This window comes from Planctobacterium sp. AWM4_229 (assembly GCF_056160305.1).
Window position 1 is genome coordinate 519,043 of the sequence record NZ_JBSWWX010000001.1, and the last position, 228,606, is coordinate 747,648.

The following is a 228,606-nucleotide window of genomic DNA, read 5'->3' on the forward strand; positions in this document are numbered from 1 at the left end:
CATGAAAAAATCCTCCTGTATTTGATGTTGCCATTCAATCATCTAAAACCGTTAACAAAAAGTGTAAAGAATAGCCTGAATCATTCGAATAATTAGAAAATTGTCACTGCTTGAATTATAGAAATGCTGCTACACTTAAAAAAAACATAAACATCATTAACTTGCATGAGCGATAAATGTAAATACCAATCACAATGTGGTGAATCTTGCACCGAAAACGATCTCGGCTCGGGTTACTGTTTCTGGCACGATCCCCATGTTGATAAAAGTGGCATGAACCTGGCAGAACGATTGGAAGCCCATATCCGAAGAGGTGGCACCTCGAAAGGTCTAAAGCTCAAACGGGTTAATTTGGCCGGCATTAATCTGGTCAATCGCAGCTCTAAGCACGGCTTTGATTTATCTGAATGTGATCTATACCGCGCCAATATGAAGGGTGCTCATCTGTTTAACCTGACGTTGCGCAACGGCTCTTTAATGAAAGCCAACCTCAATGAAGCTAATTTGCACTGCGCCGATCTGCAAGGCACCAATTTGCTGGGCACCAAGCTGGAAGGCGCGCGTATCGATAACATCAATGTCGGCGAAAAGCTGCTGCAGGAAGGTATCGCACTAAAGAAAAAGAAGGAACACGACGAAGAAGCCGCAGAAGACAATTTTGAACAATCAGAAGAGATTTATCGCAACCTGCGCAAACGTGCAGAAGATCAAGGCCTGTTCCAGTTAGCAGGACAGTTTGGTTACAAAGAGCTCATTATGCGCCGCTATCAGCTTGAGCCATGGTCGTTTAAATGGATATTCTCGATGCTGGTAGACAAGCTTTGTGGCTACGGTGAAAAACCAGAAAATACTGTGGTTTTTTCCATGTTCCTCATTCTTATCAGCGCAATTTTGTATTTCTTATTCGGCGTGAATCACGGCTCAGAGCGCCTGCAACTGGATTTTTCCGCAGGACTTGGAGAAAACATTACCACCTTTTTTATGACCTTGTATTACAGCGTGGTCACCTTCACCACGCTGGGTTACGGAGACATCACCCCTTTCGGTATCACGCGCTTTTTTGCCGCGCTGGAAGCCTTTATTGGTAGTTTTACCATCGCTTTATTCGTCGTGGTATTCGTAAAGCGCATGACCCGTTAGAGCTTGTCTTTTAACTTGTCAAAAATGGCATCAGCAATCGGCAGAGCTGATGTCGCAGCCGGTGAAGGCGCATTGCCCACATGTAAACTGCGTTGAGTATGAGCAAAGCGAAAATCGTGAATAAGTTCACCATTATCAGACACCGCCTGGGCCCTGATACCGGAGGGGTATGGCAACAAATCTTCAATGGCAATTTGTGGGCAGTACTTTCGCACTAAACTCAAATAAGCTCGTTTGTTCAAGGAGTTGCGGAATTCCTCAAGGCCAGATCGCCAGTTATTGCGCACCACTTTGCGAAAGCCGGAATAACGTACCATATCCAGTAACTCATTGAGCTGTAACTGGGTTTTGTTATAGGCCTCTTTGCCCAGAGCCAACACCGCATTGGGCCCTACCGTGACATAACCGCCTATCATAAGAGTTAAATGCACCCCCAGAAAAGGTAACTCTGGATCGGGCACAGGATAAATCAGGTGTTGCACAAGCTTGTTATATTTATCCGGTAATCGAAAATACTCCCCCTTGAAGGGGATAATTCGCCAATCAATATCCGGGAGCAATTGCCGAATCAACTCATCAGAGTAAACTCCGGCGCAATTCAATACTAGTTCACAGTACAACTCGGTATCTGCTGTTTTGACGGTAACTCGCTGTGCGGTTTCATGCAGAGCTAATACCGTAGAATCATATCTGACTTCTCCACCCGCTTGTTGGAACAAATGTAAAAAATGCTGGGTTAAGCGCTTGTAATCAGTGATCCCGGTTTGTTTGACATAAATCGCTCCCACCCCAGCGACTGCGGATTCTTTTTGTTGCAACTGTTGTTGAGTCAATAACTGCGGCTGTAAATTATTTTGCTCACAGCGTTGATACAATGCCTGCATGCGCTGCTCTTCTTGTCCATCAGTCGCCACAATCAGTTTACCGCACTGATGATAAGGCAAATTGTATTGCTGGCACCATGCAATAGTCCGCTCTAAACCTTCACGACAATAACGCGCTTTCAGACTCCCCGGCGCGTAATAGACACCAGCGTGGATCACCCCTGAATTTCGGCCAGTCTGGTGCATTGCGGGCGTAGACTCTTTTTCCAATAACAGGACTTTCAGGCCGGGTTTAGCCTGCATGACCTTTAATGCGCTGGCAGCTCCCACGATACCGCCGCCAATAATGATTAAATCGTAGTGGCTCAATCTTCTTTTCCTTTCACGTCAGTCCACCTTTTATATCGTTTATCACAGCCACAGCCAAATATGTTGTGCTATTTTTGCAAAAAGCTGGCAACTGGTTAGAATACCGCCTCATTTATTCCGGTGTGAGCTTTATGGATCTCTACAATCAGCGATTTGGCGGTATTGAACGCCTGTACGGTGAACAACAATTAGCCTTTTTAAAACAAGCTCATGTCTGCGTAGTGGGCATTGGTGGTGTCGGTAGCTGGACCGCCGAAGCACTTGCCCGTAGTGGCGTTGGTAAAATCACCCTGATTGATTTAGACGACATCTGCGTCACCAATACCAATCGTCAAATTCACGCATTAACCGATACTGTAGGACAAAATAAAGTTGATGTGATGGCACAGCGCATCAAACTCATCAACCCAGATTGCGAAGTCCACCCCATTATGGACTTCGTTACCGACAAGAATGTAGCAGAATATCTAAAAGACTTTGCTTACGTAGTTGACGCCACAGATAGCGTTAAAGCAAAAGCCGCCATGATAAACCACTGTAAACGCCAAAAAATACCAGTGATCACCGTGGGCGGTGCCGGCGGCCAGGTAGATCCCACCCAAATTACCGTCGGGGATTTAGCTAAGACTACACAGGATCCTCTTGCAGCAAAACTGCGCAGTTTCTTACGTCGTTTTTATGGCTTTAGCCAAAACACCAAGCGCCGATTTGGTGTGGAGTGTGTTTACTCAACTGAACAGCTGAGATACCCGGATGCCAAGGGCAATGTCAGCTATGCCAAACAAATGACTGGCGGTGTAAAACTGGACTGCAGTGGCGGTTTTGGTGCCGCAGTTACTGTTACTGCAACTTTTGGATTGGTTACTGCTTCCAGGGTAATTAACAAACTTATTGAGAAAAACTTCACCCAGATCAAATAACGAGCATATAACCGAAATTTTATTGCGACAGATTTGTTTGCATTTCGACATTCAATTAAACTGGCTAATATGTTTCTAAAGCCACTTAACAAGCATTTGTGAACCGCAGCTACAACGAAGTGCTATTCGCCGCTCTTGAGAAGAAAAATAAAAAACAAGGATGGATGACCACCTTCGCAGATATGATGATGCTATTGCTGTGCTTCTTTGTGCTGCTTTTTTCGTTTTCTCACACTAATCAGCAAAAATTTAACTCAGTATCCGCGTCATTTTCGCGGGCTTTTGGGTTGCCAGATAATGCCTGGTTGCTCCAACAAGAGGCGGCTAACAGTACTGTTGAATTAGAAGTGGGAGACAGCTTACTGGGGACGCGACAATATCAACCCTCTTCTTCCTACGATATCCCCTCAGAAAAGGCAAAAGAATCCCCACCCGACGTGCTGCATACTTTGAAAAAACGCTTGCAACAGTCGTTTACAGGCGCTCCCGAGAAACGCGGTGTTATTTTTGATTTGCAAAGTAACGTATTGAAGATTCAACTAGATAGCACCATTGCGTACGCATCAGGTAGTGGTTTTTTGCAACCCAAAGCGGAGAAATACCTCCACGAAATAGCTTCATTGTTAATTGATATCCCCGGCAGTATTGAAGTAGTTGGTCATACAGACAACCAAGCGGTTGATAACGACCTGTATCAGAACAACGTTGAGCTGTCACTGGCCAGAGCACAGGCAGTTGCCAATGTGTTAGCACACAATTTACCTCAGCGTACTATAGCGATTAGTGGCAAAGGTGATTCACATCCTATCGCGGAAAACAGTCACCAAGAAGGCAGGACACAAAACCGCCGGGTGGAAATCATTATAACTCATGGGCGCCATCAAGTATCTTCTCTGCCACTAGCAATTAAGGAAACGTCAAATTGAAGCTGTTTCGTTCATTCTCACTAGAAAAAGGCGTTCTGGTTGGTGGCGTTTTGCTGCTGTCAGGGTTCTCTTTTGCCTTATTCATGAGCCAGGGTGCCCTGAATGTGTACTTTAGTGCGGCGTCATTTTTTATCGTCGTTTTTGGTTCTCTAGGTGCAGTTTCTCTGAGTGTCAGGTTTGAGAACCTGAAAACATCAGTTGCTCACAGCAAACACGCTTTCACGAAAAATACGGTTCACATCGAAGATAGCATTGAAACCTGTATCCATCTGGCTAATTTATATCGAAAGAAAGGAATTCTATCGCTGGAGGATGAAAAAATAGAGGATGACTATATTCAACATTGCGTTGACTTACTGTTAGACGGATATGACAGTGAAACCATAGAAAACATGTTGAATAAAGAGATATTTTACGCCAGGCAACGCCACGAAAAAACTATCGAAGTGTTGGAAATACTGGCGGAAACAACCCCCGCAATGGGAATGATTGGGACGCTAATCGGTTTAGTGGCGATGTTAAGTGGATTAACAACCCCAGACACAATCGGGCAAGGGATGGCTGTTGCACTGCTTACCACACTCTACGGCGCTGTATTAGCAAACTGCTTGTTGCTACCCATGGCCAGAAGAATGAATGAATACAGCAGCGAAGTGTTTATTCATCAATCACTGGTAAGAGACGCCATCATCAAAATAGCTAATAAAGAGCCCCCAAGAGCAATCTTTGAATTTCTACAAACCTATATTGAAAAACACAAACGCCGAAGCATTAAAGAATTGAATATTTAGCGATGAGCTCACTTAGAAACAGTATTTTCTGATTGCTCAGTTGGCGATAGTCAAAATAAGGGCAAACGATCAAAGGTAATTCAGGATGAATGGCAAAGTCCTTATTTAACCATTCCACCTTGCCTTCCAGGCCACAAGATTTTGCCCAGGCTTTTCCCATTACAATATGTATCTGGTGGGACTCAATTGCCCCCAACTCAGGTTTGCTGAACAGTAAGACACTGTTAGATTTAGCTTGAAACAAGCACGTATCACGCCACTGCTGCCAACTGGCATAACCTTGCAATTCATTGTGTAGTTCAAGCTTTAACGCGAACACCAGTTTTGCATACACATTGAATACTTTGCGCCAACCATTGCCGCAAGCATCCCCGATTTGTTTCACTTCACCATCTTGCAGGGCCCGAATTCCCTGTTGTTGAGGTATGTCTTGGTAATTGGGAATGTTTCCCATGTAAACCCGAAAGCTCGCGTCACTATCCCCCAATCCAACGGGTATTGCCTGTTCCATCAATAAATCCTTACCTGATTAGTCGCTAACAATAATAGCGAGAAGCCAAAATTTAGCGTACCCTGCCACTGGTCTGATGTGTTAATGGATGATGATAATGAAGATGACCCCCTCAAAATTGCGATTTTTACTTAATTACTGCTTCGGGCCTTACCAGGGTGCCGGCGTGAGAATCGAAACCTACAGCGCTGACTGGCGTTATTGCAAGGTTTCCATGAAGTTGCGTTGGTACAATCGCAATGCGGTAAATACTCATTTTGGTGGCAGCCTGTTTTCCATGACAGACCCACATTTTATGTTGATGCTGATGAATATTCTGGGCAAGGATTACACGGTTTGGGACAAAACCACGGAAATCGACTTTGTTGCCCCTGGCAAAGGAAAAGTTAGCGCCGAGTTCGTCATCACCGACGACATGCTAAGGGATATCAAAGAAAAAACAGCGGAAGGTGAAAAATATCTGCCCACTTATCACTTAAGTATCGTAGATGAACAACAAAAAACAGTCTGCAATTTAAAAAAGACCCTGTATATTAAAAAGCGGCAAAACCAGCGAGCCCGATTTTAAAGCAGAAAAAAAATCATAACTAAAAATGGCGGCTTACCACCTGATAGAGGAGTGATACATGCACCCCAATGAGCAACTCATCCACCAGTTTTACCAGAGCTTTCAAAAACTGGACGCAGAAGCGATGGCAGACTGCTATCACAAAGACATCGAATTCAGTGATCCGGCCTTCCCTGATTTAAAAGGAAAAATGGCCGGAAACATGTGGCGCATGTTGTGCTCCCAGGCCACAAATTTTGAGTTAACTTACTCAGATGTCATGGCCGATGGCATGTCTGGCTCAGCTTATTGGCAAGCCAGCTATGATTTTTCCAAAACCGGCAGACGGGTACATAATAAAATTCAGGCCAGCTTCCTGTTTGAAGATGGCAAGATCATCCAGCACGTAGACAGCTTTAACTTTTGGCGCTGGAGTAAAATGGCATTAGGTCCTGCCGGATTACTACTGGGTTGGTCCCCATTGTTGCGCAGTAAAGTCTCGGGCATGGCAAATAAAAGCTTACAGCAATACTGCGAAAAACATCAGCTGGTTTAGCAGCACTACTGGTCAGAGCCAACCTGTAGTGCTTCTACCAGCTTTTCCATTACATCTTTTCTGGCGGAGGTTTTGCGCCACACAAGGCCGATGGTTCTTTTCGGTACGGGTTCGTTAAAGGGAATATATTTGATCCCGACCTCATTTTCTTGAATAGCAATTTTCGGCATAAAAGTGATCCCCGTGCCCGCTTTAACCATTTGACGCAATGTTTCCAGTCCCGTTGCACGGAAGTCTTGTTCCTCCGCCAAGCCCTGACGTTCACAGATTTCCAATGACTGATCACGTAAACAGTGCCCTTCCTCTAGCAACAGTAGCTTGTGTTTTTTCAGGCATTTTTGGTCAACACTGTCTCTACTTGCCAATTTGTGATCGGGTGCAACTGCAAGGCAAAACTCATCCTCAAACAATTCCTGGGACACCATGTAATCATCGTGCACAGGTAACGCCAATAAAGCCGCGTCGATTTCACCATGCCGCAACTTATCCATTAAGAACAGCGTCTTATCTTCGATGAGTATCAAACGCAGTTTGGGCAGTACATTTTTCACTTTGGTGACGATGTCGGGAAATACATAAGTAGCCAAGGTAGGAAATGCCCCCAGGCGAAATTTTCCAGCCAAGGGGTCGCGAGAACTTTCGGCAATTTCCTGAATGGATTCAATTTCGCTCATCACTCTTCTGGCGTACGTGGCAATCTGACTCCCGGTTTCAGTGAGCATGACCCGCCGATTAGTGCGCTCAAATAAAACCACGCCCAACTGTTCTTCCAGCTTTTTGATCTGCCCACTCAAGGTGGGTTGGCTGACAAAACACTGTTCTGCAGCCTGGCCAAAATGCTCAAGATCTGCCACCGCCAAAAAGTACTGTAAGTCTTTGATATTCATAGTTCACCGGAATGTATAGGCAATACCTATTATTTACATAGAAACAAACGATTCTGCGGAAGAATAAATAATTGATAACCTGAAAACAATAGGAACGACCGAATATTCCATTAGTTTCTAAGATCTAATCAGACTTTTTATCGGTATCAAAATTACACGAACGATGACGAGCAAATGGTTCCCCGTTCGTTAACCCTACAAGAGGATTGAATATGAAAACGTCCAGGTTATTTAAAACGACTGCGCTGGCGAGTGTCATCGCATTATCACTTTCTCAAGCAGCGTACAGTGCAGAGTCAAGCAAGCCAGGTGGTGCGATGGGCATGGGTAAAGTGGCTCCCACTCAAGCCAAATCCAACTTATTTTGGTGGCCAGATCAAATTGATTTGTCACCACTTCGCGATCACGATGCCCGCTCTAATCCACTCGGTGAAGACTTCGATTATGCCAAAGCTTTCAAAACATTGGATTACGATGCCCTGAAATCAGATATCAACGATGTACTCACCGACTCCCAAGATTGGTGGCCAGCAGACTGGGGCAACTATGGTCCCTTCTTTATTAGGATGACCTGGCACGCCGCTGGTACCTATCGTACTCATGACGGCCGAGGCGGCGCAGGCGGTGGTCAACAACGCTTTGACCCACTCAATAGCTGGCCAGACAATGGCAATCTGGACAAGGCTCGCAGATTACTTTGGCCGGTGAAACAAAAATACGGTGAGAGCATTTCCTGGGGTGATTTGATTGTGCTCGCCGGTAACGTTGCACTGGAAAACATGGGCTTTCAAACCTACGGTTTCGCAGCAGGTAGAGACGATGACTGGGAGCCTGATATGGTGTATTGGGGCCCGGAAGTGGAAATGCTGGCCAGTGACCGCAGAGATTCAGATGGCAAGTTGAAAAAACCGCTGGCAGCAGTGCACATGGGGCTGATCTACGTGAATCCCGAAGGTCCCGGCGGTAAACCTGATCCACTGGCTTCAGCCCAAAACATTAGAGAATCTTTTGGGCGTATGGCCATGAACGACGAAGAAACTCTCGCTCTTATCGCTGGCGGCCACACCTTTGGTAAAATGCATGGCGCCCACAAAGCGTCGGAATGCGTTGGCGCAGAGCCTGGCGCGGCCCCTATCGAAGAGCAAGGTTTTGGCTGGAAAAACAAATGCGGTAAAGGTCATTCTGAAGATACAGTAACCAGTGGCCTGGAGGGAGCCTGGACACAAGCTCCTACGCGTTGGACCTCATTGTACCTCGAAAACCTACTCAAGTTTGACTGGAAACAAACCCGTAGTCCGGCCGGTGCCATTCAGTGGATCCCCACTGATGAATCACTACACAAATCCGTTCCCGATGCTCACATAAAGGGCAAATTTAACCCGCCAGTGATGACTACTGCGGATCTGGCGCTGAAATTTGATCCGGAGTACCGAAAAATCGCTGAGCGTTTCCGCGCCAACCCAGAAGAGTATCGCCTGGCATTTGCCAAAGCCTGGTACAAACTGACTCACCGAGATATGGGACCCAAAGCCAACTTCTGGGGCAGTGAAGTACCTGAAGAAGAGCACATCTGGATGGATCCCATCCCGGCAGCCGATTACAAAACGGTATCAGACCGAGACGTGAAGAAACTGAAAAAAGCGATTCTGGATTCAGATCTTACGGTTTCAGAGCTGGTGCGCGTAGCATGGGCATCAGCGTCTACCTATCGGGATTCTGACATGCGTGGTGGTGCCAATGGTGCACGTATCGCTTTAGCCCCACAAAAAGACTGGTCTGTTAACAACCCGGCTGAAGTACAAAAAGTATTGAGTAAGCTGCAGGACATCAAACAAGACTTTGACGGCAAGCGCAAAAAAGTGTCACTGGCGGATCTGATTGTATTAGGTGGTGCAGCCGCTATTGAAAAAGCCGCTAAAGATGCGGGTATAGAAGTGTCAGTTCCATTTGCACCGGGACGCGGTGATGCAACTCAAGCACAAACGGACGTCAACTCGTTCTCGTTCCTTGAACCTAAAGCGGATGGTTTCCGGAATTATTATAGCGAGGGCTATTACAAATCTCCGACGGATGCACTCATCGACAAAGCTGATCAGCTGGCACTAACGGTACCAGAAATGACCGTTTTAGTAGGTGGTTTGCGTGCTTTGGGCGCCAACACAGGAGATGCACAACACGGTGTATTTACCGACAAGCCTGGTACGCTGAATAACGACTTTTTCGTTAATTTGCTGGATATGTCCACTCAATGGCGAAAAACCGATAAGCCGGGACTCTATGAGGGCGTAGACCGGAAAAGTGGAGCGGTTAAATACACGGCCACACCGGTAGATCTGATTTTCGGCTCCAGTTCTGAGTTGCGTGCAGTTGCGGAAGTGTATGCTTTTGATGGCAGCCACGAGCGCTTTGTAAACGACTTCGTTGCAGCTTGGGTAAAAGTTATGCAGGCAGATAGATTTGAACTCTAATCCGGTTCAAAACTCATAACGGTTAAACGGGACATCTTAGGTGTCCCGTTAATTTATTCCGCGAATTTATTTCAAACCCCATTTTGTTTTAAGCTTTTGCAGTTTTCCGCTGGCTTTTAACTTATCCAGTGCCCTCTTAAAACGGCTCACCAGCTCTGGCTGGCTGTCTTTTTGAAACGCGATGGACAACTCGCTGTCCAAATCTTTCGCGCGATGAACTTGTTGCACAAAACTCTCTGGCAAATTTAACTTCTTCAGAGCCGGCAACATCGCTGTTTCAGCGGCGATAATGATATCTGCGCGCCCTTTGATCAGCATATTCACGCGATTTGCTTCACTGACATTGCTATCCCCTCCCCCCATAACATACAAACTGGAAAACCCGTTGCTACGTAGCAGTTGATGAGTGGTGGCTTCTTTCACCACAGCAATTCGGTATTGTTGAAAATCCGACAGGATATCTGAGCTTACGATGCCCGACTGTGACAAACTCCAGAAATACAGTGTTTCCGTAGCAATGCTTCCCACCCAAGCAAAGAGCGGCTCTCTCTCGGGTGTGCGGCCTATGGAAAAGATCATGGTATCGGGAGTGGTAAGTGCATTCTGGTATGCCACCGCCCAAGGTAGTAACTCAATCTGCAATTCATCTCCGGTAACAGCAGCGAGCTCATTTGCCACATCGATACTGTATCCGGTTAGCTGATTATCTGCATTCAATTGCTGATATGGGAAGAACAACTCTGTAACCACATTTACCGGGCGTGCGTTTGCTACCGTGCAGAAATACAAAGTGATCAGGAATAACATCCCTCTTCGCATAATCAACAGTACCTATGCCAGAATCTTAAATACTCAATAGTCATTAGCATAACGCCGATACAGAAAGTTGCCAATGTTGTCGGCATCTTTGCACTAATACTTTAGGATAATAAAAGAGAGGACAGAAAGGTGGTTACCCACCTTTCCAGGGAGACGCACTGAGTGCTTGCAGGTTCACTACGCCTGCACAATCACTATACTGAATTATGTATCCTCGCAAAGCACCTAAGTGACGTATGGCAAGTTTGCTGACACGAGTGGCAGATATACGGGATAAACCGGGAATGGCCCTAGGGAGACCATAATCTCTCGCCTATTTTATATAGAGCATCTCATCCCGAGTGGGCGCCATTACGGCGAGAACCTTATTCTGCAAAGGGTGCGGCACTCCCGCGTCGGTCATGGCATTGATAAACAAATCCACACCGTGGTTAAAGTCACTTTCGTTAAGGTTCATCCCGGTATGCACATCTGCCATAGTATCGCCGGTATATTCACAGCCCCCCCCCGTTAAAGAGCATAAGTGTTCATTGAGCTTTTCTCTGAAGCGAGCGATATCGGAACCCCGAAAATAGCTCAACATGATTTCGTCTTTTTCAATTTCGACAATAAAATTATCCACTATGTCGGAAACCTTAGATGCACCTCCTAGCTCCTGGTACAAAGACTGCTGAGTACTGGCGCAAGCACTGAGTAAAACCAAGCTTATAACGATTAATAATTGCTTCATAAGATCACCAAATCTGTCCGCTAATTGACAGATACAATCCATTTTGGTCCTGAACGCCAGCGATGCTGCCCAGCTTGGCATAGGCCAGGGTGACATTAAAATCTTTTGACGGAATCCAGGCAATGAAGACATCTTTCCAATCATCCTCACCTAACCCTAAGTTGTCCGGTTTTTGTCGATATTCAATTCCGACAGCGAAATGCCTTGAAAATAGCACGCCCAACGAACCTTCGAACATAACTTCATAATCATCATCATCCACATGACCAAAGCCCAAAAGACCGGTTTGATTCGCCTTGGTGGCTCTTAAAGTAGTGTTCCACACCGTGTTGTAACCAAAAAAGCCCCCCAAATGCACTTTGGTGGCCGCGATATAAAAATCCGTACCACTGTCCGCGTTATCAGCGCCCACTGCCGCAGCGATGGCTCCATCATCCAACACTTTATGCTGCAAGCCGACACTCACCTGTGGCCAATCACTGTAAACAACATCACCATAAACTCGATATTTGAGGCCATAAATATTTTGTTTAATTTCTGCTCCCAAAGGCTCTACATCGAATTTATGCTGGGCAATACTGATTTCCACCTGATCGTAAAAAGACATGCTGGCCCCCAACACATCCAGCTGAAAATCATCGACATTAACTTGGGTATAAAACGCCGTCGCCGCCACCTGATCGCGACTATCATATCCTGCCAACGTTGCCCAAGGTACAATGCCTCCGCCACCCGAGCCCTCCAGCATGTTCAGCCCTGCCGTACCAATCAATTTGCCTGTTGCCGCCTGCGTTATCGGGCTTGCCAGCCACAACAGCAAAAAAAAGAATTGGCTTCTGCATCGATTGTTGTTTTTCACCATTAAGTTACTCGTTAGTTTGATTCAGTTATTCATTGGTCTGTCGATGTCTTCAGCTACGGCTCTGGTTTCTGTTCAAGCTTATGTTCACTCGCGGCCAAAAGTACCGGAGCCAAAAGTTGAAGTGTTTTCTTTTTGTAGTACCGGTAACAGACTTAATGTTAATACCCTATTCTCATCGCCTGACATGGTAAGGCTTTCAGTTTTGCTGCCAGTTTGCGACATGCGGGGATGCCAATAACTCACTGCGCCGGTATCAGGCAACTGCACCACGCCATTTTTATCAGAAACAGCCATCGCAGAATTGGGCTCAGCAACGAAGATATAGCCAATCATCTGGTCGTGAATATTGCACCCCAGAGCTACCACTCCAGCACGAGCAAAATTGATAGGTGCTGCCGGCCTGTTGCGATAAAGCTTTATTTCGAAGGGATTACTTTCGGAAAAACTGTAAACATGATGGCGAATGTTATCACTATTGGGAAAATCCACATCCTGACCAGCAACAATTGCTGTGATATGAGGCACAAATTGTCGATCAACCTGATCCACAACCACCGGTTGAGCCTTAACTTGTGCGGGCGTATCAGATGGCCAGGTAAATACAACATCAGGTAAGGGATTTCCTTCCTGATCCACCACTTTCACCTCAGAAGCAATGGCAGCTTGTACCACCAAACTAAAGATGCACAATAGTTTTAACAACAAATACCCTCGCTTCATCCAGCCCTCTTTTTCTTTGCTCACTTGCAACATTCCAACCTCATAACAATTATAAATGCTAGGTTATCTAACCCTGATTTACCACAGCAGCTATTCATTGCCACTCAATTTGACACTCTATTTTTTACTGTCCTGCGTTTTTACCAGGCTGTTCAATTTCACCAAATGCAGAATTCCCGTTGCCAGCATGATCAGCAAAAACCACAACATCCATTGACTCTTGATACTGTATAAAAAGCTATAAAGCACACCACTGAGCAATAAAAAAATGCCCACTGTGGTATTGCCCGCTCCCACAAATCCGAGTCGGTTATTCTCATTGGTTACGTTCAATAGAAGTGTTTTTCTACCAACTCTGATGCCGTCATAGCCCACCAGAAGAAGATAAAACAAAACGAAATTCAGCCATTGCGGTAGTGCATCTGCTGCCCAAATGATGATGAGCAAGGCTACTAAACACAAACAGGAGGCAACGAATAAGGTCAGAATATTGCGTTTATCCGACATCCATCCCCACAAATAAGAAGCGGTTACAGCCGATAACCCTGATGCTAGCACCAGCCAGCCTATCGCTAATTGCGCCCCCTGAGCCATAACAACAGTAATAAAAGGAATGGCTAACATGGCATGCAATAAAAAGCACCGACTGAGCACCAAGTGTCGCAATAATGCGTTATCGCTAAATTGTGCAAAGATACTCAGTGTCTCATCCTTATCCTTCGCTTCTGTGCTTGTTTGCACCGAGAAGCTGAACAGCAATGCCACGATTACCGATGCCAAAACAACTACAAAGCCCATGTTGATCAACCATCGGTTTTCGCCAAAAAAATCTGCTATCAGCAACAAGGCGAAAACGATACTCAATACACCAGACAACGAAGATACAAACCCAGTAAATCGGCCTCGCCTTTGTTTATCTATCACATCCGCCTGAATATCTTTGCTGAAAACGGAGGTAGAAGCGCGTCCCAGACTCAAGACCGTTAAGGAGAACAAAATTCCCCAGGGCATGAGCTTTTCGGTGAGAAACAAGCCAGTAAAGACAAAACCAGACACGCCGAAAAGCTGCACAACAATTCCAATTCGCCATCCAAAATCCCTGCGAGAGTGACGGCCCAAAGCACTTTGCTGAATCCACCATTGCGGCAGCATGGAACCCGCCTCACGAATTGGAGCCAGCAGCGGTAATAACCAAGCACCGGCGGGTAAAGAAGCAATTAACCAAGGTAATGTTGTCTTGGGAGAAATCAGCAAGTCGATGACTTTATTATTGATCTGCGCCAGAAGCAGCGCCGCCTTTTGTTTCATTCTTACCTCTTAGTGGCGTTGTCTGTGAAAAAATTTCCGCCACGTGAAATCTTTACATACGGTATTTTACTGTCGAAGTTCAAACAAGTTTTTATGTTATTGATTTTATTGAATTTAACAATCTTGGTTTGGTTGTTGCTTTGTCAGGATAGCAATAAAACTAGAGCCAATGGAGAAAAACAGCAACATGATCGAGTTAATTGTCGTTTTCGTATTAATCACCGTCTGGTTGACGAGATTTAAAAACGTTTCCGAGTTTATACAAACCCTGATCTGTTGCTTTTTGCTTGGTGTTGTCAGTCTGCGTATGTTGCGCATGGCAACAAGGTCTTTATTGAATCGCCGATGTAATTAGTTCTAAAGAGGACATGACATGAAAACACCGAAAAGCAGACCTTTTTCCCTCTATTACTGTGGCGCAACATTGCTGCTTCTGGTGCCAGTAATATTGTTGCCCTCACCGCTGATCAGTGCTTTTTTCGGCTGGACGGCCATATCCTTTGGGATCGTAGCTTGTGCCTACCTTTTTAAAACACCGCAGATTTTTCGAAAAAAACAAGACGGTCGTATCCCAGCGGCTATCTCATGGTTACTTTGGCCGTTTCTGCTTTGTGTCCACCTATACAATAAAATTGCGCGCAAGCGAGATCCGGTTCCGCCATTACAAGAGATAGTTCCCGGTCTTTATCTGGCAAGAAGACTCCAGCCCGGCGACATAGAAGAACTGGAAAAACACAACATTTCTTCCATACTGGACGCCACTGCAGAATTCGATGCCTTGCAATGGACCGCTACCTCTGCGGATATGTCCTATCTGAACATACCGATACTGGACCACCAATATCCAAAAGAGGATGAGGTACTCAAAGCCATAAATTGGATCCACGGACAACGAGCCAGCAATAAAAACGTAGTGGTTCACTGTGCATTGGGAAGAGGTCGTTCAGTGTTCCTCGTAGCGGCTTACTTACTCACACAGAACAGTGATAAGACGGTGCGAGAGGTATTAACGGATATCAATGTTATCCGACAAACCGCGGGCTTAAACATGTCGCAATTGCGCGCGTTAGAAAAAATCCATCAAAGTGAAAAGATAACGCTCTATCCCAACGCCTGGATTGTAGCTAACCCCGTATCTGGCGGCGGGAAATGGCCGCAATATCGCAAACAAATTTGCGACTTGTTGGGTCAATACTACGCCCTTACCGTAGTGGAAACGACAAAAGACTGTGACGGTAAGGCATTAGCTCAAAAAGCGGTAGAGGCAAATGCGGATATGGTCATCGCCGCAGGTGGTGATGGCACCGTGAATGAGGTTGCAGATGTGCTTAAAGGCACTGCGATACCAATGGGATTAATCCCCTTAGGCACCACCAATGCCCTGAGTCATGCTCTTTGGGGATTTAAAGCCAAGGCATTTCCGATAGAGACAGCCTGTGATGCCTTAATCCATCGCAAAATTGAGAAGTTTGATATTGGTTTGTGTAATGAAGAGCTATTTACCTTAGTGCTGGGCATCGGTTTTGAATCGAGAATGATCGAACTTGCCGACAGAGACAATAAAAATGAATCAGGACAACTTGCTTACTTAAATGGTTTGTTTCAGGCGATTAACGAAGATCAACAACACCATCTTGAAATCAAGTTCAACGATGAAGACTGGTTGACACTAAGCACCAAAAGCTTAGTGATTGCCAATTCAGCGCCCCTGTTCACGTTGCTGGCTCAAGGAGGTGGCAGGCCCGACGCCAAAGACGGCAAACTGGATATCACCTGGCTGGATGAAACTTACCAGCAAGGCACGGTGAGTGGCATGTTGCAACTATTGTTATCAGAGGTAAATGAGCCTCAAAACCCTACCTTTAAACACAGGCAGGCGGAGCAAGTCACCATCAAAGCAGGTGAGCAGATTACCTACAGCCTGGACGGTGAAATGAGGAAAGCCAAATCATTAAGCATAAGCGTGTTGCCAGAAGCATTGCAAATTATCACCTTACCTGAGGACTGATTACCCGGGGAATGAAGGCATCAACACGAATTCATTGGAAAACCATTGAAAAATTTTCAGCCCGGTGTGTAAAAAACACCTGTTGGAGCAAACTAAAGCCGCTTTTAATGCAATTCAAACTGAATTTTTACATTGTATTTCAATCACTTAAATAAATTAAAAAGCTAGCATCAATTTTGCTTTGATACTTACATAAACAATGAGGAGAGTATCATGTGTTTTAACAGCGTTCTTATTCAGGTAAGCAGTGACAATAGTTTCCAACAACGCATTCATTGGGCTCAGAAACTGACCAGTGCTGAAAATAGCCGAATTCACGGTGTTTACTTTCAATCTGAGCTAAGCACCATGGCGGAGTCTGCACCTGATTTAGTCATGGCTCCGGAAGGCGTGGCCTATGTTCCCGAAATAGCGAAAAACAGTAAAACCATTTTAAAGGAAGATTTGCAAAACGTTCGCAAGCTGATCAACGCATCAAACCTTGATGACAAAAGCTTTCACTGGATGACGGTGCCCGGTGAACTGGATGAGCAGCTTCCCTTTGTATCGTTAACCCACGACCTGGTCGTGCTCAGCAGAAACTGGTTCAATGGTTATGACAAGGTTAAACTAAATTCCCTGATATCCGATTATTCTGTCTCGCTAAGTGCCCCCTTGCTGGTATTGCCCGAACACGTACCAGAGCACGAATTCTTTAAAAAACCGTTAGTTGTTTGGGATAACAGTGCCCAAGCCGCTCGTGCACTAAAAAGTGCGCTGCCATTGCTAACTAAAGTGGGTACAACCGGTATTTTCTGTGATTTTCACGGGAGCGATGAATACGACATTGTGGCACTTGAAGAAGTTGCTTCATGGCTTGAATGTCATGGCATTACTGTGACAACGGTTAACAGTGCGCAGGACAACAAATCGCTTTCTGCATCAATCCACGACGTGGTTGCCGAGAACAATCACGACCTCGTCATCACCGGGGCTCAACAGGAGTCTATGTTGCGCAATATGGTGTTTGGCAATCAAACAGAGCAAGTCCTGGCCCAGTCCTGCGTCCCAGTATTCATTAATAATTAAGTCTGCTTTTGGCAGAAAGCGTTAATAACACATAGCGAGTTTGAAATGCCTGATTTACAAGAATTCATCCAGCAACTTGAAGAGCAAAATGCACCTGACTCTCTATACGTATCTATGGTGCGTCAGGAAGCAAAAGCGTTGTCGCAGTTGTTAGAAAAAGAACCCTCACTGCTCAAGAGACGTGTTTTTCAGCGTCTATGCCTGCCAGACAGGGTGATTGAATTTAAAGTATCATGGACAGATGACGAGGGTATTCCGCAAGTAAATCGAGGCTGGCGGGTGCAACACAGCAATGTCGTCGGGCCATACAAGGGCGGCTTGCGCTTTCATCCTGCACTGGATTTATCCACGTTAAAAGCCTTGGCATTTGAACAAAGCTTCAAAAATGCCTTGACTGGATTGCCTATTGGCGGCGCTAAAGGCGGTGCCGATTTTAACCCCAAAGGTCGCAGCGACGCTGAAATAATGCGCTTTTGTCAGGCTTTTATGAGTAAATGTTATGCTGAGATTGGCCCCAATAGAGATATACCTGCCGGTGATATCAATGTAGGAAATCGTGAAATAGGCTATCTGTTTGGTCAATACAAAACACTAACCCGGCAGTTTGAAGGGGCCATCACCGGAAAAGCGGGTGATTTTGGCGGGAGCCAGGGACGCAGTGAAGCTACAGGTTTTGGCGTGATCTACTTTGTAGAAGAGTTGCTAAAAAGCCAAGATGAGACACTGGAGGGAAAAGTGCTGGCCATCTCAGGTGCCGGCAATGTTGCCCTGCATGCCGCCCTAAAGACAATCCAAAACGATGCTCGTGTTATTACGCTATCCAACAGCCGTGGCCTTCTGGTTGCTGAAAATGGCCTTACAGAAAAGCAGATTAACTGGTTACTTGAACAACAACAGCAACTGGATAACTCACTGGAAGAAGCTGCCAAAGAGTTTGATTTACGGTATGAAAAGGACAGCAAACCATGGCAGAAAAACTGTGATATCGCCCTTCCCTGCGCCACTCAAAATGAACTCAACATTAAGGACTTAAAACAACTCAAAGAATCCGATTGCCTTGCCATTGTGGAAGGCAGCAATATGGCCCTGACCGACGAAGCGCTGGATGCCATAGCAGACTCGGGACTTCTATTTGGCCCAGGCAAAGCTGCCAATGCCGGCGGCGTAGCCATATCGACCTTGGAAATGACCCAAAATGCAACCTTCTCGCCCATGACATTTGACGATGTTGACCAAGAATTACAGCGCATCATGCAAGCCATATTCAAACGCTGTATCGACAACGCCCCCGATGATTCAGACAAACCAGATTTACACAAAGGCGCGAGTATCGCAGGCTTTCAGATTTTGTCAGCGGCATTGTTGGCACAACAGGGTTAGGACTGTGTGTCAGAGGATATAGGCGTGGTGTCCTTTGGATAAAACCCTACGAACTTCTTTGTGGGTTTTAATTTGATCTGACCGACTGCGCTTTAAAGAAAGCTGTCTATTACTCTGCTACACCTGCCTGACTGGAAATACACCAAAGCGGAAGTTGGCGATGTTCTTTTACTAACCGACCATTTCTCTTTTGCGGACCTTCCATAGTCATTCAAAGATGAATTCAGCCACTACCTATGAGCTTGCCGTTATAAGCGAAAATGATTATCCTGATTTATAGGGATATCCAATCGAATGTTTAAAATAGTTATTCTTGGATCCCATAGCGATACTATATAAATATAGGAACTCTAAACATCAACCCACCAGATTATTCTCAATATTCGGTTGAGGAACTATTAGACGTATTACACAACATAGATCGTTCGAAATATCCTGAACGTTATGAAGCAGCAAAAGCAATTCTAGAAATGAAGTCTAATAATCACTCTCAACATCCCAAAAATGCTGAAGGAACTGCATTAGTCATTACTCCTGCAAAATGGTCTGAACAAAAGCTCCTTAGTCGTTTGGTACTTGTGGCACTTGGAGTAATGTTGTTTTCAGTTTTCCCTAATATGTTTTATGAGTTCATGACAGCAAAAAGTTGGACAGAAAATACCTCGTTATTGACTTGGATACTCGCTTCGACTTTAGTGATATTGTGGTTTGTTAGTCTTAATAGAGACCAGAGCCTTTTTAATCGCTTAACAGCAACGTGGAAAGGAAATCTTTCGATCATTGTTATACCTTTGATGTTCATCATGCTTTCTTCGCCGTTTATCAATAAATCTGTACCTATTGCGCTGCACTTAATGACAGAGCAAGCGGTAGTTAGAGATGAGATGAATTACACAAAAGCGAGGGGAAAGAAATTCTGCCCTCAACGCATAAAAATAGCTGAAACTGATGAGCTGGAAAGCGGTGATTTATGTATGGCAGAAAGCCAAAGAAATATACTGCCGGAAAGAGGGACACTCTCGGTGATAGGGAAAAGAAGTGACTTCGGAATGGTAATAGAACGTTTTTCTCTAAACTAATAAGTAGGAATAAATTGGGTCGTAGTAAGATTAACACATAATCAGGCGTTAGCTCACGTCTGTTATGGGCACAAAGCGGTCCTCTAACACACCAACCGAATTCCCGCAAAACGCTAAAAGCTGTCGTTGGGTAGGCATTATTGCAACTCTCATTTCCAATTAAGCAAAACCCTCCCCCACCGTTAATTCGAAGTGCGTGTATTTCTGGCCCTTTCGCGAGATAAGCTGAAAGAGCAGATCAAATCTGAAGATTGGCAGCAGGGATGTTTGTAGGTTCGAGTTTACTCGGACACAGATGGTTGAATCTCAAAGCGTTGTCGAACTGGTCTTTTTTTGCTCCCTGCAAAAAAGACATTCACGCCATCCATGGCACTCAAGCACGACCTACAGGCTTATGTTGTCTCGCGTCCGGGCCAAAAGGGGGTTGAAGGGGAGCTCCCCTTCGAAGAAAAAACATCAGAAAATATATGTTTGATGTTTTGCAAAAGGTGGAGAAGTGCATGTTCCATGTAGGTTCAAATTGAACTGCAGTGAATTCCATTTATGTTAAGAACATTTAAACGGCAACCACCATGGATGGTGTCAATGCCGATGTTGTGGGGAACAAATATCCGCCAGTCGGACAAAGGTGGTTGATTAAGAATGCTTTGTCGACATGAATGTCGACCTACATCGAATCTATGAAGCCAAGGTAAATCAGATTAGAAACTCTTCAGATTGAAGAGCTGATTATCCCAAACACCGAGCTAATCCTCGTCCTTCTGATATTTCTCAAGCTTGTTGTACAAGGTTTTTACACTTACCCCAAGCTGTTCTGCCGTTTCGGTTTTGTTGCCATCATTGTCATCGAGGGTATTGAGAATCGCTTGTTTCTCAAGTTCTTCTAAGGTCACGCCGGTGGGTACCTGACCGTCCCAATGACCAGAGTTGCTCTGTTCTTGTTGCAACACGATATACTGGGGCTCAATGATTTCACTGCACAAAATAAACGCTCGCTCGATGGTATGTTTGAGCTCACGAACATTGCCAGGCCAACTGTAACTGGCTATTTTTTGCAGTGCTTCTGCGCTAATTTGTTTATTGGTCATCTCATGGCTGTTGCGATAGGCCAGGAAGTGTTTTGCCAATCCGGTGATGTCTTTGTCCCGCTGGCGTAAAGGTGGAACGGCAATGGGAAACTGCGCGAGACGATAAAACAAATCTTCGCGAAACCCTTCTTCTTCAATGGCCTGCAGCGGATCGCGATTACTGGCAGCGATCACTCTGACATTGGCGTGTTTTAACCGAGTCGCTCCCACTGGCCGATACTCACCAGACTCCAATACCCGCAATAACTTCACCTGGTGCTCCAACGGCATCTCAGTGACTTCGTCTAAAAATAAGGTACCGCCCTGTGCCTGTTCAAACACGCCTTGGTGATCTTTTACGGCGCCGGTAAAGGCCCCCTTAACGTGACCAAACAACTCACTATCCACCAGTTCAGGACTAATTGCACCACAGTTTACCGCCACAAACGGCCCATCACTGACTTCACTAAAAAGATGAATGGTGTTGGCCACAAGTTCCTTGCCGGAACCGCTCTCGCCGGTGATAAAGACGTTGATATCATTCTTAGCGACTTTGCGGATTGTGCGATACAGCTTGCGCATAATCTTGGAGGAGCCCGCCAGCAAACCAAATTGGTCCAGGTCACTGGTTCGAGTCTGAGCGTGATTTTCGATGTCTTCAGCAAATTCTTCGGCCATATCTGCCAGACAATCCGTGATTGCCTCCAGTTCGATTGGCTCGCGAAAATGGTAACCCGCCCCCTGGGTCATTAATTCATCGATAACCGGGTTAGGTAACCCGTGACTTAAAAAGATAAATTCGGTATTTTCGAACAGTCGCTCGGTCAGGCAAGTGTGCAACTCTTCATCCTGTACATGCTGTGATTCAATATCCAGCACAACCACCTGATATTCATCACTTTTAAGTTGCTCAACCCAATCGCTATCAGCATCCACTTTTACTTGAATAAAGGCTTTAAACTCAGGAGACTGCATCAGCTGCTGAGCAAATGCAGACTCACCCACGTTATACATTAATTTGGGTCGTAATAAGGGATCTGTTTTCATTCGGATACCAAAAAAGCCTTCTTCCATATTCGTTGATCGACGCAATGTTTGCGTTTTGGGCACCTGCCAACCAAACCAAAGCGCTTCCTTTTTATGATACGTTGATTTAATAATAAAGTTCGACTAATAAACGCTCACTGTGTAATTTTTACAGGGTACTCCTGTAATTATTCCCTGCTCCTCCCTAAAAGGGCACACAAAAGCATCAGTAAAGCCCGCCTGACGATGATAAAAACTGGCCTGATGTTTGATTATAAAAATCAGTAACCCTGTTTTATTAGTCCGGGCAAATCAATATGAATGAATCAATTTCCAACAAAGCTGAATATATATTCGTACAGCGTCTACAAGAGGTCTGCAAGAGTCTGAGTGTCTTTTATTCAAATGCCGCAACGCACGCTTCCACTTATATGCTGCGTTCACACATGCAGGCGTTTAACTCCGTGATGCGCGAGGCGGTTGAATCTTTACTCCCATTTCAATCCAACCGTTTAAAGCTCAGCGAGCAAAACAATGATGCATTGTGCAAGGTGGAAAGTGCTTATAAAGAGCAACAGTCACAGTTATCACAACTGACCACTACGGCTTGGGTCATGGACAGTAATAAACGGCGACGCGAATTCCTGAGACTATTGCGCACACTAACTCAAGCTCAGGAGGACAAACTGTTACGTTATGTATTGTCAGACATTACGGCACAACTGCAACTGAAGCACGACCAATTGCTGGAGAAATTGAACCGTCAGCAAGACCGCCTACTGGCGGTTTCAAATTAAGTCGTACTCATAACTTTTTAGCGCTTTTGAGTTCGACTTAACTTGAATTATATCTTTTTACAAAGTAAATCCAATACAACCCCTTCGTCTCCACCCCCTTAAATAATTATACAGCCAGTAAAACAAAAGCATAACCAGGCTTTTTTAGTTATTTCAAATCTCGGCATATAATTTGTATACTAATCATTAGAATTGATATTTTTTTATTTATTTGGAGAGAAAGGTCATGGACCCCTATCTTTTATTCGCCCTGGCTTGCTATGCAGCTGTTATGCTCGGTATCGGTATTTACGGTTACAAGCATTCTACGGGTGATGTTAAAGGTTATATTTTAGGTGGCCGCAATGTCGGACCAAAGGTAACAGCATTATCAGCTGGCGCCTCAGATATGAGTGGTTGGATGTTAATGGGTTTGCCCGGTGCAATGTTCTTGTTGGGCTTTGAAACCATCTGGATTGCCATCGGACTGCTGTGTGGTGCCTTGTTAAACTATATTCTGGTAGCCCCCAGATTGCGCGTCTACACAGAAGTGGCTGACGATGCCGTCACCTTGCCGGATTTTTTCGCTAAGCGCTTTGGCGAGAAAAAAGGCGCGCTGCGCCTTACTACGGCTCTCATCGCCATTATTTTCTTTACGCTGTATACCTCAGCCGGATTGGTTGCAGGCGGCAAATTATTCGAGAGTGTCTTTGGCTTACCCCACTACGCAGGTGTCATTACCACCATTAGCATCGTCGTGCTCTACACCTTATTAGGCGGTTTTTTAGCAGTCAGCATGACCGATTTCGTACAAGGCAGCATTATGTTTGTGGCGTTAATCGCCGTCCCCATTGTGGCTGCCATGCAGTTCAATGATTGGGGTGTCATGGCAGAATCAACGACGCAGTGGATTGCTCAGGAAAATGGCCTGATTCAAGATGTCGGTCAGCTGGCATTACTGTCTAGCCTGGCATGGGGCTTAGGTTATTTCGGTCAGCCCCACATTCTGGTGCGTTTTATGGCGATTCGCAATGTGGTGGATATCGGTCAAGCGACACGTTTCGGCATTAGCTGGATGTTTGTGTCATTGGTGGGTGCCGTAGCAACGGGTTTTGTGGGTATTGCTTACGTGCAAAAGTTTGGTTTGCAACTGGCGGATCCGGAAACCATTTTCATTCGCTTCTCAGAAATTCTGTTTCACCCGTTTATTAGTGGCTTTTTGCTGTCGGCTATATTGGCCGCCATCATGAGTACGATTTCATCGCAATTGTTGGTGTCTTCCAGCTCGCTCACTGAGGACGTGTACAAAATTTTCAGCAACAAAACCCCTGACGAAAAACAGGGTGTGATGTTCAGTCGCCTGGCGGTACTAGCCGTTGCCGTTGTTGCCACAATGCTGGCCTTAAACCCTGACAGTAGTGTTCTGGGTCTGGTAGGTAATGCATGGGCAGGATTTGGTGCTGCGTTTGGACCGCTTGTATTGCTGTCACTTTACTGGCCAAACATGACCAGAGCGGGTGCCCTTGCCGGCATCATTACGGGTGCTGCCACAGTACTACTTTGGATCGCTATCCCTGAGAGCGTGATCGGCGTGAATCTCTCAGGCCTGATATATGAAATTGTACCCGGATTTATTGCTTCAACTATTGCAATTGTGGTGGTGAGTAAACTCAGTGCCGCACCCAAACAAGATTTAATTAACGATTTTCACACGACGGTTTCGCTACTGGAAGCGCGGAATCACTAAGGAGTTTACATGAGAATTTCCAACAAAAACCGAATAGTCATTAAGGTGGGCAGTTCCCTGATCGCTCCTGAAGGCAACGGCTGTAGCTCGCGCTACTTATTATCTATCGCCAACTTTATTGTGCGCTGTCATTTGATGGACACAAAAGTGGTATTGGTGTCTTCAGGTTCAGTGGCAGCAGGCCGCTCCCTGTTTTCCGATACCCCGGACAAGTGTGGCAATGTCACCCTGAAAAAGGCGATGGCGGCGGCAGGCCAAACAGAAATGATGGAAGCCTGGAACAAGTTATTCGATTTTCCCACTGCTCAGCTGTTGCTAACACAATATGACTTTCAGCAGCACGAGCGTTTTCTGAGTATCCGGGAAACCATCGAAAACCTGTTGAACAATGGTATTTTGCCTATCGTCAACGAGAACGATGCCATTACCACAGACTTATCGAAAGTGGGTGATAACGACAACTTATCTGCGATGGTGGCTTCTGCTGTTGCGGCTGATGCATTAATTATCTGTTCCGATGTAACCGGCCTTTACGATGCGGATCCGCGCAATAATCCCGATGCGACGCTGATCAAAGACGTGCACAAAATATCGCCAGATCTAATGCAAATGGCAGGAGGCGCTGGCAGTGGCGTGGGTACGGGTGGTATGCGTACCAAATTGGAAGCCGCTCGCAAAGCCACCCGACGTGGGATCCCAACTATTATCATGAATGGCTATGACGAGAACGGCTTTAATGAGCTGTTACAAGGGACCAATCCGGGCACTTTATTTCATCCGGCAACATCGCCGCTGGACAAGAAACAACACTGGCTTACCTATGGCACCAAAGCCCGTGGTGAATTGGTGGTATCCGAAGAAGCAGCCGCTGATGCTGAACAGGGTAATTTTCAGCTGGATTACCGCGACATCGTCGACGTTAACGGAGAGTTTACCGCGGGCGACACCATCATTGTGAAAAATGAACAAGGTGAGCGCATCGCGAAAGCCAAAGCAGAAAGTGGCAGCTGCTTGTTGCAGTTTCTGGTTAACACAGATAACAGCCAAGACTTTTCGAGCGGCCAAGAAAACGATTTCGGTCAAGTACTGAACAAAAAGGAAATGACTCTACTGGAGGAGTAAAAATGAATATTAGAGAAGAATTACAGAAAACAGCAGCGGCAGCGAAAAGCCTGGTAGCTCTGACGACAGAACAGAAGAATAAAGTATTGTTAATGATGGCATTTGCCGTAGAGCAGAATGAAGAGAAAATTCTGGAAGAAAACAAACGCGATCTCGAAGCCGCCAAAGAACAAGGCTTATCCGATGCCATGATGGACAGGTTGGCACTGGATCATGAGCGACTCATGGGTATTGTTAAAAGTATCGAAGAAGTCGCTCATCTGGAAGATCCCGTAGGCAAGTTACGCTTGATCAACGAGCATGAGAACGGCCTTAAAATCAATAAGGTACGGGTTCCTCTTGGCGTTATCGGTATGATTTATGAAGCGCGCCCTAACGTGGCGGCAGAAGCCTCAGCACTGTGCTTTAAATCAGGTAACGCCATCGTGCTGCGCTGTGGTAAAGAGGCAATTAAAACCAGCTTTGCCATTGTAACCGCGATGCAGAGCATGTTGGTTTCTAACGGTTTGCCCGCTGACGCTATTAAGCTGATCACCGACCCAGATCGCAAGCTAATGTTGGAGCTAATTCAGCAAGATGAGCTACTGGACGTGATTATCCCACGTGGCGGCGAAGGGCTAATTCGCTTTGTAACAGAAAACAGTCGTGTTCCTGTTATCCAGCATTACAAAGGGGTGTGCCATCTGTTTATTGATGAATCTGCCGAAATAGAAAAGGCAGTGGCGCTATTTCTGAACGGTAAAATCCAGCGTCCGGGTGTATGTAATGCCCTTGAGGGATTACTCGTGCATAAGAACATCGCAGAAGAAGTCTTACCCCAGTTGCAATTACACTGTGGTGTAAATCATATCAAGGTGCATGCTTGCGATAAGAGTTATCGTTATTTTGAGCATCTGGATGGCGTAGAGCGCATATCGGAAGATGGGTTTGGTCAAGAATACCTGGCGAAAGAAATTGCTATTCGCATTGTAGACGACATTGATATGGCAATCGATCACATTGATAAATTCGGCAGTAAACACACCGAGGTGATCTGTACTCAAGACGAAAACAACGCGGCGTTATTCCAGAAAATAGTAGACGCTTCCGTGGTAATGGTTAATGCCAGTTCTCGCTTTTCTGATGGTGGACAATTGGGCTTGGGCGCCGAAATCGGTATCGCGACCACTAAGTTGCACGCCTATGGTCCAATGGGGCTGGAAGCGCTGACCACTGAAAAATATCTGGTCAACGGCGATGGACAAATTCGAGCCTAACTAAGGTTTGAAATAAGTTATGTTCCGTGACACAGACCTCAGCATCGCTTTTATTGGCGGTGGGCACATCACTCAAGCTATGGTTTGCGGCCTGTTGGCCGCAGGGTGTAGTGCTAAAAAAATATTGGTCTGTACGCCCTCAACAAAAGGCCAGAAACAGTTTATTGAGGAGCATCAGGTAATCGCAACGGGTGACAACAGTCTGGCAACTCGCTTTGCCGATGTAGTGATCATTGCGGTTAAACCTGAGAAAGTGCCATTAATATGCACGGAGATCGCCGAAGCTATGCTGGAAACACAACAGCAAAAACTGGTGATCTCACTGGCCGAAGGCGTCGCCCATGCGCGGTTGCGTGAATTGCTGTGTGGCAGTAATCGGATTATATGCGCAGTCCCTAACCTTGCCGTGACATTCCGACGAGGCATGACTGGCTTGTATGCCGATCCCGATTGCCTGTTCAAGGATACCCGAACAGCCGAGAGTCTAATGGCGAGTTTGGGCGAAACCCTGTGGGTTCAAGAGGAAATGCAACTGGCTGATGTTGAGGCTACCTCTGGCAGTTCATCTGCTTATCTCTATTACGTGCTGGAACAAATGCAGCAAATAGCCATTGAACAAGGTTTGTCAGCAAAGGAAGCCCGCGATAGCGTTTTGCAAGCGGCTTGGGGCGCTATATCAGTGGCACAAGACTCACAGCAAAGCTTCGCACAATTGCGTCAATCTGCCGTACAATCCAAATCTACCTCCAAAGATGCCATTCAAGCGTTAAAAGACGCAGATTTGCCTGCAACACTGCGAACGGCAATGAAAACGGTTAAGCAAGAAACGCAAGAAAAACTGCAAACCGAATCTATCTAATCAAGGAGTCGCATGACCGATCTCGGTATTGAACAGCTGTTGCAATCCGACTTGCTGTTTAAATCCATTATTACGCTCATTCTTATTATCGTGCTCGTCGCAGTGCGCAAACTGGCCTTGCGTAAATTGCACAAGAAGGGCCAAAAGAAAGGCAAAGATTACCGACACGCCATCAATATCGTTAAACAATTGAGTCACGGTATTATGTTTGCAGCACTCGTCCTTGTTTGGTCCAGTGAGGTACAAAACCTGGCAATATCGGTTGCCGCCTTTATGGTGGCGATTGTCTTAGCCACCCGAGAGTTTTTACAATGCTTGTTGGGTTTTCTGTACTACATCTTCACTCGCCCATTCAGAGTGGCAGACTGGATCCAAATCGACAACAGTACCACCGGTGAAGTCTATGCCATTGATTGGATCAAGGTGACGTTACTGGAAGTTGATCCCGAATCTCTTACCTACACGGGAAAAACCGTCTACGTACCCAATAATCAGTTGATATCAAAGCAGCTGCGCAACATGAACTTTATGCGCCGCTATAATATGCACAACTTCACCCTAACCTTTGAACCGCTGCAAAGTGTATTACTGCAGTTGCCTGAAATTAAACGCTTCGCCCGAGAGTTATGTGCGCCTTTCCGCGATGTGGCTTTACGTTATAAAGATCTTATCGAACGTCATCTCGAAACTGAATTTATAGAAACCGATCCCATCGTGAATATTGAAACCAGCCGCTTTGGCTATATAGAACTAACAGTCTGCATATTCTGTCCCACTGACAGAGCACAAGGGTTGCAACAACAGATCACCGAACATGCCCTACACCACATTTTACCTGGTGCCGCATCCGGGCACGAGCTGTCAAAATGGGACTTTCGCAGACAAGATTACAAAAACGAAATAGCCTATTAAAAAAATTAAAAAAAACTATTGAATTAGTTTGCAGCAACACTATCTAAGTATGTAACGGACGAAAATACCGGTTTGATAGTCAATTTAACGAGGATATTTAATGGACATCACAGCATTAACAAATGAGTCAAGACAACTTAGCCAGGTCAGCAGTTACCAGGCATTTGTTAATTATGCACGTTCAATTCCTATGTTAGATGAAGCGCAAGAAAAAGAGTTGTTGACGCGTTTCAAAGTTGAAGACGACCTCGATGCAGCGAAACAACTTATTCTGTCGCATTTGCGCTTCGTTGTGCATATCGCTAACAGTTATCGCGGCTACGGTTTGCCGATGGAAGATATAGTGCAAGAAGGTAATGTCGGATTGATGAAATCTGTCAAACGCTTCGATATGTCTTATGACGTTCGCCTGGCATCCTTTGCCGTATACTGGATCAAATCTGAAATTCACGACTATGTGCTTAAAAACTGGCGCATGGTAAAAGTGGCCACCACCAAAGCCACTAAAAAGCTATTTTTTGGCTTGCGTAAATTTAAGTCTAAGCTGGCGTGGTTAACTGAAGACGAAGTAAGCAACGTTGCTAAAGAACTCGGGGTAAACGAATCTGAAGTGCGCATGGTGGAAACCAATTTGCAATTAAGCGATGTGTACTTTGAGAACACCACTGGCGAGCAAAACCAAGATGAGTACGATCCATCTACGATAACCAGTGCCCTGCTATCAGATGCCAGTCAGGCTCCAGAAAAAGTACATGGTGAGCAACTGGCGCAGAAAGCCCAAACAGCGCAGTTAAGCGCGGCGTTAAAAGTACTGGATGAACGCAGTCGAGATATCATTGAGTCTCGCTGGTTACATCACGAAGATGCACAGCTAAAACTGGAAGACCTGGCGCAGCGCTATGGTATCAGCGCTGAGCGAGTCCGACAGATTGAAACCGCCGCTATGGCCAAAATCAAAAAGTTTTTAAATAGCAGTAGCTTTACTGCATAATGCTAATCCCATTCAGAATAGCCGCACTCAGTGCGGCTTTTTTGTTTGTACAACCCGAATGCTTGCCTTAATCTTGATTTAATGTAAATAGCGTAGCCTTTATCAAAAGTGACAAAAAACCTAAGTAACAAATGCGAATACTGATTGTAGAAGACGACAGCATCATCGGTGATGGACTCGTTATGGGCTTACAGATGGATGAATACGCTGTGGATTGGGTGGAAAACCTGAAAACAGCGAACGTTGCTTTAGCCACTAACAACTACGATCTAATGATCCTGGATTTAGGCTTACCTGATGGTTCCGGCCTCGATATTCTGCGTAAACTCAGACGAGAAAAAAGCTCCCTACCCGTTATCATTCTCACTGCTTATGATGAGCTATCAGATAAAATCAAAGGCCTGGACGCCGGTGCCGACGATTATCTGGTAAAACCTTTTGATTTGGATGAACTGCGGGCCAGAGTCCGGGCATTACATCGCCGCGCATTGGGACGCAGCACCCCTGTAATAGAGGCAGGTGATATTGTACTGGACCCATCCAAGCTTGCAGTAACGCGACATGGCCAGAACATTAAACTGGGTCCGCGAGAATTCGCCATCTTAAGAGTACTTATGGAAAATCAAGGTCGTATCATCTCCAAAGCGCAGATCGAGGACAAACTTTACGGTTGGAACATGGAGATTGAGAGCAATACCATCGAAGTGCACATGCATGGCATTCGCAAGAAACTGGGGAAAGATCTGATTAAAACAATTCGCAATGTAGGCTATGTTTTGGAATGATGCGAATTAGCGCCATACCCAAACTTCGCCGGACTACCTTTGTGGTGTTGCTAATCATTTTGTCAGGCATTGTCATTTTCGCTGTGCAACAGCAAGGCGTATCAGCATTAATCATGGCCGGTTTAACTGGCTCAGGAGTGCTGCTTCTCACTTGGTTATTCATCGACGAATACCGCCATGCTCAATATCAAGTGCAACTACACGAAATTCAAGAGCAACTAAAACAAATAAACCAAGGCAAACAAGATACGCTCAACATTGACGTTACTGCAGGTCCTTATCGCGAACTGGTGGCCGAGATCAATGCGCATTTGGCAATGGAAACCGAGCGTTTGCTGCAGGAACAAAACTTTAGTGCCGATGCCTCCCATGAGTTGCGAACGCCACTTGCAGGTTTGCGCCTGCAAGCACAAGTAGCCCAGCGCACTGACAAGTCGGAGCTGAAAGCGCGTGCATTGGAGAACATTATCTCTGCGGTTGATAGAAGCACCCGACTGGTGGAGCAGTTACTTGTCTATTCTCGCCTTTCCCGACGCCGAAATCACGCCGAAAACACCCGGATAGATATCACCGAGTTATTACAAGCACAATTGCTGAAAACCGCCTCACTGATAAGCAGTAAGCAACTTGAGATCAGTACAAATTTTCCAGAGAAACAGGTGCCTAAAATCCTTTTACACAGAGACCAAATGATGGCGGCTATTGAAAACTTACTCTATAACGCCATCGAGCACAGCCCTGAAAAAGGTAAAATTGCCATAACGTTAACCGTTGCATCAGACACCTTACAACTGGTGTTTGAAGACAACGGTCCGGGGTTAAGTGATAAAGACAAAGGTCATGTGATTGTGCCTTTCCAGAAATCATCTTCCAATAAGCAAAAAGGCACTGGATTGGGTTTGGCTATTGTAGATAAAGTGGTCCAGTTACACGCGGGTGAGCTGAAATTACTGGACGCCAAATGTGGCGGTTTAAAAGTGCAAATATTTTTACCACTTTAAACATTCTAATCACTTGCTATTAATACCTGCACCAGGCAAACTACGCCGCAAGCAAAACACAGTAGAGACCTCATGCAACAGACTGGCGTTGATTCTGATAATAAGCCCCGACTGCTTTATCTGGAAGATGACCCTGTATTGTCAGAAACCATGACAGCGTTATTAGAAATGTCTGACTTTGATGTGTTTCATGCGAATAATACCGAAAAGGCCGTTGCCCATATCAATAAAAACCACCTTGTCCCCCACCTTATTCTTGCTGATAAAAAACTGCTGTACGGCGAATGCGGTATTGAATCAGTAGCAACAATCAGAAAAATGCTCAGCACTGAAGTACCGGCAATACTACTTACTGGTGATAGTGATATTACCAATGAGGTCCAGAAAAAAACGCCATTCCAGCGGATCCTGTTAAAACCCGTAGACATTGATAAGTTGATAAACGAAATCCAGCAACTACTACCTGAAAAAAATTGGTAAAATTAGTTTTCTTAAGTTTCATTTAATATTGACGCCCTAGTGTTTGTCTCAGATAAACACAAAGGTCGATACCACAATGCAAACATTCAGTGTGTTGGAGAACACGCTTAATCCGCTTCCCGCTTCAAAGCCCGTTAAATTGGCGAAAAAAGACTTTGATCGATTGCTGGCAGAACTCAGCCCGGCAATTTTAAGATATTGTCAGCGCTATTTGCGCAATATTGACGATGCCCAGGAAGCGTGCCAGGAGACCATGCTAAAAGCCTTGAATGGGTATGCCAATTTTGAAGGCCGTGCCAGCGTTAAAAACTGGCTGTACTCTATTGCCAAAAATGTCTGTGCGAGCCTCTACCAGCAACGCTCAAAATTGGATCTCAGTGAGGACAACGAAGACTTGTTTGACGAAGCGACATTTACTCCTGAATTAACAAACGAAGGGCCATGCCTTTTTGGTGAACTGATAACCCGGCTGTCAGTACAAGAGCGAAACGTATTGAGTTTCCGCTTTGTTGAAGATTTACAATTACCGGAAATTGCCTGCGCTTTGGATTTAAACATTAGTACCGTCAAAATGTGTTACTACCGAGCGTTAGACAAGTTTCAAATGGCACAGGCCAGTTAATCTGACTCCGGGAGAAAATCTATGATGAAGTATTTTGAGAACATTGCCCGTGCCATGATGGGGATGCCTTATGGTGAACTCAACGAAACTGAACAGCACGTTATTAAAAGTATTGCTAATCAGGAAACTGTTGCCACCAATCTGAACCAAAGCTTTCACAATCAATTGACCTTTGGTCAGAAAGTTTCTGACAAGGTAGCGGAATTTGGAGGTTCATGGCCTTTTATTATTATGTTCTTAATAGTAATGTTGGTATGGATTGGGTATAACGCATTAGCATTGAGTGGTACGGTAGTCTTCGATCCCTACCCTTTCATCTTACTCAATTTGGTATTATGCACTGCAAGCGCCCATCATTATGATGTCGCAGAACCGACAAGCCGCTAAAGACCGTATGGCGGCATCGCTAAACTATCAGGTGAGTTTAAAAACTGACCTTGAAATTATGTTGCTGCAAAAGAAGTTGGACGAATTACTCATAAAAATAGACAGGCAAAATAACAATGAACAGCATGGATGAATTACTTCATCGTTTACTTGAGTGGAGTTCCACCTATTTATCCAACCTGCTTTGGAGCCTTGCCGTACTTGTCATATATCTGGTAGTTACCCGCTTAGCGCTGCCCAGAATTAAATTTTTTGTAGATAAAAGCAAGTTAAAAGCAGAAGCCACCAAAAAAGCCTTTCACACGGTAAAGCTCTTGGTGGGAATTGTTAGCTTTGCCATTTTATTAATTGTCTGGGGCGTAGACTTTGGTGGCTTGTTGATCCTGTCCACTTCTATTCTGACTTTGACAGGTGTGGCACTTTTCGCCAGTTGGTCACTGCTAAGCAACGTCACATCCTATTTCATTTTGCTATTCCACAATGCGTTTCGCCGAGGTAATTTTGTGCGTATTGTGGATGGTGACAATTATATGGAAGGCTACATTGCAGATGTTAACCTGTTCAACACCCGCATAGTAACGGAAGATCGGGAAACAATCATTTATCCCAACAATCTTGTACTGACTCGCCCGTGTGTTGTAAATCCCAGGAATCGTTGGAAAGTTATTGGTAAGGTGGCTGACAAAGACCAAAAAGTTGTTCCCATTCCTTGCCCTGAAGAAGTACTTGAAAAAGAAGAGAGAACCACCTGAGGCACTTAAATCGAAGCAATGCTATATGAGAGGTTATCAGCAACTCGTTGTGACGCGACGGGTTTAGCCGACAAACTGATCTGTTAAGCTAAACTTAGGCTATCAGTTAAAGAGCTATAGTTAAATGAGGGCCTTAAATGCAATTTTCTTTGCTGCGAAACACCGTAATAGTTCTGATACTTATTACCGCTGCGTTATTCACCTGGTACCTTCTCAAAAGTCCTGCAACCCCACCACCACCTGACTTTAAAGAATATGCCGCAGGTCCGGAACGCAAAGAGGTGTTTTTCCAATATTTCGCTCCAATCATAGAAAGTGAGAACCAGAAAATACTGGAACACAGAGAACGAGTTTATGCCCTGATGAATAAGAGCCAATACTCCTCAAGAGAGCTAAGCTATTTATCGGAGCTCGCAGAGCAATACTATCTAGAAGATTTTTCCCATGAAAACGAGACCCACTGGCAAACCTTACTGCGAAGAATAGATTATATCCCACCTTCCCTGGCGCTGGCACAGGCGGCAAATGAAAGCGCTTGGGGCACATCGCGCTTTGCTACTGAGGGAAACAACTATTTTGGACAGTGGTGCTTTTCTGAAGGTTGTGGCCTTGTGCCCAGAGATAGAGGCGCGGGCCAGAACCACGAAGTAGCAGCCTTTGATTCTGCACAAGAATCTGTAGAGCGCTACTTGCTCAACCTCAATCGACACGATGCCTATACCAAGTTAAGAAAAATACGAGAATCCGTCAGAGACAGTGAAGCACAACTCAAAGGTACGGCCTTATTACCTGGCTTGGAAAAATACTCCGAGCGCGGTGTCCATTACATGAACGAACTGAACGACATGATACGGGTGAACAAGCTGGCGGAATATGACATTGACTTTGCAACTCTGCTTACCACTGAGGAAGCCAATGATGAAATACAAGGGTAGCCCGGACTGTCAATCAGTAACAACTGGTATTAAACCGATTGGTTACGACTAATTGCTAAGAGATTTATCTCTGTTTTAAAGCCATGATAACGATATAAAAAGGAATAGCCGGAACAACAAAGCAGCAATATGGTACAACTAGACAAACTCAGGCGTTCCAGAAGCTTGCTGCTCAAACTCGTATCGGCAATTGGTGTGTTTACACTGCTAATCGCCGCTTTGTTGTTTTTTTCGGTTTCAGAGAAAAATGCACTCGAGACGCAATTAAAGCATATTCACAAAGCCGCCAGCGACATTATCTATTACGATGAAGTGCTCACTATGTCTGCTCGTATGTTTACTTACACCAATGATGAAAAATGGTGGCAACGCTACGAATCAGCAGCGAGCACATTAGATGAGGTGCTAAATGTAGCGGCAAAACTCGATCCACAAATCGCGCAAGCCATCATCAATACCAGCGCCAGTAACGACCAACTCATCGAGCTCGAAACAGCTGCATTCAACGCGGCGCGAGAAGATAACAACAACCTCGCATCAGACTTGCTACTCAACGAAGCCTACCAAAACCTGAAAGCCCAATATTCAAATGGGGTTGAAAAAGCGCTGGAAATCGTGCAATTCCAAACCGAAGAGAAGTTGCTCAAAGGACAGGAGCAAAAAGCCCGTTTTTTACTGGCATTGGCGCTAATCCTGGCCATTTCCTTGGTCACATTATTGATATTCTTATTGCGCTACAACAGCCATATAGACACCTCAATCGACACCCTGCATCAGTCTTTGGCGCAGAAAGTTGATGAGTTGCAACAAACCACTAACGCGCTAACCGCGGCAACTAATGCTAAGAATCGTTTCCTGGCCAATTTGTCTCACGAAATCAGGACCCCCATGCATGGCGTGATGGGCAATTTGCAATTGCTCAATACTATGTCGCTATCAGAAGAAGCACAAAAAGCGCTGGAGAATTCGATCGGCAGCAGCAAGCTGTTATCTCGCTTATTAGCTGATTTACTGGACTTTTCCGATATGCAGTCTGGAACATTAGTATTGAAATCCAAAACCTTTCAACTCGCCAACCTGCTGAATGAATTGGCGGCCATGTTTCGCACCAGCAGTAACAACAAAGGACTGCAGTTTATTTTACAGAACGAACATCAACGCGATGGCTGGCAAGGCGACCCCGAACGGCTAATGCAGCTACTAACTCAGCTTATAGACAACGCCATTAAATACACAGACCTCGGTTCGGTAACCCTGAGAGTTGGCTTGAAGCAAGACACACAAGTGCAGTTTGATGTCATTGATACCGGTATTGGTATGACTCAAGCCACTAAATCCGATCTATTTACCCCATTTGAACAGGGTGATAACAGCAATACCCGACGTTCGGCAGGTGCCGGCATTGGTATGGCTTATGTCAAATCGTTAGTAGAGCTGATGCAAGGAGAGATAACCGTCGTCAGTGACACAAACAAAGGCACCACCATTAGTGTTGTACTGCCTCTGGAGCCGATTAACTTGAGCAAGCCCGATGACGGTGAACAATCGGCATTCAGCCTGCCAAGCAACACCAAAATATTGGTGGCAGAAGACAACAAAATTAATCAACTCATTGTGGAGAGTATGCTGGTTGAGGCTGGCACTGAGGTTGTTTTGGTAGACAACGGCATTGAAGCCATTGCGGCGATAAATCGCCGCTTTGACCTGGTCCTGATGGACATTCAAATGCCTGAGATGGATGGTATTGAAGCCTGCGCGCGCTTTAAACTACAAAAGCCCAACGTGCCTGTTATTGCACTAACCGCCAATGTATTGCAGGAAGACATCGCGCTCTATCAAAAAACCGGATTTGACGACGTTTTATCCAAACCCGTGGATAAAAACGAACTGCTCGCCACGATCAATAAACACCTTTAAAGTTCAAAGCTGTAGCAAAGTACTTTAGAGTTTCTTTGCCAACAGAGCCGTTAAACCGGGAAGCCCTTGTTGCCGAATTATGGGGGCAAACTCAGCGCGTTTGCTTTGCACCAGGCTAACGCCCTCCACGATTAAATCGTAGGCTTTCCAGTCACCACTTTTGTCCAGTCTTAGTTTAAATTGCATTTGAATGTCAGGCTTGCCCTTATCTTTGACGATGGCATTTACTGCAACCTTATCTTTGCCTTTTTCGTGCTTTACGGGTTCAAATACAACCGTCTGATCTTGGTAATAATTCAAAGAGGAGGCATAGGTTATCTTGATGTACCCTTTAAACACATCCAGGTAGGCTTGAATGTCTTGTTTTGCAGACGAATTGGCACTGCTGCCTAAAATCAGCAAGCCGCTGTAAACATGATCCACGTGAGGTAACAGTGTTTGTTGAATAACCTCTTCGAAGGCTTTTGGATCAGCGTTGTTTTCCTTGCGTAACTGCCTGATGGCAGTAAAAGTGTCATTAGCCACTTTTTCGATAAATACTCCCGGATTGACAGGTTCTGCTTCTGCTTGCGCCGCGAGTAACAATGCGCCCATAACACCGACAAACAGTAGTAAATTCTTCATTGTGGTTTCCGGGCCCCGCGCTTTGTATTGTTTTTTCATCATTATTTTATCCGCAAATCCATACAACAAACCAAACTCCCCAAAAGCAATAATTTCAAGATTCAAAAACATTTCAAGACACTAACCGTGATGAAAAAGTCACATTATTGTGTTTCTTCAGCTTTTTCTTCTGGCTCGTAAGTAAACTCATAAAAGATATCCAGCGCATTAGACAAGCCGCTGACAGCTTCGAGATAAAGTTGTGGCAACACCTGATAACGCAGCGCAACTTCTGACACAGCATCAAATACCCCTACGCCATAAGTTAGTTTTACGTTGGGTGCGATGGTACCACTTACCGCCACTTTTGAACTGTCTCCCTGCCCTTCCATACCCAAACTTAAATCATTGATGCCGAAGTTTTCGCCCAATTTTGACACCACATTTTCTGATTGGTTTAACCCGTAACTGATCAACGCATTGGCTAGTACTGTCTCTTGCGAATCATTACTTCTCGCTCCTAAAGCTCGCCCCGTCAATAAATAAGACAGCGCTTGAGATTGAGCCATTTCCGGGGAAGAGAAAACACTAACGGTAGGTTGCCGGGCGGGCCCGGTTACTCTCAAACCTGCGATTACGCCATCAGAAGTCACTTGTGGTTCCCGAATTGCTTCTATTTGCAATGATGGAAATTCCAATGGGCCATTAAAAAGCAGATCCCCTTGTCGAATTTGCAGGTTTTGGCCGTAAGCTTTGTAGATACCATCTAACAACGAGACTTCACCATTTGCGTTAATGTTGCCTTTGCCCTGAATGTTTAAATTACCTGTCAGCGCAGTGGTCAGCCCGAAAGCTTCAAGATTTACGGTTTTATTCTTGCCTGGGTCCAGCAATAACTTCAGGTCAAGATCAATCACCGGACCTTTTGCCACAGTGCTCGTTGACTCTTCTGGTAAACGTATGTCTGCACTAGGTTTAAGCGCCGAATCCGGTATCGACTGCAATTTTATCACCGCTTCAGGCACCTGCAGAATACCTGTCACTTTCAGTTCCGTTTCAGAAAGTGCGATATCCAGATCCGGGGAGACACTGAGTTGCGCCATCATATGGTCATTGTAAGTTAATTTTTGTCCCTGAATCTTTAACCTGGCCATGCCACCGTCAAACCAACTTGCATTGCCAGTTAAGGTTGCCGGGCCATCTCCCATGTTAAATTGCCCTTGAGTCAGCAGTTCATGGCCATCAAAGGTAATTTGCTGGCTTAAAGCACTGATGTCGAGCCCTAACTCTTTACTTACTAAGGCGGCATCAGAGAGGATTACATTGCCATACATCGCCAACTTTTCATCACTAAATTGTGCATTTACATTGCCATTTATCGTCCCGTTTAGTGTTTCAACTTGAGGCACGAGAAAGACCCAAGGCGATAATTCCAGGCTGGAAATCTGAGCCGCCATTTGTAATTCTTGTATATCAATTTGTGAGAAATCAGAGGCCAATGGCAAACTGGAATTAAGCTGTACTTGTCCTAAGGTTTCGCTCTGTAACTGCAATTGCGCCACCAGTTGTCCTTGCTGGAAACGGGTATCAAAACCCAAAGTGTTCAGATAAAACTTTTGCTCTTCATCTAAAAACTGCCAATTGCCCGGCGAAAAGCCTCCTTGTGCCTGCAAACGATTTACGCCAAGTTGATTTCCCTCCAGGTCAACACTGAAGTTAAAAACCGTGTCGGTTTGCAATTGCTTAAGTTGTGAATGACTGCCTCTAAGCCACTGACCAAGCGGTAAATCCCGTCCCCGTAACTCACCTTTGTAGTGCCCTTGCTCAAAACTGAGCTGTTTAACACAAAAACTGGCTGCCGGATGATTTTCCCAACACCCGGCTCCCAGCTGATATTGCTGCTCCTGCCAATCAAGATTGGCATTCATCGCTTCCATCAATTGAAAGGTAATGTCATTGTGAGTCACTTCACTGGTTAACAACTGTCCGTTCCAGCGTGCGTTTTGCAAACCTCCTTGTAGGCTTGCATCCACCTGTAACCACTGAGATAAAATATTAAAATCAATATCGTGCCGGGCCGAACTTCCCGTTGAATTAATACTTACATCTAAACTGATGTCGTCTGCCACTTTGAGTTGCTCTGCAGAGAATTGGATGCGAAATGGACTTTCTGAAGTCCACGCCAAAGCGATGTCAGACTGCCATTGGGCAATGCTGTATTGCTCAAAGGAGAGCTGACTGCCCTGCCCCTTAAACAGGATTTGTGGCTGTTGCAACGGGCCATCAACATTAAATTTTGCCTGCAGGCTACCATTTGCTTTCGGGTGTATCTGCGTTAAATTGCCAAGCTGAAGATCTCCATCAGCTTGCAGCTTACCAGCCTCATCGAATTGCACGTTGCCTGTTATTGAATTCTCCGCCAGAACAAGATTCAGATCCGTCAACGCCAATTGGCCGCTATTTTGATAGCGCAAACCTGAAGTCAATGTGGCCGTTTGTTGATTCCAGATGGTATCCAGATTGAGCTGTTTACTTTTAACCTGCCAATCTGACTCAACAATTGACAGGGATACATCAGTGATAAGGTTTAACAAACCAATGTCTTGAGGTACGTAACGTTTGGTATTTATGTGCTTTGCGTCAATATCAAGTAACAGCTGTGGATGTTGCTGCGGATTAATACTTCCCACAAGGTTGACCTGACCATCTACCGAGGTGAGCTTAAGCTGTTTAACCTCTACCTGTTGTGGGCTGCCCGTTAGTGTTAAATCGATGTGGGTATCAGACCACCAAGGCGTTGTAGCGAGCCCATCGAGTTTTATTTGCAAATCTTGTAGCTCTCCAGTCACCGCTAAATTTGCATTGCTAAAAGCTCCTGTATCCGGGGTAGTCAGGTGGTGCAACTGTCCGCTTATAGTGATGGGCAACCGCGCTGAAGTCAGGTCGGTTTGTAATCGAAAATCGCCCTTCAACGACAGCTCAGGATAACGACTTTCGACGCTCGTTTGTAATTTCAGGTTTGAAGGTTTGCCGTTAGCGCTTAACTGCACTTCTGCCTGTTCAGCAATGCTCTGCAACTGCATATCAAGCTGGTAACTCTTATCAATTTTAAGACTTGCCCTTGTACGAGTATTGAAGGCATTGAGCTCCACTAATTGCAGCGCAGCAAAGTTTTCATTGAGCTGCGCTGAAAGTTTTATTTGTGGAATATGTAAAGTCTTATTTTGCGCTTGATGTAGGCTAAGATCAGTAATTTTTAATAGTCTCGCCTGCAATAATAGCGGCACATTAAATTGCGGCAATTCGATTGGCCGATACTGGATACCGGCTAGTTGTCGTAGCTGCTGCTCCACAGACAAAAGCTCTTTCGCTGCTTGCTCAGGTAGAAAAACCTGCACGCCATCGAGGTCAAGCTGAGAGAGATTAAGCAGGGTATAAAAATCAAAAGACGAGGATAAGGTCTGTAACTTAAATAATGGTTCGTCATTTTCAGAGACGGAAAACCTGTCGAGCTTCAGTTGCTTCACTTGCACAGGTAGTGGCAGCGAAAAAGGAAAAGTGGATAAAGAAGAATTATCACTGCTGATATCAGAAACCTGCGATTGAGCAGCGACAAGATTCAAACGGCTGCCCTGAACGACAAGCTGCTCAACACACACTTTAAAACGCCACAAACACCGCAAATCAAGGCGCAACTGGACGCTATCTATCTGCGCATTCAAAGAGGGTTCATCCAGTTTGATTTGTTCAAATATCAGTGTTTCTGCCAGGCTGCCTTGCGCTTTTTCGACACTCAGCGGTGCATAAGACTTGGTTGCGAAAGTTGCAACCAATTTTGCCCCAAGGGAGGTATAAATCAGTACAGCAAAAACCAGCAAGACGATAACGCAGCTATATAAAATGGCTTTGGCCGTATTCTTTGAAATCCGTCCAAAGCTGGATTTTATTGGCATAGTAAAATCCCTGTGGCTAATGCTTTCAAGTGGATGCAAACCTTTCTGATCACAGCGACGCTCCCAGCGAGAAATGAATACGCCAGGTGGACTCCAAAGAGCTATTTCCTCTGGCCAAATACACTCTCAGCGGTCCCACTGGTGTTATCCAGTGTACTCCAGCTCCGACACCTGTCGCCACGTCATCAAACAGCGACATGCCAGCGTTACCAGCATCCGCAAACAGCGCCAGTCGCCAGTCAGGCAATAAACTGTAACTATACTCCACACTCGCAGTGTATAAATATTTACCTCCGATTAGCTGTTCAGCTTCGTCAATCGGCGCCAGGGTTTCATAACCAAAACCTCTGACACTCTGATCTCCTCCGGCGAAAAAACGCAATGAAGACGGTACCTCAGCAAAGTTGTCGCTGCTCAAAGCGCCTAACTCTGCCCTGGCAAACCATTGATGATTGCCAAAACTGCGCAACCAACGGCTTTGTGCTACAAACCTGAGCAGGTCAATGTCACTTAATATTGATTTACTGCCACCTTCAATAGATAGAAACTGCTTGTCTCCCCAAAATGGAGTGAGCCCGCCCTGACTGCGAAAACGCGTGTAAGTTACCCCCGGTAGTAACAATGACGTGGTTTGCTGCTCTGCGTTAGCTTGTGTGAAGGTTTCCCGGTTATAGCGCAGTTGCGCTATACGTTGCCAGTCATCGTCCTGGGTAATCCAATGACGCTTTGCTGCCAAGGTCAAAATATTGCTTTGAGTGTCGTTGTCATCTGTATGCTTTAACCCCAATTGCAAGCTGATGAAATTGCGGGCCGGATCCTGCAGTGGCATGCGATAGCGAGCGGCCAGTGATTGTTCGATAAAAGAAGCAGAGAGTTCTGTTTCAATACTATGTCCGGCTTTATTCAATCTGGATCGCTGCCAGCTGAATTTCGCTCTGGGCCCGGTATCTGAGGATACCCCACCACCAATATTAAATTCATTAGCTGGTTTGAACTGATAAACCACCTCCAGGGGTACCTGTAATTCTTTTGCTTGTGATACCAAAGGCCGGACAAAAACCGAGGTAAAATAGCCCGAGCGTTTTAACTGTTCAGTAAACTGATTTAACACCACAGAATCATATTCATCGCCAGGCTGAAAAGGACGCAAAGCCATAATCAAAGCTCGGTCATCGGGATCCGCTAAATTTATCAGTTCCCCGAAGCGATATCTTGGCCCGACACTGACTTCCAGAACGATATCCGCTGATAGTTTGTCCGCCTGTAACTGCACGTCGTGACGCTCGAATTTAAAGTCGAAGTAGCCTTTGAGCAGCGCATTTCCCGTGGTATCTGATTTCCACTGTTCGTAAAGCTTGTGGTGGAACTTATCTCCGGACTTGAAGGGAAAGCTACTGTTTATTTGTCGTAACAACGTATCATTGTCGGTCTTATCCAGCAGTGCTATCTCAACTGAATTGACCAACAAGGACGGACCTAATTCAACCTCCAATAGCCAGCTGTCACAGTCTGTTTTGGTAGCAGGTTCAAGGCTATTGATATGAGCCTTGTAATAACCTTTGGCTTTGAGGGCGGTATCCACCGCTGCCCACACTTTTTTTCGATAACGGTTGCTGATCACGCAATTTTCAGCGGATGAAAACACACTGACATGTAAATTGATGTTGTTCAGTACCGGAGCAGGAATGGATTCCGCCCCGATTATCTCAATCGCGGTAGCCGATTGCAGCCACAACAAAGCCCCCAGCCATAACATCAAGCCGCTGCGACATTGTCTCAATAGTGCTAACAAGCGTTTAATTTCCTCCGATGAAAACCAGCTCACAACAGAAATAAAGTACCTAACCCCAGGAACGCCACAAATCCCACGATATCCGTTACCGTAGTCAGGATCACTGAGCCGGAAAGCGCCGGATCGATTTTCAGTTTATCCAGAATAATGGGCAACGATACGCCTGCCAGTGCAGCAGCAATGATATTGCAAAGTATCGCAAGGGCAATGACCACACCAAGCAAAGGATCGGTAAACCAAAAAGAAGCCACAATACCAATCACTATCGCCCAGATTATGCCATTAAGCCCGCCAACTCTAAGTTCCTTTTGCAACAAAGCATTGCGGTTGCCTTTAGTTACCTGTCCAAGGGCCAAACCGCGCACAATCAGGGTTAGTGTTTGACTCCCGGCAATCCCCCCCATACTAGCAACAACGGGCATAAGCACCGCCAGTGCCACCACTTGCTGTAACGTGGCCTCAAATAATCCAATAAACCATGAAGCCAGAAACGCTGTCAGTAAATTAATTCCCAACCAAACCGCTCGACTTTGTGCACTTTTGCGTACTGGCGCGAATAAATCTTCATCCTCATCCATACCGGCAGATGACATCACCTGGCGCTCATAATTCTCATTCACGAGTTCCGACGCAGTCACCATATCCACCCGCCCTAACAACGTATTGTTGCTATCAACCGCGGGTAAGGCACTGAAACCGGAGCGTTGTACCAAGCGCGAAGCATTGATACTGTCGTCTTCCACTCGCACAACATCAATGTACTCTTCTGAAATTTCCACCAAAGGCAGGTGCTCGGGCGCACCAAAAACATTAGTGAGTTTTACCGCTTCGGTAAAATGACCAGCACGGTTAACCAAAAAGATACAGTCTGTGAGGTCGGGCACATTGCGCCGAATTAAGCGCAACGCATCACGCACCTTGGCACTTATGGGTAATACCAATACCTCATGGCTTAACCAATGACCAACCTGATCATCAGAGAATAAGCTGGCATCCTGAAAGTATTTGCGCTGTTGTTTATTCATCACTGACAATGCGCTTTCTACCAGGCGGTCAGGCAATGAATCCGCCAATTCCAGCAGAACTTCCGCATCCATATCAGTGAACAGTTGCAGCCATTCATCGTTATCCGTGGCATCAATGAGCACTTCCCGCGGATCCCCCCGCATGGCCACCAGCACATCAATCTTTTTGTGCTTAGGCACCTCACTCCAAACCGAAAGGCGTTGCTCAACGGGTAGCGACTCTAATACCAGTGCAATATCAGAAGCGTCTTCTTCCAACATCATGTTGGCAACCGAATCGCTCTCCCCCGTCAGTGGCGCAGATACCACTTCTTGAATTAGATTGGGTAAGGGGTCAGACATTCTGTAATCCTCTGATATATCAGTATTTATTGTGATGATAGCAAGTGCTCATATCACTACAACTCTAAAGCCGAAATAGTTCGCTTTTGATCTGATGGTTTTGCAAGCTTATTTTTAGTCAGGGCAATTTGATAGACAAGAATGGGCACTCTGCAGTCACATTTTTTATTATCAAAATACTTGTGACTTTAGATCATTCTACTGCGTCTACAGGCTTAACCCGGAAGGCAGTGCGTTTGCTTCCGACTTATAACGCTATCGATACAAGCAAGGCATAGATAGCCATTGATTACATTACTGGTATTCGCTACCAAAGAGTCTGTTATGCGAAATGAACGTCAAAATGTCAGTACTAAACTGCTAGGCTTCAATATTGATTTAATTGGTCTTAAGGCCAAACTACACAAAAACCACCTTGTACAACAATACCGTGATGCACTGCATGTCGCATTCTCTGACGGTATGGCCTTTGTATTCGACTACGGTGTTATTTCTACCTGGTCACTGACTGACGAAGAAAAAAGCCAGCTATTAGACAAAGTATTAACTTGCACCAAACAAAACAGTGAGAACCACGATTGGGAAACCATGCCCTATCGCATCGAAGCGGGGTCAAGTCTGTCGATTCGAGACGACCAGATTCGTCTACCTGATAATGACATGTTTACCTTGTTAGCCGTAAGCCATGCCCTGGCACAATCAGAAAAATTAGAGCAATTTGAATCTCTTGCCGAAAAAACTATCAGCGAGCATGCACATTTGTCTGCCACATTGGCCAAAACCGGAAAAATTCCGCTTTCAAGAAAAGCGTTGGCTCGAGCCAGAGGTAGCCTGTTCCAGACACGTAGCGATATTGTACTGCGTTACAACCTGCTCGATACGCCCGAATTCTTCTGGGAATATCCTGAGCAGGAAAGCAACTATCTACAGATTTCTCGATATCTGGAGCTGCAACCGCGAGTTGAATTGCTTAACCTGAAACTCGGTACAATCAACGAATTACTGGAAATGTTGGCTGCTGAGCAAAATCACAAACACTCGGCGTTTCTGGAATGGATTATCATTTACCTGATTGCGGTGGACATTATTCTGTATTTTGGACACTGATAAGCCATTAAACAGCAAAAAAATGTAACGCAACTGAGTTACAAGTAGCTAAACTAATGAAACTGATATTCCAGTTGAACAAAAATTTGAGAGCTGCAACTCAGTGCAACAAAAATCAGAGTACAAACTCAAAAGACGATGACATCGAGCAGGAAACGCCGAGTCTTAAGAGAAATCCCCCCTAAGGTCTGATAAACACAGGTTTAGAATAATATGGCAGAAGCACTGATTATCGGGAATACCCTGATCAAACCGGGCTCTAGGGTAAAACTGGAATTACCCGCAGCAAAACTTTATACCGACACGGAAATATCCATTCCGGTTGAGGTCATTCATGCTCGCAAACCCGGCCCGGTTATCTTCATCAGTGCCGCAATTCACGGTGATGAATTAAATGGCATCGAAATTATCCGACGGCTGCTGACCAAAAAGTCGTTTCGTTTGTCTAAAGGCACTATCATTGCTGTGCCCATTGTTAACGTTTATGGCATGCTCAATCAAAGTCGCTATATGCCGGATCGCCGCGATTTAAATCGCAGCTTTCCGGGCTCAGCAAAAGGCTCGTTAACGGGGCGTCTGGCCCACTTATTTCTGTCAGAGATAGTGAGTAAATGCCAATACGGTATCGATTTGCACACAGGTGCCATTCATCGCAGTAATTTCCCGCAAATACGCGCCAACCTGAATGATGAAGAAACCATGGAGTTAGCCAGAACTTTTGGCGTGCCGGTGGTGCTCAATGCAGAAATCAGGGAAGGTTCATTACGTGAAGCCGCCGCCTCTAAAGGTTGTAAAGTGCTTCTATATGAAGCCGGGCAAGCCCTTCGATTTGATGAGCTTTCCATTCGCGCGGGGCTAAAAGGCGTACTCAATGTGCTATCGCAACTGGGTATGATCCGCAAGCGTAAGCCCTCAAAAACTGTAGAGCCCTTTATCTCAAATCACAGCTTTTGGGTAAGAGCCATTAGTAGTGGAACGGTGACAGACCGCAAACGTTTGGGCGACCATGTTAAAAAAGGCGATGTTTTAGCTGAAATTAACAGCCCAATTGGCGACACAGTTGATTTGCTAAAAGCACCCAATAGTGGTGTTATTATCGGTAAGCAAAACATCCCGCTTGTGCAGGAAGGTGACGCCATGTATCACATTGCAGATTTTGAAACGCCCAGGCAAGTGGCTGAGCACATAGAACAACTGCAAGATGACTTATTACCTGAAGAAGATAATAAAACGATGGACCAGGATTTATGAGCAACAATACACAACACCCACAATTTGACGGCAAAATGGTAATTGGTGTCGCCGAGAAAATCGATTTACCGGAGTTGGGCTTGTCCAGCGTCGCGACTCGCATCGACACTGGTGCTAAAACTTCGGCGCTACATGTTGATCACATCGACGTAGACGAAGAAGCCGGTAAAGTGAAATTTTGGTTTCACCCCGACTCACACGACGTGGACAAAATCATAAAGTGCTCTGCCAAGATACACGATATTCGTTGGGTTAAGTCGTCAAATGGTGAAAAAGAACGTCGTTGTGTCATTAAAACTCCGGCTCAAATTGGAGATTTACATTGGGACATCGAGCTAACTCTCACCGACCGCTCCGTCATGAAGCACTTGATGTTGCTGGGCAGAGAAGCACTTACAACCCATTTTATGATAGACCCTTCAGACGATTACCTGGCGGATTGATATGTGCTGCAAGGAAAAAATATAAAATCAGCCACCACTTTAAAAATGGTAACGGGTTAAGGCAAAGGAGCGTATTTAAGTGACAGAACAACTGATTAAAAGTATTACCTGGCTTATTGATGGTCGTCACGAGGTGCACCCAGCCGTTAAAGATAAAGTGTTAACCTTAGCCAAATTGCAACAAGCGAAAATCAACCTGATTTTCGACAACAGATTACGGGCTCGCGAGCGTCATTATTGGTTTTTATTCGAGCAATCTGAGCAAGTGGAAAGCGATTGGCGTCAACAGCAAGAACTCAAACAACAAGCACTTAAAGACGCGCTTGAGGAAAGCCAGATTTCATATAACTTTGAAATCGTAGAAAATGCGAATTATCTAGATAGTATTAAAAAATACCAGAAAACCATCAAGGGCAGCCTGATTATCATTCAGGATCAAGCCCCAGGTGACCGCCACCCAATGTTTCAAGACCTGGCCAGTATCAATTGTCACATTTTACTTTTAACTCACAAGCCTTGGTCAAAAAATATGAGCCTGTTGGGTGCAGTGGATCCGATGCACGAAAATGCGCGGCCTGATGATATGGATTTTGTCATCTCCAGAAAAACCCAACACCTGGCGAAATTATTTAAATGTGAATGGTTTATCGGTCACGCCTGTCATATCCCTGCTTCCTTTGTTCAATACAAACATAAAATATCCACTTTGCATCGACAGGGACTGGACGATTTTATGGAGCGTATTGGAATCACCGGCAAGCATGGTATCTTACTGGCAGGTGTTCCGGAGCGTGCACTAACCGACTGGATTACCAGACAAAAAACCGATATTTTATTGCTCGGCAATGTCACTCGTAATGCCCTGTTATCACACCTAGTGGGTAGCACCACCACGGCGTTACTTAACAAACCTCCCTGTGACATGCTACTGGTAAAAAGTCAGTCAGCAGAATAATCATCAGGGCTCTGAATTGTATGAAACGTAGTCGGAACTTAAAGCTTAAATTTAAGCCCTAACTGAAAGCGCTGTTGCCCTTCATTGAGTTCCAGTTTACTGAACCAGTCCAGGCCCCATTCAGGCAAGAATTGCCCTTCGATTTCCAGTGTCATGGCATGCCCATAATCGACAAAGTCTTCAGTTAATTCAGCTCGCTCACCAAAGCCATCACTGGCGTAACTGTAATAAGCGAAGTACTCTATATTTTCTTCCATTAAGCGCGTTTCGCCCGCAAGACTCAGCACCACTTTAGAGCGATGATTGTCAAGACGATTTATCAGCTCAAAAGACAGCAGATGGGCGTCACTTAGCTTGTGAGTAATTTCCCCACGAGCAAAATTGTTACTCAACATGTGCTCAAGCCCCAACTCAAACCCCGTGATGTCATTGAATCTCGAACTCAATTCAAATTCTGCGTAGTTGAGGCTTTTTCCGCCTTCCCAAAAATCCGGGTCTCCAGCGTCGATCAATTCACCTATAACCCACTCAATTTGGGTATGGGGAGAACGCTGATAAACCTGGCGAACACCGGTAATCCAGCCATCTTTTGACAAACCAGTAGAAGAAACTCGTCCCTTGTAAGTAGGAATAACCCCGATTTCAGTCTTACCTTGTTCATTCTGGTGCCTCAAATAAAGGCGTCGGAAATGGAAGTGATGAGTTTCATCGGCACCAAAGGTATTGTAGCTGGAAGCAAAACTATCCCCCGTTACCGCAAATCCATTGAGACTCCAAAAACTGTCTTCAAAGGTCAATTGCGGATAAAAACGCACGCGATATTGATAACGTGGCGATTTTTCAGAACGATAATCTGCTCGGGTGGAAACGTCGGTTTTACTACTAAATACCTGCGCATATGAAGAGAAACTCAGCGCAACAAGCGTAATACTCCAAATAAACAAACTTGTCACTTTATCCACTGCGTTGCTCAACCACCTTTTCCCGTTCTTTGAACTAAATATAACATACCCCAAACAAAGACTACTTCGTGAAAACCTCACAATATATCAGAAGACCAGCTTACCTGTGCAGTAGCAACACTTATAAGCCCTCAGCCACTGCCTCCTATGAACAAAAATGAAAACCAAATGATATTCGATGGTGAATAATAGAATTCACATTTTCTGCACATTTAAATGGGATAAGAGGGACCGTGCAACATGAGTTCGATTATTGAGCAGTAGAGGAGAAAAACATGTCATCTTTGGCGAGCTTTAGTGTCAATGGCACTGAATATCAAATTTCAAATGAAAATATGGATATGGAAACGCTAAAAGCACTACTTAAAAAAGTCATCAATCCTGAAGGCGATCCGGCCATTGAGAAGCTACTTAACCCCAACAATGACAATATTGATTGGTTTGATGCCTTATTAAGCAATACAAATAGCCAGTCGGGAAAAGAACCGCAACTCTGTGAAGCCGACGATGAAGAACTATTGAATTCACTTTAAGTCAGCGGGTTGCCATTTAGCTTCGTTAGTTATGTCCCACTTCTGACGAATCTCTTTGTAGACCCCCTGGGCTTCGAGTAGACTCATTGCAGAAGATAAAGATTGGACGTAATGGTTACCGATGTCCAAATTACAAGCCAAATAGAAATAGAGTGTCAATTCGGGAACATTTAAAACCGGACGCAAACGTTGCCTCTGAGTTGGACTTTTCAACCGATAACGCAATAACTCTTCACTCAACAACACAAGATCAATGCTTCTGGACGGAACAAACAACAAGGCCAATAGTGTTTCATAACTATGATGTACGTATAAATTCTGTCCCTCTACAAAACCATTTTCCAGCAAATATTGGTGAGAAGCATCATCTTTAAGTGCTGCCACCTTATAATTCAATACGTCAGTTACATTATTGATTTCAAAGGTGCGATTGTTTAATCCGTAAAAAGCAGTCGAAACGCTGGCAAGTTGCCCAACCCATTGCAAGTGAGCTTCTCTTTGAGGTAAGCGGGAAGTAGAAAACAAACAGGCTTCGGGATCGCGAAGTGTGCGTTGATATGAAATGGACCAAGAGTATGACTCAATAGCATAAGGAATGTCAGCAGACTGAAAAGCCAACTTAACCATTTCTGTACTGGCCCCTGAGATTTCATCACCTTGTACCACCTGATAAGGCGGCAGATGCTCTGTCAGTAGTAAAAGTGGTCGTGCCCATGTGACTGGGCACAGCACGATTAAAAGTATTAAGCAACGCATCATTAAAAACTGTTTACTATTTATTCATAGGCTGCCTTTAAAGTACAAATAACGCAAGAAGTTAAAATTAGCTGAGTAACTTTTCTTCAGCTAATCAGTTTTTCGATAAGAAAATGTGTTTAAACCCGCTGTCCAATAGGTAGTTTAGTTATAGGCTTACCCGTTACGCTGCGAATGGCATTAGCCACCGCAGGGCCGATTGGCGGTGTACCCGGCTCTCCTACTCCTGTTGGGGCTTGTGCAGACGGAATGATAAAGACTTCAATATCGGGCATTTGATTAATTCTCAGGGGCGCATAATCGTAAAAATTATTTTGCTGCACTTTTCCTTTATCAAGGGTAATGGCCTCTCCTAATATGGCACTCAAACCATAGCCAATGCCCCCTTCCATCTGTGCCACCACCACGTCTGGCGTGACCGCGACTCCGCAGTCGACGGCACACCAAACCTTCTCCACTTTAAAGGTTTTGTCTGCATTAACCTTAACTTGAGCCACTTGCGCCACAAAACTGGCAAAGGACTCATGCACAGCAATACCAAGACCCGTGTCTTCAGGTAAAGATTTACCCCAACCTGAAGACTCAAGTACTTTATTAAGTACCGCCAGATGGCGTGGATGATCCTTAAGCAATTCTTGTCGTAATTTACCAGGATCTTTACCCGCCTTGTGGGCAACCTCGTCAAAAAACACTTCAGTTGCATAAGCGTTATGGCTATGACCTACCGAACGCCACCAAAGAACAGGCACCCCAACCTCGGCCTCATGGCCATCAAATTTAAAATTGGGAATACGGTAGGGCAAATTTGCCCCACCCTCTACAAGGGCAAAGTCTAAGGGCCCGGTGATAAGGCCTTCAAACGGCGTACCTCGCAATATTGATTGCGAAACCAGGCGCTGATGCCAGCCAGTGATATCGCCATTGGTATCAATGGCCGCTTTAAACTTGTGATACGCCATGGGACGATAACGTCCACCTTTAACGTCGTCTTCTCTGGACCATTGCAAGCACACAGGGGCTGACCCATTGATGGCCTTGGCAATCACCACTGCATCCATTACAAAATCAGAATCTGGAACCGCTCGGCGACCAAAACTGCCCCCGGCAAATTGGGTATGGATGAACACTTTTTCCACCGGCACACCAGTCACCTGGGAGGCCACATATTGATCGATACCTGGAATTTGAGAGCCGGTATAAATATGACAGGCGTCTTTTTGCAAATCCACTACGCAATTCATGGGCTCCATCGTGGCATGAGAAAGGTAAGGAAATTCAAACTCCATCTCCAGCGTCTCACTGGCGGCTGCAAATGCACTGCCCAGGTCGCCATCGTTTCGGGCAATAGCGCCTTCCTTCTCTGCTAGCGTTTTAAAATCAGACCAGAGTTCAGCTGAGCTGCGGTTTTCCGCTTTGCTGTCATCCCACTGCGTTACCAGCGCCGCTTTCCCTTGACGGGCAGCCCAATGATTTTTTGCCAGAACGGCTACCCCGCGAGGCGTTTCTACTACGGCTTGCACACCAGCAACAGCTTTGGCTTTTTCACTGTTAACGCTCTTTAATGTAGCGCCAAACTTTTCGGGACGGGCAATAGCCGCCACCAGCATCCCCGGCAACCTCACATCAATCGTGTATTGCGCCTTGCCGGTGCTTTTCTCTTTACTGTCAATGCGTGGCAGAGAGGTTCCGATGAGGGTAAATTCTTCAGGTTTCTTTAACTTTGGCTCTTGTGGCGGCGCAATTAATGCCGCAACCTCGGCCATTTCACCATAAGTCGCGCTTTTTCCACTGGCAGTTAGCATCCCTTTTTGCGCGCTTACATCGGACTCTGCCACTCCCCAGGTCTTAGCAGCAGCACTAATGAGCATGTGTTTTGCCGCTGCGCCAGCTTGACGCAATTGCATCCATGAATTAGCAATAGAAGTGGAGCCTCCAGTGCCTTGATAAGGCCCCCAAAACAGGTTGTTGTAGCGATTCGGATCAGAGGGTGCGAACTCCCAGCGCATTTGCGACCAGTCAGCATCAATTTCTTCAGCAACAATGGCCGTCAAACCGGTAGTGACTCCCTGCCCCTTGTCGAGATGTTTAATGACCACGGTAATACTGTTGTCTTTGGCAATTTTAACAAAGTGGCCCATTTCGCTGGCGCTTTGTGCTTCTGCATGTGCAGCTTCAGGCAATCCAAATCCAATACTAAAACCCATACCAGAAAGCGCAGACACTTTAATGAACTGGCGACGGCTTACTTCGGTTTGAGCCACCTTGTTGATCACTTTTGTTGGGCTAACCATACTCATTATGATACCTCCTTGGCTAACGACTCTGCTGCCTCGTGGATGGCCGCACGAATGCGGTGGTAAGTGGCACATCGGCAAACATTACCTTGCATTGCCATATCAATATCTTCGTTACTGGGAGATTTATTGTTTTCCAGTAGTGCCGTTGCCGACATCACCTGACCTGACTGACAATAACCACACTGCACTACATCAAGTTTTTGCCAGGCTGTTTGAATCGCTTTGGATGCATCACTAGTGAGCCCTTCAATGGTGGTAATCGTACCGCCGTTGGCGGCTGCAATCGGTGTAGAGCAGGAACGGATAGGTGCACCATTCAAATGCATGGTGCAGGCACCACACATGGCTACACCACAACCAAATTTGCTGCCGGTTAGATTTAGCTCATCTCGTACGTACCACAACAGCGGCATATTGGGGTCGCCTTCCCAAGTGACCTTTTCACCATTTAATTCAAATGCAATCATCATTTCTCCGGCATCAAAATTACTCACAACAAGACTTCAAAGTATTGCAAAGGCTTCCTGTTTGGCAAGCGGTGCAGCAGCATAATTGTATATAAATTGAGCTACATGTAGGATTAGGCATCAAACAGATTCCATTAGGCACCCGACAATTAAAAGAGTAAAAATGTTAGAGAGCTTCGTGTTATGACCAGATTAATAGCAACCCCAACCAGCAAAATGTGTCCTGAGACTTCGCCGCAATAGCAATTTTGGCGAAGTAAATAGAGTTCATCTCCAAAATAAATGGCAAAATTTTTTCATTCAATTCAGATGTTGAACAATTGGTGGATGATGTGGACGCGTTAAATTAAGCAAAACATAGAATTTTAAACCGGAAACATCCCTTTTGTACTGAATATTTGCCAGGGTTTACTTTACTATCCCACGAGTTTTGGAGAGTTGCGACATTGATTTCTGGCAGCGTTGTGAAGGCCCAATTCCACAAGAGTATTTAAGAAATTTTCGTGATAATTCATCGATTAAGGCTATCATATTCAAAAGGATGGCGACTTGAGATTGGATAATTGTTTACGTTTTGGCTTAAAAGGATTCATACACAGAAAATTAAACTAGAGCTGGTCATTCGACTGCTCTGTCTCTCCATCTTCTATTTCAGCTTCCCCCTGCACGCCAAAGAGTCCATTAGTTTTCTCATTAATCCATCTTCAGCCATACAGCAACGTGCCTATTTCGAGCTAGTGGCCAACTTCGAAAACCAATACCCACAGATAAAAGTCGTACTGGTAACAGAAAAACCGGACACCTTTAAACAAACCATCGCAGATTTTATCAAACAGGGCCAAGCCCCCGCTGACGTAATGCTGGTTTATGCCGGGCAACAACTGAGGTTGTTGCATGAGAACAACCGCATCTGGTCTTTGGATCAACTGGGGTTGCGTGAAACGGCAGACAGTGTATTTTCCCGCTCCACGTTAGAAGCCGTCACAGCAAAGGAGCAACGCTTTGCGATTCCCCTTAGTTACTATCAATGGGGAATATACTACAACCGGTCACTATTTGAGCGCTTACAATTGCAGGTCCCACAAAATCTGGCAGCGTTACTACAAATAGTTAAAACCCTGCGAGAACAACGCATAACTCCATTTAGCTTTTGCCCTGAAAGCCCTTGGTCAATTCTCGCCTGGCTTGATTATCTCAATCTCAGAATCAATGGTTTAGGATCACACAAGACGCTGCTCTCAGGGAAAACAAGTTTTGATGAGCCGTCCATGCAAACGGTGCTCAACTGGTGGTTAACACTTGTAAACGCAGGTGCGTTTGACAATAAATCGCGATTGAACTGGCAAGAATGCTGGCCCTATCTCTATCGCGAACTAACCGCCATGACACTGATGGGTAATTTTGCGCTGGCCAAAATGCCCAAAGAACAACATAACAAACTGGGATTTTTTCGTTTTCCACAATACCAAAACAACAGCTTAATATTCGAAGACGTTCCCTTAGATGTGGTTGTGCTAAACAAAAGCAATGCAAGCGAGCTACAACAGCAAGCAGTGAAACAATTTGCCGCCTATTTGATGGAGGCTGAAACACAATCTAAATTCAACTTACAAGTAGATAAAATAGCACCAAATATCAAAAGTGAAATAGGAAACGGGCCATTTATCCAGCAAGGAAAAGCACTAATTGACAGCAGCCATGGTTATTTGCATTACTTTGATCGAGAAGCACCTGGCATTTTCTCCAGCGCTGTAGCCGACATATTAATCAACTCCATAAAGACACCTGTTGATTTGCAAAGCCTTACCAAACAACTGGAAGCCGCTAGACAAAAAAGTTTCGCTGAAGCGCTATTTAACGAAGAGCAATAAAAAACCACTTTGAGCTGATGCCCAAAGTGGCTTATCAAATTACCAGTTTTCGTCCTGTTTAGGACTAAATCTGTTCAACCTTCTGGCTGATTTGGCCAAAAATTGATTGGCCCGCTTTGTCGAACATTTCAATCTGGATGGTGTCGCCAAACTGCATAAACGCGGTTGTCGGTTTGCCGTCCTGAATGGTTTCGATCATGCGAATTTCAGCGATACAGCTGTAGCCAACACCACCTTCACTGACTGGCTTGCCTGGGCCGCCATCCAGTTTATTAGATACCGTACCTGAACCAATAACAGAACCTGCGCATAGCGGACGGGTTTTGGCTGCGTGGGCAACCAGTTGTCCAAAATGGAACGTCATATCGATACCAGCTTCAGGTTTACCGAACATTTCACCGTTGTAGTGAGAAACTAATGGCAAATGTACTTTACCATCTTGCCATGCGTCACCTAACTGATCAGGTGTAACGCACACCGGTGCAAAGGCACTGGAAGGTTTAGACTGGAAAAAGCCAAAGCCTTTAGCCAGCTCACCCGGGATCAAACCACGTAGTGAAACGTCGTTAACAATCATGATGAGTTTAATGTGTTTCAGGGCATCTTCAGCTGATACGCCCATCGGCACATCATCAGTAATAACCGCAACTTCAGCCTCAAAGTCGATACCAAAGCCATCAGCTTGCGGCATTACAATATTGTCAGTTGGCGCAAGAAAAGAATCTGAGCCCCCTTGGTACATCAAGGGATCTGTCCAGAAACTATCAGGCATAACGGCATTACGTGCCTTGCGCACCAGTTCAACGTGGTTAACATAAGCACTGCCGTCCGCCCACTGGTAAGCGCGCGGTAAAGGCGAGTGACATTTTGTCTGGTCGAAAGCTTCACCCGCAATCTCACCATTTTCTAATTGCAGATACAGTGACTGTAACTGCGGCTCTACATTGGCCCAATCGTCCAACGCAGCCTGCATGGTAGGTGCAATTTCAGCAGCACTTGTCATTTTAGTTAAGGCTGAGTTAACCACCACGAGCTGGCCATCGCGACCATGCTTTAAACTTGCTAATTTCATCAGGCATTATCTCCCTGTTGTGCTTTAAAACCTTCCCCATTATGCAGCCATTCAGCGTGCTTGGGGGCTTTTTTGGTTTTAGACCATTCGTCTATCATAGCTGGTGCAACGCGCTTGAGTTCTTCAAGCATACCTGGCTCAACAGTATTGCACGCCAGCTCAATGCGATGACCATTTGGATCGAAGAAATAGATAGACTGGAACAACGTGTGATCCGTCGGACCTAAAACGTCAATGCCAGCTGCTTCAAGGCGGGTCTTCGCCGCCAGCAAGGCATCCATATCTTCAACTTCAAAGGCGATGTGCTGTACCCAGGCCGGTGTATTTTCGTCGCGCCCCATCTCAGGTGAATTAGGGATCTCAAAAAACGCCAATACGTTGCCCATGCCAGCATCCAGGAACACGTGCATATATGGATCTGGTGCACCGGTTGAAGGCACATTGTCTTCAGCAATCGCCAACTGAAAATCCATATCCAGATGTTTTTGATAAAACTCTACTGTCTCTTTCGCATCTTTACAGCGATAAGCGACGTGATGGATACGTTTCAACATTATTCTGCTGCCTCAGTTTTTTTGTCGGTTTTAAGCACACCGCGGTTAACCTGGTCGCGCTCTATGGATTCGAACAGTGCTTTAAAGTTACCTTCACCAAAACCTTCGTCTTGTTTGCGCTGAATAAATTCAAAGAATACCGGACCTAACACGGTTTCAGAGAAAATCTGCAGCAACAAACGCGGCTGACCGCCTTCTGTGGTACCGTCCAGCAAAATACCGCGAGATTGCAGCTCAGGTACGTTCTCACCATGGCCAGGCAAACGCTCTTCCAGCATTTCGTAATACGTCGCAGGAGGCGCAGTCATAAACTTAGTGCCTTGCTTTTTCAGGCGATCCCAACAAGCGTACAAGTCGTCACAAGCAAAAGCAATGTGTTGAATTCCTTCGCCGTTGTACTTCATCAGATACTCTTCGATCTGACCACCACCGCCAGCTTCTTCATTAAGTGGAATACGGATTTTACCATCGGGTGCGGTCATGGCTTTTGAAGTCAAGCCAGTGTATTCGCCCTTAATATCAAAGTAGCGGATCTCGCGGAAGTTAAACAGATTTTCATAATATTCTGCCCAGTACTGCATGCGGCCGCGATATACATTGTGAGTTAAGTGATCCAGTGTATGGAAACCACAACCTTCTGGATGACGATCAACGCCTTCAAGCCACTCAAAATCGATGTCGTAAATGGTTGAGCCTTCTTCATAGCGGTCAATCAGGTATAAAGTTGCACCACCGATACCTTTGATAGCAGGTAAGCGCAGCTCCATTGGACCTGTGTGAACTTCTACTGGTTGAGCGCCTTTTTCAAGCGCTTGGCTGTAAGCTTTTTGCGCATTTTTAACGCGGAATGCCATGCCACACGCAGAAGGACCGTGCTCTTCAGCGTAATAAAAGGCGTGGCTCTTTGGCTCATAGTTAGTGATGAAGTTAATGTCGCCCTGGCGCCACAGTTCTACTTGCTTAGACTTGTGAACAGCCACTTTACTGAATCCCATTGATTCAAATACTGGCTCCAAAATACCGCGCTCTGGTGCAGTAAATTCAACAAATTCAAACCCGTCTAAACCCATTGGATTCTCAAATAAATCCGCCATTTCACTTCTCCACGTTGATTTCTGGAAGTTAAGTCATTTGTAGTGTAGACCAACAAACGCCAACTTAGTTGTAATTGCAACCAATTTAGTTGTAACTACAACTAATGTCAAGGTAGACTGAATTTATTCGGATATCACTGCGAGCACAACTGTATGGCTAAATTGCCAGAGTCATCCATTTTAAAACTGGAACGCTACCTGCCCTATCGACTGTCGATTCTGTCGAATAAGATCAGTAGCCTGGTGGCCCAAACCTACAAGGACAAGTTCGCGCTATCCATTACAGAATGGCGAATTATGGCGGTTTTGGGAGAGTATCCAGGTATTTCTGCAGACGAAATATCAGCTAAAACGCAAATTGAAAAATCCATCTTAAGCCGCGCTATTGCAAAGCTCTTAAAGCGCAATCTGATTGAGCGCAGTATCGCCGAAGATGATAAGCGCCGCTCCGAGATAGTGTTATCAGAAACGGGGGCAGCCGTGTACAAAGAAATTGTGCCACTGTCCTATCAACACGAAAAACAAATTCTGGCCTGTTTATCAGATGCAGAGCGTCAACAATTTAGCGACCTGTTAGACCGACTTTATCACCATGCGGAAGGATTATAAGCCCAAAGCAACAAAGACGGTCACATTACCAAAGCAGCACAAAGGCTGCCTTGGACACCATCAATAATACCAGGCGACTGTGGCGCGAATAGCCCTGGGTTCAAACACGTGAAAATGCTTGTCGGCTACCGGCATCGTCTCCATGGCAAGTTGCGATTCGTAAAAATATTCTATGTCTCGGTCTTTGGAATCAAACAGATTCAGCACATCTAGCTTAAACGCCCAATTTGCGCTTAAATCATAGGCAAGACGCATATTAACAATCGTACTGCTGTCTGCCCGATTACCACCATCCAGGGCATAATCTCCGAAGTGACGCACGCGAATTTGACCAGCAAGATCGTCACTTATTTGCAACGTAATACCGCCGCTGATTACCTGTTCCAGAGCGCCCGGGATATCGCGATACCCCTCAACCGCTTCGTCCAACTTGGCATCGGTTATTGCCAGCTCCACATCCAGTGCCAAATTGCTTGTGGGGTAATAGTACGCCGCCAGTTCAAAACCCTTACGCGTACTGGCAACACCGGTATCTTCCGTGGTGCCTTCATCACCGACAAAGAGTAATTCAGAGTCGATTTCTAACGTCCACAAAGCCAATGAGGCATTTAATTTGTCATTGATAAACAAACGCCCTCCAAGTTCGTAGCCCAAGGTGGAAACTAGCGGGTCCACGGCATCTAAAGGCTCACCATCAAGAGGAGAAACACGAATAGTCGTACCTCGGGCGTCGTTGGAGTGAAAGCCCTCGCCGACACTGGCGTAAAACTCAAGATTGTCTGACGCGTTGTAAATCAAACTCAAAGACGGGGTAACAATGTCGTCCGATGCGCTACCGCCATTTTGCGCCAATGAACCCACGTCAGCGGCATCAAGTGGTTGCACATCAAAATCAAAATAGTCGTATCTTAGGCCCAAAATAGTGCGTAAGTTATCCCGCCAGTAAACTTCTGATTGCCACCACAAACTGGTGCTTGACTGTTCAACGGCATCTAATCGCAAGGCGCCATTGGGGCTGCGCTCTGTCGTGGAGAACAAACCCACTTCACTGATATCGTCAACCCGCAATTGGCTACCGATCTTGTTAACTACCGTTTTTCCGGCCCATTCACTGCTGAACAGATAATTGATATCCCAGCCATAAATAGCGCGGTCATCAACCTGTTGAAACTGATCGCCTTGCGGGCCTGATGTGAAGTATGAAAAGTTTGACCAAAGGTCCATATCATAAGCAATTGCGTAAAACGTACTGTCGAGTACGCCCTCTCCCAGAGTCGTATGCCAGTCGAAAGAGAGACTGTAGCGACTGGACTCTCCTCCAACACTGTTATCAATTGAACCAAATTGATCTATCAGCCCCTGCTCTACAGCTCGCTCCGGGATTTGATCGGCACTATTCCAGCTATTGTCGTAGCCCATAAAAGTAAATGCATAATGACTATTGGCATCTTCCCACAGGTGCTTTAACCACACATTGGTTTTGTTCACTTGCTCATCAATATCAGACCAGGGGCCATCGTAACGTTGATGCTCCGCAGCATACAACCAGCTACCGACCCCATTGCTGACACTTCCCGTTGCCAAAGCACGCTGATAACCAAACTCACCGAGGGTTAACTGGATTGCCGGATACTCAATGGCTTCTGTGGTCTCAAGTTGTGCTCCTCCAGTACCCGAGAAATCTCCCAGATCAGCGTAGTAACTGCCTTTCTTATAGCTGATGCGATTTAAGGTTTCGGGAATAATAAAATTGATATCTGCGTACCCTTGACCATGCCCATGGCTGCGCATGTTAACTGGCATGCCGTCGACATAAGTGGCAAAGTCAGTGCCGTGATCTAAATTAAAACCACGAATAAAATACTGATTGGCTTTGCCGTTACCGCTGTGCTGGGTAGCAACAAGGCCGGGTACAATCTCAAGCACATCCCCCGAGCGACTGATGGGTCTCAGGGCCAATTCCTCCGCGGAAACCTCGCCCTGTGAAGCTGATATTGCCTCTCCGACCAGGTTAGAACGATGACCTCGCACTTCAATTTGCTCAAGTAATGGGTCATGAGCAAAAGACGGAAAGGAACAACAACTAAAAAGAGCCAGAAATACGGGGGAAAATCTCAAATTCACGATAACGCCTGAAGTCAATAATATTTGGCGCGTATGATACTGATTGTCAATTCAATCACAAAGCCAATTGACAAACTATTTGCGTTGGCAATCGCAGACATAATGCCATTTTGCCAATATCACCAAGATTTCTTTGCATATTTGAATCTTATCTTTACAGCCCAACTCTTAGCAGTATGAATATCTCGGCAATGATTAACCCCCTATTTGAGGCTTTTTTGGTGAGGTTTTACACATCCAATACAGCGAAACTTGTATTTCTGCAAATTCATGATAAAAACCATATGGTCGATACAAAGTTGCATACTTGCCCCGGATCTCAATAAATCATGGTAGATAAAGCCTTAGCTGCGAAATCAAAAGTGCTGGTCATAGACGATCAGGAACTGGCTATTGGCTACATCAAGTATCCACTGGAAAAACTCGGCTTTCACGACATCACCATTGCGGATCGGGTGCAAACTGCGATGGATTTGATCAATACCCGCATATACGACCTGATCGTCTGCGCCTATGAATTTCGCAAGGAAAAAGACGGTTATTTTCTGTACGACGATCTCAAGCGCCGAAACATGTTGTCGCTTTTGACCACCTTCGTTTTTGTTAGCGCCGATACCAGCAAAGAACTTATTCATAGTATCCTTGAATTGCAGCCTGATGATTTTATCGCCAAGCCTTTTACCATAAAAGACTTAGACAAAAGGCTGACTCGCGCTTTATCCCGCAAAAGAGCGCTGCGCACAATTTATCGCTACATGCAGAATAAAAAATACAATAGCGCGCTGGAGTCTGTTAACGAATTTCTTGCCGATACCGCTCACGCCGATTACTTTCCAACGGCGCTCAAGACCAAGGGTGAAATCTTATTAGCTATTGACGATACCCAAACCGCCATTGATTTCCATCAAGCGATAGTGGACGTTCAACCCTACTCGTGGGCGCAAATGGGATTAGTTAAGTCCTTGTTGAAAGCCAATAAAGTCGATGAAGCCGAAAAGCTCATCCTGCGTTTGGCGTTAAAGCCCGACAGCCAGTTATTGGCTTACGATATGCTCACCGAATTGCAAATCCATCAGCAAGACTTTGATATGGCATTGGAGAGCTCTGTGGTGGCCTCAGAAGTATCTCCCAGAAATTTACATCGCCATCAGCAAACCGTAGACCTATCTCGGCTTACTAATGATCATAAAACCCTGTTTGAAACCAGCAAAAAGATTATTAAGTACGCCAAAAACTCAATGCATGATAAACCTGATATTTACCTCAATGTAGCTCGAGCTGGCATTGATTACGCCATGACCACCGAAGAGGAAGAAACAGTTAATCTCACTCAGGAGGCCAACGATTACCTCACTCATTTTGCGGAAATTGCGCAAGGTGGTGAAGTACAGGCCCAATTAGATGTGTGTAATGCCAGAATCCTGCAACTGCAAAATGATGAGAGCGGTGCAAAGGAGTTGTTAAAACTAATCCATGATGAAAACTGGCAGTCTCATTCAGAGGATGACTTATTAGACCGAGCTAAAGCCTTACACGCTGTTGGTATGCACAAAGAAAGTGCAGAAATCATTACCCATATTGCCAATAAAGCTATGCAAAAAGACGGGGCAAACTCTCTGCATGCGCAGTATTTAATGAAAGAAAAGCAGCAAAAAGAAGATATCCTGTTAACCCCTAAAGAACTCAACAATAAAGCTGTGGGTTTCTATCAGCGCGGCGACACCGAAAACGCCATGGATGTATTCGGTAAAGCCTTCAGTTTGATGCCTAAAAACACCTCTATTGCATTAAACCTGTTGCAAACTCTGAGCATGAAGGCGCAATCCAGTAATCTGGCAAAAAGCGACAAGGCCATGATGAAAAAGTGCATCTACACCATTGAAAACGGCGAGCTATCTGGCGAGCAAAAAGAGCGCTACCTGAAGGTAAAGTCCTACCTATCTGATATGTCGTGAACGCGACTCTCAGCGCCACGTAATACCAAAAACTCTCATCTAATAAGGCAAGGTTGTGATAAGTTTTTCTTGAACTGAACTTCCTGCCCAACTTACACTTAGCCGCTTGCAATTGACTTACCCACGGAACTCTTAATGCGCCGCAATCGCTTCCCTGTTGACGAAAATACTGACATTAACTGGCGTGTTCTACTGCAACTCTGGCCTTATTTGACCGAGTTCAAAAGTCGGGTATTTTTGGCTCTGCTATGCCTGATTGCGGCTAAACTGGCTAACATTGGCTTGCCGTTTGTACTCAAACACACGGTAGACGGATTAAATACTGACGATACCACCACCCAAATACTTGCAGCCACCATGGCGCTGGTAGTGGCTTATGGTGTTTTGCGCCTTTCCACCGTGTTGTTTGGCGAAATCAGGGACACCCTGTTTGGCCGGGTAACGGAACGCGCCATGCGCCGGGTTGGGTTAAAAGTATTTCAGCACTTGCATGCCTTGGATCTCGATTTTCATATCAATCGCCAAACCGGGGGCTTGTCCAGAGACATAGAGCGCGGCACTTCTGGCATCGGGTTCTTGATGCGTTTTATGGTGTTCAACATCGTACCCACTTTGTTTGAGATCTTAGCAGTGGTTGGTGTCTTATTTGTACAATATGGTTTTGAGTTTGCCGCTATCATTCTCGGTTCAGTGGTTACTTATGTGCTGTTTTCCATGAAAGCCACCGACTGGCGCACCCGCTACGTTAAAGAAATGAATCAAGCGGACTCCTCAACTAACTCCAGAGCCATAGACAGCCTGCTTAATTACGAAACCGTTAAGTATTTTAATAACGAATCCTATGAAGCCAATCGCTATGACAAAGACTTAGCAGAATGGGAAAGCGCCAGACGCAAAAACCGCCTGTCATTATTTGCTTTAAATGGCGGCCAGGCGTTTATTATCTCCAGTGCCATGACAGCCATGATGGCAATGGCGGCCTGGAACGTGGCGCAAGGCAATATGACCATAGGTGATTTTGTGCTTATCAACGCCATCACCATGCAGATATTTATGCCGCTTAATTTCTTGGGTTTTGTTTACCGGGAAATACGCGGCTCACTGGCAAATATCGAGAACATGTTCGGCCTACTCAAAAAACAGCCTCAGGTGGAAGACCACAAAAGTGCTGTCCCGATGTCAGTATCGTCAGGAAAAATCGTATTTGATAAGGTGAATTTTCATTATCACAGCGACAGGCCGATTCTTAAAGATGTCAGCTTTACTATTCAACCCGGTGAAAAGGTTGCCATTGTTGGCCCAAGCGGCTCGGGTAAATCGACTCTTATCAAACTGCTATTCAGATTTTATGATGTTACCTCTGGCTGTATCAGCATTGACGGCCAAGATATCGCATCCGTATCTCAGGATTCATTGCGCAAACACATCGGCATAGTGCCGCAAGACACCGTACTATTTAACGACAGTATTTTAGAAAATGTGCGCTATGGCCGCACTGATGCTAATGACGATGAAGTTCGACAAGCGCTGGAAATGGCGCATTTAACCCAGTTTATCGATAACTTACCTGACGGTTGGGATACCAAAGTGGGTGAACGTGGCCTGAAACTTTCCGGCGGTGAAAAACAACGCGTTGCCATTGCTCGAACCATTTTAAAGCGCCCGCCCATATTACTTTTTGACGAAGCCACTTCATCTCTGGATAGCCAATCTGAACGGGCAATTTTGCAAGCGTTTGGCGAAATTGCGGAAGGTCACACCAGCATCGTCATTGCCCATCGACTGTCCACCATTATCGATGCCGATCAAATCCTGGTGATTGAAAGCGGAGAGTTAAAAGAAAGTGGCAACCATCAACAGTTGCTAGCCAAACAAGGCGTTTATCACGCCCTTTGGCAGGCACAGCAAAAAGAACAAAAAACAGATACAGCGGAATAAGCCATGCTTGAACAGCTAAATCAACAGGAATTGTTGGAAACCATCAATACCAAAATGCCTTTTGGAAAATACGCAGGTTACCCATTACTCAAATTACCCGAGCCCTATCTTGTGTGGTTCAACGACAAAGGATTCCCCGAGGGAAAGTTAGGAAAACAGCTGGCTTTAATGTACGAAATAAAACTCAATGGCCTTGAGAATATGTTGATGCCATTGCTTAAGGAACGCGAATAACCTGCATTGCGTTGCTGTTCAGTTTTTTAACCTTCACAAAGCTTCACTGTTTTTAACTAACATACCGTAAAAAACTGTGCTTAACTTGTGATCATTACCATGACGCCAGGTCATGCGCTTGATGATGAGGAAGAATATGTTCAAAAAAATGGTACTCGCGACATTACTCGCCATGACAAGTTTATCCAGCCAGGCTGACTTTAATCTTCCTGGAAGTGGTGTAATCCGCTTTCCCACTGGAACCGAAACCCCGTTAAACTTTGGTTTTTCTTTCACACAATCTGATTATGGTTTTGCCTTTACTGCAGGCAAGCAAGAAATGGAAGTGTCGCAACTGCCTGAAAAGTATTCCATCTGGCTCAGTCTGAACAAGGATAACCTGGTGTATGTTCAGGAATTCGCCCCCGCCTACTTTACCGAGTTTGAATGGCTGTTGGATAAGCACTCTATTGTACTGGAGAAAAAGGTGTTATCACCAAAACGTTCAGTGGGAGATTATGTGCTGACCATTAATGACATCAGCTATTTTTTCAAAGGTAAGCAAGGCTCAATTGATCTTTATTTCAATGAAAAGGGTATAAAAGAAATTGAAACCACTGGCTTTGTTAAAGATATTGGTATGAGCGAATAACGAATACCAAATGCTATATTACTGGACAAGCCCATAAAGAGCTGTATATTTAAACAGTATCAAGTTGATTTGTATTACTCGTTGTGTTTGCCCATTCAAGAAGACCCCAAAAAGCTAAAAAACCCTATGCCTTGAGAAAATCAGGGCTGAAAGAAAAGTTTGTAGACCGGCAGATACTCGCTATTCACAAAGCCATGGTAGAAAAGCTTATCGCCGTTCCTGAACTGCGCGGTCATGTTGTTGACACCATAGAAGACAGATATAAACAAGGCCGCCTTCGCCACGGGGCTTATCTTACCTGGATATGCTTGATGGACAATATCGACGACCATCAAACCTTTCGCGAAGGTGTACTTGCCGACACCCCCAGAATGAACAATTTGCGACGCCAAACCCCCTTTGTGGGCATTCTTACCGAGGAAGAACGGCAACAAGCGATCGACGACGATGCCTGCGGTAATACCAGTATTGAGGCCGTCCTTTAGTTTGCGAAAGTATTTACATTGAAACAGCCTGGTGTTTCTCAAACTGGTAACCAAAATTAACAATATCATCGGCAAATACGTCAGCAACCAGCTCCCTACTGAAGTCAGAGTAGTATTCGCTGTAATGAAGATGTTTAGAGCCATTCGTGCTAACGTTAAATGGCTGCATCACATCCACTTTAAAAAGAAACCGTTCTGCATCTTGCTGATAACTTTCGAAGCGCCCTATTTCTTCCACCAGCAAATTGCCATCTTCATCAGTTAGTTGCTGCCACTGACTAAAATTCAACCAGTCACCGCGGAACCTATCTACTTTTTTCAGGCAGGCTTCCTCCAAAAACTGATCAAACCTTTGCCAGTGGGGAGCGTCTGGGAAGAATTGCAACTCTTTACTGTTAATGTCAAATGCCACATTAGTGAGCGCCGTAAGTGCGTAACAGGAAACCAGCCTCTCCCATGGGTTTCGCACAAAAGCAAACTTGAACAAGCCATCAAAATCAACTCCGAGTAAGGTTCTCGCTTCTCTCATAGACAAGTGTTGCAAGAATACCCGCTCAGCGTCCGAAACGTGGCTGCTGATGTGCTCAAATAATGAGGTGCCCCCTGTCCTGGGAACATGACAGAATAAAAAATTGCGTCGTCTTGATAAGTACACACCGGCTCCCTGGCAATTGGCTTGCTTTGTGTATTTAAACCATAGTTTGATTACAAGTTAAACAAGCTGATTGTCAGCAAGCTAACTTTGTTCATTTTTTAATAAAACTATTGATTAAACAATCGCACATGTCATCCAGATGAGCCACATCGGCATAAACGCCATCAATGAGTAACCTTGACAAACCATGCATAGTAGCCCAGCTGACTTGAGCAAGCCGCAGGCTATCCTCATTAGCCGCTAAAACACCTCCAGCCTGCCAACGACGCACCAACTCCACGTGATTCTGAAAACAGGGATACGCCACGGATTTAAGATCAGGAGTGGCACTCTCTGATTTCCAGATAGTTCGGCCAAACATTAATTCATAGATTTCGGGGCTTTCAGTAGCGTACTGCAAATAGGCTTTTACCATTGCTCGGTACTTTTCAGCTTCGCTCAGACCGGGCTTTTCCAAAATGCCTTCAAGTACAGATTGCCAGCGCAAAAACCCCGACTGCGCAATGGCACAGAGCAGCGCATTTTTATCCTTGAAATGATGATAAGGAGCAGTCCTGGACACCCCTACTCTGTCAGCCAATTTGCGTAAGCTCAAGCCCTCGATGCCAGATTCCACCAGCATATCAGTGGCTGCCTGAACCAACTTATTGCGCAAATCACCATGATGGTATTGCTTTTTAAGGTCGGGACTGCGTTCTATCGTTTTTGTATTCATGGCTGGCATTAAAACACAGAAAGCACAAAAAACAAATCTTGACACCGTCAACATCAAGGCTAAACTAAACCAATCTTGACAGTGTCTAGTTGGTACTGGCAGACCTTTTTTAAGACCGATTAATTACCGGAGAGAATCATGCAAATCGCACAGAACGCGCATTATCCACATTTGTTTCAACCGTTAGATTTGGGTTTCACCCAGCTTAAGAACCGTGTGCTGATGGGTTCGATGCATACCGGTTTGGAGGAAGTACCTGGTGGTCATGTGCGCATGGCTCAGTATTTTGCGGCTCGAGCCAAGGGTGGCGTAGGGCTGATTGTCACTGGCGGTATCGGGCCCAACGCTGAGGGTTCGACACACCCGATTTGCAAACTACTCGATAATGATAAAGCAGTAGCGCAACACAAGCACATTACTGATGCCGTGCATGCCGAAGGCGGCAAGATATGCATGCAAATACTGCACACTGGCCGTTACGCATTTAATGAAAATCTAGTGGCTCCTTCTGCAATACGCGCTCCCATCAATAAATACACACCAAAGGAACTGGATGAACAAGGTATTGAGAAGCAAATCGATGATTTTATTTTTGCTGCGACACAGGCACAAAAAGCGGGTTACGATGGTGTAGAAATCATGGGCTCGGAAGGTTACTTTCTGAATCAGTTTATTGCTGCACGCACTAACCAGCGGGATGATGATTGGGGCGGCGAATACCAAAACCGTATCAAGTTACCGTTAGAAGTGGTGCGCAAGGTTAGAGCCGCGGTAGGTGAACAATTTATTATTATCTATCGCCTTTCGATGCTGGATTTGGTGGAGGGTGGTTCCACCTTCGACGAAGTCGTTATGCTAGGTAAAGAAATCGAAAAAGCCGGTGCCACCATCATTAATACCGGTATCGGATGGCACGAAGCTCGAATTCCTACCATAGTCACCAAAGTGCCTCGCGCAGCTTTTACTTGGGTTACAGCTAAATATCGTGAGCATCTAACCATCCCGGTGATCACTTCCAATCGAATCAATACCCCCGATGTGGCAGAGCAAGTGCTGGCCCGTGGTGATGCTGATATGGTATCGATGGCGAGACCGTTTCTGGCAGATCCGGATTTTATCATCAAAGCAGAGCAAGGTAAGCCGGAAGAGATCAACACCTGTATTGGCTGTAACCAGGCCTGTCTTGATCACGTGTTTGAAGGCAAAATCGCCAGTTGCCTGGTCAACCCCCTTGCCTGCCATGAAACCGAAATCGATCTATCAGCCGCCGAAACACCGAAAAAAATCGCGGTGGTAGGTGCAGGCCCTGCGGGACTGGCCGCAGCCACAACTGCAGCCAAACGAGGCCACAAAGTCACCCTGTTTGATGCTGCCAGCGAAATTGGTGGCCAATTTAATCTGGCCAAGCAAATCCCCGGCAAAGAAGAGTTTTATGAAACCCTGCGTTATTTTTCCGTACAGCTGGAAAAAACAGGCGTTGAATTGAAGCTCAATACCACCGTTGATGCCGATTTACTCAACAACAGTGATTTTGATGAAGTATTGCTGGCCACAGGTATCAAACCTCGCACCCCGGATATCCCCGGAATTGAGCATGAAAAAGTATTGAGTTACATCGACGTGCTAAAAAACAAAAAATCCGTGGGGCGTCGCGTTGCAGTGATTGGAGCCGGTGGCATTGGTTTTGATATCAGCGAATATCTAACCCATTCAGGAGAGCCCACCAGCCAGAATATCTCAGGCTTTATGCAGGAATGGGGAGTGGACATGACAATGCAAGCGCGTGGTGGCATCGAAGGCGTCAGACCACGCCTTTCAGAATCGCCAAGAGAAGTATTTCTGCTGCAGCGAAAGAGCAGCAAGGTAGGAGCAAACCTGGGTAAAACCAGTGGTTGGGTGCATAAAGCGGGATTGATGAAAAAAGGCGTTAACATGCTTGCCGATTGTCAGTACCACAAAATTGATGATGATGGTTTACATATTTCAGTCGCAGGCGAGCCACAAATTCTAAACGTGGACCATGTCATTATCTGCGCCGGTCAGGAGCCATTAAGAGCATTAACTAACGACCTCAATAAACCCTGGCAATTGATCGGTGGTGCTGATGTGGCTTCAGAATTAGATGCTAAACGCGCTATTGACCAAGGTACGCGATGTGCAGCAGCTTTGTAATAATCTTTAGTGGCTCGTATACGAACTGACTTAATTAGACAATTGAGTCCAACCTGAGCTGACATATGAGATTAAAAGCTCATTGTCGGCTCACAACGTATATCACATATTGAATGAGTCCTATTTGTAGAAGCGTGGTGTTATTACACAACACTCTAATCTTTTTTCTTCGAAGGGGAGCTCCCCTTCAACCCACTATGGCCCTGGCGCTAGACAACATAAGCCTTGTAGGTCGTGCTTGAGCGCCATGGATGGCGTAAATGTCTATTTTGCAGGGAGCAAAAATAGACTAGCTCAACAACGCTTTGATATTCAACCATCTGTGTCCGAGTAAACTCGAACCTACAAACATCCCTGTTGCCAATCTTCAGGTTTGGTCTGCTCTCTCAGCTTATCTCGCGAAAGGGCCAGAAATACCCGAACTTCGAACTAACGACGGGGCATGATTTAACTAAATTCCCAAAGAGCATTAAAAAAATCTTGGTCAACGGTAACTTGAACCATTTTGCTGACGTTCAATTGGTGAGTTACAGGGGACCGATTTGTGCCATTAGCGGTCATAAAAAAATTTCTGTTTGAACATTTCAAACAACCGTTTGCTCCCATAGTCAGGAAAACGACCCAATCGCGCGTTTTTGTGTTGAACGTTATTAGGAGCTTGTCGCTTACAGTCATTATAATTTGTGGCTTTTAGAAATTTGATATTGATGGCACTATGAATGAAAACGAGCGCACGCTCGGCAGAAAAACGCGCAATTTGCGCACTATTAAATTGTTAGCTGACTAGGAAGTAGATTTGATAAATTGGGACAATTTAGAGTTTTATCCGAACGAAAATATTTGGATTGCGAAAAGTTCAAACGGTCAAGAAGTATACATACCAAACGCTTTAAACAAGCCTCATCAAGAGTGGCTAGACTTTGCGAAAAATGCGTTAAATGATCAATCTATAGTTTCCAGAGCTACAGATTTACTTAATTATTGGATAAAAGAAGATAAAGGTGGAACTTGGAAGCTTGACCATGTGAACTTTAGTGGAGAATTTCCAGAAATAAACCGTAATTGGGAAATGGCCTTCACGTTAGATAATGATGATTATGGTCTATGGATTGTTACTTTCTGTGAGTTTGGCCCTAGTACATTTCGAAGAGATAATAGCTAAGTCAGCTAACAAGCCAATTATGGCAAGGACGCAAAACGCTTGGCTTGCGCTCCTTCGTCGCCAATTTTAGCCAAGCATTTGTGCGCCCCATATTGGAGCGTTAGTTGCCTTTGGAAAATGATATGGACGTAATAGATGTAAAGGCCTTTATCCCAAGTAAGGATTACGAAATATCAAAGTCATTTTATTCAGAAATTGGTTTTAATTCGGAGTATGTAACAGATGACATTACGCTCTTCGAAAAAGGAGATTGTCTTTTCTTTCTTCAACGCTTTTACAACGAAGAATTAGCTAAAAATTTCATGCTCCAAATTTGCGTTTCAGATATCAACGAAGCTTTTAAGATATGTTCTAACTCAAAATACAAAACCAAAATAACCGGGGTTCAACAGGAGTCATGGGGCAAAGTGTTTTTTTTGTGGGGGCCAGTAGGTGAACTATTGCATATTACCCAGTTGGGCAACTAACAAGGCAAATCAAACACGGACAAATACTCTCTGGCTAGCCTCGTGCCTCGGCAAGTATAGCCAGCAAGCATTTGCCATTTATTTACGACGTTAGTACCCACAGGAATGGAAGCATTGAAAGTAAAACCAAGCCGAAAGCTTTACTTAAAAATGTTGCGGAGTTTACTGATACTTACTGCGCTTTTGGGTATAACAGCGTACGTTTGGTCTACCTCCGTATATGATTGCATTTCAATTCTTCATTGGGAGTTTTGTGGCTCATATGGACAAGCTGAATTAATCTATCCATTAATTGCTCTTGACGCGCTATTGGCCTTTTACATCCTATCTCCGTTCTTCACTTTTTTCAGTTTTAGGACAGTAATTAAAAATAGAAACAAAGCAGAATAGGATGAAAGGTAGTATTAGGCTAATGGGTACTAACAAGAAAATTTAAAACTGGACAAATACCCGTTGGCTGGTCTTCGTTCCTCAGGCAGTATAGCCAACAAGTATTTGCCCTTTAATTTAGACGTTATATTTAAGGAAGAATGAATGATAATTGAATTAGTTTTCTTGATAGCTGCAATTAAACTACTTGAAGCGACAAGGAATCCAACCTACGCGTCAATTTTATACACTGTATCCGTTATTTTTGCTGCTCTTGTCTCTGGAGGAGAGGTTCTTTCAGTAATCATTTGGAGCGTAATTTCTTTTTGTGTTTCTTTAGTCTATTTTGCTCTTCTACAAAAATTTGAAAAGGGTCCACAGTATTATGGTGTGCTGGCAGTTGGCGGTGCTTTCCTCCTATTGGTAATTTAAATATAACAAAAAATTTTAAACTTGGACGCTTACTCGCTGACTCCCCCTCATTCTTCGGGTAGTATAGCCAGCAAGTAATCGCCCTTTAAATTAACCGTTATGTGTTTATCAATTAATCAACAATAGGATGGTATCATGAAAAAACTTATTTTATCTTCACTCCTCGTGGTAGCTCTTTCTCCACTTTCCGTTTTTGCGGGCAGTGGCAAGGCAATTGTACCTCACTGGGGTTCAGACCATACATCAAGACCAACTAACGTATTTATTTCAAATATCACGTCAAATTACATTAATGTTACCGTTACTTTCTATGGTCAGTCAGGAACTGCACTCTCTCCAACTTCATATAGCAATTTTGTTAGTTCTAACAGTCAGTTAGCTCCAAACTCTTCTGGTCATGTTACTATCAAAAAAAGCGCCTTTGACCGTGGCTATGCTGTGATAGAATGGGAGAATATTGAAGGTGATGATGACACTGTAGCGCTTATAGCACATGGACACAGGGTGTTGCTTAGCACTTCTAGCGTAAGGGGAGAAATGGCTATTCCAATCAATAATGGAATGCCTTTTTAGCACACACCTAACAAAAAGCTCAATCGGACTACCAGTGTCATATTAGATACTGTCCTTGATTTTGTGAAAGACAGGTCGAACGCCGATTTAATCAAATCAGCCGATAAGAATTTAGCCTCAAAAAAAGTGCACACCACCATAATCTCATATGGTGGTATGCTTTCATGACTGATAGTTAAATTTATCTCTCTTTTAACTGCTTTTCAGCAAAGTAAATCATGGCTTGCCTTGCGTGCTCTGCATACCCTTCGCCATAATGTTCGCAGAGTTCGTGAACATCTTGCTCGTCCACGCTATCTGCCATGGCTTTGTAATCTTCATACCTCAGATCCTGCCATTCAGTATCCCCCTCTGCTTTTCGAACCAGATGCAGCATTTTATTGGCCAGCTCATAGTGCTCTTTAGTTAACTGCTGCACCAAATCTGATTCAATGGGTTGTCCTATTGTTTGGGCAAAGGCGATAGTGATCCTGTCGCTTTCCTCTTTAAGTTTGCGCATATCAGTCTCAGCGATACCCGCAAATGATCCCATGCTTTGCTCCATTTGTTCATCACCCATCCGCTCACGGGCCATATTATCCCAGCGTTCAGTTTTCTCCTTGGGAATATCTTCAAATAAAATATCGAAAATTTGCTTACCTTTGATGCTGTCCATTGTTACCTCCAGCGTATTAATCATTTTGCTTATGGTTTGCTGACGTTTTAACAACAAAGACTTTTGGGACGCTAATAACTGCACAACATCTTTACCTTCTGCTTTCAACAGTAATTTTATTTCTTCGATACTAAAATCTAGCTCTCTATAAATAAGAATTTGCTGTAGCCGTATCAGGTGTTTTTGAGAATAGAGCCGATAGCCATTGAATTGTTGACGTATAGGTACCAAAAGTCCTTTCTCATCATAATGATGCAAAGTTTTCACACTGACACCCGCTAGCTGACTAACTTCACTCACTGTCCAACTTTTCTCACTACTCATCTCAACTCCAGAATTTGCTGTAAAACGTTAGCATGAAGTATGTTGAACGCTCCCCCAAGGTGAGAGTCAAGCCATTAGATCCATAATCAGGATCCACTTCATCGCTGCGCATAGAGTAAACCATTTCTCTCACTGTACCGTAAGTAACCATCATCATAGTGACAAACAACTGGCGGAGATTAAAATGTGGTGTGCGGATTGTGAGGCGATAAAACGTTATTTTTTTGAAGAGACCCGCTTCTTTTTGTTTTTACCAACCCTGGAAACCAAATCCAAATTAGTAAAACTGTTTAACTCACTGGATTTTGAGAACCAGCAATTGGACAGCCATTGCATAAGTGTAGCCTGCCACGAGAGCCGAGTAGATATGTTGTTGATGGGTATTTTCGGAGAACTACAAGGTCCGGAAAAAGCCAATACTAAAATCACCTCTACAGCAGGCACAACCCAACTGGACTATGATGCCATTGGCAGATTGATCAGTGCTGATGTTTTTATTAATCGTTATAAAAGTATCTGGATAGTGGACTCTGTTGAACAAAATCGCTACGAGAGCTGGTTTCAACCAATCATTCATGCCGCAGATGCCCTAAAAGAAAATCCCAAGATTTTCGCCCATGAGGCTTTGTTCCGCATCAGAGACGCCGACGATACCATAATCCCACCAAGCTATGTGTTCTCAGTGGCGGACAAATCAGATTTATTGTTTTCTTTGGATCTTACCGCCAGACGCTCCGCCATCGAGCATGCGGCAGTCGCTAATTTGAACAGTAAAGTGTTTGTTAATTTCGATCCTTCTAGTATTTACGACCCGTCTTATTGCCTGCGGTCAACTGCAGCAGCTATAGCGAAAGCAGGTTTAAAAGCCAGTGACGTGGTATTTGAAGTAACCGAAACCCACAAAGTCAGAAATATGGCTCACCTCAAAGGTGTACTTAACTTTTATCGCAACGCGGGATTCAAAGTCGCCCTTGATGATGTAGGTGCAGGATGGTCAGGATTAAATTTGCTCAACGAGCTAATGCCGGATTTTGCCAAGATTGATATGGAACTCATTCGCGATATTGATACCCAACCCTCCAAACAAAAAATCGTCAAACACCTCATTGCTGGTGCTCGAGAAAACGGCATTAAAATCATCGCAGAAGGCATTGAAACGCTTGAGGAGGCCCGTTGTCTGATGGAGTTCGGTCCAGACTATTTACAAGGATATTTGTATGGTAGACCGGAACTAAAAGCGAGCCTAAACAAATAGCCTCACACATTCTTTTACATCTTGTAATCGTTTATTTTGCTGTGCCTCGACTACACTGACATACACCGACAGAGAGTGATTTTTGAGGTTTTTCAATGGGGATATTAAGGTTCGTTTTTCTGATATGGGTGCTCAGTACTGCCAACTGCGCCTTGGCTGAAATGAGTACCATTGATTTTGTAAAGGTGTTAAATGGTCATTCGGCAGAAGCGCAATACTATTACCGCGAGAACTGGCAAACGCTGCGCAAAAACGCTGTAAAAAGAGGATACATCCAACCCTGGCAACTGCTGCAAGTAACCTATACAGAGCAAACGCCTTATGACTATATGCTTATCACCTCTTATGCTGATGCGCAGCAATTTGAGCAACGGGAAGCCAATTTTCAATTGCTCATCGAGGAACAGGGAACAATCAAACTTCTTAACGAAATAAAGCCTTCTGAGTTCCGAAAAACCATTAACACTGCTGATGCCATAAGTCTGAGATAAATAGCCAATAGAATTTTGATGAAATGGCTTTTCTATTGGCTGGTAAAGCTTTCACAAAATAGTCATTAATTCTTCGCTTAAGTGTAAAGCGCCCCCCTCACTATGACGCCGTTTTTAAGGCTTGCTATTACCCTAAACGGTTATTGGTCTTATCAACATGTTTATTAGCCGAATAGTTGTAGAGGCTGAGGAAGTTCAATGCTAAAAATTTATACCCCTGAAAACAAACCGGGATCAGAAATGGAAATTACATTGATGAGTAAACGCAATCAGGTGCTCAGGAAGTGGATGCAAGAACTTCACAACCCAAAAAACGAAGAAGATTTTCAACAGGTTTGCCTGGAAATGAGTCGCCTGGCCCACCAACGTCGTCAATCTCTAAACACAAGAATGCGTCAAACTGGCGCTGAGTAATATCTAGAGGTGATAGACATGTCAGCAGGAGAAGCCCAAGACAAGCTGGATTGTTTGGTTGCGAAAACCAGAGCCGCATTGGACATGTGGTTAAACGAACCCGGAAATACGGCGTTGCAACAAGAATTTAAACAGGCCAATCAGGCATTGCTGGAATTTTCGCGCCTGCAAAAAGAACCAAATCGCTAAATCTCATCTGTTTTACCCGTTGCAAATCTGTGGTGATCAATACCGTCATAAACAGCGTAGTAGCTTGCATTCGTTCCTTATTTGCAACTATCGTCCATGACAAGCATAAAACTAAAAATCACTACGCTGTTGTTACTAGCTCTTATAGTTTCGGCCTGCTCTAGCACCTACCCCAATAAAAATCCTATTAACCAACGTTTTCCTGATGTAGTTGGTACATCTTTAGATGACCAAACCATGAAGATTCCCCAAGACTTACCAAAGGAAAAGGTGTTGCTGTTGCTGGGCTACGTGCAAGACAGTCAATTTGATATAGACCGCTGGTTGATCGGCCTGGATATGACGCAAACCCAAGTGCAGGCGTTTGAACTCCCCACCATTCAAGGCATGTTTCCCAGAATGTTTCAAACACAAATAGATAACGGTATGCGCCGGGGGATCCCCAAGGAATTATGGGGAGGCGTGATCACCATCTATGCCGATGGTGAACAGATACAACGGTTTACCGGCAATCAAAATCCCAACAATGCTCGTGTTATCTTGCTCGACGAAAACCGAGAAATTATCTACTTTTATGATCGTGGCTTTGCCGTTGCAGCATTAAATGAGGTACGCAATCTGCTCTAATTTCAGTGCAGGTAATGACAGTCGTTTGGTTGTTCGAAATCAGCTATCAGGTCATGGCTGATTTTTTTAGCTTCATCCACCATAACAGTCATGGCGTCCATAATATCCAGAAATTGTACCAGTTGTTTTTCTGACAGAGTTTCGGATAACGCTTCGATATTGATGATAAGTTGTCTGGTTGACATAACTGACTCCTGATTTCGTCAACAATTTGGCATACGACGCTAAAACGCGTCGGGTTATCAGGAGTCAATCAAGCTTCGTGCCAATAGAAAAAATGACACGAGAAAATTTCTAATTCAACATATTCGCTAAGTCTGCCGCCAAACTCACCTTGGGCTTTTCAATAATGCGCCCCAGTTCATTTTCGCCGGATTTCAATACAATGGTAGGCGTATATTTGAGTCGCCACTGCTTGGCCTTACCCGTAGGTTCCCGTTTATTTCTGTCCACCGCTAATAGCGTTAACGCTTCCAGCTTTACTCCGCTTTCATCAAGCAGTTTTAGCAATATTGGGATTTCACGTTCACTGTCATGGCACCAGGTACCAAACATCACCAACAACTCCTGATTTTCCATTTGTCTCATGAGCGCCAGCTCTTGTTTATCTGGACTGTATTCATCGTAATTTTGCTTAAAAACCGGATAATGCGTCAAAATATCAGACACCTGAATATAACCCACGGGATCCGGCACCTCTGATGTGCCGCCCCACCCAAAAGGAGCATATAAACACAGTAAAAGGCCTAACCATTTGAATGCTGTATTCCTTCCTTTAAACACCGTTAAAGCCTTGTTCGTTTTGCAAAACATTTACAAATCCTTAATACACATTACTTATAATTTGGTAGAAGATACTAAAATTGACTTATACAGGAAGGAACATTAGCGCCTTTTCAATGTCTTTCCTACAGTATTTATGAAATAGTAAAAAACCTTACCCGTGAATTGAAAACCAGTAAGAGCATACGTATGTCATTAAACACCAGGCAATCTAAAATTGCCCGTCGAATTCGGCGCATCAGCTGCATTGCTGTTTTATTGCTTAATAGCGGTCAATTGTCAGCCGATGAGTCCACCACAGACAAACTATCTTCCACACTGTCAGATGTGCTGGACAATAACTGGAAAGTCACTGGTTTTTTGACCTTAGGCTACACTCAAACGGATAAATACGACGACCGTTTATTTCGCCGCAACATTACCCAAGAAGGTATTCGCTTATCTGACAACGGTTTTTTGGTAGACTCTCGCCTGGGTTTGCAGCTAAGCGGAGAACTTTCCGATCATTGGGAAGTGGCATTTCAAGGAGTCTATAAGCATCAATACGCCACCGACTGGGACGATTATATCGATGTTGCTTTTGCTCGGTATCGCGCCAGCAATGAATGGCAATTTACCCTGGGCCGTCAACCTTTTGATTTATTTATACTCTCAGATCATATCAACGTGGGGTACTCCTATGATTTTGTGCGTCCCCCCACAGAACTATACGGCATCATTCCCTACGAATCATTCGATGGCATTAGCATAACTAAGCTCTGGGGAGACTTTGACAATGAATGGAGCTGGGATTTGTCAATTGGTTATATCGAAGAAGAGTTTGAGACCGATGCTTACGATGAAGTTGATCCTGATGATATTGGCCAGCCCGCATCTGATGACGTCACGCGAGCAGAACCCATTTACAATATGGCGATCAACTGGCGTAGCGGCAATTGGCACGTGCGCGCTAATTATGCCTGGTTGGAGTTTGAACAGGAACTCGATGATGCCAGAGAGATTGAAGAATTCGTTGCCGCATTCCAGCCACTGTGGCCAGACCTATTACGCATTCAAAATGATTTTACGGTAAGTAATGTCATGCGTTATGCCTCCGCGGGTGCTACCTGGCAATCCGGCAATTGGAAAATACAATCAGAGATCAGCAACATAGACGCCGATTTCGTGCATTACAACGGTATCCGGGCCTACTTTCACGTTAGCCACCGTTTTGGTAACTGGTTGCCTTACGCAACGTTTGGTTATGCCAGAGATGACTCCAACAATGATTACCAGCAAGTAGATGAACTCGGCCTACCAGATGATTTTATTTTCTTGGAGTTGTTTCAAGAATTGGAAGAAGACATCAATGAAGAAGTCACCAGCGTACGCCACAATCAACGAAGCCTGGCTTTAGGATTACGCTGGGATTTTTCCACTCGCAAAGCCTTAAAAATGCAATGCGATTATTACAAGTTTGATGCCGGCTCGGGCAGCATTCACGGTCGAGTTGATCAGAGTTACCCCAATAGCGAATCTCGCTCCTGGTGTTCCCTCAATCTGGACATGGTGTTTTGATGAGAATACTACAAGGCTTGTTATTGCTGTTAACACTTGCGCCTTCGGTTATGTTTGGTCAAAGCGAGCGCGTGCAATGGCTTATAGTTGTCAGTGTACAGTCAAACGTGGAGCAACTATCACAAAAACAGGTGATGGGATTGTTTTTAGGAAGATCCAAATTTTTGCCCGATGGTGACAGGGTCAAAGCATTGGATCATCCCTTAGAATCTGAAAATCGAGCTGAATTCTACCAGGCGCTAACAGGTAAAAATATCTCCGATATTGACGCCTATTGGGCGCGCCTGAAATATTCAGGCCGTGCCAATCCTCCCGTGCCCGTTGAGAGTAGTGAACAAATCATTCAGTTATTGAGCAGAGAGTCCGGAATTATTGCTTATCTACCTGCTACTTACAGTGCCATTCTCGAAGAACGCGGTATTACCCCTGTTCTGACCATGTAATTTGCTGGAGTCCGCTTTAATGAAACTTAAACAGCTAGACCATTTTATCTTTTACATCATGGCCGGTTGTGCTCTGCTACTGTCAGTATTATTTAGTATCCTTGTTTATTTCTGGAGCCAAAACCAGGCGCTGAAAGAGAGCTATCGACTCACCGAAAACTTGATGAATACCGTCAGTACTTCCGCCTCAGCAGCCGCTTATGCCGGCGATGAAATCGTCGGTCAGGATGCGCTTAATGGTTTGCTGAGCAATGATGTAGTGTACTCAGTAAAACTGGAAGCCTTCCAAGACGATGTTAATCCGGGTTTTGTTATATCTGGCACCAATGCCAAGGGGGGCAGCGAGCTGGAAGCCACTTCTTTGTCGCTGCTATCTCCTTTTGATGAACAAAAAATTGGTCAACTTCTGGTTTCGCCCAACGGAGAATGGGTGCAAAAGGAGGCGGCAGAAAGCGCCTGGACCATGATTTTTGGCTTGGTCATTGTGGTCTTCAGCGCCTGTTTATTGTCCGCACAGTTGATCAAATACTATATTTCACAACCCATCGTGCGTACAGTGGCTCAAATAGCCAATATCAAACCGGGTTCAGAGACGCGGTTAACACTGCCAGAGCAATTACAAAACAATGAAATAGGTGACCTGGTGACCAGCTTCAATGGCTTGCTGGACAGAGTAAACAAAGCAATACGGGTTGAACGTCATCTACGCCACGATATGCAGACAGTGCAAACTCGACTTGAACAGGCTAAGGAAGAGGCAGAACAAGCCACTCAGGCCAAAAGTAACTTTTTGGCTACCATGAGTCACGAAATAAGAACACCAATGAATTCTATCATCGGCTTTCTGGAATTAGCCATTGAAGACAACTCGCTTGGCAAAGAAACCCGCAAGCACCTGCAAATTGCATTTAACTCAGCCAATTTCCTGTTGCAGCTTATCAGCGATATTTTAGATGTCAGTAAAATTGAAAGCGGTAAACTGGAACTCGAATTACGCCCTTTTGACCTGAATGAACTGTTGCATGAAATTCGCGACTTAATGGAAATAAAAGCTCGCGAAAAACATTTAACTCTGGAGTTGAAAACGCCTGAAACCCTGGCAGCAGCTTACCTTGGTGATCCCTACCGTCTGCGCCAGGTGTTATTGAATCTGATCGGCAACGCTATCAAATTTACTCACCAAGGTACGGTCAAATTAGAGGTGAAAGAACAAGGCCATCAGGATTTTTACTTCGCCATTAGTGATACCGGCATTGGCATCGCAGAGGATAAAATAAGTCAAATACTGGAGCCCTTTACTCAAGTCGATGCCTCCATCACCCGCCAATTTGGTGGCACTGGCCTTGGCACCACCATTTCCTCAGAGTTAGTACATTTAATGGATGGGGAGTTAAAGATTGAAAGCCAGCTGAATCACGGTAGTACATTTTATTTCACCATCCATCTGCCCTCAACAAAGTTGCAATTTCACAACAGCAATACAGAAGAAGTATCAGGTCAGTTAACCCCAATGCATATTTTGTTAGTGGATGATGTACAGGAAAACATCACTCTGGCCAGGATACGCTTAGAAAAGGCAGGACACCTCATCGATATTGCCCATGATGGCAAACAGGCTGTTAGCGCCTGTCAGGAAAAGAACTACGATCTGGTCTTGATGGATATTCAGATGCCGGAAATGAATGGCTACGAAGCTACCCAGGCCATCAGACAATTAAATACTTTTTATCAAAGCAGTCCTGTCATCGCCATGACGGCAAACGCGATGGCTAAAGAAGTAGAGGCCGCCCAGGCAGCCGGGATGAATGATGTTGTTACCAAACCCATAGACTTCAGGAAGCTTTTTGCTGTGTTAGCCAAATACGGTAACGTTGCCGCGAACACATTACCTGACTCCTCTTCATCGAAGAAGAATCTGGCCCTTATCGATTTCCCCGAAGCGCTGGCGCAGTGGCAAGATGAGGTTGAACTGTATCAGGCGCTACATCAATTTGCCGATAGCAACCGTTCGGTTTCCCAGGATTTTACGGCCATGATCAGTGCCCAAAGCTATGATGCTGCGGCAGCCGTGGTACATCGAATCAGAGGTGCAGCGGCCAATATGTCACTCAACAAATTAGCCGCCAGTGGTGAACAACTGGAAGCAAAACTCAATGCCGTGCAAACTTCCGGTTTAAATCAATTTGTCAGTGAGTTTCTAAAAACCTTAAAACTGACAGTCAGCGCCATAGATGGCCTCCCAGCCAGCCCTGTGCAACTGGACCCGACGCAACCTTCGTCGGCAGTCGATCTGGAGCACAGTCGCCCAATGCTGCATGAGTTAGCAGACGCTTGTCAGCAGCACGACCCCGACAAAGCCGAGTTGGCACTGGAATCACTGCAAGCCATGATTCCAGACAGTACACTGACTAAACTACAAAAATCCTTGCTACAATTTGATTTTGAGACAATGCAAAGTATCGCACAGGAACTCTTGCTGACGTTGGAAAAGGAGCACAATTCAAATGACGGATAAGCAGCCCCAATGGCGTATTCTAATCGTTGATGATGAACCGAATAATTTGCAGCTATTGCGCCAGATTTTGAAAGGTAAGTATCAACTTTCTATGGCCACAAACGGCGCACAGGCGATTGAAATTGCGGAAAAAGTCAAACCTGATCTTATTCTGTTGGACATCATGATGCCCGAACTGGATGGCTATCAGACATGTCAGAAACTCAAATCGTCACCTGGCACCCACGAAATTCCCGTCATTTTTATTACTGCTAAAACCGATGTCGTCGATGAAAAGAAAGGCTTTGATGTAGGTGCAGTAGATTATATCACCAAGCCCGTATCCGGGCCGATAGTGCAAGCACGGGTGGAGACCCACCTGTCTTTGTATGATCAACAGCGGGCCATGCAAATCCAGGTGAATCTGCGTACCAAAGAGCTGGCAGAAAGCCAAAAGGCGGCAATACACATGTTGGGTGAAGCTGGTCATTACAATGATACCGATACCGGATTACACATCTGGAGGATGGCAGCCTATGCTGGCTTACTGGCGCAAAAAGCAGGCTGGAAAGTGAGTAAAGCTAAGCAACTGGAGTATGCCGCGCCGATGCATGATACCGGCAAAATCGGTATTCCTGACGCCATATTAAAAAAGCCCGGAAAGCTCAATAATGAAGAATGGCAGATAATGAAAACTCATGCCCAGATTGGTTACGATATCCTATCCAAGAGCCGAACACCTTTATTTCAAATGGCCGCCGAAGTGGCCTTGTGTCATCACGAAAAATGGGACGGTTCAGGTTACCCGGCGGGTTTATCTGAAACGGACATTCCCGAGAGTGCGCGAATCGTCGCAATTGCTGACGTCTTCGATGCATTAACCATGAAGCGCCCCTATAAGGAAGCCTGGCCGATTGCCAAAGCCTTTGAAGAATTAAAACTCGGCAGAGGTAAACACTTTGATCCAAACCTGGTGGAATGCTTTTTTGATCATCAGCTGGAATTCTTGCGGGTTAAAGAACAATGGGATGTTCGAGAACAAAATGGTGAGAAAGCATTCTGATTTAACCAGCGGATGCTTTGTGCAACTGCAATAGAACTGAGGTGTCATGAAATTTATCCAAGGTTGGCTTTTGCTCTGTTTACTGCTCGTTTCGATGGTTGCCTCAGTAAGTGCCTCGGTAATATTTGCAGGGGATTCAACCCACCAGGACAGCATCAATTTAACTCAGCATTGGGTGGGTTATGTGGTCCTGTCCCTGTTCTCTCTGGCATACCTGCTAGTGATGCTGGAAGACAAAATTCACCTGAAAAAGTCGAAACCGGTTCTTATGGTGGCGGGCATAATCTGGGCACTCATTGCCTGGTATTACCACAGTGAGGAAAAAGGCCACCTGATTGCCCCGGCAATCAACGAATACTTCCTGGAATACAGCCAGTTATTTTTCTTCCTGCTAGTGGCTATGACCTATATCAACTCCATGATGGAGCGAGATGTTTTCAACACCTTACGCCATTGGTTAACCAGCAAAGGATTTACTTATCGAAGTTTATTTTGGGTTACCGGCATACTTGCCTTTGTCATATCTCCCATTGCAGATAATCTGACAACGGCATTAATTTTGTGTGCCGTCATCATGACCGTTGCGTCCGACAAACCAAGCTTCATCGTACCCTGCTCCATCAACATCGTGGTGGCCGCCAATGCTGGAGGGGCATTCAGTCCCTTCGGAGATATCACCACGCTTATGGTGTGGCAAAAAGGCGTCGTGCCTTTTACCGAGTTTGGCGTCTTGTTTCTGCCATCTCTGGTGAATTATCTCGTGCCGGCGTTTATCATGCAGTTTGCCGTTCCGATTGGCAGGCCTCAAAAACAGGTGGTGCAGAAAAGCACTATCCAGCAAGGTGGCATGGAAATCGTGCTGTTATTTCTATTAACCATCATCACAGCAATAGCCTTTCACCACTTACTGGCAATTCCACCTGTTTATGGGATGCTGCTAGGCCTCGCTTACCTCAAGCTGTATGGTTTCTGGTTACGCACTCACAGTACCGACTGGACCCACAAAACAGAAAACCCGCCAGGCACTTCCGACGATCCATTGGATTTTGATGTCTTCGCCCAGATTGCCCATGCTGAATGGGATACCCTGTTCTTCTTTTATGGCGTAATCATGTCGGTGGGTGGTTTAACCTTCATTGGCTACATGGAGCTGCTTTCTGTTTTTATGTACCAGGATTTGGGAACTACACAGGCCAATGTTCTTGTGGGTGTGTTATCCGCATTTGTAGACAATATCCCGGTGATGTTTTCGGTGCTCGCCATGGAACCTCAAATGTCCCAGGCACAATGGTTGTTGGTTACCTTAAGTGCAGGTGTAGGCGGAAGTATGCTGTCCATTGGCTCTGCTGCAGGCGTGGCCTTAATGGGCCAAACTCGTGGTATCTATACCTTTGTATCCCATCTCAAATGGACACCAGTCATAGCCTTGGGGTTTGTGAGTAGTATTGCACTACACATGTGGCTACACGACTTACACCTTTAACTAGTTAGTAAATCCCGGATAGTTAATCTGGCCTTCAATTTCTGCATTGTATCTGCATTAATTAGAAGGTGACTTTCTTTGAACTTTCAGTGAAACCTACCTATATTTTTACAAACTATTGTTAAGTGCTTTGTATGTCCGAAATTCCAGTTATCGATGAAGAGCTTGAACGCATAAAAATTGTGCGTAATTTGGCTATACTGGATACACCAGCAGAGCCTGAATTCGATGAGGTAGTTCGCTTTGCAGGTGAATTGTGTGAAACGCGTTATGTAGTTTTAACCTTAGCTGACTCGGAAAGACTCTGGTTTAAATCGAAGTTAGGGCTGGATATCTGTGAAATTCAACGTGAAATATCCATGTGTAACCACACGCTGGTGAATAACCGCATATTGGAAATTGAAGACGCCAGAGAACACCCTGTATTCTGTGATAATCCCTTAGTTAAAAGCGACTTAAGCATTCGCTTTTATATGGGCATTCCCCTGCGCCTGAAATCTGATATCGCTATCGGCACCCTTTGTGTCTTGGATGATAAACCCAAAGTATTGTCCGATGTACAAAAAAAAGGATTAGAGTTGATGGCCAAGCAAATAGTACATTTGCTTGAAAGTCGCAGTAATAGAAAGTTAGCTCAGCAGGAAGCGAAGAAAAACCGCGAAACAGAAAAAATAATTAACGCCATTGCCTGTGTTAATCGCGATTATCTCAATGGCACTCCTACTCGGGCTTTGGTGTCTGATTTTCTAAAAGCTTTTCTCACTATTACGGATAGTCAATTTGGTTTTATCGCGGAAGTTCTAACGGATAAGAATAAGCAGCAATACCTCAAACACATTGCCCTTGCGAACATATCCAAGGATAGTGATACAGAACATTACTTTAGCCGCAATCTCGATGCGGGACTTGAATTTCACAATCTAAATACGCTATTTGGCGCTGTTATTCGAACGGGTAAGCCACTGATAACCAATGATGCTCAACATCATCCGCAATCTGGTGGGACTCCACCGGGTCATCCAACCTTAAAACAATTTGCTGGTTTCCCATTATTTAGAGAGGGCCAAATGGTGGGCATGGTGGGTTTGGCCAACCGTGAATCCGGCTACGACGAAAACATATTACAGTTTGTAGAGCCTCTGCTGGACAATTGCAGCTTGATTGTCAAAGCCTATCGTTCTGAACTGGAAAAAGAGGTCTTTTTGAACGACCTGGAATCAGAAAAACAGGCTTTCAAAAAGCTTTCTGATAAATTTTCCTCTCTCTATCACTCCCTAGATGATGGTATCGTCGAATGTTCCGTGCCCGATGGAAAAATTCTGGATTGCAATCCAGCGTTTTGCAAGATGATCGGTTACGACAAACAAACCCTATGCAATTTGAACATATTCGACATCACCGACAGCGCCTCTCTGCAACAGAGTGAAATAATACTCGCTGAAAGTATTTCAGAAAAAGGCGAAAGCGAAGCATTTGAGAAGCACTATATACATCGCCTTGGTCACCCTGTTCCGGCCCTGGTAAAAGTATTTAAGGTGAATACCAACCCAGCGGAAACACCACGGGCATGGGGACTCATCAAGGATCTGAGTGTCCAGAAAAAGCGCGAAATGCAAAGAGCTCAAAGAAAAAAAATGGAATCCTTAGGTACCCTTTCCGGTGGTATTGCTCATGATTTCAATAACATTCTGGCGATTATCTCTGGTAACGCTGAATTACTCAAAATGACTCAGGCCAACAAAGAGTTATTGCATCACACCTGTAAAATTCTGGACGCTTCTCAGCGAGGTGCAGAATTGGTCAAGCGCATATTAGCTTTCAGTCGCAAAAACCCACAACCTCATCATGCGATAGATCTCAAAAAAGCCATTGAACAGGCCCTGGAATTAATACAACCCACAATCAGCAGCAATATCAATCTGCAAGTGAATCTCGAGGATTCGGGGATGATTTCCACTGACGAAAGCAGTGTCACTCAACTACTTATGAATCTGATATCCAACGCTTGTCAGGCGATTGAACCCAACACCGGCACTATCGATATTAAGTTGTGTGAATTATCACCCAATCAATCTGAGCCTTTGCAATTAACATTAACGGTATCTGATACCGGTAGAGGCATGAGCCAGTTACAAACATCTCAAGCTTTCGATCCTTTTTACACCACTAAAGAGAAAGGTCGAGGCACAGGCTTGGGTCTTGCGATAGTGCATGGCCTGGTGGAAGACATGAAAGCTCATATACAGATTGACAGTCAAGAAGGCATTGGCAGCACTGTCACTATAGACATTCCCGTTAGTCATCCGGGTATTGAGCATCAGGCACATCGAACCGAATGTGTTGATTTTGAAAAACACAGAGTCTTGGTGGTGGAGGATGAAACAGAAATTGCGCAACTTTATGTTGAAGCACTGCAGTCAGATGGCCATGAAGTTCATATCGCCGCGGATGGCGAGCAAGCCTGGCGAGTGTTTGAGCAGCACCAAGGCCAATTTGATATTGTGATCAGTGACGATCAAATGCCAATAATGCGCGGAATTGACCTGGCAAAGAAGATAAAGCTCAAGTGCCCCAATATTCCCGTGGTATTGCTCAGTGGATTCATTTCACAATACGTTGAAGAGGCACGCACCAAAGGAGATATTAATTTAATTCTCACCAAGCCCATTGCACTGGATGAACTGCGTAACACGGTTAAGCAGTTCAATGTAGTAAAAACCCGCTGCTGCTAGTGTTTATGAAATCACAAGTATACCCAAACCACCTCAAGATGCCTGCTTCAGAGCTATCACAGCGCTTTCAGTACAAGGCGCACTTGAGAAGGAATGTCGGCTACCTTTCAAACAAGTGCAACACAGTAATGGAAGCGCTGTGAAGCTCCCGAAGGGCGGGGCCTAAAAGCATTTATGCTGCGTTAAATTGTATCGACGTGAGAACAACCATGCCTTCTCCAATTTACCTTGCCTAAATCCTTTTATTCTCCCGCTGAAGTTGCGTATCTTGAGGTAGTTTGGGTATATTTAGCTTTGTGGCCGATTCAAATTTTCCGCTAACAAATGCTGGTGCAATTCTCTTATCACGCCAGTACTGTCTTGCTGGTCCACCAGGAAGGAAATATTGTGAGGGTTCGCTCCATAGCTGATCATACGAATGCGCACGGTTTCCAGCACTTCAAAAATTTTTCCGGCGCCACCGTGTTTGGCGTGTAAGTTATTGCCCACGATGGTGATGAGGTCGAGATTTGGCGTCACCTCTACGATGCAAATTTTTTCCAATTCCGCCAACGCCCGCGAGGAAGCATGCGCCAGATTGGTGGCATGCCAGGCGTTAAATGTCAAAGAGATGAAGGTCTCTGAGGTAGTAATTAAGTCAATACTCAGACCAAACTGATCCAGTATGTTAAATACCTTGCCGATAAACTGACTGGAACGCTCCATCTTGGGTGTATGTAGCGTCACAAGCTGTTGCTCTTTGCGACGTGTAATCGCACGAAACGTTGGCTCGAATTGGCAATCCTTAACTATGGTTGTACCGCCCTGCTCTGGCGCTCTGGTACTACCCACAAATACCGGAATATTGTTCCTCAAGGTAGGGGCAAGCGTTGCCGGATGCAATACTTTGGCACCAAAATTGGCCATTTCAGCGGCCTCATCGTAACTTAACTCGGGAATTGGATAGGCTTTATCATCAATTCTTGGGTCTGTGCTAAACACTCCAGCAACATCTGTCCAAATCTCACAGCGACTGGCCGACAATGCCTCAGATAAAAGTGCTGCGGTATAGTCTGAACCACCGCGACCTAGTGTTGTGGTATCTCCCCAAGCGGTTTTTCCAATAAACCCCTGGGTTATGACAATGTGGTTGCTCAATAGTGGTTTCAGTTCTTTTTCTGATTTTTCTGCCAGTTGTTCGAGGTCCGGTGTGGCTGAACCGAAGTTATCATCGGTTAGCATGATCTCACGTACATCAAACTCCTGCGCATCAGCTCCAGCTTGCTCAAAACACGCGGTTAGTAATACTGAAGCCAGTCGTTCCCCAAATGACAAAAGTTCATCTTGCAGCATGGGGCTTTCATTGATGCCATCGGCATACACGACTTTTTGCATCCCGGTAAATAAGGCATCCAGTTTATTTCTGACACTACTTTTATCTGTGAGTTGTTCATGAATATTGAAGACCTGTTGCTTGATGCGATCCAGAATGACTTCTTTATCTTCTTCCGGCATGGGGGTTTTACCCAATTCGACCAGGTGATTGGTTATCCCGGCAGGCGCGCTGGTTACCACTAGTTTGCACTGGGGATTTGCCGTAACGATCTTTACGCAATTTTGCATGGCCTCGAAATTTGCCACACTAGTGCCACCAAACTTGGCAATAACTAAAGATGAACTTTCCATCAAACAACCTTTCAACAATGACTGCTACTATCATAGCGATTCAATGGGAAAGTGTAGAGTTTTTTATTGCAAACTTATCTGATATAGAACAATACGCTCTACTACCTTTGTCTAATTTAATTTAGCGAAGTGTGTGCCGATAATAAATATGAAGCAAAAAATTGATGCTTCACCAAAAATACCTTTTCGACGTTAAAGGCGGCGCCTCAGGTGTCCGCCTGTTTTTCAAAGTGCCTATTTTGAAAAGCGGTTTTGGTATTCTTCAGACGCCAATCCGTAATTCCCCAATTTGAGTGCGCCTTTCTCGACACTGAGATAGCGGTTATCCTGTAATTGCTGACTGGTGCTCATTAGATAAGCTTCTATTTGAGTGTCTGCTATGTCCTCATTTTTTAACTGTTGCGCATAATCTCTGGCACTAACCTGCTCACCTAATTCGGAGAGCATCACCACTTTTTCCATTCGCTCACTCAGTCTGGTATCGCGATTTAAATAGTTGAGAAAATTTGTCAGTGACTTATCGCCTGACTGGTCCGAAGCAAATTGCCATTTTTCCTCTGTATATTGCAGTGGCGGTATATTGGCGAGATTCAAATCATCAGTGATGGACTTTAATTCGTTTTTCACCTGCTTAAAGTAAAAGTCCAACATATCATTGACTTTGTCTCCGGTGACACTGCTCTCACCGCTAATAATCTGATCCACCATGTCATCGATGGATTGCACATTGACCAGACTATTTTGAATGGCATCGACATCTTTGCTACTGGTATTAGCGGTTAACGACTGCATGTCGCTAATAAATTGAGAATTAGAACGCTGGTCATCTATATACTGAAACAATGACGTTGCGTTGGCAGCGGTAGTGTGCATATCTGGTGTCAAAAATCTGGTAAATTGCGCTAATGAGTTTTGAATAGCAATTCCCGAACCAAAATTGCAGCTTTGAACCTGGCAAATTGCAATAAAAAATATAAGGTTGTAACTCTGGCCACAAATTAAAAATAACAAAAGGATTAAAGACCATGTCTAAATGGATTGTAGGATTGCTCACTGCTGCAATTGCAGCAATTGCATTCGTTTATGTAAATCTTGACGCAGATATGCGACGGCTTCTTAAAGCACTACCCACTGATACCAATATTTTGTTCTGGTCTATCGAACAACGCGATGCCGGATTTCGCACCATAGATAGAGTACCGCTAATGGTAAAATCCAATCCAATAAAAGCGGGGAATAATGTCCGTGAATTAGCCACTGGTTCCCCACTTAAGTTGGAAATAGATGCAGAGAAGTACATGCAAAACCAACGCTCTGCTGGCATCGTTGTCATTCACAATGGTTTGGTGAGATTAGAGCGCTATGGCCTTTACTTTAGTAGTACAGGCCGCTGGACAAGCTTTTCTGTGGCGAAATCCTTTACATCGACGTTAGTGGGTATCGCCATTAAAGAGGGTTATATCCACAGCATTGACGACAAGGTGTCGGATTACATCAGCGATCTCAAAGGCTCTGTTTACGATGATGTGTCCATTGCACAGTTACTTACCATGACGTCAGGGGTAAAATGGAATGAGGACTATGAGGATCCCAACAGTGATGTGGCCCAGTTTAACCTGCATGTTCCGGCCGAAGGCATGGACTCCACAGTCAGTTACATGCGTACCCTTGAGCGCGAAGCACCTGCAGGCAGTAAATGGCGTTATAAAACCGGGGAAACCAATCTGATTGGGGTATTGGTGAGCGCTGCCACTGGCAAAACACTGTCACAATATCTGTCAGAGAAAATCTGGGCCCCCTTTGGCATGCAACAAGATGCCAGCTGGCTTTTAGGTAAGACAGGCCATGAAATCAGCGGCTGTTGTGTTCAGGCCGCCATTCGAGACTTCGCCAGAATGGGGCTGTTCTTTTTAGAAGAGGGAAAAATAGCAGGCTCTTCCATCCTGCCGCCAGACTGGATCGCCGTTGCCACCAGTAAACAAGCGGATATTGGCAGGCCCGGCAAAGGCTACGGCTATCAGTGGTGGACCTATGACGATGGCAGCTATGCCGCCAGAGGGATATTTGGCCAGGGTATTTTTATCGATCCAAACAGAAACCTGGTAATTGCCTCAAACGCCAATTGGCCCAGAGCCAGCATGAAAACAACCTTAGGGGCAGAAAGAGAAGCCTTTTATCGCGCCGTGCAACAGGCGATTGACGCTGAAAATAACTAAATCACTCGACAGCAGGGCATTTGCATTACGCGAGCTTCCTGACTGAACAAGTTATTATCTCTGCACCCGCCCTTCCCAAACAGGGGATAAATCAGGTATCCCCTGCGTTTTTACATACCAATACATATCAGATAGCCTGACTAATTCCGTCTTTTTTATAAATGTAGATATTTCCACATCGCAAGCGCTGCCTTGCCTGAACATCTAAAACCTGACCGTACGGTTATAAGACACTGATAAGTTTCATAATTTTGTAGCCAACCTGTCACAAAGCGTCTTTTTAATAGCGTCCTTTTAACCCTCGAACTCGCGACTTAAAAAATAGGATCTAACATGAAACGTACTCTTTTATCACTGGCGGTTTTAGCCGTACTTGCAGGTTGCTCTGGCGACGATGGCGAACAAGGCGCAACCGGACCACAGGGTCCCCAGGGTGACACCGGCTCAGCAGGCACACCTGGTCAAGATGCTTCTTTAGGTGTGAGCATGGGTGTAGTAGGACGTGCTCTACTCAACCCCGAAGACCCGGAAGGCGCAGCGGAAATTGTACAATATCATGTAACAACACAAACGGTTTTCGCCATTAACAGTGCCGCAGATGTCCCAACCGTTGAGATGATTGACATCTCAGGATTAACGGCTGATGAGTTATCCAATCCCCTTTCCGATACTAACCTGACTTCAAGCGCGTTATTACTGGAAACCGAAGCCAATGGCATCACCCTGGGCAGTCCTAATAGCATTGCCGTTGCAGGTGACTGGATGGCCGTTGCTGTGGCGGCTGATGCCCATGCCGATAACGGCGTAGTTTTGTTTTACAATGGTTTGGATGCCGGTACTCCCGCTTATGTAAAAGCGGTAACTGTGGGTAATTTGCCTGATATGGTGACCTTCACCCCTGATGGAAGCAAAGTGCTTGTAGCCAATGAAGGTGAGCCTGCTGACGATTATTCAGTGGATCCTGAAGGTTCCATTGCGGTTATCGACATTACTGATGGTGCTCCAGCTGATACTGCAACTATCATCGACTTTACAGCCTACAATGGTATGCAGGCAGATCTTGAAGCACAAGGCATGCACTTCCCTAACCCATCAGGTCGCACTATCAATGGCAACCTGATTAACATCAGCGTAGCTCAAGACCTGGAGCCAGAATATATCACTGCTACCAACGAAGTCGCTTTTGTTGCTCTGCAGGAAAACAACGGTTTAGCCATCGTAGATTTAACGGATAACAGCGTTGAAGTTGTTGGGCTTGGCTTCAAAGACTGGAGCGGACTGATGATTGACGGCATGGAAGACGGCGGTGTGAGTTTCGGTACTTATGAAAACCTTTATGGTATGTACCAACCAGATACCATCGCTTCCTACAGCTGGAATGGCGCAAGTTTCATTGTTACGGCTAACGAAGGTGATGCCCGCGAGTATTTCTTCGACACTCTGGACGCTGATGGCAATCAAGATGAAGCGCTTTGTGAAGCGGCAGGCGGTCAGGATTTTGATGAGGATGATGGCTGTTTGTCATACACGGACGAGACTCAGGCACGTCGTCTTGATTATGCCGCAGGCTCAGCGCTTGAAACAGCAGCGGGTGACGACCCTGAAGATTTTGATTTCAGCGCCTTCCCCATTGGTCGCCTGAATGTCACTTCTGAATTAGGTGATAGCGACAACGACGGCGTATACGAAAACATCTATGCGTACGGCGCGCGCTCTTTCACTATCTGGGATACAAACGGCCTGGTAGTTTTCGATTCGGGAGACGATTTTGAGCGCATTACTGCATCTGTACACGGTGATGAATTCAATAACAACGATGATGAAAACGAAGGGGATTCCCGCTCCGCCAATAAAGGGCCAGAGCCTGAAGCCTTAACCATAGGTATGGTGGGTGATCGCACCTATGCCTTCATTGGCCTTGAGCGCATGGGTGGTATCTTCGTTTACGACATCACTAATCCTTATAACACGCAATTTGTAGATTACGTGATCAACCGTGATACTACTGAAGGCGCTGATTTGGCAGGCGACTTGGCCCCTGAGGGTATGGTCTTTATTGCCGCTGAAAACAGCCCAACGGGCAACGCTTTAGTTGTTGTTGGTAATGAAATCAGCGGAACAGTTACCCTGTGGCAAGTGACTGAAAACTAAGGGCATTGTTTATTCAAGCTTATTCAGGGCGCTTCGGCGCCCTTTTTTTGGGTGGCTAAAGTGACCAGACAATGAACAGTTAAATGAGGTTAACGCTTTAAGGTTTGACAATCTTGGCGAAGCTGAGAATATAAAGAAAATATCTATCTCGTTGAGTTTTAAAAACTAATTCATGGCAACCATCAAGCAGGTTTCGGAACTGGCCGGTGTTTCTCTGGCGACAGTGTCACGAGTCATTAACAACACCGATCAGGTTAAACCCGGAACCAAAGCCAAAGTCGAAGACGCCATGAGAGCGCTGGGCTATCGTCCTAATTTTATCGCTCAGTCGCTAGCCTCCAATAAAAGTAATACTGTTGGCTACGTAGTGCCGGAACTACATGGCTCCTTTTTTGGTGACCTGCTATCGGGAACCGAACGACTATTAAAACAAGACAACAAACATTTGTTTATTGCTGCCGGTCACAGTAACGAAGTAGATGAAGTAAAAGCCATTGAGTCTTTGTTAAGTCGTCGCTGTGATGCCCTTATCCTGCACCTCGAAGCCGTATCCAATGATTACCTTGTGCAACTGGCTAACGATAACGTTGATTTTGTGGTGGTTAACCGGTTTATCGCCGAAATTGCCGAACGCTGTGTCACTCTGGATAACGTCAAAGGGGGTTACATCGCCACGCAGGCGCTGATAGATAACGGTCACAAAAGCATTGCTTACATCACGGGCTCATTATGGAAAGCTGATGCCGAGGATCGCTTTACCGGTCATAAAGCGGCATTGCAAGAGGCCGGAATAGCCTTGCGCCCAGAGCTGGTGTTCGAAGGTGACTTTCAGGTTGACTCTGGCTACAAAGGGATGATGCAAATACTAAACTCAGGCGAGGCAATAACAGCAGTTTCTTGTGGCAACGATGAGATGGCCTATGGTGCCGCAGAAGCCATTCGAGAAAATGGGTTGCGCATCCCTGACGACATTTCACTTGTGGGCTTCGACGACATCGAATTTTCCCGCTTTTTACAACCTAAACTCAGCACAGTGAAATACCCCATGAGAGATATTGGGGAAACCGCAGCCAAGATGATACTGCAAAAAATATATAACAAGGATTTTAGTGTTAATAACCACATTTTTGACCCCGTTATGATTTCCCGTAACAGTATAAAAACTCTCTAAAAAAGCCTCCCCTCCCCACAGAAATAGCGCAAGACCGCAGTGATTTCGATGAAAGGGATCACTGAAGCGGTAAAACCTCCCTGAGCGACTCGACACCTCTGGCCTGAAACATTAGGGTTATTAATAGCAATTAATAACAATAACTTTGGGCAAACTTGTATGGCTGGAAATTTTAGTGGCGGAGCCGCGACCCATCAAAGTAATGGGGCACACATCAATAATCAATTTGCTTTGATTTCTCTTACCTCACTATTTTTCATTTGGGGACTTATCACCTCCCTTAACGATATTCTTATCCCGCACTTAAAAGGGGTTTTCGAATTGAGTTATACCCAGGCTATGCTGGTGCAGTTTTGCTTTTTCAGTGCCTACTTTCTGATTTCCATACCCGCGGGTAAGTTGATTCAAAAATCTGGCTATCAGAAAGGCATTGTTATTGGCCTTGTTACTGCAGCATTAGGATGCTTGATATTCATCCCGTCAGCAAAGCTACCGGCGTACTGGATGTTTCTGGGCGCACTGTTCATACTCGCATCGGGTATCACTATTTTACAAGTGGCGGCTAATCCGCTGGTAACACTGATGGGCAAGCCTGAAACTGCCTCTGCCAGACTCAACATGACTCAGGCATTTAACTCACTCGGCGCAACGGCTGGGCCTATTGTTGGCGGCATTTTAATTTTTGGCGGTAGCCATGGTGCCGAGGCTTCCGTAGACAAGGTCATCCTTCCCTACTTTACATTGGCATTAATACTGGTTGTTTTGGGCCTTTATTTTAAACGCATTCACATTCCGGATACCCATACTACAGAGGCGTCAGAAGACGTGGTTGAAACCACAGAGTCAGCCTGGAAATACAAACACCTGGTGCTGGGTGCCATCGGCATATTCACCTATGTTGGCGCAGAAGTCTCCATTGGTAGCTTCCTGGTAAACTATATTTCAGATGAAAACATCGGAGCCATGTCCCAGGGTGAAGCCGCCAATTATGTCGCTTACTTTTGGGGAGGCGCACTCATCGGGCGATTTATTGGCGCATTGATAATGAACTATATAAAAGCTAACAAAATATTGGCTTTTAATAGTGTCATGGCCATTTTACTGCTAGTCACCACCATCACCACGTCGGGCAAAATAGCCATGTGGAGTGTTATCCTGGTTGGCCTGTTTAACTCCATTATGTTTCCTACCATCTTCAGTCTGGCCATTAAAAACCTGGGTAAAGCCACAAGCCAGGGTTCGGGGATTTTGTGTCTGGCCATCGTAGGCGGCGCGATAATTCCGCTTTTGCAGGGCGTTTTAGCCGACTCTATTGGCGTGCAACTGTCTTTCATTTTACCTCTGGTGTGCTATGTCTATATATCATTCTATGGCGTTGCAGGCTTTAAGCCGCAAAAAATGGCGCAATAAAGGAGACAGATATGAAGCTATTCAATCGACTCAAAAATAGCAGGTCTGCTTTTTACCCACTGCTGTTAAGCAGTGTAATTTTGGGCTGTTCTCCTGCCGACAAACCGTCTGCAACTCACACCGAGGAAGCAAAAGCACAAGACGCCTTGGCAATCTGGCCTGAGCTGAAAATAGAGATACAGCGAGACGAAGAGATAGAGGCCAGAATCAAGCAACTGTTGGCCAGCATGACCCTGGAACAAAAGGTTGCCCAGATTATTCAACCGGAAATTCGGGATATTACCGTTGAAGACATGCGCAAGTATGGTTTCGGCTCTTACCTCAACGGTGGTGGTGGATTCCCCAACAATAACAAACACTCAAGCATTGCCGATTGGGTGACGCTAGCGGAACAAATGTATCAAGCTTCGGTAGACGACAGCTTAGACGGCAGCTCCATTCCAACAATGTGGGGTACCGATGCGGTACACGGCCATAACAATGTTATTGGCGCCACGATTTTTCCACACAATATTGGCCTGGGAGCGGCAAATGATCCAGCGCTTATCAAACGCATTGCCGCAGCAACTTCTATTGAAGTACAGGCGACGGGTATCGATTGGATTTTCGCACCAACCGTGGCAGCTGCTAGAAATGACCGCTGGGGAAGAACCTATGAAAGTTATTCAGAAGATCCTGAAATTATCGGCGCTTATTCAAGAGCCATAGTCGAAGGATTGCAGGGTGATAAAACCCAAGGCTTTTTTGCTGACGACAAGGTCATTTCCACGGTAAAACACTTTATTGGAGATGGCGGTACAGTCGACGGCGATGACCAGGGAAACAACATCGATTCAGAGCAGGAACTGTTTGATATTCACGCTCAGGGCTATGTTCATGGACTCACCGCCGGTTCGCAATCAGTCATGGCCTCTTTTAATAGTTGGCATGGTAAAAAGATCCACGGCAGTGAGTATTTATTAACCCAAGTATTAAAACAAAAAATGGGTTTCGACGGTTTTGTGGTGGGTGACTGGAATGGCCACGGCCAGATACAAGGGTGCACCAATGACAATTGCCCGGCGGCTATCAATGCCGGTCTGGATATCTATATGGTGCCCACTCAAGCCTGGAAACCGCTGTATGAAAACCTGATTAAACAAGTTAAATCTGGCGAGATTTTGCAGTCCCGTCTTGACGATGCTGTTACCCGAGTTTTAAGAGTAAAAGCGAGAGCGGGCATTCTGGATAAACCCTCCCCCGCCAATAGAAAATATGCAGGCAAAGCAGAATTGATTGGTGCTCAGGCACATCGAGATATCGCCAGAGAAGCCGTTAGAAAATCACTGGTGCTATTAAAAAACAACGATCAGCTTTTGCCCCTGGCTCCGACACAAAAAATACTGGTGGCCGGTGATGGCGCCGATAATATCGGTAAACAGTCTGGTGGCTGGAGCATTACCTGGCAAGGCACGGGTAACACTAACGAAGATTTTCCTGCCGGTAGCTCTATCTATCAAGGTATCGAAGCTACCGTGAGTCAGGCCGGAGGCCAGGTAGAACTCGCTGTTGATGGCGAATACCAAGACAAACCCGATGTGGCAATTGTGGTCTTTGGTGAGGAGCCGTATGCAGAGGGCAATGGTGACGTTGACAATGTTGAGTATCAACGCGGCAGTAAGTCGGATCTGGCGCTGCTTAAAAAGCTAAAAGCACAAGATATCCCTGTGGTGTCGCTTTTCATAAGTGGCCGACCTATGTGGGTTAATGCAGAAATCAATCAAAGTGATGCCTTTGTTGCCGTTTGGCTGCCCGGTACCGAAGCACAAGGAATTGCCGACGTGCTATTTACCGATGAACAGGGCGAAGTGCAATATGACTTTGAAGGTCGTTTGTCCTTTTCCTGGCCGGCCTCGCCAGACCAACAAGCAAATCGCCATGATGGCCAGTCGCCACTGTTTGCTTATGGCTATGGTCTGAGTTACAGCGCTGAACAGCAAAACCTGCCGTTACTCAACGAAGAGGTAGAGGAAAACAACAACGAACTACCGGTATTCGCTTTGTATCAAGGCTCCGTGAAGGCACCTTGGGAATTGCTGGCCATCACAGACAATTCTCGCATTGAAATGACATCAAGCGTGCTGGACAGCGCCGAACTAACCATTAAGACGCGAGACCGCAGAATTCAAGAAGACGCCTTGCAGTTAACCTGGCAGGCACCCGCCTCGATGATGATATTCAAGCCCTTCCCTGAAGACTTCTTACGTTATCTTGAAAATGACGCCAGTCTGTTTTTCGACGTTAATATCCAGAGTTTAGGCTCATCAGTGGCATTAAACATGATTTGCATGGACCCGTGTGACAATAACCTGGACTTAAGCCCTTCTCTTAGCCAGCTTACTGAGAATAAGTGGCATACCCTGCAAGTGCCGCTTAGCTGTTTAAAACAACGTGGTGTTAACTTCAGTAAATTGATGGCGCCGTTTGAGCTGAGTTCCTCCACAGGAACGCAAATGCTGGTTTCGGATATTGTGATTGCACGAACTGAAGATTACCAATCCGGACAAATCCCCCAAATATGTGATGGAGAATAAAACTATGCCATTAAATCTTTCCCACAAAGGTTACAGCGCATTGAGTAAGTTAGCGGTAGCGTCACTAGCAGTATGCTCATTTGCAACAGTAGCAAATGAACTAGGCAAATCCGCTGAATCCCAAGCCAGTGAAAAAATAAACTGGAGAGACAAAGGCTGGCAGTTAGTCTGGCAAGACGAGTTCAACGATGACAAGCTGGATAGAAGCAAATGGAATGTAGTGGTGAATTGCTGGGGCGGCGGCAATGACGAGCAGCAGTGTTATGTGGACAAACCGAGTAATTTCGAATTCGAAAATGGTAAATTACATATCGTAGCCCGTAAAGAGGAACACACCGGGCCTGCGGAGCGAGAACGCTCCCCCAATTACGATCCCAACATTACCAAAACCCTGCCCTACACTTCTGGTCGCATCCGCACTAATAACAAAGGCGATTGGAAATACGGCCGCTTTGAAGCCAGAATGAAGCTTCCTTATGGGCAAGGTACGTGGCCAGCTTTCTGGATGTTACCTACAGATGAAGATTATGGTGGTTGGGCTGCCTCCGGCGAAATTGATATTATGGAGGCGGTAAACATAGGTGCCAAAACCGACGCTAACGGCAAACTCAGTGACGCGCCAGAAACCCGCATCCACGGTACCTTACACTATGGCGCAGCCTGGCCAAACAATGTCTACACAGGTACGGCCTATAAACCACCTGGCGGCTTCAGCCCGGCAACGGGTTATCACACTTATGCGGTGGAATGGGAAGAAGGCGAAATTCGCTGGTACATGGATGACGTACATTACGCCACGCAAACCGCTGAAGGCTGGTATTCAGAATACACCGATGAAGCCGGAAACAAAGTACGCCGGCCGCAACCCGCTCCTTTTGATAAGCGGTATCACTTGATCTTCAACAACGCCGTTGGTGGCGCCTGGGCATCAAACGTCAATGAAAAAGGCATCGATGCAGAGATCTTTCCGCAGCGCTTAAGCATCGATTATGTCAGGGTATACCAGTGCAGCAAGGATCCTGAAACCGGTAAAGGCTGCGCCTCCATCAGTAAAGGCGCTAAACTAGTCAAGCCCGGTGATGGCCACTAGCATTGACTATCTCATCAGCAGTGTATGCATCCGCCATGCACTGCTGACAGGTTTTCAATCTCCTTTCAATTTGTTGAAGTGAAATAATTTACAAATGCAATGTAGGTCGAACTTGAGCGCCATGGATTGCGTGAATGTCTTTTTTGCAGGGAGCAAAAGAAGACCTGTTCGACGAGGTTGTTGATTTCACCACAGTTGTCCGACCGGCCGTTTAAATGTTCTCGACATATACGGCATTCATCGAACAACATTCAGACTTGTGCGAAACATTAAACTTTAGTGTTCTGATGTGTTTTCTTCTTAGGGGCGCTCCCCTAAAACCCCCTTCTGCCCAAGGCGCGAGAAAGCATAAGACCTGTGGGTCGAATTTTAGCGCTGATGTCCGACTGGCCGTTTAAATGCTCCCGACATATATGGCATTCACCGAACAACATTCTGACTTGTGCGAAACACTAAACTTTAGTGTTCTGATATGTTTTCTTCTTAGGGGCGCTCCCCTAAAACCCCCTTCTGCCCAAGGCGCGAGAAAGCATAAGCCTCATTCGCAGAACCTGAAGTCCGTCAATGATGGCACATCCCTGTGCCAGCATTGACTTGGGCAACGTCCCTGTTGCCAATCTTCAGGTTTGATCTGCTCTTTCAGCTTATCTCGCGAATGGGCAAAATACCCATGGACTTCGAACTAAGCAACAGAGAGGTATTTAGCGAATCTTCCCTCACAGATGCTTCGACCTGTCATTCTCAAGCCCAAGGATATTAATAGTCTGGCACTGATAGCTTTATTGTTTAAGATTGCAGACTGCCACTTTGCGCTAGCTCAATGACTATAACTTTTAAATAAACGTCGAATGACATTTGGCTATACTAAGCGAAGCATGAGCGCAGCCAAATGTTAGGAGTCCGATTGATTTTGTTGTTAGGTGCGTTACCACAACAGAACACCTGTAATTGGCATTATGACTGCCGCAAGTATAAAGAAACTGATACAAAAAGCGATTACATAAACAACACGCTGCAACCAGTGATCAATGCTGTTCACTTCTGGAAAGTAGTTTTGAATTACAAAGGAACCACTAAACATTGCCAGCGATAAAAGAGTGCAGAAAACGACTGTTACAGGATCAAATTGATAGTTATAAAAGATATCTTGTAACAGCGCTATCAATGATAACCCTTCTACTACCACCCTATACAGAACTGACGCCAATAAAAAAATAGGAATTGCAAATAGATAAAATAGTGGCTCCTTTAGTTTGTATCTACGCATAGCACCTAACAATTTAATAGTGCGCAAATTGCGCGTTTTTCTACTTTAACTTGGGTCGATTATATACTTTGTACCAGTGATAACAAATTTATCCAAGAGAGGCCGCTAATGAAGGATAGATAATTCTCAATATCTGGTCGGAGGACAGAAACAACCCATTGGGTCGTTTTTCTGAATATGGGAGCAAACGCTTGTTTGAGTTGGTCAAATACAAAACTTTTGATGACCGCTAATGGCACAAAGCTGCCCCTTAACACTCGCCAATCAAACATTCGCAAAACGATAGATATTGACGATCACTTCAGTCGAATTTCATGAAGTTTTAATATGGTTATAACCAAGCCCCGGAAGGTAAAAAATGGTGGCTACAGATATTTGCTATCAAACTCTTCAGCGAGTTTTGAAAGTCGTTTGTCTAAGGTCCACAATTATGTGTTTTTTGACAATAGAACTAAAGGGTCAGGTTCCCTGAAAATAATCGCTTCAGCATTTACCTTTTAATATCGTTAGCCAAACAACTCAGTTTGAAAAATGCATGGCGTATTTCATTTGTTGGTGAAGTACCCTGACAACCAAAATGTTATCGTTGATTTTTTTGTAGAAGACCATGTGCTTTTACACTGAAAACTGAAAATAATTTGCTCTGATGTCCGCAGCTGACGTGCCCAAATTTGGCGATTCGGATAGCATAGACAGGGCTTCATGAAGGGCGACAAGATAGGCCTCAGCTTGGATGTCATTGTGGGTATTGGCGCTGTATTCGTAATTACCAGCGATATCTTCCTCTGCTTTGTTTGAGAGAATATAGTGACTCATATTGCGGTTTAGCACTCAATTCTTTTTTCTTTAAGAATATCCAAAACATTCTTTGAGCTTTCGTCGCTTAGCTCCCCTTCAATCAAAGCAAGATTGATGGCTTCTCGCTCACTCTGATTGCGACGCACCAGATCGCGGATATAGTCACTGGCATTGGCAAACTTTCCAGACTTAACTTGCTCATCAATCCACTTACGCATTTCCTCTCGCAGCGACACATTCAACGAGACCATTTGTAACTCCCAACAATGAGTCTTTGTCAAACATGATGGCAGATAATGGCAAAGGTAGCCATTATCTAGATTTAGAATTTTATTAGTTATATCCGTCTAAAATAATCAATTTAATTACCCCCTCCCCCACCGTTAGTTCGAAGCACCGGTATTTCTTGGCCCTTACGCGAGATAAGCTGAAAGAGCAGATCAAACCAGAAGATTGGCAGCATGGACGCTGCCCAAGTCAATGCTGTAGGTTCGACTTCAGTCGGACACCAATGTTGAAGTTAACATCGTTGTCGAACTAAAGTTCGACCTACAGGATTATGTTTTCTCGCGTCCGGGCCAAAAGGGGGTTGAAGGGGATCTCCCCTTCGAAGAAAAAAGATTAGAGTGACGGGATTTAATTGCCCTACGATTCTAAAATGAAGAAGCATTCCAAGAATGATATACAGTACGAATCAAACCTAAACTGATGGAATTACCCCTTAACAACATAAAGATGATGATTGAAGAAATTTATAACTGAGAGATGATGCGACAACCGGGGCAAACGGCGTTGCCCCGACTAAATGAATAGATATTACGAGTTAAACCTTCACACCTCTGCGGGCTTCCAGCTCTTCTCTGATCTGGTGTGCCTTCTCTTCCGTGATGGGATATAAATACACCATAAATATCGCGATTATAGAAAAAATCATAGGCAAGAATGCGTCAAAGAAACGCATCCAGAACAGTGCCTGTTCCGTTTGGGCATTGCCCAGTTCAACGTCAAAACCACTGCCGGTGAGCAATACCCCGCCCATGGCCAAAGCAGCTGCCATACCAAGCTTCACCACCCACCAGAAAATTGAGCCAAACATGCCTTCGCGACGCTCGCCTCTTTCCAGTTCATCCATGTCACAAACATCAGCAATCATGGAGCCCATCAATGCAAATAGCGGTCCCAATCCAAAGGCCAACAGCGGCATGGGCACCAGTAACAGCCATGGTATATCAGGGTTGTAACAAAACCACTTCAGTCCATAGCCTACGGCAGAAATGCCAATGGCCCAGAAGAACGCCCGACGTTTGCCTATTTTTGTCGCCAACCAACTGGTAATGGCGATAGAAAAGAAGGTTGCTGCAGCCGATAATGTACCGGCGTAGCCGGTGTATTCAGAGCCTAATGCCTGATCACCACCAAAAACGTAATAGATAATCACATAGGCCTGAAAGTTTGACACCATCATAAAGCCATTAAACACCAGAAATGTCGCCGCGCACAAACACAGGAAGGGTTTAAACTTAACAGTGGCAAGGAAGCCGGTGAAAAAGTCCTTGATGCCCATCGACTTGGACTCTTGAGGAGTTAACCCCACAGGCGCAGTAATCTTTTCCTTTAAGAATATCGCCGGCAAGATCCCCACAAAAATCGCAAATGCCCCCACTATCATGGCGAGGCTGCTGGCTCCCTCCATAATATTGTCAAACCAAGCGTCGTTTTGCATAAACCACAAAACCCAGGGCGTCACCATGTACACCGAGTAGCCCATAAAGCTTTGCACCCCCATTAATCGGGTACGTTCGTGGTAGTCAGGTGTTAATTCATAGCCCAAAGCGACCCAAGGCGTGGCAAAAATAGTATAGGCAAGGTAGAAAACGATGGAGCCCGCTAAAAATACCCAAAAATAATAATCTTCTGATTCGCCCTCAGGCAACAACTGCCAGAGTACAGCAAACACGATCCCCACCAATATGGCGCCAACAAAAATGTATGGCCGTCTCCTGCCCCAACGAGATTTAGTATTGTCTGAAATGTAACCCATAAGCGGATCTGTCAAGGCATCCAATAATCTCGGTAATGCCCCCAATAACCCGGCAAGCGTTGGGCTCATTCCCAAGCCAAGGTTCAAAACGATCATCATGCGTCCCATAGCATCAGCAAGCGCGTTATTCACCAGCGCTCCAAATCCATATATTATTTTTTTGTGCAACGGGATCTTGTCTTGTTCCGCCGTTTCATAGTGTATTTGTTCTGACATCTATTTTCTCTTGTGTGTGCCTGTTTGCCGTAGATAACATTAATAGTTACAAAGGTTAATACAATGTAAAAACGATAAGACGCTCCCATTGTAGGGGTAAGATGGTCATAAGTACCCCATCGCATGGCGTATCCCCTATCGCAATCTCCCCATCGAAGATCAGGCCCTGGCTGCAAATTTCTTGATTTCTATTTCCCTATGAACTTGTGACAGGTCCATTTGGTCTTTTTTACATAGAAAGTTAGCGCTCTTTCGATAATGTAATTATTCGCACAGTAACAATGCCCCTTATTACGGCGGCGACAAAAATAAAATCATCAACATAGATGCTCAAAGACTCAATGCAAACTAACAGCAATACAACAGAAGAGATTAAACAACGAGTAGAAAGCCTGCTCGGCCAAATGACCCTTGAGGAAAAAGTCGGTCAATTGAATCAATTATCAGGCGCTGAAGGGCATATCCCCGAGCATTTAAGGGTGGCCATTCAACAAGGTCAGGCAGGCTCTGTAATTAATGAAAATCACCCGGAAACGGTTAATCAACTACAGCAAATTGCTATCAATGAAAGTCGACTGGGTATTCCGTTATTAATTGGACGGGATGTCATCCATGGTTTTAAAACCATTTTCCCTATTCCATTAGGCCAGGCAGCAAGCTGGTCGCCGGAGGTTGTCAAAAAAGGCGCACAGATTGCAGCAACTGAGGCTAAGGTCACGGGCATCAACTGGACCTTTGCCCCTATGATAGATATAAGCAGAGATCCCCGCTGGGGACGCATTGCCGAGAGCCTGGGAGAAGATCCCTACTTGTGCGCCGAACTCGGAAAAGCAATGGTTTCAGGGTTCCAGGGCGATGACTTTAGCCAACCTTTTGCTATTGCGGCATGTGCCAAACACTTCTGCGGTTATGGCGCAGCAGAAAGTGGACGTGACTATTGCACCACCAACATCCCAGAAAATGAGTTGCGCAACGTTTACCTGGAGCCTTTTAAAGCGGCCTCAGAGGCCAACGTGGCCACAATAATGACTTCTTTTAGTGATCTGGATGGTATTCCTGCATCGGGGAATCGCTGGTTGCTGGATGATGTTTTGCAGCAAGAATGGGCATTTCAGGGATTTGTAGTCAGTGACTGGGAGTCCATTTCGCAACTCACCATACACGGGCTTTGTGAGAACAGTTATGCCTGCGCTGAAACCGCATTCGACGCGGGTGTTGCGATGGAGATGGTCAGCACAACCTATCGCGATCACCTGGCAAACATAGTTGCCGATTCCAAAGCCCACCAAGATAAACTAGATGACATGGTGCGCCGCATATTAACCCTGAAGTTTCGCCTGGGTCTGTTTGACAATGCCCCTATCCAGGCGCATGCCTATCCCCAAGAGCTACCACAAGCACATCTCGATGCAGCCAAAGATGCCGCCATGCAGAGCTGTGTTTTACTCAAAAACGACAATAAAACCTTACCTCTGTGTGCAGAGCAAACCAATAGGTTAACCGTGATTGGCCCTCTTGCCGACGATGGTTATGAGCAGTTAGGTACATGGATCTTCGATGGCGAAGAGAAGCATTCCACAACGGTTTTGCAAGGAATAAACAGCACCTATGAAGGCACAGTCCATTATCATCGTGCCATGGATACCTCCCGCAGCCACCAGATAAATGAACTGGAAAATATTAAACGGGATATCAGCCAAAGTGATGCCGTGATTTTGGTTTTGGGTGAAGAAGCGATTCTGTCAGGTGAGGCCCATTGCCGTGCCGAACTGAATTTACCCGGTTGCCAGGAAGAGCTTATCAAGGAACTTGCCAGTTGTGGTAAGCCATTAATTCTGGTGATTCTGGCAGGACGCCCGCTGACGCTTGGTTCGGTTATTCCTGATGCAGGCGCGCTGTTATTCTGTTGGCATCCCGGCACTATGGCTGGGCCAGCGATTGCGGACCTACTGTTCGGTAAAGCCAACCCTAGTGGCAAACTGCCCGTTACCTTCCCCCGCAAGGTAGGTCAGATCCCTATTTATTACAGTCAAAAAACCTCCGGCAAACCAGTGACCGATGACAATTTTGTGCACCTCGATGACATCCCGGTAAGAGCACCACAAACCTCGCTTGGTATGGCCGCATCGCACCTGGACACCCACTTTACGCCGCAATTTCCGTTCGGTTTTGGGTTGTCCTACAGTCAGTTTAATTACCACAGCATGAGTCTTTCTGATTCGGAACTTATTGCTGGAAAAACACTCGAAGCTAGGGTGCAAATACACAACGATAGTGATGTTTCTGGCTTTGAAATCGTACAGCTTTACATTCAGGATTTATTTGGCAGCATTACCCGCCCGCCAAAAGAATTGAAAGGTTTTCAAAAAGTGTATTTTGCTGCGGGTGAGAGTAAAACTATCAGCTTCGTCATCGACCATGACATGCTGGCATTTTATGGCAAAGATAAACTAAAACGCGCAGAACCAGGGGAATTTAAAGTGTGGATCGGTGCGAATTCCGCAGATGGCGCTGAAGCCAGTTTCAGGCTGATTTCCTGATTATTTGACTGGATGTCCCATTATAAACCCATGATGACAACACCATGACAACAAAGCCAATTACTGACAGGGTGAAGAACAAAGCCGCGGAGATTCTTTCGAGAATGAGTCTTGCGCAAAAAATTGGCCAGATGACGCAAGCCGACAGAATGACCTGCACGCCCGATGACGTCTATCAGTACAGTTTAGGCTCGGTTCTCAGTAGTGCTGGTTCCTGCCCGGAAAATAACTCTCCTGCAGGTTGGCTGGCCATGTGTGACAGCTATTGGAGTGCATCAATGCAACCGCGGGGAGACTTGCCGCGGATCCCGATAATCTACGGTGTAGATGCGATTCATGGCCATAACAACGCACTCGGCGCAACACTCTTTCCCCATAGCATTGGCATGGGTTGCACGCGCAATCCTGACCTCATTAAATCCATACACACAGTCACTCGTCATGAGGTGCAGTCCTGCGGCGTTGATTGGGTGTTTGGTCCCAACCTTGCGGTGGCCAATAATCTGCATTGGGGCAGAACCTACGAAAGTTTTTCCCAGGATTCTGAATTAGTCAGCTTGTTTGGCCAATATGCCACTGAAGGCTTACAGAATAGCTTTCACATGGACTCAGTAATTGCATGTGGCAAGCATTGGCTTGGCGATGGTGGTACTGCGGGAGGTATTGACCAGGGGGATACCCGGATGTCACTACAAGAACTGCAGCAAAACCATGCGGCTCCTTACGCCGCCGCGATTGATTCAGGCCTTCTCACTATCATGGCTTCTTTCAGCAGCTGGAATGGCTTTAAGTGCCATGCCCATCAATTCCTGCTGACGGAGTTACTCAAAAACCAAATGGGCTTTGATGGCTTTGTGGTATCCGACATGCAAGGCATTGAATACGTTAACGATGATTTTTACCTGGCAATAGGTGAATGTGTTAATGCCGGTATTGATATGTTTATGGTGCCTGAAAACTGGACGTTATTTCTGGAGCACTTACGCAATCACGTGGAGATGGGTACGGTTCCACTTAGCAGAATAAACGATGCGGTAATGCGCATTTTGTGTGTCAAACTTGCTGCCGGCATTTTTGATAAACCCAGTCCCCAAAACCGTCTTTGGGCAGCTAACAAACATTTTGCCGCCCCAGAGCACAAAGAACTGGCCAGACAGGCGGTACAAGAGTCTCTGGTTCTGCTGAAAAATGAACACAATGCTTTGCCGCTGCACAAAGAAGCCAACATCCTGGTTTGCGGTAAAAATGCCCATAACCTGGGGCATCAATGTGGGGGTTTTACCTTGAACTGGCAGGGCGTGTCGGGTAACGATGAAATCGTCGGGGATTCCATTTGGGACGGGATAAATCACTATTGCAGCAACGCGGTATTAGATAAAGCGACTACAAGTACGATTCCCGATACTGAAGTGAGCCTGGACACAAGTCTATTTGATATTGCCATTGTGGTTATCGGCGAAACCCCCTACGCGGAAGGTATGGGCGACATTGGAATTTCAGAGCAAGACATCACCAACATGGGCAATCAGATAAACGGCTTTATCAATGTGCGGGAAAGTAACGGTACAAGCCTTGATATAGCAGAGCTCTACCCCGATGACGTCGCTTTAATCGACTACCTGCACTCCCGCAATATTCCCATAGTCACTGTTTTGGTATCAGGTAGACCCATGGTAGCCAGTGAGGTAATCGCCAAATCTGACGCTTTTGTTGCCGCCTGGCTGCCAGGCTCAGAGGGTAAAGGAGTGGCGGATGTTTTATTTGGCGATTTTGATTTCACTGGCAAGCTGTCATTCTCTTGGCCCGACCTTAGAAGTGCCAATAAGCCATCGCAAGAAGTTGCCAAAGAGGAAGCGCTATATGAAACCGCATTCCCATTAGGCTATGGACTTAATTACCGGAATACATTAACAGACAAAAAAGCGATGTAATGAAATCGCTATTATTCAGCCAAAAAAGCTTTAATGACATCGCGATAATTACGACTCACCTTAATGCGATCCATATCACCTAGCTCCAGGAAAAACTCCCCTTTGGTGTGAGGGATAACCTTTTCAATAAAATCCAGATTAACGATGGTAGAACGATGCACCCGTTTGAAACGCATCGGGTCCAAATCGTCCAACAAGTTTTTAAGTGTGGTGCGCTTGATATGCGTATCTCCCTCAGCATGCAAGCAACAATAATCACCAGCGGCATCTACCCAGGCAATCGTCTCTTGTTTTAACAATGTGATCTCATCTCTTTCCTTGATGACAATTTTTTTATCTTTATTGCTAACCTGGGGAGTGGCAGCTGAGGTTGAACCTTCGGCCGTTGCAGCACCCGATTCGTGTTCTTCAATCTCATCCAGGGCACTAATAATGTTAGTTTTAATGGCGGGTCGAGGTTGCTCCTCGGTATCATTCTTTAATCTTTCCTGCGCTCTGCTAACCGCCAACTCAATTCTTTCCTGGTCAATCGGTTTCAGCACATAATCAACCGCGTGTACTTCAAAAGCATCAATCGCATATTGCTCATATGCGGTGGTGAATATGATCAGTGGGATGATATCCGACTGCAATTTCTTAATGACATCAAAGCCATTGAGTCCGGGCATCTGAATATCCATAAAGACCAGGTCAGGATTAAGTTCCGTTATTTTACCAATGGCCTCTCTGCCGTTTTGACACTCAGCGACAATATCTACGTTGCCTAACTTCCCTAGCTTGGAGCGTAAAATACTCAACGCTAAAGGTTCGTCATCTACAATTATACTTCTTATTTTGCTCATTCAACTTTTTAGCCTGTTCATCAGGCAGCCTTTTCAAAAGGAATTACAATGGTAGTTCGAAGCCCACCGGATGGGTCAATACTAACATTGAAGCTATACAATCCACCATAGAGTGTTTTTAATCGTTCTCCGGTATTGCGAAGTCCGACGCCTCTTCCGGTAACGCTCTGCATTTTGGTTTTGGCAATCTTGGTACCACTGCCCGTATCATACAACTCTAACTTGAGTGAATCCTCATAAATGCCCGCCTTGAAACCGATTAATCCCCCCGACTCGCTCTTTGCAATCGCGTGTTTCATGGAGTTCTCAATGATGGGTTGCACAAGCAAGCTGGGCACCAAAGCTTGCAAGGCATCGTCGTCAATATCAAATGCCAGAGCAAGTCTGTCGCCAAAACGGGTTTTCTCAATATCAAGATACAGATTAATAGCTCTCAATTCGTGCTCCAGAGCAATCTTAGTATCTGGGTTATTATCTAAAGAATAGCGCAAAAACTTGCTTAATTTCACTGTCATTTGTTGCGCTTGCTCTGTCATCTCTGCTTCCACTAAGGCATTGATAGCATTTAAGGTATTGCACAAAAAATGGGGGTTGAGTTGATAACGCAACATTTTTAGTTGCGCATCACGAGCGATGGCCTGAGCATTAATACGTTGCAGTTGGGCATCACGAGCTTTCGCTTCAGCGTCTAGCATAACCCTGTGCTCAGCTTCGAGCAGTTTGTAATAACGAATACCGTGAAACATGCCTGCCCAGCACAAGAAGATAAATACGCTACCAAAATACCAACCACCGAAGTCAGCCCATATATTGATTTCATCGGTTAACCACAGGAAAGCCTGTATGCGACCTGCCGTCCACACAAATGCGGCAACCAATACCAGAAAAAAACCCAGTAACAGGCGAATGAAAATTCTTTTTTGCCATATCGCCTTAAAAGCGACATAAAGCACTTGGGTCAATAAAAAGCCAAAAACTGCCTGCGCGGTTGTGTGCAGTATGTAGTGCCATTCAAACTGTTCATACCAGACAGTGAGCGAAAAAAAGCTAACCAGGCTCACTAAAATCCAGAAGCCAATCTGCCAAAGCCAAAACAAATAACGGGTGTCTTGCTCCATCCTACGTTTAACACGCTCGAGATACTTCACCCCATCTCACTCCCTTATATTTCACATCTCTCCAAGACAACCTAGTCTTATATTTAACAATACACAAGCCGAATGAGTATAAATTAACGCGATGATTCCACTACACCTTGCACTGACCCCCTTCCATCTCATTTTGACAGACGGTCGGAAATAGACTGTTATAAAGAGTTTAAATCAAAAACCCAATTCCGTAGTGTCATACAGTACATGACATTACTTGCAAGCACAGAACACAACTATGACAAATAAAGCTCACACAGTACAAACCGCACAAATTGCACTTATCGTTGCATTGGGCGGTTTTTTAATGGGATTTGATGCTTCGGTAATTTCCGGAGTGGTAAAATTTATAGAGGCCGAGTTTGCGCTGACTAAAATACAGTTGGGTTGGGCCGTTGCCTCACTCACGCTCACCGCGACACTGGGTATGATGGTCTCGGGCCCGTTGAGTGATAAATTTGGTCGCAAACCCGTTTTGAAAGCCGCAGCTCTGTTGTTTTTTGTGTCTGCTTTAGGCTCAGCATTCGCACCAGACTATACCACACTGGTTGTAGCCCGAATGGTGGGTGGTCTTGGCGTTGGTGCAGCCCTAATTATTGCTCCAATGTATATTGCAGAAGTCTCCCCTGCTCACCTTCGAGGTCGCCTGGTTTCAATGAACCAATTGAATATCGTGGTTGGTATCTCAGTGGCTTTTTTCAGTAACTATTTAATTCTCAAATTAGGTGGTTCAGAGGCAAGCTGGGTTGCCGCATTAGGCCTTGAAAAATGGCAGTGGCGCTGGATGTTAGGCATCGAGGCTTTGCCAGCATTGCTGTATTTCATTTTTCTTTTCAGGGTACCGGAAAGCCCAAGATGGTTAGTGGCACAAGGACGCCAGAGTGAAGCTAAACAAACACTAAACCGCATTAACAGTGAACAAGGCGCAGAGAAAGAGCTACAGCAAATTGAGGAACACCTTAAAAAGGACGAAAAGGAAAGCAATGTCTCACTCGTTGAAAAACTTAAAAACTTATTTCATCCACGCTTGCGCTTTGTGCTTTTTATTGGCCTGAGTGTTTCTGTCATTCAACAATTAACCGGTATCAATGCTGTGTTCTTTTATGCCCCGATGATCTTTGAACAATCCGGCATTGGCACCGACGCGTCGTTTTTGCAAGCTATCGCTGTGGGATTAACCAACCTGATTTTCACCTTTGTGGCTATTTATCTCATTGATAAAGTCGGCCGTAAACTTCTACTTGTGGTGGGCTTGGCCGGTATTGCCATCTCCATGTTTAGTCTGTCCCACGGTTTTGGCTCCGCGACCTACCAAATTACGTCCGAAACATATCAGACGTTGCCTAAAGAAATTAAAATACCAGAGATTCAAGCCCTTCAAGGTGAAGTCTTTGACAACGATTTGGCATTCAAATCGAAACTGCGGGAAACCCTGGGCGAAGCTCTTTTCATTCAATACGAATCAGCTCTGTTAACCGCGGCTATTACCATGAATAAAAACCAGATATTGTTTAGCATTATCGGCTTTGTGGCCTGCTTCGCGTTTTCGCTGGGGCCGATTATGTGGGTATTGTTTTCAGAGTTATTCCCCAATTATATTCGTGGTGTGGCCATTTCCTTCGTGGGCCTTGTAAATTCTGGGGTGAGCTTTGGTGTCCAGCTTATCTTCCCTTGGGAGCTGGCAAACCTTGGCAATGCAATGACCTTCTTACTCTACGGTATCGTTGCAGTTATTGGGTTGGCTATCATTATGAAATGGTTACCGGAAACCAAAGGCTTGTCACTGGAAGAGCTGGAAGATCACCTTGTGAATAACCGTTGATGGGGTTGTAAAAGAAAACGCTAAAACTAAAAAAGGTGACATTGAGAGCGTGTTAATCTTTGCTATACGAGATTTGTTCTATATATAAGCGCTTTAATCGCGGAACAGTCCTACAGGCCTAGTGGTGCTAAGTCAAAGGGCTGTGACAAAGAGTAAAGCGCTTATATGACGAACCCTCCGGGCAGCGCCTGTGTGCAATTTATACTGTGTTGAATGCTTTTGATTTAGAACCACTAGACCTTCAAGCATTCGCCTTGTCTAAATTGCACACAGCCAGCTGCAAAATTGCATAGCAAAGATCAACACGCTCTGGTCACCTTTTAAGTTTTTGAGTTGTGGTTATTTTTGCAATGCCGCCACAACGGGTTTTGGGGTCCTGTCTACACGATACAGGCCCCAGTGTTTTTCAGGCTCAGCAGGGTCTTCTGAGCCCTTCCAGGGTTCATCAAACGCTTCAAAAACAAAACAAGTAATGCCCTCAGCTTTGCACCAGTCCAATAACTCAGGCACATAGCGCGCCTGGAGTGATTCACTGGCATTGTGTGGCTCCATACCTCGACCATTGGACATGGTAGTCCAGCCCGCCTCAGTGATCACAATAGGCACACCTGGATTGCTATCACGAACCGATAACAAGTTTTCTTTGGTGTAATTCAGCGCATTATCAATAGACTGATATTCCCAAACGGGATAAGTGTGCACTGAAATAAAATCCAGATGGGGTGTTAAGGGCTGCAGCTTTTCCTGCCATGGTACATAGTTTTCACAAAAAGTAACGGGTTGTTCCACCGCACTTTTTACCCGCTTTGCATAGGCCACTAACTGCTCAACCGGAACCAGGTGATCAGTCCAGTCAACACTGGCTTCGTTACCAATAGACACCGCGATCACCAGGTCCGGGTAAGAATTGGCAAGAGCAATCATATCATTGATATTTTTATTGTTATTATCGCGATTTTGCTGCAAAACAGCATCCGAATACTCGGCTCCCCAAGGGCAATTTGGATTGCTCACTTCAGCGCCAAGATCGGCTCCCAGCATCACTTTAAAATCCAGCTCTTCGGTGGCAATCACTTCTAAAACAGTGTGCGCATGCTGACTACAATCATATAATCGCAACAGCGACCAATCGCCTTGTAGTATCAACAGATCCTGCTTAATCTGTTCGTAGTCAGGAAAAACACCAGTCCTTGGGTCCTGCCCTTCACGATAACCTGAATAACATATTGCGTTGCCTGCACCGGCAGGTAAAAACCCTCTTGGAAACATGATATTTATTCCTCACTTGCTAGCATTAGTGTGCACCTGAATGGTTGACGCACATCACTCCGGAAATTGCACTTCAATAAGACTGTCGCTTGGGGTATCACCAATATTTTGGTTTTCCATCTTTATCCCAGAGTCCCCAATAGGCACCAACATCCCCTTCATCCGCCACTTTCCATGCTTCATCAAATGATGAAAAATAAAACATATCGATATTTTGCTCTGCTACCCAATTGCAGGCATTGATAAAGTATCTAACGGCATTTTCGAAACCCGGTTCAGCAGCGCCCTCGGCAGTGCCCAAATTGGGCCAGCCAGTTTCACTGATAACGACAGGTTTACCTTTGCCTGAGGCCTTGGCGCGATGGACCATATCTTTCATGTACACCAATGCATGCTCGGCGGGATAGCCTTCCCAAAACGGGTAGCAGTTGGCAAAAATAACATCACAGGCATCGGCCACATTTTGGTGGTCTTCGAATTCATAATAGGCATCGACGTAACCCACCGGGATATCGGATGCAAACGCTTTGGCTCTGTTGATATAGGCAACAAGCTCATCCGGTGGTATTTCGCCACGCAAAAGCACCTCATTGCCCACCCCCAGCATGTCCACCACGCCGGCATCCACCAGCTCTTTGGCTCCCTGCATTTCTGCATCGTTGTTTTCTCTATCGCCATCCAGCCAAACCCCAACCAGGGTTTTTAAGCCAAACTCTTTGGCGATTGCGGGTACTTTTTCATTGCCCTCTGTACAGGAAAAGGTTCTTATCCAATTAACGTAAGGCGCAATAATGGCGAGCCTTTCTCGAATTTGATGATCGGTGATTTCGCTTCCTGGCTCTTGCCCCTCAACATAAGGGCTAAATGAAATGCCATGAATCTTATTGTTTAATAACTTAGCAACTAAACTGCGCAGTTCATCTGCTGAATAGCGCGAAATGTCCAGTCCACCAAGATGGCGGCTTTTATAAGGGATAGTACGACTCATGTTCAGCTCCTCACCCTTGAAACAAAGATTCGCCAGACAGGCTTAGTTTGATGGACTTGATTCTGCCATCGCGTTTAAACAAGTGTTCACTATCCGATTGAGACAGTTTCAGGCTTTCCACTGTTTGCTGTGAATCATCATCGTAATGAATAGTCAAAGCAGGTGTATCCGCATCTGCTATTTCATAGACGACAGGAACCTGACACCAGGTAAAGCCCAGGCTATTGGCTGCAAGAGGCAACGATTGCCATTGCTCGTTGACATCCAGATACTTGAAGCTGAAAGCTTCTTTGCTGAACTCTTGAGATCGGATCAGCACCGGATTAAAGGACGCGCATCCCCCTTCTATCTTGACCCCAAGTTCAATAAAGCGGCTGATGACTTCTTCTTTCACTTGACCTGTCATACCGGGTTGCTGTGCCCCAGCGTGTTTAGGAGTATGAGAGTAGGGATCGGTAGGTATTGCCCCGTATTGACCTGGGGTTTTATTAAATCCAATACCACCTCGCACCCGGTAGTAAAGCTTGCCTAGTCTCTGCAGTTGTTGCTGATCAGCACCGGAGTAAACCGCACGCTCAAAGTTTTCAGCCACTGCCAGTAATAATTTAGATACCATGTGCCAATAGACACAACCCAACCCTTCAAAACCGAACATTCCGCCGGAACGTCCAGTAAAGGATTTGTGATTAAATACCTTCTCATACAATGCCTTGCAGGCCGCCAATTGTGCTTCATCCACGGAGTCGATAGCTTTTAAACGCGCAACTAACTCGCCCGCATTAGTGATTGCTGAATTGAAACGTACAACATTGGATTTGTCTTTCACTACGATGCGCGAGTCATTGTCCGCTATCATAGAAGCTAACATTGGGATGCTATTGGCATCGCTCTCGGAGATCGTATTCTTCTGCAAGAACGGTGTTTGCGCTCTATCCGGATACAACATAAAGGTGTCGATGTCATGCCTGTAGACGTCGCTGTCAAACAGCTTCTCCAGAACATCACATGCCACGTCGACATCGATATTACCAGTGCTCAACGCGGATACCTGCCCTTCAAGCATCGGGTATAAGTAGGCCACCGAGCAGCTCTCTCCATTGAACTCAATTAAGTTGTAAGCATGGTACAAACCGTCATCCGCGCGGTTAGTGGCAATACAGTGATCGACCGCAATCAGTGCGTTGCGCAGTAGCGATAAGACATCGTCCATCTGTTTTTCGGTCTTACCGGAAAAACCACCATTTTGGTATACAGTTGCGCGGTAATCGCACGCCGCTTTACCTAGTGCGCTTAAAACTTCAAAGCGATACTCATCGCTGACCTGCTGGCCATTCAAGGCTGGCGCAACATCAGCAAGTGTCTGATTAGTGGCATCTAGCCAGGTAGCTACCTCTGCAGACAGGCTAAAGGCTTGTGACTTGCTCTCCAATAAATCAGTCAAGAATGCGATGTAGCGGCGCATATAATACAAAGTCACCATGGATAAACCTTGACCTACAAGGGCGTTATTGGCGTCATTCCATTCTGGTCTTTGGGTGTTCAACCAGATGCCGCCATCCAATACCAGATTACTCAGCTTGGTGAGTAATGGCACCAGCAGTTTTTCTACAAGGTTAACCTGATAGACTTCGCTGCCAGCGCACACCATCTTGCCATCTGATCCCATGTCTGCGACGCGATGTTCAATCTGTTCTGCCAATGCTTCGTCGTAATACACAGTATCCTTGGCGTTACTGACCAGCTCTTCAAAGGTTTTAATTTTGTATGGCACATTGGCGTAGCAAAAGATGTCTTGAAAGAGCAACTGTCCCAACTTATCAGGGCCAAACTTTTGCGACACCTCCAACAACTTTTGCAGGTATATGATTTGATGATCACCCCAATAACCAATGTAGCTCCAGGGATCATCCGGCTCTTCTACCTCCCAATCGATCCCCTCTTTGGTGATGCGATAAGGATTGTAGCCGTCCATTGTTGAAGCGTTAACAAATTTGGCAATCATTGCCTCGGCAAATTCTGGATAGCTGTATGCCAGGGCCTCCCAGTTTTGGAAAATATCACGCCAGTTGCCTTGGTAAGACAACAAACTATTACCGTCGTCGTCCTTAAGGTTAATGGCGAACTGGTTCCAGGGACGACTCGGATCACCATGACGACGTCCAAAGGTGATAGGCAAATATTCCTGCACTAATCTCTGTAGCTGTTTATCTTGCTGATGGGCCACCAAACGAACAAGTTCAACGAACTCAAGCGTCTCGGGAAGCTCATTTAAGAACTGCGCGTTTTTGGCGAACACGGCACTGTTAAACATGCTTATGGTTTTGAGCAGGTCGTGCTTGGTGACTGTGTATTGCTGATCGAAAATACCACCGCGAAGTACGTTATACAGTACGTTTGCATAGTGGTGTTCGGCAACATTTTCTTCACCAGTGGCTTGAAAACCGTCTGCAGAAGCCATAATACGCGCCAGCCTGTCTGAGCCATCATCAATTGAGTCGGCAATTCGTCTCTGTAATGCGGCAGAGTCGTCTTTTATCTCATGTAGTAACTTAACGGCGTCGCTTTGAGTCAGATCGATATCAGTGATGGTTTGCCAGGTCGTGCGAGCTTCGCTGCCAAGTTCAATGTCCTGATGCACGAAATAAGCACCGCGAATACCGCGGCGATAATCTTCTTGCTCTATGTTGCCGTCGCGACGGAAATGGCCAACTTGCTCACTGCTTAACAATATTTTTGGGTTCTCAGCCCCCAAAACAAAAGTGGTATTAACATTGAGCGACTCACAAGGCTCTGCTCTGTCGGTAATACCAGAGTACAGGGTAAACATGGCAAGACCAGTGCTTGAATCTAGTTCTGTCCACTTATAAGCATCAACCAGATTACTGGAATTAGTTTGCGTAAAACGCGGGGTTCCGGAAGGCAGCAGGTTTTGCAATCCGTCCAACACTTGCAAAGATTTGGCTTCAGGGTTTTGGTTTATCAGTTCACAGGTTCTGGCAAAACCATAAGCTTCTGACGTCTCCCATGTATATTTGAAAACCAGTCCCAGTGTCTTATTTATCTCTTCAAAGCATACTTTGTTACCCAAGGTACTGCGGTACAAATTGCGTTGAATGTCATAAAGGGTGTAACACTCAATATTGAAGGGTTCCCAGTAAACAAAGCCATTATCAGTCTCAAGTCTGACGATGGTTTTAGGACCCGTGTGTGCACCGCTTTCATGAATGCGGTCTACGGTAATGTAGGGAAATAACGCTGTTTCTGGAGACACACGCCCCGCTGTTAGCCCCCCTGTGGAAGAGACAAATAACCAATGGTCATCTGGGGAGATAATACTGATAAAAAACGGTGCCATGCTATCCACATTGCGCACCGCATAATAACGCTCATCGTTCAACGTAACGAATTCACCGTTAACGTTGGAGTTAGAATTTTTTTCATTAACTAAGTTGTTCATTGAGTTTTTCATGGCCATTACTTTCTAATTAAAAATTTCAAGTCAGAGCAGTTGTACCCATTTGATTTTCAACTGCTCCAGGCCTGCCAGCTTTGAATTGCACACGGAGTCATTCTTCTGCACAGGAAATTGCGCCTATCACCCAGGTTCACAGTCAGCAATCACTGACTTACCGACGACCAGCAAAGATTATTTTTATTTTTTAACCACGAAACATTAAAGAACTGATCATCGAAGGCAAATCAAAAGAGGTAAGATGGACTTTCACTGCGATAAGTCCGACTCAAAGCTGAAATCAAATGCAAGCACCGTAAAATAAGACATTGGCCCTTAATCATCGCAAAAATGTAAACGCTTACTTTTTAAAATCTACGAAGTGTCCTATTTAACTTCTACAGAAACCAACTCAACGCATTTAACCCCATCGAATTTAACGTTTGTGTTACATATTTTGAGAGGCATTTACATTTGCTTGGTGGTGGTGTTGCTCATTTCTGATGGAATCAGCCTCTTTTGACCAAGGACACAAACGACACAACCAAGCCTAGAGGACACACAACTTGGAAATCTTCTCGGAGAAAACTATGGTAATTAAAAGCACACTCGGAATGAAGAGGATACTTGCGCTATCCCTTCTGTCCGTTGGTTTGTTTGGCTGCGGTGGTGGTAGCGAGACCAACACCGTTATCGACCCGACAATCGCAACGCCCCCCGTTACGGCTGTAGAGCAACCTGATAGCGACTGGACACTAGTCTGGAGTGACGAATTCGACGGCGCTGAAATCGACACCAATAAGTGGACATTGGACGTTAACTGTGACGGCGGCGGTAACTTCGAACAGCAATGTTACACTGACGATCCTAGCAACGCCTTCATCTCAAACGGCGTTTTGAACATTGTTGCGACGCCTGCCCCCGAAGAGGCTGGATTACCTCTCCCATATACTTCCGCGAAATTGACTACCAAGAACAAAGGCGACTTTACTTATGGTCGTTTTGAAATGCGCGCTAAACTGCCACAAGGCTTAGGTACCTGGCCAGCATTTTGGATGTTACCCACCGACAATGTTTATGGCGAATGGCCGAAATCCGGTGAGATCGACATCATGGAAGCAACCAACCTGAATACCACCGCTGTGTGGGGTTCAAATGTTGACTTCACATTCGGCACGCTACACTACGGCGATGATTGGCCGGGTAACATTTCTTCAGGAAATAACGTTGTTCCTGCAGCCAACCCAGCTGACAACTTCAATGTTTACGCCATTGAATGGCAAGAAGGCGAAATCCGTTGGTACATAAACGACTATCTATATGCTACCCAACGCCAGTCTGACCCACTTTTGACTCCAGATGGCGTGCCTTTCGGACTCAGACACAGAGGTTGGGCATTTACGCAATTTGATCCACTGACTGGTGAAAAAGGCTGGGTATACGACGAAAGACCCTTCGACCAGGATTTTTATCTGATTCTAAACCTTGCGGTGGGCGGTAACCTTCCCGCAGGATTTTCCGGTTTAGCGCCAGATACCGCAATTGACCCAGATGTTTTTGCTGATGGTGAATCATTTGAAATCGATTATGTACGTGTATACGAGTGCTCTGCCGACCCGGATACTGGCAGAGGTTGTGAGTCAGTAAGACAAGGTTACGACCAACCAGAAACTCTCGATATCGATCTGGCTGAAGGACAGACCGGTGAAAACGCGGGAGCCTTGGTTGAAGGTACGGCTCCGATCCCTACCCTGCCAGCTCCAGAAACCAATGAAACACTGGTTATTTTCGGTGATGGCGAAGCGAATTCAGATTGGAACTTCTGGGATTGTTGCGGTGGCACAGAGCCACAGCTTGTGGAAGATGAAGAGCGCGGTAACGTCGTAGAATTTGAAATCCTTGACAATAACGGCACCGTTCTGGGCTTTAATGCCCGTGATAATGGCGAATCTTTCAATGCCGTAGGCATGGTAGAAAACGGCACACTGAGCTTTGATATGAAAGTTGTTAGTGCACCGGCCGCCGGCACGCCATGGATCTTAAAAGTTGAAGCCAATGGCACTGGTTCTGAAGGATTTGCTGAAATTAACCTTAATACCAGCACAGAAGGTGTCGACCCGGTAGCAGGCGAATGGCAAACCTTTACCTTCCCACTTTCATACTTACAAGAGCAAGGACTTGATGTTACAGGCATCGATATCATCATGATTTTCCCTGCCTGGGGCTCGGGTGAAGGTGCGGTATACCGCGTAGACAACTTAGAAATCGGTGAACCTGGCGCAGGTGGCTCGCCAAGCCTGACCATCTTTGAAGGCGGTACAAACCCCGATTGGCCACTTTGGGATTGCTGTGGTGGTACAGTACCTATGGAAGTTGAAGACGAAGAACAAGGCACGGTCGCAGAATTTGAGATTCTGAACAACGACGGTACGGTAATGGGCTTCTTCGGCCGCGACACAGCAACACCATTTAATGCTGTAGCGCTGGTAAATGAAGGTGTACTGCAGTTTGATATGAAAGTGGTGAGCGCACCAGCCGCAGGCACGCCTTGGCTAATGAAAGTCGAATCTAACGGTGACGGCAGTGTTGGCTTTGCAGAAGTTAACCTGAATACCAGCACTGAAGGCGCTGATCCGGTCACTGGCGTATGGCAAACCTATACCTTCCCAATCAGTGATTTACAGGCAGCAGGCCTTGACGTAACCGGTATCGATATCGTCATGATATTCCCTGCTTGGGGTTCAGGTGAAGGTGCAGTATATCGCGTAAACAACCTTAAGATTTACAACCCGAATGACAATGGCAGCCTGTCTGGTCCACTACTTAATGTCTTCTCAGACGGCGTTAATGATGCATGGCCGCTATGGGATTGCTGTGGCGGTACCGTACCTACGGTTGAAATGGACGATGCCGAACACGGCGAAGTAGCCGAATTCCGTATCAACAACAACGATGGTACCGTGATGGGCTTCTTTGGCCGCGATACTGCGACGCCATTCGATGCTTCATCCATAGTTGCAAACGGTGTCTTACAATTCGAGATGAAAGTAGAAAGCGCACCGGCTACCGACTCCTGGCTATTAAAAGTTGAGGCCAACGGTGACGGTAGTGTGGGCTTTGCTGAAGTGCCTTTGAATAGCAGTCTTGAAGCTATGGACCCACAAACTGGCGAATGGCAAACCTACACCTTCCCGCTTCAGGATCTACTGAATGCAGGTCTGGATGTCACTGGCCTTGATATCATCATGATCTTCCCGGCTTGGGGTTCAGGTGAAGGCGCAGTCTATCGCGTTGATAATGTATTCGTGGGTAACCCTGCCGACATCGACACCGTCTTAAACGGCAGCAGCGGTGGTGGCGCATCAGACGCCGCCTACACTATCTTTGCCGATGAAGCGAATGCTGGCTGGCCACTATGGGACTGCTGCGGCGGCACAGTTCCCACAGTAGAGATGGATGATGCTGAACACGGCGCAGTTGCAGAGTTTGTAATTGAAAACAACAACGGCACCGTGCTGGGCTTTTTCAGCAGAGATGAAGGCCAGCCGTTTGACGCATCAGCGATTTTTGCGACTGGTAAGTTTCAGTTCGAAATGAAAGTAGTATCACCACCCAGCCAATCTACTAATTGGTTATTAAAGATTGAGTCAAATGGCGATGGTTCAACTGGATTCGCTGAAGTGGATTTAACCACCAGCAATGAAGGTGCAGCTCCTGTGGTTGGCGAATGGCAAACCTATACCTTTGATTTGGTTGACCTGGCGGCTGCCGGGCTGGATATCACAGCGATTGACGTCGTCATGGTATTCCCGGCTTGGGCAACCGGAGAAGGTGCGGTTTATCGTATCGATAATGTTGTATTTCTAGAAAATTAACAGGAACACAAATTAACGCGTCTCGCAGCCTGAAATAAGCACTTTTTATGGCTTTCAGGCTGCCAAGTAAGCATACGAATTAAAAGTAGGACAACTATGAAACAGACCAAATTTTTAAAAACCAGGTTGTCGGTAGCCATCTCAATGCTATTGGGTGCAACAACCGTAGCGCCTGTTATGGCGCAGGAAGCGGCAACTGATGCTGCCAGTGACAATGTAGAAATAATCGAGGTATCGGGTATTCGCGGCAGTTTAGCCCGTTCACAAGATATCAAACGGGATTCCGCGGGTGTCGTAGATGCCATCTCGGCAGAAGAAATGGGTAAATTTCCAGACACCAACCTGGCTGAATCACTGCAGCGTATTACCGGTGTGAGTGTCAGCCGCTCCAATGGTGAAGGTAGTGAAATTACCGTGCGTGGTTTTGGCCCGGGATTTAACCTTGTTACCTTAAACGGTCGGCAAATGCCGGGCACGGGTTATACCCGCTCCTATGATTTAGCCAACCTGTCATCTGAAGGCGTCTCGACTCTGGAAGTGCACAAGACCGCTAAATCTTATCTACCCAGTGGTGGATTGGGTGCCACAGTCAACATTATGACCACCAAACCTTTGAGCAGTCCCGGTTTTAAATACTCCGCGTCTGCCAAAGGGATTTACGACGAGTCAAATGTCAAAGGCGATGATGTGACCCCTGAATTCGCTGCGGTCATTAGCAATACATTCCTGGATGATAATTTTGGTGTTGCCCTGTCATTTTCTCACCAGGAACGTGACTTTCAGCAGCAGTCAGCCAATATTCAAGGCTGGAAGGCGCAAAGCCTGTTCTCAGACAACAGCTTTGCCTCCAGAAGCGAAGAACATGCAGCAAGAGAGGATTACGTTGGCAACATTTTTCTGCCGCAAGATGTTAACTACGGCATCAATGATGTGCAAAGAGAACGTACCAACGGACAGTTAACACTGCAATACGCCATTACCGATGACTTTATTGCGACGGTAGATTATACCGCGACCCGCGTCACCGTAGGTAGCGAATATGTTGGCTGGGGCTTCTGGTATGGCGGTTTTGGTGGTGTAACTTCGTTTGACTACAATGAAAACGGCACTGTCACCTATATGGATGTCAGAGCCGACGATGGGTCATTTACAGCCAACCGTGCAACCACAGACGTGGAAGCCGACTCCATCGGGATAAACCTGGACTGGAATGTCAACGAAGACATCAATATCAGTTTTGATTACCATGACTCGTCTAACGGTGCCGACAACGGCGCAGATCCTGGTTTGGGCAGTACAGGTCAGTTGATCTTTGGTTCCAATCTGGTGGACAGAACCACCTTTGATATCCGCGAAGGCGACATACCACAAATCCTGGGATACTGGCAAAATGGTGGCAACGAGATGCTGCCAAGCGAGATTGATCATAACTTTGACCAATTCATACACAGCCCCGGTGAAGCCACAGTTGAACAGTTTCAACTAGATGTAGAATGGATCAATCCGTACGACTTCCCACTGGTGAGTTTAAAAGTGGGCGCCGCTTACACTGAAAACTTCATTGAAGGTCAAAATACCTGGAGCGGTCTGATGGGTGGCCCGGGCTTCAGCCCGAGCTACACAGCCCTTTTCCCGGACAACATGTTTGTGCGCAACAGCACAGCGGGCTTCCTGGATGAATTCAGTGGTGGTGGCAACGATATGGCCACAAATTACTACTATACCTTTGATTATGATGAGGCCATTTCACGTGCCGCGGCTAACATTCCTGGCTATGATCCGGACTTTATCAGCACCCGAGGTGACGCTTCAATTCTTGAAGAAACCACGTCTTTCTACATTGCATCACAATGGGATTTTGAGGTCAGTGAGTATCTGGTTCAGCTGAACGCAGGCGTTAGATATGAAGAAACCGACGTCACCAGTCGTGCACTTCAGTTGCTGCCTTTGCAGGTTAACTGGGTAGCAGCTACGGAGTGGATTACTGTGTTCTCGGATGATCAGCAATACTTTGTAGACCAGGGTGAAAATGATGTATTTTTGCCTTCACTGGATTTGAAAGTAGACATCACAGACGACCTGGTGGGACGTATTTCATGGGGTAAAACCATGGCCCGACCAAACCTGGGAGATTTAGTGAGCATCCTGTCACTGTCAGGTAGTCCAAAACCGGGGGCCAGAACAGGCGGCCAAGGCAACACCAGTCTGTTGCCATTTGAATCTACTAACCTGGATATCTCGTTGGAATACTATTACGGCGAAGCCAGCTACGCCTCCATTGGTTACTTTAAAAAGGATGTGGAAAACTTCGTAGCTACTTTGCAAAGCGAAGAAACCTTTGAGGGATTAAATGATATCCAAAACAGTGCTCGCTGGAACGACGCCGTTAGTGCACTTGAAGGTATGGGCATGCAGGCCAATGAAACCAATATCTACAACTATCTGGTAGAGAATGGCTTTGCTAACGCCGACGATGCGATTGAACCCCTACCGGGCGATCCACAAATCGTGTGGACCATCAGCAAACCGCAAAACCTGGATGAAAAATCAGTGGATGGCTTTGAGGTAGCGGTACAGCACATGTTTGGTGAGACTGGCTTTGGTGCTGCGGTAAACGCCACTTTTGTTGACGGTGATGTAGAATTTGATCCCACGAGTTTTGCAATCCAATCGCCATTAGATGGCTTGAGTGATTCTGCAAACGTACAGGCATTCTATGAAGACGATGAACTTTCGGTGAAGTTCACTTACGCTTGGCGTGATGCTTACTACGCAGGTGGTGGCCAAGGCCAGGGTTCTGCAGGCGAGCCAACCCAAACTAAAGAGTTCGGTCAGTTAGATTTGAGTGTCAACTATGATATCGATGAAAATCTGACAGTATTCTTCGAAGGCATTAACCTGACGAACGAAGTTGAGGAGAATTTTGGTCGCTATGAAGAGCATTTTCTCTCAGCTCGTCAATACGGTACTCGCTATGTCTTAGGTGCGCGTTACTCGTTCTCTGACTAGTAATAACCAAGGCAATTAACCTGAATCGGTAACCGGCTCCGCCAGTTACCGATTTTTTTTGCTTGGTTACGACGACTAAAACACAAGACTTAGGGATATTTTTTCAACCTAAACAAAGACTTGTTCGTTTTTTGTAGTCGATCTCTTACAAGCTTAAGGGAAATACGCCAATAGTCATACTAAGGTCTGATACAGGACAATGACATTGTAGTTTTCCGGGCGGAACGGTTTAATTAACTGATTCTTTTTTTAGCTCGGGAGATGGACTTGGAAGTATCGCCATATACGGCAAGGTGAACTTCTTGCATTAGCCATTATTGTACCGATATAAGCACAATGAATAACAACCCGAAATCCAAATTCAATTCAGAGAAACTGCTCAATTACGTTACTCACTTACTCATTTGTAGCGGCATTTTCTTACTATTAATGCTAGTGAGCCACTCCGTCATTGCGCAATCAGACGAAGATAATCAGATTACTATTGCCGTATTTGAAGATCACAGAGAGCAAGTTGCCTCCTCTTTGCCTTATGGATTGTCGTGGAAGTTAATAGAAAAAGCGGCACAGGCAGAGGGTTTGGATTTAATTAAAATTGCCACTAACTGGCAATCCGCCATCAATCGCCTCAAGGACCAGCGTCTGGATATTGTTTTTGGTGCGTTCAAAACACCAGAGCGGGCACAATGGGCTGATTTCACACTGCCTTTGGTTTCCGATGCATCGGTATTATTTAACAACCCCGATAGCCCTATACTGCATCTTGAAGATGTAGATTTTGAGCAGGAAGTGGTGGGTGTTATCTCCAATTCAACTCAAGAAACACTTGCGCAAAAGTTGGGCTTTAAGCACATATATCCCGCCAGCGAACGTAAAAACCTGGTGAAACTTCTGGAATCAGGCCGCATCAACTATGTCATGATTGGTGAAAGCATCAGTAAGCTCTATTGCAATTATTCAGCACCTTGCTTGCAGCAAGTAGGTTTACCACTTTCTACTCAACACAGCCGCGCTATGGCTGCCAAATCTAATATAGAAGCATCTAATAAGCTGGTGAGGCTGAACCGAGGTTTAGCTCAAATCTACAGCAACCGTGAGACACAGTTGCTGTTTCAGGAATATCAGTACTCGCAAGACTACTTCAACGCCTGGAAAGGCAAAGTAGAAAACGAGTTATCAGCCGAATAACCACTCATCACCGCGGGTGAGCCGTTCACTTTCATTCATCTGTGTTTTTTGTGTGAAAGCTCATTCCCGTTGCCCAACGCTCCGGAAACCCCGGCCAGGCCTCAGTAAGCTTGCCATCGGCCTGTTTTACTTGATTGGCATTTTCTCTTTTCGGTAAGTATTCACATGCCTGTTCTTTCTGTTTAACAAAGCAATCCATCATTAACAGAGCAAAATGCTGATTATTTCGATTCAATACTTGTGCATCCCACACGGGCTCCTCATAATGGCCCAGGTCGATGTCTGCTTCAAAAGCGACGCTTGGTGCAGGATGTGGCGCAAAATTGTGGCGCGCATCGCGATATACCAACATATAGGTATCCTTGCCACCTGTTTGCTGGAATAGCTTTTTAACCCCCTGTTCGTAGCCCACGATATCATCGTTATCACCAGCCACATACATCAGCGGTACATCGATTTCAGCCAAAGCTTGGGGAGCATGCAATTGTAACTCTTGCCCCCAAGGAGCAAATGCCATCATTGCAGCCCAACGTATATCCACCTGCTCTTTTCCAGCGTTGCAAAAATTGAATACGGAGGTTAGGTTATTGGCAGCCTCTTGCGGAAATCCCAAACGCTGCAAATGCTCTGGAGTAAATTGATAGCAACCGCCAACAGTGTTAATCGCCCCCCAAGCTCCCATCGAATAGCCAATCAGTCCAGCTTTGTTGGTGACCAGGTTTTCAGCGATAAAATGCTGACCTTGGGCAAAATAATCTAATACGAATTGTTGATCCCGAGATCGATTTCGCAACGTGTCAGGAAAACCGGCAAATGGCGCATTAACAATATCAATCTCTGCATTAGTGGAGCCCGTATGGTCGATACCCACCACCACGTAACCATGACTGGCCAAATGCTCGCCGAGGTAAAACATAATGGTTCGATATCCTGTATAACCGTGAGATAGCACTACAAGGGGGTAACTATCTGATTTATCCACATCGGCATCACGACGCGCGCTGGCAGCGATGCTAAAGGTCTTACCGGAGCGGGTAACGTTGTCGTAAGTGGTCAAATTCCCGGTATTTTTAACCGCTGGATACCACACCTCCAGCGTCAATTTTCTATCAACTATGCTAGTAAAATCCTGCATGTTTAGCTGTTGAGGATTGGTAACTTCCATGGTTTTAACACCAACAGAATAACCTCCTGTTTTTGCCAGTTCTGGCGTGCGCGGCGGTTTATCTTGGTAAATCTGTTCAGCGGAATAAGTTGCAGTTGAAAACAGGAATATGGATGTGGCTACAGTGAGGTATTTCTGAAATGAAGTCATTGTCTGAATTAGATGGCTCAGTAATTTTTAAACTCAGTATGGCACAGCTTTTAGAGCTTGTTACTCAGGCTATTGTCAAATGGACAAAAATTAAGCTAAGCTCATCATACCAGTACAATAATTCATCGGATAGTTTGCATGGCATTGCGCATCATAGTTTTACTTTTGCTCAGTTTCTCTTTCATCACTGTGGCTCAGGCAGCTGAAAAAATGAAACTGGCGGCCCCCTTTTTCCCACCCTATACCTATTTTGATATGGATGGAAATTTGGATGGTTTGTGGATAAAACAACTCAATCCGGTACTTAAAGATGCGGGTATCGAATTTATTGCGGTCAACACTCGTATGGCTCGCTTTTACTCATCAATTGCCACAGGCAAAGTACAATTAAGCGCCATCCCCAAAGGGGTGCCCGGCATGGACAATGTCCTTTATAGTGAGCAGCCTTTTGCGCATTTTGATCTGCGGGTTTTCTGGCTAGATGACAGGCCTGATATCGCCAATGTAAAACAGTTGGCAAATCAGCGTGTGGTGCTCACCCGGGGCTATAACTACGGCGGTTTTCTGGAGGAAGCTTTGTCAGAAAAAGCCCGTCAAAATTTCCTGAAAGCTAAAACCAAACCCGAAGCCATTGAGTTGCTTTTAAAAGGAGAAGCTGACTATGTATTAGGCTACTGGGCGTTGATGGATTACCTGCAAAAAAACATGCCCGATGTGCAATTAAACAACAAGAAAATATCAGAAATTCCCATTTATTTTGTTATCCACAACAGCGCAGAAAATGCTAACGAGCTTATTGACCGATACGATACTGCATTTGCCAATCAATAAAAGTAGTTTAAAAACCAGGGTTAATTTGCCCTGGTTTTCTAGTTCAATTTATCTCGGTGGATCGACGCGGTCGTGATACGTGCCATTAACGCGAAACCAGCCAGCGATTGAAATTCGTTCTCTTTTGGCTGGCAATACTTCATGGGGGAAGTCCTCGCTGAGAAATGCCACCACTGTCCCTAATCCCGGCATGACTTTAACGCCTTCAACATCCTTTTCATTGAGGTATAACACCAGTTCTCCTCCGTCTTCACTGGTCCAATTGGGGTTTAAATAAACCACCAAAGAGAGGACCCGGTTGGAATCTCCTTTAAATGCATCAACATGGCGTTTATAAAAGTCGTTTTCGCTATAAATTGCGAAATGGCTCTCGAAGGAAAACAAACCCAGGTAGAGTCGGCGATTAAGGTATGTTTGCAGTGCACTTGCCCATTGCAACCACTTTTGTCCCGCTGGTGTTTTACCTGATATCCAACTTATTTCATCTCTGCGTACAAAACGATTGAGATTGTGCCCATCGGCTCGCCCTATCCCAGCGGCTTCAAATGCTTCTTTTTGCATTGCACACACATGCTCGTGTAAACAGATGGTTAAAGGCTCTGGCAAGGCAAAAGGGTTGATACTAAACCCCTTCGTGGTTAGCTGCTGTGCAATCTGTTCAAACAACGTCTCGTCGGCCCCGGTGGCGTTGTAACTTAAGTCAAAGGCAGCGCTCATTGGCCACTTCCGGGCACAAATACGGAAAAGGCGAAAAAAACGCCAGAAACAATTTTCATGGTGATGTTTAGCTAGTCTTTTCGGGCGGATTTAATATAGGACTTCACAGCCTTCAGGCTAGGAAACGGCGCATACCCCTCAGAGCTCATCTCATCATTAATGGCCAGCAAAATTTGCTTATCACTGGCATCTTTATCTTGCATAGCATCCATACAATAATCGTAAGCATCTCTGACGATTTCGACGTCGGGTTTTTCTCGTGTCATGGTCTTCATTTTGGCAACATATTAAGAAATAAAAATCCGTCATCAGTTCAGCCGGTATTGAGACAAAAACTGATGAATTTTCGCGAAACTTAGATGGAATTCAGGCATTTGAACAACGAAAATTTATTGTTGTGACGATGAAAATTTTTTGATGATGACTAACCATAACCTTGATTAATAAAGGACGAAGGAAACACTAAATGAAATCGAGCTATTGTTAAGTGGTTAACTACCAGGTTACCGTATGTCTGTTACACAAACTCGGGCATGACAAAGTTTAACCATGAAAATCATTGTCACACTATTATTTACGCTTTCTCTGTCTGTGACGACAATTACGGTAGCTCACAGCTCATCGACGCAAGGCTCTCTCAGCGAACGTCTCAAAGAAGCTTTTGATTATTTGCATGTGAAGCCTATTGTCGCTCTTGAGATTGTCCAAAATGCCGAATCGGAACTTAGCTCTGCAGACAAAGCACTGCAATTTGAAGCCTGGCATACTGCACTTTGGGCGGGTGCTTACCTTGCCGATAAGCAAGTATTGCAAACCTATAGCACAAGGATTACCAATGCCTTCAATGAGGCCTCATCTCCGAAACAACAAAGTAAAATATTGAGAGCCATCAGCGTTCAACTTTGGCATCTTGGAGACTATCAAACCTCTTTTCACTTTTCCCTTTGTAGTTTGCACAAAGCAAACGACATAGAGCGCATTTACTCCAGTGTTTTATCACTCGGCTTAAACAAACGCACCAGTGATTTAGAGAAAGCGAAACAGCTTTATCAATTGGCACTAGAAAGTACTCAAAAGTCTCCACATAAACGCTTTGAAGCACCATTGAATAACAATCTCGGTGTCGTGGCATTACAGCAAGAGCAATTTGATGTGGCAGCACATCATTTTCACACAGCACTGACTCTGCGCACTGAGCAAAACCACCTTTCAGGTCAGCTCTTGTCTGGTTTAAATTTGATGTTGAGCAGCATGTTTTTACAAGACTGGCTATCCTTTGAACGTTTATCAACAAGAATGCAGCGTTTACTCAAAGTACACCCTAACGAATTACTGGAAACCTATTACCAATGGATGATGTGGGTATTTAAACAACGTCATTCTGAAAGTTACAGTCAGCAACAAATGGCCGAAAATAAAAGATTATTTAATAGTATTGATAACGACTCCCTTAAGACTTCAGTAGCCAAGGCTGCAGAAGCTCAAGGATTTGTAATGGACTATCAACCACCAGATAAAAATGCCGACCATCGCGAATTAATGCAGACGTTTCAGTTTTGCGACTGGCAAGAAATTGAAGCAATGAGTTTTGAAGACACCCTTACTTTGGTAAGGCAAAAGTTAAATCAACATACGCCAGACCTGGCGGACGCGGCTTTACAGAACTAAATTAGCTCAATCGTCATTTTTCACGTAAACCGCTTTGAGCACAGCTTGGTAGTCTTGACTAAGTATATGCCTGTCGCCCTCAAAAGACTGCGATACCTTTGAGAAGTCTAATTTGTGCCAGTTTTCATTGAGAATGAGGTCCCGAACGAGAGGCAAGTTTTGCTCGCTTAATGGTGCCATCCTCAGACGCATTTGTGTGCCCAATTGCTCAGCAAAATCATGACCATCGTGGTAATCACGGAGCAGCGTTAATACGATACCCGCCTCAAGAAAGTGTCCACCTACAGAGGTAACGTAACCAGATTGCCCCCAAGAGTTAATGGCACTCGCAGACCAGTCAATTCCTCCTATGTGGTAATCGTTGATCCCCTCATAGCCACTTAATGTGTGTAACACAGCGCGTGCTATTTCGTCACTGGCACACCAGATAATTTTGGCGTCATTGTAACGATTGAATAACAAGCGTCCTTTTTGTAGCGCGGTTTCATAGCGCCAGTCAGTGTGCACCACTTGCTCTAATTTAATGCCCTTTTGATTATCAATATAATCACTTAGTCCCAAGTTGCGCAGGAACGAAACCGAGGAATCCCGAGAGCCAGAAACTCCAACCACTGAGCCCATTTTGCTGCTACTGGCACTCTGAGTCAGCTGCTGTGCCAACAAGTATCCCGCGTGAAAATCGTCGGGCATAGTATGACCAATCCAGTTTTTATAACGCTGACGTGGTAATCCAATGTCTTTTTTGTCCTTTTCAGGTACATCAACATTGCTGGCAAAAAACTTTACAGGCGAACCTTCAAATTTTTCCACCAGCTTTTGCGCTACGTTGTATCGCATTAACGCCACCACATAATCGGTCTCTTCGAGATTGATGGCTTCTAATGAATTCAGGTAAGCGAATCTATCCAGACTTTTGGCATGCAAAACAGTGAGCTTAATATTGAGCTTATCAGCTGCTGCTTGCATGGTTTTGTTGTAGTGCATCCAAAACCCAACAGAAGGAGGATTGGGCGATAAGAAGGTAACTCGAATTGGGGGTTGCTCTTTTGCATGTAGAACAAAGGCGTTTAAACAACAGCCAGCTACCAGCAACATTATCGGAAAGACCAACCTCTTCACTACAACAAATCTCTGTAAGCCACTCAATAGCAAGTTAGTAGAAGTATAGTAAGAACCTTGAGCTTTGCTAAAAAACAGACGTACCACATCAACTAAGGGTTGCGCGGCTGAAGTACAAATGGATTATTCTGAAGAATAAAATCCACAAGACATCGGGTACGAGAAGGTAAATGCTTTCGAGAGGGGTACACTATTGAAAAGATCAGTTTCTCAGATTCAACTAAAGGCATTATAGGCAACAACTTCTGGTTGCTAATCTCTTCCGCCACGGTACAAGGTAACAGTGTTGAAACCCCTACTCCCTGTGTCACCATTCTTTGTACCATATAAGGAGAGTTGCACACAGTGACTTTTTGTGGCCTTAGCTGAATAATGTTACCTTGATACTGGAGACTAACTATTCCATCAGCAAACACCTGCGACAACACTACCCAAGGCACCATTTCTAAACGTCGCAAACTTTCAGGTTCTCCAAACCGACTGATAAACTGCGGACTGGCATAGAGACGAAAGCAATCCTCAAATAGGGGTCTTGCTACAAGTGACGAATCCTTGGGAAAGCCAATACGAATAGCAACATCTATTTGTTCTGCGATCAGATCTTTGGGTGCGTCATCAAGCACTAAATCCACCACTACATCAGGAAACTGCTCATTAAATTTCGAGAAAATAGGTAAGAAAAATTGATGAGCAATATCATGATTCATAGAAATTCTTACTCGTCCTGCTGGCTTATCTGGCGCAACTGAGGCTTCTACATTTTTTAATATTTGATTCAGTTGCACCGACTGCGCGAATACCTTTTGTCCTTCCTCGGTTAACAACAACTTTCGGGTACTTCTTTGCAGTAAACGTACCCCAAGCGCCGACTCCAATGACGACACCTGCTCGCTCACTCTAGAGCGGGAGGTGTTTAAAGCCCGAGCAGCCGCGGCAAAACTATTGTGTTCAACAACCAAGGTGAAGATGGCCATTAGCTTTAAATGCGAAATTTTAATTGTACTCATTTTCGGAACACTTCATTCCATTAAGAACCACTTATGGCAACTATAAGACAAAGATAAACTGCCTGCGAATTCAAATTTATCGATTGATACTGAAAATACAGGAGAAATATATGATCGCAGTAACAGGTGCTACGGGAGCATTGGGAAAACTGGTAATCAAACACTTACTCGAAAAAACAAACGCCGAGCATATCACGGCAATCGTTAGAGATAGGTCCAAAGCAATGGCATTGCAACATCAAGGTATTGAAGTGAGAGTGGCAGATTATACAAAACCCAAAGATTTTGAAGAGGCACTGTCTGGCGTAAAAACCTTATTGCTAATATCAAGCAATGCTATCGGTGAGCGAGTACCTCAACACAAGACGGTTGTTGACGCCGCGAACAATGCCAAAGTAGAAACACTGGTGTATACCAGCGTGTTAAAGGCGACAGAGAACCCAATGATATTAGCCAAAGAGCATCAGCCTACTGAAGCTTACTTACAACGTTCAGGTATTAATTATGTGATCCTACGCAATGGCTGGTATACCGAAAATTATAGTGCTGGTGTTGCGGATATAATTCAAAATGGTGCCATTTTCAGTGCCGCAGGTAAGGGTAAATTGTACACTGCTGAACGCAATGACTATGCATTAGCAGCCGCAAACGTATTGGTAGCCCCTGCCCGTCATCATGGCCGTATTTACGAATTAGCAGGTGATACGGGGTGGACAATGGAGGAATTTGCTAACACTCTGGAAGAGTTAACAGGCAAATCCATCAACCTCAACCTACAAAGTGAAGCACAACAAATTCAACATTTAGTAGGCGCGGGCCTACCCGAAGGCTTTGCTCATGCACTTGCGGATTCAGAACGATATGCTGCTGAAGGTTGGTTAGAGGAAAAATCTGGAACCCTGAGTAAACTCATAGGTCGTGCAACGGTGCCCCTTGCTAAGACACTAAAGAAAAACTAAACGAGAATGAAATACTGACAAACCAAGACTTAATCGTCTTGGTTTTGTATCAACGACAAACATCTTCCAGTAGCTGTTCAGCTAACTCGTTAAGCGCCACAATGTCGTTATTGCTTTGGGCAAAAACCCGAATACCGCTCAACCCCATCACCAGATAACTGGCCCGCTGAGAAGCATTGCGCTTGGAAGATATTTCGCCATTGTCGATAGCGGTTTGCAACACATGCACAAAGCCCGCTTGCCAGGCAGCGATGTTCTGGCTGATCACTTGCTCAACTGCCTCGTTTAATTGCGACATTTCACTCATGGCTTTTTGTGACAAGCAAGCGCAGTGATTATCCACAGAGGTTACATCTTGAATGGTTTTATCCAGATAGGCTTTTAAACCCGCCTTTACCGATTGAGCTCGCTGAAACAACTGCTGGAATTCAACACTGCGGTCCTTGCGATACTGCTCCAGGGCACTCACCAATAGACCTTGTTTGTTTTCGAAAGCACAATAGATTGAACCCGGGTGCAGTCCGGTTGCCTTTTTAAGATCCTGCATACTGGTATTAGCAAACCCCTTGCTGGCAAACAGGGCTATGGCATTGCGTAACACCTGCTCTTTGTCAAATTCCGCACTTCTCAAGGTTCAATTTTCCACTTTAGTTGGTCATAACGTTTGAGATTGTAATCTAATTTGAATAATCATTCAAAAATATACTTGAATGATCATTCAAAAACCCTTATCTTGAATGGGCATTCAAATTACAGCGTCAACAGAGAAAGATTTTATGACTGAAAACCTATTCCAACCCTTTGCACTTAATCAAGCTATTGAATTACAGAATCGGATTGCTATGGCTCCCCTCACCCGTTGCATGGCGGATGATGATTTGGTGCCCTCACAATTATCAGTGGATTATTATGCACGCCGAGCCGATACCGGTTTGATCATCACTGAAGCCACCATTATTCGTCCTGATGGACAGGGCTACCCCAATACACCGGGAATTTTTAGTCAGGCTCAAATTGACGGCTGGAAAAAAGTCACGGAGGCGGTACACGCCAAAGGCGGTACTATTTTCCTCCAGCTTTGGCATTGTGGCCGTGTATCACACCCATTTTTCTACAAAGGCGAACACGTGTTAGCACCATCGGCAGAAAAGGTCGAAGGAACCGTTCCGCGTATGCGAGAACTGGAGTATCAGGTGCCCAAACCTGCCACCAAAGATGAGATTGCACAGCTTGTAGCCGATTATGCTACTGCGGCAGAAAATGCCATACAAGCCGGGTTTGATGGTGTAGAAATTCACGGAGCCAATGGTTATTTGTTAGATCAGTTTTTACATCATGCTGCCAACAAACGCGATGATGAGTTTGGTGGTAGCCCGGAAAACATGGCGCGTTTCCCGCTGCAAGTGGTGGATGCCATTATCGAGCGCATCGGTGCAGAGCGTACCGCTTTACGTGTTTCTCCGGGGGCTTATTTTAATATGCAAGGACATCAGGAAGACCGCGCGGTATTTGAGTTTTTACTGAGGGAACTCAACAACCGTGACTTGGCCTACTTGCACCTGGGTTTGTTCGATGACAGCATGCAATTCGATTATCTGGGTGGCTCGGCAACAGACTTTGTACGTAAGCACTACCACAAAACCTTAATGGGTGTAGGTGGTTATAGCGCTGAAACTGGCAGTGAAGCTATCGCACAAGAGCGCTTTGACTTGCTGGCAATTGGGCGCCCTTTTATCGCCAACCCCGATTACATTGCCAAAGTGAAAAGCGGCGAAAGCTTAACCGAATACAACGAAACTATGTTGGCGGAACTGTACTAAAAGCTAACGACCTTTTTATCAATTAAAACCAGGGCAAGTTTGCCCTGTTTTTTTGTATTCTTCTGTTCATGCACTATCCCCAAAAGTTGCAAAATCCAGCAGTTATTGCGGGAAAAACACTCGTTATTCAGCAAAATACCAAGAACGGGGCAAAAAAATTGAAATGCCCGGTTTCCGAACTACACTAAATCCAATGGGGATCTCCCCAGCGATAACAGTTCACAATTTTAAGTACCCAAAGCGTCATAAATAAGAGAGGCGGCATGAACTACTTTGTTACCGGTTTGACCGGTTTTATAGGACAACAATTTCTAGAATCATTAAGCAAAAGAGATGGAAAGATATTTGCGCTCGTCCGACCCGGATCAGTGAAAAAAATCGAGAAACTGCGCTTTGATCATGGCCTGACAGAAGAGCAACTGGTGGCTGTTCCCGGCGATTTAGGGCAAAGTCTGTGCGGCGTTAATCCTGACGATCTCGACAGCATTGATCATTTTTACCACCTTGGTGCCATTTACGATCTCACTGCAGATCAAGAACAGCAAAAAGAGGCCAACGTTACCGGTACTCGCGAGGCCATTGCTCTGGCTGAAAAGCTAGGCGTTAAGTGCTTCCACCACATTAGCTCCATTGTGGCTGCGGGCTTCTTTCCCGGCGTCTTCAAAGAAAGTATGTTCGATGAAGCGGTAGGAGTTGAGCAAAATGCCTACTTCCAGACCAAACATGAATCAGAGGGCTTGGTGCGTAACGAGTGTAGTGTGCCTTGGCGGATTTATCGTCCGGGTATTGTTGTTGGTAACTCAAAAACAGGTTGGATCAATAAAATCGATGGTCCCTACTACTTCTTCAACCTGATTAATAGTATCTCTGAATTAGTGCCTCGCTGGGTACCATTACCAGTTTATCGTGGCAACGCCACCAACATCGTCCCGGTAGATTTTATTGCAGATGCGCTAGATCACATCAGTCATAAACCGGATTTAGATGGAAAATGCTTCCACTTAACTAATCCGGAACCCATGACCTTCGGCAAGGTCATCAATAACTTCCTCAAGGCCGCGAAAGGCCCCACCATGAAGCTGGATATTCCCGCTGAAAGATTGATGGATTTTGTACCTGCCGGCCCACGCATGTTCTTGAAGAACAAGGCCATTGTGCAAGGTGTGAAAATGCAGGTTCTACAAAACCTGAAAATTCCCAAGGAAGTGATGCTCACTGAGCATCTCAACACCGAATACGACTGTAGCAATACCCTAAAAGCGCTGGAAGACAGTGATATCAGCTGCCCACCACTGAAAACCTACGCTCGCCGTTTGTGGAACTATTGGGAGCAGAATCTCAATCCAGAATACATGAAGCCCCATTATTTGCCTGATGTGGTAGAAGGTAAAAACGTACTGATCACAGGTGGCTCAGAGGGTATCGGTCGCGAAGTGGCGGATAACTGTGCCAAAGCAGGTGCGAAGGTTATCCTGGTGGCCAGAACTCAGGAAAAACTAGATATAGCGGTTGAAGAAATCAGAGCTGCCGGTGGTGATGCCGTCAGTTACTCGTGTGATTTATCCGACCTGGATGCTTTGGATGATCTGACTGAAAAAGTACTAAAAGACCATGGCCATGTGGATATCCTCATCAACAATGCAGGCCGCTCGATTCGCCGTTCATTAAAACTGACTTATGAACGTTTCCACGACTTTGAACGGGTAATGCAAATAAACTACTTCTCGGCAATTCGTCTCACCATGAACTTGTTGCCTTCAATGACAGCACGTAAATCCGGTCACGTAGTGAACATCTCCACCATTGCCGCGATGAGCTCTGGTAGCCCGAGATTCTCTTCTTACACAGCATCGAAGAGCGCACTTGATGCCTGGTCTAATACCGCTGCATTCGAATATGCTTCGGATAATATTCACTTTACCAACGTGCACATGCCACTGGTGCGCACTAAGATGATTGCCGCTACCACGCAATATCAAAGTGTTAACGTACTAACCACGGAACAGGCGGGTAAACTGGTGAATAGCGCCATGATTAATCGTCCAGCCGAAGTGAATACCTTAACGGGTACCATTATCAGACTACTGGGTATTTTGGCTCCTCAGTTAAACCACCTGGTATTTTCGACCCTTTACCAGCTCACCGATGATTCAGAAGCGGCCAAGGCCTCTGCAGCAGCGAAACCGGTGCCGGAAGATAAGGATGCCATCGCCGATAAGGCAATGGATGCGCTGCATCGCCTCAAGCTGGACAAAGAAACGCTGGAAGCTGTGGACAATCTGCTACGCGGTTACCACACTTAAACATTATTCTGTCAGCTCAGAAACTGCAAAAGGTGTTGTCGCAAGACAGCACCTTTTTTGTTTCGACTTAACTGCAATTATCACTGAGTCTGTCTATAAGCTTCTACAGGCAAGCCTCCCACCCCCCAATTGTCCAGGCTGATTTCCGTTATCACTACATGAGTAGTTGCTGGTTCTTTATTGATCTCCCGCTGCAATAATTCGGTAACGCCTTTGATGAGTTTAGCTTTTTGTGATTTGCTAATCCCTTCACCACTTTCCCCACCTTCCTTAGTGATTTGAATATTTACATATGGCATTACGCCCTCCTGTTTTTATTATGGTTGATGTGCATACATTTTATTTACGATATGCCATTGTCCGTTTTCTCTTAGTAAGCCCAAATAATCGATAAACACATCATCCAGCAAAGGACAAAGTACTTTAACCATGGCTTGCTCCCCAACAACTTCCAGAGACAATATTTGATAGTTTTTCTTTGCCCCTGACTCCGCCGGTACGTTGCGCTTTGCCACTAACTCAAGCCACTGTTGCCTTGTTCGCCGAATGCCCGGAGACTTCAAAACACAATCCTCACTAAAAACACGTTCCAGCAAATTGGTTTCCGCAAAATGCAAACCATCAAAATAATCTTGAATCACTTGTCTTACGGTGACCTCAGCAGATTCATTTGTTGTATTTACAGACTTACTCATTGCCACCAACAACGTCATTATTTTGTTCTTGTAACGCAGCTTGAAACGCGCTCAGGTTGATAACCTGATCTATCATTCGCTGTGCCTTGACACCAATCTTAATGTCCACCGGGAAAGCCTGCCCCCAACGAGAATAAACAGCCAGCAGCACATCCGCTGGAGATAACTCGGTACCACGCAGATAAGGGCCAGAGCCGATCTTGTTTTCGATAACTTGCCACAATTGATTAATCGCCTGAGCAGACGCTGTAAAAAACGCAGTCCTCGTAGCTTCATCTTCAATATGTCTCGCAGCAAAAAATAACTTGGAATAAGCGGGATGCATGCTGGCGTTGGCAAGCATCAGATGCTCCAGCACAACCTGACGCCCTTGCCCTTTTGGCGGTAGTAAATCGTTTGGATGATTCTCCAACAGATACATGATAATAGCGGCGCCTTCAGTTAACACCTGCCCTTGGGTTGTCAACACTGGCACGACTTGAGCAAGGTTAATCTCACCAAAATCGGTCACTGAAGTGGCTGATACAAGTTTGGGCGTGTGTCCCAGCAACTTGAGAATCGTGTGCGTCGCTAATGAACAAGAGTCTTGCAGGTAATAGAGGGTATACATGAGTTTTTCGCTCCAGATAACACAGCAACATTGCTGCACTAGTCATTTTCCCCATTACAAACAAAACAAAAACACTATAAATAGAATTACATTAGTGCCAATATGGAATTAATAAATCATACCTTTTAACAGTTGGGAACCAGGTGAATAAGCTTAGGGGAATGTTTTTGTTTAGTCGCTTAGCCGAATTGGGAAGTTTTATCGCTGTGGCGGAGGAGATCGGCTCAACGGCTTCTATGGTGAGTAAAGAAATACAAAAATTAGAACGTGATGTTGGTGCCAGGCTATTGCACCGGTCAACCCGAAAAATACAGCTTACTCCAATCGGAGACGGCTATCTGTCTCGCTGTCGGCAAATACTTGCGCAAGTAGATGAAGCCGACGCCTACATCCAACAAACACAAAATAGTATGCGAGGTAAATTGCGTATCAACATGCCCATGGTGTTGGGGTTAACCGATTTAAGCCAGGTGATCGCAGAATACATGCAAAGCTACCCGGATGTGGAGCTGGACATTCATTTAGGTGATGAAAGTGTGGACTTGTTGGAAGGAGGTTTTGATCTTGGGTTCAGGGCCAGCAGTCAAACCTTTGATTCCAATTATGTTGGAAAACCATTAAAAACATTTGATTATCACATTTGTGCTTCTCCTGGATACCTGAAAAATCATGCACCTGTCAGTGCAATCGAGGATTTGTTGCAACACAATTGCTTTGAATACAGCTACTTCAAAAGTGGTAAAGATTGGCCAATCGCAAATGGAATCAGAATAAAGGGAAGTTTAAAAGCTAACAATACCCTGATGATCCGAGAAGCCGTAGAGGCAGGATTAGGTTTAGCTTTTTTGCCCGGATTTGTAGCTCAGCCAGGACTTGAGAGCGGACGTTTGGTGGAAGTACTGGCGACATTGCCAAAACCTAAACTGACACTCTATGCCCTTTACCCAAATCGAAAACACTTACCTCCCGCGGTTTCAAAATTTATCGAGTTTATCGAGAATTGGTTCAATCAGCCAAAACACCAGGGCTAAATCGCCCTAATAATTCAATGCGAAAAACCAGGGTTAAATAGCCCTGGAATTACCAGCTCATGGGCAACAAAAAATCAGGCATGTCTTCTGTCAATTTGTGCCTGCAATTTATTCTTAAATGTCATAAACACTTGCTAAACTTATAAAATTTAGATTCCGAGAAATACAAAACATGGCTTTAGATAATCATCCTATGTGGCGTGCGCCGCAACATCACATGGACGCCGAGCACGCCCACGATCATGTGCACTGGGTAGAATTGTTTTACGATCTTATTCATGTAGTGATCATCTTTTTGCTGGGAAATTATCTGAGTCACCATTTAACGGTAGAAGGCTTTTTCATTTTTGCAGGTCTGTTCACCGCCGTCTGGTTCGCCTGGGCAGACTCCAGTGTCTTTAACTCTTTATATGTGAGTACTGATTTTAAGCACCGACTGATTATGTCCAGCCAAATCATTACCGCTATGGTGATGGCGGCTTCTATCCCCCATATCCACGACAAAGGCTGGATGTTCTTTGCACTGGGTTACGCTGCCAACCGGGCAATTACTGCTTTCCTGTACCACAGAACCGAGCGTTTAGGGGTGGAAGAGTCCATTCTTGCTCGTAAAACCAGCCGCAATTTTTCGCTACTTGCAATAGTATTTGCCATCAGTGCATTCATTCCCGCGCCCTACAGTTACCTGCTCTTTGCCGCGGGTATCGTCACCATTCAACTACAATACATGTTGCCCAAAGTGGGTTTGCTGGAACTGGAGCGCTTCGTGCCCCGACTCGGCCACATGTCGGAACGTTTCGCCTTATTAATGCTGATAGTCGTAGGAGAAGGTTTTTTCAAACTAGTGGTTACCCTCTCTGAAAAGGGTATTTATAAAACCAACTATGAAGTACTCACCAATTTCATGTTCGGCGGTATATCCGTGTTTGTGCTGTGCTGGATTTACTTTGACATTGCGGGTAACGGAAAACCCAAAAACACTGAAAAATCCACGCTGGTGAGTTGGTGGCTTGGGCACCTGGTGTTGATGCTGTGTGCCATTATGGTAGGGGTTGCCCTTGCTGGTGAAGTAAAAGTGGGCTTCTGGGACCCCTACCCTTATAAGTATGCTGTTATTGGTTGCCTTGGTTTGGCGGGCTATTTACTGGCGTTACTTTGGATCCAGTACAATATCGAACAGCGTGTCGCCCATCGCTTTGCCACGGCCAAAATCAGAATGTTGGGTGTCGCACTGGCTTTAATTACCTTACTCGTTGTACCTCACGTCCCGGCACTGGTGGGTAACCTGCTGTGGGGAAGCGCTTTGATATCACAAATTGCTATTCCGTTGACCAGAGCCTATCTGACACTGTCTAAGGAAGAAGCCACCAGCGCAGAACAAGAAGAAGCCGTTCAGGCATGCGTTACTCTGCCGCAGAATGACGACTGAGTTTAATCGCCTTTTTACAGTGAGGGCACGTAATCGATGTGCCCAATACCAGAGTTCGGTTTTTGATTAACTGCTCTAAATCGTCTCGACTCAAATCCAACTGCTCTGCCAGCTGATCTAGATCAGCGCGCTCACTTTCTGACACATATCCGTCACTCAGCGCATGATCAACTTCAGCTTCCAGTTGCTGTTTGCGCAAACGCAGCTCGTCACCAAATTTAGCGGCAAGCATGGCTGCAGGCAACGCCACAATCCCAACGCCCAATAGCATAATGAACATTGCGATAAATTTGCCAAACACTGTCACTGGCACAACATCACCATAACCGACAGTGGTCATGGTCACGACTGCCCACCACATCGCGCTGGGAATGCTGCCAAACACCTCTGGCTGGGCCTCGTGCTCAATGGCATACATTATACTGGCTGACATAACCACCAACACCATTACCGTAAAAATGGCAGCCCCAATGGTGGGCAGTTCTTTGCGTAACACGCAAACAAACATGTCCAGGCCTTTAAAATAGTGGGTGAGTTTCAGCAAGCGAAGCATGCGTAACATACGTAGATAGCGCAAATCAATGTTAATAAAGAAGGTGAGATAAAATGGTGCAATCGCCAGAAAATCGACTAATGCAACAGCGCTAAACATATAGCGCAGTCGAGTTTTAATGGGTTGGCTGGCATCCGCACCGGGCGCTTCCACACACACCCAAACGCGCGCCAGGTACTCAATGGTGAAGATCACAACAGAAAATACATTGAAAGCGTAAAAGCCATAAGCATATTGCTGGCCAAATGCCTGATGGGATTCAAGAACAACAGCAATCACGTTGCTAACAATCAGCACAATAATAAAACTGCCCAACAGTTTATTGGCCAGGGAACGACTCAAATCTTTTTCTAACAGGTTGTAGGTTTTCTGGCGCAAACTCATATTCATTCCGAAATATCCATACGCATACACTACGCGTGTTACAGAAACGGTAATCAAAAATAGTGGAATTGGAAAGGACACATCACTGAATTTTCACAAGATGGATAAACCAGGGCTAAATCGCCCCAATTTAATACGAAAAAATTCCAGGGCAAAATTACCCTAGAATTAGCATATTTGTAAGTTAGTCTCCTTATCCTAACCCCGTAGATATCAGATTTCTGGTTAACATTCGCATCTTGTCTGAATCTCACCAACTCAGCACACGCAATACCAATTAGCAATCCACAAAAATAGACCCAACAAAAGTGTCCGCAGCGGACACTTTTTGTGTCCGCGGACAGTTTACACATCCAACAAAAAACAAATTTTTATTATATTTCAATCACTTAAAAACTGGCACGCTACTAGCTTTATTCTGTAAGAGATTTACCGAAGGAATGAAACCATGTTGCTTTTACAGTTTTTTACCACACCACTGACAATCCTTGCTTTCGCTTTTTGCGTGGCGGTTTATGACGATTACCTGGCTTTAAAGCGGGGTGATAAATAATGACTAACCAGGGGATGAACACAGGCAGTAATGACGGCAAAATTCGCGATACTGGTGCACAGGATGTGGTCATGAATACATCGCCACGCCGGAAAAAAATAAAACTGTTTCTAACTACCGTCGTTTTAGTTATCGCCGGAGTTTCAGCCAATGCCTTTATTAACAGCAGTGATGCCAGTGTCTCAATGGCGCGTTCGGCGGTGCAAATCGCGACTGTAGAACGCGGTGAATTAATGCGAGATATCGTAGCCACAGGTCGGGTTGTGGCCGCCAATGCGCCGCAGCTGTATAGCCCGGAAAAAGGTTTTGTGAATCTGCAAGTCAAAGCGGGTGAAGATGTTATCGAAGGGCAAATAGTAGCGACGGTTGAAAGCCCGGAACTGGACAACCAACTTAAGCAAGAACGCTCTGAGTTGTCTCGACTGGAAGGTGAGCTGGCTCGTAAAGAACTGGATACCCGCCGCCAAGAGCTGACTATTACTAAACAGGCGGATTTGGCCAAATTGGACTTGGTGGCCGCCGATAGAGAACATCGCCGTGCTCAGCTTTCCATTAAAGATCACCTCATCAATCAAATTGATTTAGAAAAAGCCAAAGATGAACTGGCACGGGCGCAGGTTACCTTCAAGCACGCCGAGCAAGAAGTGGAACTGGCCAAAGATACCCTCGCCTTTGAGTTGGAATCGGTGCGCAATACCATCGAGCGCCAGCGTCTTGTGGTTTCGGAACTAGAGCGCCAGGTTGAAGCGCTAACCATTAAAGCCAGTGTCAATGGCATGGTAGGTAGCCTGTTTGTGCAAGACAGAGCCTTGGTTGCCGCCAACGATACCCTGATGACGCTAGTAGATTTAAGTGCCTATGAAGCTGAAATTAATGTACCAGAAAGTTACGCCAATGATTTAGGCCTGGGTATGGATGTAGAACTGAAACTGGCCAACCGCACGGTTACAGGCAGCCTCTCTGCGATTTCTCCGGAAGTAACGGAACGCCAGGTTACCGCAAGAGTGAAGTTTGACCACGACGCCAGTATGAATATCCGCCAGAACCAACAACTATCCGCTCGCGTGTTACTGGAGCAGCGCCAGGATGTACTGAAAATACGTCGCGGTAGCTTTACCCAAGCTGGCGGCTTTGTGGCCTATCGTCTGGATGGTGATGTGGCACATCGTATCGATATCCGCATCGGTGCCACCAGTATGCGTGAAGTAGAGCTGCTAAGTGGCGTGCAGCCGGGAGACCAACTGATCATCTCTAATTACGACGAATTCGCACAAGCGCCAGCCATCTTGCTGCGCTAAAACCAGATAAATTACAAGACAGAACAAAGAAGGAACAGATTATGTTAACCATGCAAAACATCAGCAAAATGTATCAAACTGAAATGGTACAAACGCATGCTTTAAAAGATTTTAACCTGGACGTTGCTGAAGGTGAGTTCATTGCTGTAACCGGCCCTTCCGGCTCAGGTAAAACCACCTTTTTGAATATCGCCGGTATGTTAGAGCCCTTTACGGGCGGTACGTACACCTTAGATGGAGTAGATGTTGGCAGCCTGTCTGACAACGCCAGAGCCGACTTACGCAACCAGAAAATCGGCTTTATCTTTCAGGGCTTCAACCTGATTCCCGATCTGAATTTATATGAAAACGTGGAAGTTCCACTGCGCTATCGCGGTATTAAATCCGCAGAGCGAAAACGTCGCATCGAAAAGTGCCTGGAGCAAGTTGGCCTTGCCAGTCGCGCCAAGCATCTACCACAGCAGTTATCCGGCGGTCAGCAACAACGCGTGGCCATTGCCCGTGCCCTGGCGGGTGAACCACGCTTTTTGCTGGCCGACGAACCCACTGGTAACCTGGACAGCTTAATGGCACGTCAGGTAATGGAGTTGCTGGAGCAAATCAATCGCGATGGTGCCACCATCATCATGGTAACTCACGATCCTGAACTGGCCCGTCGTGCACCGCGCAATGTACAGATTGTGGATGGCCAGATGGCAGATATTACCCTGTATCAACGCAATGGCGTAGAGCCAATGCAAAAAGTCGCGGGAGCTTAAGATGTTTTTACATTACCTGGATTTAAGTTGGCGCAGCTTTAAGCGCACACCAGTAGTCAGCGCCTTAATGGTGCTGGCTGTCGCGGTGGGTATTGGTGTCACCATGACCAGCCTGTCGGTATACCACATGATGTCGATGGACCCGATTCCGGAAAAAAGTCGCAGTTTGTTTCATGTGCAGTTGCACACCATGGAGGGCGAAGGAACCCGTCGCGGTTCACCAGATGGCCTGCCATTTCAGCTCACTTATCAGGACGTGATAGCACTAACTGAAGCCCCGATTCCTGAGCGTAAAATCCCCAGTATGAAAGCGGGTTTCTCAGTACACATGAATAACCCTGAGGTAAAACCTTTCATTGAGCTGGCTCGCATGACCAATCGCGAAGTATTTGACATGTTCAATCTTGAATTCGTCTATGGCGGTCCGTGGTCTCTAGAGCAGCAGGAGAACGCTGCACCTGTAGTGGTGATCAACGAAGAAATTAACAATCGTCTATTCGGCGGCGAAAACTCAGTGGGCAAGATGATCTATCTGGACAACCGCAGTTATGTTGTTACCGGTGTGATGAAACAGTGGAACATCAACATTAAATTTTACGATGTTAACAATGGTGCCTTCCACGATGCCGAGCAGCTGTTTTTGCCTTTCTCTCTGGTTGCCGCGTTTGAAATTGATACCTGGGGCAATACCAATGGCTGGAAACACGAAGACACCAGTACCTTCCAGAAAAAAATGCAATCGGAAGAGATGTGGCTGCAGTTTTGGGTGGAACTCAATAGCGAGCAAGAAAAGCGTGAATACGGTGAATACCTGATGGCTTATATGCAGGAGCAGCAAAAGCTGGGGCGTTTTGACCGTGAAGAATTGCAATATGCGTTGCGTGATGTCATCGAAACCATGGAATATCGCGAAGTGGTATCGGAAGACAACCGCATTCTTGTTGGACTGAGCTTTATGTTTTTAGCGGTGTGCCTTGCCAATATTCTTGGCTTGCTATTAGCTAAATTCCTGCGCCGTGCACCGGAAGTGGGCGTACGTCGTGCCTTGGGTGCCAGTAAAAGACAAGTATTCTATCAGCACCTGGTGGAAGTCTCTCTGCTGGGCTTAATGGGCGGTATTGTGGGTATTGGTATCTCGCAACTGGGGCTTTGGGGTGTGCGTCTCACTCAAGATTATTACACCGATTTGGCCACCATGGACATCAGCATGTTACTGGCGGCTCCGGCCATTGCTATTAGCGCCTGCATTATCGCTGGTTTGTATCCCGCCTGGTTAGTTTGCAGAACCACACCTGCAACTTACCTGAAAACTCAATAGGAGCACGACACCATGTCAGAATTAAAACCCATTTTTAATGCCTTATTACGCTCCAAAGCGGGCGCCCTGATGCTACTGTTTCAAATCGCCATTACCACCGCGATTGTCAGTAATGCCGCGTTCATTATTTATGACCGCATGACTTATCTGAATCAGGAAACCGGCTATCCTGAGGATGAAATATTTTATTTCAGAGTTACCAGCTTTGCGGAAAACGCTGATTACAATCAACAGATTGAACTGGATGAAAACCTATTACGCAATATTCCGGGCGTTATCAATGCCACTCATTTTAGTGCCGTGCCTCTGTCTGGCAGTGGTTCCAGTTCCAGCTTCAGCATTGTCCCGGCGCCTGAGGATGGTCGTTCCGCAAACGCCGGCTATACCATGGCGGATCACAATGCCATTGAAACCTTGGGTGTCAATTTAATTGCCGGGCGTAACTTTAATGAAGAAGACGTGGTGCACACTCAGAACTACGACAAATTACCCACCGTAGCTATCGTAACCAAAGCCTGGGCAGACGAACTATTCCCCGATGAAGATCCGCTGGGCAAAACATTTTATGCAGGTGCAGATCCGGCCAAAATCATTGGAATTGTGGAGCACATGATGTCCCCGTGGCCCAATAGCAGTGTGGCAGATAAAGTGATTATCTTCCCGATGGTGAATGGCACAGCCCGACAAAAATTTATTGTCCGCACTCATGCCAGTGAACGTGCCGCTGTAATGCGTCAGGTAGAAGACCTGTTATTGCAGGAGAATAACCAACGGGTGATCACCTCTTTAGAAGGACTGGATGAAGCCAAAGCGGATTACAATGCTTCAGATACACTAATGTTGCGCATGTTGCTGGTATTAATTGTGGTACTGGTTTCTGTTACGGCACTGGGTATCTTTGGTTTAACGCTGTTCAATATCAGTAAACGCACCAAACAAATCGGTACGCGCCGTGCCATTGGTGCCCGCAAATCCGACATAATCCGTTATTTTCTGTTGGAAAATACCATGGTGTGCGTTGGAGGTTTAGTGGTTGGCTGTATAGGTGCAATTTTAGTGGCTCAGCAGTTGATGCAGTTGTATTCATTGCCGGCGTTAGATTATGCCTACGTGGCAGGTACTGCGGTATTTGTATTGCTGATCAGCTTGTTAGCGGTTATTGTACCTGCCAAACGAGCGGCCAATATTTCACCGAGTATTGCGACGCGCAGTATCTGATAAACCGTCAGTAGTAGCGTCAGCGCTCCCTGGCGCTACTAATCTTCATCACACTGACAGGATCAACACAGAAAGGATCAACAAAAAGAAATATGGATAAAATACTGATTGTTGATGACAATCCCGCCGTGCTGGATGCACTGTCATTAATGCTAGAGCTGCACGGCTACCAACCCGTTACTGCTACCTGCCCCAGCGAAGCCATTCAGGTGGTGGACTATCAAAGTATTAGCCTGGTGATTCAGGATATGAACTTTACCGCCGATACCACTTCTGGTGAAGAAGGTGTCGCGCTGTTTCATAAATTACGCGAACTCAACCCGCATTTACCCATCATTCTGATCACCGCCTGGACTGAATTAGAGCAAGCTATTGAGCTGGTGAAATCCGGCGCGGCAGATTACATCGCTAAACCCTGGGATGATGCCAAGTTACTTACCAGCATTGCCAATCTGGTGGCGCTGGGCAAAGCCAATGCGCAGTCCGAGCAATTAACCAGAGTAAAACAGGCGCAGGCAAGCGCCCATCAAGCCGCTGAGCACATTGGCTTGGTGTATGCCAGCGAGCCAATGCAGCGTACCATCGATATGGCTTTGCAAGTAGCGCGTTCCGATGTATCTGTGTTGATCACAGGGCCCAATGGCAGTGGCAAAGAAAAAATTGCAGAACTAATCCAGGCACAATCACCATTAAACAACGCCCCCTTTATCAAAGTGAATGCAGGTGCGCTGCCCAAAGAGCTTATAGAAGCGGAATTATTCGGTGCGGAAGCCGGTGCTTACACGGGTGCCCAAAAAGCGCGTATTGGTCGTTTTGAGGCAGCAGATGGTGGCACCCTGTTTCTGGATGAAATCGGCAACTTACCCCTGGATGGCCAAACTAAACTATTACGGGTATTACAAACCGGGGATTTTGAACGCCTGGGCTCAGTTACCACCCAAAATGTTAAGGTCAGAGTGGTATCCGCCACCAACGCCGACCTGTTGCAAATGATCGCCGATGGCCAGTTCCGGGAAGATTTGTATTATCGATTGAATGTCATTGAATTGAATATTCCGCCTCTGGCTGAACGCCGGGACGATATCATGCCACTGATAAAGCACTTTTTGCCCGGCCGTGACGTTAGTCGCAACGCACAAAAGCGTCTTACTGAACACGACTGGCCGGGGAATGTACGTGAGCTGGAAAACGCCTGCAAACGGGTTCAGGTACTCAAGCCGCAGGGCATATTAGAAGCTGAAGACTTTGCACTGCAGCCCAAAGCCACAACCATCGCGCCCACAACTGGCGCTGTCTCTGGAATTAGTGGTAGTGCGAGCAGTACGCCAACACAAGTCAATACTGAGCCTGATAAACAAGCACTACTGGATGCCATGAAGGCTCATCAGGGCGTAATAGCAAGAGTAGCAAAACAGTTTGGCATGAGCCGACAAGCCCTATATCGCCGCTTGCAAAAATTTGGCATAGACTATTAACACTGCAGCAAAACACCGGATATTGGAACTCGATAGTAGAGCATGAATCTTCAATTAAAACTGCAAAAAGTGGTGCTGTGCTGCACGCTATTTGCCTGTATCCCCACCTTTTATTTGCTGGACACCAGCGCCGGCAATAAATTGTTGCTACTGGCGGCCATCGTGTTTGCCTGCTGGCAACTTAGCGGCTATGCGCTGCAGCGCTTTAACCTGGGCATGGCGGGCCTTGAAACCGGCTTGTTAAACTTTCTGGATGGCGAGTACGCCTCGCTACTGTCTTATGATGATAATGATGAATTAGGCCACCTTAGTCGTCTATACAATCAAACCGCAGAAAAGCTGCGGGCAGAAAAACACTGGATTTACCAGCGGGAGCTGATGCTGGATAAGGTGCTGCAAAACTCACCTGAGGTATTGGTGCTAATCAATGATCGCAACCAGGTAGTATTCAGCAATTGGGCAGCTCGCCATTTCTTTCACATAAACAACACCAAGCTTGAGGGGTTGTCGTTATCTGAATTACTGGAAAATGCCCCACAAGGCGTCAGCAATGTGATTGAAGCAGCGCAAGAAGGTCTGTTCAGCATCAGCCATGACAATGATGAACAGCAAACCTGGCACCTGGCCACAGGACAGTTCTTGTTAAATAACCAGCAGCACCAGCTGTATATACTGAAACAAATGACCCGGGAACTAAGTCGTCAGGAAGTGGCCGTGTGGAAAAAGGTGATCCGCATTATCAGTCATGAGTTAAATAATTCTTTAGGCCCGATTTCTTCCATGCTTAACAGTGGCAAGCTGCTCACAGAGCAGGTACAAGACAACCGCCTGAACCGGGTATTTAATACCATTGAAGAACGCATCCAACACCTGGTGACATTCGTTCAAGGTTATGGCAAGTTCGCCAAGTTGCCCTCCCCCAAACTGAGCAAAATTCACTTTAATGAATTAGCCGCGCAGTTAGCTGAACAATGGACCTTCAATTACGACAAGCAACAAGACATCCAGTTTAATGCCGACCCTATTCAGCTGGAGCAATTACTTATCAATCTATTGAAAAACGCCCATGAATCCGGCTCTGATAAAGACCAGGTTAGCCTGACTATTCGCGCCTTCAATCACAACATCATTATCGAAGTGTTAGATCGCGGCAAAGGTATGTCAGATTCAGTACTATCCCAGGCCTTGATCCCCTTCTACTCCACCAAAAACAGTGGCAGCGGCCTGGGCCTGGCCCTGTGTCGTGAAATCGCCGAAGCCCATCACGGCCACATCGCACTACAGAACCGCAAAGACGGCGGCTTGTGTGTGCGAGTGAGTTTACCGGGAATTTAACCTTTTCCGGCTCGTCCAGCAGCGCAAAATGTTACTTATTTGTTAATTTTTTGTAATGAATACGTATGCAATTAGTTTAAAAATCATCCACAAATGGGCAGACTTGGCTCGGTCAAAATTTAATCCTCCCGCTTCCTTGTGCACACAGCGGTTTGACGTTTTTTGATGCCGTACCCATTCCTCTATAGACACTGGAATGGGCAGCAGTTAACCGTTATGAGATGTAAAAATGAAAAATAAATTTAATCAGTTATTTGCGGGCCTGGTGTTATCTGCCGCAAGTTGTTTACCAGTCGCTCACGCCGATGTGATCCTGCATGCATTCAATTGGGAATATTCCGAGGTGGCCGCAAAAGCCCAGGAGATAGCCAACTTAGGGTATAAAAAAGTGTTGGTCTCACCCGCCTATAAATCCAGTGGCAACGAATGGTGGGGACGCTACCAACCACAAGATTATCGGGTCATCGACAATCCATTGGGAGACACCCAAGATTTTCAAGCCATGATTCAGGCATTGCAGTCAGTAGGAGTGGAAACCTACGCCGACATCGTTTTCAACCATATGGCGAACGAAGCCTGGTTGCGCTCAGATCTCAACTATCCGGGCAGCATTGTTCTGGACGAATACGCGCAAAACTTAAGTTATTACAACTCAATCAAGTTGTTTGGTGATTTGGATGATAATCTCATCGCCCCCTGGGATTTTCATGCGGCAGGCTGCATCACTGACTGGAATGATCCGGGTCATGTCCAGTATTGGCGCTTATGTGGCGGAAATGGTGACGTTGGCTTACCGGATCTGGATCCCAACAACTGGATTGTTACGCAACAAAAACAGTATCTGCAGGCGTTAAAAACCATGGGTGTAACAGGCTTTAGAGTCGATGCCGTTAAACACATGAGCAACTATCACATCAATGCGGTATTTGATCAAAATATCAAAAACGGTGTGCATGTTTTCGGTGAAGTGATCACCTTTGGCGGCGCAGGCAACTCTGACAATGACAACTTCCTGGTCCCCTACATGAGCGGCACGGGGCACTCAGCTTATGACTTCCCGCTTTTCGCCCAAATGCGCAGTGCATTGGGTTTCGGTGGCTCCATGAGTCAACTTGTTGATCCGGGTGCCTATGGCCAGGCGTTGCCAGGTGCACAAGCGGTTACTTTCAGTATTACTCACGATATTCCACTCAACGATGGCTTTCGCTTTCAGATTTTAGACGCCACCGATGAATTCCTGGCCAATGCGTATATTCTGGGTCGCGATGGCGGTGTTCCGATGATTTATTCAGATCACAATGAAAGTGCCGACAAAGGTGACAATGGTCGCTGGCAAGATATGTACAAACGCAATGACGTAACGAGCATGGTGGAATTTCACAACGAAATGCAAGGTGCAGGCATGCAGGTGATAAGCCACAGTGACTGCCACATCTTGTTCAAACGCGATCACCAAGGTGTGGTGGGTATTAACAAATGTGAAAATGGTATCGATGTATGGGTGGACACCGCGACTGATAACCTGTGGTGGTACCGCAACTACCGTGATGTGCTAAGCACGGATGTGCAGTACATCACCAGTCAGTGGCACAAGTTCTATCTACCCGGCCGTGGCGCCAGAATGTGGCTAATGGAGTAACTTTAAATCACATATTTTGAGCGCTAAAAACCAGGGCTAATTAGCCCTGGTTACGCTTACGCACGAACCACAAGTGCCCGCCGCCAATCAACAATCCCCAGATCACAGAACTCAAACCCAAAAACTGCATACCTGACAGTACAATCAAAAAAGTCAGTAGCGCCGACTCGCGGCTATTGGCATCACTAAACGCCGAGTGCAAACACATCACTAACGTGCCTAACAACGCAAAACCCGCCAGCATTTTAATGATCTCTATCGGCATAGCGGAAAACAGCCCCACCACAGCGGTGGCAAAAACCCCTGCCAGACAATAAAATCCCCCCGCCCACATTGCGGCTTTGTAACGTTGCTTCGGATCGCTATCCACTTCTGGCGTCATACAAATAGCTGCGGTAATAGCCGCGAGGTTCAAGCTAAACCCCCCTATCGGTGCCATCATTGCATTAATTAGTCCGGTACCCTGTAGCACGGGCTTTACTGGCGCAATATAACCGTGGGTTTTCAACACAGTAATGCCGGGCAAGTTTTGCGACAACATGGTAACCAGATATAAAGGAATGGCTAAGTTGAGCACGGCCATTATCTCCAGCTGCGGAGTGGTCCAGATTGGTTTCGCAATTGAAAAATCCAGTTGGGACAGCGTCAGCTTGCTGTGATATATCGCCAGTAATATCGCAATCACTAAAAGCAACGCCATGGCGTATTTGGGCATAAAATGTTTGGCCAACAAAAAGGGCACAAACATCAAGGCAAACGCAATGGGCATGGTGCTCACCACAGTGAAACTGTCAAGACAAAATGGCAGTAATATCGCGCCCAACATGGCAGTGCCTAATACTGGCGGTATATTCTCAATGGCTCGACTCAATGGTTTTATCATTCCGGTTGCAAAGATCAGTAAGCCGTTCACCATAAATGCCCCCACCACTAGTGCCATGTCGTACTGAAAACTCATGCCAGCCAGAAGCACAGCACCCGGCGTAGACCAGGCGGTCACTATCGGTGTTTTATAAAACCAGGAAAAACCGATAGAAGATAACCCCATAGCAAGCCCCAGAGCCAACAACCAGCTTTGGGTTTGAGCGGCATTTGCTCCCATTGCATTTGCCGCCTGAATCACTATCGCAATAGCACTGGTGTAACCCACCAGCACCACGGTAAAGCCCGCCGAAATATGACTGACATTGAATTTGCTCACGGCATTCTCCCCTAATTGGCTTTGGATAATCTGCAGGCGGATAGTGTGCGAATGCACAGTAACCTGCTAAACTATGGACGTTATAACGCACAGAACAACCATATCATCGTGCGCTATAACGCACAACCGATAATTATCAGGAAAAAACACGAGTACACTTACCAATGGATCACACTGAATTCGTCGCGGAAATCGCGCAACACCTGAAAAGCATTCGCAAAAATAAAGGATTGAGTCTGGATGCCACTGCCAAACTTACCGGGGTATCCAAGGCGATGCTGGGCCAGATTGAGCGCCAGGAGTCCAGCCCTACCATTGCAACATTGTGGAAAATTGCCAGCGGCCTGGAAGTGTCATTTTCGGCGTTTTTTGGCAACGCCCCGGCATTGTGCAGCAGCGAACAATCCTTTCCTGAGGATGGCAATATGCAAGTTAAAACGCTGTTTCCTTTTCAAGCCGATACCCGGCTGGAAATGTTCGAAATCACACTAACAAATCATCATGAGCAGTTATCTTCGGCCCATAGTGTTGGTGTTATTGAGCACATTCATGTTTTACAAGGCCAACTGGCATTGTTTTTCGATGATCAGTGGCAGGTATTTAACACGGGCGAAAGCGTGCGCTTTTTTAGCGATCAACCCCATGGCTACAGAGCCATTTCCGCGCAATGCATTTTCCAGGATGTTATCCATTATCCAGGTTAAAACTCGCCCTAAATATTACTCTTTCGTTAAATGCCCCGGTAACTTTATTACCATCAAAATCATGCAGTTATCACCATATATGGCTATTTTTGGGTAATATTTCTTTACGCCTTGTAAACTAAATGTTAAATCTTTAATAAGACTGGTGACAAATTCAGCATTGAGCACGGAAAGTGAAATCAGGACAGAGGAACAACAACAAGCAAGTTCCTTTTTCTTTGTTACGGAATGACAACGCTGTCATAACTACATCGTTTTTACTAACGCGATAACAACAGAGGAACCGAGAATGACTTTTCAATACAACGCCATCTTGCAAAAGATTGGCAAGGCAACAGCCGCGACTTGCTGTTTGCTCTCTTCGGCAGTATGTGCCAACACCTGGCAAACCGAAGTCGCCGTTGTGGGCGAAGAAGGTCAATGGTGGAACAACTACACCATCACCATCAGCAATACCGGCACCAACGCTATCGACCTGGACGATGCTCAACTTAGCTTCCAATCCCAAATAGCCACAACAACGCCTAACTGGTCAGGCACCGGGATCAGTTACCCCACACTCAATGCCAGCTCAACAGCGGACAATGCCGTGTTTTCCAACCGCGTACAATTTGACTTTGAAGAAAATAGCTGGACAGACTCCTTATTAGAACCCGGCAACAGCGTGGTGCTCACTTATGGCATTAGCGGCCAGATTGGTGTCTCCCAGGTACAAAATAGCCTCAATTTAACGCTTGATGGCAGCAGCTCTCCGACTCTCTCCGTTACCTTCAGCGCCCCGGCGGACAATGCTGAATTTATTGAAGGGGAAAATGTATTACTTAGCGCGAATGTTCAGACCAACAACACCACAGTGCAACAGGTGGATTTTTACCTGGATCAGCAGTTACTGTTTTCAGATACTGAAGCCCCATGGCAAACCACCTGGTTGGCAGAAGGTCTGGGTAACAAAAACCTGCAAGTGATCGCCAGCGACGGCAATAATTTAAGCGCAGATGACAACGCTGTCATATCGATAATTGACAATCATCCGGAACCCTCACTATCCATAACACTTGATTCCCCCCTCAACGGAGCAAGTTTTGATGCGGGTCAGAATGTCGCTATCACAGCCAGCGTTACAGCCACAAATACCAGCACCGGCTACGTTGAGTTTTACGTTAACGGACAATTATTGAGCACCGACAATGTCGCCCCTTTCGCTGCCAACTGGCAAGCACAAGGTGATGGCGAGATCAGCCTTTCAGCGACGGCTGTAGATACCACAGGTGAGATTAATGACACCGCCATCAGCACTATTCTGGTTTCAGCGGTCACTGAACCACAAGCGCCGCAAGTCACCCTGCTCTCCCCCGGCAGTAATGTATTTGTTAATCAATCGATAGACCTTACAGCCGAAGTGACGGATGTGAATAACGACGTGGTAAGCGTTGAGTTTTTTGCCGATGGCATTTCCCTAGGAAGCAGTGAACAGGCCCCTTACAGCATCACCTGGCAACCTGCTCAGACAGGAACGACGGAGTTAAGCGCCATTGCTATGGATGCCACACAATTAAGCGGTGAAAGTAGCGCTGTAACAGTAAATGTAAAACAAACAGGAACCGGTAACCTTTCCTGTGATATCAGCCAGATTTATCGCGCTGACGGCAGCGAGTGTATGGGCGATGATCACCCGCGTCGCATCATTGGTTACTTTACCTCCTGGCGTACTGGCAAAAACGGCTTGCCCTCCTATCTGGCGAAAGACCTTCCCTGGGACAAACTCACTCACATCAATTACGCCTTTGCCAGTATCAACACTCAGACCAATGAAATTCAGGTGTCTGCCGAAGCCACGGAGCTCGAATGGCCGGAAATTGCCGGTGCCCAAATGGATCCCGAATTTAGCTACAAAGGACATTTCAATCACATCTCGTCACTGAAAAAACAATATCCGGATGTGAAGACCCTCATCTCCGTGGGTGGCTGGGCTGAAACCACCGGGTTTTACGCCATGACCACAAACCTGGATACCTGTGGCGTAAACCAGGCAGGGATCAATGCCTTTAATGCCTCGGCTGTGCAATTTATCCGTGACTATGGTTTTGACGGCGTGGATGTGGATTACGAGTACCCCTCCTCCATGAACGACTCGGGCAATCCAATTGATTTCGCCATATCCAATAAATGTCGCGCGCAATTGATGGACAATTATGAAGTGTTCATGGCGGATTTACGCAGCGCGCTGGATGCAGCAGGCGAGCAGGACAATCGCAAATACATGCTCACCATTGCTGCTCCCTCTTCCGGTTATCTGCTCAGAGGTATGGAAGATTTTGCCTTGGGCGAAGTGCTGGATTACGTCAACATCATGAGCTACGACCTGCACGGAGCGTGGAACGAATATGTGGGTCCGCAAGCCGCGCTATTTGACAATGGTGACGATGCCGAGCTGGCCGCTGCAGGCGTCTATAGTACAGCGCAGTATCAAGGAATTGGTTATCTCAATACCGCCTGGGCATACCAGTACTTCCGGGGCGCATTTTCGCCAGCCCAAATCAACATTGGCATTCCCTATTACACCCGTGGATTCCAGGGAGTAACCGGCGGTGTGAATGGACTCTGGGGCAAAGCCGTACTACCGGATCAAACTCAATGTTTACCCGGAACCGGAGCCAATACGCCTTGTGGCTATGGCGCACAAGGTATTGATAATCTGTGGCATGATCTGGACGACGATGGCAACGAAATTCCCGCGGGATCTATGCCTATGTGGCACGCCATGAACCTGATGCATGCCGATACTCTGAACTTTGGAGCCATGCCAAGTTACGGTCCTGATTGGGGTCTGGATAGCACCGAACCCGCCGATGTGATCAACGGCGACTACCAATATCACTACAGTGCAGAGCTTGGCGCCAGCTGGCTGTGGAATCCGCAAAAGCAAGTGTTCCTGTCTATAGAAGATGAAACCTCGTTAGCGCAAAAGTTGGCGTTTATCATTGAGACAGGCGCTGGCGGCATGATGGTGTGGGAAATGGCTGGCGACTACGGCTTCGATGCACAAAAAGGTGAATACAGCTTTGGTACCACGCTCACTGATCTGGCTTACGACACTTTTGCCACGGCCTCTGCCATGATGCAAGAGTCGCATCCCCTGCCCGTACCAGATGAAGTCATTGATATCACAGTGACAACCCGAGACTGGCCAGCAGGCGATAACAACTACCCTATCAATCCTACTTTGGTGCTCAGCAACAATAGCCAGCACGCTATTCCGGCTGGCAGCGAAATCACCTTCTTAATGCCCACCTCCACTGGCGATGAAGTTAAGGATTGGGACGGTGCTGGCGTGCAGGTAGCGGAATCTGGCTACACTGGCAGCAACTTTAAGCTGAACGGCAGCCGCAAAGACGTTCACACTGTGAGCATTCCACTCAATGGCAATACCAGCATTGCAGCAGGAGCTGAGTTTACGGTTTCTATGGTGTATTACCTGCCTGTATCCGGCCTTGGCAACGCACTGCGCATCCACATTGGTGACAAGGTGTTGGGATTGAAATCCGCCTACCCTCACCTGCCCGAATACGCAGGAGATGGAGACACAGGTGATGGAGATAATGGAAACGGTGGAACAGGCGCAAGCTGTGAAAGCCAGAATATCGACCCGAACAGCTATCCTGCTTACCCCAACTTTCCGCAAACCGACTGGCAGGGCAACCCTAGCCATGCTGCCACCGGCGATCGCTTAACTCATCAAAACGCAGTGTGGCAAGCCAACTGGTGGACAACCGCACAACCCGGAAGCGATGGCAGCTGGACGGCAGTGTGCAGCTACTAAAGCAACTTCTAACACAAATGGGGGACGGCATGCTTTAAGCGATGGCCGCTCCCCGCTTATTAACAACCACTTCAAGACAACAAGAGAATCGAAAATGAAACTGAAAAAACTCGCGCTGGCAACAGCACTACTTGGCACCGGAATTGGCGGACAAGTTCTGGCCGCCGCTCCAGGCGCCCCCACCATTAACTGGATGGAAACCAATTTTGCCATCATCGAAATTGATGAAACCGCCAGTGCCTATCAACAACTGGTGACCATAAAAGACTACGCGGAAGTGCCGGTAAGCTGGTCAAAGTGGTCAGGCGATGCCGCCACTTCTGCTCGCTATTTGTTGAACGACACCGTAGTTCTGGAACAAGCCTTAACTGGCGGTGGCGATTCACAAACCGGCAGTGCCACCTTGCAAGTGGACACGGGCGGGCAATATCAGCTAAGTATCGAACTGTGCAATAACGACGGATGCACAGCTGCTGCGGCTCCCGTAACCATCAAAGTGGAAGATACAGACGGGAGTCATATGGATCCGCTGGTATTAACCGATGGTGAAAACAACCAGCCCTATACCAATAGCAGCGACTCGGTGGTGGGAAGCTATTTTGTGGAATGGGGAGTCTATGGCAGAAAATTCCCGGTAGATAAGATCCCGGCCTACAATCTTACCCATATCCTGTATGGTTTTATCCCCATCTGTGGCCCTAATGATTCGCTGCAAGCAGCCAATCCGGGTGGTCACAATGTACTGGTGGCCAGCTGTAATGGCATGCCGGACTTTAGCGTAACCATTCACGATATTTTTGCGGCCGTAACTAAAACCCAAAGCGGTCAGGTATCTGGTGACAGCTACCGCGGTAACTTTGGCCAGCTTATGGCGTTAAAACAAGCTTACCCGGATTTAACCATCCTGCCTTCCATTGGCGGCTGGACTCTGTCTGATCCCTTTTATTATTTAGGCGATGCAGGCAACCGACAAACCTTTGTGGATTCGGTAGAGCAATTCTTGCGCACCTGGAAGTTCTTTGATGGTGTAGATATCGACTGGGAATACCCCGGCGGTGGCGGCGCCAATGGTAGCCTGGGCGATCCGGCCAACGACGGTGAAACCTACCGACTATTAATGCGCGATTTAAGAGCCATGCTGGATTCTCTTGAAGCGGAAACCGGTAGAACCTATGAGCTAACCTCTGCAGTCGGTGCCGCCGAGCAAAAAATCAATCGCATTGATTATCAGGCGACGCAACAGTATATGGATTATATCTTTATTATGTCCTACGACTTTTATGGCGCCTTTGATTTAAACAAATTGGGTCATCAAACCGGGGTTTATGCTCCCGACTTCCGCCCCACCGATGCTCAAACACAGCAATTTAACTTAAGCGGTGCGGTAGATGAGTTTCTGGCACAAGGGGTGTCCCCCTCCAAGTTAGTAGCGGGAGTGGCCATGTATGGTCGCGGCTGGACTGGCGTTAATGGCTTTGATCAAAACAGCCACATGACTGGTACAGCCACAGGCCCGGTTGCAGGTAGCTGGGAGCCAGGTGTAGTGGATTATCGGGATATCGCCCAATACCGCAACTCGTCTGAATGGAGCTATCACTACGACAATGCCGCCGAAGCGCCTTACTTGTTTAAAGCCAGTACCGGGGATTTGATTACCTACGACGACGCCACATCCGTGCAGGCCAAAGGCGATTTAGTGGCCGCAAAAGGTCTGGCGGGCTTGTTCTCCTGGGAAATTGATGCCGACAACGGAGACATTCTCAATGCCATGCATGAGGCGCTTGGTCATGGTGGTGGCACCGGCAATAATGCCCCCATCGCCCGTGCGGGATTGGATCAAACCATCACCAACCTACCTGCGACCGTTACCCTTAATGGCGGCAGCTCAACCGATCCCGATGGCGACAATTTGAGTTATCTCTGGCAGCAAGTTTCCGGCACAGCTGTCGCCCTAAACAATGCCAATAGCGCCACAGCTAATTTTAATGCTGGTGTAGTAAGCATGGATCAAACCCTGGTATTTCGTCTGACGGTAAATGACGGCGCGCTAGATGATGAAGACACAGTGCAAGTTACCCTGAAAGCGGCAACACAAGGCAACACCCCTCCTGTGGCTGATGCGGGCAACAATCAAACGGTAGCAGGTAGTGCCACGGTAACCCTGGATGCCAGTAGCTCCAGCGATGCCGATGGCGATACCTTAAGTTACAGCTGGCAACAAGTGTCGGGAACGGCTGTGACTCTGGCGGGTGCCAACTCAGTGCAAAGCAGCTTCACTGCACCAACGGTTTCCAGCAACGAAGATTTGGTATTCCAGGTTCTGGTGGATGATGGCACGGACAGCGATTCGGCCACGGTAACCATAACGGTAACCGGCAGTACCACTGGCAATCCTTGTGATGCCAGCGATCCCAATGCGGGCAATCATCCAGCGTGGAGTGCAGGTAATACCTACACAGGCGGCGCAACCGTAAGTCATAGCAACCTGGTATGGCAGGCAAACTGGTGGAATCAAAATTCTGAACCGTCCAACAGCAATTCTGCCTGGACACTGTTGAGCGATGTTGAATTCCCATGGGATGCCAGTGTGGCCTACACCGGCGGGAGTGAAGTGAATCACCTGGACAGACGCTACAGCGCTGCCTACTGGACACAGGGAGATGAACCCGGCGTGGCCGCAGTGTGGAGTGACATCGGACCAGCATCCTGCGAATAATCGATACTTAACTCTAAATTAAAAAGCAGAAAACAAAAAGGCGAACCACAAGTTCGCCTTATACATTTTCTAATGTAACACTATATCAATAGTATCAATTAGCTTTGGAATTCTTTATTGAAACGCTTAGCGAATTTGTTCAACTCAACACCGTTACACTTGATGTTTCTTTGGCTAATTGCCAAACGGCTTTTTGCAGCAACAAACGCTTCATTTGAAGTAGCAGCAGCGATACACAACTCAGACTCTGGCGCATTGTCTACATTTTCGAAAGCGATAGTTTTTGCTACTTGTTTCGCTTCTTTGTTGTACTTAGCAACAAACTCGTTGATAGGCATACCGTTACAAGTAACCTTGGCATCACGACCTTTAACAGTTTCGCCAGTTTGTACGGCAACAATACACTTTTGGCTGAACTCAGAACCGTCAACGTTAACGAATTCAAAAGCAGTAGCAGTGTGAGAAACAGAAGCAACAACAACAGCAGCGAACAAAGACTTAAACATAACAACCTCTTAAATAATAAAATGGGTACAGAACAAAAAACGCGCACAGTTTAACTTCTGATCAAAAGTTGACAATTGAGAAAAATTGCATCTTTTTCATTAGTTTTTATAATGTGTAAACCAGTTATTAACAGATTTACCAGACTAAAGATGGATTGCTTCTCAAACCCTTTATTTTTGAAGGTTTTCTTGTAACAAATCTGCAATAGTCGGAGCATCAATCTAAAAAGCAAGAGGGAAAAAGATCAAAAATATCGGTAATATCGTCTTTTCTCGTCAAAGATTGTAATAATTACCCAATATCGATTGCAGTTGTTTTAATTGTTTGAGATTTAAAATAGCAGAGTTTAGCGCTTCCAATGCCATGGTTTTGTGCGGGTCAATGCGGCATTCAAAACCATCAAAGGTGCTGAAAATGGCGTTGTCGGCAGAATATTTAATACCCTCCAGCTCGGCGGCCGTCAGTGAAAAACGCAGATCAGGCAGATAATCCAGATACGCATCTGCGCGACCTTTCTTTAGCATTTCCATACCGGAATGGGGTGTTAACACTGGCGTAAAATCCGCTTCAAAGGGATTATCGATAATAAGGTTACTAAACAAGTAACCTTGCGGATAAACCACCGTTTTACGGCGCACCTGCTCAAGCGAGGTGTAGGTAGTATCACCATAAGAGAATAAATGTACAGAAACGCGATTAACGGGTTCTAAAAAACGCGTTTCTATGTCACCGCGATAAACTCCCTTGGCGATTGGGAAAATACAATCAATCTTGCCGTGATCCAGCAAAAAATTAGAACGGCCACTAGGATAGAACTGCGCGTCAAACTGCAAATCAAACTGCTCAGTTAACACGCTCAACAGGCGGTTGTAGGGTGCCTGCTCATCAGCAACATCCATCACGCCCTCAATATGGGTTAGGGATAGCTTCAAAGGCGGATGCTTATCTGCTTTGCTGTTGTCGGCCGCTTGCGTGCTAGTTATACAAAAACACACAAGAAGGAAAAATAATCGCAACCTGCCCCCCTTCCTTTAATTGCTGGTAAATAGGTATCTGGCTGTATTTAAGCTCGGCATCTCAAACTTGTGTACAAATCTATGTTTAGTTGAATAAAACAAGTATAGCTATAAAAGCCAGACCAGCGTGAATGGACCAGATAAAAGGCCTTAATTGAACTACATCGCTTCAGAGCAAAAACACTGCAAAACATAAATAATTTTACGATTATCATAAAATAAAATTTGACTAACATAAAATCTGCCGTTATTTTAAACAGCATGAACATACGCATAAATCTCGATATTGAATTGGCCAGGAAAAAGATGTCGCTCACCGAACTCTCTGAGCGCATTGGTATTTCCATGACCAATTTATCTTTATTAAAAAACGGAAAAGTAAAAGCCATTCGCTTTAGTACCTTGGAAGCCATCTGCGAAGCACTGGAGTGCCAACCGGGGGATATTCTGGTGTACGAGAAGCAAAACAAGTAATGGCGATCACCTTATCAGGAGGCTTTATGGAGCAACGCGAACAAATAACATCAGGGATAGCAGCTATTGCTTTAGCAGCACTATTTCCAATTTATTGGATCTTTAGCTTATCTGACGCAATGGGAGATTTTGAGGCGTCGATTCGGGCCAACCTGACAGCATTGGACTTCAGCGACTTGTTGTTTTTAGTACTGGGAATACTGGAGATTTACGTTTATTTAAGTTTGCGTAAAACCCTGAAAGACTACATGGGTACCAGGGCGCCACAGATATTATTGCTGCTGATGTGCATAGCGGTCATTGCCTTTCATAGCACCCTGATTTTTGATCTGTACCTTGCCATGGCGCAGGCCCCATCTACAAAGACCATAGATAGCCTCAATAACATTGCCATCGCAGTTTCCATCGGTGGGCTCATCATCTACAGCATTCTGGGTCTGGTGTTTGCCATCTTGTTAATGTTAAAAGCCAAAGAGATCTCACCCCTTATCAAAGTATTCAGCATTCTGTTTCTCATCAGCTGTGCTTTGCAACTTACTGTGGTGTTCTCTTTTGTCAGCCTGTTGTTATTCCCGGCCGCCATGCTGGTGCTGGCCATTTACTATTTTAAAAGCCCAACCAGTGTTGAGGTGGTTTAAATGAAAATCCTGTTCAAACGCATTTTATTGTTGTTGTCTCTGCTATTGCTGTGGAGTGCAGTGGCCCTGTATGGCGGATTAAGTGGATGGTGGTTAAAACCGCTGGCCCACAAAGATGATGTGAATGGCTTTACCAGCGCTATAGAGCAACAGTTGGCAACTGAAGTTAAAGGCAACGTAGCACTGGTACTGATTGAGTCCGGCGAAGTGGTTTACGAAAACTACAATCACTCTCTGGATGAGATAGATCGCGAAACCCTGTTCCCTGTTGCTTCTATGAGTAAGTTTTTCACGGCGCTGGGCGTGCTGGAACTCACCGAGCCTAAATCAAAAAAGACGACATCGGTATCACTTGACCAGCCCATTGCGGAATTAATCACTGGCTGGCAGTTACCAGAATCCCCATTTGATCACAGCAAAATTACCTTAAGCGCCCTGCTATCTCATACCGCCGGGTTAACCGATGGCTTGGGTTTTGCTGATTATCAAAGCTCAGAAGATGTGCCCAACCTTATTGATTCACTCAATGCCCCGCTTGCCAGCGATGGTATTAGAAACATAACTGTGGGTTTAGAGCCTGGCAACGAATGGGCCTATTCCGGTGGTGGCTATTTGATCACTGAGTTGATAATTGAAGAACAAACCAGTATGGCATTTGAAGCATGGATGAAACAATCGGTATTCGCCCCCACCGGCATGAGCCGTGCCACTTACGACCCTATTAGCAAGCTGGATAACCATTCAAAGTCTTATGATAAAGATGGTGCTTCGGCACCGCTTTATCACTATGCCTCCCCGGCTGCCACTGGTTTATCCTTGTCGGCCCACGATCTGATTCAATTGCTAAGTTCAGATGTAATAAGCCGCCATAGCCAGGCCCTCACCCAGCCTCTCGGCAACAAACTGGGCGCACCCATTTGGGGCCTGGGAACCATGCTGTACGCCCCTCTGGATGATGCACAAGCGCAATCAGACAAAAACATGTTTATCTTCGGCCACGACGGCTCTAACGAACCTGCCATCAACAGCACACTACGCATCAACCCAATCAGCGGCGACGCTCTGATTGTACTCAGTACTGGCGGCGACTTTGTGGCCAGCCAAATCGGTTATGAATGGGTATTGTGGCAATCCGGCTACCCCGACTTCTTACATTTTGAACAAGCCATCGCCAGCGCCTGGCAACCCATGTTCTCAGGCTTTGTGGTAATTGTGATGCTGCTAATGGCGAGGTTGATATTGGCTAAGCGTGCGCGAACGACTAAGCCAGCTTAGGTAAGTACCAGCCAGAATAAAACCTAAACCAACACCTCATTCCGGGGCGCAATTTTGCGCCCTGCCCTTTGTTCACAAAAAGCGCGTACAAAACTAATCGCGCTGCGCATCTACGCTTGCACTTTTCTCTTATCTGACATACAACTTATCAAGGTTAATTATGTTACCCAAACAATATGAGTGATATGGATATCGAACAAACAGAGTCACAAAGCAATCGCCAGTCAAAAACCTCGCTGTTTCAGCAAAGAGAAATACTACTGCCGCTAATCACCGCCGTTATCGCCACCTATATCCACTTTTGGGGCTATGCCTACCTCAAAGGAAAACTGCAAATGGTGGGACTGGGAGATATTGAAATAGAATTATCGATTCTGGAATCGGTGTATCAAGCATCGTTGTCTTTCAGGGATATAGTCAATGGGATGATAAACGCGAGTTTATCCGGACTCATATATACAATTACTATTCTGTCCAGCGCTCTTATTTTGGTCATATTTATGTATTCCATTTACCACTACTTAAGTGGCTTCACCCGAAAGAAGAGTAACGAAACGCCAACCAACACAGACTTTCCTCACAGCATTATTGGCAGTTTAAAAATCGGAACGATTCAGAGTTTCGAAGCGTTTGCGGTTATGGGTATCATTGTGGTGTTTTTTCTGGGCTTCGCTGCAATTAGCAACTTATTGTTAAGTATCCCCAGAGCCATAGGCCTGGAATCTGGGAAAACCTATATTGAAAAGGCAGTCTGCAAAGATACAACTTGGGAAGAAATAAACAAAGACCGATTTGTCTCCTGTACACGAATTGAAGCATTAAACCAAAGCACCCAAGAAAGAGAGTTGCATCTTGGAGTTATTCTGTTCAAAAACAACCAATACACGATTATGGTCACCAACCAAAAAAGTCTGTTGCTGGATAATCAAAATAAAGTCATTGCCTGGTCTGATGTTTTTGAGCGAGAAAACGACGATCATTAACTCTATCAAATCAATTCAAAAATGATGCGATTAGAAGAAAGCTGCTCAAGTCCACCTCCTAACGCGTAAACACCCCAATAAAAAACCAGGGCTAAATTGCCCTGGTTATTAGAGGTTTTTGAAAAAGCAGTTTTACTTATTGTTCTTTTCAGAGTGGAATGATTTAAAGCTCGTAATTAACCAGAGCCTAAGTACAAACAATAGATCTAAGCGTTTGTATTACATTGAGTTGGCAGTTTCAAACTCGCTTTGTTGGTTTTTATCACAATTTTGGAGTGGAACTTTTTGACATTTGGCTCAGACATTAACAGGCGACGCGTAAAAGCATCAAACTCACTCATATTGTTTACCACCACAATAAGCACAAAGTCGACATCGCCAGCGGTGTAATAAATTTGTTGAACCAGCTCCTCTTGCTCTAGCTTAGTGATAAAACTGTCCAGCGCGGGCACACCGCCCTGCTCCAGGGTTACATCTATAATCGCGGTGGTAAAGCTCCCTATCTTTTCTCTATCAATAACCGCGATTTCTTTCTCGATAACGCCTTTTTCTTTGAGCTTTTTAATTCTTCTCTGACAAGCCGATGAGGAAAGCCCCACTAGTTCGCCGATTTTTTCCGTACTGGTTCTACTATCCAGCTGTAATATTTTCAAAATAGCACTATCAAACGCATCCACGCCTAAATTACCCCAACTTATTGAAAATTACGCACTCAAACAGGCGCAATTAAGCCATTTTAGCGGCGATAAGGAAAACCTGGCAACCTATAATGTCGCCACAAAAGAGCAACATTGAAAGGTTCGCTAATGAAAAGAATTTTATACAGTGGTAATCGCAATGCCTCTAGTTGGGCATTCAGGGCATGGTTAGCTTTAAAAGAACAAGGCATTCCCTTTGAAGAAATTATCGTGGATATCAAAAGGCCGCAAAGATGGAAAAACCTGGAAGAAATCGGACAATTCTCGCCACCGGCAATGGTGCCCGTGCTCAATGACAATGGATTCATTATTTATGACTCTATGGCCATTATGGAATATGCCAACGAATTAGGAGAAGGCTCTCTACTACCAACTGAAATCAAAGCCAGAGCCAAGGCCAGATCACTTGCATCCTGGCAACATTCAACCTTTGGCAGAGTATGTCCTTGTCTGTTTTTTGAAAGTGCTTTTTACAGTGAGAAGAAAACGTTATCTGTAGATGAAGTTAAGTCTGTAGAGCAGGTTTACGCCATTTGGGAAGCATCCATTTCAGATTTTGGTGGCGATTATTTAGTGGGTGAATATTCATTGGCAGATATCATGTTCGTTCCGTCTGTTGTTAGATTAACAGCCCATCTAACGCCTGATGAACGATGGCCTGGCGTTCAACATTGGGTAGCACTTTTACTGAACAGGCCTTATGTTAAAGAGTGGTTAGAGGCGGCTTATAAAGAAGAGCCGATCTATTTACCCGGTTACAGGAATGACCCGTAACAAACGCCCAACTTAAACAAGCACGTTCTGAATATTGTGTTAAACAGTTTTAGTCCAAAAAAAAGCGAGCTAAATAGCTCGCTTTTTTAACATTTCAGTATTCTAATTTCATTCGAAACCGACAACCGATTACTCTTCTCTATACGTATCCACACTCGGGCAGTTACACACAAGGTTTCTGTCGCCGTATACGTCGTCGATGCGGTTTACGGTGGGCCAGAACTTGTTGCGAGCAACGGCTTCGGCTGGGTAAGCTGCAAGTTGTCGGTCGTAGCTGCGGTTCCAGTCGGCATCGCAGATGTCAGCAAGTGTGTGCGGAGCGTTGTGCAGTGGGTTGTCGATGGCATCCCACTCGCCGCTTTCAACTTTGGCGATTTCTTCGCGGATGCTGATCATGGCATCACAGAATCTGTCCAGTTCGGCTTTGGCTTCAGATTCCGTTGGCTCAATCATCAGCGTACCCGCTACCGGGAAGCTCATGGTGGGCGCGTGGAAACCATAGTCGTTTAAGCGCTTGGCCACATCCATTTCTGTTACGCCACTGGCTTCTTTCAGTGGGCGCAAATCAATAATACATTCGTGGGCAACACGGTCGTTACGGCCGCGATATAGCACCTCAAAGTGGCCCGTCAGACGCTTAGCGATGTAGTTAGCATTCAGCATGGCGACTTCAGTGGCTTTTTTCAGGCCTTCGCTGCCCATCATTTGGATGTACATGTAGCTGATAGGTAAAATTGAAGCACTGCCCCATGGCGCTGCAGAAACCGCACCGTTGCCCTGGTTACCGTCAACCACGTTGATCACTTTGTGATCCGGCAGGAATGGTGCAAGGTGCGCTTTAACACCAATGGGTCCCATACCCGGGCCGCCACCACCGTGTGGAATACAGAAGGTTTTGTGCAGGTTTAAGTGAGATACATCGCCGCCGATTAAACCCGGTGACGTAACGCCCACTTGTGCGTTCATGTTGGCGCCATCCATATACACCTGGCCGCCGTGCTGGTGCACGATGTCGCAAATTTCTTTGATGGTTTCTTCGTATACACCGTGGGTAGACGGATAAGTAACCATGATACAAGACAGGTTCTCGCTTACCTCTTCGGCTTTAGCCTTAAGGTCTGCCATGTCGATGTTACCGTTTTTATCACAATCAACTACCACTACTTTCAGGCCTACCATGTTGGCAGAAGCCGGGTTAGTACCGTGGGCAGAGCTGGGGATTAAGCAAATATCGCGATGCGCATCGCCACGGCTTTGGTGATACTTCTGGATGGCAATCAAGCCCGCGTATTCACCTTGTGCACCGGAATTCGGCTGCATACACAGGTTGTCGTAACCGGTGATCTCAATGAGCCAGTCGCTCAGCTCGTTGATCATTTCCTGATAGCCCTGCGCTTGATCCACTGGCGCAAACGGGTGAATACCACCAAATTCTGGCCAGGTTACCGGGATCATCTCGGCGGTGGCGTTCAATTTCATGGTACAAGAGCCCAAAGAAATCATGGAGTGATTCAGCGCCAGGTCTTTGTTTTCCAGCGATTTGATATAACGCAGCATCTCCGTTTCGGAGTGATACTGGTTAAAGACTTCGTGGGTCAGGATGTCAGTGGTGCGCTTAAGGTCTGCTGGGATGGAGTTACTGCCCTGAGATACGATACGGGCGTCTAATGCACCGACTTCCAGACCGTGGTTATCACCACAAAATACATTGAATAATTCCGCTACATCACTGCGTGTCGTGGTTTCGTCAAAGCTTACCCCCAGCATACCTTCTGCGTCGGTACGCAGGTTAATACCGGCATTTAATGCGTTTGCGACGATGCTGGCTTTTTGCTCTTCGCTGACATTAACACTCACGGTATCAAACCAGGTGCCATTGCGCAGCGTAAAGCCTTTATCACTCAAGCCTTGGGCGAAGATATCCGCAAAACGGTGAATGCGATTAGCGATGGTTTTTAACCCTTCTGGGCCGTGGTAAACCGCATAAAAAGAGGCCATGTTGGCCAGTAATACCTGCGCGGTACAGATGTTAGAGTTGGCTTTTTCGCGGCGGATATGTTGCTCGCGAGTTTGCAATGCCATACGCAGTGCCGGACGGCCACGAGTATCTTTTGAAACACCGATAATACGGCCAGGCAAGGAGCGCTTGTGTTTGTCGCTGGTAGCAAAAAACGCAGCGTGTGGACCACCGTAGCCCATAGGCACACCAAAGCGTTGCGCAGAGCCCAGCACTACATCAGCGCCCAGCTCACCCGGTGCTTTAAGCAGTACCAGACTCATGATATCGGCAGCGACTGCAACGATACCTTTCTTGGCTTGCACTGCGGCAATCAGGTCGCTGATATCGGTAATTTCACCCGTGGTGCCCGGATATTGTAAAAGCGCACCGAAATAATCGCCGTCTGCGGCTTTTTCAGCTGCGGCGATTTCTACTTCAAAGCCGAACATTTCAGCACGGGCACACACCACGTCGATTGTTTGCGGGTGCACGTTGTCAGCGATAAAGTAAGTATTGCATTTCTTGTTTTTGGAAACGCGCTTGGCCAGCGCCATCGCTTCGGCAGCGGCGGTGGCTTCATCTAATAACGAGGCAGAAGCCAGCTCCAGACCGGTTAAATCAATGGTTAACTGCTGGAAGTTTAAAAGTGCTTCTAAACGACCCTGAGCAATCTCTGGCTGATAAGGGGTGTAAGCCGTGTACCAACCTGGATTTTCCAGTACGTTGCGCAAGATCACGTTAGGCACATGCACATCGCTGTAACCCATACCAATATGCGAGCGGAACAGTTTGTTCTTTTTAGCGACCTGCTTCAGGTTGGCCAAAGCTTCGGCTTCCGTCACCGCTTTGCCCACATTCATCGGCTCTGGTAAACGGATAGATCCTGGTACCGTTTGCTGCATCAAATCATCCAATGACTCTGCACCCACAGCAGCCAGCATGTCAGCCGTTTCGGCTTCGCTTGGCCCAATGTGGCGACGAATAAAATCTTCAGTTTGTTCTAAATGAGATAATGAGAGAGATTGCTCAGACATGATGCTATTTCAGTTTCCCAGGGGATAAACCCGTTTAATTAAAAAAGTTTAAATTTAAAAGTCAGAACCGGTTTTTAGTTAAAACGGCTCTGACCCCAATTATCTGTATCTGTGTGTGCCTAAAACAAAAAGGGCCAGAGTTGTTTGGATAAACGGCTCTGACCCTATAATGCGTTGACGATTAGTCTTCGTCGATGCTGGCTTCGTAGCCTTCGGCATCCATCAGGTTTTCAACCTCGCCTTCATCGTCGGCTTTAATTTTGAATAACCAACCGTCGCCAAAAGCATCTGAGTTAACCAACTCAGGTGAATCTTCCAGCTCTTCGTTAACCGCGACAACTTCACCGCTGATAGGGGCATATACGTCTGATGCTGCTTTTACTGATTCAGCTACAGCAACGTCATCACCGGTACTTACCTGGTCGCCAACATCTGGCAGATCAACAAATACCATATCGCCCAATAATTCTTGAGCGTGCTCAGTAATGCCAACAGTGAAAACACCATCGCCTTCCGGGCGAACCCACTCGTGAGTTGCGGCATAGCGTAATTCAGCAGGAATGTTACTCATAATTTTTCCTCGGATAGTTCTTTATAATTTGATGAATTAATCGGTTCTTTAACGGTTCAGTCAGACAAAAATTGAATTATAAAACTGACTTACCATTACGCACAAAACTGGGTTTTACCACATTTACTGTAACCCACTTTTTGCGCATTTCCACTTCAACTGTGTCGCCCACGGTTTTTGGTACACGCGCCATGGCAATACTGTGGCCTAATGTGGGTGAGAATGTACCAGAAGTGATCACGCCTTCGCCACCGTCAGCTTTTACTTTTAAGCCAGCACGCAATACGCCTTTTTCGGTCATCACCAGGCCCACCAGCTTGTCGTTGTTGCTGGTTTTTAATTCGGTCAGGGCTTTACGGCCCACAAAATCGCGGTCTTCTGGTTCCCAGGTAACTGTCCAGCCCATATTGGCCGCGAGCGGAGAAATTGTCTCGTCCATGTCCTGGCCATACAGGTTCATGCCCGCTTCCAGACGCAAAGTATCACGCGCGCCCAATCCACAAGGCTTAACGCCTGCAGCCAATAGCTTGTCCCACAAAGCAGCGGCCTGGTCTTCAGCTACGATGATCTCGTAACCCGCTTCGCCGGTGTAACCCGTTGTGGCGATAAACAAGTCTTCGGCTTGTACACCAAAGAACATTTTCATGCCTTCTACTGCGGCTTTTTGCGCATCAGATAAAATAGTCGCCACTTTTTCTTTAGCATTCGGGCCTTGTACCGCCACCATGGCCAGCTCCGGACGCTCAGTAATGCTTACGTCGAAACCTTCCGCGTATTTATTCAGGTGGTTTAAATCTTTTTCTTTAGTGGCTGAGTTAACCACTACGCGGTAATCCTGCTCGTCGAAGTAATACACGATAAGGTCGTCTACTACCCCGCCCGCTTCATTTAGCATACCGCTGTATAGCGCTTTGCCTGCTACCTGCAACTTCTCTACATCGTGGGTCAGCAAGTTACGCAAATAGGCTTTTGCATCAGCTCCTTTAACATCCACGATAGTCATGTGGGAAACATCAAACATACCAGCGTCCTGACGTACTGCGTGATGTTCCTCGATTTGAGAGCCGTAATTGAGGGGCATTTCCCAGCCATGGAAATCTACCATTTTGGCATTAGATTCAAGGTGTTTGGCATGAAGCGGTGTGGTTTGCAGCATGGCTTGCTCTCTTTTTAATTGTAGGGCTTTTTAGTTGGCGCAAATTATAGGCTGTTAAAGGCCCTGCAACAAATTGCAATTACTTATAAATACATAATATTTTTAAATGCAAAGTACAGATAACATTTGGAGTTTTTATACCCTTTACCAATTAGTCAACTTCTTGTTACTTAGGTATAACCATGACTTACAGGGTATTAACCCGCATGCCTGCTTTTTCTGTTAGCAATTCATTCAGCGACTATTATCTGAACATTCATCAAGGGGTCGGCTCCTTGATATTTATTCAGGAGGCAACAGCATGCGGTATTGGTATCTCAAAAGACTCTGGATAGTCGGGTTAATTGCCCTGGCGTTGTTCGGGCAGGCACAGGCCGGCACCTTCAACCTTACCCTGTTTGATAATGCTACAGGCACCGTTGCAACAGATGCCGAAGTCACTGCCTACAGGATTCTTACAGACGGAAGTCGAGACTGGGTGGCCCGTAAAAGTACCGATGCCAATGGTGAGATACAGTTTGAATTAGACAGTATCGAGTCTGGCACGCAGTACCAATTTAAAACTCGTGCCTTTAATGCCAGTAGCATTTACAGCCAAGCCGTGACCAATGTCAGCGATTACACCTTTACGGTGGGGCAAAAGTTGATTTATCTAAAAAACGGCGCTGATGCCAATCACCCGGCATTAGAAGAGCACAAAGTCACCTTAAAAGCAGTTAAAGCAGATGGTGGTCTGCAATGGATTAGCTCAGCCACATCCGATCAAAACGGCATAGTGCGCTTTAATCCCATGGACGAAAGCCTGCAATATGTCTTCACTGCTCGCTCTACCCTGACTAATGAAGAAAAACGCAGCGAAATTACCAGTGCCACAGGCGAACTGGAATTTGTGGTGGGCAATCTACCGCTCAACGTACAACTAAATCACGGTATCAGCGGTGCCCCCGTTGCAGCGCAGCGCATTGACGCCCGACGCATTGAAGCTGACGGCAGTACTTCCTGGGCGGGACGCAGAGAAACCGACGCCAACGGCCAAACGGTATTTGATTTACCGGGATTGGGCAACGGCGTGCAATACGAATTGAAAACCTATAACGCTGAGGGCTTTTTCGCAAAACGCGTAGTATCTGATACCGGCACTCTAACCTTCGCTTTTGGCAACGCCAGAGTACAACTATTAAACGGGCGCGAAGAAGGCCAACCGATTTTACCTGACACACGAGTTACTCTCTACCAACAATCTGATTCGGGGCTTGAGTACCTGTTTCGCAATACCAGTGATGTCAATGGTCAGGTATTACTGGATTTACCGGGGCTTGGCACAAACCAAACTTATGTCGCCAAAGTGCGTATCAACGATAAAAGCTACACTGCCGACATCAACCAGACCGGCGACAGCAGCGCGGTATTTGGCAAGCTACCGCAAATGTTGCGGGTGACCCTGAACAACACCGCCACGGCACAGCCTATTGTGGGAATGCGTATGGAAATACGCGATGTAACTGAAGAGCAGTCACGTCATTTTAAAACCCTGGAAACCGACGCTAATGGACAAATCGCCGCAGACATCCAAGGCTTTTACGAGGATCGTCAGTATCAGGTACGCTTTAAACCTTATGATGGTGAGCGTATCTACAGTGATGTTATCACCAGTCCTGCAGATCTGACTTTCAACCTGCATCTGGAGCCTGAGGGATTTGTGGTGAATGTTCTGGATGGCACCCAACCAAACCCCACAGCCATCGCCGATAGCCGGGTGGATGTTTATCGACTGGAAGGCGAAGAAAAACATTGGTATACCCGCAAAGATACCGACGCTTCGGGCAACGTGGCCTTTACCTTGCCGGATCTGGAAAAAGGTCAGCAGTATGTGCTTAAAGCCAACCATACCCAAACCAGTCGCGGCTTTTACAGCGAACCACTAACGGGTAATCGAAGCCACGATTTTGTGGTGGGTTATCAGCCCACCAGCGTCACAGTGGTAAACCCGGTGAGCAACGCACCACTTGCCAATACCCGCATTGATGTCAGACGGCAGCGAGAAGATGGCAGCTGGTATACCGAAAAACGCGAAAATACCGATGAAAACGGCCAGGTGGTATTTCATCTGGGGGAACTCAATAACGAGCACCCTGCCCTGTTAAAAGCCATCAGCAGCGACGGTTTCCGCGCAGAAATGCCCATTACCAGCACTGGCGAGCATCAATTCCCGCTGGGTAATACCGTACTTACGATTCTTAACGGCCGGGTGGAAGGTAATCCCATTCTTACCGATACCCGCGTCAACATATACCGACTAGCAGGAGAACAACGTGAAAAAATCAGTCATGCAAACACGAATGAAAATGGTCAGGTTTTACTTGCACTACCAGAATTGCAACAAGACGAGCAATACCAGGCCGTTGTTAACATCGAGCGTAAAAACTACGAATCCCTGTTACCCGGCCTAGGTGGCTCTGAGCATGTATTTGGCAAGCTGCCACAGATGCTCAACATTACCCTGAACAACACCCGCACTAATTCACCCATCTCTGATATGCGCATCAGTGTGAGGGATGTTACCGAAGAAGATTCAAAACACTTCGCCACCCTTACCACGGATGAAAATGGCTTTGCCAGTGTTGATGTGCAGGGATTTTATGAGAGCCGACAATATCAAATTAAATTACGCCCCTTTGACGGTGAATACATCTATAGCGATGTGATCACAGAAGCTGGCGATGTCAATTTCGACATCTATTACGATGCCGATGGTATCCCGGTCACTTTGCTGGACGGTAGCCAGGCCAGTCAACCGCCCTTACCCGGCAAACGCATTGATGTATACAAGATAACGGGCACAGAGACTAAGTGGTATAGCCGTCAGGACACCGATGAAAACGGTATGGCCTATTTTAAATTGCCGGATTTGGATATTGGTCAGCAATACCTGTTGCGCGCTTACAGTGAGATTAACGACGTAAAACGCTACAGCGAACCGTTCGGCGATGTAGACAGCATGGAATTTGTTCTGGGCAATATGCCGGTGAACGTTAGCCTGTTTGATGTGGCCAATAACAGTGTGGTACCAGATTTTCAAATTGACGCCCGCAAGCAACAAGACGACGGTAGTTTTAAATATTACCAGCGCGCCAATACCAACGCCGAAGGTGTCGCCCAGTTCGATCTGGAAGGCTTTGATAGCGGCGCGGTATATCAGTTCAAAGCGCGCTATCTCACCACCGGCGATTCCTACAGTGAAACAATCAGTAGCCTTCAGGATGTAAACTTCCGGGTTGCCACTGTGCCTGTACAACTGATCGACCGCGACACCAATGCCGCCATTGGCAATGTGAGAATTGACGCCAACTGGCTGGATGAAGACAACAAAACCCGCTGGGGACGACGCGGCGATACTGACGCCGAAGGCAATGTAGTATTCGACCTTGACCGCCTGCGCGACGGTACCCGCTATGTATTAAAGGCACGCAATCCCTTTGGTGAAGATAAAACCTATTATGGCCCCATTCTTTACAACGAAGGTGCGGTGCAATTTATTGTTAAACAAGGTGAATACGGTGAGCTGGACCTGGCCGACCCCGAAGTATTTATCACCAGCCCTACCCGAGACAATGTTAACGGTAATGGCTTTTTACTGGCCGGTACTGCCAGCGATGATAACAGCATTGCGCGAGTTGAGGTGAGCATTGTCGACCCGGTGAAAGGCACCACCACAGGTGATGCCACTCTGCAGGAGAACAGCCAATGGCAATTTCCGGTACCCGACTCTGCTATCAGCTTTGATGAACAAATCACGGTTTTGGTTACCGCTTATGACGCCGCCCTCAACAGTATATCGACAGAGCGCAGCTTTAACGTGGTATCAGATATGGAAGCCCCGGTTATCACCATCGTCTCTCACCAAGACAACGACAGTGTCAACGAAACCGGGTTTACGATTTTAGGTAACGCCAGTGACGACACCGGCACAGTGCAAGTGCGCGCCAGCCTCACCGACCCACTACTGGGCACAACCATTGAAGACCAGTTGGTTAGTGTGGCAGAAGACGGGCAATGGGCGCTGATTGTTACCAACGGTAAAGTATCAGGCGGAGAAACCATCAGCCTGAATCTCAGTGCTATCGACAATTCGGATAAAACCACCGACATCACGCTGGCTTTAGCCGTGCAAACCATCGTACCGCAACAACAGCAGCTTATCAGTCGTATTACCTTTGGTATGACGCCAGATTTGTATGTTAATCAACCGGATGCCGCCACCTTCCTGGCAGAACAGTTAAATCCGGCAGAGATTGACGATAGCGAAGTGCAAACAGCGGCGCAGTCCTGGACACTGGAAAGCATCGACGATCTCAAAGCATTACAAATGCACCACATGCTTTACTCACATCGTCAGCTTAACGAAGTGATGACCTGGTTCTGGGAGAACCACTTCAACACCCATTATGGTGTGCATCGCAACCTGGCATTTGAAGTGGCTGAAAACCAAGGCTTCCGACAACATGCCTTAGGCAACTTCCGGGATATTCTGGCGGTTAGCGCGAAAAGCCCGGCCATGATTTATTATCTCAACAACGCGCAAAACTTTGTGGGCCGAGCCAATGAAAACTACGCTCGGGAAATCATGGAGCTTCATACCCTGGGCGTTGATGGTGGCTATACATCTGAAGATGTTGCCGAACTGTCCAGGATATTTACTGGCTGGCATGAACAAGATGGCGCTTTCTTCTTTAACGAAACCGCCCACGATTTCAGCGACAAAACCTTGTTAGGTGTTGCTATACCGGGATCAGGACTGCAAGAAGGTGAAAGCGCACTAGATATCTTGGCCAGCCACCCTAATACGGCGCGCAATATCTGCCGCAAACTGATCACCTTATTTGTATCAGATACTCCGGTTACCAGTTTGCAGGGTCAGTGTGAAGGCGAATTCCTGTTGTCCGGAGGCAATATCGCCAGCGTTTTAACAGTGTTGTTCGGCTCAGATGAATTCGTGGCGCTGGAACACCAGGGCAGCAAAATTAAAACGCCATTGGAAGTTTTATTGGCTGCCGTGCGCAGCGTTAACGCCACACCGGACTATTACGAAATGGCCCGCACCTTATCCAGAATGGGTTATAGCCTATTTGAGTATCCAGTGCCTACTGGTCTGGCCGAAACTGGAGCAGACTGGTTAAGCTCAGATGCCCTGTTGCAGCGCATTCGCTTCGCCAATCGATTTGCCCTGGAGGGGCGCGAAGGTGCCAGTGTTGATTTGCAACAATTGTTGATTTCCATGGGCTATAGCTCGGCCGATGCCATTGTGGGCTTGCTCGCCGACTTAACCCTTAACGGTAGGCTTACCGATCTGGAGCGGGATGTGGCGATTGCCCTACTCAATGAAAATATCGCTGAGGGAGAGTCTTTTAATATCAATTCGCCCGACGCCCCCGAGAAATTACAACGCCTGCTGGGCACCATGCTGAGTTATCCGGCATTCCAGTATCAATAAAACCCAGGAGTAGTGAATATGAAACGTCGTCAATTTGTAAAAGGGTTACTGACTGCCACTGCTTCTGCCGGCATGTTAACCGATAACCCCATGTCGCTGTCGTTCCGCAAAGCTATGGCAGCGGAGGGAAAATCTGTCGTGGTGATATTTCAGCGCGGGGGTTGCGATGGCCTGAATGTGATGGTGCCCTACTCTGAGCCCAATTACTACAACATTCGCCCCACCATCGCCATTCCTGCACCGGATTCGGGCCTGGCTAACGCCGCATTGGACCTGAACGGTGTATTCGGTCTGGATAATAATATGACGGGATTACACCAAATCTGGCAAGAAGGTAATCTGGCTATTATGCCTACCACCCATTACAACGACGCCTCTCGCTCGCATTTTGATAGCCAACATTACATTGAAAGTGCCCGCCCTGGGGTGCGAAACGGGCAACAGGTGAGTGATGATGGGTGGCTCAACCGTCACATGCAATCGCAGTTTTTACCCTCTTCGTTTCGAGCGGTAAGCATGGGGCGTGGCGGTATTGCGCAGTCATTGGTGGGCTCTGCCGATGCTAAAACCATTGGTAGCCTTGCCGATTTCAGCATAGGCGTAACTGATGACGAACAAGCCATGTTGTTGCAGCGCATTGATCAGATTTACCAACAACCCGCCAGTGCCATGACAAATCACCAATTATTGCAGCGTTTTGGCAGCTCCTTGGTATCGGATCTCAACATCATTGGCGATATTCGCAATCAGGAATATATCCCGGACAATGGTGTTACTTATCCCAACAGTGGCCTGTCAAGAGACTTACAGCAAGTGGCGCAGTTGTTAAAGGCCGGTGTGGGACTAGAAATTGCCACAGTGAGTGTTGGCGGTTGGGACACACATGCGGATCAGGCCATGCGATTACCCCCCAACCTGGGGCGTTTTAGTGAGGCCATCACCGCATTTTATCAAGATATGGGCACTATGATGAGCGATGTGGTGATACTCACTGCCACTGAATTTGGTAGAACATCACATGAAAATGGCAGCCAGGGCACCGATCACGGCCATGCTTCCTGCTGGTTTGCCATGGGCGGTGGTATTAATGGTGGGATATTCGGTGACTGGCCGGGCCTTGAAGATGACCAACTGAATCGCGGCCGCTACCTGGAGCACACCCTGGACTGCCACGATATCTATGGTGATATATTGGTAAACCACATGCTTAACAATGATCTGGCCACGGTATTACCCGGCCATAACTATTCGCCAGTGGGATTGTTTTAGATTAGATTGGAATATTTCGCGACGCTTAATCGTTTATTTTTTAAACGAATAAAAAAGCACGCGATAATACGTTAACAACAACTCGATAAAGAGATGCGACACACGAGAGCGTATTGACCGTTGCTGTACAATTTTACAGCAAAGGTCTACACGCTCTAACTAACTGCGTACTTTTTGGCGTCCGGCTTATGCCGGACGTTTTTTCATGTGCGGATTTTTCCAGTAATTTAGCGTTCAGAACCTTGCAAACTAGTTAGCGCTTAATTGCATGTCCATCCCATCATTAGCTACGGTTAGCGATTCAGAGCTACTCCAGCTGGTATCCGGAAAAAACGACGTGCTAAAACCGCCTTTGCCATTGCGACTGACCTGCAGCAAGCGATCTCCCGACAATTGATATTGCGTTTCTCGTTCAAGCCAGGCACTGATGCTCATTAATACCCACGCTCTGCCTTTGCCATGGAACGAGATATTAGAACGCAGTGGGGTGCCATCTTCAGCGACAGTAATAAAAAACTGCCCCTCGAATTTATTCACATATTCGCGGGTTTTCTTATCATCTATGATGACTTCGAGCGGCAAATCAAACTGCAACACCGTTTCTCCTGCCACAGGTTCTTCTAAATCTTGAACGCCAACATAGGTGCTACGGGCCAAAAAACGCTGCAACCTGGGCCCTGCCGAGATCATATTTTGGAAATCAATAGCATCCAAATTTTCCAGCGCCATCATAGTTGGCGTGTTCACATCTTCGTCGTCCGCTTTTGCTTGTTGTTCTTGCTCTACCTTGGTTAACAAACTCTGCGAATAATGCACTTGCAATCCAGAACCGTCATCTGACAAGGTTAAACTGGCTTCCCCTGTGCGAATACGCTGCTCCTTGCCCTCGCCACGGATATTCTCTATTTGATTACCAAATTGCGCAGTGATAGGCGAATTACCCTCCAATTGCGCCAGACGAGCTTGCAGCTTTTCCAGCGAATTTGCATAGCTTTGCATGCTAAGTGTAAGTAGTGATAGTCCCAGAACAATCGCTGACTTTTTCATAACTTCCCTTTTAAAGTGGATAGGTGAATTTTTTTTAGTGTGGAGGGAATTGTAAAAGTTCCCTGTTAATAACAAAAGCCTCAGGTACAATTGCTAACAATTTAGTGAACACCGTAGTTTTGGTCATAATCGAACGCCCATGAAGCAGCTGTCATTAGAAAATTTGCGTACCTTCGTTACCGTGGTAGAGCTGGATGGATTTTCCAGAGCCGGTGAAGTATTGGGCCGTTCTCAGCCTGCAGTCAGTTTACAAATCAAAAAACTGGAAGAGCAATTGGGCACACGGCTGTTTCAAAAACAAGGACAGCGCCAGGTAGTTAACCACGCCGGGCAAAAGCTTTATGAACTGGCCATTCCCCTGTTAAAGCAAAATGATCACATTTTTCAGTTCTTCGCGGAAAAGCCCGTTTCGGGTAACTTGCGTTTAGGCATTCCCAGCGAGTTTGCCACGCAACTATTGCCTTCCATTATTGGCTCTTTTAACAATATGTATCCAGATGTCACATTGGAGGTGACATCGTCATTGAGTGCCTCATTGCTGGAAAAACATCGCAGCAACCCCTTCGATTTATTACTCACTATCGCCACACAAAACGATGCCGAAGCAAACGCCGGGTCTGAAGGTTTTACCCTGACAGATGAGTTGGTTTGGGTGGGTTCCGAAAAACAATTGCTCACTCAAAGTTCTGTGGACTTAGTGGTGGCACCAGAAGGCTGTCGCTATCGAGAGCAATTGCTACGCAGTTTAAATACTGCTGGTTTACACCACCATATTCGCTACACCATTTCCGATATCACTGGCATAAGTGCCGCGATACAGCAAGGCCTGGGAATAACCGCTTTAGCCAAAAGTACAGTGCCAGATAATTTGATCATTATCGAAAACGCCGCCCTGCCCCCATTAGGTAAAATTGCCATTCAACTTAGCGTGCGCCACCAGCGCAACAAAGAAGCCACTGACAAACTGGCCGAATTTATTCGCACCCGACTGGCGGTGAATCTCAGCCACTGATCCGACAACAATTAGGCTATCGCAATAACCATTAGTGTATTAAGCTACGCCAAAGCTTCAATCAAGACGACACCATGACGCAACGTGATCCCTTAACGCTGGACAACCAGCTTTGTTTCGCTCTGTATTCCACCTCACTGGCTATGACCCAGGCTTACAAGCCATTATTGGAGCCACTGGGGCTTACCTACACCCAGTACACCATTATGCTGATTTTATGGGAACAAGATGGCATCACTCTGAAATCTATTGCAGATCGCCTGGGCCAAAAATCAGGCTCGCTCACGCCAGTGATTAAACGCATGGAAAGCCAGGGGCTGGTTAAACGTATTCGCGGTAAAGAAGACGATAGAGCACTCAGCATTGCCCTTACTGAATCGGGCAAAGTTTTGCGAACTCAAGGACTAGAAGTCAATCGTTGTCTGGCGGAGAGTTGCGGTATTTCTTTACAGGAAATGGAAACATTAAAAACAACCCTCTTGGAACTAAAGACAAGAATCTCAAAAATATAACTTGCGCAAAAATTATTATCGCGATAACTTAATAATGATTTAATCGCAAAAAGTCCTTAATTGGGCTTTTTTAACACCCACTTAGTTATTGCGATAATTATTACTTAGATAATTTATAAGGAGTTCTCATGAATCCAGTATATACAACCTCAGCTACCTCAACTGGCGGTCGCGACGGCCAATCTGCATCGGAAGATGGCCGTTTATCTGTAAAGTTAAGTACTCCCAAAGAGCTGGGTGGTGCGGGCGGTGAAGGCACGAACCCTGAGCAATTATTTGCTGCCGGATATTCAGCCTGTTTTATCGGTGCCATGAAGTTTGTTGCCGGTCAGGCAAAGCTGACCTTACCGGAAGAATTATCCGTAAAAGCCACAATTGGTATTGGTCAGAACGACAAAGGGCCTGGGTTTGCTATTTCTGCAGCCTTATCTGTGTCTTTACCAGGGCTGGATAAAGCCGTTGCAGAAGATCTCATCGCCAAAGCCCATCAGGTTTGCCCCTACTCCAATGCCACACGCGGTAATGTGGATGTGCAGCTAGCATTGGCAAGCTAACTGATTTTGGGGTCAGAAATTTTGAACCGGACTTATTCGTCACTTTGAAAAATCAATTCGGTTTCAAGGTGTCTGCCCCAAACTATCTCACTCGGGTCCACAGCCTCTTTCTTAATTAATCCTTTAGAACTGCCGATAACATTATTACAGCGTTTTCTTAACTCTATGAGGGGATAGGCTGATGAAAATAATCACTAAGAGGCAGGCAAAAAAATACTATCTTGCTATCGCAAAGCAAGCCAGAAAGGTTTGCCAATTTGGCAGTTCGCTTTGGAAATTGTTTGTTAAGCTCATTGGCGAATGTGCCTTCAGAATAGTGCAACTGGGCCTGTTTGCGCTAATGCTAACCGCAATACTAAAAGCCCTGCTGCAACCGCTGATTAGGCCAGTGTTTTCTGCAAAATCCCGATTAAAAACCAGCGGCCACTAACAAAACTACTCCGAACGCTGATTAACCCGTTGCATCAACTTTTCAGCCGACTCCACTCGCTCGGAATATCGATCTACGAAATAGTCTTTGTTGCCTCGCAGTAACAGAGTGAACTTCATCAACTCTTCCATGACATCCACAATGCGATTGTAATAGCCCGACGGCTTCATGCGGTCGTTGTCATCAAATTCCAGAAATGCTTTTGCCACCGAAGACTGATTGGGAATGGTCACCATGCGCATCCAACGACCTAACTGGCGTAGCTGCTGCACCACGTTGAAAGACTGCGAACCACCACATACTTGCATTACCGCCAGGGTTTTACCCTGAGTCGGGCGCACAGCTCCGAGTGATAGCGGTACCCAGTCAATCTGGCTTTTGAAAATAGAAGTCATTGAGCCATGGCGTTCCGGCGAGCACCACACCTGCCCTTCTGACCAGGTCATCAACTCCCGCAATTCTTGCACCTTGGGATGATCGGCATCTTCAGTATCTGTTTGCGGCAATCCTTGTGGATCAAAGATTTTCACCTGCGCCCCAAAATGGGCCAGAATGCGAGCGCACTCAGCAATTACCAGGCGACTGAAAGAACGCTCCCGCAACGAACCATGCAACAACAAAAAGCGCGGTGGGTGCGCAAGAGCAACAGGTTGGCACTTTTCAAACGTGGGAATATCTATCTGAGACAAATCCATGTTGGGTAAACTGTTATCCTTAATTTCAACGGTCTTGTCGTTCAAAACTATCGCGCTCCAAGTTCCGCCAGTTGGTTAATGAGAGTTTTCTGATCAGGCTTTGACCTTGCAATATCCACCAGGGCTTGAACCCGTGTTTTGATCTGTTCAATACAGTCCAGAAACGCCTGTTTCTTTTGTTCATCGGAGCCTTGTAACTTGGACGGATCCGCAAGTCCCCAGTGCACTTTAGCGGATTTGCCAAACCACAAAGGACAGATTTCGCCAGCAGCCGAATCACAAACAGTGACCACCAAATCCGGTGCAAAGTCTTCGAATTCATCCCAGGATTGACTCTGCAAACCATCCACGGCATAGCCCGTTTCCTGTAGGTATTGCAGCGACAAGGGGTGCACTTCGCCAGCGGGTTGACTACCCGCGCTACGAGCGTCAATTATACCTTGAGCATGATGATTGGTGATCGCCTCAGAGAGAATGCTGCGGCAACGATTGTGAGTGCAGATATAGAGTATTTTCATAAATTTTCCAGTTAGCAAGGGCCGGGTTGAGCTTGCAGACGTGCCAGGGCGTCTTGATAAAAATTCAGGTTATCCTGTGCTGACAATTCCAGAACCTGTTTCGCCCATAGGGGCAGTTGTGGATGAATCTTGTAGAACACCCATTTTCCACGACGTTCATCCAGTACAATTTGACACTTTCTCAAGTCAGCAAGATGACGAGAAATTTTTGGCTGTTCCAACTGCAGGGCTCGCATCAGATCGCAGACGCAAGCCTCCCCGGTTTCCTGAATAAGCAACAGAGACTTTAACCGGGTGTCATCGGCAAGGCATTTATAAAAAGAAAGTGGGCTCATACTCAACAGATAAACTTCATGACACATTCGAAATTTCACATATGTGAATATTCATATATGTGAGCACAAAGGTCAATCACCATTTGTTGTTTTTACTATCTGGAGTAAAAAACCTGAAGATCAGCCTTGGTAATGAATCAGCAGAGACAAGTTATCTGGAACGAGCTTTGATTTGCCTAATCTCGTCTTCTTCAATACCTAAGCTTCGTAAAAAGCGGGTATGCCCTTCTGGCTGAGCCCGTTCAAATGCCTGATGCCACAACCACATATCATCATCAGTCATCCCTGACTCACGTAAGATTGCTACCCACTGCTGTTTAGACATGATGTAGTCAGGTGCCATCATTTGCGGCGCTTGCAACAAATTAAGCACTCGTTGCTGCTGTTGTTTTAGTTGAGTTATCTGCTCAGCCAGAAAGTGAAAATGGGACTGTAGCAGCGCTGCGCTATCACTACTGGATTGTAAAAGCCTTTTGATCTTATCAAGGCCTATCCCGGCATCACGGTAATCACATATTTGTTTCAATCTGGCTCGGTCACCCTCGCTATACTGGCGATACCCAACGGCAGAGCGCCCCGACGGAGACAACAATCCGAGTTTGTCGTAGTGCAGCAGCGTGCCTCGGGATAATCCAAACTGTTTGGCCAGTTTTCCTATGCTATACATACCACTCCGGCTTTGATTTATCGGGTTCAGCAATGTTCACTCGCGCCCAATCAGTAGCCAATAATGACTCTGAATAATGGCGATGCACCAGCTTTTGACTGTTTTCCAGCAAATCGTTATTGGTAGCCAGAAAATCTGACCAGTTAATGCAGGCCTGTTCAGTCATACGCCAGGCGATTTCCTTCACCATAAACCAGCTCAGAGTTTTATGATACTTTTGCGCGGCCCCCAAGGACGTGGCATACCGTTTAATACCATCCAGAATGCGTTGCATTGCAACCTCTTGCTCAAAGCGCTGCAACTGTAGAAAGGCCAACTTCAAGTGCCCAATATGGTCAAACTGTTCAGCAGGTAGCGTGCAGTCCTCTAGCTGGGTAATAAATAACATCTCTTGTGGGCTTAGTTTTAGCATCAGCATCATCTCCTCATCAGTTAACGACGGGCAGTATCAACTGTACAGTGATGATCAGGTCAAGCGGCAAACTGATAGTAAATAAAACCCAATAGTGCCAGAGTAAAAAAGCCTGCCACTTGATATTTATAGCGTTTTATCACGCGCCCTGCAGCGGGCCCTACATAATATACCAGCAAAGCCAAACCGAAATAACGCGCTCCTCTGGCGATAATGGCAGCCAGTAGAAACAACAGAAATGGATATTGCGCAATGCCCGCTCCAAGCATTGCCACCTGAAACGGAATGGGGGTTACCCCAACGGCAAGTATATAGATAAAACCCTGTGATTCGATTTCACCAATCACTTGCTCAAAAGTCTCCTGCGAACCAAACAGGCTGTATAACTGTGTGGCCCATTGCTCATAAAACAGTGCGCCCACAAAATAGCCCGTTACCGCTCCCAGCAAACAGCCCAACAATGCACAGGCTGCCAACCACCAGATTTTATCGCGATTGTGGTGCATCAGCGGAATCAAAATGGCTTCCAAAGGGATTGGGATAATGATGGATTCTAGAAATGACAGTAATGTCAAAACCGGAAAAACCACTCTTGAATGGGCCAGTTCAAGTAGCTTATCAGCGAGCGATTGTTTAACTTTTTGCATCAACTATGACTTTGCTCTTAGTTTGCTGGCTGCGTTTAAAAGTAATAAACACAACCCGCCGGCAATAACGCCTACCAGCAGCGAATTCAGCAAGGAGACAAGCCCTTGCCATAAGGCTCCAGAACCAATAATGTCTGCAGCCATAGCAAGTAGTGTTTCTTCAAAATGATGTAAAACAGGAATATCGTGTACCAAAATTCCGCCCCCCACCAAAAACATGGCAAGGGTGCCAATCACCGAAAGTGACTTCATTAAAAACGGGGCAAAAGATAACAAAAACTGACCGAGGCGCTTTTTAAAACTATTACCTGTTTCCAGCAGGTATAGTCCTAAATCATCGAGCTTGACGATACCGGCCACTAAACCATACACGCCCACGGTAAAGGCCACCGCTAATCCGCTTAAAACCAGTATTTGATTGAGCATTGGTGAGGCTTGAACACTGCCCAATACAATAACGATGATTTCTGCTGACAGGATAAAATCGGTGCGAATAGCCCCTTTGATCTTTTGCTTTTCCAGCTTCTCTAAATCGGCGTCGTTGGCTTTAACCTGATTGAGAAAATCTTGCGCTTCTTGCTCAGCTTGCTGTTTGTGAAACAGCTTATGAAAGACTTTTTCGAAGCCTTCAAAACACAAATAGAGTCCACCGATCACCAACAAAATAATGATTAACGGTGGATAGATAGCACTAATTAAAAGTGCCGATGGCACTAAGATGAGTTTATTGAGAAAAGAACCTTTAGCAACCGCCCATACTACGGGAAGTTCACGGTCTGCTTTAACACCAGAGACTTGTTCAGCGTTCAGTGCTAGGTCATCACCTAACACCCCCGCTGTTTTCTTGGCAGCCACTTTCGACATTACTGCAACATCGTCGAGAATGGTGGCGATGTCATCTATCAACGCTAATAAGCTACTGGCAGCCATGGTATTTTCCTGTGATAAAGAGTGATTATTGTTTATGCCATACCAACATCAAGTTGTTGGCTGGCATAGTGATAACTTCTGAAAGCTGCAAGCCCGATACCGCCACCCAATCGCACAATTCATCAATATCACGATAACCGCCATAACCTTCTGACAGTAAATGCTGATGAAATGCCTGGTTACTTTCACTACTAAATTCCCCTTTTTCCATAAAGGGGCCGTATTGGCAAAACACGCCTCCCGAAGGCAGGTGTTGCGCTACCAGTGACATTAATAATTGTACCTCGCTTTTTTGCATAATATGGGCAGTATTAGCAGTATAGACGGCATCAAAATCCCCTTCTGGCCAGGGATCAGTACCAATGCGCAAGCTGACGGGTAACTTCAGGTTTCGTGCGTTCGTGTCCTGAATCCAGGCAATAATGCTATCGTGGTTTTGTATAACATCTGAGGTTTGCCAAAACAGATGCGGCAGTTGTGGCGCAAAATAGCTGGCGTGTTGTCCTGTGCCGGAGCCAATCTCCAACAGCAGCTGACTGTCTTTTAGCAATCGCTGTAACTGCTCGAGTATGGGTAAACGATTGTTCTCACAAGACTGACTAAATCGTTTTTGCATCTTCTATAGATCCCCGAAGTGAGGTTAAACCGCTACAGAGGTTAGCGCACCTGCAGGTACACCGCTATGAAATTTAAAATCTTCATCAGGTGAAGCAATTAATTCCGCCTCGATCTTGCCAAAATAAGCCACTTTTTCAGAGATATCGCCCCCGGCAATTTCTTCTGCAAGCGTCAGATAATCCTGGTAATGACGGGCCTCAGAGCGAAGCAGTGATACGTAAAACTCTCCGAGTCTTGGAGCAACATGGGGGGCGAGTTTAGCAAAGCGTTCACAAGAGCGAGCTTCGATATAGGCACCACAAATCAGCTTATCAATAAAAGCATCCGGCTCGTGATTTTTGGTATGAGACAGCATGCCTTTGGCGTAGCGACTGGAGCTGATGTAATCGTATTCAAAGCCCATCTCATAAATGATTTCCAGCACCTGATAAAAGTGATGCAACTCTTCTTTGATAAGCAATACCATTTTCTCTATCAAGGCCTGACTGTAGGGTTTATCTCCTCTTGGGATCATGGACTTATTCAGCCTATTGTGCTCTGCAAGCACTCGCCAATCCCCTTGCTTGCGATAGGTAAAATCTTCAAAGGGTCTCAACCAGTTGAGTAAATCCTGGGTGCTTTCTGGATCAACGGCGTATTTGCGGATCAATAACATCGCCGACTGCGCGGCTTTTAACTCACACACAAGGTGGTCCAACAAAACAGTTTTTAAATTTTCCGGCTTGATGGCTTCATCCAGCCAGGCTTGTGGTGTTTCGCATTGCAGAAAGCATTGAATGGGAGCAAGCAGCTCCTGATATTTTTCTAACATGGTGTTCAATAAGAGGAATGTGTTGTGTTTGAAAAAGGATGCCAATGGCTGGCGCAACTTTACCCTATGGACAGTACAAATACCAGATCCAAGCATGGGTCAAAATAATTCACTACAAAATTGGCTTTTCAGAATAAATCTGTTGACGATTCACAATAAACCGATGAAAATTGAATCAACTGTTAACATTTTGTTAACCTGATAATAACAAGGGGTTAAAATGGTACTAAATCATTTATGGGGCATTTACGCGCATCCTAAAGAAGAATGGCACACCATCGAAAAACGCCACGAAAGCTATCGATTTAGCCTTTCACATATTGCAATCATTACCATCATTCCAGCCATCATGGCATGGTTTTCTGCTGCAAAGTTGGGTTGGAGTATTGGTGTCGGAGAGCGCATATTCCTGAATTCGTCAGAAGCCGTGATCATGGCGTTTATCATTTATAGCGTGTTACTGGCAGGCATATTTGGTTTAACTTACATCATTCATTACATGGGTAAACACTACGATTCCAACCCAAGTTGGGCACAATCACTAGAGCTGGCGTCTTATACCGCAACCCCTTTGTTTATGTCAGGATTAGCGGCCTTTTATCCTGAATTGTGGTTCTTCAGTTTTGTTGCCATGGGCGCACTGGCCTACTCTATCTATTTACTCTATGTCGGTACGCCAATTATTATGCGCATTCCGGTAGAAGAAGGTTTTGTTTATGCCAGCTCTATCGTGACTGCAGCCATCCTGCTATTGGTAGCTACCATGATTGCCACAATAATCGCCTGGGGATGGTTGTTCCACCCGATATATAGTTAATATATCGGATATTTCGGAACCTAAACAAAAAAGGCACCTGATGGTGCCTTTTTATCGCAAAAACTAATCTAAAAATTCCAGCAAAGTATCCAATCCGCCAAATCGAATTGCCACCGATGCCTTCTCTCCTACTACTGGCTTGGCGTGATAGGCCACACCGAATGCAGCTTCTGCCATCATCACCAGGTCGTTTGCGCCATCCCCCACGGCAATGGTTTGTGATGCGGGCACATTGTATTGCTCTGCCAGGCGTTTAAGGGTTGCGGCTTTGGCATTGGCATCGATTACCTCGCCAATGACCTTGCCAGTTAATTTACCATCAGCCACTTCCAGTACATTGGACACGGCCTCACACAGATTAAGTCGCTCTTTTAGGTAATCTGCAAAGAAGGTAAAGCCACCGGATGCGATAGCAATCTTCCATTGATGTTGCTGCATCACACGCACTAATGTGGATAATCCAGGCATAAGCGGTAGACGGTCACGGATGCCTTGCAATAGCGTCACATCAACTCCTTGCAAACAGGCTACGCGATTGTACAAGCTCTCTTTAAAATCCAGTTTACCTTGCATGGCCAGCTCGGTAATTTCCGCCACTTTATCTCCGAGTCCTGCCAGCTTCGCTATTTCGTCGATGCACTCTACGGCAATGAGTGTGCTGTCCATGTCCATCACCATCAAACCACCCTCTTGTAGCTTTGGTGGTTGTTGCACAAGGGCAAGTTCAACATGTAAACGATTGGCAAGTTGGGCAATTTTTGAATTCAAGCTATTCTCAAATTCATTGCTCAAACGCGCTTTAGCTACGATCCCTTCACCACTGACCTTTGCGGACACTTGCCAGGATTGAATATCCAATTCCGCAAACTCAGTAGTGATTTGCTGGAGTTTCTCCAGGTTCAGGCCTTCACCCAATACCACCAACTTACTCAGTGTCTCGCTTGTTTGCGCTTTAACGTCCGTCTCTGATAATGGAAGCACAGTGGAATCAATAGTGTTTTGCGATTCAAACAGCAATTCTCTGGGCGAGAGTTTGTAGATGGTGCTGTTGGCGTTTGCCAGGGTTTCTAACAAGCTAAAATCAAGAAATTGCTGCGCGGTCAAATTGGCCAGATACAATGTTTTCGGTCCCGGATAAGTTTTTGCTAAATTCTACTCTTTTATGAGGTTTATGATACTCTGAAATTCAGAATTATCGGGAATATCTCATAAAGCGATTAACAAACTATGGCGCTGGTTGAAATACTGACGGAACAACAACGCAAAAAACGAGGCTGGAAGCGGGTTTTTAATCTGTTGCTTGTGGTATCTCTGCTGATTGTGGTTGTTTATCTGTACGTCGTTGAGCAGCATTACCAAATCAGTAAATGGCATAGCTGGGTGGACAATAGTGGTCAGCAATTCACTGCGCAATATAGCACCATTCTCGGTGACGTTTTAGCCAATCATGATGCCAGCAGACTTGAGCCCATTATTAGCAATATCTCACAGCAACCTGGAGTGCTTGAAGTTGTACTATTTTCACCCGATGGTCAGGCAATCAACAACGATACCTGGCTTACCAGTCAACACCTGCTCTACAACTATCGAGATTCATCGCCGCAAATCTATGTTGAGGAACTTTGGGCCAATGAACAATTGCAAGGTTACTTAAGGGTTACCCTCAACCGCCAACACCTGATACAAACATTAATGCCAGTGGTTCAGGCCAGTTACCGCCCCTTTATTATTGCCGGTTTTCTTTTATTGATATTGGGTATCTTAATGGGGCGACGAATTGCCCTGTGGCACTACAAAAACCGTTAAACCGCTGTTAAAAACAGCTCGTTAAAGTTATTTGTTGTTTGCGAGCTTATAGTGTCTAAGTCCAAGTCTAACTGCTGAGCCAGAGCTTCCGCAACCAATAGCACTTTTTCCGGTTCGTTACGCTGCCCTTGATAGCCAGAAAGGGGCATTGTGGGGGCATCGGTTTCTAACACTAAATGCTGAAGACCAACGGCTTTGATGGCTTTTTTGGTTTTCTCAGAGCGCTCATAGGTAATGGTGCCACCTATGCCCAATTTGAAGCCCAGCTGCACATAGGACTGAGCCACATGAGCACTGCCAGAAAAGGCATGAATTACTCCTTTCACCCGAGGATAAGCTTTTAAAATTCGAATAGTATCGTTATGGGATTTTCTATGATGCACAATAACCGGCAATGAGAATTGCTGCGCCATTTCCAGCTGTTGCTCGAAGACACTCATCTGCACTTTCGGCTCGATAGCGATGGCAAAGTCCAACCCAATCTCCCCCAGGGCCACACATTTTGTGTCATCGCGACTTGCATGCAATGCGTCTTGCAACAATGACAGCTGGTGCTGGTGATCTGAAGTTAAAAACCAAGGGTGCAGGCCCAAACCGTAATAGACATCATTATAATGTTGCGCAATAGTTTGAACGCGCGAAAAGTAACGAGCTTCCGTGCCTGGAATGAGCAATGCTGTTAAGCCCTTTTGTCTGGCGGCTTGCCACACAACCTCTCTGTCGCAGTCAAACTCGGGAAAATCCAGATGGCAATGGCTGTCAATCACAAGGCTATCCGCCTAAGGCATCAAGCGCTGTTTAGTCCACTGTCCTTGGGTCTGTGAGAAACTAATGCGGTTATGTAATCGGTCTGGGCCCCCCTGCCAGAACTCGATTTCATGAGGAATAACCCGAAATCCGCCCCAGAATTTTGGTAGCGTCAAGTTACCTTGGGAAAAGCGCTGGCGGGTTTCCTCTAATTTTTGCAATAACATTTGTCGCGATGAAACGGGACGGCTCTGAGCAGAAGCCCAGGCGGCCAATTGACTGCCTTTGGGGCGGCTAAGGAAATATTTTGTGGCCTCGGCAACGGAAACCCGCTCTGCCTCACCACAAATTTTCACCTGGCGCTCCATATAGTGCCAGGGAAAGTGCAGGCTAATTTTGTTGTTGTGTTCCAGTTCGCTGGCTTTGCGGCTTTCCAGGTTTGTGTAAAATACAAAACCGCCCTGACTTACGTCTTTGAGCAGCACAATGCGTTGTGAAGGTTGGCCAGAACGGTCCACTGTTGCCACCGTCATGGCGGTAGGATCGGGGATACCAGCGTCAATGGCACTTTGTAACCAATCATCAAATATTTGAAAGGGATCATCACCCAGCTCGCTTAAATCTGATTGATGGTTACAGTAATCTCTTCGAATATCTGCCAAAGACATAGTTTATGTATCCTATAAGTCGTCGTACCCCAAGCTGCGCAGCGCCCTGTCATCATCTGACCAATTGGATTTAACCTTAACCCACAACTCCAGGAATACTTTGGTATCAAACAGATTTTCCATATCCTGGCGGGCTTCGACACCAATGCGTTTCAACTGTGCGCCACCCTTGCCGATGATCATGGGCTTTTGGGAATCGCGCTCTACCAGGATTAATCCGTTGATTTGAAACACGCCGTTTTCGGCCATTTTAAACTGTTCTATTTCTACGGTAACCGAGTAAGGAAGTTCATCTCCGGTAAATCGCATTAATTTTTCCCGAATGATCTCAGCGGCCATAAAGCGCTGAGAGCGATCGGTGATATAGTCTTCAGGAAAGTAATGCTCAGATTCAGGTAAGGTCTGGAAAATTTCTCGGCGCAATTCTTCAACTGCAGTGCCTTGTTTGGCAGAAACCGGAATAATCTTTTCGAACTTGTACTTTTCCACCAGTACTTTGAAATGCGGCAGTAACTCGTCTTTGTCTTTGATTTTGTCAGTTTTATTGATCACTAACCAACAAGGTACAAAAGCGTGTTTGATTTTATCCAGCACCAGTTCGTCTTCTTCGGTCCAGCGGGTACCTTCCACCACAAACAGTACCAGGCCCACATCGCCCAAAGAGCTGCTGGCGGCACGGTTCATCATGCGATTAATCGCTCGCTTCTCATCCTTGTGCAGTCCCGGAGTATCTACGTAGATAGCCTGCTTATTATCCTCAGTATCAATCCCCATAATACGATGGCGAGTGGTTTGAGGCTTGCGCGACGTGATACTGATCTTCTGACCTAAGATTTTATTCAGCAGTGTAGATTTACCGACATTAGGGCGACCAACGATAGCCACCATGCCGCAATGAGCATTATTCAATTTCTAATTTCCTGATCACTTTTTGGGCGGCATCTTGTTCCGCTTTGCGCCTGCTGGCCCCTTCACCTTCCACCAGATAGTTTAGCTCTTGCACTTTACAGCTAACAAAAAAGCGCTGGTTGTGGGACTTACCTTTGATTTGCGTTACTTCGTATTCAGGCAAAGGTAAATGTTTCGCCTGCAAATATTCCTGCAGACGCGTCTTGTTGTCCTTGGGATGATAATTGGGGTCCAGTTTAGCCAGCTTGCTTTCCAGCCACGCCAATACAACGGTTTCCGATTGGGTCATACCGGCTTCCAGGTAAATCGCACCAATCAGCGCCTCAACGGCATCAGATAAAATGGAGTCCCGCGCAAAACCGCCGCTTTTCAGTTCCCCGGGTCCAAGCAGGATCACCTCGCCCAAATCCATCTGCCGAGCGATATCGGCCAGGGTTTCCCCCTTCACCAAGGAGGAGCGCATACGGGTTAGTTTACCTTCCGGCTGCTCCGGAAAACGGTTGTACAAGTACTTGGCGACAATGAATCCTAGTATCGAATCGCCAAGATATTCCAGGCGCTCGTTGTGGGTATTGCCGGCACTGCGATGAGTTAGCGCTTGGGTTAACAGGGCTCGGTCCTGGAATTGATAACCAAGGCGTTTAGTGAGTTGATTAAAACGGATATCATCCATTTACTGAATACCACCAACCCGTGAAAATCTCACCCCAGTGGGTACAAAGCCAGGCAACCAGCTGTCTTCTTCACGCTCGAATTCAAAGCTTATCCAAATGGCAACTGCTTTACCCACCAGGTTTTCTTCTGGCACGAATCCCCAGAAACGACTATCGCGGCTGTTATCGCGGTTATCGCCTAAGACAAAATACTGACCTTCTGGCACCAGCCACTCGTTAATGGCGGTTCCGGGCTGATCATAATAAGCCATTTCCATCGCGGGTCTGTCAGGATTTTGCAGTATCTGGTGGGAGTGCTCACCAAAGGATTCAGTAAATTTATTCAAACGGCTGAAATGGAATGCAAATTCGTTGTTGTTTTCAAACTTAAGATCGATGGGTTTTAAAGGACAGACATCCCCCTCTGGACACGCTTTCTGAATATAAACCCGCTTATTGCGATATACCACGCGATCACCGGGTAAACCCACCACTCGCTTGATGTAATCAATCATGGGATCTTCCGGATATTTAAATACCACAATATCGCCACGCTCGGGTTTGCCCACATCAAAAAACTGCTTACGAGCCACCGGATCTTTCAGCCCGTAAGTAAATTTTTCCACCAGGATAAAATCCCCCACTAACAGTGTTGGCATCATTGAACCTGATGGGATCTGGAATGGTTCATATAAGAATGAGCGCAGCACCAGTACAAAGGCAATTACCGGAAATATCTGCTGTGCGGTATCCACAACGGATGGAATTGGCGCGATTTGCTTCAGCGTTTCATCATCAATCGCATTACTGGTATTGGCTCTGGCAATCGCCAGTTTTTCCTTGCGCTTGGGCGCCCACAAGAGCGCATCGGCTAACCAAATAAGACCACTGGCCACGGTTAGCACTACCAAAAATATCGAAAAGTAATTGGCCATTTAACTGTCCACCTTGAGTACGGCTAAAAACGCATCTTGTGGCAATTCCACATTGCCCACTTGCTTCATGCGCTTTTTCCCTTCTTTTTGTTTTTGTAGAAGTTTCTTCTTACGACTCACGTCACCACCATAACACTTTGCGGTTACGTTCTTACGCAGCTGCTTGACAGTGCTACGCGCCACAATGTGGTTACCTATCGCCGCCTGAATGGCAATGTCGAACATTTGTCTTGGGATCAGCTCTTTGAGCTTATCCACCAGATCTCGACCGCGATACTGGGCATTGTCTTTATGGGTGATAATGGCCAAGGCATCAACGCGTTCAGCATTAACCAAAATATCCAGGCGCACCATGTCCGCTTCCTGAAAACGTTTAAAATTGTAGTCCAGCGAGGCAAAACCGCGACTGGTGGATTTCAATCGGTCGAAAAAGTCTAGTACCACTTCAGCCATGGGCAGATCATAAGTTACAGCCACCTGATTACCATGATAGACCATGTTAGTTTGCATGCCGCGTTTTTCCACACACAAGGTAATGACGTTACCCAGATATTCTTGTGGTACCAGGATATTGGCTTCTACGATTGGCTCGCGAATGCTTTGTATATCGTTAACTGCTGGCAGCTTGGAGGGGTTATCTACCTTGACGGTTTCACCTTTAGTGGTTTCGACTTCGTAGATTACCGTAGGTGCCGTCGTGATCAGATCCAGATCGTATTCGCGTTCCAGACGTTCCTGAATGATTTCCATGTGCAGCATGCCGAGGAAGCCAATACGGAAACCAAAACCCAGAGCTGTTGAACTCTCGGGCTCATAATACAAAGATGCATCATTAAGGCTAAGTTTCGCCAGTGCGTCGCGGAAATCTTCATAATCGTCAGAGCTGATGGGAAATACACCCGCATAAACCTGAGGTTTAACCTTTTTAAAGCCAGGTAATGCAACGTCTGATGGATTTTTCGCCAATGTGATGGTATCTCCCACTGGCGCACCGTGGATCTCTTTAATACCCGCTACCACAAAACCTACTTCGCCAGTTTTTAACACGCCGGTATCAGTGGCCTTTGGCGTAAATATCCCAACCCGGTCTAACTGGTGAGTCTGACCGTTGGACATGATTTGAACCTTGTCACCTTTTTTCAGTTCACCGCTCACCACTCTGACCAGCGATACCACACCTTGGTAGTTGTCGAACCAGGAATCCACAATAAGGGCTTTCAGCGGGCCATCGGTATCTCCCTCAGGCGGTGGAATTTGATTAACAATGACTTCCAGTACTTCGTCAATGCCGATGCCTGTTTTTGCGGAACAGCGCACCGCATTCATGGCCTCGATACCCACGATGTCTTCAATTTCTTGTGCGACTTTTTCGGGGTCCGCTTGCGGCAAATCAATTTTATTCAGTACCGGCACTACTTCCATGTCCATTTCAATGGCGGTGTAACAGTTAGCCAATGTCTGAGCTTCTACGCCCTGCCCGGCATCCACCACCAACAAGGCACCTTCACAAGCAGCCAACGACCGAGACACTTCATAGGTGAAATCCACGTGTCCTGGGGTATCGATGAAGTTTAGCTGATAGGTTTCCCCGTCTTTGGCGGTGTAATTCAGCGTTACACTTTGTGCTTTGATGGTGATACCACGCTCTCTTTCGAGATCCATGGAATCCAAAACCTGTTCGGCCATTTCACGCTCAGTCAGGCCACCGCAGTGTTGAATTAAGCGGTCGGATAATGTGGATTTGCCGTGATCGATGTGGGCAATGATGGAAAAGTTACGAATATGCTTTAACTGCATTGAATAAAATACTACCTACAAATAAACGTCGGATTTCGGGGAGTTTTACACTTGATTGGCTACTCTCTACCCGAAAAAAGTCAATATGGATTTTTTCAGGCGGCGATTTTACTAATTTCCGTCAAGGAAAGCGAATTTAACCGCGTATATTGCGTAAATAATCGTGTCAATTTTGAACAAATTACTGTTTTGACGGTGAGATTTGAATGCTAATGCGCAGAAACGAACTTAACCGGTGTTTCATCTTGCTCAAAGACTTGCAAAATCTCAGGTTCAGTCAGTTCAAAGTGATGCTGCTGAATTAAAAAGCGCAGCAGTGGAAACCACAATGCCGTTGCACCTGCACTGCTAGCCACCAGCACAAGCTCTGAAACACCTGGTATGAACGAGCTAGTTACCGAGGCCACCAGCACCAAAATGAGAATTGGCACAAAGTAGATTGCAAAAGCGAGTTTAAGCAATAGCGCATCTGGCAAGCCTATTTTTATTTTTTGCCCAACATGCAATGCCAGATTAGATTTTAAGCGCAAATTTTCCGGTTTAGGAGCCAGGTAACGTGCCAATAAACCGGTACCGCAATGACTACTTTGCTCACAACCATCGCAGGTGTTTTTGATTTTGGTAGACACCTCGACGAAACCGTTTTTGCAATCTACCACTGTGGCAATTTCTTCCTGCACCTTTATTCTCGCTCTACATTAACGGGCAGGACCGACGGAAGCGGCAATGCGATTCGCCGTTTCAGGCGGAATTTTTCCTATTACCGTCACCATTATATTGCCATTGGTGAGAGACAATAAGGTATCTGAGCCATGTCGCAACCAGCCACCATCTTGCACCGCGCCTTCGTCTTTACTGATATAGACCGAGACATCCACCAAACCATCACTGAGCATCACATATTCTACAACATCGCGGGAGGAGCTAAGCCGACGGCGATCCTTTTGAGTGATTTCCATGCCTGTAGGGATAAAGTTTAGCTGCCAGGAAAACTGCAACTGGTTGTTATCCGGTAAAGATGAAATCTCTGGCAGGCGAGATTGTTCAATTTTATCGAAGTACTCGTCGGGCTCGTCAGTGACTTCCAAAGACGTCACTTGCAGCTGTTCCAACAAATCACCTTGAGCATTGTTAACATCCATTTTCAACAACAATCCGGTTTCCTGATCTAGCCACAAGGTGGTGTTATAGCGACTGCCATCTTCACTAACGATACGTATTTGCTGTGCCGCTCTGCCTGATATTCGCGTGCGTCCGACCACAACGAAGCTATAAGCCTCGGCGAGTTCTATGGGTGACTCAAAAAAGGTCAAGGGAACCGGGCCATTAATGTGGCTGGATTGCAAACTAAAAGGCACGCTATTAGGTTCAAAAAAACTCACTTTATCGCCAATGCGGAAAATCTCACTACCGGGCCCATTGAGCTGACTAAGATGCTCCATCGATATACCATCTACTAGTCCATGGCGCCAGGTATAGGGACGAGTTTCGGCATTACCCCGAGTCACCACAAAGGAAATGGTGAAATTTAATTCGTGTAAGGCATCTCGAAACTTTTGTAACCAAACCTCAGCGCTATTGGCGGGATAGCTTACCCCGTCAATCACCTTTCCTTGCAAGGCAAAACCGGGTAGAGAAAATAACAGTGCACACAACACCAGCACTCGTAAAAACATCTAAACTCCAAAAACGAAAAAGGCCGAGAAACTCGGCCTGATTATAATATTGGCAATATTAACAGCAACGTTATTTTTGCTCTTCACCTTCAGGTGTGGCTTCTGTCTCTTTCTCTACAGCAGCTTTATCATCTGAGGTTTTGAGCATCATTCTCTGTTGATGGTCGGCAAAAAGCGCATTTAATTTGCGACGCTGCTCTGCAACATCCGCCTTCGGCACCGCTCTGTCTTGCGATAAGCTTACTGGTGACATACCACTTTGAATACCCGTAATAGCTTTAACCGGAGCGATATTCAGGTCAGAATCTTGTGTCGTTTGGTTAAACTGTTGATAACCCAATATTACGGCAACCGCGACCGAAGCGGCAATAGCAAATTGACCACCTTGTCTGAATAGTGGCACTACATTGCCCCACAGAGGGATGTTTTGGGTCTTGCGCTCGGTTTTTGGCGCAACAATTGCGGACTCTTTTTCAATCGCTTCTGCAACAGCATCGGCAATGTTCAGATTCAACGAATCTGGCAATTCATTCCGAAGACCATCTTTAATCAGATGGTAGCTCTGCCATCGGGCTGCCAAATCGGCGTCGCTTGCTAACTCATCCAGCAATTTGCTGTCGGTTTGCTCGCCATCCACGAGTGCAGATAAATTTTCAATTTTGGACTGCGTCATATTGCCTCTTCGCTTTTATATTCTTCCGATATCTTGCGCTGTTTCCACCAGCTGCATTATCCTGCCACTGAGCCTTTAATGGGCGTCAAGTAATGGCTGGATTTCCTTATCTATTGCTTCACGAGCTCTGAAAATCCGCGACCGCACTGTCCCAACCGGACACTGCATGACACTGGCGATTTCTTCGTAGCTCATGCCTTCAATTTCTCTCAAGGTAATTGCCATTTTTAAATCTTCTGGCAATTGTTCTACCGTACTAAACAAAATCCGTTTTATTTCATCTGAGAGCATTTCCCGCTCAGGCGTGGAATTCTCTCTTAAAGCATCACTGCCATCGTAAAAGTCTGCTTCCTCTGCGTCAACATCATTTGCAGGTGGTTTGCGACCTTGCGCCACTAAATAGTTCTTGGCGCTATTCACTGCGATGCGATACAACCAGGTATAAAAAGCACTTTCGCCTCTAAAACCAGGTAAGGCTCTGTACGCTTTGATGAAAGCTTCTTGAGCTACATCCGCGACATCACCAGAATTCTTCACATATCGGGAGACTAAATTAATCACTTTGTGTTGATATTTTTGTACCAACAAATTAAAAGCGTTTTTGTCTCCGCGTTGGACTCTTTCAACCAATTGTTGATCTGTCAACTGCTCACTCATTAGAGCCCTGTCTCCTAACTACTCTTTCCGTCACTCGCTGTTGGCTCCAACAAGCACTAAAGTAGACTACGATGAAAATAAAAAGTTCGAAACATTTTTAAAAAATTTGAAAAAACTTGAAAAACTGCCGTATTTTTTCGCTGCAGGCCCCTTAATTTGGGCGTTGAGACCATTTTACAAGGTTTGTCCCCGAGTAACAGAACAACTTTAGCTCAACGCTAGATAAGCTAATTTTTGTTTAATATACCCAAACTACCTCAAGATGCCTGCTTCAGAGCTATCACAGCGCTTTCAGTACAAGGCGCACTTGAGAAGGAATTTCGGCTACCTTTCAAACAAGTGCAACACTGTAATGGAAGCGCTGTAAAGCTCCCGAAGGGCGGGGCCTAAAAGAATTTATGCTGCGTTAAATTGTATCGATGTAAGAACAACCATGCCTTCTACAATTTGCCTTGCCTAAATCCTATTATTCTCCCGCTGAAGTCGAGTATCTTTAGGTAGCTTGGGTATATCTACCTATAGTGTTACTATCCCGTGATTTTTGAAAATAGAGCACTCTGGATAAATGCAATCAGCGAATCAATATAGTTGTGATGTTTTAGTGGTAGGCAGCGGCGCTGCTGGTTTGAGCCTTGCGCTAAAGCTCAGTTCAAAACTACAAGTAATGGTTGTCAGCAAAAGTAAACTATCCGAAGGCTCCACCAAATACGCTCAAGGCGGCGTTGCTGCGGTATTTGATGAGAATGACAGTATCGAGTCTCATATCCAGGATACCATGGTGGCAGGTGGTGGTTTGTGCGATGAAACCACTGTGCGCTACACCGCAGAGCACGCCAGAGAGTGTATGGAATGGCTCATCAGTACCGGCGTCCCTTTTGATCAGGAGGAAGATCCTCAGGGCAATACCCGTTTTCACCTGACACGGGAAGGCGGCCATTCCCATCGACGAATTTTACACGCAGCAGACGCTACTGGAAAAGCCATTCAAAAAACCTTAGGCCAACAGGTCAAAGAGCATCCTAACATTCAGGTGATGGAACGCTTCAATGTAGTTGATCTCATCAAGAGCAAAAACAACAGCCAGCGGGTTGTCGGTGCTTACGTCTGGAACCGCAACGCTGAAACCGTTGAAGTGGTGAAAAGTCGTTTTGTGGTGTTAGCCACGGGTGGCGCCAGTAAAGTGTATCAGTACACCTCTAACCCGGATATTGCCAGCGGTGATGGTATTGCTATGGCATGGCGTGCTGGTTGTCGAGTGGCGAATATGGAATTTAACCAGTTCCACCCCACCTGCTTATATCATCCGGATGCGAAAAACTTTTTGATAACCGAAGCACTGCGTGGCGAGGGAGCCTGGTTGTGTCATGCCGATGGCACGCGCTTTATGCACAAGTTTGATGAACGCCTGGAATTAGCCCCGCGAGATATTGTCGCTCGGGCAATCGACTTTGAAATGAAACGCCTGGGTGCAGATTGCATGTACCTGGACATCAGCCATAAGCCCGCTGAATTTATCATCAAGCACTTCCCCACTATTTATCGCAAATGTCGCTCATTGGGCATTGATATTACTAAACAACCTATCCCGGTTGTGCCAGCCGCACATTACAGTTGTGGTGGGGTAGTGACTGATTTGAATGCCAAAACCGATCTGGACAATGTCTATGCTATTGGTGAAGTTGCCTATACAGGACTGCACGGAGCCAACCGTATGGCCAGCAACTCACTACTGGAATGTGTGGTATTTGCCTGGGCAGCGGCAAAATCTATTATGCAGGCTAACGATACCGACTTTGAAGACGAGCCTGTAACAGCCTGGGATGAGAGCCAGGTATGTGACTCTGATGAAGAAGTTGTAATCCAACACAACTGGCACGAACTGCGCCTGTTTATGTGGGATTACATGGGGATTGTGCGCACCGACAAACGACTTGAACGGGCACTGCGTCGCATTCAGTTGTTACAACAGGAAATTCAGGAGTATTACGCTAATTTCCGGGTGAGCAACAATCAACTTGAACTGCGCAATCTGGTGACCGTGGCTGAACTGATGGTGCACTGTGCCTTGGCCAGAAAAGAAAGCCGCGGTTTACATTACAACCTGGATTGGCCGGAGCAATTGGACTCTCCGAAACCGACGATTCTCATTCCAGGACAGTTGCCCGAGTATTTATAACTCGTATACCCCCCCAAAAGCGTGAAGCTGCCCGTTGTGTGCCAGTTCAAACTCGCGGCTGCCTTGTGCAAACTCAGCTGCCAATAACGACAAGCTTGCCGGCAATAACACTGGTTTTCTAAAGGTGATTTCGGCAGAGCATGGCGAAGCTTCTCTATCTTCAAGTAGCTTGCTTAAGGCGCTCGCTTTGAGGTACATGCCATGGGCAATATGACGACGAAAACCAAATAGTTTCGCCATCAAAGGATAAAGGTGAATAGGATTGTAATCCCCCGATACTCGAGCATAACGTCTGCCAACATCGCTGGCCAAATCCCAGTTTGCTAACTCGCCCAAGTCCATTGCATTAGAGTGCGTATCTTGCGCTTTTTTGGGTGCTTGCAGGCTAAAAGGGCTTTTTATGATGGCCAGGTTTGTCGCTATACCTTGATAAACACTCTCACCCGCTATTTTCGCTTCCAGCTGAATATCAAATAACACGCCTTTGTTATGGGCTTGATAGTTACCCAAAGTACAATCCAACTGATATTGCTCTGCGACAGGTAGCGGTTTAAAAACAGTCACTTGATTCGCTACGTGCACCAGACCAAGGGGGGAAAATGGAAAAGCCGGATCGGATAACAGATTGAGATACACAGGGAAAGCACTCACCTGCAGCCAGGTGGGAGGCAAAAAATCTGTATTTTGCCATGCTACCACCTGATTAAACGCAGCCACTTGTTGAGCATCAGGTATTACATTAAATGCCCCGCGGTGTAACTTGGGCAACTCAGCTGTGGATTGCGTTCGATTACCTTTAAACAAACTCTTTAACAACTGAATGCGCTTAACTCTCACTTCCTGAACGGCCCGCTTTTGCATGTTACGCACGTCCCTGAATAACTTGATTCACTATTCTGCACAAGTGTCGCCAATCTTCCTCTTTAACACTGTCCTTGAATAACATGACGCGTTTCTCGGTATTGAGAACTGACTCGGTCATTATTAACCAATGCCACCAGCCATTGAAGCGGGATTTTTCTGAAATACGCCAGGCGGTGTCTGATAAAGGTTGTAAAAAAGTCACCAGTCCGTCTTCCTGAATCAGCAATACCTGGTTAGGCTGACGGGCAATAACCTTAGGGAAAAAGTAAGCACACAGCGCGATACTAAGCACAAGTTGAACAGTTGTTTGGTAAGGCAACGCAGCTCTGCCCCAACTCCAAACTGAGGCGATAAATACGGCGAATAAGATGCCATATACCCAACGACGAATCGTTGAGTCTCCCACTTCAATTCTAAACTTTGACACGCGTTAAGATGATTTGCACCATTCTCGCCAATTCGGCATCTTCACAAGGTTGATGCCCCATAAACCAAGCGTATAGGTCGGGATCGTCACAGGTCAACAAACGTTCAAACAAAACTTTATCGTCGTAACTCAATTGTTCAAAAGCCTCGTCAACAAAAGGCATAAACAAAACATCAAGCTCTAACATACCGCGTCGACAAGCCCATTTCAGGCGGGATAAACGTTTCTTTTCAAATTCCATATTTGTCTTCTGTGTCTTCAAACTGCCGGGATTCTATCAATTAAAACAGTGAAATGCTTGCATGTTAATACATTACCCCCAATATAAGGGGATCATAAAAAGTCGAGACGGATATTATTGTTAGCTATGCCACATTTGACACCGCTTAGTCATTTTAAAATCCTGAAATTTACGGGTCCTGATGCCGAATCTTATTTGCAAGGACAAATAACTAACGACACCGCCCAATTGCAGCAAGACAATGCACAATTGGCCTGTCAATGTGACGCCAAAGGAAAGGTACTGAGTACCTTCTATTTGCTCCGTCAACAAGAGGCCATTTTATTGATTGGCTTAGCTGAAAGCCTGGCACTCAGTGAAGCAGCATTTAAAAAATTTGCGGTATTTTCCAAACTGGAAATTGAAGATGTCAGCGAGCAACTGCATATCTATGGCTTAGACAAAGACGCGTTTTCGCAGCTGAGTACGGAATTTGCTGACTTGCGGCTACCCGAAAATGCTTTTGCAAAAACTCAAGCCTCAGAAGCCGAATTGTTCAAACTACCGGGTAATACCGAGCGCTTTATTCTGGTTAGCAGCAAGTCTCTCGAAAATGCAGAAATCAGTGAAGATATCGAAGCCTGGCAATGTGCTGATATTCAGGCCGGTATTGCCCATTTGGCTGCACAGGCTTCTGCTGAGTACATTCCGCAAATGCTCAATCTGCAGGCATTAAACGCCATTAGTTTTACCAAGGGCTGCTATATGGGACAGGAAACCGTCGCCAGAGCGAAGTACCTTGGCAAGAACAAACGAGCGGGTTTTATCTTGTCCGGGAAACTGGCTATGCCAGCTGAAATTGACGATAGTATCGAAATGCAGCTAGGTGAAAATTGGCGCCGCGCCGGGACAATTGCTAGTATAGTGAACAACGGGCAAATGGGCGAGACTTGGATTTTCGCTGTTTTACCGAATGATTTAGAGGCTGATGCCGTACTGAGACTAAAATCAATGCCCGATTCACGACTGAACATTCACCCACTACCCTATTCAATTGAATAGCTCCAATCCCAACAGGACAGTAATGAATATAGAAAACAACCACGTAGTCACCATGCACTACCTTGTATCCACCAATGATGGAACTGAATTAGACAGCTCATTTGATGGCGAGCCATTAGTATTTATTCACGGCATGGGCTTTTTGATCCCGGGCCTGGAAGCCGCCATTTTGGGCAAGACCGCTGGCGATAAATTTGAAGTGGATGTAGTTGCAGCAGAAGCTTACGGTGAGCGTCACGACCAGCTAGTACAAGTTGTACCGAAAAGCATGTTTGAAGGTATGGAAGTAGCGCCAGGACTGCAATTTCGCGCCACCACAGATCACGGTGAACAATCAGTAATCGTCATCGACGTGACTGATGAAGGTGTGGTCATTGATGGTAACCACCCTCTGGCCGGCCAGGACTTGTCCTTCTCGGTAGAGATCGTGGCAGTGCGTGAAGCTACAGCAGAAGAGCTAGAGCACGGTCACGTGCACGGTGAAGGTGGTTGCGGCCATCAACACTAATGCACATTTGATAGTGTAAAAAATAGAAAGCCGCATTGCACCAAATGCGGCTTTTTGCGTATTAACGCTGCAATCGACTTTAAACCGCAACCTGTATTACAGAACAAAAACCGGAACAACAAAATGCAAATAAAAAACAAGAACCGGCTCCTGAAAACCTTGCCCTTGCTGATGGGTATGGCACTCGCTCCAATGACATCATTGGCTGAAGAGAAAACGGAAGGCACTGAGACAGAAACAACTAAAGAGTGGGATGTACTCAATCCCCCTTTTGAACTCAAACAAGCCGCCATCAATACCAAAGAAGTCACCTGGTCGAGCCTGGATGTTACCCCTGACGGAAAGCGCTTCGTGTTTGACATGCTGGGCGACCTGTATATTGCTGATATCAATGGCGGCCAGGCCAGCAGTCTGACTCAGGACTTCGCCTGGAACATCCAACCTAGCGTGTCTCCGGATGGCAAAAAAATCGCTTTCATCTCTGACCGCGGTGGTATCTCCAATTTATGGGTGATGAACATCGATGGTACTGAGCTGAAAAAAATCAGCAATGAAGATGCCAATATACTGCACTCTCCTGCCTGGAGTCCGGATGGACAATACATTGCGGTAATGAAAGGCATTATGTCGTCCCGCAGTATTCCAGCCGGAGAAATCTGGTTGTACCACCATTCAGGTGGAAAAGGACTGCAAGTGGTCAAACGCCCACACGGCAATAAAGAGCAAAACAATATCTCCGATCCGGCGTTTTCACCGGATGGCAAATATCTGTATTACACCCAGAGTACCTCTGGCGGCCATGGCTTTTCTTACAACCGCGATCCGCTGAAAGGCATATTTGCCATTAACCGTTACGACATGGAAAAAGGTGAAACCGAAACCTACATTTCTGGTACTGGCGGTGCTGTAGTGCCCGAGCCTTCACCTGGTGGTAAATATGTGGCCTTTATCCGCCGAGTGAAAAACAAAACCGGCTTGTTTATCAAAAACACCAGAGACGGCAGTGAAACCCCGTTGTTCCTGGGTCTTGAGCGAGATATGCAAGAAGGCTTTGGCTCCGAAGGTTATTTCGCCTATTACGACTGGCTACCTGACGGTGAGCATCTTATGTTCTGGACTGCAGGCAAATTCCACAAGCTGAACATCATCGACAAATCATTAGAAACTCTTGATGTAACGGTAGATGCGACCCTTCAATATGCCGATAGTATCCGCTTTGACGTGGATGTCGCCCCGGATGAGTTTAATACCAAGATGCATCGCTGGTCGCAAAAATCCCCTGATGGCAAATCTATTTTGTTTCAGGCGCTGGGGAAACTGTACGTCAAAGATGTGGCTTCCGGTAAAGTGAAAAGGCTGACCGAGCAAAACCAACACGACGAGTATTATCCCCGCTATTCACACGATGGCAAAACTATTGTGTACACCACCTGGCACGATCTGGAGCTAGGCTCAGTCAGAACGGTTCCTGCTAATGGTGGCCGCAGCAAGGTGGTTACTCAGTATCCAGGACATTACGTGGAGCCCAGCTTCAGTACTGACGATAAACTCATTACTTATCGCAAATTCACCGGGGGTTACCTGCTTTCACCACAATGGTCTGTTGAGCCCGGTATCTATGTTCACAACCTTGCTGATGGCAGCAGTAAACGGGTGAGCAAATCAGGCAGCAATCCCCATTTTGCCGGTGAAAACAAACGGGTTTACTTTACCCAATCGGTAGGCGGTACTGACTATCCTGAGCGCCAACTGGTGAGCGTTAATCTGGATGGTGAAGATAAAAAAGAACACCTGTACGGCGGTGATAACATTCTGGAATACCGTTTATCACCGGATAAAAAATGGGTGGCATTTACCCAGCAATACAAGCCTTATGTAGCGGCCTTTGCTGATATTGGTAAACGCCTGAGCATCAATGCCGGAAGCAGCGACATTCCCGTTCAGCAAATATCTAAAGAAGCGGGTGAATATCTGTCCTGGACGGGTAAAAGCAGCGCAGTTGGTTGGTTCCACGGCCCTTGGTATTACGAGCGTAGTTTAGATAGCTCTTTTGCTTTCTTAAGCGAAACCGAGCTTACCGGCGAAGAAAAGGCAACTAAAACCAACTTGTCCATGACACAAAAAGCCTACAAACCAGAAGGTCATGTGGCATTGGTGGGCGGTACAGTCGTTACCATGCGCAATGCTGACAATCAAAAAGAAGTGCTGGAAAACGCCACGGTGTTGATTAAGGACAATCGCATAGTTGCCGTTGGTGCTGCTGATGAAGTGATCATCCCGAGAAATACCCTGCAGCTCAACGCCAAAGGCAAAACGGTGATCCCCGGACTTATCGACGCCCATGCTCACGGCAGCCAGGGTAGTGAAGAAATTATCCCTCAGCAAAACTGGGAAATGTACTCGCTACTGGCATTTGGTGTTACCACCATTCACGATCCGTCAAACGATACCACAGAGATATTCTCTGCTTCGGAATTACAGCGTGCCGGAAAAATAGTTGCGCCTCGAATCTACTCCACCGGAACGATTCTCTACGGTGCAGAGGCATTGGGATACAAGGCTATCGTAAACAATTACGAAGATGCCCTGTTCCACTTACAGCGCTTAAAAGACGTGGGTGCCATCTCGGTGAAAAGCTACAACCAACCCGCTCGTTCACAACGGCAACAAATCCTGGCAGCGGCACACGAGCTAGGCATGATGGTGGTGCCTGAAGGCGGTGGTAAGTTCCAGCAAAACATCAGTATGATGGTAGATGGTCACACTGGTCTTGAACACTCCTTGCCCATTGCAAGGGGATACGGGGATCTCACTCAATTGTGGAGCGCCACTAAATTTGGCTATACCCCCACATTTGTGGTGTCTTATGGCGGTATGATGGGTGAAGAGTACTTCTATGACCGCACTGAAGTTTGGAAAAATCCGCGCTTGCTGCGCTACACACCAAGCTTCCTATTAGATGAACGTTCTATCAGACGTCCCACCGCGCCAGACAATCAATACAATCACGTCACTATCGCAGAATATGCCAAAGAGCTACGTGACAATGGCGTTGGCGTGCACATTGGTGCCCACGGACAACGGGAAGGCTTAGCCGCTCACTGGGAAATGTGGATCATGAACCAAGGTGGATTTAGTGCCTGGGAAGCACTGCGTGGTGCCACCATTGACGGTGCAAAACACCTGGGTATGGATAAACAGATTGGTAGTATCGAAACTGGCAAGCTTGCCGATTTAGTGGTGATTGAAGGCGACGTATTAAACGATATCAGCCTCAGTGAAATGGTGCAGTACACCATTATCAATGGCCGGGTATTTGATGCCGCTACCATGTCTGAGTTTGGCAAAAAAGGCAAACGCAATAAGTTCTTCTTTGAAGACGACAACCAAGCCTTTATGCCGGAAGAGACCAAAGCGGCCATCGAAGCGAAACAACAAAAGCATCATTGGGTACATTAACCGCCACTAATAATAATGCCGTAATTGAAAAACCAGCCTTTGTGGCTGGTTTTTTGTTTTTAATCATCAAAGCGATATCGACTTATTTCTTCTTAGCAATAATAAAGCTGGTGTGTGGGCTTTTTTCTGGTGACCACTGTTCTACCAAGGTAAAACCGGATTGCTGCAGCCAATTGTTTAGCTCTTTCTTGCCATAAAAAGTCAAGCCAGGCATAAAGCCCAAGAACTTGCCAATTGGCAGCACTAACTTCAGTAATTTCAGCGGTCCTTCAAGGCATACATTACTGGCAATCAAATAACCGCCGGGTTGCAGTGTATTATAAATATCCTGAATCACTTTTTTCGGTTCTGCCAGTAAGTGCAAAAGGCTGTGGGCCAATACCGCGTCTACACCTTGATGTTTACGCAGTGCATCTGCAACATCTTGCACTTTAAACGTCAGGTTATTGCATTCTGATTGCACCAGTTTCTCGTCCGCGATATCAATCATTTTATCGGATATATCAGTGCCCACATAAGCGGCCACTTTGGGAGCATGAATGAGTGCGGTACTACCAGTACCGCACCCCAACTCCAGTACCTTCATCTGTTTGTTAAAAACCTGCTGTGTGAGTTGCAATTTCTTTTGATAAACTCCCTCATCAGGTACACTTTTCGCCGCATACTTTATTGCGACGTTGTTCCAAAACCGTTTGGTGTCCTGCAAAATACTGCTCCTGTAATCGATAAACTTTTCATTTTTGTATATTAACAGGCGAATTTTCTGGCTAAAATAGCCAAAATCAATAGTTTGATATACATTTTTGTATGGATTGGCGAGATATAAACTTCGACTGGAACAAAGCACGTGCGTTTTATGTGACCGTGCAAACGGGCTCCCTTTCTGCGGCATCGCAAGCGTTAGCGTTGTCGCAACCGACACTCAGCCGTCAGGTGAAAGCTCTCGAAGATGAACTCAAAGTGGTTTTATTTGAGCGTGTTGGCAAAGGCTTGAAACTCACCCCTTCGGGAATGGCACTTTACGAGCAGGTCAAACCCATGGCACAAGCGGCAGCGAATTTATCTTTGTCCGCCGCCGGTAACGGTCAAGAACTTGAAGGAACCGTGCGCATCAGCGCCACAGAAATGACAGCCTTGTTCACCCTGCCCGTTGTCATTGCTGAATTCAAAAACCTGTACCCAAACATTACAATTGATACCATCGTTAGCAATGATTCTTCCGATTTGAAACGCCGGGAAGCCGACATTGCCATCCGGGCCTATCGCCCCGAACAGCCGGATTTAATCATTCGTAAACTCAAAGACATGTCTTTGAATCTGTTCGCCTCCAATCAATATATCAAAGCCCACCAGCCCCTTTTTGATGAAGACAAATTGAATGAAGCTGATTTTGTCGGCTTCGCTGATGACCAGGAATACATCAGTATTTTAAAGCAATACTTCGACCTCGAACTCAGTCCGGCCAACTTTTCCACTTATACCACCAATCACATGCTCAACTGGCAGTTGGTGAAGCAACACATGGGGATCAGTGGCATGCTCAGTGAAGTGGGAAATCATGATCCGGATGTTTCCCCGATTTTCCCTGAAGATAAGGCCATTAACATCGAGATGTACCTGGTGTCTCATCGCGAATTGCGTATGAATCGCAGGATAAAGATTGTATTTGACTTTCTGGTGCAGAAATTCGGATAGCAGTAAAAACGGACGAGTCAGAGGTTTAACTCTGACTCTTTACATAGAAGAAAAGGTGCTTACATCTTATCGAGGGTTTGAATGCCCAATAAATCCAGGCCTGTAGCGATAGTTTTAGCCGTAGCCGCAGCCAGCATCAAACGACTCATTTTAAGCTCTTCAGCCACATCGTCTTTCAACATTGGGCAAGCTTCATAGAAGGACATAAATAAGCTGGCCAATTCGTACAGGTAAGTACAAAGCACATGAGGCGTTGCTTCAGACACCATTTGATCCAGTGCTTCTACAAACTGCCCTAATTTAATGCCCAGCGCCATCTCCTGCTCAGCTTGCAGCGCTACAGGAGCGTCGATGGTATTCAAATCGATGCCCGCCTTGCGGAAGATACTGACGATACGCGTATAAGCATACTGTAAATAAGGAGCCGTATTCCCCTCAAAGCTGAGCATGGTATCCCAGTTGAAAATGTAATCGGTAGTACGGTTTTTGCTTAAATCAGCGTATTTAACCGCGCCAATGCCTATCTTGGCGGCAATCTCTTGGCACTCTTGCTCGCTTAAACCAGAGTCTCTTTCTGCCACCAGCTTTTCAGCCCGTTCAATGGCTTCATCCAGTAAATCGGCTAGTTTGATAGTGCCACCGGTACGAGTTTTAAACGGCTTGCCATCCTGACCTAACATCATGCCAAAAGGACAATGCTCGTAGCTGGTTTCCGGGCGACTAAAGCCCGCTTTACGGCCAACGATTTCAGTTTGTTTAAAGTGCAGCGCCTGGCGAGCATCGGTGAAGATAAGAATGCGATCCGCTCCCAACTCGAAGGAACGATAACGCATTGCGGCCAAATCGGTAGTGGAATACAAATAGCCACCTCCGGATTTTTGCACGATGTAAACCGCTGGATTGCCCTCTTTGTCGGCAAGCTCTTCGATAAATACGACAACCGCGCCTTGATCATCCACAGCCAAACCTTGCGCTTTCATTTTACTGATCACATCGGCCAATTGGTCGTTGTAGGCACTTTCACCCATCACATCTTCACGGGTTAGCGTAACACCGAGTTTTTGATATACCTCTTCGCTGTGGGCGATAGAGATATCGATAAACTGGTGCCACAAAGTCATGCACTGTTCGTCGCCGCTTTGCAGTTTAACTACTTGAGCACGTGCGCGATCAGCAAAGCCTTCTTCCTCATCAAAACGCACTTTGGCCTCGCGATAGAAGTCTTCCAGGTCGGACAATGCCGTTTCTGCCACTTGATTGTCTTGTAGCTTATCGCTGAAGTGAGCCAGCAACATGCCGAATTGCGTACCCCAATCACCCATGTGGTTTTGACGCACAACATCGTGTCCTAAAAACTCCAGCGCGCGTACTACGGCATCACCAATAATGGTGGAGCGCAGATGACCTACGTGCATCTCTTTGGCCAGGTTGGGCGATGAGTAATCCACCACTACTTTCTGCGACTGAGGCTGAGTTACCGCCAGCTTTGGCTCTGCATTGATGCTAGTCACGCGAGAAGAAATAAAATCTGCAGACAGGTGAATATTGATAAATCCCGGTCCGGCTATTTCCAGCTTTTCAGCCATATCTGCCAGGTCAACTGCATCCACAATAGCTTGAGCAATATCACGAGGTTTTTGTTTCAGGCTTTTGGCTAATGCCATGGCACCGTTAAACTGGTAATGACCAAACCCGGCACGCGTGCTTTGGGTCAGCGGTGCAGGTGCATCTTCTGGCGCACCAATCGCGGCCAATGCCGCTTTAAAACGAACTAAAAGTTGTTGTTGAATATTCATCTTGGCACTCAATTCTTAGTGTTCACGAGTTTGGTGGAAAGTCACATCTGGGTGACGCTCTTGGGTAATGGACAAATTGACCATAGTAGGCGCAATGTAAGTTAAGTTATCACCGCCATCCAGCGCCAAATTCACTTCTGATTTACGGCGCAATTCATCCAAGTGTTTTTGTTCTTTGGCAGATACCCAACGAGCCGTAGTTACATTTACATGCTCATACAAGGCATCTACGTTGTATTCCGCCTTCAGACGCGCCACAACCACATCAAACTGCAACACACCTACCGCACCTACGATAAGGTCGTTGTTGATGAGCGGTCTGAAAACCTGCACGGCGCCCTCTTCAGATAACTGGATCAGACCTTTCAATAGCTGCTTTTGCTTAAGGGGATCCCGCAAACGAATGCGCTTGAACAGTTCCGGTGCGAAATTTGGGATACCGGTAAATTGCAGTTTTTCACCAGAGGTAAAGGTATCACCAATCTGGATTGTGCCATGATTGTGCAAACCGATAATATCTCCGGCGTAAGCTTCTTCCAGCACCGAACGGTCACCGGCGAGGAAAGTAACCGCGTCAGAGATACGCACATCTTTGCCAATGCGCGGCTGATGCAGTTTCATGCCTTTTTCGTATTTACCCGACACTATGCGACAAAAGGCAATGCGGTCACGGTGCTTCGGATCCATATTGGCCTGAATTTTAAAAATAAAACCGGTGAATTTGCTTTCATCGGACAACACTTCACGATCATGGGTTTGGCGGGATTGTGGCTTAGGCGCCCACTCGGTCAAACCATCCAACATGTGGTCCACACCAAAGTTACCCAATGCCGTACCGAAAAATACCGGCGTTAGTTCACCGCGCAAGAACTCTTCCTGGTCGAACTCATGGCTGGCCCCTTGCACCAGCTCCAGCATTTCCCGTAACTCTTCGGCATAGCTGCCAATCGCTTCATCCAGCTCAGGGTTATCCAAACCTTTGATAACCTTGCTGTCCTGAATGGTGTGACCCTGACCGGTTTGGTACAAAATGGTTTCGTCACGCAGCAGGTGGTACACCCCCTTAAACTCTTTACCCATGCCAATCGGCCAGGTGATGGGCGCGCACTTAATGTTCAGAACGTCTTCCACTTCATCCAACAGCTCTAACGGATCGCGAATATCGCGGTCCAGCTTGTTCATAAAGGTGATGATAGGCGTGGTACGCAAGCGTGTCACTTCCATCAATTTAATGGTTCTGGCTTCAACACCTTTGGCTGAGTCAATTACCATCAAACAGGAGTCTACTGCCGTTAACGTTCGGTAGGTATCTTCCGAGAAGTCTTCGTGTCCCGGTGTATCTAACAGGTTTACCAAGTTATCGCCGTAAGGAAACTGCATTACGGATGTGGTGACCGAGATGCCCCGTTCTTTTTCCATTTCCATCCAGTCGGATTTCGCATGCTGACCTGACTTTTTACCTTTCACGGTACCCGCTGTTTGCAGCGCATTACCGAACAATAACACCTTTTCAGTGATAGTAGTTTTACCGGCATCCGGGTGAGAGATAATGGCAAAAGTGCGTCGCTTATCGACTTCTTTTTGATAGGTCATTTAGGATTAACATTCCGAACGGTTAAATTGGCCGGGAAGTATACTGAATCTGGCCTAAAAAGCCAGTTCAAGAGCGGGATTCAGACTATTTCCCCAGCTCTAATTTCATGATCAAGGCATCTTCTTTACCATCCGCCAGAGGATAGTAGTTTTTGCGGGTTTCGATGATTTCAAAATAAAAATGGAGACCGTGGGGTCTCCATCTCTAAGTCACTTCAAAAAAGTGATTCAGGCATAAGCCTTATTGGGACTTGGACTCTTTAGATTTAAGCGCTTCCGCCATTTCAGAATAGTCTTTAAGTCGGTAGCGATTAATCAAATACAAAGCTACAGCAAAAGGAATGAAGAACATCCCCAGAAACAGGGTCCCAATAAATACAAAGACCTTTTTCCGGCGTTGCGTATAAAACTGACAATTGTAATAAGCGACGACCAAAGACAAAATAAAAATGACTGGTCCAGCTATCGTAGCATTGATGTTCATTGACATTTTCCCTGTTCATATCAACACAGAATAAAGCTACTACAAAAGGTAAAACGGGTAAATATTACGGCCACCTTAAAATACAGTTAAAGTGACCTATTTCCCCAGCTCTAATTTCATGATCAAGGCATCTTCTTTACCATCCGCCAGTGGATAGTAGTTTTTACGGGTTTCGATGATTTCAAATCCCATATCCAGGTAAAGTGCAATGGCTGTTTTATTGGACACCCGTACTTCCAACCAGGCATCCAGTGCCTGGCGCTGATTGCATTGCAGCAAAAAGTGTTTGAGTAGCTCTCGTCCCAGTCCATGCCCGCGCACATCACGGGCCACACCGATGTCCATCAGAGTGGCTTCAACCGAGGCCAACAAGCCCACATAATAACCTTGTACTTGCTGATGTTGATCGATGATTTGCCAGGCGAAATACGGTTTAGTCAAACAATCAGCAAAGACCTTGCGGGACCAGGGAAAAGCGTGACAGGCGGTTTGTAATTTAAACGCTCCATCGTAATTGTCAGGATCGATGGATTGAAACTGAAGTTTATCAGGCAACGCCATGCAATTAACTTTGTTGTAGTAATTGCCAAAGTCGTTTTTTAACTTGTGGCTGATTCAAGCTTTGGGAAGAAAAGTAATGGGAAGTAGAATCCTTAAGCTCGTTATTATCCGACAGCACAAAAGGATATTTTACCTTTCCCGAGTTAGGCTCAGTAACAAAACTACGACCAATACTTTGTAGAGCCAAGGCAATGTCTTGTGCCAGCCTGCCTTGCAATTGATACAGCAGCAGTTCATCCACTTCCTGAATCACTTCCACTTCTTCGATAGAGGGTTCACTAGCGGTAGATTCACCGGAAGCCGGTTGTGCTGGTGCCGCATCTTTTTTATCCCCCAACTGAGCAGACAGTTGTTGCAACACACTTTTTCCAGAGTCACTTCCGGATTGAGTTGCGCTGCTTGACGCTGATTGAGAATGAAGCTCGTCTTTTGCCACCTTCTCTTCAATAGCCAAAACCTTGGCTACTTCATCGTCTAACAGAGAAGTATCTGCCATTTGCCAGCAGGAAATGCCCATTTCAGCCAAAATGGATTTTTGATATTCGGATTGAGTAATTGTATTAGCTTGACTCATAGTTCAAATGTACCCAAATACGACTGGCTTGTCATTGAGAGACTTAGAATAATGTATCGAGTCCGAAGAAAAGTGGCAGGGGTGGAGGGACTCGAACCCCCAACCATCGGTTTTGGAGACCGCTGTTCTACCAATTGGAACTACACCCCTGTCGTAGTTAGAACACAGAAAGTGTGCTAACACTGGACGCGGCATTATACTGAGAGATTTACAAAGGTAAAGGCTTTTATTGCACAACCTTAACCGTTCGCTGACTTATTGTTCAGACATCTTCTCCACCAGCTGCTCTCGTAGGTTTTCCATGTCGGCATCGGTTAAATCAAAACGCTCCAAAATGGCATCTTCTGCCGCTTCCCATTCGGTATCTGCCACTGAGTTGGTTTTCTCATAATGCACACCATGGCGCGCCAATTTCAGAATACTCATTAAATCCAGGCCTGTAGCTGACAGCTCTCCGGAAGTGTAAAGTCCCTCAACATCTTGCTGATAATAAATGGTTTCTACCATCACCGCTGGCAGCTTCCACTTTTGTGCCAGCACAGCACTCATGGTGGTATAGGAAGTGCCATAGCGATTGCGCTCTTCGTCGGCCACAGATTGCCAGCCTCCCTCTTCTGCCATTGCTATAATATCTGAATAATCACCGTATTCCATGATCATCACCGGAATACCGGCGTTATGGAACAACCCCAACATGTAGGCGTGATCTTTCAGTGCAGTTTTATCCAACAAGTCAGCACTAATTGAAGCGGCATTAGCTATTTTTGAAGCGGTATCCCAAAACTCTGACAGTTTCTCCGCGCTACCCATGGAGGTTTTAAGCGCTACCGATTTAACCAGCGGCAACAGGCGTTTTAAGCCTAAAGTCATCACCGCTTGCTGGATAGACTGAATTTCTTTTGAACGGCGAAATACCGGAGAATTAACCACCTGTAATACTGCAGCAGATATACCGACATCAGCAGATATTGTACTGGCAATAACAGATACATCGGGCTCAGGCTTTTTTGCTTCTTCACCTATTTTAATCAAGGCTTCAGGACGAGGAGGAATCGCTACTTTTTGCAGAATTGCCTTTTCTTGTGCCGTAATTGTAATGCCCATAAGCGTCAGCTCTTAATGTGTTCTTGCACCTTATTATAGGCGTTATGCCATAACTGCGAGGTAAAATCTACTACCTGGATCATAGCCCCCGTGAATTCCTCAACGGCCTCACTATCTCGCTGAGAATATTGCGAGTATGCCTCTAAAAATGTTTTGCTTTGCCCGGCATTTAATTGGTTTACCTGAATACACCCTGCAAGGTCAAAGTAACGGTTCCCCATTGCCGCATACTCCCAATCCAGAATAGTTAACTGCTTACCCTTGATAATATGAGACAGATGCAAATCGTTATGACAAAAACAGCTGTCATTTGAGGACTGATAAAGTTTTAACAAAGCATCCATTTGATGCTCAAATGAGGCCATGTCCATGTCGGCAAGGCCTAAATAGCGCAGCCATTCAGCTTGAATATCCAGCACTGCCGCTTTTATTGGTACCCTGTGTATCGCGGCCATGGCTTTTGCCAATATCTCAATATGACTATCGTTAGATTGTTCATGGAGGCACTCTCCATCCCCCCAAAGTTCCAACCAAAATCGATTGCATGAAGATAAAGCAATGGGTTTTGGCGCCAAGCCGGAGTCAGCTATTTGAGATTGCAGACTGTACTGCTGTTTACGGGAAACTACCTGAAGCGCATTAGTTTGAAAAACCTTCAAAAAATAGGTTTTATCTGCTTGTACACGGTAATGACGGTTAGTACCGCCGCTTTCAAAGGGAGTAAGGGTAAAAGGTTGCGACTGAAAAGTAGTACGCAGAAAGCGTTCTAAGTCAGGGCAAGTCATTGTTTGAGACTTTGCTGTTGTTCTAGTTTTCGGAAGCGGCGCCAATTAAAATATCCCCATGCTGAAATCAGCACCAGACCACCATACATTACTGAAGTCTGTAATAAATTCTCTTCAAAGAAAAGTATAAAGCTGGCGAGGTTAATGACCATCCAAAACAACCAACTCTCTATCTTGCGAAAAACCGTGAGGATGGTGGCATAAACACTTAATCCGATAACAATGGCTTCAAATACAGGTTGTGCACTTGTGAAATAGGAAGGTAGCAACAAGCTGATCCCTGTTGCTAATAACAGGATTCCAATTGTGAATACTATGTGCTTTCGAACATCACCATAGGTGAATAAGCTTATGCCATCGGGTTTGCGATTTTCCAACCAAACCGACCACCCCCAAATAGACATCATCATGTACACAATATTAAGCGCCACCTGCCCGGGTAAGTGTGCGCCGATAAAAACAAAGGTATATAAAAATGCCGTAAGGAAGCCCGCCGCCCAGCACCAGATATTGCCTTTCGCACTGAGCAGAACATAAAGCAGGAAGCTACATATCGCCAGAAATTCAGTTAATGGGTGTGTGGCAAATGAAATGAGCATCAGGTTAGTGGTCGTCCCGGACAGCATTTAAAAACCAGCGTTCCAGGACCACAATACCAAAGCGGTTGCTCAAATTAACTTAGCCCTGATGTGAATGCTGGTATACAAGTTGATGATTATTACGCCAGTTTATATAACCTTTGATGGAAAATAAAACATAAATCGCGAAAAGTAGCGCAGTTAACAGCAGCCCTTGCTGATAACACAACCAGGCAGTAAGACTATTGAGTACAAACCAATATAACCAGTTTTCCAGTACTTTTTGCGCCAGCATGTAAGTGACAAAAGCACTGTAGATGGCTATGGCAAGGTCAAGAAAAATGATTGGCTCAGGACTGACAAACGACAATACCTGAAATGCCAATACACTAACTAACAGCAAACTCAGAGACAGCAGGATATTTTGTTTGATTCCCCACTGCTGCACCTGCTCTTTCCCCGTTTTTGCCACTCTGCGCCAGTTTAACCAACCATACACAGCCATGATCAGGTACCAGGCATTGAGTAACGACTGGAAAAACAAACTGGTTTCCCAAAATATCCAGGTGTACAAGGCTGTGCTGGCCAGAGCAAAAGGCCAGCACCAAAGCTGTTGTTTAGCCGCAAAGTGTACGTAGAGCAATGAACAAACAACCGCCAGCACTTCTGCCAGCGATTGTTGCACTATCTGTTGCCAGAGAAGCTCCATCACAACTCAATACTGCTGTTCAAAAACTTACAGACAAACACCGCTTTATTGGTTTCTTGAAAAGTCTGCAATATCTCTGATTTGAGCACCGCCATTACAGCGTCAAAGTCTCCGGTAATCTGCGTACTCATAGCATTGGTTTTCACAGTCACTTGCTGTGCCTCAGCTAAGCGCTCTACCGTAGACTTGATGATTTCCAGATAACCGTCTGCAAGAGGATACAAGCTGACTTCAACGGAAATATTCATACAACCTCCTTAAAAACGATAATCTAATGTGACACCCAATTGACGACCATTTCCAAACTGTAAATAGGGTTCAGGGGTTTCATAAAAGTCTCTGGGATCATTGCTAAAACCACCAAATCCTCGCACGAAAACCTCTTTATTGAAGACGTTTTTCCCCCAGATTGACAGTGTCCAATCTTGCCACTCGCGGTTCAAATTGAAGTGCCAAAGCGTGTAATCCCCCGACTCTACGTCGTGACCGTCGGAAAAGCGGTAACTGGCCTTGCCATCTGCTTCTACCGTTAAACGCCATGCCTCGGCAAAATCGAGGTTAAACCCAATATTGAACATGTAAGAGGGAGACTGCGCCTGATCTTGTTCTGCAATAAATTCGCCTTTGGCATTGGTATAATTCTCAAAACTGGCATCTAACAACCCGATATTTGAGAAAATTTGAAAGTTTTCAGTAAGTTGATAATAACTTTCTAGTTCCATGCCATAATTCTTACCAATATCCGCATTGGCAATGACATCCACAAAACTGACTGAACCATTGTTGTCATTGGGCTCCACCACGAAGTCACTGATGTGAGTGTTTTCTCTGTCCATATAAAAGAACGCCAGGCCAATATAGGTTGAATTATCATCAAAATATTGTTTAGCACCCACTTCATAGTTCCAGGTGTACTCCCCTTCGAAATAGATATTTTCAACGGGTACACGAGGATCAGTATTGAAACCGCCTAATTTGTAACCTCGGTTAATACTGACATAAGACAACATGTCAGGTGTCATCTGATAATCCAGTACCAATCGTCCACCTACAAAAGTATCGTCAACCGAGTCTGAAAAACCACCATTGTCAGAATAATCTATGCTAGCTTCTTCAACCCGAAGTCCCATAGTCAGGGTTAGTTTGTCGCTGAGTTGCGGGTAAATTTCACCATAAACGGCAACATTCTCCAGTGCGTAGTCATTGGTAAAGTCTACATCGGCATAAGTATATCGCCTCAACAATGACTCATCGGTGGATTTAAAATAAACGCCGGTCACCCAATCCGCTTCAATTCCGCCCAGGTTAACGGGCTGACTGGACAATAATCGGATATCTACGCTATCGGTATCGCGTTCACGGAAATAGTGATCTGTAGAAGAGTATTCCCACGGATGGAAGCCCACATAGGTCCAGTCTTCATCGTAACCATAATCCAGATCAGAATCACTGGTAGTCGCTATCGCTTGCACGTCGAAAGAATCCAACTGCCAGGTTGCCTTAGCACTGAAGGCCGTGGTTTCCTGACGGTCAAAACCCGGCTCATCAGACAAAGTGTTGCGCACATTATCCAGAGAAAAGGCATCATATCCATTGTCGACATCGTAATAATGCAGTGCAAAATCCAATGTCAGGTTATCACTGGCCAGATAACGGACTTTTAAGCGAGAGCTGAATTCATCGATGTTATCGGTGTTGTCTTTTTCCAGATGCTCATTATAAATATAGCCATCGCTCAGGTATTGCTGCACCGCGGCGCGAAATTGCCATTTATCATTGATAGCATTGCCATAGGCAGCAGCCAGGTTATAACTGTCTTTTTGGGCAATAGACAAACTGGCTTTGCCACTTTCAACGCCATCGGGATCAACTGTTTTCAGTTTTACTGAGCCTGCCAACGCTGAAGAGCCAAAGGTGGTGCCTTGCGGCCCTTTTAATACCTCAACCTGCTCTACGTCGAACAAGGTAGCAATGGCCATGGTGCCGGAGAAGTCCAGGTCGTCCACGAAAAAACCCACGGACGGATTATAAGGTTCGGTAAACTGACTGCGCTCCCCAATACCGCGAATTTGCACAAAACGAGCACGTCCCGCACCACTGTTGAAGTTTACATTGGGAGCACTGTCCAGCATTTCACTTAAAAATTGTGCCTGGCGCTGCTCAATATCAACAGCAGACAAGATACTGGCACTGGCCGGTAATTCATTTTCGGTAAGATTGCGAAAATCAGAGGAAATAACGATACGTTCAATGTTGACCGAGTCATCTTCTTGAGCGAACAAAGGCGCACTCAATGATGAGACAACGGCAAAGCTGATTAACGAAGTTTTAAATTTAGAATTCACGATAGGATCTCTTCTTGTTTAAACATGAAAAGATCCGGCATTACGGCTATATGATGAGAAACAATTTGCGTTGTACCATCCCTACGCCGGTATTATCCGGATCAGGTCTGGGGTTCTGGTTTTTATTTAAAAAACCAATCTCAGCACTTAGGCACCCCCTGGCTGTACTCCGCGTTAGCTAACTAGCCTGGCGAAGCGCGGCGAGTGTATCAGCAAACACGGGCCATACACAAGCCATGCGGATATCAATATTAACTATTTTGAATATTGAGATTTTCAAGCTCCTGCTGTGTCGCCTTTTCCAAATCTTCCAAGGTACGCCCGTGCGGTGTTGGCAAGCGGGTTTCCGGGTCCACCATAACAAATACAATATCGTCTGCGATACATATGGTTTTCTTGGTGGCTTTGTTACGCACCAGACATGTCACGGTTAAGGAAGTACGGCCTACTTTTTTGGTGGCAAGGCCAAACTCGACAACATCCCCCACAGCAGCAGAAGACTCAAAGCTAATCGCGCCGATGTGTTTGGTTACCAGAAACTTAGTATCCAATTGACACATGGCATAAATTGCCGCTTCCTCGTCAATCCACTCAAGTGCCCTGCCCCCGAACAGAAAGTTGGCAAAATTGAGGTCGTTGGGCATCACCAAACGTCGTGAAAAAAATCTCATTCGAATTCCTATTCTGAATTGCATAAACTATCCCTAAATTATACCTGAATTTTGGCTATTTACATGGATGCACAGCTGCAATCTTTTATCCAACAACGATTTCATGCCCTGTATCACCGCCAGTTATTGGTTATCAGTGGTGCTGAAGTTTGGGGATTAAATCAGGTAGAGCAGCTTGTTAATAGTATTCCCGATTCTCAAAAACCGTCTTTCGCACTGCTTACCTGTAATACCAGTTTTAAAGAAGGTGTGAATCAGGCGGTTACCAATAACAGTCAGTTTCGCCATCACCTGGGTCGAGAATATGATTGGGTGATTTACAATGCCTGGCAGGGCTTAAGGGCGAATGCCTTAGCAGCTCTATCGGGAACGGTTAAAAAGAACGGGCTGATGATTTTGCTATGCCCAGAGTTCGCCAGTTGGCCGACTTATAACGATCCCTATCTGGCCAATCGCATTTCCTATGGACAAATCGACAACTTTAAGAGCAGTAACTTTGTTATCCAGCTGATTTCTCAAATCCAGCAGGACCCGCATGTTTTGCTTCTCAATGACTGTGGATTTACCGGGAAAAATTATGCAGTGGCAACCGATCAACATTCAAAACATTTTACTGAACAACGGGCTGTAATTGAGCAGATAAAAAAGGTCGCCACCGGTCACAGAAAGCGACCGCTAGTGATCAGCGCCGATCGCGGTCGCGGTAAAACATCAGCCTTAGGTATTGCCAGTGGAGAATTGAGCAAAGAGGGACAAAAGCGCATTCTGGTAACTGCGCCACAAAAGGCCTCAGTTGAGCCTTTGTTTCAACATGCTCAAACTATCTGCCAAAGTGCCCTTGAGCACATCCAATTTGTGGCACTCGATGAGCTTATTATTAATCAGCCCGAAGCAGATTTGTTACTGGTAGATGAAGCTGCCGGAATACCCGTTTATCAACTACAAACTTTAACTGAGCGATATCATCGAATTGTTTTCAGCAGCACCGTTAATGGCTATGAAGGCAGTGGTCGTGGCTTTGAGATACGGTTCAAACCCTGGCTTACAAAGCATCGTCCACAAGGGGCTTTTACCAGCTTGTCACTGCCTTTCCGCTGGTATGAGAATGATGCCCTGGAGCAATTCTGGTGGCGGGCTCTTCACCTCAAAAAAACGGCTGTCACTACACCAGATGTATTACAAAAGAACACGATTAATATTGAAGAACTAAGCAGTGAGCAGTTAATTGCGAACTCTGACTTAGTCAACGCCGTATTTTCACTGTTGGTGGACGCCCATTATCAAACCAGCCCGGATGATCTGATGGCACTGATGGATGCACCGGAGCAGAGACTGTTTGCGCTATTCAATGGCCCCTGTACAGCGAACAACCTTATAGCAGCAGTGTGCGGCAATATCGAAGGCGGTTTTGACGATGGGGACTTAATGCAAGCCATTGTTGCTGGCCAACGACGCGTGCAGGGACACATGCTGGCGCAACAGATTGCATACGGCAATGCCAACACTCAACACTTAAGTAAACGATTTTTCCGGGTTATTCGCATTGCAGTTACCGCATCACATCGCTCAAAGGGATTAGGCAAAAGGTTAGTTAGTTTTGTTGCCCAGTGGTGCCTGGCGAATGACATTGATTATCTGGGTAGCTCTTTTGGTGCCACCGATAAACTACTTAAATTTTGGCAGCGTTCAGGCTGCGAACCGGTATTGTTAGGCTTTCACCGCGACAAGGCAACGGCAGAATACAATCTGACATTACTGCGAACTATTTCCGAGCAAGTCAAAGATGCGTTGCCCGAGATACAGCAAAACTTCTCCCACCTGTTGCGCTTTCACCTGTCAGGTTTATATCAAAATCTGGATAATGCCCTCTACTCGCTGCTTGCTCAAAGTAGTGATTTATCTCAGCATTTAATGTTAACTGCAGAGCACGCAAGGAATTCACTGCACTTGTTTTGTTATGGCAACCGCAGTCTTGAATTGAGCGCGCCGGTGTTGGAAATTCTAGCACTGCACTTCATTGCAAAAAGAGAGCAACCGAACGAACTGCCAGAACTACTCATAGACTGGCTTCTCAAGAGATATTCTCAAAAAGCCCTGATATCCCGACACAAGCTAGAGGGTAAAAAACAGCTAAATTGTCAACTGAGAGAGAGCGCAAAAGTACTACTAAGTGAGTAATTATTATTTTCTTTCAAAGTCCTTGCGCAGCAGGCTGTAGAGATTCATATCGTGAAAAGCCCCATTCCAAAAACACTTCTCACGCATAACCCCCTCAAATTGAAAGCCAGCCCGTTCCGACACAGCTATCGAAGGCAGATTACTGGGCAAAATCAATGATTCAATACGATTCACTCTGATGGGAAATTTGGTACTGAATGCGTACTCCAAAATGGTATTGACGGATTCACTGGCATAGCCCTTTCCCCAATACTTAGGCGATAGGTCGTAGCCCAAGATCACGCTAGCATCGTATTGATTCCAACTATTAAAGCCACAACTGCCAATCAACGTCGATTTACCTTTTTCCCTGACAGCCCAACGGATACCTGTGTTGGTTTCAAAGCGCGACTTGAAGTACTGGATCAGATGATCTGCCTCTTTTATTTCTTTAAAGCGCTCCACATCATAATGAGCAGTAACTTGTGGGTCTGAAAATATTTCAAATACTTGTTTTCGGTCCGTTTTTTTCAGTTCATTTAATATCAGCCGGTCACTGGTGAGGATGGGAAAAGGGGCTGCACTCATAGCTCTGTTACCTGTAAATCCATTAAATACTGTTAGCTAACCATATAGAGGAAAAACGGCTTAAACAACTAACAAAATCAAAAATCAATAATTTTCAGTAACTTAAAAAATTCAAAGGTCAACAAACATTTTGTGTTAATGATTTGTTAAGTGTTATATTGCATTGCTAAGTGAACGATAAATACACTATAGTGAGTTTCTGTAGTGGTGAACGTAGCAGGGGGCAGTCATGCGTACCAAGAAACCAATTATACGAAATAAGCAAACCATGGTAGACAACGAAGACCAATATGGTCAGGAACAGGACTACGAAGTAATAGTAAAAACACCTTCGGTCACTGTTAAAGACAAAGAGTCCACTACCCTGCCCTCACAATTCAATTACTATACTGAAAAAGATATTTCTAAAATCCTGTCCAATCTGGATTCACTGCGCAACAACGTTTATCCCCCGACTGAAAACGATGTTGACTCAACCCCTAAACTGCAAAGCTTTCCCTCGGTTTGTTTGATTGGCTTAGGTCGATGTGGCTCGAATATCGCTTTGGAAGTGGCGTCTCTGGTACACAACGCCCGCAACTTTTATTTGAATGAGTTTAATGTAGAGCTGAAAAAAGCCAAAGAATCAGATAATAAGCCGGTAAAATGGTTACAGCGAAATCTCAAACTCAATTCTGCCAATTCAACACAACCGGTGTTCTTGATCGAACCACTAGTGATGCTGGGTGATTTAGATAAAGACATCGAAGGCCGTATTCGCTTTTCCTCAAAAGGTGCCGAAAGCAACTTCCTGGATGAATATCGCAAATTAAAAATCATGGATTTGTCAGAAGTGCATGCTGGCGGTGCCGGTAATGCCCCCATCCTCGGACAATATCTGGCGAAGATAATTCTTAACAAAGATACTCAGCACTTCTCCAATAACGATTGGAAGTTCATTCATTCTTACCTGATAGATTCCTGCGGTATCAAAGCCAACCAGTCTCGATTGTATTTCTATATCTTCAGTGCTGGCGGCGGTACCGGTTCAGGGATGGCCTCAGAATTTGGCTTGGCGCAACAATACTCATACATGAGCAAAACATTTGATGTTAAACCCGAACGAGACCTCGCCAGTCAAAATCAATCGTTTGTATTTGAGCCTATTTTTACCAGCGGTATCTGTATCCTGCCCAACATCACTGACAAGAGTATGCAGATGTCTGAAGCACTGCATATCAATGCAGGCCGTTTGTTATGTAAATACCTGTCAGAGGAGTGGGATTTCTCTTACAACCTGGACAGTGAAGATGGCCATACATCCGAGGTAATGAATCGAATTCGCCCCTGGAATGCCATGATGCTGATCTCCAATGACATCATGCGCTACGCAGAAGAGAACGACAAAGGTGGCACCATTAACGAAATTGACGTTAACGCCATGGAAAAGCATGCTAATCAGTACATTAGCCAGCAGATTTTTAACATTCTGACCGCCCAGGCAGTCACCACTGACTATGACGAAAACTACTTCCACAGAGCAGGTATTGATATCGGCGAAACCATCAGATTGGATGCCAACGATCTGTTTATGAGCTTAGCTGGGCCGGTAGCTATCGCTTATGCCGAATCAGTAGTGGATAGTGAAGACAGCGATGGCAAACGCCTCGATATTGACGATCTTTTCTATCGCTCTATCGACCTGCCCCACTACAACAAACAAACACAAGCCATTGAAGGTATCAGTCTGCTGCCGATTGAGTCTGGTCGCTACAAGAAAGTATTGAAAGACTACAAAGACAGAAACTTCGATCCCGAGCAAATTCGCAAGCTGCATTTTTATCAAAATTGTTCGTCTGTAGTATCAATTGTGTCGTTACCTAAGGACTTTAAACTGTCCTACATGGACTTGAACAAGCTAAAAGTCCATTTGAATTCTTTGTTCCCTAATACCACATTAAAACGTTACGCATTGGTGATTGGTGCTTCTGCCAACCTGTCGTTGACAACGTTGATCGCAAAAAGTCCCTGTTTGAGTGACGATTTCTTAACGCTGATCGTTGCCTACATTAAACGCTGTTTTGCCAAAGACAATTTCCGTTACGACGAGACCATTGATAAAGCTATCGTTGAATTTATAAGAGCAGAAGAGTTCGATGAAGAATTGTTAATGGATATGCTGGTAGCTAATGAAAACCCGGCAAAGATCCTGGATACCAACTGGTATGCCATTAAGCCGATGTACGAGAAAAAATATAAAGAGCTGATCAGAGAACAAAGCAAGTTCACTTCTATTAACGACATCAGACTCAATGCTGAAAACGTGAAAAAAGCCATCATGTATTTACGTGAAATCTATCGTCACCGTATTAGCAAAACACGCATTATTTCACTTAATGAAGAGTTTGAAGCTAGCTACACACCACCGGCTAAGAAAAATAAACGCCAGGAATCTTTCTTCGACGATCCGACAGAAAGTGATCCAGAATAAAAAACCTCAAAGAGCCCGCTATTATGCGGGCTTTTTTATACGGGTTTTGAATTTATTGGCAAGTACTTCAAGTTGTTCCTTTGAGGTGATTTCAACATTGTTAATATCAATTGCCTGTCCTCTGAGAAACAGCACAGTACGAGGATAACCATGGCCACCAAGTTGCTCTACTAAATCCTGATGCGCTGCTGAGAGAAATTCGCCTCTATGGTGTTGTACAACGATATTATAAAGCGACAACTCAGACTCCATTAAACTTTGCTCAAAAGTGGCCAGGTTTGGGGCCTGCTTCTCGGTGCAGTCGGGGCACCAACTAGCAACCAGATTTAAAACGAATGACTCTTTGTTGGCGACCTTGTTATTGATCTCTTCTATGCTTATGTCTTGCAATGACTTTTCCCGTGTATTCAAAACGTAACGCTATTATGCGGTATCCCTTCCCTCAAAACCATCATCAGTGGCCGCTGCTTTTCGCGTGCCTACTTGCAACAAAAGTTTACACATCAGACTTTCAGGAAATTAGATTAATAACTCGAAAACAAGGCCGTAAATGTTAAATTAGAGAATCTTAAAGTTAAGGGAGTAATAACAATAATGAATAAAAAACTAGCTTTAATAGCGTTAACTACAAGTCTTTTAAGTGCATGTGGCGGAAGCGGCAGCGAAGGTAGTTCTAATCCCCCAGCTCCAACTACCCCACCACCAGACAATTATGATTTAACGGTATTGATGATTGGAAATAGTCACACCAATTTTGGCAACCTCCCGGGACAACTACAAGAAACCCTTCAGGCTTATTACCCAGAGCAAAATATACTTGTAGAGCGAGCTGTAAAGTCCTTATTTCTGTCTGATCACTTGCAGGATAGTACTACGCTGAACCACCTGGAAGAACGAAATTGGGACTACGTGATACTGCAAGCGCAAAAATATTCCGTTACCCGAACTGTGGAATACCCCACCACTGCAGCCCAGTCTTTTATTAACAAGACAAAAGAACAAGGGGGAGTTCCAGTTTTGTTTCCAGAATGGGGACAACGGCATCTGGCTGATGAAGCGGCTTATATTTATGACATCCATCAAAGCATCGCTGAATCAACCCCATCATGCGTTGCACCTATCGGATATGCATGGGATAACTCGTTATTAATTCAACCCTCGATTGAATTGCATGCCAGTGATGGTAATCACTCTAATCACACCGGAGCGTACCTCACAGCTCAAGTTTTGTTTGAAACCATCACCGCTCACCCGGCCGAGTTATTAGGAGAGCTCAGCTATTCTGAACTGGATAGTGATACCCAGTTGTTTTTACAACAAATGGCTTCTCAGGCGATAGCAGAATATCCACCTTGCGAAACATTGGATGTAAATAACGGCTAATAAAATGATTTCCATGGCCAGTAAGGAGCTTGGCTCCTTGCTGGCCATCACTACCGCTTTTTCACTTTTCCTCATTAAACAATACTAGAATAATAAGTCTGATCCTCTATACTTTTTACATTAGAAACATAAAAGATTTTTTATGATCACAAGCAGTACACTGTTCCCGATTTCAGGTAACAAGCTACGAGCTTGTATGGCCTTATTCATCTCTGCTTTATTAGTCTTTTCAGCGCCAGCTACCTCTAAGTATTCAGCTCAAGACATTGTGTGGATGACTGAAGAATATCCGCCTTACAACTTTCACAATTACGACGGTGAGTTGGTTGGAGTAAGCGTTGATTTACTCGAAGCAATTATGCAACGTATGCAAATCGATTTTGATAAAAACAATATCCTGGTAGTTCCTTGGGCCAGAGCATACAGGCATACCCTTAACACCCCAAATGCGGCGGTCTTTACTATGACCAAATCACAGCACCGCTCTTCTTTGTTTCAATTTTCTGAAGCTATTATGCCTTCAAACATCTCGATTATTACGTTAAAAAACAATATCAAGCTAAGCAAAGTGACCGATTTAAACCCGCTTAATGTAGGAGTTGTTCGCAACGACATTGGTGAACAGCTCCTCAAGAAATACGGGCTGGAAAATGAATCTACGGTAAAGCTACCTACTTCATTAGAACTTATTCGTATGTTGTTGTTAAACAGAATAGATGTGATAGCCATTGACGAAGCAATTGCATCTTTTGAATTCAACCGCCTTGGCGTCCAGCCTGAAGAATATTCAACTCACTTCACTATCGAAAAGCTCACCACCCATTACGCCTTTAATAACGAAATCGATAAAGAGTTTATCGCAGACTTCTCGGCTGCTTTTGCACAACTAAAAGCCGATGGCACCTTCGAACAGATCAGAGCAAAGTATTGATATCGACGCTAAGCCTGATATTCCTCACAATCTATCCCCGTATTCTTTGTAGGTTCGGCTTTAGCCGGACAAAGACGAGGACTTGTAACTAAGTTGTCGAGATAAATCTCGACCTACAAGTGTGTCTCACATGGGGGTGAAAGGGGTGTTTACAGGAACGAAGTTCCGGCCCCTTGAACGACGGGCCAACGGACGGCCCGGCTGTGGCACACATGGATGTGTGACATTAGAACAACGCAGGAGCAGTTGTCGAGAAGCCATCACAGGGATGTTTGTCCCCCGTACACTAATCATAGAGGAGATTATGAAGTTATTATTGATGGGTCAGGCATCTCTTGTGGATTAGCATAGCTAATCGCTATTTAGGGGAAGGGCTATCCGCTTGTATTGATAAAACAACAACATTTTTCAGAATCGCAAATGCAAAAAAGGGCTACCCTTTCGGATAGCCCTTTCTCTAACCAGGAGCCTGGCGGTAGCGCCCGCCATGGATGGCGGAAGTGTCGAACTAAAGTTCGACCTACAGACTTTAGCTCTCACATGGGGGTGAGGCTGGATTATTTAGGCGCGCAGCGCCGCCCAGCCGAACGACCCGGCAAGGATGCCGGGGCTGGATGCCCTCACAGGGATGTTTGTACCCCGTACGCTAATCAGAGAACAGATGATGAAGTTACTATTGATGGGTTAGGTTCCCAATGAAGTAGCACGGTAAGTTCTATTTAGAGAGGAGGCTACCCGATATATTTGCCAGGAATAAAAATATTTAGTGCCGCAGAAACGAAAAAAGGCCACCCAACCGGGTAGCCTTCTTTCTAAATAGGAGCCTGGCGGTGTGCTACTCTCACATGGGGAAGCCCCACACTACCATCGCCGCTAATACGTTTCACTACTGAGTTCGGAATGGATTCAGGTGGTTCCGTATCGCTATGGCCGCCAGACAAAAAATTGTCAGGAACAATTTTTAACGCACTTTAGTGCGGCCCCGAAGGGGTAAACTACATGGATGTAGTTTATAAAAACTGCTTGCCTGTTTAACTAAACAGGAAAAGACAGATAAATCTTTTCGTATGAATCTTGTTCTTGCTTGGGCAAGCGCGTCTTACTCTTCTTCATAAGCGTGTTCTTCGACAACATGCTCCTGCGTTGTCTACTCCCCGCCGTCCTGGCGGTGACAACACCAAATAATACCGGGTGTTGTATGATTAAGCCTCGCGGGCAATTAGTACAGGTTAGCTTAACGCCTTACAACGCTTCCACACCCT

The 228,606-nt window shown here is 45.8% G+C and carries 196 protein-coding genes, 1 tRNA gene, 1 rRNA gene, 2 pseudogenes and 1 riboswitch (1 of these 201 only partly in view); of the genes and pseudogenes, 105 read left to right on the top strand and 95 right to left on the bottom strand.

Features of this window, described 5'->3' with window-relative positions; genetic code table 11:
- Positions 1 to 3: the beginning of a glutathione S-transferase family protein gene (locus ACXAGP_RS02265; protein ID WP_475259257.1), read on the bottom strand. Its footprint begins 954 nt before the window's first position; 3 of the gene's 957 nt are visible here — the first part of the coding sequence; the start codon lies at positions 1 to 3; the stop codon falls past the left edge of the window.
- Between the two features lie 162 nt (positions 4 to 165).
- Between ACXAGP_RS02265 and ACXAGP_RS02270 the strand changes: the two genes are divergently transcribed.
- A complete protein-coding gene (locus ACXAGP_RS02270; protein ID WP_475259258.1) occupies positions 166 to 1,140 on the top strand; it encodes an ion channel in 975 nt (324 codons plus the stop codon).
- Here the strand turns inward: ACXAGP_RS02270 and lhgO are convergent.
- The gene (lhgO, locus tag ACXAGP_RS02275) at positions 1,137 to 2,333 is read right to left on the bottom strand and encodes an L-2-hydroxyglutarate oxidase (protein WP_475259260.1); all 1,197 of its coding nucleotides are present in this window, start codon (positions 2,331 to 2,333) and stop codon (positions 1,137 to 1,139) included. The genes ACXAGP_RS02270 and lhgO overlap by 4 nt on opposite strands.
- Positions 2,334 to 2,464: 131 nt before the next feature.
- On the opposite strand from lhgO, the gene tcdA reads away from it, so the two are divergent.
- From tcdA to ACXAGP_RS02290, 3 genes are all read left to right on the top strand, one after another.
- Complete coding sequence (gene tcdA, locus ACXAGP_RS02280; RefSeq protein WP_475259503.1) at positions 2,465 to 3,253, top strand: tRNA cyclic N6-threonylcarbamoyladenosine(37) synthase TcdA; 789 nt, start codon at positions 2,465 to 2,467, stop codon at positions 3,251 to 3,253.
- A 98-nt stretch (positions 3,254 to 3,351) separates the two neighbouring features.
- Positions 3,352 to 4,179 (top strand): OmpA/MotB family protein, encoded by an 828-nt coding sequence (locus ACXAGP_RS02285; protein WP_475259261.1) that lies wholly within the window; start codon positions 3,352 to 3,354, stop codon positions 4,177 to 4,179.
- Positions 4,176 to 4,970, top strand: coding sequence for a motility protein A (locus tag ACXAGP_RS02290; protein ID WP_475259263.1), 795 nt, complete (start codon positions 4,176 to 4,178; stop codon positions 4,968 to 4,970). The genes ACXAGP_RS02285 and ACXAGP_RS02290 overlap by 4 nt, the downstream gene beginning before the upstream one ends.
- On the opposite strand, the gene ACXAGP_RS02295 is transcribed toward ACXAGP_RS02290, so the two are convergent.
- The gene (locus tag ACXAGP_RS02295; protein WP_475259264.1) at positions 4,951 to 5,481 is read right to left on the bottom strand and encodes a DUF6942 family protein; all 531 of its coding nucleotides are present in this window, start codon (positions 5,479 to 5,481) and stop codon (positions 4,951 to 4,953) included. The genes ACXAGP_RS02290 and ACXAGP_RS02295 overlap by 20 nt on opposite strands.
- Before the next feature lie 103 nt (positions 5,482 to 5,584).
- Here ACXAGP_RS02295 and ACXAGP_RS02300 point away from each other — a divergent pair, with 103 nt between their 5' ends.
- Positions 5,585 to 6,049, top strand: a complete 465-nt coding sequence (locus ACXAGP_RS02300) for a DUF4442 domain-containing protein (RefSeq protein WP_475259505.1) — start codon at positions 5,585 to 5,587, stop codon at positions 6,047 to 6,049.
- Positions 6,050 to 6,107: 58 nt separating this feature from the next.
- Entirely contained in the window at positions 6,108 to 6,584 is a 477-nt protein-coding gene (locus ACXAGP_RS02305) for a nuclear transport factor 2 family protein (RefSeq protein ID WP_475259265.1), read from the top strand.
- A 5-nt stretch (positions 6,585 to 6,589) separates the two neighbouring features.
- On the opposite strand, the gene ACXAGP_RS02310 is transcribed toward ACXAGP_RS02305, so the two are convergent.
- A complete protein-coding gene (locus ACXAGP_RS02310) occupies positions 6,590 to 7,471 on the bottom strand; it encodes a LysR substrate-binding domain-containing protein (protein WP_475259266.1) in 882 nt (293 codons plus the stop codon).
- A 212-nt stretch (positions 7,472 to 7,683) separates the two neighbouring features.
- Here ACXAGP_RS02310 and katG point away from each other — a divergent pair, with 212 nt between their 5' ends.
- Entirely contained in the window at positions 7,684 to 9,939 is a 2,256-nt protein-coding gene (gene katG / locus ACXAGP_RS02315) for a catalase/peroxidase HPI (protein WP_475259267.1), read from the top strand.
- 66 nt (positions 9,940 to 10,005) lie between these two features.
- Here the strand turns inward: katG and ACXAGP_RS02320 are convergent, their stop codons facing one another.
- The 5 genes from ACXAGP_RS02320 to ACXAGP_RS02340 all read right to left on the bottom strand — a co-directional run bounded on the left by ACXAGP_RS02320 (position 10,006) and on the right by ACXAGP_RS02340 (position 14,378).
- Complete coding sequence (locus tag ACXAGP_RS02320) at positions 10,006 to 10,758, bottom strand: substrate-binding periplasmic protein (protein ID WP_475259268.1); 753 nt, start codon at positions 10,756 to 10,758, stop codon at positions 10,006 to 10,008.
- Between the two features lie 313 nt (positions 10,759 to 11,071).
- Positions 11,072 to 11,488, bottom strand: a complete 417-nt coding sequence (locus tag ACXAGP_RS02325; protein WP_475259269.1) for a group I truncated hemoglobin — start codon at positions 11,486 to 11,488, stop codon at positions 11,072 to 11,074.
- A 4-nt stretch (positions 11,489 to 11,492) separates the two neighbouring features.
- Positions 11,493 to 12,350, bottom strand: coding sequence for a DUF3034 family protein (locus ACXAGP_RS02330; RefSeq protein WP_475259270.1), 858 nt, complete (start codon positions 12,348 to 12,350; stop codon positions 11,493 to 11,495).
- An 84-nt stretch (positions 12,351 to 12,434) separates the two neighbouring features.
- Positions 12,435 to 13,094 carry a methylamine utilization protein gene (locus tag ACXAGP_RS02335; RefSeq protein ID WP_475259272.1) on the bottom strand — a complete coding sequence of 220 codons (660 nt, stop codon included), beginning with the start codon at positions 13,092 to 13,094 and terminating at the stop codon, positions 12,435 to 12,437.
- A 93-nt stretch (positions 13,095 to 13,187) separates the two neighbouring features.
- The gene (locus tag ACXAGP_RS02340; protein ID WP_475259273.1) at positions 13,188 to 14,378 is read right to left on the bottom strand and encodes an MFS transporter; all 1,191 of its coding nucleotides are present in this window, start codon (positions 14,376 to 14,378) and stop codon (positions 13,188 to 13,190) included.
- A gap of 373 nt (positions 14,379 to 14,751) precedes the next feature.
- Between ACXAGP_RS02340 and ACXAGP_RS02345 the strand changes: the two genes are divergently transcribed.
- The 4 genes from ACXAGP_RS02345 to ACXAGP_RS02360 all read left to right on the top strand — a co-directional run bounded on the left by ACXAGP_RS02345 (position 14,752) and on the right by ACXAGP_RS02360 (position 19,913).
- Positions 14,752 to 16,386 carry a diacylglycerol kinase family protein gene (locus ACXAGP_RS02345; protein ID WP_475259274.1) on the top strand — a complete coding sequence of 545 codons (1,635 nt, stop codon included), beginning with the start codon at positions 14,752 to 14,754 and terminating at the stop codon, positions 16,384 to 16,386.
- Between the two features lie 213 nt (positions 16,387 to 16,599).
- Positions 16,600 to 17,454, top strand: coding sequence for a universal stress protein (locus ACXAGP_RS02350; protein WP_475259275.1), 855 nt, complete (start codon positions 16,600 to 16,602; stop codon positions 17,452 to 17,454).
- A gap of 45 nt (positions 17,455 to 17,499) precedes the next feature.
- A complete protein-coding gene (gene gdhA, locus ACXAGP_RS02355; RefSeq protein WP_475259276.1) occupies positions 17,500 to 18,834 on the top strand; it encodes an NADP-specific glutamate dehydrogenase in 1,335 nt (444 codons plus the stop codon).
- 470 nt (positions 18,835 to 19,304) lie between these two features.
- Positions 19,305 to 19,913, top strand: coding sequence for a hypothetical protein (locus ACXAGP_RS02360; RefSeq protein WP_475259277.1), 609 nt, complete (start codon positions 19,305 to 19,307; stop codon positions 19,911 to 19,913).
- A gap of 746 nt (positions 19,914 to 20,659) precedes the next feature.
- Here ACXAGP_RS02360 and ACXAGP_RS02365 read toward each other — a convergent pair.
- Complete coding sequence (locus ACXAGP_RS02365; RefSeq protein ID WP_475259278.1) at positions 20,660 to 22,027, bottom strand: sigma-54 interaction domain-containing protein; 1,368 nt, start codon at positions 22,025 to 22,027, stop codon at positions 20,660 to 20,662.
- A 296-nt stretch (positions 22,028 to 22,323) separates the two neighbouring features.
- Between ACXAGP_RS02365 and ACXAGP_RS02370 the strand changes: the two genes are divergently transcribed.
- From ACXAGP_RS02370 to ACXAGP_RS02440, 15 genes and pseudogenes are all read left to right on the top strand, one after another.
- Complete coding sequence (locus ACXAGP_RS02370) at positions 22,324 to 22,803, top strand: hypothetical protein (protein ID WP_475259279.1); 480 nt, start codon at positions 22,324 to 22,326, stop codon at positions 22,801 to 22,803.
- A gap of 226 nt (positions 22,804 to 23,029) precedes the next feature.
- The gene (gene putP, locus ACXAGP_RS02375; protein ID WP_475259280.1) at positions 23,030 to 24,529 is read left to right on the top strand and encodes a sodium/proline symporter PutP; all 1,500 of its coding nucleotides are present in this window, start codon (positions 23,030 to 23,032) and stop codon (positions 24,527 to 24,529) included.
- Positions 24,530 to 24,538: 9 nt separating this feature from the next.
- Positions 24,539 to 25,651, top strand: a complete 1,113-nt coding sequence (gene proB / locus ACXAGP_RS02380; RefSeq protein WP_475259281.1) for a glutamate 5-kinase — start codon at positions 24,539 to 24,541, stop codon at positions 25,649 to 25,651.
- Between the two features lie 2 nt (positions 25,652 to 25,653).
- Positions 25,654 to 26,907 (top strand): glutamate-5-semialdehyde dehydrogenase, encoded by a 1,254-nt coding sequence (locus ACXAGP_RS02385; RefSeq protein WP_475259282.1) that lies wholly within the window; start codon positions 25,654 to 25,656, stop codon positions 26,905 to 26,907.
- 19 nt (positions 26,908 to 26,926) lie between these two features.
- Positions 26,927 to 27,766: a pyrroline-5-carboxylate reductase family protein gene (locus tag ACXAGP_RS02390; protein WP_475259283.1), complete on the top strand. Its 840-nt coding sequence runs from the start codon at positions 26,927 to 26,929 to the stop codon at positions 27,764 to 27,766.
- A 12-nt stretch (positions 27,767 to 27,778) separates the two neighbouring features.
- Entirely contained in the window at positions 27,779 to 28,678 is a 900-nt protein-coding gene (locus ACXAGP_RS02395) for a mechanosensitive ion channel family protein (RefSeq protein ID WP_475259284.1), read from the top strand.
- Between the two features lie 100 nt (positions 28,679 to 28,778).
- On the top strand, positions 28,779 to 29,669 hold the full coding sequence (gene rpoH, locus ACXAGP_RS02400; protein ID WP_475259285.1) for an RNA polymerase sigma factor RpoH: 891 nt from the start codon (positions 28,779 to 28,781) through the stop codon (positions 29,667 to 29,669).
- Positions 29,670 to 29,800: 131 nt separating this feature from the next.
- Positions 29,801 to 30,454 carry a response regulator gene (locus tag ACXAGP_RS02405; protein WP_475259286.1) on the top strand — a complete coding sequence of 218 codons (654 nt, stop codon included), beginning with the start codon at positions 29,801 to 29,803 and terminating at the stop codon, positions 30,452 to 30,454.
- Positions 30,451 to 31,455, top strand: coding sequence for a sensor histidine kinase (locus ACXAGP_RS02410; protein ID WP_475259287.1), 1,005 nt, complete (start codon positions 30,451 to 30,453; stop codon positions 31,453 to 31,455). Before ACXAGP_RS02405 ends, ACXAGP_RS02410 begins: the two co-directional genes overlap by 4 nt.
- 72 nt (positions 31,456 to 31,527) lie before the next feature.
- Positions 31,528 to 31,935 (top strand): response regulator, encoded by a 408-nt coding sequence (locus ACXAGP_RS02415; protein WP_475259289.1) that lies wholly within the window; start codon positions 31,528 to 31,530, stop codon positions 31,933 to 31,935.
- A gap of 76 nt (positions 31,936 to 32,011) precedes the next feature.
- Entirely contained in the window at positions 32,012 to 32,557 is a 546-nt protein-coding gene (locus ACXAGP_RS02420) for an RNA polymerase sigma factor (RefSeq protein ID WP_475259291.1), read from the top strand.
- A 246-nt stretch (positions 32,558 to 32,803) separates the two neighbouring features.
- Positions 32,804 to 33,077, top strand: a pseudogene (locus tag ACXAGP_RS02425) (DUF1003 domain-containing protein).
- Positions 33,070 to 33,696 carry a mechanosensitive ion channel family protein gene (locus ACXAGP_RS02430; RefSeq protein WP_475259293.1) on the top strand — a complete coding sequence of 209 codons (627 nt, stop codon included), beginning with the start codon at positions 33,070 to 33,072 and terminating at the stop codon, positions 33,694 to 33,696. Before ACXAGP_RS02425 ends, ACXAGP_RS02430 begins: the two are co-directional and overlap by 8 nt.
- Positions 33,697 to 33,833: 137 nt before the next feature.
- Positions 33,834 to 34,631 (top strand): glucosaminidase domain-containing protein, encoded by a 798-nt coding sequence (locus tag ACXAGP_RS02435; protein ID WP_475259294.1) that lies wholly within the window; start codon positions 33,834 to 33,836, stop codon positions 34,629 to 34,631.
- Positions 34,632 to 34,760: 129 nt separating this feature from the next.
- Complete coding sequence (locus ACXAGP_RS02440; RefSeq protein ID WP_475259295.1) at positions 34,761 to 36,548, top strand: ATP-binding protein; 1,788 nt, start codon at positions 34,761 to 34,763, stop codon at positions 36,546 to 36,548.
- A 24-nt stretch (positions 36,549 to 36,572) separates the two neighbouring features.
- Here ACXAGP_RS02440 and ACXAGP_RS02445 read toward each other — a convergent pair whose 3' ends face one another.
- The 4 genes from ACXAGP_RS02445 to ACXAGP_RS02460 form a co-directional block, all read right to left on the bottom strand.
- Positions 36,573 to 37,172 carry an MlaC/ttg2D family ABC transporter substrate-binding protein gene (locus tag ACXAGP_RS02445; protein WP_475259297.1) on the bottom strand — a complete coding sequence of 200 codons (600 nt, stop codon included), beginning with the start codon at positions 37,170 to 37,172 and terminating at the stop codon, positions 36,573 to 36,575.
- A gap of 143 nt (positions 37,173 to 37,315) precedes the next feature.
- Positions 37,316 to 41,104, bottom strand: a complete 3,789-nt coding sequence (locus ACXAGP_RS02450) for a translocation/assembly module TamB domain-containing protein (protein ID WP_475259298.1) — start codon at positions 41,102 to 41,104, stop codon at positions 37,316 to 37,318.
- A gap of 49 nt (positions 41,105 to 41,153) precedes the next feature.
- Entirely contained in the window at positions 41,154 to 42,929 is a 1,776-nt protein-coding gene (locus tag ACXAGP_RS02455; RefSeq protein ID WP_475259299.1) for an autotransporter assembly complex protein TamA, read from the bottom strand.
- Entirely contained in the window at positions 42,926 to 44,263 is a 1,338-nt protein-coding gene (locus tag ACXAGP_RS02460; RefSeq protein ID WP_475259300.1) for a magnesium transporter, read from the bottom strand. Before ACXAGP_RS02460 ends, ACXAGP_RS02455 begins: the two co-directional genes overlap by 4 nt.
- A 324-nt stretch (positions 44,264 to 44,587) precedes the next feature.
- On the opposite strand from ACXAGP_RS02460, the gene ACXAGP_RS02465 reads away from it, so the two are divergent.
- The 4 genes from ACXAGP_RS02465 (at position 44,588) to ACXAGP_RS02480 (ending at position 48,019) form a co-directional block, all read left to right on the top strand.
- Positions 44,588 to 45,370, top strand: a complete 783-nt coding sequence (locus tag ACXAGP_RS02465; protein ID WP_475259301.1) for an RMD1 family protein — start codon at positions 44,588 to 44,590, stop codon at positions 45,368 to 45,370.
- 213 nt (positions 45,371 to 45,583) lie between these two features.
- A complete protein-coding gene (locus ACXAGP_RS02470; protein ID WP_338293071.1) occupies positions 45,584 to 46,621 on the top strand; it encodes a succinylglutamate desuccinylase/aspartoacylase family protein in 1,038 nt (345 codons plus the stop codon).
- On the top strand, positions 46,618 to 47,064 hold the full coding sequence (locus ACXAGP_RS02475; RefSeq protein ID WP_475259302.1) for an ATP-dependent zinc protease family protein: 447 nt from the start codon (positions 46,618 to 46,620) through the stop codon (positions 47,062 to 47,064). Before ACXAGP_RS02470 ends, ACXAGP_RS02475 begins: the two co-directional genes overlap by 4 nt.
- Positions 47,065 to 47,143: 79 nt before the next feature.
- Positions 47,144 to 48,019 (top strand): universal stress protein, encoded by an 876-nt coding sequence (locus ACXAGP_RS02480; protein ID WP_475259303.1) that lies wholly within the window; start codon positions 47,144 to 47,146, stop codon positions 48,017 to 48,019.
- Positions 48,020 to 48,057: 38 nt separating this feature from the next.
- Here ACXAGP_RS02480 and ACXAGP_RS02485 read toward each other — a convergent pair whose 3' ends face one another.
- Entirely contained in the window at positions 48,058 to 48,981 is a 924-nt protein-coding gene (locus ACXAGP_RS02485; RefSeq protein ID WP_475259304.1) for a hypothetical protein, read from the bottom strand.
- 275 nt (positions 48,982 to 49,256) lie between these two features.
- Between ACXAGP_RS02485 and ACXAGP_RS02490 the strand changes: the two genes are divergently transcribed.
- Positions 49,257 to 49,514 carry a hypothetical protein gene (locus ACXAGP_RS02490; protein ID WP_475259305.1) on the top strand — a complete coding sequence of 86 codons (258 nt, stop codon included), beginning with the start codon at positions 49,257 to 49,259 and terminating at the stop codon, positions 49,512 to 49,514.
- Here ACXAGP_RS02490 and ACXAGP_RS02495 read toward each other — a convergent pair.
- The 3 genes from ACXAGP_RS02495 to ACXAGP_RS02505 form a co-directional block, all read right to left on the bottom strand.
- Positions 49,506 to 50,273 (bottom strand): hypothetical protein, encoded by a 768-nt coding sequence (locus tag ACXAGP_RS02495; RefSeq protein ID WP_475259307.1) that lies wholly within the window; start codon positions 50,271 to 50,273, stop codon positions 49,506 to 49,508. The two genes, ACXAGP_RS02490 and ACXAGP_RS02495, sit on opposite strands and share 9 nt — an antisense overlap.
- Positions 50,274 to 50,389: 116 nt before the next feature.
- Entirely contained in the window at positions 50,390 to 52,567 is a 2,178-nt protein-coding gene (locus ACXAGP_RS02500; RefSeq protein ID WP_475259308.1) for a xanthine dehydrogenase family protein molybdopterin-binding subunit, read from the bottom strand.
- Positions 52,567 to 53,034 (bottom strand): (2Fe-2S)-binding protein, encoded by a 468-nt coding sequence (locus ACXAGP_RS02505; RefSeq protein ID WP_475259506.1) that lies wholly within the window; start codon positions 53,032 to 53,034, stop codon positions 52,567 to 52,569. Before ACXAGP_RS02505 ends, ACXAGP_RS02500 begins: the two co-directional genes overlap by 1 nt.
- A 563-nt stretch (positions 53,035 to 53,597) precedes the next feature.
- Here ACXAGP_RS02505 and ACXAGP_RS02510 point away from each other — a divergent pair.
- Entirely contained in the window at positions 53,598 to 54,905 is a 1,308-nt protein-coding gene (locus ACXAGP_RS02510) for an ABC transporter substrate-binding protein (protein WP_475259310.1), read from the top strand.
- Positions 54,906 to 54,969: 64 nt separating this feature from the next.
- Here the strand turns inward: ACXAGP_RS02510 and ACXAGP_RS02515 are convergent, their stop codons facing one another.
- From ACXAGP_RS02515 to hppD, 3 genes are read right to left on the bottom strand one after another with little or no spacing between them, the layout of a single operon-like run.
- Entirely contained in the window at positions 54,970 to 55,977 is a 1,008-nt protein-coding gene (locus ACXAGP_RS02515; RefSeq protein WP_475259311.1) for a fumarylacetoacetate hydrolase family protein, read from the bottom strand.
- Positions 55,977 to 56,531: a VOC family protein gene (locus ACXAGP_RS02520; protein ID WP_475259312.1), complete on the bottom strand. Its 555-nt coding sequence runs from the start codon at positions 56,529 to 56,531 to the stop codon at positions 55,977 to 55,979. The genes ACXAGP_RS02515 and ACXAGP_RS02520 overlap by 1 nt, the downstream gene beginning before the upstream one ends.
- Positions 56,531 to 57,625, bottom strand: coding sequence for a 4-hydroxyphenylpyruvate dioxygenase (hppD, locus tag ACXAGP_RS02525; protein ID WP_475259313.1), 1,095 nt, complete (start codon positions 57,623 to 57,625; stop codon positions 56,531 to 56,533). The genes ACXAGP_RS02520 and hppD overlap by 1 nt, the downstream gene beginning before the upstream one ends.
- A gap of 153 nt (positions 57,626 to 57,778) precedes the next feature.
- On the opposite strand from hppD, the gene ACXAGP_RS02530 reads away from it, so the two are divergent.
- Positions 57,779 to 58,234 (top strand): MarR family winged helix-turn-helix transcriptional regulator, encoded by a 456-nt coding sequence (locus tag ACXAGP_RS02530; protein WP_475259315.1) that lies wholly within the window; start codon positions 57,779 to 57,781, stop codon positions 58,232 to 58,234.
- 60 nt (positions 58,235 to 58,294) lie between these two features.
- Here the strand turns inward: ACXAGP_RS02530 and ACXAGP_RS02535 are convergent, their stop codons facing one another.
- On the bottom strand, positions 58,295 to 60,358 hold the full coding sequence (locus ACXAGP_RS02535; RefSeq protein ID WP_475259317.1) for a TonB-dependent receptor: 2,064 nt from the start codon (positions 60,356 to 60,358) through the stop codon (positions 58,295 to 58,297).
- Between the two features lie 329 nt (positions 60,359 to 60,687).
- Here ACXAGP_RS02535 and ACXAGP_RS02540 point away from each other — a divergent pair, with 329 nt between their 5' ends.
- The 5 genes from ACXAGP_RS02540 (at position 60,688) to ACXAGP_RS02560 (ending at position 65,601) form a co-directional block, all read left to right on the top strand.
- Positions 60,688 to 62,313, top strand: a complete 1,626-nt coding sequence (locus ACXAGP_RS02540) for a response regulator (RefSeq protein WP_475259318.1) — start codon at positions 60,688 to 60,690, stop codon at positions 62,311 to 62,313.
- A gap of 135 nt (positions 62,314 to 62,448) precedes the next feature.
- A complete protein-coding gene (locus ACXAGP_RS02545) occupies positions 62,449 to 64,251 on the top strand; it encodes an ABCB family ABC transporter ATP-binding protein/permease (RefSeq protein WP_475259319.1) in 1,803 nt (600 codons plus the stop codon).
- A 3-nt stretch (positions 64,252 to 64,254) separates the two neighbouring features.
- Positions 64,255 to 64,485, top strand: a complete 231-nt coding sequence (locus ACXAGP_RS02550; RefSeq protein WP_475259320.1) for a DUF3820 family protein — start codon at positions 64,255 to 64,257, stop codon at positions 64,483 to 64,485.
- A gap of 136 nt (positions 64,486 to 64,621) precedes the next feature.
- Entirely contained in the window at positions 64,622 to 65,116 is a 495-nt protein-coding gene (locus tag ACXAGP_RS02555) for a hypothetical protein (protein ID WP_475259321.1), read from the top strand.
- A gap of 131 nt (positions 65,117 to 65,247) precedes the next feature.
- Positions 65,248 to 65,601 carry a hypothetical protein gene (locus ACXAGP_RS02560; RefSeq protein WP_475259322.1) on the top strand — a complete coding sequence of 118 codons (354 nt, stop codon included), beginning with the start codon at positions 65,248 to 65,250 and terminating at the stop codon, positions 65,599 to 65,601.
- Positions 65,602 to 65,614: 13 nt separating this feature from the next.
- On the opposite strand, the gene ACXAGP_RS02565 is transcribed toward ACXAGP_RS02560, so the two are convergent.
- Together ACXAGP_RS02565 and ACXAGP_RS02570 are read right to left on the bottom strand one after the other, a co-directional pair.
- A complete protein-coding gene (locus ACXAGP_RS02565) occupies positions 65,615 to 66,256 on the bottom strand; it encodes a sulfotransferase family 2 domain-containing protein (protein WP_475259323.1) in 642 nt (213 codons plus the stop codon).
- Between the two features lie 91 nt (positions 66,257 to 66,347).
- Positions 66,348 to 66,971, bottom strand: coding sequence for a TetR/AcrR family transcriptional regulator (locus ACXAGP_RS02570; RefSeq protein ID WP_475259324.1), 624 nt, complete (start codon positions 66,969 to 66,971; stop codon positions 66,348 to 66,350).
- Positions 66,972 to 67,109: 138 nt separating this feature from the next.
- Here ACXAGP_RS02570 and ACXAGP_RS02575 point away from each other — a divergent pair, with 138 nt between their 5' ends.
- From ACXAGP_RS02575 to ACXAGP_RS02595, 5 genes are all read left to right on the top strand, one after another.
- Positions 67,110 to 69,143, top strand: a complete 2,034-nt coding sequence (locus ACXAGP_RS02575; protein ID WP_475259326.1) for an FAD-dependent oxidoreductase — start codon at positions 67,110 to 67,112, stop codon at positions 69,141 to 69,143.
- Positions 69,144 to 69,939: 796 nt separating this feature from the next.
- Positions 69,940 to 70,305: a hypothetical protein gene (locus ACXAGP_RS02580; protein ID WP_475259328.1), complete on the top strand. Its 366-nt coding sequence runs from the start codon at positions 69,940 to 69,942 to the stop codon at positions 70,303 to 70,305.
- Positions 70,306 to 70,427: 122 nt separating this feature from the next.
- The gene (locus ACXAGP_RS02585) at positions 70,428 to 70,772 is read left to right on the top strand and encodes a VOC family protein (protein WP_475259330.1); all 345 of its coding nucleotides are present in this window, start codon (positions 70,428 to 70,430) and stop codon (positions 70,770 to 70,772) included.
- Between the two features lie 534 nt (positions 70,773 to 71,306).
- Positions 71,307 to 71,573 (top strand): hypothetical protein, encoded by a 267-nt coding sequence (locus ACXAGP_RS02590; protein WP_475259332.1) that lies wholly within the window; start codon positions 71,307 to 71,309, stop codon positions 71,571 to 71,573.
- Between the two features lie 135 nt (positions 71,574 to 71,708).
- Entirely contained in the window at positions 71,709 to 72,146 is a 438-nt protein-coding gene (locus ACXAGP_RS02595; protein WP_475259334.1) for a hypothetical protein, read from the top strand.
- 181 nt (positions 72,147 to 72,327) lie between these two features.
- Here the strand turns inward: ACXAGP_RS02595 and ACXAGP_RS02600 are convergent, their stop codons facing one another.
- Positions 72,328 to 73,125 (bottom strand): MerR family transcriptional regulator, encoded by a 798-nt coding sequence (locus tag ACXAGP_RS02600; RefSeq protein WP_475259335.1) that lies wholly within the window; start codon positions 73,123 to 73,125, stop codon positions 72,328 to 72,330.
- Positions 73,126 to 73,309: 184 nt separating this feature from the next.
- Between ACXAGP_RS02600 and ACXAGP_RS02605 the strand changes: the two genes are divergently transcribed.
- The 5 genes from ACXAGP_RS02605 to ACXAGP_RS02625 all read left to right on the top strand — a co-directional run bounded on the left by ACXAGP_RS02605 (position 73,310) and on the right by ACXAGP_RS02625 (position 76,101).
- Complete coding sequence (locus ACXAGP_RS02605) at positions 73,310 to 74,380, top strand: EAL domain-containing protein (protein WP_475259336.1); 1,071 nt, start codon at positions 73,310 to 73,312, stop codon at positions 74,378 to 74,380.
- Positions 74,381 to 74,475: 95 nt separating this feature from the next.
- Positions 74,476 to 74,871 (top strand): hypothetical protein, encoded by a 396-nt coding sequence (locus tag ACXAGP_RS02610; protein ID WP_475259337.1) that lies wholly within the window; start codon positions 74,476 to 74,478, stop codon positions 74,869 to 74,871.
- 198 nt (positions 74,872 to 75,069) lie between these two features.
- The gene (locus ACXAGP_RS02615) at positions 75,070 to 75,285 is read left to right on the top strand and encodes a hypothetical protein (RefSeq protein ID WP_475259339.1); all 216 of its coding nucleotides are present in this window, start codon (positions 75,070 to 75,072) and stop codon (positions 75,283 to 75,285) included.
- Positions 75,286 to 75,303: 18 nt separating this feature from the next.
- On the top strand, positions 75,304 to 75,474 hold the full coding sequence (locus tag ACXAGP_RS02620) for a hypothetical protein (RefSeq protein ID WP_475259341.1): 171 nt from the start codon (positions 75,304 to 75,306) through the stop codon (positions 75,472 to 75,474).
- 96 nt (positions 75,475 to 75,570) lie between these two features.
- Positions 75,571 to 76,101 carry a hypothetical protein gene (locus tag ACXAGP_RS02625; protein ID WP_475259342.1) on the top strand — a complete coding sequence of 177 codons (531 nt, stop codon included), beginning with the start codon at positions 75,571 to 75,573 and terminating at the stop codon, positions 76,099 to 76,101.
- A gap of 2 nt (positions 76,102 to 76,103) precedes the next feature.
- On the opposite strand, the gene ACXAGP_RS02630 is transcribed toward ACXAGP_RS02625, so the two are convergent.
- Positions 76,104 to 76,286: a hypothetical protein gene (locus ACXAGP_RS02630; RefSeq protein WP_475259344.1), complete on the bottom strand. Its 183-nt coding sequence runs from the start codon at positions 76,284 to 76,286 to the stop codon at positions 76,104 to 76,106.
- 109 nt (positions 76,287 to 76,395) lie between these two features.
- On the bottom strand, positions 76,396 to 76,914 hold the full coding sequence (locus tag ACXAGP_RS02635; RefSeq protein WP_475259345.1) for a thioredoxin domain-containing protein: 519 nt from the start codon (positions 76,912 to 76,914) through the stop codon (positions 76,396 to 76,398).
- A 159-nt stretch (positions 76,915 to 77,073) separates the two neighbouring features.
- On the opposite strand from ACXAGP_RS02635, the gene ACXAGP_RS02640 reads away from it, so the two are divergent.
- The 6 genes from ACXAGP_RS02640 to ACXAGP_RS02665 all read left to right on the top strand — a co-directional run bounded on the left by ACXAGP_RS02640 (position 77,074) and on the right by ACXAGP_RS02665 (position 86,656).
- Positions 77,074 to 78,441 carry a hypothetical protein gene (locus tag ACXAGP_RS02640; protein ID WP_475259346.1) on the top strand — a complete coding sequence of 456 codons (1,368 nt, stop codon included), beginning with the start codon at positions 77,074 to 77,076 and terminating at the stop codon, positions 78,439 to 78,441.
- The gene (locus ACXAGP_RS02645; protein ID WP_475259347.1) at positions 78,441 to 78,884 is read left to right on the top strand and encodes a hypothetical protein; all 444 of its coding nucleotides are present in this window, start codon (positions 78,441 to 78,443) and stop codon (positions 78,882 to 78,884) included. The genes ACXAGP_RS02640 and ACXAGP_RS02645 overlap by 1 nt, the downstream gene beginning before the upstream one ends.
- 19 nt (positions 78,885 to 78,903) lie before the next feature.
- Positions 78,904 to 81,399, top strand: a complete 2,496-nt coding sequence (locus ACXAGP_RS02650) for an ATP-binding protein (protein WP_475259348.1) — start codon at positions 78,904 to 78,906, stop codon at positions 81,397 to 81,399.
- Entirely contained in the window at positions 81,389 to 82,441 is a 1,053-nt protein-coding gene (locus tag ACXAGP_RS02655; protein WP_475259349.1) for a response regulator, read from the top strand. Before ACXAGP_RS02650 ends, ACXAGP_RS02655 begins: the two co-directional genes overlap by 11 nt.
- A gap of 46 nt (positions 82,442 to 82,487) precedes the next feature.
- Entirely contained in the window at positions 82,488 to 83,924 is a 1,437-nt protein-coding gene (gene nhaD / locus ACXAGP_RS02660) for a sodium:proton antiporter NhaD (RefSeq protein WP_475259350.1), read from the top strand.
- A gap of 134 nt (positions 83,925 to 84,058) precedes the next feature.
- Entirely contained in the window at positions 84,059 to 86,656 is a 2,598-nt protein-coding gene (locus ACXAGP_RS02665; protein ID WP_475259351.1) for a GAF domain-containing protein, read from the top strand.
- 288 nt (positions 86,657 to 86,944) lie between these two features.
- Here ACXAGP_RS02665 and lysC read toward each other — a convergent pair whose 3' ends face one another.
- Positions 86,945 to 88,321, bottom strand: a complete 1,377-nt coding sequence (lysC, locus tag ACXAGP_RS02670) for a lysine-sensitive aspartokinase 3 (protein ID WP_475259352.1) — start codon at positions 88,319 to 88,321, stop codon at positions 86,945 to 86,947.
- A 234-nt stretch (positions 88,322 to 88,555) separates the two neighbouring features.
- Positions 88,556 to 89,194 (bottom strand): hypothetical protein, encoded by a 639-nt coding sequence (locus tag ACXAGP_RS02675; protein WP_475259353.1) that lies wholly within the window; start codon positions 89,192 to 89,194, stop codon positions 88,556 to 88,558.
- A 152-nt stretch (positions 89,195 to 89,346) separates the two neighbouring features.
- Here ACXAGP_RS02675 and ACXAGP_RS02680 point away from each other — a divergent pair, with 152 nt between their 5' ends.
- The 6 genes from ACXAGP_RS02680 (at position 89,347) to ACXAGP_RS02705 (ending at position 98,932) form a co-directional block, all read left to right on the top strand.
- A complete protein-coding gene (locus tag ACXAGP_RS02680; RefSeq protein WP_475259355.1) occupies positions 89,347 to 90,537 on the top strand; it encodes a serine hydrolase domain-containing protein in 1,191 nt (396 codons plus the stop codon).
- A 333-nt stretch (positions 90,538 to 90,870) separates the two neighbouring features.
- The gene (locus ACXAGP_RS02685; protein ID WP_475259357.1) at positions 90,871 to 92,688 is read left to right on the top strand and encodes a choice-of-anchor I family protein; all 1,818 of its coding nucleotides are present in this window, start codon (positions 90,871 to 90,873) and stop codon (positions 92,686 to 92,688) included.
- Between the two features lie 172 nt (positions 92,689 to 92,860).
- Positions 92,861 to 93,859 carry a LacI family DNA-binding transcriptional regulator gene (locus tag ACXAGP_RS02690; RefSeq protein WP_475259358.1) on the top strand — a complete coding sequence of 333 codons (999 nt, stop codon included), beginning with the start codon at positions 92,861 to 92,863 and terminating at the stop codon, positions 93,857 to 93,859.
- Positions 93,860 to 94,018: 159 nt separating this feature from the next.
- Positions 94,019 to 95,269 (top strand): sugar MFS transporter, encoded by a 1,251-nt coding sequence (locus tag ACXAGP_RS02695; protein WP_475259360.1) that lies wholly within the window; start codon positions 94,019 to 94,021, stop codon positions 95,267 to 95,269.
- A gap of 11 nt (positions 95,270 to 95,280) precedes the next feature.
- Positions 95,281 to 97,842, top strand: a complete 2,562-nt coding sequence (locus tag ACXAGP_RS02700) for a glycoside hydrolase family 3 protein (RefSeq protein ID WP_475259361.1) — start codon at positions 95,281 to 95,283, stop codon at positions 97,840 to 97,842.
- A 4-nt stretch (positions 97,843 to 97,846) separates the two neighbouring features.
- A complete protein-coding gene (locus ACXAGP_RS02705) occupies positions 97,847 to 98,932 on the top strand; it encodes a glycoside hydrolase family 16 protein (RefSeq protein ID WP_475259362.1) in 1,086 nt (361 codons plus the stop codon).
- A gap of 1,882 nt (positions 98,933 to 100,814) precedes the next feature.
- Here the strand turns inward: ACXAGP_RS02705 and ACXAGP_RS02710 are convergent.
- From ACXAGP_RS02710 to ACXAGP_RS02720, 3 genes are all read right to left on the bottom strand, one after another.
- Entirely contained in the window at positions 100,815 to 101,030 is a 216-nt protein-coding gene (locus ACXAGP_RS02710; RefSeq protein ID WP_475259363.1) for a type II toxin-antitoxin system RelE/ParE family toxin, read from the bottom strand.
- On the bottom strand, positions 101,024 to 101,248 hold the full coding sequence (locus ACXAGP_RS02715; protein ID WP_475259365.1) for a type II toxin-antitoxin system ParD family antitoxin: 225 nt from the start codon (positions 101,246 to 101,248) through the stop codon (positions 101,024 to 101,026). Before ACXAGP_RS02715 ends, ACXAGP_RS02710 begins: the two co-directional genes overlap by 7 nt.
- A gap of 572 nt (positions 101,249 to 101,820) precedes the next feature.
- A complete protein-coding gene (locus ACXAGP_RS02720; RefSeq protein WP_475259366.1) occupies positions 101,821 to 103,254 on the bottom strand; it encodes an MFS transporter in 1,434 nt (477 codons plus the stop codon).
- A gap of 341 nt (positions 103,255 to 103,595) precedes the next feature.
- Here ACXAGP_RS02720 and ACXAGP_RS02725 point away from each other — a divergent pair, with 341 nt between their 5' ends.
- Complete coding sequence (locus ACXAGP_RS02725) at positions 103,596 to 105,794, top strand: glycoside hydrolase family 3 N-terminal domain-containing protein (RefSeq protein ID WP_475259367.1); 2,199 nt, start codon at positions 103,596 to 103,598, stop codon at positions 105,792 to 105,794.
- 44 nt (positions 105,795 to 105,838) lie between these two features.
- Positions 105,839 to 107,725, top strand: a complete 1,887-nt coding sequence (locus tag ACXAGP_RS02730) for a glycoside hydrolase family 3 protein (protein ID WP_475259368.1) — start codon at positions 105,839 to 105,841, stop codon at positions 107,723 to 107,725.
- Between the two features lie 11 nt (positions 107,726 to 107,736).
- On the opposite strand, the gene ACXAGP_RS02735 is transcribed toward ACXAGP_RS02730, so the two are convergent.
- Entirely contained in the window at positions 107,737 to 108,567 is an 831-nt protein-coding gene (locus ACXAGP_RS02735) for a LytR/AlgR family response regulator transcription factor (RefSeq protein WP_475259370.1), read from the bottom strand.
- A gap of 20 nt (positions 108,568 to 108,587) precedes the next feature.
- Positions 108,588 to 109,715 carry a sensor histidine kinase gene (locus ACXAGP_RS02740; RefSeq protein WP_475259372.1) on the bottom strand — a complete coding sequence of 376 codons (1,128 nt, stop codon included), beginning with the start codon at positions 109,713 to 109,715 and terminating at the stop codon, positions 108,588 to 108,590.
- Positions 109,716 to 109,953: 238 nt separating this feature from the next.
- Here ACXAGP_RS02740 and ACXAGP_RS02745 point away from each other — a divergent pair, with 238 nt between their 5' ends.
- The gene (locus ACXAGP_RS02745; protein WP_475259373.1) at positions 109,954 to 111,537 is read left to right on the top strand and encodes a sugar porter family MFS transporter; all 1,584 of its coding nucleotides are present in this window, start codon (positions 109,954 to 109,956) and stop codon (positions 111,535 to 111,537) included.
- Positions 111,538 to 111,876: 339 nt separating this feature from the next.
- Here the strand turns inward: ACXAGP_RS02745 and ACXAGP_RS02750 are convergent, their stop codons facing one another.
- The 3 genes from ACXAGP_RS02750 to ACXAGP_RS02760 all read right to left on the bottom strand — a co-directional run bounded on the left by ACXAGP_RS02750 (position 111,877) and on the right by ACXAGP_RS02760 (position 117,251).
- Entirely contained in the window at positions 111,877 to 112,806 is a 930-nt protein-coding gene (locus ACXAGP_RS02750; RefSeq protein ID WP_475259375.1) for a glycosyl hydrolase family 17 protein, read from the bottom strand.
- 97 nt (positions 112,807 to 112,903) lie between these two features.
- Positions 112,904 to 113,794, bottom strand: coding sequence for a glycoside hydrolase family 17 protein (locus ACXAGP_RS02755; protein ID WP_475259376.1), 891 nt, complete (start codon positions 113,792 to 113,794; stop codon positions 112,904 to 112,906).
- Positions 113,795 to 113,804: 10 nt separating this feature from the next.
- Positions 113,805 to 117,251: a hypothetical protein gene (locus tag ACXAGP_RS02760; RefSeq protein ID WP_475259377.1), complete on the bottom strand. Its 3,447-nt coding sequence runs from the start codon at positions 117,249 to 117,251 to the stop codon at positions 113,805 to 113,807.
- Between the two features lie 584 nt (positions 117,252 to 117,835).
- Here ACXAGP_RS02760 and ACXAGP_RS02765 point away from each other — a divergent pair.
- From ACXAGP_RS02765 to ACXAGP_RS02775, 3 genes and pseudogenes are all read left to right on the top strand, one after another.
- Positions 117,836 to 120,562, top strand: a pseudogene (locus ACXAGP_RS02765) (family 16 glycosylhydrolase); the annotation flags it as partial.
- A gap of 654 nt (positions 120,563 to 121,216) precedes the next feature.
- Positions 121,217 to 124,129 carry a TonB-dependent receptor gene (locus tag ACXAGP_RS02770; RefSeq protein WP_475259379.1) on the top strand — a complete coding sequence of 971 codons (2,913 nt, stop codon included), beginning with the start codon at positions 121,217 to 121,219 and terminating at the stop codon, positions 124,127 to 124,129.
- A gap of 336 nt (positions 124,130 to 124,465) precedes the next feature.
- Complete coding sequence (locus tag ACXAGP_RS02775) at positions 124,466 to 125,317, top strand: substrate-binding periplasmic protein (RefSeq protein ID WP_475259380.1); 852 nt, start codon at positions 124,466 to 124,468, stop codon at positions 125,315 to 125,317.
- 31 nt (positions 125,318 to 125,348) lie between these two features.
- Here the strand turns inward: ACXAGP_RS02775 and ACXAGP_RS02780 are convergent, their stop codons facing one another.
- Complete coding sequence (locus ACXAGP_RS02780; RefSeq protein WP_475259381.1) at positions 125,349 to 126,632, bottom strand: alpha/beta hydrolase family protein; 1,284 nt, start codon at positions 126,630 to 126,632, stop codon at positions 125,349 to 125,351.
- A 138-nt stretch (positions 126,633 to 126,770) separates the two neighbouring features.
- Between ACXAGP_RS02780 and ACXAGP_RS02785 the strand changes: the two genes are divergently transcribed.
- On the top strand, positions 126,771 to 127,463 hold the full coding sequence (locus ACXAGP_RS02785) for a substrate-binding periplasmic protein (RefSeq protein ID WP_475259382.1): 693 nt from the start codon (positions 126,771 to 126,773) through the stop codon (positions 127,461 to 127,463).
- Between the two features lie 48 nt (positions 127,464 to 127,511).
- Here ACXAGP_RS02785 and ACXAGP_RS02790 read toward each other — a convergent pair whose 3' ends face one another.
- Together ACXAGP_RS02790 and ACXAGP_RS02795 are read right to left on the bottom strand one after the other, a co-directional pair.
- On the bottom strand, positions 127,512 to 128,180 hold the full coding sequence (locus ACXAGP_RS02790; protein WP_475259384.1) for a 2OG-Fe(II) oxygenase: 669 nt from the start codon (positions 128,178 to 128,180) through the stop codon (positions 127,512 to 127,514).
- Positions 128,181 to 128,251: 71 nt separating this feature from the next.
- Positions 128,252 to 128,446, bottom strand: a complete 195-nt coding sequence (locus tag ACXAGP_RS02795; protein WP_475259385.1) for a hypothetical protein — start codon at positions 128,444 to 128,446, stop codon at positions 128,252 to 128,254.
- 283 nt (positions 128,447 to 128,729) lie between these two features.
- Here ACXAGP_RS02795 and ACXAGP_RS02800 point away from each other — a divergent pair, with 283 nt between their 5' ends.
- The gene (locus ACXAGP_RS02800) at positions 128,730 to 129,848 is read left to right on the top strand and encodes a hypothetical protein (RefSeq protein WP_475259386.1); all 1,119 of its coding nucleotides are present in this window, start codon (positions 128,730 to 128,732) and stop codon (positions 129,846 to 129,848) included.
- 6 nt (positions 129,849 to 129,854) lie between these two features.
- Here ACXAGP_RS02800 and ACXAGP_RS02805 read toward each other — a convergent pair whose 3' ends face one another.
- Both ACXAGP_RS02805 and ACXAGP_RS02810 read right to left on the bottom strand, forming a co-directional pair.
- Complete coding sequence (locus ACXAGP_RS02805; RefSeq protein ID WP_475259387.1) at positions 129,855 to 130,943, bottom strand: ABC transporter substrate-binding protein; 1,089 nt, start codon at positions 130,941 to 130,943, stop codon at positions 129,855 to 129,857.
- 116 nt (positions 130,944 to 131,059) lie between these two features.
- Complete coding sequence (locus ACXAGP_RS02810) at positions 131,060 to 131,974, bottom strand: LysR family transcriptional regulator (RefSeq protein WP_475259388.1); 915 nt, start codon at positions 131,972 to 131,974, stop codon at positions 131,060 to 131,062.
- A 110-nt stretch (positions 131,975 to 132,084) separates the two neighbouring features.
- On the opposite strand from ACXAGP_RS02810, the gene ACXAGP_RS02815 reads away from it, so the two are divergent.
- Positions 132,085 to 132,933, top strand: a complete 849-nt coding sequence (locus ACXAGP_RS02815) for an SDR family oxidoreductase (RefSeq protein WP_475259389.1) — start codon at positions 132,085 to 132,087, stop codon at positions 132,931 to 132,933.
- A 49-nt stretch (positions 132,934 to 132,982) separates the two neighbouring features.
- On the opposite strand, the gene ACXAGP_RS02820 is transcribed toward ACXAGP_RS02815, so the two are convergent.
- Positions 132,983 to 133,564 carry a TetR/AcrR family transcriptional regulator gene (locus ACXAGP_RS02820; RefSeq protein ID WP_475259391.1) on the bottom strand — a complete coding sequence of 194 codons (582 nt, stop codon included), beginning with the start codon at positions 133,562 to 133,564 and terminating at the stop codon, positions 132,983 to 132,985.
- Positions 133,565 to 133,709: 145 nt separating this feature from the next.
- Between ACXAGP_RS02820 and ACXAGP_RS02825 the strand changes: the two genes are divergently transcribed.
- Together ACXAGP_RS02825 and ACXAGP_RS02830 are read left to right on the top strand one after the other, a co-directional pair.
- Complete coding sequence (locus tag ACXAGP_RS02825; protein WP_475259393.1) at positions 133,710 to 134,753, top strand: alkene reductase; 1,044 nt, start codon at positions 133,710 to 133,712, stop codon at positions 134,751 to 134,753.
- A gap of 263 nt (positions 134,754 to 135,016) precedes the next feature.
- On the top strand, positions 135,017 to 137,056 hold the full coding sequence (locus ACXAGP_RS02830; protein WP_475259395.1) for an SDR family oxidoreductase: 2,040 nt from the start codon (positions 135,017 to 135,019) through the stop codon (positions 137,054 to 137,056).
- A gap of 80 nt (positions 137,057 to 137,136) precedes the next feature.
- Here the strand turns inward: ACXAGP_RS02830 and ACXAGP_RS02835 are convergent, their stop codons facing one another.
- The 3 genes from ACXAGP_RS02835 to ACXAGP_RS02845 are packed head-to-tail and all read right to left on the bottom strand — an operon-like array spanning position 137,137 to position 138,361.
- Positions 137,137 to 137,355 (bottom strand): tautomerase family protein, encoded by a 219-nt coding sequence (locus ACXAGP_RS02835; RefSeq protein WP_475259396.1) that lies wholly within the window; start codon positions 137,353 to 137,355, stop codon positions 137,137 to 137,139.
- A gap of 18 nt (positions 137,356 to 137,373) precedes the next feature.
- A complete protein-coding gene (locus tag ACXAGP_RS02840) occupies positions 137,374 to 137,751 on the bottom strand; it encodes a nuclear transport factor 2 family protein (RefSeq protein ID WP_475259398.1) in 378 nt (125 codons plus the stop codon).
- On the bottom strand, positions 137,744 to 138,361 hold the full coding sequence (locus ACXAGP_RS02845) for a glutathione S-transferase family protein (protein WP_475259399.1): 618 nt from the start codon (positions 138,359 to 138,361) through the stop codon (positions 137,744 to 137,746). The genes ACXAGP_RS02840 and ACXAGP_RS02845 overlap by 8 nt, the downstream gene beginning before the upstream one ends.
- A 143-nt stretch (positions 138,362 to 138,504) precedes the next feature.
- Here ACXAGP_RS02845 and ACXAGP_RS02850 point away from each other — a divergent pair, with 143 nt between their 5' ends.
- Together ACXAGP_RS02850 and ACXAGP_RS02855 are read left to right on the top strand one after the other, a co-directional pair.
- A complete protein-coding gene (locus ACXAGP_RS02850; RefSeq protein WP_475259400.1) occupies positions 138,505 to 139,392 on the top strand; it encodes a LysR family transcriptional regulator in 888 nt (295 codons plus the stop codon).
- A 172-nt stretch (positions 139,393 to 139,564) separates the two neighbouring features.
- Positions 139,565 to 140,821 (top strand): low temperature requirement protein A, encoded by a 1,257-nt coding sequence (locus tag ACXAGP_RS02855; RefSeq protein ID WP_475259401.1) that lies wholly within the window; start codon positions 139,565 to 139,567, stop codon positions 140,819 to 140,821.
- On the opposite strand, the gene ACXAGP_RS02860 is transcribed toward ACXAGP_RS02855, so the two are convergent.
- Positions 140,796 to 141,758: an ion transporter gene (locus tag ACXAGP_RS02860; protein WP_475259402.1), complete on the bottom strand. Its 963-nt coding sequence runs from the start codon at positions 141,756 to 141,758 to the stop codon at positions 140,796 to 140,798. The genes ACXAGP_RS02855 and ACXAGP_RS02860 overlap by 26 nt on opposite strands.
- Positions 141,759 to 142,310: 552 nt before the next feature.
- On the opposite strand from ACXAGP_RS02860, the gene ACXAGP_RS02865 reads away from it, so the two are divergent.
- From ACXAGP_RS02865 to ACXAGP_RS02895, 7 genes are all read left to right on the top strand, one after another.
- On the top strand, positions 142,311 to 143,609 hold the full coding sequence (locus tag ACXAGP_RS02865; RefSeq protein WP_475259404.1) for an efflux RND transporter periplasmic adaptor subunit: 1,299 nt from the start codon (positions 142,311 to 142,313) through the stop codon (positions 143,607 to 143,609).
- A gap of 41 nt (positions 143,610 to 143,650) precedes the next feature.
- Entirely contained in the window at positions 143,651 to 144,367 is a 717-nt protein-coding gene (locus ACXAGP_RS02870) for an ABC transporter ATP-binding protein (protein ID WP_338293151.1), read from the top strand.
- 1 nt (position 144,368) lies between these two features.
- Positions 144,369 to 145,685 carry an ABC transporter permease gene (locus ACXAGP_RS02875; protein ID WP_475259405.1) on the top strand — a complete coding sequence of 439 codons (1,317 nt, stop codon included), beginning with the start codon at positions 144,369 to 144,371 and terminating at the stop codon, positions 145,683 to 145,685.
- Positions 145,686 to 145,697: 12 nt separating this feature from the next.
- Positions 145,698 to 146,903, top strand: coding sequence for an ABC transporter permease (locus ACXAGP_RS02880; protein ID WP_475259406.1), 1,206 nt, complete (start codon positions 145,698 to 145,700; stop codon positions 146,901 to 146,903).
- Positions 146,904 to 146,995: 92 nt separating this feature from the next.
- Positions 146,996 to 148,378 (top strand): sigma-54-dependent transcriptional regulator, encoded by a 1,383-nt coding sequence (locus ACXAGP_RS02885; RefSeq protein ID WP_475259408.1) that lies wholly within the window; start codon positions 146,996 to 146,998, stop codon positions 148,376 to 148,378.
- 42 nt (positions 148,379 to 148,420) lie between these two features.
- Positions 148,421 to 149,713 (top strand): sensor histidine kinase, encoded by a 1,293-nt coding sequence (locus tag ACXAGP_RS02890; RefSeq protein WP_475259409.1) that lies wholly within the window; start codon positions 148,421 to 148,423, stop codon positions 149,711 to 149,713.
- Between the two features lie 229 nt (positions 149,714 to 149,942).
- Complete coding sequence (locus ACXAGP_RS02895; protein WP_475259410.1) at positions 149,943 to 151,352, top strand: alpha-amylase family protein; 1,410 nt, start codon at positions 149,943 to 149,945, stop codon at positions 151,350 to 151,352.
- A 40-nt stretch (positions 151,353 to 151,392) separates the two neighbouring features.
- Here the strand turns inward: ACXAGP_RS02895 and ACXAGP_RS02900 are convergent, their stop codons facing one another.
- A complete protein-coding gene (locus ACXAGP_RS02900; RefSeq protein WP_475259412.1) occupies positions 151,393 to 152,553 on the bottom strand; it encodes a benzoate/H(+) symporter BenE family transporter in 1,161 nt (386 codons plus the stop codon).
- 164 nt (positions 152,554 to 152,717) lie between these two features.
- Between ACXAGP_RS02900 and ACXAGP_RS02905 the strand changes: the two genes are divergently transcribed.
- The 3 genes from ACXAGP_RS02905 to ACXAGP_RS02915 all read left to right on the top strand — a co-directional run bounded on the left by ACXAGP_RS02905 (position 152,718) and on the right by ACXAGP_RS02915 (position 159,793).
- Complete coding sequence (locus tag ACXAGP_RS02905) at positions 152,718 to 153,257, top strand: helix-turn-helix domain-containing protein (RefSeq protein WP_475259413.1); 540 nt, start codon at positions 152,718 to 152,720, stop codon at positions 153,255 to 153,257.
- Positions 153,258 to 153,546: 289 nt separating this feature from the next.
- Positions 153,547 to 157,077, top strand: a complete 3,531-nt coding sequence (locus ACXAGP_RS02910) for a glycosyl hydrolase family 18 protein (protein WP_475259415.1) — start codon at positions 153,547 to 153,549, stop codon at positions 157,075 to 157,077.
- Positions 157,078 to 157,171: 94 nt separating this feature from the next.
- Entirely contained in the window at positions 157,172 to 159,793 is a 2,622-nt protein-coding gene (locus ACXAGP_RS02915; protein ID WP_475259416.1) for a glycosyl hydrolase family 18 protein, read from the top strand.
- 98 nt (positions 159,794 to 159,891) lie between these two features.
- Here ACXAGP_RS02915 and ACXAGP_RS02920 read toward each other — a convergent pair whose 3' ends face one another.
- Both ACXAGP_RS02920 and ACXAGP_RS02925 read right to left on the bottom strand, forming a co-directional pair.
- The gene (locus tag ACXAGP_RS02920; protein ID WP_475259418.1) at positions 159,892 to 160,299 is read right to left on the bottom strand and encodes a hypothetical protein; all 408 of its coding nucleotides are present in this window, start codon (positions 160,297 to 160,299) and stop codon (positions 159,892 to 159,894) included.
- 276 nt (positions 160,300 to 160,575) lie between these two features.
- The gene (locus ACXAGP_RS02925; protein ID WP_475259419.1) at positions 160,576 to 161,232 is read right to left on the bottom strand and encodes a hypothetical protein; all 657 of its coding nucleotides are present in this window, start codon (positions 161,230 to 161,232) and stop codon (positions 160,576 to 160,578) included.
- Positions 161,233 to 161,577: 345 nt separating this feature from the next.
- Here ACXAGP_RS02925 and ACXAGP_RS02930 point away from each other — a divergent pair, with 345 nt between their 5' ends.
- The 4 genes from ACXAGP_RS02930 to ACXAGP_RS02945 all read left to right on the top strand — a co-directional run bounded on the left by ACXAGP_RS02930 (position 161,578) and on the right by ACXAGP_RS02945 (position 164,686).
- Entirely contained in the window at positions 161,578 to 161,790 is a 213-nt protein-coding gene (locus ACXAGP_RS02930; protein ID WP_475259420.1) for a helix-turn-helix domain-containing protein, read from the top strand.
- Positions 161,791 to 161,816: 26 nt separating this feature from the next.
- On the top strand, positions 161,817 to 162,428 hold the full coding sequence (locus ACXAGP_RS02935; protein ID WP_475259421.1) for a hypothetical protein: 612 nt from the start codon (positions 161,817 to 161,819) through the stop codon (positions 162,426 to 162,428).
- On the top strand, positions 162,429 to 163,703 hold the full coding sequence (locus ACXAGP_RS02940) for a serine hydrolase domain-containing protein (RefSeq protein WP_475259423.1): 1,275 nt from the start codon (positions 162,429 to 162,431) through the stop codon (positions 163,701 to 163,703).
- Between the two features lie 185 nt (positions 163,704 to 163,888).
- The gene (locus tag ACXAGP_RS02945; protein ID WP_475259424.1) at positions 163,889 to 164,686 is read left to right on the top strand and encodes a hypothetical protein; all 798 of its coding nucleotides are present in this window, start codon (positions 163,889 to 163,891) and stop codon (positions 164,684 to 164,686) included.
- A 206-nt stretch (positions 164,687 to 164,892) separates the two neighbouring features.
- Here ACXAGP_RS02945 and ACXAGP_RS02950 read toward each other — a convergent pair whose 3' ends face one another.
- Positions 164,893 to 165,363: an Lrp/AsnC family transcriptional regulator gene (locus tag ACXAGP_RS02950; RefSeq protein WP_475259425.1), complete on the bottom strand. Its 471-nt coding sequence runs from the start codon at positions 165,361 to 165,363 to the stop codon at positions 164,893 to 164,895.
- A gap of 129 nt (positions 165,364 to 165,492) precedes the next feature.
- Between ACXAGP_RS02950 and ACXAGP_RS02955 the strand changes: the two genes are divergently transcribed.
- Positions 165,493 to 166,158 (top strand): glutathione S-transferase family protein, encoded by a 666-nt coding sequence (locus tag ACXAGP_RS02955; RefSeq protein WP_475259426.1) that lies wholly within the window; start codon positions 165,493 to 165,495, stop codon positions 166,156 to 166,158.
- A 129-nt stretch (positions 166,159 to 166,287) separates the two neighbouring features.
- On the opposite strand, the gene gcvP is transcribed toward ACXAGP_RS02955, so the two are convergent.
- The 3 genes from gcvP to gcvT form a co-directional block, all read right to left on the bottom strand.
- Entirely contained in the window at positions 166,288 to 169,191 is a 2,904-nt protein-coding gene (gcvP, locus tag ACXAGP_RS02960; protein WP_475259428.1) for an aminomethyl-transferring glycine dehydrogenase, read from the bottom strand.
- A gap of 181 nt (positions 169,192 to 169,372) precedes the next feature.
- The gene (gcvH, locus tag ACXAGP_RS02965) at positions 169,373 to 169,762 is read right to left on the bottom strand and encodes a glycine cleavage system protein GcvH (RefSeq protein ID WP_475259429.1); all 390 of its coding nucleotides are present in this window, start codon (positions 169,760 to 169,762) and stop codon (positions 169,373 to 169,375) included.
- Positions 169,763 to 169,838: 76 nt separating this feature from the next.
- Positions 169,839 to 170,918, bottom strand: coding sequence for a glycine cleavage system aminomethyltransferase GcvT (gene gcvT, locus ACXAGP_RS02970; protein WP_475259430.1), 1,080 nt, complete (start codon positions 170,916 to 170,918; stop codon positions 169,839 to 169,841).
- A gap of 301 nt (positions 170,919 to 171,219) precedes the next feature.
- Here gcvT and ACXAGP_RS02975 point away from each other — a divergent pair, with 301 nt between their 5' ends.
- Both ACXAGP_RS02975 and ACXAGP_RS02980 read left to right on the top strand, forming a co-directional pair.
- Positions 171,220 to 176,409 (top strand): DUF1800 domain-containing protein, encoded by a 5,190-nt coding sequence (locus ACXAGP_RS02975; RefSeq protein WP_475259431.1) that lies wholly within the window; start codon positions 171,220 to 171,222, stop codon positions 176,407 to 176,409.
- A gap of 18 nt (positions 176,410 to 176,427) precedes the next feature.
- Entirely contained in the window at positions 176,428 to 177,678 is a 1,251-nt protein-coding gene (locus ACXAGP_RS02980) for a DUF1501 domain-containing protein (protein WP_475259432.1), read from the top strand.
- Positions 177,679 to 177,927: 249 nt separating this feature from the next.
- On the opposite strand, the gene ACXAGP_RS02985 is transcribed toward ACXAGP_RS02980, so the two are convergent.
- Complete coding sequence (locus ACXAGP_RS02985) at positions 177,928 to 178,725, bottom strand: hypothetical protein (RefSeq protein WP_475259433.1); 798 nt, start codon at positions 178,723 to 178,725, stop codon at positions 177,928 to 177,930.
- 139 nt (positions 178,726 to 178,864) lie between these two features.
- Here ACXAGP_RS02985 and ACXAGP_RS02990 point away from each other — a divergent pair, with 139 nt between their 5' ends.
- From ACXAGP_RS02990 to ACXAGP_RS03005, 4 genes are all read left to right on the top strand, one after another.
- Positions 178,865 to 179,737, top strand: a complete 873-nt coding sequence (locus tag ACXAGP_RS02990) for a LysR family transcriptional regulator (protein ID WP_475259435.1) — start codon at positions 178,865 to 178,867, stop codon at positions 179,735 to 179,737.
- Positions 179,738 to 179,811: 74 nt separating this feature from the next.
- Complete coding sequence (locus ACXAGP_RS02995) at positions 179,812 to 180,249, top strand: MarR family winged helix-turn-helix transcriptional regulator (protein ID WP_475259436.1); 438 nt, start codon at positions 179,812 to 179,814, stop codon at positions 180,247 to 180,249.
- A 128-nt stretch (positions 180,250 to 180,377) separates the two neighbouring features.
- Positions 180,378 to 180,803 (top strand): organic hydroperoxide resistance protein, encoded by a 426-nt coding sequence (locus ACXAGP_RS03000; RefSeq protein ID WP_475259437.1) that lies wholly within the window; start codon positions 180,378 to 180,380, stop codon positions 180,801 to 180,803.
- A gap of 181 nt (positions 180,804 to 180,984) precedes the next feature.
- Positions 180,985 to 181,233: a hypothetical protein gene (locus ACXAGP_RS03005; protein WP_475259438.1), complete on the top strand. Its 249-nt coding sequence runs from the start codon at positions 180,985 to 180,987 to the stop codon at positions 181,231 to 181,233.
- Between the two features lie 5 nt (positions 181,234 to 181,238).
- On the opposite strand, the gene arsH is transcribed toward ACXAGP_RS03005, so the two are convergent.
- From arsH to miaE, 9 genes are all read right to left on the bottom strand, one after another.
- Positions 181,239 to 181,928, bottom strand: a complete 690-nt coding sequence (gene arsH / locus ACXAGP_RS03010; RefSeq protein ID WP_475259508.1) for an arsenical resistance protein ArsH — start codon at positions 181,926 to 181,928, stop codon at positions 181,239 to 181,241.
- 47 nt (positions 181,929 to 181,975) lie between these two features.
- Positions 181,976 to 182,446, bottom strand: coding sequence for an arsenate reductase ArsC (locus ACXAGP_RS03015; protein WP_475259439.1), 471 nt, complete (start codon positions 182,444 to 182,446; stop codon positions 181,976 to 181,978).
- Positions 182,447 to 182,457: 11 nt separating this feature from the next.
- Positions 182,458 to 182,808 carry a metalloregulator ArsR/SmtB family transcription factor gene (locus ACXAGP_RS03020; protein ID WP_475259440.1) on the bottom strand — a complete coding sequence of 117 codons (351 nt, stop codon included), beginning with the start codon at positions 182,806 to 182,808 and terminating at the stop codon, positions 182,458 to 182,460.
- Positions 182,809 to 182,932: 124 nt separating this feature from the next.
- Positions 182,933 to 183,448: a MerR family transcriptional regulator gene (locus ACXAGP_RS03025; RefSeq protein WP_475259441.1), complete on the bottom strand. Its 516-nt coding sequence runs from the start codon at positions 183,446 to 183,448 to the stop codon at positions 182,933 to 182,935.
- On the bottom strand, positions 183,441 to 183,860 hold the full coding sequence (locus tag ACXAGP_RS03030) for a hypothetical protein (RefSeq protein WP_475259442.1): 420 nt from the start codon (positions 183,858 to 183,860) through the stop codon (positions 183,441 to 183,443). Before ACXAGP_RS03030 ends, ACXAGP_RS03025 begins: the two co-directional genes overlap by 8 nt.
- A gap of 59 nt (positions 183,861 to 183,919) precedes the next feature.
- Complete coding sequence (locus ACXAGP_RS03035; RefSeq protein ID WP_475259443.1) at positions 183,920 to 184,507, bottom strand: YqaA family protein; 588 nt, start codon at positions 184,505 to 184,507, stop codon at positions 183,920 to 183,922.
- A 3-nt stretch (positions 184,508 to 184,510) separates the two neighbouring features.
- On the bottom strand, positions 184,511 to 185,437 hold the full coding sequence (locus tag ACXAGP_RS03040; protein ID WP_475259444.1) for a DUF808 domain-containing protein: 927 nt from the start codon (positions 185,435 to 185,437) through the stop codon (positions 184,511 to 184,513).
- 25 nt (positions 185,438 to 185,462) lie between these two features.
- Positions 185,463 to 186,053 carry a DUF938 domain-containing protein gene (locus ACXAGP_RS03045; protein WP_475259446.1) on the bottom strand — a complete coding sequence of 197 codons (591 nt, stop codon included), beginning with the start codon at positions 186,051 to 186,053 and terminating at the stop codon, positions 185,463 to 185,465.
- 24 nt (positions 186,054 to 186,077) lie between these two features.
- Positions 186,078 to 186,866 carry a tRNA isopentenyl-2-thiomethyl-A-37 hydroxylase MiaE gene (miaE, locus tag ACXAGP_RS03050; RefSeq protein WP_475259447.1) on the bottom strand — a complete coding sequence of 263 codons (789 nt, stop codon included), beginning with the start codon at positions 186,864 to 186,866 and terminating at the stop codon, positions 186,078 to 186,080.
- Between the two features lie 220 nt (positions 186,867 to 187,086).
- On the opposite strand from miaE, the gene ACXAGP_RS03055 reads away from it, so the two are divergent.
- Positions 187,087 to 187,683 (top strand): Yip1 family protein, encoded by a 597-nt coding sequence (locus ACXAGP_RS03055; RefSeq protein ID WP_475259448.1) that lies wholly within the window; start codon positions 187,087 to 187,089, stop codon positions 187,681 to 187,683.
- A gap of 63 nt (positions 187,684 to 187,746) precedes the next feature.
- Here ACXAGP_RS03055 and serB read toward each other — a convergent pair whose 3' ends face one another.
- On the bottom strand, positions 187,747 to 188,802 hold the full coding sequence (serB, locus tag ACXAGP_RS03060) for a phosphoserine phosphatase SerB (protein WP_475259449.1): 1,056 nt from the start codon (positions 188,800 to 188,802) through the stop codon (positions 187,747 to 187,749).
- A gap of 108 nt (positions 188,803 to 188,910) precedes the next feature.
- Between serB and ACXAGP_RS03065 the strand changes: the two genes are divergently transcribed.
- Complete coding sequence (locus tag ACXAGP_RS03065) at positions 188,911 to 189,489, top strand: hypothetical protein (RefSeq protein WP_475259450.1); 579 nt, start codon at positions 188,911 to 188,913, stop codon at positions 189,487 to 189,489.
- Here the strand turns inward: ACXAGP_RS03065 and ACXAGP_RS03070 are convergent.
- From ACXAGP_RS03070 to rpoE, 10 genes are all read right to left on the bottom strand, one after another.
- On the bottom strand, positions 189,486 to 190,256 hold the full coding sequence (locus ACXAGP_RS03070; RefSeq protein WP_475259451.1) for a TatD family hydrolase: 771 nt from the start codon (positions 190,254 to 190,256) through the stop codon (positions 189,486 to 189,488). The two genes, ACXAGP_RS03065 and ACXAGP_RS03070, sit on opposite strands and share 4 nt — an antisense overlap.
- Before the next feature lie 12 nt (positions 190,257 to 190,268).
- Complete coding sequence (gene pdxH, locus ACXAGP_RS03075) at positions 190,269 to 190,904, bottom strand: pyridoxamine 5'-phosphate oxidase (RefSeq protein WP_475259452.1); 636 nt, start codon at positions 190,902 to 190,904, stop codon at positions 190,269 to 190,271.
- Positions 190,905 to 190,916: 12 nt separating this feature from the next.
- Positions 190,917 to 191,792: a GTPase Era gene (gene era, locus ACXAGP_RS03080; protein ID WP_338294859.1), complete on the bottom strand. Its 876-nt coding sequence runs from the start codon at positions 191,790 to 191,792 to the stop codon at positions 190,917 to 190,919.
- A 13-nt stretch (positions 191,793 to 191,805) separates the two neighbouring features.
- A complete protein-coding gene (rnc, locus tag ACXAGP_RS03085; RefSeq protein WP_475259453.1) occupies positions 191,806 to 192,486 on the bottom strand; it encodes a ribonuclease III in 681 nt (226 codons plus the stop codon).
- Positions 192,487 to 193,401 (bottom strand): signal peptidase I, encoded by a 915-nt coding sequence (gene lepB, locus ACXAGP_RS03090; protein ID WP_475259454.1) that lies wholly within the window; start codon positions 193,399 to 193,401, stop codon positions 192,487 to 192,489.
- Positions 193,402 to 195,198 (bottom strand): translation elongation factor 4, encoded by a 1,797-nt coding sequence (gene lepA / locus ACXAGP_RS03095; protein ID WP_475259455.1) that lies wholly within the window; start codon positions 195,196 to 195,198, stop codon positions 193,402 to 193,404. It abuts the gene before it with no gap.
- A gap of 209 nt (positions 195,199 to 195,407) precedes the next feature.
- Complete coding sequence (locus ACXAGP_RS03100; RefSeq protein ID WP_475259456.1) at positions 195,408 to 195,878, bottom strand: SoxR reducing system RseC family protein; 471 nt, start codon at positions 195,876 to 195,878, stop codon at positions 195,408 to 195,410.
- Positions 195,879 to 195,896: 18 nt separating this feature from the next.
- Positions 195,897 to 196,874: a MucB/RseB C-terminal domain-containing protein gene (locus ACXAGP_RS03105; protein WP_475259457.1), complete on the bottom strand. Its 978-nt coding sequence runs from the start codon at positions 196,872 to 196,874 to the stop codon at positions 195,897 to 195,899.
- Positions 196,875 to 196,944: 70 nt separating this feature from the next.
- Positions 196,945 to 197,547 (bottom strand): sigma-E factor negative regulatory protein, encoded by a 603-nt coding sequence (locus ACXAGP_RS03110; RefSeq protein ID WP_475259459.1) that lies wholly within the window; start codon positions 197,545 to 197,547, stop codon positions 196,945 to 196,947.
- Between the two features lie 75 nt (positions 197,548 to 197,622).
- Positions 197,623 to 198,204, bottom strand: coding sequence for an RNA polymerase sigma factor RpoE (gene rpoE / locus ACXAGP_RS03115; protein ID WP_475259460.1), 582 nt, complete (start codon positions 198,202 to 198,204; stop codon positions 197,623 to 197,625).
- A 565-nt stretch (positions 198,205 to 198,769) separates the two neighbouring features.
- Here rpoE and nadB point away from each other — a divergent pair.
- The gene (gene nadB / locus ACXAGP_RS03120; protein ID WP_475259461.1) at positions 198,770 to 200,380 is read left to right on the top strand and encodes an L-aspartate oxidase; all 1,611 of its coding nucleotides are present in this window, start codon (positions 198,770 to 198,772) and stop codon (positions 200,378 to 200,380) included.
- Here nadB and ACXAGP_RS03125 read toward each other — a convergent pair.
- The 3 genes from ACXAGP_RS03125 to ACXAGP_RS03135 are packed head-to-tail and all read right to left on the bottom strand — an operon-like array spanning position 200,375 to position 201,912.
- Positions 200,375 to 201,241, bottom strand: coding sequence for a MaoC family dehydratase (locus ACXAGP_RS03125; protein WP_475259462.1), 867 nt, complete (start codon positions 201,239 to 201,241; stop codon positions 200,375 to 200,377). The genes nadB and ACXAGP_RS03125 overlap by 6 nt on opposite strands.
- A gap of 1 nt (position 201,242) precedes the next feature.
- A complete protein-coding gene (locus tag ACXAGP_RS03130; protein ID WP_475259463.1) occupies positions 201,243 to 201,671 on the bottom strand; it encodes a protein YgfX in 429 nt (142 codons plus the stop codon).
- Positions 201,658 to 201,912, bottom strand: a complete 255-nt coding sequence (locus tag ACXAGP_RS03135; RefSeq protein WP_475259465.1) for an FAD assembly factor SdhE — start codon at positions 201,910 to 201,912, stop codon at positions 201,658 to 201,660. Before ACXAGP_RS03135 ends, ACXAGP_RS03130 begins: the two co-directional genes overlap by 14 nt.
- 126 nt (positions 201,913 to 202,038) lie before the next feature.
- Between ACXAGP_RS03135 and ygfZ the strand changes: the two genes are divergently transcribed.
- From ygfZ to ACXAGP_RS03150, 3 genes are all read left to right on the top strand, one after another.
- The gene (gene ygfZ, locus ACXAGP_RS03140) at positions 202,039 to 202,953 is read left to right on the top strand and encodes a tRNA-modifying protein YgfZ (RefSeq protein ID WP_475259466.1); all 915 of its coding nucleotides are present in this window, start codon (positions 202,039 to 202,041) and stop codon (positions 202,951 to 202,953) included.
- A 22-nt stretch (positions 202,954 to 202,975) separates the two neighbouring features.
- On the top strand, positions 202,976 to 203,461 hold the full coding sequence (locus ACXAGP_RS03145; protein WP_475259468.1) for an FKBP-type peptidyl-prolyl cis-trans isomerase: 486 nt from the start codon (positions 202,976 to 202,978) through the stop codon (positions 203,459 to 203,461).
- A gap of 123 nt (positions 203,462 to 203,584) precedes the next feature.
- Positions 203,585 to 206,920: an amidohydrolase family protein gene (locus ACXAGP_RS03150; RefSeq protein ID WP_475259469.1), complete on the top strand. Its 3,336-nt coding sequence runs from the start codon at positions 203,585 to 203,587 to the stop codon at positions 206,918 to 206,920.
- A gap of 82 nt (positions 206,921 to 207,002) precedes the next feature.
- Here ACXAGP_RS03150 and ACXAGP_RS03155 read toward each other — a convergent pair whose 3' ends face one another.
- Positions 207,003 to 207,626, bottom strand: a complete 624-nt coding sequence (locus ACXAGP_RS03155) for a class I SAM-dependent methyltransferase (RefSeq protein ID WP_475259471.1) — start codon at positions 207,624 to 207,626, stop codon at positions 207,003 to 207,005.
- A 101-nt stretch (positions 207,627 to 207,727) separates the two neighbouring features.
- Here ACXAGP_RS03155 and ACXAGP_RS03160 point away from each other — a divergent pair, with 101 nt between their 5' ends.
- Positions 207,728 to 208,615 carry a LysR family transcriptional regulator gene (locus ACXAGP_RS03160; protein WP_475259473.1) on the top strand — a complete coding sequence of 296 codons (888 nt, stop codon included), beginning with the start codon at positions 207,728 to 207,730 and terminating at the stop codon, positions 208,613 to 208,615.
- 59 nt (positions 208,616 to 208,674) lie between these two features.
- On the opposite strand, the gene argS is transcribed toward ACXAGP_RS03160, so the two are convergent.
- From argS to ACXAGP_RS03225, 13 genes are all read right to left on the bottom strand, one after another.
- Positions 208,675 to 210,411 carry an arginine--tRNA ligase gene (argS, locus tag ACXAGP_RS03165; RefSeq protein WP_475259474.1) on the bottom strand — a complete coding sequence of 579 codons (1,737 nt, stop codon included), beginning with the start codon at positions 210,409 to 210,411 and terminating at the stop codon, positions 208,675 to 208,677.
- A 15-nt stretch (positions 210,412 to 210,426) separates the two neighbouring features.
- A complete protein-coding gene (gene prfC / locus ACXAGP_RS03170; protein WP_475259475.1) occupies positions 210,427 to 212,004 on the bottom strand; it encodes a peptide chain release factor 3 in 1,578 nt (525 codons plus the stop codon).
- 241 nt (positions 212,005 to 212,245) lie between these two features.
- Complete coding sequence (locus tag ACXAGP_RS03175) at positions 212,246 to 212,488, bottom strand: hypothetical protein (RefSeq protein WP_475259476.1); 243 nt, start codon at positions 212,486 to 212,488, stop codon at positions 212,246 to 212,248.
- Positions 212,489 to 212,584: 96 nt separating this feature from the next.
- A complete protein-coding gene (gene rimI, locus ACXAGP_RS03180; RefSeq protein WP_475259477.1) occupies positions 212,585 to 213,049 on the bottom strand; it encodes a ribosomal protein S18-alanine N-acetyltransferase in 465 nt (154 codons plus the stop codon).
- Positions 213,050 to 213,053: 4 nt separating this feature from the next.
- A complete protein-coding gene (locus ACXAGP_RS03185; RefSeq protein WP_475259478.1) occupies positions 213,054 to 213,623 on the bottom strand; it encodes a hypothetical protein in 570 nt (189 codons plus the stop codon).
- 73 nt (positions 213,624 to 213,696) lie between these two features.
- Positions 213,697 to 213,773 (bottom strand) — tRNA-Trp (locus tag ACXAGP_RS03190).
- A 105-nt stretch (positions 213,774 to 213,878) separates the two neighbouring features.
- Positions 213,879 to 214,727, bottom strand: coding sequence for an HDOD domain-containing protein (locus ACXAGP_RS03195; protein WP_475259479.1), 849 nt, complete (start codon positions 214,725 to 214,727; stop codon positions 213,879 to 213,881).
- Between the two features lie 5 nt (positions 214,728 to 214,732).
- Positions 214,733 to 215,512, bottom strand: coding sequence for a phosphotransferase (locus tag ACXAGP_RS03200; RefSeq protein ID WP_475259481.1), 780 nt, complete (start codon positions 215,510 to 215,512; stop codon positions 214,733 to 214,735).
- Positions 215,509 to 216,138: a nicotinamide riboside transporter PnuC gene (gene pnuC, locus ACXAGP_RS03205; RefSeq protein WP_475259482.1), complete on the bottom strand. Its 630-nt coding sequence runs from the start codon at positions 216,136 to 216,138 to the stop codon at positions 215,509 to 215,511. Before pnuC (ACXAGP_RS03205) ends, ACXAGP_RS03200 begins: the two co-directional genes overlap by 4 nt.
- Positions 216,139 to 216,190: 52 nt before the next feature.
- Entirely contained in the window at positions 216,191 to 216,799 is a 609-nt protein-coding gene (gene pnuC / locus ACXAGP_RS03210) for a nicotinamide riboside transporter PnuC (protein WP_475259510.1), read from the bottom strand.
- On the bottom strand, positions 216,799 to 217,047 hold the full coding sequence (locus ACXAGP_RS03215) for a YkoF family thiamine/hydroxymethylpyrimidine-binding protein (protein ID WP_475259483.1): 249 nt from the start codon (positions 217,045 to 217,047) through the stop codon (positions 216,799 to 216,801). Before ACXAGP_RS03215 ends, pnuC (ACXAGP_RS03210) begins: the two co-directional genes overlap by 1 nt.
- Positions 217,048 to 217,056: 9 nt before the next feature.
- Positions 217,057 to 219,144: a TonB-dependent receptor gene (locus ACXAGP_RS03220; protein WP_475259484.1), complete on the bottom strand. Its 2,088-nt coding sequence runs from the start codon at positions 219,142 to 219,144 to the stop codon at positions 217,057 to 217,059.
- A gap of 61 nt (positions 219,145 to 219,205) precedes the next feature.
- Positions 219,206 to 219,313: riboswitch (TPP riboswitch) on the bottom strand.
- Between the two features lie 82 nt (positions 219,314 to 219,395).
- Positions 219,396 to 219,815: an acyl-CoA thioesterase gene (locus ACXAGP_RS03225; protein WP_475259485.1), complete on the bottom strand. Its 420-nt coding sequence runs from the start codon at positions 219,813 to 219,815 to the stop codon at positions 219,396 to 219,398.
- 63 nt (positions 219,816 to 219,878) lie between these two features.
- On the opposite strand from ACXAGP_RS03225, the gene ACXAGP_RS03230 reads away from it, so the two are divergent.
- Positions 219,879 to 221,993, top strand: a complete 2,115-nt coding sequence (locus tag ACXAGP_RS03230) for a tRNA(Met) cytidine acetyltransferase TmcA (RefSeq protein WP_475259486.1) — start codon at positions 219,879 to 219,881, stop codon at positions 221,991 to 221,993.
- A 3-nt stretch (positions 221,994 to 221,996) separates the two neighbouring features.
- Here the strand turns inward: ACXAGP_RS03230 and ACXAGP_RS03235 are convergent, their stop codons facing one another.
- Complete coding sequence (locus ACXAGP_RS03235) at positions 221,997 to 222,560, bottom strand: GNAT family N-acetyltransferase (protein WP_475259487.1); 564 nt, start codon at positions 222,558 to 222,560, stop codon at positions 221,997 to 221,999.
- 229 nt (positions 222,561 to 222,789) lie between these two features.
- Here ACXAGP_RS03235 and ACXAGP_RS03240 point away from each other — a divergent pair, with 229 nt between their 5' ends.
- Positions 222,790 to 225,030: a hypothetical protein gene (locus ACXAGP_RS03240; protein ID WP_475259488.1), complete on the top strand. Its 2,241-nt coding sequence runs from the start codon at positions 222,790 to 222,792 to the stop codon at positions 225,028 to 225,030.
- Positions 225,031 to 225,051: 21 nt separating this feature from the next.
- On the opposite strand, the gene ACXAGP_RS03245 is transcribed toward ACXAGP_RS03240, so the two are convergent.
- Positions 225,052 to 225,420: a periplasmic thioredoxin of cytochrome c-type biogenesis gene (locus ACXAGP_RS03245; RefSeq protein ID WP_475259489.1), complete on the bottom strand. Its 369-nt coding sequence runs from the start codon at positions 225,418 to 225,420 to the stop codon at positions 225,052 to 225,054.
- 204 nt (positions 225,421 to 225,624) lie between these two features.
- Between ACXAGP_RS03245 and ACXAGP_RS03250 the strand changes: the two genes are divergently transcribed.
- Positions 225,625 to 226,413, top strand: coding sequence for a hypothetical protein (locus ACXAGP_RS03250; RefSeq protein WP_475259490.1), 789 nt, complete (start codon positions 225,625 to 225,627; stop codon positions 226,411 to 226,413).
- 142 nt (positions 226,414 to 226,555) lie between these two features.
- Entirely contained in the window at positions 226,556 to 227,344 is a 789-nt protein-coding gene (locus ACXAGP_RS03255; RefSeq protein WP_475259491.1) for a substrate-binding periplasmic protein, read from the top strand.
- Between the two features lie 822 nt (positions 227,345 to 228,166).
- Here the strand turns inward: ACXAGP_RS03255 and rrf are convergent.
- Positions 228,167 to 228,282, bottom strand: a 5S ribosomal RNA gene (gene rrf, locus ACXAGP_RS03260).
- Positions 228,283 to 228,606 lie beyond the last annotated feature (324 nt).

Coding starts and splice junctions, on each gene's coding strand:
- ACXAGP_RS02270 (WP_475259258.1), top strand. CDS start 166: ATGAGCGATAAATGTAAATACCAATCACAATGTGGTGAATCTTGCACC.
- tcdA (WP_475259503.1), top strand. CDS start 2,465: ATGGATCTCTACAATCAGCGATTTGGCGGTATTGAACGCCTGTACGGT.
- ACXAGP_RS02295 (WP_475259264.1), bottom strand. CDS start 5,481: ATGGAACAGGCAATACCCGTTGGATTGGGGGATAGTGACGCGAGCTTT.
- ACXAGP_RS02300 (WP_475259505.1), top strand. CDS start 5,585: ATGACCCCCTCAAAATTGCGATTTTTACTTAATTACTGCTTCGGGCCT.
- ACXAGP_RS02305 (WP_475259265.1), top strand. CDS start 6,108: ATGCACCCCAATGAGCAACTCATCCACCAGTTTTACCAGAGCTTTCAA.
- ACXAGP_RS02310 (WP_475259266.1), bottom strand. CDS start 7,471: ATGAATATCAAAGACTTACAGTACTTTTTGGCGGTGGCAGATCTTGAG.
- katG (WP_475259267.1), top strand. CDS start 7,684: ATGAAAACGTCCAGGTTATTTAAAACGACTGCGCTGGCGAGTGTCATC.
- ACXAGP_RS02320 (WP_475259268.1), bottom strand. CDS start 10,758: ATGCGAAGAGGGATGTTATTCCTGATCACTTTGTATTTCTGCACGGTA.
- ACXAGP_RS02325 (WP_475259269.1), bottom strand. CDS start 11,488: ATGAAGCAATTATTAATCGTTATAAGCTTGGTTTTACTCAGTGCTTGC.
- ACXAGP_RS02330 (WP_475259270.1), bottom strand. CDS start 12,350: ATGGTGAAAAACAACAATCGATGCAGAAGCCAATTCTTTTTTTTGCTG.
- ACXAGP_RS02340 (WP_475259273.1), bottom strand. CDS start 14,378: ATGAAACAAAAGGCGGCGCTGCTTCTGGCGCAGATCAATAATAAAGTC.
- ACXAGP_RS02345 (WP_475259274.1), top strand. CDS start 14,752: ATGAAAACACCGAAAAGCAGACCTTTTTCCCTCTATTACTGTGGCGCA.
- ACXAGP_RS02350 (WP_475259275.1), top strand. CDS start 16,600: ATGTGTTTTAACAGCGTTCTTATTCAGGTAAGCAGTGACAATAGTTTC.
- gdhA (WP_475259276.1), top strand. CDS start 17,500: ATGCCTGATTTACAAGAATTCATCCAGCAACTTGAAGAGCAAAATGCA.
- ACXAGP_RS02360 (WP_475259277.1), top strand. CDS start 19,305: ATGAAGTCTAATAATCACTCTCAACATCCCAAAAATGCTGAAGGAACT.
- ACXAGP_RS02365 (WP_475259278.1), bottom strand. CDS start 22,027: ATGAAAACAGATCCCTTATTACGACCCAAATTAATGTATAACGTGGGT.
- ACXAGP_RS02370 (WP_475259279.1), top strand. CDS start 22,324: ATGAATGAATCAATTTCCAACAAAGCTGAATATATATTCGTACAGCGT.
- putP (WP_475259280.1), top strand. CDS start 23,030: ATGGACCCCTATCTTTTATTCGCCCTGGCTTGCTATGCAGCTGTTATG.
- proB (WP_475259281.1), top strand. CDS start 24,539: ATGAGAATTTCCAACAAAAACCGAATAGTCATTAAGGTGGGCAGTTCC.
- ACXAGP_RS02385 (WP_475259282.1), top strand. CDS start 25,654: ATGAATATTAGAGAAGAATTACAGAAAACAGCAGCGGCAGCGAAAAGC.
- ACXAGP_RS02390 (WP_475259283.1), top strand. CDS start 26,927: ATGTTCCGTGACACAGACCTCAGCATCGCTTTTATTGGCGGTGGGCAC.
- ACXAGP_RS02395 (WP_475259284.1), top strand. CDS start 27,779: ATGACCGATCTCGGTATTGAACAGCTGTTGCAATCCGACTTGCTGTTT.
- rpoH (WP_475259285.1), top strand. CDS start 28,779: ATGGACATCACAGCATTAACAAATGAGTCAAGACAACTTAGCCAGGTC.
- ACXAGP_RS02405 (WP_475259286.1), top strand. CDS start 29,801: ATGCGAATACTGATTGTAGAAGACGACAGCATCATCGGTGATGGACTC.
- ACXAGP_RS02410 (WP_475259287.1), top strand. CDS start 30,451: ATGATGCGAATTAGCGCCATACCCAAACTTCGCCGGACTACCTTTGTG.
- ACXAGP_RS02415 (WP_475259289.1), top strand. CDS start 31,528: ATGCAACAGACTGGCGTTGATTCTGATAATAAGCCCCGACTGCTTTAT.
- ACXAGP_RS02420 (WP_475259291.1), top strand. CDS start 32,012: ATGCAAACATTCAGTGTGTTGGAGAACACGCTTAATCCGCTTCCCGCT.
- ACXAGP_RS02430 (WP_475259293.1), top strand. CDS start 33,070: ATGGATGAATTACTTCATCGTTTACTTGAGTGGAGTTCCACCTATTTA.
- ACXAGP_RS02435 (WP_475259294.1), top strand. CDS start 33,834: ATGCAATTTTCTTTGCTGCGAAACACCGTAATAGTTCTGATACTTATT.
- ACXAGP_RS02440 (WP_475259295.1), top strand. CDS start 34,761: ATGGTACAACTAGACAAACTCAGGCGTTCCAGAAGCTTGCTGCTCAAA.
- ACXAGP_RS02445 (WP_475259297.1), bottom strand. CDS start 37,172: ATGAAGAATTTACTACTGTTTGTCGGTGTTATGGGCGCATTGTTACTC.
- ACXAGP_RS02450 (WP_475259298.1), bottom strand. CDS start 41,104: ATGCCAATAAAATCCAGCTTTGGACGGATTTCAAAGAATACGGCCAAA.
- ACXAGP_RS02460 (WP_475259300.1), bottom strand. CDS start 44,263: ATGTCTGACCCCTTACCCAATCTAATTCAAGAAGTGGTATCTGCGCCA.
- ACXAGP_RS02465 (WP_475259301.1), top strand. CDS start 44,588: ATGCGAAATGAACGTCAAAATGTCAGTACTAAACTGCTAGGCTTCAAT.
- ACXAGP_RS02470 (WP_338293071.1), top strand. CDS start 45,584: ATGGCAGAAGCACTGATTATCGGGAATACCCTGATCAAACCGGGCTCT.
- ACXAGP_RS02475 (WP_475259302.1), top strand. CDS start 46,618: ATGAGCAACAATACACAACACCCACAATTTGACGGCAAAATGGTAATT.
- ACXAGP_RS02490 (WP_475259305.1), top strand. CDS start 49,257: ATGTCATCTTTGGCGAGCTTTAGTGTCAATGGCACTGAATATCAAATT.
- ACXAGP_RS02495 (WP_475259307.1), bottom strand. CDS start 50,273: ATGATGCGTTGCTTAATACTTTTAATCGTGCTGTGCCCAGTCACATGG.
- ACXAGP_RS02500 (WP_475259308.1), bottom strand. CDS start 52,567: ATGAGTATGGTTAGCCCAACAAAAGTGATCAACAAGGTGGCTCAAACC.
- ACXAGP_RS02505 (WP_475259506.1), bottom strand. CDS start 53,034: ATGATTGCATTTGAATTAAATGGTGAAAAGGTCACTTGGGAAGGCGAC.
- ACXAGP_RS02515 (WP_475259311.1), bottom strand. CDS start 55,977: ATGAAATTAGCAAGTTTAAAGCATGGTCGCGATGGCCAGCTCGTGGTG.
- ACXAGP_RS02520 (WP_475259312.1), bottom strand. CDS start 56,531: ATGTTGAAACGTATCCATCACGTCGCTTATCGCTGTAAAGATGCGAAA.
- hppD (WP_475259313.1), bottom strand. CDS start 57,625: ATGGCGGATTTATTTGAGAATCCAATGGGTTTAGACGGGTTTGAATTT.
- ACXAGP_RS02530 (WP_475259315.1), top strand. CDS start 57,779: ATGGCTAAATTGCCAGAGTCATCCATTTTAAAACTGGAACGCTACCTG.
- ACXAGP_RS02540 (WP_475259318.1), top strand. CDS start 60,688: ATGGTAGATAAAGCCTTAGCTGCGAAATCAAAAGTGCTGGTCATAGAC.
- ACXAGP_RS02545 (WP_475259319.1), top strand. CDS start 62,449: ATGCGCCGCAATCGCTTCCCTGTTGACGAAAATACTGACATTAACTGG.
- ACXAGP_RS02550 (WP_475259320.1), top strand. CDS start 64,255: ATGCTTGAACAGCTAAATCAACAGGAATTGTTGGAAACCATCAATACC.
- ACXAGP_RS02555 (WP_475259321.1), top strand. CDS start 64,622: ATGTTCAAAAAAATGGTACTCGCGACATTACTCGCCATGACAAGTTTA.
- ACXAGP_RS02570 (WP_475259324.1), bottom strand. CDS start 66,971: ATGAATACAAAAACGATAGAACGCAGTCCCGACCTTAAAAAGCAATAC.
- ACXAGP_RS02575 (WP_475259326.1), top strand. CDS start 67,110: ATGCAAATCGCACAGAACGCGCATTATCCACATTTGTTTCAACCGTTA.
- ACXAGP_RS02585 (WP_475259330.1), top strand. CDS start 70,428: ATGGACGTAATAGATGTAAAGGCCTTTATCCCAAGTAAGGATTACGAA.
- ACXAGP_RS02590 (WP_475259332.1), top strand. CDS start 71,307: ATGATAATTGAATTAGTTTTCTTGATAGCTGCAATTAAACTACTTGAA.
- ACXAGP_RS02595 (WP_475259334.1), top strand. CDS start 71,709: ATGAAAAAACTTATTTTATCTTCACTCCTCGTGGTAGCTCTTTCTCCA.
- ACXAGP_RS02600 (WP_475259335.1), bottom strand. CDS start 73,125: ATGAGTAGTGAGAAAAGTTGGACAGTGAGTGAAGTTAGTCAGCTAGCG.
- ACXAGP_RS02605 (WP_475259336.1), top strand. CDS start 73,310: ATGTGGTGTGCGGATTGTGAGGCGATAAAACGTTATTTTTTTGAAGAG.
- ACXAGP_RS02610 (WP_475259337.1), top strand. CDS start 74,476: ATGGGGATATTAAGGTTCGTTTTTCTGATATGGGTGCTCAGTACTGCC.
- ACXAGP_RS02615 (WP_475259339.1), top strand. CDS start 75,070: ATGCTAAAAATTTATACCCCTGAAAACAAACCGGGATCAGAAATGGAA.
- ACXAGP_RS02620 (WP_475259341.1), top strand. CDS start 75,304: ATGTCAGCAGGAGAAGCCCAAGACAAGCTGGATTGTTTGGTTGCGAAA.
- ACXAGP_RS02625 (WP_475259342.1), top strand. CDS start 75,571: ATGACAAGCATAAAACTAAAAATCACTACGCTGTTGTTACTAGCTCTT.
- ACXAGP_RS02630 (WP_475259344.1), bottom strand. CDS start 76,286: ATGTCAACCAGACAACTTATCATCAATATCGAAGCGTTATCCGAAACT.
- ACXAGP_RS02635 (WP_475259345.1), bottom strand. CDS start 76,914: ATGTTTTGCAAAACGAACAAGGCTTTAACGGTGTTTAAAGGAAGGAAT.
- ACXAGP_RS02640 (WP_475259346.1), top strand. CDS start 77,074: ATGTCATTAAACACCAGGCAATCTAAAATTGCCCGTCGAATTCGGCGC.
- ACXAGP_RS02645 (WP_475259347.1), top strand. CDS start 78,441: ATGAGAATACTACAAGGCTTGTTATTGCTGTTAACACTTGCGCCTTCG.
- ACXAGP_RS02650 (WP_475259348.1), top strand. CDS start 78,904: ATGAAACTTAAACAGCTAGACCATTTTATCTTTTACATCATGGCCGGT.
- ACXAGP_RS02655 (WP_475259349.1), top strand. CDS start 81,389: ATGACGGATAAGCAGCCCCAATGGCGTATTCTAATCGTTGATGATGAA.
- nhaD (WP_475259350.1), top strand. CDS start 82,488: ATGAAATTTATCCAAGGTTGGCTTTTGCTCTGTTTACTGCTCGTTTCG.
- ACXAGP_RS02665 (WP_475259351.1), top strand. CDS start 84,059: ATGTCCGAAATTCCAGTTATCGATGAAGAGCTTGAACGCATAAAAATT.
- lysC (WP_475259352.1), bottom strand. CDS start 88,321: ATGGAAAGTTCATCTTTAGTTATTGCCAAGTTTGGTGGCACTAGTGTG.
- ACXAGP_RS02675 (WP_475259353.1), bottom strand. CDS start 89,194: ATGCACACTACCGCTGCCAACGCAACGTCATTGTTTCAGTATATAGAT.
- ACXAGP_RS02680 (WP_475259355.1), top strand. CDS start 89,347: ATGTCTAAATGGATTGTAGGATTGCTCACTGCTGCAATTGCAGCAATT.
- ACXAGP_RS02685 (WP_475259357.1), top strand. CDS start 90,871: ATGAAACGTACTCTTTTATCACTGGCGGTTTTAGCCGTACTTGCAGGT.
- ACXAGP_RS02690 (WP_475259358.1), top strand. CDS start 92,861: ATGGCAACCATCAAGCAGGTTTCGGAACTGGCCGGTGTTTCTCTGGCG.
- ACXAGP_RS02695 (WP_475259360.1), top strand. CDS start 94,019: ATGGCTGGAAATTTTAGTGGCGGAGCCGCGACCCATCAAAGTAATGGG.
- ACXAGP_RS02700 (WP_475259361.1), top strand. CDS start 95,281: ATGAAGCTATTCAATCGACTCAAAAATAGCAGGTCTGCTTTTTACCCA.
- ACXAGP_RS02705 (WP_475259362.1), top strand. CDS start 97,847: ATGCCATTAAATCTTTCCCACAAAGGTTACAGCGCATTGAGTAAGTTA.
- ACXAGP_RS02715 (WP_475259365.1), bottom strand. CDS start 101,248: ATGGTCTCGTTGAATGTGTCGCTGCGAGAGGAAATGCGTAAGTGGATT.
- ACXAGP_RS02720 (WP_475259366.1), bottom strand. CDS start 103,254: ATGTCAGAACAAATACACTATGAAACGGCGGAACAAGACAAGATCCCG.
- ACXAGP_RS02725 (WP_475259367.1), top strand. CDS start 103,596: ATGCAAACTAACAGCAATACAACAGAAGAGATTAAACAACGAGTAGAA.
- ACXAGP_RS02730 (WP_475259368.1), top strand. CDS start 105,839: ATGACAACAAAGCCAATTACTGACAGGGTGAAGAACAAAGCCGCGGAG.
- ACXAGP_RS02735 (WP_475259370.1), bottom strand. CDS start 108,567: ATGAGCAAAATAAGAAGTATAATTGTAGATGACGAACCTTTAGCGTTG.
- ACXAGP_RS02745 (WP_475259373.1), top strand. CDS start 109,954: ATGACAAATAAAGCTCACACAGTACAAACCGCACAAATTGCACTTATC.
- ACXAGP_RS02750 (WP_475259375.1), bottom strand. CDS start 112,806: ATGTTTCCAAGAGGGTTTTTACCTGCCGGTGCAGGCAACGCAATATGT.
- ACXAGP_RS02755 (WP_475259376.1), bottom strand. CDS start 113,794: ATGAGTCGTACTATCCCTTATAAAAGCCGCCATCTTGGTGGACTGGAC.
- ACXAGP_RS02760 (WP_475259377.1), bottom strand. CDS start 117,251: ATGAACAACTTAGTTAATGAAAAAAATTCTAACTCCAACGTTAACGGT.
- ACXAGP_RS02770 (WP_475259379.1), top strand. CDS start 121,217: ATGAAACAGACCAAATTTTTAAAAACCAGGTTGTCGGTAGCCATCTCA.
- ACXAGP_RS02775 (WP_475259380.1), top strand. CDS start 124,466: ATGAATAACAACCCGAAATCCAAATTCAATTCAGAGAAACTGCTCAAT.
- ACXAGP_RS02780 (WP_475259381.1), bottom strand. CDS start 126,632: ATGACTTCATTTCAGAAATACCTCACTGTAGCCACATCCATATTCCTG.
- ACXAGP_RS02785 (WP_475259382.1), top strand. CDS start 126,771: ATGGCATTGCGCATCATAGTTTTACTTTTGCTCAGTTTCTCTTTCATC.
- ACXAGP_RS02790 (WP_475259384.1), bottom strand. CDS start 128,180: ATGAGCGCTGCCTTTGACTTAAGTTACAACGCCACCGGGGCCGACGAG.
- ACXAGP_RS02795 (WP_475259385.1), bottom strand. CDS start 128,446: ATGACACGAGAAAAACCCGACGTCGAAATCGTCAGAGATGCTTACGAT.
- ACXAGP_RS02800 (WP_475259386.1), top strand. CDS start 128,730: ATGAAAATCATTGTCACACTATTATTTACGCTTTCTCTGTCTGTGACG.
- ACXAGP_RS02805 (WP_475259387.1), bottom strand. CDS start 130,943: ATGTTGCTGGTAGCTGGCTGTTGTTTAAACGCCTTTGTTCTACATGCA.
- ACXAGP_RS02810 (WP_475259388.1), bottom strand. CDS start 131,974: ATGAGTACAATTAAAATTTCGCATTTAAAGCTAATGGCCATCTTCACC.
- ACXAGP_RS02815 (WP_475259389.1), top strand. CDS start 132,085: ATGATCGCAGTAACAGGTGCTACGGGAGCATTGGGAAAACTGGTAATC.
- ACXAGP_RS02825 (WP_475259393.1), top strand. CDS start 133,710: ATGACTGAAAACCTATTCCAACCCTTTGCACTTAATCAAGCTATTGAA.
- ACXAGP_RS02830 (WP_475259395.1), top strand. CDS start 135,017: ATGAACTACTTTGTTACCGGTTTGACCGGTTTTATAGGACAACAATTT.
- ACXAGP_RS02835 (WP_475259396.1), bottom strand. CDS start 137,355: ATGCCATATGTAAATATTCAAATCACTAAGGAAGGTGGGGAAAGTGGT.
- ACXAGP_RS02840 (WP_475259398.1), bottom strand. CDS start 137,751: ATGAGTAAGTCTGTAAATACAACAAATGAATCTGCTGAGGTCACCGTA.
- ACXAGP_RS02845 (WP_475259399.1), bottom strand. CDS start 138,361: ATGTATACCCTCTATTACCTGCAAGACTCTTGTTCATTAGCGACGCAC.
- ACXAGP_RS02855 (WP_475259401.1), top strand. CDS start 139,565: ATGGCTTTAGATAATCATCCTATGTGGCGTGCGCCGCAACATCACATG.
- ACXAGP_RS02860 (WP_475259402.1), bottom strand. CDS start 141,758: ATGAGTTTGCGCCAGAAAACCTACAACCTGTTAGAAAAAGATTTGAGT.
- ACXAGP_RS02865 (WP_475259404.1), top strand. CDS start 142,311: ATGACTAACCAGGGGATGAACACAGGCAGTAATGACGGCAAAATTCGC.
- ACXAGP_RS02870 (WP_338293151.1), top strand. CDS start 143,651: ATGTTAACCATGCAAAACATCAGCAAAATGTATCAAACTGAAATGGTA.
- ACXAGP_RS02875 (WP_475259405.1), top strand. CDS start 144,369: ATGTTTTTACATTACCTGGATTTAAGTTGGCGCAGCTTTAAGCGCACA.
- ACXAGP_RS02880 (WP_475259406.1), top strand. CDS start 145,698: ATGTCAGAATTAAAACCCATTTTTAATGCCTTATTACGCTCCAAAGCG.
- ACXAGP_RS02885 (WP_475259408.1), top strand. CDS start 146,996: ATGGATAAAATACTGATTGTTGATGACAATCCCGCCGTGCTGGATGCA.
- ACXAGP_RS02890 (WP_475259409.1), top strand. CDS start 148,421: ATGAATCTTCAATTAAAACTGCAAAAAGTGGTGCTGTGCTGCACGCTA.
- ACXAGP_RS02895 (WP_475259410.1), top strand. CDS start 149,943: ATGAAAAATAAATTTAATCAGTTATTTGCGGGCCTGGTGTTATCTGCC.
- ACXAGP_RS02905 (WP_475259413.1), top strand. CDS start 152,718: ATGGATCACACTGAATTCGTCGCGGAAATCGCGCAACACCTGAAAAGC.
- ACXAGP_RS02910 (WP_475259415.1), top strand. CDS start 153,547: ATGACTTTTCAATACAACGCCATCTTGCAAAAGATTGGCAAGGCAACA.
- ACXAGP_RS02915 (WP_475259416.1), top strand. CDS start 157,172: ATGAAACTGAAAAAACTCGCGCTGGCAACAGCACTACTTGGCACCGGA.
- ACXAGP_RS02920 (WP_475259418.1), bottom strand. CDS start 160,299: ATGTTTAAGTCTTTGTTCGCTGCTGTTGTTGTTGCTTCTGTTTCTCAC.
- ACXAGP_RS02930 (WP_475259420.1), top strand. CDS start 161,578: ATGAACATACGCATAAATCTCGATATTGAATTGGCCAGGAAAAAGATG.
- ACXAGP_RS02935 (WP_475259421.1), top strand. CDS start 161,817: ATGGAGCAACGCGAACAAATAACATCAGGGATAGCAGCTATTGCTTTA.
- ACXAGP_RS02940 (WP_475259423.1), top strand. CDS start 162,429: ATGAAAATCCTGTTCAAACGCATTTTATTGTTGTTGTCTCTGCTATTG.
- ACXAGP_RS02945 (WP_475259424.1), top strand. CDS start 163,889: ATGGATATCGAACAAACAGAGTCACAAAGCAATCGCCAGTCAAAAACC.
- ACXAGP_RS02955 (WP_475259426.1), top strand. CDS start 165,493: ATGAAAAGAATTTTATACAGTGGTAATCGCAATGCCTCTAGTTGGGCA.
- gcvP (WP_475259428.1), bottom strand. CDS start 169,191: ATGTCTGAGCAATCTCTCTCATTATCTCATTTAGAACAAACTGAAGAT.
- gcvH (WP_475259429.1), bottom strand. CDS start 169,762: ATGAGTAACATTCCTGCTGAATTACGCTATGCCGCAACTCACGAGTGG.
- gcvT (WP_475259430.1), bottom strand. CDS start 170,918: ATGCTGCAAACCACACCGCTTCATGCCAAACACCTTGAATCTAATGCC.
- ACXAGP_RS02975 (WP_475259431.1), top strand. CDS start 171,220: ATGCGGTATTGGTATCTCAAAAGACTCTGGATAGTCGGGTTAATTGCC.
- ACXAGP_RS02980 (WP_475259432.1), top strand. CDS start 176,428: ATGAAACGTCGTCAATTTGTAAAAGGGTTACTGACTGCCACTGCTTCT.
- ACXAGP_RS02985 (WP_475259433.1), bottom strand. CDS start 178,725: ATGAAAAAGTCAGCGATTGTTCTGGGACTATCACTACTTACACTTAGC.
- ACXAGP_RS02990 (WP_475259435.1), top strand. CDS start 178,865: ATGAAGCAGCTGTCATTAGAAAATTTGCGTACCTTCGTTACCGTGGTA.
- ACXAGP_RS02995 (WP_475259436.1), top strand. CDS start 179,812: ATGACGCAACGTGATCCCTTAACGCTGGACAACCAGCTTTGTTTCGCT.
- ACXAGP_RS03000 (WP_475259437.1), top strand. CDS start 180,378: ATGAATCCAGTATATACAACCTCAGCTACCTCAACTGGCGGTCGCGAC.
- ACXAGP_RS03005 (WP_475259438.1), top strand. CDS start 180,985: ATGAAAATAATCACTAAGAGGCAGGCAAAAAAATACTATCTTGCTATC.
- arsH (WP_475259508.1), bottom strand. CDS start 181,928: ATGGATTTGTCTCAGATAGATATTCCCACGTTTGAAAAGTGCCAACCT.
- ACXAGP_RS03015 (WP_475259439.1), bottom strand. CDS start 182,446: ATGAAAATACTCTATATCTGCACTCACAATCGTTGCCGCAGCATTCTC.
- ACXAGP_RS03020 (WP_475259440.1), bottom strand. CDS start 182,808: ATGTGTCATGAAGTTTATCTGTTGAGTATGAGCCCACTTTCTTTTTAT.
- ACXAGP_RS03025 (WP_475259441.1), bottom strand. CDS start 183,448: ATGTATAGCATAGGAAAACTGGCCAAACAGTTTGGATTATCCCGAGGC.
- ACXAGP_RS03030 (WP_475259442.1), bottom strand. CDS start 183,860: ATGCTAAAACTAAGCCCACAAGAGATGTTATTTATTACCCAGCTAGAG.
- ACXAGP_RS03035 (WP_475259443.1), bottom strand. CDS start 184,507: ATGCAAAAAGTTAAACAATCGCTCGCTGATAAGCTACTTGAACTGGCC.
- ACXAGP_RS03040 (WP_475259444.1), bottom strand. CDS start 185,437: ATGGCTGCCAGTAGCTTATTAGCGTTGATAGATGACATCGCCACCATT.
- ACXAGP_RS03045 (WP_475259446.1), bottom strand. CDS start 186,053: ATGCAAAAACGATTTAGTCAGTCTTGTGAGAACAATCGTTTACCCATA.
- miaE (WP_475259447.1), bottom strand. CDS start 186,866: ATGTTAGAAAAATATCAGGAGCTGCTTGCTCCCATTCAATGCTTTCTG.
- ACXAGP_RS03055 (WP_475259448.1), top strand. CDS start 187,087: ATGGTACTAAATCATTTATGGGGCATTTACGCGCATCCTAAAGAAGAA.
- ACXAGP_RS03065 (WP_475259450.1), top strand. CDS start 188,911: ATGGCGCTGGTTGAAATACTGACGGAACAACAACGCAAAAAACGAGGC.
- pdxH (WP_475259452.1), bottom strand. CDS start 190,904: ATGTCTTTGGCAGATATTCGAAGAGATTACTGTAACCATCAATCAGAT.
- era (WP_338294859.1), bottom strand. CDS start 191,792: ATGGTGGCTATCGTTGGTCGCCCTAATGTCGGTAAATCTACACTGCTG.
- rnc (WP_475259453.1), bottom strand. CDS start 192,486: ATGGATGATATCCGTTTTAATCAACTCACTAAACGCCTTGGTTATCAA.
- lepB (WP_475259454.1), bottom strand. CDS start 193,401: ATGGCCAATTACTTTTCGATATTTTTGGTAGTGCTAACCGTGGCCAGT.
- lepA (WP_475259455.1), bottom strand. CDS start 195,198: ATGCAGTTAAAGCATATTCGTAACTTTTCCATCATTGCCCACATCGAT.
- ACXAGP_RS03105 (WP_475259457.1), bottom strand. CDS start 196,874: ATGTTTTTACGAGTGCTGGTGTTGTGTGCACTGTTATTTTCTCTACCC.
- ACXAGP_RS03110 (WP_475259459.1), bottom strand. CDS start 197,547: ATGACGCAGTCCAAAATTGAAAATTTATCTGCACTCGTGGATGGCGAG.
- rpoE (WP_475259460.1), bottom strand. CDS start 198,204: ATGAGTGAGCAGTTGACAGATCAACAATTGGTTGAAAGAGTCCAACGC.
- nadB (WP_475259461.1), top strand. CDS start 198,770: ATGCAATCAGCGAATCAATATAGTTGTGATGTTTTAGTGGTAGGCAGC.
- ACXAGP_RS03125 (WP_475259462.1), bottom strand. CDS start 201,241: ATGCAAAAGCGGGCCGTTCAGGAAGTGAGAGTTAAGCGCATTCAGTTG.
- ACXAGP_RS03135 (WP_475259465.1), bottom strand. CDS start 201,912: ATGGAATTTGAAAAGAAACGTTTATCCCGCCTGAAATGGGCTTGTCGA.
- ygfZ (WP_475259466.1), top strand. CDS start 202,039: ATGCCACATTTGACACCGCTTAGTCATTTTAAAATCCTGAAATTTACG.
- ACXAGP_RS03145 (WP_475259468.1), top strand. CDS start 202,976: ATGAATATAGAAAACAACCACGTAGTCACCATGCACTACCTTGTATCC.
- ACXAGP_RS03150 (WP_475259469.1), top strand. CDS start 203,585: ATGCAAATAAAAAACAAGAACCGGCTCCTGAAAACCTTGCCCTTGCTG.
- ACXAGP_RS03160 (WP_475259473.1), top strand. CDS start 207,728: ATGGATTGGCGAGATATAAACTTCGACTGGAACAAAGCACGTGCGTTT.
- argS (WP_475259474.1), bottom strand. CDS start 210,411: ATGAATATTCAACAACAACTTTTAGTTCGTTTTAAAGCGGCATTGGCC.
- prfC (WP_475259475.1), bottom strand. CDS start 212,004: ATGACCTATCAAAAAGAAGTCGATAAGCGACGCACTTTTGCCATTATC.
- ACXAGP_RS03175 (WP_475259476.1), bottom strand. CDS start 212,488: ATGAACATCAATGCTACGATAGCTGGACCAGTCATTTTTATTTTGTCT.
- rimI (WP_475259477.1), bottom strand. CDS start 213,049: ATGGCGTTGCCTGATAAACTTCAGTTTCAATCCATCGATCCTGACAAT.
- ACXAGP_RS03185 (WP_475259478.1), bottom strand. CDS start 213,623: ATGAGTCAAGCTAATACAATTACTCAATCCGAATATCAAAAATCCATT.
- ACXAGP_RS03195 (WP_475259479.1), bottom strand. CDS start 214,727: ATGGGCATTACAATTACGGCACAAGAAAAGGCAATTCTGCAAAAAGTA.
- ACXAGP_RS03200 (WP_475259481.1), bottom strand. CDS start 215,512: ATGACTTGCCCTGACTTAGAACGCTTTCTGCGTACTACTTTTCAGTCG.
- pnuC (WP_475259482.1), bottom strand. CDS start 216,138: ATGCTGTCCGGGACGACCACTAACCTGATGCTCATTTCATTTGCCACA.
- pnuC (WP_475259510.1), bottom strand. CDS start 216,799: ATGGAGCTTCTCTGGCAACAGATAGTGCAACAATCGCTGGCAGAAGTG.
- ACXAGP_RS03215 (WP_475259483.1), bottom strand. CDS start 217,047: ATGAATATTTCCGTTGAAGTCAGCTTGTATCCTCTTGCAGACGGTTAT.
- ACXAGP_RS03225 (WP_475259485.1), bottom strand. CDS start 219,815: ATGAGATTTTTTTCACGACGTTTGGTGATGCCCAACGACCTCAATTTT.
- ACXAGP_RS03230 (WP_475259486.1), top strand. CDS start 219,879: ATGGATGCACAGCTGCAATCTTTTATCCAACAACGATTTCATGCCCTG.
- ACXAGP_RS03235 (WP_475259487.1), bottom strand. CDS start 222,560: ATGAGTGCAGCCCCTTTTCCCATCCTCACCAGTGACCGGCTGATATTA.
- ACXAGP_RS03240 (WP_475259488.1), top strand. CDS start 222,790: ATGCGTACCAAGAAACCAATTATACGAAATAAGCAAACCATGGTAGAC.
- ACXAGP_RS03250 (WP_475259490.1), top strand. CDS start 225,625: ATGAATAAAAAACTAGCTTTAATAGCGTTAACTACAAGTCTTTTAAGT.
- ACXAGP_RS03255 (WP_475259491.1), top strand. CDS start 226,556: ATGATCACAAGCAGTACACTGTTCCCGATTTCAGGTAACAAGCTACGA.